The 223998-nt window shown below is 69.9% G+C and carries 209 protein-coding genes, 1 rRNA gene, 19 pseudogenes and 2 riboswitches; of the genes and pseudogenes, 122 read left to right on the forward strand and 107 right to left on the reverse strand.

Going from position 1 to position 223998, the window contains the following annotated elements; translation table 11 throughout:
- The 11 genes from rrf to ACIPC1_RS32655 form a co-directional block, all read left to right on the forward strand.
- Positions 1–84: ribosomal RNA gene (gene rrf, locus ACIPC1_RS32605) — 5S ribosomal RNA — on the forward strand; the annotation flags it as partial.
- Between the two features lie 151 nt (positions 85–235).
- The gene (locus tag ACIPC1_RS32610; protein WP_402523561.1) at positions 236–844 is read left to right on the forward strand and encodes a CDP-alcohol phosphatidyltransferase family protein; all 609 of its coding nucleotides are present in this window, start codon (positions 236–238) and stop codon (positions 842–844) included.
- Positions 845–958: 114 nt separating this feature from the next.
- Entirely contained in the window at positions 959–3454 is a 2496-nt protein-coding gene (locus tag ACIPC1_RS32615; RefSeq protein WP_402523563.1) for a sugar phosphate nucleotidyltransferase, read from the forward strand.
- A 167-nt stretch (positions 3455–3621) separates the two neighbouring features.
- Positions 3622–4458 carry a DUF881 domain-containing protein gene (locus ACIPC1_RS32620; protein WP_402524114.1) on the forward strand — a complete coding sequence of 279 codons (837 nt, stop codon included), beginning with the start codon at positions 3622–3624 and terminating at the stop codon, positions 4456–4458.
- The gene (locus ACIPC1_RS32625; protein ID WP_003988855.1) at positions 4455–4787 is read left to right on the forward strand and encodes a small basic family protein; all 333 of its coding nucleotides are present in this window, start codon (positions 4455–4457) and stop codon (positions 4785–4787) included. The genes ACIPC1_RS32620 and ACIPC1_RS32625 overlap by 4 nt, the downstream gene beginning before the upstream one ends.
- Before the next feature lie 5 nt (positions 4788–4792).
- Positions 4793–5656 carry a DUF881 domain-containing protein gene (locus ACIPC1_RS32630; protein ID WP_402523565.1) on the forward strand — a complete coding sequence of 288 codons (864 nt, stop codon included), beginning with the start codon at positions 4793–4795 and terminating at the stop codon, positions 5654–5656.
- A gap of 61 nt (positions 5657–5717) precedes the next feature.
- The gene (locus ACIPC1_RS32635) at positions 5718–6695 is read left to right on the forward strand and encodes an FHA domain-containing protein (RefSeq protein ID WP_402523567.1); all 978 of its coding nucleotides are present in this window, start codon (positions 5718–5720) and stop codon (positions 6693–6695) included.
- A gap of 42 nt (positions 6696–6737) precedes the next feature.
- On the forward strand, positions 6738–7481 hold the full coding sequence (locus ACIPC1_RS32640) for a MerR family transcriptional regulator (protein ID WP_402523569.1): 744 nt from the start codon (positions 6738–6740) through the stop codon (positions 7479–7481).
- A gap of 85 nt (positions 7482–7566) precedes the next feature.
- Positions 7567–8040, forward strand: coding sequence for a bifunctional nuclease family protein (locus ACIPC1_RS32645; RefSeq protein WP_006123076.1), 474 nt, complete (start codon positions 7567–7569; stop codon positions 8038–8040).
- Positions 8041–8258: 218 nt separating this feature from the next.
- A complete protein-coding gene (locus ACIPC1_RS32650; protein ID WP_402523570.1) occupies positions 8259–8894 on the forward strand; it encodes a MerR family transcriptional regulator in 636 nt (211 codons plus the stop codon).
- Between the two features lie 78 nt (positions 8895–8972).
- Entirely contained in the window at positions 8973–10343 is a 1371-nt protein-coding gene (locus ACIPC1_RS32655) for a DNA polymerase IV (protein ID WP_402523572.1), read from the forward strand.
- 36 nt (positions 10344–10379) lie between these two features.
- On the opposite strand, the gene ACIPC1_RS32660 is transcribed toward ACIPC1_RS32655, so the two are convergent.
- Complete coding sequence (locus ACIPC1_RS32660) at positions 10380–10751, reverse strand: PRC-barrel domain-containing protein (protein WP_402523574.1); 372 nt, start codon at positions 10749–10751, stop codon at positions 10380–10382.
- Between the two features lie 114 nt (positions 10752–10865).
- Positions 10866–10962, forward strand: a riboswitch (glycine riboswitch).
- A 183-nt stretch (positions 10963–11145) separates the two neighbouring features.
- Between ACIPC1_RS32660 and gcvP the strand changes: the two genes are divergently transcribed.
- Positions 11146–14031 carry an aminomethyl-transferring glycine dehydrogenase gene (gcvP, locus tag ACIPC1_RS32665; RefSeq protein ID WP_402523576.1) on the forward strand — a complete coding sequence of 962 codons (2886 nt, stop codon included), beginning with the start codon at positions 11146–11148 and terminating at the stop codon, positions 14029–14031.
- Positions 14032–14341: 310 nt separating this feature from the next.
- Here gcvP and ACIPC1_RS32670 read toward each other — a convergent pair whose 3' ends face one another.
- Both ACIPC1_RS32670 and ACIPC1_RS32675 read right to left on the reverse strand, forming a co-directional pair.
- Positions 14342–14548 carry a DUF5999 family protein gene (locus tag ACIPC1_RS32670; protein WP_384388244.1) on the reverse strand — a complete coding sequence of 69 codons (207 nt, stop codon included), beginning with the start codon at positions 14546–14548 and terminating at the stop codon, positions 14342–14344.
- A 355-nt stretch (positions 14549–14903) separates the two neighbouring features.
- On the reverse strand, positions 14904–15488 hold the full coding sequence (locus tag ACIPC1_RS32675) for a hypothetical protein (RefSeq protein WP_402523578.1): 585 nt from the start codon (positions 15486–15488) through the stop codon (positions 14904–14906).
- A 543-nt stretch (positions 15489–16031) separates the two neighbouring features.
- Here ACIPC1_RS32675 and ACIPC1_RS32680 point away from each other — a divergent pair.
- Positions 16032–17549, forward strand: coding sequence for a glutamate--cysteine ligase (locus ACIPC1_RS32680; RefSeq protein ID WP_402523580.1), 1518 nt, complete (start codon positions 16032–16034; stop codon positions 17547–17549).
- Positions 17550–17655: 106 nt separating this feature from the next.
- On the opposite strand, the gene ACIPC1_RS32685 is transcribed toward ACIPC1_RS32680, so the two are convergent.
- The gene (locus ACIPC1_RS32685) at positions 17656–19419 is read right to left on the reverse strand and encodes a substrate-binding and VWA domain-containing protein (protein ID WP_402523582.1); all 1764 of its coding nucleotides are present in this window, start codon (positions 19417–19419) and stop codon (positions 17656–17658) included.
- Between the two features lie 185 nt (positions 19420–19604).
- Between ACIPC1_RS32685 and ACIPC1_RS32690 the strand changes: the two genes are divergently transcribed.
- Entirely contained in the window at positions 19605–20405 is an 801-nt protein-coding gene (locus ACIPC1_RS32690; RefSeq protein ID WP_402523584.1) for a CPBP family intramembrane glutamic endopeptidase, read from the forward strand.
- 70 nt (positions 20406–20475) lie between these two features.
- On the opposite strand, the gene ACIPC1_RS32695 is transcribed toward ACIPC1_RS32690, so the two are convergent.
- The 4 genes from ACIPC1_RS32695 to ACIPC1_RS32710 form a co-directional block, all read right to left on the reverse strand.
- Positions 20476–21345: a PhzF family phenazine biosynthesis protein gene (locus ACIPC1_RS32695; protein ID WP_402523586.1), complete on the reverse strand. Its 870-nt coding sequence runs from the start codon at positions 21343–21345 to the stop codon at positions 20476–20478.
- Positions 21346–21492: 147 nt separating this feature from the next.
- Entirely contained in the window at positions 21493–23634 is a 2142-nt protein-coding gene (locus tag ACIPC1_RS32700) for a SpoIIE family protein phosphatase (protein ID WP_402523588.1), read from the reverse strand.
- Between the two features lie 431 nt (positions 23635–24065).
- A complete protein-coding gene (locus ACIPC1_RS32705) occupies positions 24066–24602 on the reverse strand; it encodes a hypothetical protein (RefSeq protein WP_402523590.1) in 537 nt (178 codons plus the stop codon).
- A 406-nt stretch (positions 24603–25008) separates the two neighbouring features.
- On the reverse strand, positions 25009–25824 hold the full coding sequence (locus tag ACIPC1_RS32710; protein WP_402524116.1) for a class I SAM-dependent methyltransferase: 816 nt from the start codon (positions 25822–25824) through the stop codon (positions 25009–25011).
- A gap of 951 nt (positions 25825–26775) precedes the next feature.
- Between ACIPC1_RS32710 and ACIPC1_RS32715 the strand changes: the two genes are divergently transcribed.
- The gene (locus tag ACIPC1_RS32715) at positions 26776–27237 is read left to right on the forward strand and encodes a DUF6924 domain-containing protein (RefSeq protein ID WP_402523592.1); all 462 of its coding nucleotides are present in this window, start codon (positions 26776–26778) and stop codon (positions 27235–27237) included.
- A gap of 154 nt (positions 27238–27391) precedes the next feature.
- The gene (locus ACIPC1_RS32720) at positions 27392–28036 is read left to right on the forward strand and encodes a PadR family transcriptional regulator (RefSeq protein ID WP_402523594.1); all 645 of its coding nucleotides are present in this window, start codon (positions 27392–27394) and stop codon (positions 28034–28036) included.
- A 125-nt stretch (positions 28037–28161) separates the two neighbouring features.
- Here the strand turns inward: ACIPC1_RS32720 and ACIPC1_RS32725 are convergent, their stop codons facing one another.
- Both ACIPC1_RS32725 and ACIPC1_RS32730 read right to left on the reverse strand, forming a co-directional pair.
- A complete protein-coding gene (locus ACIPC1_RS32725; RefSeq protein ID WP_384388212.1) occupies positions 28162–28590 on the reverse strand; it encodes an SRPBCC family protein in 429 nt (142 codons plus the stop codon).
- Positions 28591–28709: 119 nt separating this feature from the next.
- Entirely contained in the window at positions 28710–28898 is a 189-nt protein-coding gene (locus ACIPC1_RS32730) for a hypothetical protein (RefSeq protein ID WP_384388209.1), read from the reverse strand.
- Between the two features lie 198 nt (positions 28899–29096).
- On the opposite strand from ACIPC1_RS32730, the gene ACIPC1_RS32735 reads away from it, so the two are divergent.
- The 3 genes from ACIPC1_RS32735 to ACIPC1_RS32745 all read left to right on the forward strand — a co-directional run bounded on the left by ACIPC1_RS32735 (position 29097) and on the right by ACIPC1_RS32745 (position 31962).
- A complete protein-coding gene (locus ACIPC1_RS32735) occupies positions 29097–29645 on the forward strand; it encodes a Clp protease N-terminal domain-containing protein (RefSeq protein ID WP_402523597.1) in 549 nt (182 codons plus the stop codon).
- Positions 29646–29755: 110 nt separating this feature from the next.
- The gene (locus ACIPC1_RS32740; protein WP_402523600.1) at positions 29756–30781 is read left to right on the forward strand and encodes an EamA family transporter; all 1026 of its coding nucleotides are present in this window, start codon (positions 29756–29758) and stop codon (positions 30779–30781) included.
- A 206-nt stretch (positions 30782–30987) separates the two neighbouring features.
- Positions 30988–31962 (forward strand): DMT family transporter, encoded by a 975-nt coding sequence (locus tag ACIPC1_RS32745; RefSeq protein WP_402523602.1) that lies wholly within the window; start codon positions 30988–30990, stop codon positions 31960–31962.
- A 73-nt stretch (positions 31963–32035) separates the two neighbouring features.
- Here ACIPC1_RS32745 and ACIPC1_RS32750 read toward each other — a convergent pair whose 3' ends face one another.
- Positions 32036–32728 (reverse strand): pyridoxamine 5'-phosphate oxidase family protein, encoded by a 693-nt coding sequence (locus ACIPC1_RS32750; protein WP_402523604.1) that lies wholly within the window; start codon positions 32726–32728, stop codon positions 32036–32038.
- 35 nt (positions 32729–32763) lie between these two features.
- Here ACIPC1_RS32750 and ACIPC1_RS32755 point away from each other — a divergent pair, with 35 nt between their 5' ends.
- Complete coding sequence (locus ACIPC1_RS32755; protein ID WP_402523607.1) at positions 32764–34095, forward strand: aminotransferase class I/II-fold pyridoxal phosphate-dependent enzyme; 1332 nt, start codon at positions 32764–32766, stop codon at positions 34093–34095.
- Position 34096: 1 nt separating this feature from the next.
- Here the strand turns inward: ACIPC1_RS32755 and ACIPC1_RS32760 are convergent, their stop codons facing one another.
- Positions 34097–35032: a DMT family transporter gene (locus ACIPC1_RS32760; protein ID WP_402523609.1), complete on the reverse strand. Its 936-nt coding sequence runs from the start codon at positions 35030–35032 to the stop codon at positions 34097–34099.
- A 75-nt stretch (positions 35033–35107) separates the two neighbouring features.
- Here ACIPC1_RS32760 and ACIPC1_RS32765 point away from each other — a divergent pair, with 75 nt between their 5' ends.
- Positions 35108–36010: a LysR family transcriptional regulator gene (locus ACIPC1_RS32765; RefSeq protein ID WP_402523612.1), complete on the forward strand. Its 903-nt coding sequence runs from the start codon at positions 35108–35110 to the stop codon at positions 36008–36010.
- Positions 36011–36036: 26 nt separating this feature from the next.
- Here ACIPC1_RS32765 and ACIPC1_RS32770 read toward each other — a convergent pair whose 3' ends face one another.
- Positions 36037–36504 (reverse strand): pyridoxamine 5'-phosphate oxidase family protein, encoded by a 468-nt coding sequence (locus tag ACIPC1_RS32770; RefSeq protein WP_402523614.1) that lies wholly within the window; start codon positions 36502–36504, stop codon positions 36037–36039.
- 194 nt (positions 36505–36698) lie between these two features.
- On the opposite strand from ACIPC1_RS32770, the gene ACIPC1_RS32775 reads away from it, so the two are divergent.
- Entirely contained in the window at positions 36699–37349 is a 651-nt protein-coding gene (locus ACIPC1_RS32775) for a cysteine hydrolase (RefSeq protein ID WP_402523616.1), read from the forward strand.
- A 25-nt stretch (positions 37350–37374) separates the two neighbouring features.
- Here the strand turns inward: ACIPC1_RS32775 and ACIPC1_RS32780 are convergent.
- Positions 37375–37800: pseudogene (locus ACIPC1_RS32780) on the reverse strand (Rieske (2Fe-2S) protein).
- A 123-nt stretch (positions 37801–37923) separates the two neighbouring features.
- On the opposite strand from ACIPC1_RS32780, the gene ACIPC1_RS32785 reads away from it, so the two are divergent.
- Positions 37924–38442 carry an AfsR/SARP family transcriptional regulator gene (locus ACIPC1_RS32785; RefSeq protein ID WP_402523618.1) on the forward strand — a complete coding sequence of 173 codons (519 nt, stop codon included), beginning with the start codon at positions 37924–37926 and terminating at the stop codon, positions 38440–38442.
- Between the two features lie 7 nt (positions 38443–38449).
- Here ACIPC1_RS32785 and ACIPC1_RS32790 read toward each other — a convergent pair whose 3' ends face one another.
- The 3 genes from ACIPC1_RS32790 to ACIPC1_RS32800 are packed head-to-tail and all read right to left on the reverse strand — an operon-like array spanning position 38450 to position 40536.
- Positions 38450–38680 carry an SDR family oxidoreductase gene (locus ACIPC1_RS32790; RefSeq protein WP_402523621.1) on the reverse strand — a complete coding sequence of 77 codons (231 nt, stop codon included), beginning with the start codon at positions 38678–38680 and terminating at the stop codon, positions 38450–38452.
- 14 nt (positions 38681–38694) lie between these two features.
- Positions 38695–39099, reverse strand: a complete 405-nt coding sequence (locus ACIPC1_RS32795; RefSeq protein ID WP_402523623.1) for an SDR family NAD(P)-dependent oxidoreductase — start codon at positions 39097–39099, stop codon at positions 38695–38697.
- A 36-nt stretch (positions 39100–39135) separates the two neighbouring features.
- Entirely contained in the window at positions 39136–40536 is a 1401-nt protein-coding gene (locus ACIPC1_RS32800; RefSeq protein WP_402523625.1) for a DHA2 family efflux MFS transporter permease subunit, read from the reverse strand.
- A 203-nt stretch (positions 40537–40739) separates the two neighbouring features.
- Here ACIPC1_RS32800 and ACIPC1_RS32805 point away from each other — a divergent pair, with 203 nt between their 5' ends.
- A complete protein-coding gene (locus ACIPC1_RS32805; RefSeq protein ID WP_402523628.1) occupies positions 40740–41234 on the forward strand; it encodes a MarR family winged helix-turn-helix transcriptional regulator in 495 nt (164 codons plus the stop codon).
- Between the two features lie 18 nt (positions 41235–41252).
- Here ACIPC1_RS32805 and ACIPC1_RS32810 read toward each other — a convergent pair whose 3' ends face one another.
- Positions 41253–41459: an SDR family oxidoreductase gene (locus ACIPC1_RS32810; protein ID WP_402524118.1), complete on the reverse strand. Its 207-nt coding sequence runs from the start codon at positions 41457–41459 to the stop codon at positions 41253–41255.
- A gap of 76 nt (positions 41460–41535) precedes the next feature.
- Positions 41536–41928: pseudogene (locus tag ACIPC1_RS32815) on the reverse strand (SDR family oxidoreductase); the annotation flags it as partial.
- Positions 41929–42106: 178 nt separating this feature from the next.
- Here ACIPC1_RS32815 and ACIPC1_RS32820 point away from each other — a divergent pair.
- The 11 genes and pseudogenes from ACIPC1_RS32820 (at position 42107) to ACIPC1_RS32870 (ending at position 50442) form a co-directional block, all read left to right on the forward strand.
- Positions 42107–42592 carry an MBL fold metallo-hydrolase gene (locus ACIPC1_RS32820; RefSeq protein WP_402523631.1) on the forward strand — a complete coding sequence of 162 codons (486 nt, stop codon included), beginning with the start codon at positions 42107–42109 and terminating at the stop codon, positions 42590–42592.
- Positions 42564–42689 (forward strand): annotated as a pseudogene (locus ACIPC1_RS32825) (MBL fold metallo-hydrolase); the annotation flags it as partial. The gene ACIPC1_RS32820 and the pseudogene ACIPC1_RS32825, both read left to right, overlap by 29 nt.
- 257 nt (positions 42690–42946) lie before the next feature.
- Entirely contained in the window at positions 42947–43624 is a 678-nt protein-coding gene (locus tag ACIPC1_RS32830; protein ID WP_402523633.1) for a helix-turn-helix domain-containing protein, read from the forward strand.
- Positions 43521–44024 carry a hypothetical protein gene (locus tag ACIPC1_RS32835; protein WP_402524140.1) on the forward strand — a complete coding sequence of 168 codons (504 nt, stop codon included), beginning with the start codon at positions 43521–43523 and terminating at the stop codon, positions 44022–44024. Before ACIPC1_RS32830 ends, ACIPC1_RS32835 begins: the two co-directional genes overlap by 104 nt.
- A 142-nt stretch (positions 44025–44166) precedes the next feature.
- Positions 44167–44958 (forward strand): HipA family kinase, encoded by a 792-nt coding sequence (locus ACIPC1_RS32840; RefSeq protein WP_402523635.1) that lies wholly within the window; start codon positions 44167–44169, stop codon positions 44956–44958.
- Positions 44955–45338: a DUF3037 domain-containing protein gene (locus ACIPC1_RS32845; protein ID WP_402523637.1), complete on the forward strand. Its 384-nt coding sequence runs from the start codon at positions 44955–44957 to the stop codon at positions 45336–45338. The genes ACIPC1_RS32840 and ACIPC1_RS32845 overlap by 4 nt, the downstream gene beginning before the upstream one ends.
- A 194-nt stretch (positions 45339–45532) precedes the next feature.
- Positions 45533–46294 (forward strand): 3-oxoacyl-ACP reductase FabG, encoded by a 762-nt coding sequence (gene fabG / locus ACIPC1_RS32850; RefSeq protein WP_384388170.1) that lies wholly within the window; start codon positions 45533–45535, stop codon positions 46292–46294.
- Positions 46295–46311: 17 nt separating this feature from the next.
- Positions 46312–47073, forward strand: a complete 762-nt coding sequence (locus tag ACIPC1_RS32855) for an SDR family oxidoreductase (RefSeq protein WP_402523640.1) — start codon at positions 46312–46314, stop codon at positions 47071–47073.
- A 271-nt stretch (positions 47074–47344) separates the two neighbouring features.
- Positions 47345–48931: an ABC transporter substrate-binding protein gene (locus ACIPC1_RS32860; RefSeq protein ID WP_402523642.1), complete on the forward strand. Its 1587-nt coding sequence runs from the start codon at positions 47345–47347 to the stop codon at positions 48929–48931.
- Between the two features lie 106 nt (positions 48932–49037).
- A complete protein-coding gene (locus ACIPC1_RS32865; RefSeq protein ID WP_402523645.1) occupies positions 49038–49721 on the forward strand; it encodes a uracil-DNA glycosylase in 684 nt (227 codons plus the stop codon).
- A gap of 145 nt (positions 49722–49866) precedes the next feature.
- Positions 49867–50442, forward strand: coding sequence for a hypothetical protein (locus tag ACIPC1_RS32870; RefSeq protein ID WP_402524120.1), 576 nt, complete (start codon positions 49867–49869; stop codon positions 50440–50442).
- A 61-nt stretch (positions 50443–50503) separates the two neighbouring features.
- On the opposite strand, the gene ACIPC1_RS32875 is transcribed toward ACIPC1_RS32870, so the two are convergent.
- Positions 50504–50965, reverse strand: coding sequence for a hypothetical protein (locus tag ACIPC1_RS32875; protein WP_402523647.1), 462 nt, complete (start codon positions 50963–50965; stop codon positions 50504–50506).
- 226 nt (positions 50966–51191) lie between these two features.
- On the opposite strand from ACIPC1_RS32875, the gene ACIPC1_RS32880 reads away from it, so the two are divergent.
- Complete coding sequence (locus ACIPC1_RS32880; RefSeq protein ID WP_402523650.1) at positions 51192–52103, forward strand: Gfo/Idh/MocA family protein; 912 nt, start codon at positions 51192–51194, stop codon at positions 52101–52103.
- Here ACIPC1_RS32880 and lnt read toward each other — a convergent pair.
- Together lnt and ACIPC1_RS32890 are read right to left on the reverse strand one after the other, a co-directional pair.
- A complete protein-coding gene (lnt, locus tag ACIPC1_RS32885; RefSeq protein ID WP_402523652.1) occupies positions 52021–53595 on the reverse strand; it encodes an apolipoprotein N-acyltransferase in 1575 nt (524 codons plus the stop codon). The genes ACIPC1_RS32880 and lnt overlap by 83 nt on opposite strands.
- Positions 53596–53738: 143 nt before the next feature.
- A complete protein-coding gene (locus tag ACIPC1_RS32890; RefSeq protein ID WP_402523655.1) occupies positions 53739–54227 on the reverse strand; it encodes a nuclear transport factor 2 family protein in 489 nt (162 codons plus the stop codon).
- Between the two features lie 135 nt (positions 54228–54362).
- On the opposite strand from ACIPC1_RS32890, the gene ACIPC1_RS32895 reads away from it, so the two are divergent.
- Positions 54363–55349 (forward strand): LLM class flavin-dependent oxidoreductase, encoded by a 987-nt coding sequence (locus ACIPC1_RS32895; RefSeq protein WP_402523657.1) that lies wholly within the window; start codon positions 54363–54365, stop codon positions 55347–55349.
- A gap of 62 nt (positions 55350–55411) precedes the next feature.
- The gene (locus ACIPC1_RS32900) at positions 55412–56395 is read left to right on the forward strand and encodes an NAD(P)-dependent alcohol dehydrogenase (RefSeq protein ID WP_402523659.1); all 984 of its coding nucleotides are present in this window, start codon (positions 55412–55414) and stop codon (positions 56393–56395) included.
- A 45-nt stretch (positions 56396–56440) separates the two neighbouring features.
- Here ACIPC1_RS32900 and ACIPC1_RS32905 read toward each other — a convergent pair whose 3' ends face one another.
- Entirely contained in the window at positions 56441–58501 is a 2061-nt protein-coding gene (locus ACIPC1_RS32905) for a restriction endonuclease (protein ID WP_402523661.1), read from the reverse strand.
- A 191-nt stretch (positions 58502–58692) separates the two neighbouring features.
- Entirely contained in the window at positions 58693–60363 is a 1671-nt protein-coding gene (locus ACIPC1_RS32910) for an ABC transporter substrate-binding protein (RefSeq protein ID WP_402523663.1), read from the reverse strand.
- Positions 60364–60599: 236 nt separating this feature from the next.
- Here ACIPC1_RS32910 and ACIPC1_RS32915 point away from each other — a divergent pair, with 236 nt between their 5' ends.
- Both ACIPC1_RS32915 and ACIPC1_RS32920 read left to right on the forward strand, forming a co-directional pair.
- Positions 60600–63026: a PAS domain S-box protein gene (locus tag ACIPC1_RS32915; RefSeq protein WP_402523666.1), complete on the forward strand. Its 2427-nt coding sequence runs from the start codon at positions 60600–60602 to the stop codon at positions 63024–63026.
- 337 nt (positions 63027–63363) lie between these two features.
- Positions 63364–64104 carry an SDR family oxidoreductase gene (locus ACIPC1_RS32920; RefSeq protein WP_402523668.1) on the forward strand — a complete coding sequence of 247 codons (741 nt, stop codon included), beginning with the start codon at positions 63364–63366 and terminating at the stop codon, positions 64102–64104.
- 435 nt (positions 64105–64539) lie between these two features.
- Here the strand turns inward: ACIPC1_RS32920 and ACIPC1_RS32925 are convergent, their stop codons facing one another.
- Together ACIPC1_RS32925 and ACIPC1_RS32930 are read right to left on the reverse strand one after the other, a co-directional pair.
- Positions 64540–64719, reverse strand: coding sequence for a hypothetical protein (locus ACIPC1_RS32925; RefSeq protein ID WP_402523670.1), 180 nt, complete (start codon positions 64717–64719; stop codon positions 64540–64542).
- Between the two features lie 341 nt (positions 64720–65060).
- On the reverse strand, positions 65061–65936 hold the full coding sequence (locus ACIPC1_RS32930) for an undecaprenyl-diphosphate phosphatase (RefSeq protein ID WP_402523672.1): 876 nt from the start codon (positions 65934–65936) through the stop codon (positions 65061–65063).
- A 231-nt stretch (positions 65937–66167) separates the two neighbouring features.
- Between ACIPC1_RS32930 and ACIPC1_RS32935 the strand changes: the two are divergent.
- Both ACIPC1_RS32935 and ACIPC1_RS32940 read left to right on the forward strand, forming a co-directional pair.
- Positions 66168–66595: pseudogene (locus tag ACIPC1_RS32935) on the forward strand (DUF6807 family protein); the annotation flags it as partial.
- Positions 66571–67338, forward strand: a complete 768-nt coding sequence (locus ACIPC1_RS32940) for a cupin domain-containing protein (protein ID WP_402523674.1) — start codon at positions 66571–66573, stop codon at positions 67336–67338. The pseudogene ACIPC1_RS32935 and the gene ACIPC1_RS32940, both read left to right, overlap by 25 nt.
- A gap of 27 nt (positions 67339–67365) precedes the next feature.
- Here ACIPC1_RS32940 and ACIPC1_RS32945 read toward each other — a convergent pair whose 3' ends face one another.
- Positions 67366–67827 (reverse strand): winged helix-turn-helix transcriptional regulator, encoded by a 462-nt coding sequence (locus ACIPC1_RS32945; RefSeq protein WP_402523676.1) that lies wholly within the window; start codon positions 67825–67827, stop codon positions 67366–67368.
- Positions 67828–68060: 233 nt separating this feature from the next.
- On the opposite strand from ACIPC1_RS32945, the pseudogene ACIPC1_RS32950 reads away from it, so the two are divergent.
- Positions 68061–68225, forward strand: a pseudogene (locus tag ACIPC1_RS32950) (steroid 3-ketoacyl-CoA thiolase); the annotation flags it as partial.
- Positions 68226–68425: 200 nt separating this feature from the next.
- On the opposite strand, the gene ACIPC1_RS32955 reads toward ACIPC1_RS32950, so the two are convergent.
- The gene (locus ACIPC1_RS32955) at positions 68426–69292 is read right to left on the reverse strand and encodes a TVP38/TMEM64 family protein (RefSeq protein ID WP_402523678.1); all 867 of its coding nucleotides are present in this window, start codon (positions 69290–69292) and stop codon (positions 68426–68428) included.
- A gap of 49 nt (positions 69293–69341) precedes the next feature.
- Between ACIPC1_RS32955 and ACIPC1_RS32960 the strand changes: the two genes are divergently transcribed.
- From ACIPC1_RS32960 to ACIPC1_RS32970, 3 genes are all read left to right on the forward strand, one after another.
- A complete protein-coding gene (locus ACIPC1_RS32960; protein ID WP_402523680.1) occupies positions 69342–70076 on the forward strand; it encodes a DNA alkylation repair protein in 735 nt (244 codons plus the stop codon).
- A 320-nt stretch (positions 70077–70396) separates the two neighbouring features.
- A complete protein-coding gene (tuf, locus tag ACIPC1_RS32965) occupies positions 70397–71566 on the forward strand; it encodes an elongation factor Tu (RefSeq protein WP_402523682.1) in 1170 nt (389 codons plus the stop codon).
- Positions 71567–71760: 194 nt separating this feature from the next.
- The gene (locus tag ACIPC1_RS32970) at positions 71761–72606 is read left to right on the forward strand and encodes a spermidine synthase (protein ID WP_402523684.1); all 846 of its coding nucleotides are present in this window, start codon (positions 71761–71763) and stop codon (positions 72604–72606) included.
- On the opposite strand, the pseudogene ACIPC1_RS32975 reads toward ACIPC1_RS32970, so the two are convergent.
- Positions 72568–72870 (reverse strand): annotated as a pseudogene (locus ACIPC1_RS32975) (MFS transporter); the annotation flags it as partial. The gene ACIPC1_RS32970 and the pseudogene ACIPC1_RS32975 sit on opposite strands and share 39 nt — an antisense overlap.
- A gap of 291 nt (positions 72871–73161) precedes the next feature.
- On the opposite strand from ACIPC1_RS32975, the gene ACIPC1_RS32980 reads away from it, so the two are divergent.
- The 3 genes from ACIPC1_RS32980 to ACIPC1_RS32990 all read left to right on the forward strand — a co-directional run bounded on the left by ACIPC1_RS32980 (position 73162) and on the right by ACIPC1_RS32990 (position 75749).
- On the forward strand, positions 73162–73641 hold the full coding sequence (locus ACIPC1_RS32980; RefSeq protein ID WP_402523687.1) for a recombinase family protein: 480 nt from the start codon (positions 73162–73164) through the stop codon (positions 73639–73641).
- Positions 73642–74049: 408 nt separating this feature from the next.
- Entirely contained in the window at positions 74050–75051 is a 1002-nt protein-coding gene (locus ACIPC1_RS32985) for a hypothetical protein (RefSeq protein ID WP_402523689.1), read from the forward strand.
- 29 nt (positions 75052–75080) lie between these two features.
- The gene (locus ACIPC1_RS32990) at positions 75081–75749 is read left to right on the forward strand and encodes a hypothetical protein (RefSeq protein WP_402523692.1); all 669 of its coding nucleotides are present in this window, start codon (positions 75081–75083) and stop codon (positions 75747–75749) included.
- Positions 75750–75775: 26 nt separating this feature from the next.
- On the opposite strand, the gene ACIPC1_RS32995 is transcribed toward ACIPC1_RS32990, so the two are convergent.
- Both ACIPC1_RS32995 and ACIPC1_RS33000 read right to left on the reverse strand, forming a co-directional pair.
- Positions 75776–76759, reverse strand: a complete 984-nt coding sequence (locus tag ACIPC1_RS32995; RefSeq protein WP_402523694.1) for a replication initiator — start codon at positions 76757–76759, stop codon at positions 75776–75778.
- Between the two features lie 18 nt (positions 76760–76777).
- The gene (locus tag ACIPC1_RS33000) at positions 76778–77809 is read right to left on the reverse strand and encodes a hypothetical protein (RefSeq protein ID WP_402523697.1); all 1032 of its coding nucleotides are present in this window, start codon (positions 77807–77809) and stop codon (positions 76778–76780) included.
- A 202-nt stretch (positions 77810–78011) separates the two neighbouring features.
- Between ACIPC1_RS33000 and ACIPC1_RS33005 the strand changes: the two genes are divergently transcribed.
- Both ACIPC1_RS33005 and ACIPC1_RS33010 read left to right on the forward strand, forming a co-directional pair.
- On the forward strand, positions 78012–78464 hold the full coding sequence (locus ACIPC1_RS33005; protein ID WP_402523699.1) for a DUF4442 domain-containing protein: 453 nt from the start codon (positions 78012–78014) through the stop codon (positions 78462–78464).
- 391 nt (positions 78465–78855) lie between these two features.
- The gene (locus tag ACIPC1_RS33010; protein WP_402523701.1) at positions 78856–79521 is read left to right on the forward strand and encodes a DedA family protein; all 666 of its coding nucleotides are present in this window, start codon (positions 78856–78858) and stop codon (positions 79519–79521) included.
- Positions 79522–79941: 420 nt separating this feature from the next.
- Here the strand turns inward: ACIPC1_RS33010 and ACIPC1_RS33015 are convergent, their stop codons facing one another.
- Positions 79942–80475, reverse strand: a complete 534-nt coding sequence (locus ACIPC1_RS33015) for a gamma carbonic anhydrase family protein (protein WP_402523704.1) — start codon at positions 80473–80475, stop codon at positions 79942–79944.
- Positions 80476–80605: 130 nt separating this feature from the next.
- On the opposite strand from ACIPC1_RS33015, the gene ACIPC1_RS33020 reads away from it, so the two are divergent.
- Positions 80606–81403 (forward strand): acyltransferase, encoded by a 798-nt coding sequence (locus ACIPC1_RS33020; RefSeq protein ID WP_402523706.1) that lies wholly within the window; start codon positions 80606–80608, stop codon positions 81401–81403.
- Between the two features lies 1 nt (position 81404).
- Here the strand turns inward: ACIPC1_RS33020 and ACIPC1_RS33025 are convergent, their stop codons facing one another.
- Entirely contained in the window at positions 81405–82262 is an 858-nt protein-coding gene (locus ACIPC1_RS33025) for an EamA family transporter (protein ID WP_402523708.1), read from the reverse strand.
- Positions 82263–82355: 93 nt separating this feature from the next.
- Here ACIPC1_RS33025 and ACIPC1_RS33030 point away from each other — a divergent pair, with 93 nt between their 5' ends.
- Both ACIPC1_RS33030 and ACIPC1_RS33035 read left to right on the forward strand, forming a co-directional pair.
- Positions 82356–82937 carry an XRE family transcriptional regulator gene (locus ACIPC1_RS33030; RefSeq protein ID WP_402523711.1) on the forward strand — a complete coding sequence of 194 codons (582 nt, stop codon included), beginning with the start codon at positions 82356–82358 and terminating at the stop codon, positions 82935–82937.
- A gap of 34 nt (positions 82938–82971) precedes the next feature.
- On the forward strand, positions 82972–83529 hold the full coding sequence (locus tag ACIPC1_RS33035) for a YbaK/EbsC family protein (protein WP_402523713.1): 558 nt from the start codon (positions 82972–82974) through the stop codon (positions 83527–83529).
- Between the two features lie 7 nt (positions 83530–83536).
- Here the strand turns inward: ACIPC1_RS33035 and ACIPC1_RS33040 are convergent, their stop codons facing one another.
- On the reverse strand, positions 83537–84667 hold the full coding sequence (locus tag ACIPC1_RS33040) for a cation diffusion facilitator family transporter (protein WP_402523715.1): 1131 nt from the start codon (positions 84665–84667) through the stop codon (positions 83537–83539).
- Positions 84668–84729: 62 nt separating this feature from the next.
- On the opposite strand from ACIPC1_RS33040, the gene ACIPC1_RS33045 reads away from it, so the two are divergent.
- Positions 84730–85089, forward strand: coding sequence for an ArsR/SmtB family transcription factor (locus ACIPC1_RS33045; protein WP_384377752.1), 360 nt, complete (start codon positions 84730–84732; stop codon positions 85087–85089).
- A 157-nt stretch (positions 85090–85246) separates the two neighbouring features.
- Here the strand turns inward: ACIPC1_RS33045 and ppk2 are convergent, their stop codons facing one another.
- The 3 genes from ppk2 to ACIPC1_RS33060 all read right to left on the reverse strand — a co-directional run bounded on the left by ppk2 (position 85247) and on the right by ACIPC1_RS33060 (position 87622).
- Positions 85247–86137, reverse strand: a complete 891-nt coding sequence (gene ppk2 / locus ACIPC1_RS33050) for a polyphosphate kinase 2 (RefSeq protein WP_402523717.1) — start codon at positions 86135–86137, stop codon at positions 85247–85249.
- Between the two features lie 81 nt (positions 86138–86218).
- Positions 86219–86449, reverse strand: coding sequence for a hypothetical protein (locus tag ACIPC1_RS33055; protein ID WP_402523719.1), 231 nt, complete (start codon positions 86447–86449; stop codon positions 86219–86221).
- A gap of 18 nt (positions 86450–86467) precedes the next feature.
- On the reverse strand, positions 86468–87622 hold the full coding sequence (locus tag ACIPC1_RS33060; protein ID WP_402523721.1) for an anion permease: 1155 nt from the start codon (positions 87620–87622) through the stop codon (positions 86468–86470).
- Between the two features lie 142 nt (positions 87623–87764).
- Here ACIPC1_RS33060 and ACIPC1_RS33065 point away from each other — a divergent pair.
- A pseudogene (locus ACIPC1_RS33065) lies at positions 87765–87884 on the forward strand (alpha/beta hydrolase); the annotation flags it as partial.
- Between the two features lie 645 nt (positions 87885–88529).
- Here the strand turns inward: ACIPC1_RS33065 and ACIPC1_RS33070 are convergent.
- From ACIPC1_RS33070 to ACIPC1_RS33080, 3 genes are all read right to left on the reverse strand, one after another.
- Positions 88530–88970, reverse strand: a complete 441-nt coding sequence (locus ACIPC1_RS33070) for a GNAT family N-acetyltransferase (protein WP_402523724.1) — start codon at positions 88968–88970, stop codon at positions 88530–88532.
- A 190-nt stretch (positions 88971–89160) separates the two neighbouring features.
- Positions 89161–89568, reverse strand: a complete 408-nt coding sequence (locus tag ACIPC1_RS33075) for a CoA-binding protein (protein ID WP_402523727.1) — start codon at positions 89566–89568, stop codon at positions 89161–89163.
- A gap of 963 nt (positions 89569–90531) precedes the next feature.
- Entirely contained in the window at positions 90532–90969 is a 438-nt protein-coding gene (locus tag ACIPC1_RS33080; protein WP_402523730.1) for a MarR family winged helix-turn-helix transcriptional regulator, read from the reverse strand.
- A gap of 161 nt (positions 90970–91130) precedes the next feature.
- Here ACIPC1_RS33080 and gap point away from each other — a divergent pair, with 161 nt between their 5' ends.
- The 23 genes from gap to ACIPC1_RS33195 all read left to right on the forward strand — a co-directional run bounded on the left by gap (position 91131) and on the right by ACIPC1_RS33195 (position 117283).
- Positions 91131–92135, forward strand: a complete 1005-nt coding sequence (gene gap, locus ACIPC1_RS33085) for a type I glyceraldehyde-3-phosphate dehydrogenase (protein WP_402523734.1) — start codon at positions 91131–91133, stop codon at positions 92133–92135.
- 194 nt (positions 92136–92329) lie between these two features.
- Complete coding sequence (gene penM, locus ACIPC1_RS33090; protein ID WP_402523736.1) at positions 92330–93526, forward strand: pentalenolactone synthase; 1197 nt, start codon at positions 92330–92332, stop codon at positions 93524–93526.
- Positions 93527–93667: 141 nt separating this feature from the next.
- Positions 93668–94519, forward strand: a complete 852-nt coding sequence (ptlH, locus tag ACIPC1_RS33095) for a 1-deoxypentalenic acid 11-beta-hydroxylase (protein WP_402523738.1) — start codon at positions 93668–93670, stop codon at positions 94517–94519.
- Between the two features lie 58 nt (positions 94520–94577).
- A complete protein-coding gene (locus ACIPC1_RS33100; protein ID WP_402523741.1) occupies positions 94578–96032 on the forward strand; it encodes an MFS transporter in 1455 nt (484 codons plus the stop codon).
- 127 nt (positions 96033–96159) lie between these two features.
- Positions 96160–96960, forward strand: a complete 801-nt coding sequence (gene ptlF / locus ACIPC1_RS33105; protein WP_402523744.1) for a 1-deoxy-11-beta-hydroxypentalenate dehydrogenase — start codon at positions 96160–96162, stop codon at positions 96958–96960.
- The gene (gene ptlE / locus ACIPC1_RS33110; RefSeq protein WP_402523746.1) at positions 96918–98732 is read left to right on the forward strand and encodes a neopentalenolactone/pentalenolactone D synthase; all 1815 of its coding nucleotides are present in this window, start codon (positions 96918–96920) and stop codon (positions 98730–98732) included. The genes ptlF and ptlE overlap by 43 nt, the downstream gene beginning before the upstream one ends.
- A gap of 35 nt (positions 98733–98767) precedes the next feature.
- Positions 98768–99667 (forward strand): neopentalenolactone/pentalenolactone F synthase, encoded by a 900-nt coding sequence (ptlD, locus tag ACIPC1_RS33115; protein ID WP_402523749.1) that lies wholly within the window; start codon positions 98768–98770, stop codon positions 99665–99667.
- Entirely contained in the window at positions 99664–100677 is a 1014-nt protein-coding gene (locus tag ACIPC1_RS33120; protein ID WP_402523751.1) for a polyprenyl synthetase family protein, read from the forward strand. Before ptlD ends, ACIPC1_RS33120 begins: the two co-directional genes overlap by 4 nt.
- Positions 100678–100793: 116 nt before the next feature.
- Positions 100794–101807 (forward strand): pentalenene synthase, encoded by a 1014-nt coding sequence (ptlA, locus tag ACIPC1_RS33125; RefSeq protein ID WP_402523754.1) that lies wholly within the window; start codon positions 100794–100796, stop codon positions 101805–101807.
- 311 nt (positions 101808–102118) lie between these two features.
- A complete protein-coding gene (gene ptlI, locus ACIPC1_RS33130; protein WP_402523756.1) occupies positions 102119–103513 on the forward strand; it encodes a pentalenene oxygenase in 1395 nt (464 codons plus the stop codon).
- Positions 103510–104802 carry a 4-hydroxy-3-methylbut-2-enyl diphosphate reductase gene (gene ispH, locus ACIPC1_RS33135; RefSeq protein ID WP_402523759.1) on the forward strand — a complete coding sequence of 431 codons (1293 nt, stop codon included), beginning with the start codon at positions 103510–103512 and terminating at the stop codon, positions 104800–104802. Before ptlI ends, ispH begins: the two co-directional genes overlap by 4 nt.
- A gap of 29 nt (positions 104803–104831) precedes the next feature.
- Positions 104832–106619, forward strand: a complete 1788-nt coding sequence (locus ACIPC1_RS33140) for a 1-deoxy-D-xylulose-5-phosphate synthase (RefSeq protein WP_402523761.1) — start codon at positions 104832–104834, stop codon at positions 106617–106619.
- Between the two features lie 199 nt (positions 106620–106818).
- Complete coding sequence (gene ispG, locus ACIPC1_RS33145; RefSeq protein WP_402523764.1) at positions 106819–107994, forward strand: flavodoxin-dependent (E)-4-hydroxy-3-methylbut-2-enyl-diphosphate synthase; 1176 nt, start codon at positions 106819–106821, stop codon at positions 107992–107994.
- On the forward strand, positions 107991–108143 hold the full coding sequence (locus ACIPC1_RS33150) for a hypothetical protein (protein WP_402523766.1): 153 nt from the start codon (positions 107991–107993) through the stop codon (positions 108141–108143). The genes ispG and ACIPC1_RS33150 overlap by 4 nt, the downstream gene beginning before the upstream one ends.
- Complete coding sequence (locus ACIPC1_RS33155) at positions 108133–109071, forward strand: 2-oxoacid:ferredoxin oxidoreductase subunit beta (RefSeq protein ID WP_402523768.1); 939 nt, start codon at positions 108133–108135, stop codon at positions 109069–109071. The genes ACIPC1_RS33150 and ACIPC1_RS33155 overlap by 11 nt, the downstream gene beginning before the upstream one ends.
- 61 nt (positions 109072–109132) lie before the next feature.
- Positions 109133–109453 (forward strand): ferredoxin, encoded by a 321-nt coding sequence (gene fdxA / locus ACIPC1_RS33160; protein ID WP_384377817.1) that lies wholly within the window; start codon positions 109133–109135, stop codon positions 109451–109453.
- Positions 109454–110174: 721 nt separating this feature from the next.
- Positions 110175–110855 carry a hypothetical protein gene (locus ACIPC1_RS33165; RefSeq protein ID WP_402523771.1) on the forward strand — a complete coding sequence of 227 codons (681 nt, stop codon included), beginning with the start codon at positions 110175–110177 and terminating at the stop codon, positions 110853–110855.
- Positions 110852–111397: a SixA phosphatase family protein gene (locus tag ACIPC1_RS33170; protein WP_402523773.1), complete on the forward strand. Its 546-nt coding sequence runs from the start codon at positions 110852–110854 to the stop codon at positions 111395–111397. The genes ACIPC1_RS33165 and ACIPC1_RS33170 overlap by 4 nt, the downstream gene beginning before the upstream one ends.
- A 70-nt stretch (positions 111398–111467) precedes the next feature.
- Positions 111468–111596, forward strand: coding sequence for a hypothetical protein (locus ACIPC1_RS33175; protein ID WP_384377826.1), 129 nt, complete (start codon positions 111468–111470; stop codon positions 111594–111596).
- A gap of 285 nt (positions 111597–111881) precedes the next feature.
- Positions 111882–112508, forward strand: a complete 627-nt coding sequence (locus ACIPC1_RS33180) for a YigZ family protein (protein ID WP_402523776.1) — start codon at positions 111882–111884, stop codon at positions 112506–112508.
- A 232-nt stretch (positions 112509–112740) separates the two neighbouring features.
- Positions 112741–112869, forward strand: coding sequence for a hypothetical protein (locus tag ACIPC1_RS33185; RefSeq protein ID WP_402523779.1), 129 nt, complete (start codon positions 112741–112743; stop codon positions 112867–112869).
- Positions 112870–113025: 156 nt separating this feature from the next.
- Positions 113026–114189 (forward strand): exonuclease SbcCD subunit D, encoded by a 1164-nt coding sequence (locus tag ACIPC1_RS33190; RefSeq protein WP_402523782.1) that lies wholly within the window; start codon positions 113026–113028, stop codon positions 114187–114189.
- 106 nt (positions 114190–114295) lie between these two features.
- Positions 114296–117283, forward strand: a complete 2988-nt coding sequence (locus tag ACIPC1_RS33195) for an AAA family ATPase (protein ID WP_402523785.1) — start codon at positions 114296–114298, stop codon at positions 117281–117283.
- A 40-nt stretch (positions 117284–117323) separates the two neighbouring features.
- Here ACIPC1_RS33195 and ACIPC1_RS33200 read toward each other — a convergent pair whose 3' ends face one another.
- Positions 117324–117770: an Lrp/AsnC family transcriptional regulator gene (locus ACIPC1_RS33200; protein WP_402523788.1), complete on the reverse strand. Its 447-nt coding sequence runs from the start codon at positions 117768–117770 to the stop codon at positions 117324–117326.
- A gap of 159 nt (positions 117771–117929) precedes the next feature.
- On the opposite strand from ACIPC1_RS33200, the gene ACIPC1_RS33205 reads away from it, so the two are divergent.
- The gene (locus ACIPC1_RS33205; protein WP_402523791.1) at positions 117930–118436 is read left to right on the forward strand and encodes a rhodanese-like domain-containing protein; all 507 of its coding nucleotides are present in this window, start codon (positions 117930–117932) and stop codon (positions 118434–118436) included.
- Between the two features lie 21 nt (positions 118437–118457).
- Here the strand turns inward: ACIPC1_RS33205 and ACIPC1_RS33210 are convergent, their stop codons facing one another.
- Positions 118458–118610, reverse strand: coding sequence for a hypothetical protein (locus ACIPC1_RS33210; protein WP_402523794.1), 153 nt, complete (start codon positions 118608–118610; stop codon positions 118458–118460).
- Between the two features lie 65 nt (positions 118611–118675).
- Positions 118676–119029 (reverse strand): annotated as a pseudogene (locus ACIPC1_RS33215) (hypothetical protein); the annotation flags it as partial.
- A gap of 396 nt (positions 119030–119425) precedes the next feature.
- Here ACIPC1_RS33215 and ACIPC1_RS33220 point away from each other — a divergent pair.
- Positions 119426–119941: an immunity 21 family protein gene (locus ACIPC1_RS33220; protein ID WP_402523797.1), complete on the forward strand. Its 516-nt coding sequence runs from the start codon at positions 119426–119428 to the stop codon at positions 119939–119941.
- Positions 119942–120049: 108 nt separating this feature from the next.
- Here ACIPC1_RS33220 and ACIPC1_RS33225 read toward each other — a convergent pair whose 3' ends face one another.
- Entirely contained in the window at positions 120050–121741 is a 1692-nt protein-coding gene (locus ACIPC1_RS33225) for a DUF885 domain-containing protein (RefSeq protein ID WP_402523799.1), read from the reverse strand.
- 76 nt (positions 121742–121817) lie between these two features.
- Positions 121818–122300: an Lrp/AsnC family transcriptional regulator gene (locus ACIPC1_RS33230; RefSeq protein ID WP_402523802.1), complete on the reverse strand. Its 483-nt coding sequence runs from the start codon at positions 122298–122300 to the stop codon at positions 121818–121820.
- A 59-nt stretch (positions 122301–122359) separates the two neighbouring features.
- Here ACIPC1_RS33230 and ACIPC1_RS33235 point away from each other — a divergent pair, with 59 nt between their 5' ends.
- Positions 122360–123559, forward strand: coding sequence for a trans-sulfuration enzyme family protein (locus ACIPC1_RS33235; RefSeq protein WP_402523805.1), 1200 nt, complete (start codon positions 122360–122362; stop codon positions 123557–123559).
- A gap of 95 nt (positions 123560–123654) precedes the next feature.
- Here ACIPC1_RS33235 and ACIPC1_RS33240 read toward each other — a convergent pair.
- The 4 genes and pseudogenes from ACIPC1_RS33240 to ACIPC1_RS33255 form a co-directional block, all read right to left on the reverse strand.
- Positions 123655–123949 (reverse strand): annotated as a pseudogene (locus ACIPC1_RS33240) (lipase); the annotation flags it as partial.
- A gap of 242 nt (positions 123950–124191) precedes the next feature.
- Positions 124192–125622, reverse strand: coding sequence for a GNAT family N-acetyltransferase (locus ACIPC1_RS33245; RefSeq protein WP_402523808.1), 1431 nt, complete (start codon positions 125620–125622; stop codon positions 124192–124194).
- Between the two features lie 302 nt (positions 125623–125924).
- Entirely contained in the window at positions 125925–127520 is a 1596-nt protein-coding gene (locus ACIPC1_RS33250) for an alkaline phosphatase D family protein (RefSeq protein WP_402523810.1), read from the reverse strand.
- 182 nt (positions 127521–127702) lie between these two features.
- Positions 127703–129160, reverse strand: a complete 1458-nt coding sequence (locus tag ACIPC1_RS33255; RefSeq protein ID WP_402523813.1) for a PLP-dependent aminotransferase family protein — start codon at positions 129158–129160, stop codon at positions 127703–127705.
- A gap of 47 nt (positions 129161–129207) precedes the next feature.
- Between ACIPC1_RS33255 and ACIPC1_RS33260 the strand changes: the two are divergent.
- Positions 129208–130044 (forward strand): annotated as a pseudogene (locus ACIPC1_RS33260) (DMT family transporter); the annotation flags it as partial.
- Positions 130045–130089: 45 nt separating this feature from the next.
- Here the strand turns inward: ACIPC1_RS33260 and ACIPC1_RS33265 are convergent.
- A complete protein-coding gene (locus ACIPC1_RS33265; RefSeq protein ID WP_402523815.1) occupies positions 130090–130920 on the reverse strand; it encodes an alpha/beta fold hydrolase in 831 nt (276 codons plus the stop codon).
- A 213-nt stretch (positions 130921–131133) separates the two neighbouring features.
- On the opposite strand from ACIPC1_RS33265, the gene ACIPC1_RS33270 reads away from it, so the two are divergent.
- Positions 131134–132024 (forward strand): RNA polymerase sigma-70 factor, encoded by an 891-nt coding sequence (locus tag ACIPC1_RS33270; protein WP_402523818.1) that lies wholly within the window; start codon positions 131134–131136, stop codon positions 132022–132024.
- A gap of 276 nt (positions 132025–132300) precedes the next feature.
- Positions 132301–133062: a GntR family transcriptional regulator gene (locus tag ACIPC1_RS33275; protein ID WP_402523820.1), complete on the forward strand. Its 762-nt coding sequence runs from the start codon at positions 132301–132303 to the stop codon at positions 133060–133062.
- 108 nt (positions 133063–133170) lie between these two features.
- Here the strand turns inward: ACIPC1_RS33275 and ACIPC1_RS33280 are convergent, their stop codons facing one another.
- The 3 genes from ACIPC1_RS33280 to ACIPC1_RS33290 form a co-directional block, all read right to left on the reverse strand.
- Positions 133171–134328: an ROK family transcriptional regulator gene (locus tag ACIPC1_RS33280; protein WP_402523823.1), complete on the reverse strand. Its 1158-nt coding sequence runs from the start codon at positions 134326–134328 to the stop codon at positions 133171–133173.
- 99 nt (positions 134329–134427) lie between these two features.
- A complete protein-coding gene (locus ACIPC1_RS33285) occupies positions 134428–135090 on the reverse strand; it encodes a response regulator (protein ID WP_402523826.1) in 663 nt (220 codons plus the stop codon).
- A 14-nt stretch (positions 135091–135104) separates the two neighbouring features.
- Positions 135105–136259 (reverse strand): sensor histidine kinase, encoded by a 1155-nt coding sequence (locus ACIPC1_RS33290; protein ID WP_402523828.1) that lies wholly within the window; start codon positions 136257–136259, stop codon positions 135105–135107.
- Positions 136260–136367: 108 nt separating this feature from the next.
- Between ACIPC1_RS33290 and ACIPC1_RS33295 the strand changes: the two genes are divergently transcribed.
- Together ACIPC1_RS33295 and ACIPC1_RS33300 are read left to right on the forward strand one after the other, a co-directional pair.
- Positions 136368–137303 (forward strand): ATP-binding cassette domain-containing protein, encoded by a 936-nt coding sequence (locus tag ACIPC1_RS33295; protein ID WP_402523830.1) that lies wholly within the window; start codon positions 136368–136370, stop codon positions 137301–137303.
- 2 nt (positions 137304–137305) lie between these two features.
- Positions 137306–138028 (forward strand): ABC transporter permease, encoded by a 723-nt coding sequence (locus ACIPC1_RS33300; RefSeq protein WP_402523833.1) that lies wholly within the window; start codon positions 137306–137308, stop codon positions 138026–138028.
- 153 nt (positions 138029–138181) lie between these two features.
- On the opposite strand, the gene mug is transcribed toward ACIPC1_RS33300, so the two are convergent.
- Together mug and purB are read right to left on the reverse strand one after the other, a co-directional pair.
- The gene (gene mug, locus ACIPC1_RS33305; protein WP_402524123.1) at positions 138182–138730 is read right to left on the reverse strand and encodes a G/U mismatch-specific DNA glycosylase; all 549 of its coding nucleotides are present in this window, start codon (positions 138728–138730) and stop codon (positions 138182–138184) included.
- Complete coding sequence (purB, locus tag ACIPC1_RS33310; protein ID WP_402523835.1) at positions 138727–140169, reverse strand: adenylosuccinate lyase; 1443 nt, start codon at positions 140167–140169, stop codon at positions 138727–138729. The genes mug and purB overlap by 4 nt, the downstream gene beginning before the upstream one ends.
- A gap of 610 nt (positions 140170–140779) precedes the next feature.
- On the opposite strand from purB, the gene ACIPC1_RS33315 reads away from it, so the two are divergent.
- Positions 140780–141199 (forward strand): carboxymuconolactone decarboxylase family protein, encoded by a 420-nt coding sequence (locus ACIPC1_RS33315; protein WP_402523838.1) that lies wholly within the window; start codon positions 140780–140782, stop codon positions 141197–141199.
- Between the two features lie 226 nt (positions 141200–141425).
- Here the strand turns inward: ACIPC1_RS33315 and ACIPC1_RS33320 are convergent, their stop codons facing one another.
- The 8 genes and pseudogenes from ACIPC1_RS33320 to ACIPC1_RS33355 form a co-directional block, all read right to left on the reverse strand.
- Complete coding sequence (locus tag ACIPC1_RS33320) at positions 141426–141776, reverse strand: DUF4326 domain-containing protein (protein WP_402523840.1); 351 nt, start codon at positions 141774–141776, stop codon at positions 141426–141428.
- Positions 141777–141820: 44 nt separating this feature from the next.
- Entirely contained in the window at positions 141821–142603 is a 783-nt protein-coding gene (locus tag ACIPC1_RS33325) for an SGNH/GDSL hydrolase family protein (protein WP_402523843.1), read from the reverse strand.
- 117 nt (positions 142604–142720) lie between these two features.
- Positions 142721–143734 (reverse strand): hemolysin family protein, encoded by a 1014-nt coding sequence (locus ACIPC1_RS33330; protein ID WP_402523845.1) that lies wholly within the window; start codon positions 143732–143734, stop codon positions 142721–142723.
- Positions 143731–145056 (reverse strand): hemolysin family protein, encoded by a 1326-nt coding sequence (locus ACIPC1_RS33335; RefSeq protein WP_402523847.1) that lies wholly within the window; start codon positions 145054–145056, stop codon positions 143731–143733. The genes ACIPC1_RS33330 and ACIPC1_RS33335 overlap by 4 nt, the downstream gene beginning before the upstream one ends.
- A 177-nt stretch (positions 145057–145233) precedes the next feature.
- Positions 145234–145485, reverse strand: a pseudogene (locus tag ACIPC1_RS33340) (GNAT family N-acetyltransferase); the annotation flags it as partial.
- A 12-nt stretch (positions 145486–145497) separates the two neighbouring features.
- Positions 145498–145917, reverse strand: a complete 420-nt coding sequence (locus ACIPC1_RS33345; RefSeq protein ID WP_384377919.1) for a GNAT family N-acetyltransferase — start codon at positions 145915–145917, stop codon at positions 145498–145500.
- A gap of 571 nt (positions 145918–146488) precedes the next feature.
- Positions 146489–147217: a spermidine synthase gene (locus ACIPC1_RS33350; RefSeq protein ID WP_402523850.1), complete on the reverse strand. Its 729-nt coding sequence runs from the start codon at positions 147215–147217 to the stop codon at positions 146489–146491.
- Between the two features lie 106 nt (positions 147218–147323).
- Positions 147324–149009, reverse strand: coding sequence for a ribonuclease J (locus ACIPC1_RS33355; RefSeq protein ID WP_402523852.1), 1686 nt, complete (start codon positions 149007–149009; stop codon positions 147324–147326).
- 230 nt (positions 149010–149239) lie between these two features.
- On the opposite strand from ACIPC1_RS33355, the pseudogene ACIPC1_RS33360 reads away from it, so the two are divergent.
- Together ACIPC1_RS33360 and ACIPC1_RS33365 are read left to right on the forward strand one after the other, a co-directional pair.
- Positions 149240–149562 (forward strand): annotated as a pseudogene (locus tag ACIPC1_RS33360) (helix-turn-helix domain-containing protein); the annotation flags it as partial.
- Between the two features lie 419 nt (positions 149563–149981).
- Positions 149982–152153 carry a hypothetical protein gene (locus ACIPC1_RS33365; RefSeq protein WP_402523855.1) on the forward strand — a complete coding sequence of 724 codons (2172 nt, stop codon included), beginning with the start codon at positions 149982–149984 and terminating at the stop codon, positions 152151–152153.
- 114 nt (positions 152154–152267) lie between these two features.
- Here ACIPC1_RS33365 and ACIPC1_RS33370 read toward each other — a convergent pair whose 3' ends face one another.
- The 4 genes and pseudogenes from ACIPC1_RS33370 to ACIPC1_RS33385 form a co-directional block, all read right to left on the reverse strand.
- Positions 152268–152420 carry a hypothetical protein gene (locus ACIPC1_RS33370; protein ID WP_402524142.1) on the reverse strand — a complete coding sequence of 51 codons (153 nt, stop codon included), beginning with the start codon at positions 152418–152420 and terminating at the stop codon, positions 152268–152270.
- 474 nt (positions 152421–152894) lie between these two features.
- Positions 152895–153472 (reverse strand): annotated as a pseudogene (locus ACIPC1_RS33375) (hypothetical protein).
- A gap of 40 nt (positions 153473–153512) precedes the next feature.
- Positions 153513–156080, reverse strand: coding sequence for an ABC transporter permease (locus ACIPC1_RS33380; RefSeq protein ID WP_402523857.1), 2568 nt, complete (start codon positions 156078–156080; stop codon positions 153513–153515).
- A gap of 7 nt (positions 156081–156087) precedes the next feature.
- Positions 156088–157098 (reverse strand): ABC transporter ATP-binding protein, encoded by a 1011-nt coding sequence (locus tag ACIPC1_RS33385; protein ID WP_402523859.1) that lies wholly within the window; start codon positions 157096–157098, stop codon positions 156088–156090.
- Between the two features lie 205 nt (positions 157099–157303).
- Here ACIPC1_RS33385 and ACIPC1_RS33390 point away from each other — a divergent pair, with 205 nt between their 5' ends.
- Together ACIPC1_RS33390 and ACIPC1_RS33395 are read left to right on the forward strand one after the other, a co-directional pair.
- Positions 157304–157579 carry an antitoxin gene (locus tag ACIPC1_RS33390; protein ID WP_402523862.1) on the forward strand — a complete coding sequence of 92 codons (276 nt, stop codon included), beginning with the start codon at positions 157304–157306 and terminating at the stop codon, positions 157577–157579.
- Between the two features lie 4 nt (positions 157580–157583).
- Positions 157584–157958 (forward strand): fic family toxin-antitoxin system, toxin component, encoded by a 375-nt coding sequence (locus tag ACIPC1_RS33395; protein WP_365442790.1) that lies wholly within the window; start codon positions 157584–157586, stop codon positions 157956–157958.
- Here ACIPC1_RS33395 and ACIPC1_RS33400 read toward each other — a convergent pair.
- Both ACIPC1_RS33400 and ACIPC1_RS33405 read right to left on the reverse strand, forming a co-directional pair.
- Positions 157953–158663, reverse strand: coding sequence for a class I SAM-dependent methyltransferase (locus ACIPC1_RS33400; protein ID WP_402523864.1), 711 nt, complete (start codon positions 158661–158663; stop codon positions 157953–157955). The two genes, ACIPC1_RS33395 and ACIPC1_RS33400, sit on opposite strands and share 6 nt — an antisense overlap.
- 168 nt (positions 158664–158831) lie before the next feature.
- Entirely contained in the window at positions 158832–159515 is a 684-nt protein-coding gene (locus ACIPC1_RS33405; protein ID WP_402523867.1) for an esterase/lipase family protein, read from the reverse strand.
- A 127-nt stretch (positions 159516–159642) separates the two neighbouring features.
- Here ACIPC1_RS33405 and ACIPC1_RS33410 point away from each other — a divergent pair, with 127 nt between their 5' ends.
- Positions 159643–160695 carry a hypothetical protein gene (locus ACIPC1_RS33410; protein WP_402523869.1) on the forward strand — a complete coding sequence of 351 codons (1053 nt, stop codon included), beginning with the start codon at positions 159643–159645 and terminating at the stop codon, positions 160693–160695.
- 365 nt (positions 160696–161060) lie between these two features.
- A pseudogene (locus ACIPC1_RS33415) lies at positions 161061–162353 on the forward strand (LuxR C-terminal-related transcriptional regulator); the annotation flags it as partial.
- Between the two features lie 133 nt (positions 162354–162486).
- Here the strand turns inward: ACIPC1_RS33415 and bioD are convergent.
- Genes bioD through bioB form a run of 3 tightly spaced genes read right to left on the reverse strand, consistent with a single transcriptional unit; the run spans position 162487 to position 165650 of the window.
- The gene (gene bioD / locus ACIPC1_RS33420) at positions 162487–163203 is read right to left on the reverse strand and encodes a dethiobiotin synthase (protein ID WP_402523872.1); all 717 of its coding nucleotides are present in this window, start codon (positions 163201–163203) and stop codon (positions 162487–162489) included.
- 1 nt (position 163204) lies between these two features.
- The gene (locus tag ACIPC1_RS33425; RefSeq protein WP_402523875.1) at positions 163205–164497 is read right to left on the reverse strand and encodes an adenosylmethionine--8-amino-7-oxononanoate transaminase; all 1293 of its coding nucleotides are present in this window, start codon (positions 164495–164497) and stop codon (positions 163205–163207) included.
- Positions 164490–165650, reverse strand: coding sequence for a biotin synthase BioB (bioB, locus tag ACIPC1_RS33430; protein WP_402523878.1), 1161 nt, complete (start codon positions 165648–165650; stop codon positions 164490–164492). Before bioB ends, ACIPC1_RS33425 begins: the two co-directional genes overlap by 8 nt.
- Before the next feature lie 227 nt (positions 165651–165877).
- Between bioB and ACIPC1_RS33435 the strand changes: the two genes are divergently transcribed.
- Positions 165878–167002 (forward strand): 8-amino-7-oxononanoate synthase, encoded by a 1125-nt coding sequence (locus ACIPC1_RS33435; protein ID WP_402523880.1) that lies wholly within the window; start codon positions 165878–165880, stop codon positions 167000–167002.
- Between the two features lie 63 nt (positions 167003–167065).
- Here the strand turns inward: ACIPC1_RS33435 and ACIPC1_RS33440 are convergent, their stop codons facing one another.
- A complete protein-coding gene (locus tag ACIPC1_RS33440) occupies positions 167066–167290 on the reverse strand; it encodes a DUF397 domain-containing protein (RefSeq protein WP_384378002.1) in 225 nt (74 codons plus the stop codon).
- Positions 167291–167299: 9 nt separating this feature from the next.
- Positions 167300–168157, reverse strand: a complete 858-nt coding sequence (locus ACIPC1_RS33445; protein WP_402523883.1) for a helix-turn-helix domain-containing protein — start codon at positions 168155–168157, stop codon at positions 167300–167302.
- A 212-nt stretch (positions 168158–168369) separates the two neighbouring features.
- Here ACIPC1_RS33445 and ACIPC1_RS33450 point away from each other — a divergent pair, with 212 nt between their 5' ends.
- Positions 168370–168831 (forward strand): ATP-binding protein, encoded by a 462-nt coding sequence (locus ACIPC1_RS33450; protein WP_384378008.1) that lies wholly within the window; start codon positions 168370–168372, stop codon positions 168829–168831.
- A 30-nt stretch (positions 168832–168861) separates the two neighbouring features.
- Here the strand turns inward: ACIPC1_RS33450 and ACIPC1_RS33455 are convergent, their stop codons facing one another.
- The 4 genes from ACIPC1_RS33455 to ACIPC1_RS33470 form a co-directional block, all read right to left on the reverse strand.
- Positions 168862–169383, reverse strand: a complete 522-nt coding sequence (locus ACIPC1_RS33455) for a DUF6328 family protein (RefSeq protein ID WP_402523886.1) — start codon at positions 169381–169383, stop codon at positions 168862–168864.
- Positions 169384–169471: 88 nt separating this feature from the next.
- Positions 169472–169945: a C40 family peptidase gene (locus ACIPC1_RS33460; protein ID WP_402523889.1), complete on the reverse strand. Its 474-nt coding sequence runs from the start codon at positions 169943–169945 to the stop codon at positions 169472–169474.
- Between the two features lie 3 nt (positions 169946–169948).
- Positions 169949–170113: riboswitch (cyclic di-AMP (ydaO/yuaA leader) on the reverse strand.
- Positions 170114–170627: 514 nt separating this feature from the next.
- Positions 170628–170936 carry a hypothetical protein gene (locus ACIPC1_RS33465; protein ID WP_402523891.1) on the reverse strand — a complete coding sequence of 103 codons (309 nt, stop codon included), beginning with the start codon at positions 170934–170936 and terminating at the stop codon, positions 170628–170630.
- Between the two features lie 7 nt (positions 170937–170943).
- A complete protein-coding gene (locus ACIPC1_RS33470) occupies positions 170944–171579 on the reverse strand; it encodes an ATP-dependent Clp protease proteolytic subunit (RefSeq protein WP_402523893.1) in 636 nt (211 codons plus the stop codon).
- A 154-nt stretch (positions 171580–171733) separates the two neighbouring features.
- On the opposite strand from ACIPC1_RS33470, the gene ACIPC1_RS33475 reads away from it, so the two are divergent.
- Positions 171734–172012, forward strand: coding sequence for a type II toxin-antitoxin system Phd/YefM family antitoxin (locus tag ACIPC1_RS33475; RefSeq protein WP_402523896.1), 279 nt, complete (start codon positions 171734–171736; stop codon positions 172010–172012).
- Between the two features lie 331 nt (positions 172013–172343).
- Here ACIPC1_RS33475 and ACIPC1_RS33480 read toward each other — a convergent pair.
- Positions 172344–173311: pseudogene (locus ACIPC1_RS33480) on the reverse strand (ABC transporter permease).
- 131 nt (positions 173312–173442) lie between these two features.
- Between ACIPC1_RS33480 and ACIPC1_RS33485 the strand changes: the two are divergent.
- The 8 genes from ACIPC1_RS33485 to ACIPC1_RS33520 all read left to right on the forward strand — a co-directional run bounded on the left by ACIPC1_RS33485 (position 173443) and on the right by ACIPC1_RS33520 (position 180579).
- Positions 173443–174129: a TetR/AcrR family transcriptional regulator gene (locus tag ACIPC1_RS33485; RefSeq protein ID WP_402523899.1), complete on the forward strand. Its 687-nt coding sequence runs from the start codon at positions 173443–173445 to the stop codon at positions 174127–174129.
- A 112-nt stretch (positions 174130–174241) separates the two neighbouring features.
- The gene (locus tag ACIPC1_RS33490; protein WP_384378030.1) at positions 174242–174544 is read left to right on the forward strand and encodes an urease subunit gamma; all 303 of its coding nucleotides are present in this window, start codon (positions 174242–174244) and stop codon (positions 174542–174544) included.
- A gap of 16 nt (positions 174545–174560) precedes the next feature.
- On the forward strand, positions 174561–174872 hold the full coding sequence (locus ACIPC1_RS33495) for an urease subunit beta (RefSeq protein WP_266580711.1): 312 nt from the start codon (positions 174561–174563) through the stop codon (positions 174870–174872).
- A complete protein-coding gene (locus ACIPC1_RS33500; RefSeq protein ID WP_402523902.1) occupies positions 174865–176586 on the forward strand; it encodes an urease subunit alpha in 1722 nt (573 codons plus the stop codon). Before ACIPC1_RS33495 ends, ACIPC1_RS33500 begins: the two co-directional genes overlap by 8 nt.
- On the forward strand, positions 176586–177260 hold the full coding sequence (locus ACIPC1_RS33505) for an urease accessory protein UreF (RefSeq protein WP_402523904.1): 675 nt from the start codon (positions 176586–176588) through the stop codon (positions 177258–177260). Before ACIPC1_RS33500 ends, ACIPC1_RS33505 begins: the two co-directional genes overlap by 1 nt.
- 146 nt (positions 177261–177406) lie before the next feature.
- Positions 177407–178084: an urease accessory protein UreG gene (ureG, locus tag ACIPC1_RS33510; RefSeq protein ID WP_384378038.1), complete on the forward strand. Its 678-nt coding sequence runs from the start codon at positions 177407–177409 to the stop codon at positions 178082–178084.
- Positions 178081–178845, forward strand: a complete 765-nt coding sequence (locus tag ACIPC1_RS33515) for an urease accessory protein UreD (RefSeq protein WP_402524125.1) — start codon at positions 178081–178083, stop codon at positions 178843–178845. The genes ureG and ACIPC1_RS33515 overlap by 4 nt, the downstream gene beginning before the upstream one ends.
- Before the next feature lie 138 nt (positions 178846–178983).
- A complete protein-coding gene (locus tag ACIPC1_RS33520) occupies positions 178984–180579 on the forward strand; it encodes an alpha/beta hydrolase (protein ID WP_402523907.1) in 1596 nt (531 codons plus the stop codon).
- A 66-nt stretch (positions 180580–180645) separates the two neighbouring features.
- Here ACIPC1_RS33520 and ACIPC1_RS33525 read toward each other — a convergent pair whose 3' ends face one another.
- The 5 genes from ACIPC1_RS33525 to ACIPC1_RS33545 all read right to left on the reverse strand — a co-directional run bounded on the left by ACIPC1_RS33525 (position 180646) and on the right by ACIPC1_RS33545 (position 185786).
- On the reverse strand, positions 180646–181659 hold the full coding sequence (locus ACIPC1_RS33525) for an NAD-dependent epimerase/dehydratase family protein (protein WP_402524127.1): 1014 nt from the start codon (positions 181657–181659) through the stop codon (positions 180646–180648).
- Positions 181660–181741: 82 nt separating this feature from the next.
- A complete protein-coding gene (locus ACIPC1_RS33530; protein WP_402523909.1) occupies positions 181742–182467 on the reverse strand; it encodes a lysophospholipid acyltransferase family protein in 726 nt (241 codons plus the stop codon).
- A gap of 599 nt (positions 182468–183066) precedes the next feature.
- On the reverse strand, positions 183067–184302 hold the full coding sequence (gene rocD / locus ACIPC1_RS33535; RefSeq protein ID WP_402523911.1) for an ornithine--oxo-acid transaminase: 1236 nt from the start codon (positions 184300–184302) through the stop codon (positions 183067–183069).
- Positions 184299–185147 carry a dimethylargininase gene (ddaH, locus tag ACIPC1_RS33540; RefSeq protein WP_402523912.1) on the reverse strand — a complete coding sequence of 283 codons (849 nt, stop codon included), beginning with the start codon at positions 185145–185147 and terminating at the stop codon, positions 184299–184301. Before ddaH ends, rocD begins: the two co-directional genes overlap by 4 nt.
- Positions 185148–185282: 135 nt before the next feature.
- Positions 185283–185786, reverse strand: coding sequence for an Lrp/AsnC family transcriptional regulator (locus tag ACIPC1_RS33545; RefSeq protein ID WP_402523914.1), 504 nt, complete (start codon positions 185784–185786; stop codon positions 185283–185285).
- Between the two features lie 191 nt (positions 185787–185977).
- Between ACIPC1_RS33545 and ACIPC1_RS33550 the strand changes: the two genes are divergently transcribed.
- The 4 genes from ACIPC1_RS33550 to ACIPC1_RS33565 are packed head-to-tail and all read left to right on the forward strand — an operon-like array spanning position 185978 to position 190076.
- On the forward strand, positions 185978–186733 hold the full coding sequence (locus ACIPC1_RS33550) for a LytR/AlgR family response regulator transcription factor (protein ID WP_384378059.1): 756 nt from the start codon (positions 185978–185980) through the stop codon (positions 186731–186733).
- A gap of 10 nt (positions 186734–186743) precedes the next feature.
- Positions 186744–187103, forward strand: coding sequence for a hypothetical protein (locus ACIPC1_RS33555; RefSeq protein WP_402523918.1), 360 nt, complete (start codon positions 186744–186746; stop codon positions 187101–187103).
- A gap of 2 nt (positions 187104–187105) precedes the next feature.
- Positions 187106–188833, forward strand: coding sequence for a cation acetate symporter (locus tag ACIPC1_RS33560; RefSeq protein ID WP_402523921.1), 1728 nt, complete (start codon positions 187106–187108; stop codon positions 188831–188833).
- Positions 188834–188870: 37 nt separating this feature from the next.
- Positions 188871–190076: a sensor histidine kinase gene (locus ACIPC1_RS33565; RefSeq protein WP_384378068.1), complete on the forward strand. Its 1206-nt coding sequence runs from the start codon at positions 188871–188873 to the stop codon at positions 190074–190076.
- A 3-nt stretch (positions 190077–190079) separates the two neighbouring features.
- Here ACIPC1_RS33565 and ACIPC1_RS33570 read toward each other — a convergent pair whose 3' ends face one another.
- From ACIPC1_RS33570 to ACIPC1_RS33600, 7 genes are all read right to left on the reverse strand, one after another.
- On the reverse strand, positions 190080–190250 hold the full coding sequence (locus ACIPC1_RS33570; RefSeq protein WP_365444839.1) for a hypothetical protein: 171 nt from the start codon (positions 190248–190250) through the stop codon (positions 190080–190082).
- 92 nt (positions 190251–190342) lie between these two features.
- Positions 190343–192424 (reverse strand): protein kinase, encoded by a 2082-nt coding sequence (locus ACIPC1_RS33575; protein WP_402523924.1) that lies wholly within the window; start codon positions 192422–192424, stop codon positions 190343–190345.
- A gap of 39 nt (positions 192425–192463) precedes the next feature.
- Positions 192464–194023, reverse strand: a complete 1560-nt coding sequence (locus ACIPC1_RS33580) for a DUF6777 domain-containing protein (protein WP_402523926.1) — start codon at positions 194021–194023, stop codon at positions 192464–192466.
- Positions 194024–194144: 121 nt separating this feature from the next.
- Positions 194145–195098 (reverse strand): cytochrome c oxidase assembly protein, encoded by a 954-nt coding sequence (locus ACIPC1_RS33585; RefSeq protein ID WP_402523928.1) that lies wholly within the window; start codon positions 195096–195098, stop codon positions 194145–194147.
- A gap of 113 nt (positions 195099–195211) precedes the next feature.
- Positions 195212–196237 carry a 6-phosphofructokinase gene (locus ACIPC1_RS33590; protein ID WP_402523931.1) on the reverse strand — a complete coding sequence of 342 codons (1026 nt, stop codon included), beginning with the start codon at positions 196235–196237 and terminating at the stop codon, positions 195212–195214.
- A gap of 189 nt (positions 196238–196426) precedes the next feature.
- On the reverse strand, positions 196427–197155 hold the full coding sequence (locus ACIPC1_RS33595; RefSeq protein ID WP_365444854.1) for a glutamine amidotransferase: 729 nt from the start codon (positions 197153–197155) through the stop codon (positions 196427–196429).
- 19 nt (positions 197156–197174) lie between these two features.
- Entirely contained in the window at positions 197175–198413 is a 1239-nt protein-coding gene (locus ACIPC1_RS33600; RefSeq protein WP_402523934.1) for a MurT ligase domain-containing protein, read from the reverse strand.
- Positions 198414–198566: 153 nt separating this feature from the next.
- Here ACIPC1_RS33600 and def point away from each other — a divergent pair, with 153 nt between their 5' ends.
- Entirely contained in the window at positions 198567–199106 is a 540-nt protein-coding gene (gene def / locus ACIPC1_RS33605; RefSeq protein WP_402523936.1) for a peptide deformylase, read from the forward strand.
- 476 nt (positions 199107–199582) lie between these two features.
- Here the strand turns inward: def and ACIPC1_RS33610 are convergent, their stop codons facing one another.
- Entirely contained in the window at positions 199583–200227 is a 645-nt protein-coding gene (locus tag ACIPC1_RS33610) for a TetR family transcriptional regulator (RefSeq protein ID WP_402523939.1), read from the reverse strand.
- Between the two features lie 169 nt (positions 200228–200396).
- Between ACIPC1_RS33610 and ACIPC1_RS33615 the strand changes: the two genes are divergently transcribed.
- Entirely contained in the window at positions 200397–201623 is a 1227-nt protein-coding gene (locus tag ACIPC1_RS33615; protein WP_402523943.1) for an acyl-CoA dehydrogenase family protein, read from the forward strand.
- A gap of 6 nt (positions 201624–201629) precedes the next feature.
- Here ACIPC1_RS33615 and ACIPC1_RS33620 read toward each other — a convergent pair whose 3' ends face one another.
- Genes ACIPC1_RS33620 through ACIPC1_RS33630 form a run of 3 tightly spaced genes read right to left on the reverse strand, consistent with a single transcriptional unit; the run spans position 201630 to position 204452 of the window.
- Complete coding sequence (locus tag ACIPC1_RS33620; RefSeq protein WP_402523945.1) at positions 201630–202151, reverse strand: cupin domain-containing protein; 522 nt, start codon at positions 202149–202151, stop codon at positions 201630–201632.
- A 7-nt stretch (positions 202152–202158) separates the two neighbouring features.
- Entirely contained in the window at positions 202159–203373 is a 1215-nt protein-coding gene (locus tag ACIPC1_RS33625) for a cytochrome P450 (RefSeq protein WP_402523948.1), read from the reverse strand.
- Positions 203374–203378: 5 nt separating this feature from the next.
- Positions 203379–204452, reverse strand: a complete 1074-nt coding sequence (locus ACIPC1_RS33630) for a type III polyketide synthase (protein WP_402523950.1) — start codon at positions 204450–204452, stop codon at positions 203379–203381.
- A 181-nt stretch (positions 204453–204633) separates the two neighbouring features.
- Here ACIPC1_RS33630 and ACIPC1_RS33635 point away from each other — a divergent pair.
- Positions 204634–205307 (forward strand): annotated as a pseudogene (locus ACIPC1_RS33635) (transcriptional regulator).
- Positions 205308–205343: 36 nt separating this feature from the next.
- On the opposite strand, the gene ACIPC1_RS33640 reads toward ACIPC1_RS33635, so the two are convergent.
- The 5 genes from ACIPC1_RS33640 to ACIPC1_RS33660 all read right to left on the reverse strand — a co-directional run bounded on the left by ACIPC1_RS33640 (position 205344) and on the right by ACIPC1_RS33660 (position 210150).
- The gene (locus tag ACIPC1_RS33640) at positions 205344–205583 is read right to left on the reverse strand and encodes a DUF6213 family protein (protein ID WP_266468554.1); all 240 of its coding nucleotides are present in this window, start codon (positions 205581–205583) and stop codon (positions 205344–205346) included.
- Between the two features lie 25 nt (positions 205584–205608).
- Positions 205609–206994, reverse strand: a complete 1386-nt coding sequence (locus ACIPC1_RS33645; RefSeq protein ID WP_402523953.1) for an NADP-dependent succinic semialdehyde dehydrogenase — start codon at positions 206992–206994, stop codon at positions 205609–205611.
- A gap of 98 nt (positions 206995–207092) precedes the next feature.
- The gene (locus ACIPC1_RS33650; protein ID WP_402523956.1) at positions 207093–207560 is read right to left on the reverse strand and encodes an NUDIX domain-containing protein; all 468 of its coding nucleotides are present in this window, start codon (positions 207558–207560) and stop codon (positions 207093–207095) included.
- A complete protein-coding gene (locus ACIPC1_RS33655) occupies positions 207557–209095 on the reverse strand; it encodes an ATP-dependent DNA ligase (protein WP_402523958.1) in 1539 nt (512 codons plus the stop codon). The genes ACIPC1_RS33650 and ACIPC1_RS33655 overlap by 4 nt, the downstream gene beginning before the upstream one ends.
- A 119-nt stretch (positions 209096–209214) precedes the next feature.
- Positions 209215–210150 carry an NAD(P)/FAD-dependent oxidoreductase gene (locus ACIPC1_RS33660; protein WP_402523960.1) on the reverse strand — a complete coding sequence of 312 codons (936 nt, stop codon included), beginning with the start codon at positions 210148–210150 and terminating at the stop codon, positions 209215–209217.
- A 77-nt stretch (positions 210151–210227) separates the two neighbouring features.
- On the opposite strand from ACIPC1_RS33660, the gene ACIPC1_RS33665 reads away from it, so the two are divergent.
- From ACIPC1_RS33665 to ACIPC1_RS33690, 6 genes are all read left to right on the forward strand, one after another.
- The gene (locus tag ACIPC1_RS33665) at positions 210228–210842 is read left to right on the forward strand and encodes a helix-turn-helix domain-containing protein (protein WP_402523963.1); all 615 of its coding nucleotides are present in this window, start codon (positions 210228–210230) and stop codon (positions 210840–210842) included.
- An 85-nt stretch (positions 210843–210927) separates the two neighbouring features.
- Entirely contained in the window at positions 210928–211905 is a 978-nt protein-coding gene (locus ACIPC1_RS33670; RefSeq protein ID WP_402523966.1) for an NADPH:quinone oxidoreductase family protein, read from the forward strand.
- Positions 211902–213083, forward strand: a complete 1182-nt coding sequence (locus ACIPC1_RS33675; RefSeq protein WP_402523968.1) for an acyl-CoA dehydrogenase family protein — start codon at positions 211902–211904, stop codon at positions 213081–213083. Before ACIPC1_RS33670 ends, ACIPC1_RS33675 begins: the two co-directional genes overlap by 4 nt.
- The gene (locus ACIPC1_RS33680; RefSeq protein ID WP_402523971.1) at positions 213080–214180 is read left to right on the forward strand and encodes an acyl-CoA dehydrogenase family protein; all 1101 of its coding nucleotides are present in this window, start codon (positions 213080–213082) and stop codon (positions 214178–214180) included. Before ACIPC1_RS33675 ends, ACIPC1_RS33680 begins: the two co-directional genes overlap by 4 nt.
- 223 nt (positions 214181–214403) lie before the next feature.
- On the forward strand, positions 214404–215258 hold the full coding sequence (locus tag ACIPC1_RS33685) for a phosphatidylinositol-specific phospholipase C/glycerophosphodiester phosphodiesterase family protein (RefSeq protein WP_402523974.1): 855 nt from the start codon (positions 214404–214406) through the stop codon (positions 215256–215258).
- 160 nt (positions 215259–215418) lie between these two features.
- Complete coding sequence (locus tag ACIPC1_RS33690) at positions 215419–215613, forward strand: hypothetical protein (protein WP_365440206.1); 195 nt, start codon at positions 215419–215421, stop codon at positions 215611–215613.
- A 39-nt stretch (positions 215614–215652) separates the two neighbouring features.
- On the opposite strand, the gene ACIPC1_RS33695 is transcribed toward ACIPC1_RS33690, so the two are convergent.
- The 4 genes from ACIPC1_RS33695 to ACIPC1_RS33710 form a co-directional block, all read right to left on the reverse strand.
- Positions 215653–216882: a phosphodiester glycosidase family protein gene (locus tag ACIPC1_RS33695; RefSeq protein ID WP_402523976.1), complete on the reverse strand. Its 1230-nt coding sequence runs from the start codon at positions 216880–216882 to the stop codon at positions 215653–215655.
- Positions 216883–216967: 85 nt separating this feature from the next.
- Complete coding sequence (locus ACIPC1_RS33700) at positions 216968–217324, reverse strand: DUF779 domain-containing protein (protein WP_402523979.1); 357 nt, start codon at positions 217322–217324, stop codon at positions 216968–216970.
- A 10-nt stretch (positions 217325–217334) separates the two neighbouring features.
- Entirely contained in the window at positions 217335–218858 is a 1524-nt protein-coding gene (adh, locus tag ACIPC1_RS33705) for an aldehyde dehydrogenase (protein WP_402523981.1), read from the reverse strand.
- Between the two features lie 205 nt (positions 218859–219063).
- A complete protein-coding gene (locus tag ACIPC1_RS33710) occupies positions 219064–219186 on the reverse strand; it encodes a hypothetical protein (RefSeq protein ID WP_402523984.1) in 123 nt (40 codons plus the stop codon).
- Here ACIPC1_RS33710 and ACIPC1_RS33715 point away from each other — a divergent pair.
- Both ACIPC1_RS33715 and ACIPC1_RS33720 read left to right on the forward strand, forming a co-directional pair.
- Positions 219168–220036, forward strand: a pseudogene (locus ACIPC1_RS33715) (IS5 family transposase). The gene ACIPC1_RS33710 and the pseudogene ACIPC1_RS33715 overlap by 19 nt on opposite strands.
- Positions 220037–220050: 14 nt before the next feature.
- Positions 220051–220554, forward strand: a complete 504-nt coding sequence (locus ACIPC1_RS33720) for a GNAT family N-acetyltransferase (protein WP_402523988.1) — start codon at positions 220051–220053, stop codon at positions 220552–220554.
- A gap of 107 nt (positions 220555–220661) precedes the next feature.
- Here the strand turns inward: ACIPC1_RS33720 and ACIPC1_RS33725 are convergent.
- Positions 220662–221901 (reverse strand): annotated as a pseudogene (locus ACIPC1_RS33725) (IS701 family transposase).
- 321 nt (positions 221902–222222) lie between these two features.
- Positions 222223–222591, reverse strand: a complete 369-nt coding sequence (locus ACIPC1_RS33730; protein ID WP_402523991.1) for a MerR family transcriptional regulator — start codon at positions 222589–222591, stop codon at positions 222223–222225.
- 144 nt (positions 222592–222735) lie between these two features.
- Here ACIPC1_RS33730 and ACIPC1_RS33735 point away from each other — a divergent pair, with 144 nt between their 5' ends.
- Positions 222736–223071 carry an EthD domain-containing protein gene (locus ACIPC1_RS33735; RefSeq protein WP_402523993.1) on the forward strand — a complete coding sequence of 112 codons (336 nt, stop codon included), beginning with the start codon at positions 222736–222738 and terminating at the stop codon, positions 223069–223071.
- 20 nt (positions 223072–223091) lie between these two features.
- Here the strand turns inward: ACIPC1_RS33735 and ACIPC1_RS33740 are convergent.
- Positions 223092–223272, reverse strand: a pseudogene (locus ACIPC1_RS33740) (IS5/IS1182 family transposase); the annotation flags it as partial.
- A gap of 301 nt (positions 223273–223573) precedes the next feature.
- Between ACIPC1_RS33740 and ACIPC1_RS33745 the strand changes: the two are divergent.
- On the forward strand, positions 223574–223777 hold the full coding sequence (locus ACIPC1_RS33745) for a hypothetical protein (RefSeq protein WP_402523995.1): 204 nt from the start codon (positions 223574–223576) through the stop codon (positions 223775–223777).
- Positions 223778–223998 lie beyond the last annotated feature (221 nt).

Here is a 223998-nt window from a genome sequence, read left to right on the forward strand (position 1 = left end):
TACATTCCGAACCCGGAAGCTAAGCCTCACAGCGCCGATGGTACTGCAGGGGGGACCCTGTGGGAGAGTAGGACGCCGCCGAACTATCTTTAGAGCTCCGGCTCTTGGGCTTATTGCCCGAGAGCCGGAGCTTTTTTGTTTTCTGGTGACGCTCCCACCCCTCCGTACAACAGCGTGAGCGCTGCGGGTAGGGTCAGGGGGCATCATTGGCTCGTTTCCCACAGGAGGCCCCCGGGTGGAGGTCCAGGAGACCCGCGTCCAGACAGACCGGGTCCTCACCATCCCGAACATCCTCAGCATGGCGCGCCTCGTAGGCGTGCCCGTCTTCCTGTGGCTGATCCTCTGGCCCGAGTTCGGCGGCCCCAAGAGTGACGGATGGGCACTCCTGGTGCTCATGCTGAGCGGCATCAGTGACTATCTGGACGGGAAGCTCGCCCGTCGCTGGAACCAGATCAGCAGCCTTGGCCGGCTACTCGATCCCGCGGCCGACCGCCTCTACATTCTGTCCACTCTCGTGGGTCTCACCTGGCGCGAGATTCTCCCGCTCTGGTTGACCGCCGTGCTCCTGGCGCGAGAGCTGGTCCTGTTGGTGATGGTGGGCATCCTCAGGCGCCACGGCTATCCGCCGCCTCAGGTGAACTTCCTGGGGAAGGCGGCGACCTTCAACTTGATGTACGCCTTCCCGTTGTTGCTGCTCAGTGACGCAAGTGGGTGGATCGCGTCACTAGGTGCTATTTTCGGATGGGCGTTCGCCGGATGGGGTACAACCCTGTACTGGTGGGCAGGAGTCCTCTATGTGGTTCAGGTCTTCCGCCTTGTCAGGGCGGACGCCACGACCGATTGAGCTCGCCCATTGCGTGGCTGTAGTGGCTCGATGGCCCGCGGACGAAAAGTGCGGGACAATTTGGACGGGTGAAGTCGGCTAGACCGTCGTCTCTTCAAGGAGGACGCTTCCGACATGAAGGCCGTCGTGATGGCCGGAGGCGAAGGCACACGCCTTCGTCCCATGACCTCAAGCATGCCCAAGCCGCTCCTGCCTGTGGCCAACCGCCCGATCATGGAGCACGTGCTACGGCTGCTCAAAAGGCATGGGCTCAACGAGACCGTCGTAACTGTCCAGTTCTTGGCCTCTCTCGTCAAGAACTACTTCGGTGACGGCGAGGAGCTCGGTATGGAGCTCACCTATGCCAATGAGGAGAAGCCACTCGGTACTGCCGGGAGTGTCAAGAACGCCGAGGAAGCGTTGAAGGACGACACCTTCCTCGTGATCTCCGGTGATGCCCTGACCGACTTCGACCTCACCGATCTCATCAGTTTCCACAAAGAGAAGGGCGCGCTGGTCACCGTCTGCTTGACGCGCGTACCGAACCCCCTTGAATTCGGCATCACCATCGTTGACGAAGAAGGTAAGGTCGAGCGCTTCCTGGAGAAGCCGACCTGGGGTCAAGTTTTCTCCGACACGGTGAACACGGGCATCTATGTCATGGAACCCGAGGTCTTCGACTACGTCGAGGCGGATGTCTCCGTCGACTGGTCCGGCGATGTTTTTCCCCAGCTGATGAAGGAAGGCAAGCCCGTCTACGGCTATATCGCCGAGGGCTACTGGGAGGACGTCGGCACGCACGAGAGCTATGTGAAGGCGCAGGCCGACGTCCTGGAGGGCAAGGTCGACGTCGAAATCGACGGCTTCGAGATCTCGCCGGGCGTATGGGTCGCCGAGGGCGCCGAGGTGAGCCCCGATGCCGTACTGCGCGGGCCGCTCTACATCGGCGACTACGCCAAAGTCGAGGCGGACGTCGAAATCCGTGAGCACACCGTCATCGGTTCCAACGTCGTCGTCAAGACGGGGGCCTTCCTGCACAGGGCCGTCGTGCACGACAACGTGTACATCGGGCAGCACAGCAATCTGCGTGGCTGTGTGATCGGTAAGAACACGGACATCATGCGGGCCGCCCGGATCGAGGACGGCGCGGTCATCGGCGATGAATGCCTCGTCGGTGAAGAATCGATCATTCAGGGAAACGTTCGCGTCTACCCGTTCAAGACCATCGAGGCCGGCGCCTTCGTCAACACGTCGGTGATCTGGGAGTCGCGGGGCCAGGCGCATCTCTTCGGCGCGCGTGGGGTGTCCGGGATTCTGAACGTCGAGATCACCCCGGAACTCGCCGTACGGCTCGCGGGAGCGTACGCGACGACGCTCAAGAAGGGCTCCACGGTCACGACGGCGCGCGATCACTCCAGAGGTGCTCGTGCGCTGAAGAGGGCGGTCATCTCGGCGCTGCAGACCAGCGCCATCGACGTACGCGACCTGGAGAACGTACCGCTGCCGGTGGCCCGGCAGCAGACGGCCAGGGGCAGCGCGGGCGGGATCATGATCCGGACGACGCCCGGTGTGCCGGACTCCGTCGACATCATGTTCTTCGATGGGCAGGGCGCGGATCTGTCGCAGGCGAGTCAGCGGAAGCTGGACCGCGTGTTCGCGCGGCAGGAGTATCGGCGTGCGTTCCCCGGTGAGATCGGGGATCTGCACTTCCCGGCCAGCGTCTTCGACTCGTACACCGGGTCGTTGCTGCGGAATGTCGACACGACCGGGATCACCGAGTCGGGGCTCAAGGTCGTCGTGGACGCGTCGAACGGTAGTGCGGGGCTCGTGCTGCCCAGCCTGCTCGGCAAGCTCGGGGTCGACTCGCTTGTCATCAATCCCGGTCTTGACGAGTCGAGGCCGACGGAGACGGCGGATGCGCGGCGGTCCGGGCTTGTGCGGCTCGGAGAGATCGTGGCGTCCGCGCGGGCGGCGTTCGGAGTGCGATTCGACCCGGTCGGCGAGCGGCTTTCGCTGGTCGACGAGAAGGGGCGGATCGTCGAGGACGACCGGGCTCTCCTTGTGATGCTGGACCTGGTGGCCGCTGAGCGGCGTAGCGGGCGGGTGGCGCTTCCGGTGACCACCACGCGGATCGCCGAGCAGGTGGCGGCGTACCACGGCACGCAGGTGGACTGGACGACGACCTCCCCGGACGATCTGACGCGGGTCGGGCGTGAGGACTCGACGATCTTTGGTGGCGACGGGCGTGGTGGTTTCATCATCCCGGAGTTCAGCGGTGTCTTCGACGGCGCGGCGGCGTTCGTACGCCTCATCGGGCTGGTGGCGCGGACGCAGCTCACGCTGAGCCAGATCGATGCGCGGATTCCGCGGGCGCATGTCCTCAAGCGTGATCTCGCCACTCCCTGGGCCGTCAAGGGACTCGTGATGCGCCGGGTCGTGGAGGAGGCCGGTGAGCGGTTCGTGGACACGACCGATGGCGTACGGGTCGTGGAGACGGACGGGCGCTGGGTGATGGTGCTCCCGGATCCCGCCGAGGCGGTTACCCATCTGTGGGCCGAAGGGCCCGACGATGCCTCCGCGGAGGCACTGCTCGACGAGTGGTCGGCGGTCGTGGACAGCGCCGGTCGCTGAAACACCCAACACGCGCGCGTGCCGGACAAGTGCCCCCAAGGGGGCCTGTCCGGCACGCCGGTGGGGCCATTCGGAGGTAGCGCCCGCGACGTGCGACGATGTGCGGCATGCCGCAGCAGCCCCCCGTTCGGAGCAGTCCCGCGCGCCCCGCGCGTCCGGACGCCTCCATGTCGCTGCTCACCAATGTCATGGACCACAGCCTTGACGAGGGGTATGCCGAAGCGGCTGCCCGGAAGCAGGCCGAGGGCGCCGGCGGCATGCCGAAGACGGTGCGGGCGAAGCTGGGTCTGGCGGCCGGTCTTGTCCTCGCGGGCCTGGTGGTGACCCTCGGAGCGGCGAACGCGCGGATCGCGGCGCCTGTCATCGCCAAGGAGCGCCAGGAACTCATCGACCGTATCGAGCGCGAGACCACCGCCGCCGACAAGCTCGAAGGCAATGTCGACACTCTGCGCGCCGATGTGAGTGCGAGGCAGCGTGAGGCGCTGAATACCGACGGGGGCAGTGAGCAGGCCGACCTGGTGGGTATTCTGTCGGGCGCCACCGAGGTGCACGGCCCGGGCGTGAAACTCGTCGTCGACGACGCCAAGGAAGCAAGTCAGGACGGCGACGGTGATCCGCGGGAGACCTCCGGGTTCTCCGACACCGGTCGCGTGCGTGACCGCGACATGCAGCGGGTTGTCAACGGGCTGTGGGAGTCGGGTGCCGAGGCCATCTCGATCAACGGCCAGCGGCTGACGGCGCTGTCGGCGATCCGGGCCGCGGGTGACGCGATACTGGTCGACAACAAACCGTTGGTGCCGCCGTACACGGTGCTCGCGGTGGGGGACGGCCAGCGGCTCAGCACCAGGTTCCAGAACAGTGCCGACGGGCTGTATCTGCATGCCTTGCAGGAGAACTACGGCATCCGGACCAGCATTTCCGTCGAGGACGACGTCCGGTTGACCGCCGCACCGAGTGTGATCGTACGTACAGCACAGCCGAGCACAGAGAAGGGCACATCGTGATCGCCGTACTGGGCCTCGTCGTGGGAGTCGTGGCTGGATTGTTGGTCCGGCCCGAGGTTCCCGCAGTCGTCGAGCCTTATCTCCCGATCGCCGTCGTGGCGGCACTCGACGCCGTGTTCGGAGGCTTGCGCGCGATGCTCGACGGCATTTTCGACGACAAGGTCTTCGTGGTGTCGTTCCTGTCGAATGTGGTCGTGGCCGCGCTGATCGTCTTCCTGGGCGACAAGTTGGGTGTGGGCGCCCAGCTCTCCACCGGTGTCGTGGTCGTCCTCGGTATCCGCATCTTCTCCAACGCCGCGGCGATCCGTCGTCACGTGTTCCGGGCGTGAGGCCGATGAGCAACGACGACGAGGCATCGACGGCCTCCGGCAGCCCAGAGAATCGTCTGCGCAGGGAACTTCCAGAAGAGGTTCGGGCCGCGGCTCCCGCGCCACCGGAGCGGGAGCCGGAGGAGCGGGAGGAGGGCGCCGAGCCTGGGCTGACCGGCCGTCAGCGACTGGCGCAGGGGCTGTGGCCGCCGCGGGTGTCCCGCGCGCAACTCATCGTCGCGCTGCTGCTGTTCGGCCTCGGCTTCGGTCTGGCCGTCCAGGTGGCGTCCAACAGCGACAGCGGCAGTGCCCTGCGCGGCGCACGTCAGGAGGATCTCGTACGCATCCTCGATGAACTGGACAGCCGTACACAGCGTCTTCAGGACGAGAAGCAGGGTCTCGAAGATCAGCGCACCGAGTTGGAGAACAGTTCGGACCAGGCCGAGGAGGCGCGCAAGCAGACTGTCGAGAGGGAGAAGCAACTCGGCATTCTGGCGGGCACGGTGGCCGCGCAGGGACCCGGCATCACCCTGACGATCAACGACACCAAGGGGACGATCGAGGCGGACATGCTGCTCGACGCCATCCAGGAGCTCCGCGCGGCCGGTGCGGAAGCGATCCAGGTGAACGGTGTCCGGGTCGTCGCCAGCACCTATCTGACGGATTCCGACAAGGGCGTGAGTGTGGACGGGAACAAGATCACCCAGCCCTACCGTTTCAAGGTCATCGGCAAGTCGCAGGACCTGGAGCCGGCGCTGAACATCCCCGGAGGCGTGGTGCAGACACTGGAGAAGGAGCAGGCCATCGTCACGGTCGAGCCCTCGACGAAGATCGTCGTGGACGCCTTGCGACTGGCGAAGCAGCCTGACTACGCTCGGTCGTCCCAGTGAAGCGGGGTCGCATGAGAGGGGCCCGGCCAGGGCAAGAGGTTGCGGGGGGTCGGCGCACCGAATGGGTGGTGCGTGGTGGAAACTGTCAGGTGGATACGGACGTTGTGAGGATGTCCGGGTCGACCGGTGTGTTCAATCAGGGTTCGTCCTGCCCCACGGGCGGGTCTGTTTCGGTCAAGGGGAATCGCCCGTGAAGTTGTTTGGGAAGTTGTTCGGCAAGAGCGCACGAGGAGAGGGCGGCGACAACGCCACTGCCCGGCACCGTGCATCACGCCATGGAGATGCCGAGGATCAGGGTGGCGAGCGCCCGCTGTTCCGGGATGAGGTCGGTGGTCAGGGCAGTGACATTTCCGGTGGTCAGGGCGCGCCGTCTGTTGACCCTGCCCAGTCAGGCCGCATAGGTTTCGGGGAACCGTCGACCTCAAGTACGGGTGGAGGGTTTACCGCCGACCCGTATGGTTCCCATGCCCCTGGAGGGCAGCCGCGGCAGGAGGATCCATCCATGTCGGCCCTGGTGTGTACGAGGTGCGGTAACCGCAATGCGGAAAACAGCCGTTTCTGCTCCAACTGCGGTGCGCCGCTGCGGGGCGGGGTGACCGCGGAGCGTCCGTCCGAGACGACTTCCACGATCTCCATTTCTGGCCTTGAGGCCTATGACGCCGAGGTGACGGGTCAGACGCTCTCACCGGCGCTCTCCCCGGAGGCTCAGGCGGCCGTCGACGCGCTGCCGCTCGGCTCGGCGCTCCTGGTGGTGCGCCGCGGCCCGAACTCGGGCAGCCGGTTCCTGCTGGACGGCGAGCTGACCACGGCCGGACGTCACCCGCAGAGCGACATCTTCCTGGACGACGTGACCGTGTCACGCAGCCACGTGGAGTTCCGCCGCGTCGCCGACGGTTCGTTCACCGTGGCGGACGTCGGCAGCCTCAACGGCACCTACGTCAACAGGGAGCGGATCGACTCGGTCGCTCTGTCGAACGGCGACGAGGTGCAGATCGGCAAGTACCGGCTGGTCTTCTACGCGAGCCAGCGGGGCATCTGACCCTCCCCCGGGCTCTGTCCGGGGGGACCCCCAGGAAGGTCCATGCTTCGATCACCGAGCGGCGGTGCCGGCCACGGTACCGCCGCCACGGACAGCGGACTGATGAGCATCGGCACGGTGCTCAACGTACTGCGCGACGAGTTCCCCGAAGTCACGATCTCCAAGATCAGGTTCCTGGAGTCGGAGGGGCTCATCGAGCCACAGCGGACCCCTTCGGGGTATCGCAAGTTCAGCGCCAACGACGTCGAGCGCCTCGGCCACGTCCTGAGGATGCAGCGGGACCACTATCTGCCGCTGAAGGTCATCCGTGAGTATCTGGACGCCCTGGAGCGGGGTGAGCCGGTGCGGCTGCCGACCGTGGGTCGTCAGCGCGACTCGGGCGAGGGTGAGCTGTTCGCCGAGCACGAGGCGCCCACGGCGGCCCGGGTTGGTCGCGCCGAGCTCCTTGCCGCTGCCGAGATCGGCGAGCCGGAACTGGAGGAGTGGGAGTCGTACGGACTCATCGTGCCGTTCCCGGACGGGGCGTACGACGCCGAAGCGGTGACCGTCGCCGCGCTCGTCGTCGAGCTGGGCCGGTTCGGGATCGAGCCGCGTCACCTGCGCGCGATGAAGGCCGCTGCCGAGCGTGACGCGGGACTGGTCGATCAGGTGGTGGCCCCGCTGCGGCGACACCGCAATCCGCAGACGAGGGCGCACGCGGAGGCGCGTACGAAGGAGCTGGCGGGGCTCACGGTGAAGCTGCACGCGGCGCTGGTGCAGACCGCGCTCGGTGTGCGACTGCCCTGACCCGGGGCGCTCCGCGGGTGCCGGATGGTCCCCCCGTTCCGTGCCCGACTACCCAAACGTCCCGGGCACGGCCTAGGGTTGCTGTGTGAACGAGCTCGATGTCGTAGGTGTCCGGGTCGAAATGCCCTCCAACCAACCGATCGTGCTTCTGCGTGAAGTGGGAGGCGATCGTTACCTCCCCATCTGGATCGGACCGGGGGAGGCGACGGCGATCGCCTTCGCCCAGCAGGGCATGGCCCCGGCGCGACCGCTGACCCACGACCTGTTCAAGGACGTGCTGGAAGCTGTCGGTCAGGAGCTCACCGAAGTGCGCATCACGGACCTGCGTGAGGGCGTCTTCTACGCGGAACTGGTGTTCGCCAGCGGGGTCGAGGTGAGTGCCAGGCCTTCCGACGCCATAGCGCTGGCCCTGCGCACCGGGACGCCGATCTACGGCAGCGACGGGGTGCTCGACGACGCCGGTATCGCGATCCCGGACGAGCAGGAGGACGAAGTGGAGAAGTTCCGCGAGTTCCTCGACCAGATCTCGCCCGAGGACTTCGGGACCAACAGCCAGTGAGGGCACGGGGCCTCGGAGAACTCCGGGCGGCAATTGCCAGCGGCCAGTGTGGTGTGCCGCGGCCCGCTCGGAGAGCATTCGGCTAGCCTTTCCCCGCGGTGGGGCGCGGGAAACCACTCCTAGGGTGATTATCACTCGGCGTGCCGAGTGTGGCGATCGTTGACGCACCCCTGGTGACTGCCTACCGTCGAGAAGGCAGGTCAAGGACGGAGGTCGGCGTGAGAAGCAGCGGCGACGGTACGGCTGGGGGTGCTCCCGGACGCGGTCTGGGGGAGAGCGGCCCGTACCCGCTTCATGGCAACGCGGCCGATCACATGCCGCGGCGGCCGACAGCAGTGTCCGGTGAAGGCGAGGCGGTTTCCGAGGAGGTCGGCTACCGCGGTCCAACGGCGTGCGCTGCCGCGGGCATCACCTACCGGCAGTTGGACTACTGGGCGAGGACCGGACTGGTCGAGCCGAGCGTGCGGCCCGCCTACGGGTCGGGGACGCAGCGGCTGTACAGCTTCAAGGACGTGGTCGTCCTGAAGATCGTCAAGCGGTTCCTCGACACCGGGGTGTCGCTGCAGAACATCCGCACCACGGTCCAGCACCTGAGGGAGCCCGGTTTCCGGGATCTGGAGCGGATGACGCTGATGAGCGACGGCGCCACGGTCTACGAGTGCACATCCCCCGACGAGGTCCACGCGCTGCTCCAGGGCGGCCAGGGGGTCTTCGGGATCGCCGTGGGCGTGGTGTGGCGGGATGTCGAGGGTGCGCTCTCGCAGCTGCACGGGGAGCGTGTGGACACCGGCGAGACGCTGGTGAGGAACAACCCCTCCGACGAGCTGGCACGAAGGCGCAATCGCGCGGTCTGAGGATCTGTGGAGCGGAAGAGGCTGATGGTGCCCCGGCTTGGCGGGGCATTGTCAGTGGCGTAGGGCAGCATCGGAGATGTGAGAACCGCGCCCACGATCCTGCATCTCGACATGGATGCCTTCTTCGCCTCGGCGGAGCAGGCGTCCAAGCCGAGCCTGCGCGGGAAAGCGGTCGTCGTGGGCGGGCTCGGACCACGTGGGGTCGTCTCCACGTGCTCGTACGAGGCACGGGTCTTCGGCGTGCACTCGGCGATGCCCATGGCCCAGGCACGCCGGCTCGCGCCGAACGCCGCGTATCTCACGCCGCGCTTCGGGATCTACCGAGAGGTCAGCGAGCAGGTGATGGGGCTGCTGCAGGCCCTGTCGCCGCTGGTGGAGCCGCTGAGCCTGGACGAGGCGTTCGTCGATCTGGAGGCAGGGGAAGCGGCCTGGGACGAGGCGTCGGCGCGGCTGACCGGAGCGAAGCTGCGCGCGGACATCCGGGCCGTCACCGGGCTCACCGGATCGGTGGGGCTCGCCGCGTCCAAGATGCTCGCGAAGATCGCCTCGGAGCAGGCCAAACCTGATGGTCTGGTGCTGATAGAGCCGGGGACCGAGCGTGCGCTGCTGGGGCCCATGCCGGTGCGGACGCTGCCGGGCGTCGGGCCGGCGACGGGGGACCATCTGCGGCGGGCCGGGATCACCACCGTCGAGGAGCTCGCCGAGGCGGGCGAGGACGAGCTCGTACGGCTGCTGGGGAAGTCCCACGGGCACGCGCTGTACGCGATGGCGCTGGCGCGCGACGACCGGCCCGTGGTCGCCGAGCGGGAGACCAAGTCGGTGTCCGTCGAGGACACGTACGACGTGGACATCCATGACCGGGTGCGGGTCGGTCTGGAGGTGCAGCGGCTCGCCGACCGGTGTGTGCAGCGGTTGCGTGGAGCCGGGCTGTCGGGGCGCACCATCGTGCTGAAGGTGCGGAGATACGACTTCTCGACGCTGACCCGGTCCGAGACGCTACGGGGGCCCACGGACGACCCCGGGGTGGTGCGGGAGGCGGCCGCCCGGCTCCTTGAGTCGGTGGACACGACCGGTGGCGTACGGCTGCTCGGTGTGGGTGTCTCCGGACTGGCCGACTACACGCAGGAGGACCTGTTCGCGCAGGCGCAGGCCGCCGCGGGGGAGCTGGCGGCGCAGGAGCACGTCGAGGAGGAGGTGGCGGAGGGGGCCGTCGAGGAGCAGGTGCCGCCGACTGAGCGGCGGTGGTCCGCGGGGCACGATGTGCGGCACGCCGAGTTCGGGCACGGGTGGGTGCAGGGCAGCGGGCTCGGGCGGGTCACCGTTCGGTTCGAGACGCCGTACTCCGAGCCCGGGAGGGTACGGACGTTCCGTACCGACGATCCGGGGCTGGAGCCGGCGGAGCCGTTGCCCTTGGTGGCGGAGACCGTTGGCCATCACGGTGAAGGTTGAGCTGCGGGCTTTGCCTAGAGGGGGCGGGGCGCGGCTTCAGGTTTCGTCCGTGCCCGCCAGGCGGCCGAAGTCGCGGTCCGGTGCGGGAGGCGGGGATGACACGTCGAGGCCGTAGTGGTGGTAGAGCTGGAGTTCCTGCTCGGGGGAGAGGTGGCGGCCGACGCCGAAGTCGGGCGCGTCCTTGATCAGCGCCCGCTCGAAGGGGATGCGCAGAGCGCCTTCGACGAGTTCGCTGGGCTCCAGGGGCACGAAGGCGTCCCTGCTGAACAGTCCCGTGCGTATGGCCGCCCACTCCGGGACCCCGGTCGCGTCGTCGAGGTAGACCTCGTCGATCGTGCCGATCTTGGCTCCGTTGCGGTCGAATGCCTTGCGGCCGATCAGGTTGCGCGGATCGATGTCGGTCTGCACGGTGCCCTCCATTTGGTCGCAACTCATCCGTAAGCACTACAAAAGAGCAGATTCAGGAAGGTGGCCACTCGAAGGCTCGGGAGTTGTCCTCGCTGGTAGGCTGGCAGCGGCTGCTGACCCTGTGCGGGAGAGTCCTCAAGACACCATCGGAGGGCGCCGAAGGAGCAAATCCTCCCCGGAATCTCTCAGGCCCACGTACCGCACGGACGAGGTCACTCTGGAAAGCAGAGCGGGTGCCGACGACGGCTCCCGCTCTCACCGACGGTGAAAGTCGGGTCGCAGCGGGCGGGCGGGCCGGTGAAACTCTCAGGTTGAGATGACAGAGGGGGAGGCCGTCGGGGCACCCGTGCCGGGGTGCCCCCCGAAGGTCGCGTCAGACCAGGAGGCCTCCGCCATGACCGCCCCTCGCATTCCGCTCTCCGAACTCGAACAGGGAATCCCCTTCGAGCAGCGCCACATCGGGCCCGACACCGAAGCCCGGGCCAAGATGCTCGCGCAGGTCGGATACGGCTCGCTCGACGAGCTCACCGCCACCGCGGTGCCGGACGTGATCAAGAACGCCGAGGCGCTGGAACTGCCGGGCGCACGCACCGAGGCCGAGGTGCTGGCCGAGCTGCGTACCCTCGCGGACCGTAACCAGGTGCTCGACTCGATGATTGGGCTCGGCTACTACGGGACCTTCACTCCGCCGGTGATCCTGCGGAACGTCATGGAGAGCCCGGCCTGGTACACCGCGTACACGCCGTATCAGCCGGAGATCTCGCAGGGCCGCCTCGAAGCGCTGCTGAACTTCCAGACTGTCGTCGCCGAGCTGACCGGGCTGCCGACGTCCGGTGCCTCGCTGCTCGACGAGAGCACCGCGGCCGCCGAGGCGATGGCGCTGTCCCGGCGCATGGGGAAGAACAAGAAGGGTCTCTTCCTGGTCGACGCGGACGTGATGCCGCAGACCGTCGCGGTCATTCGGACCCGCGCCGAGCCGACCGGCGTCGAGGTCGTCGTCGCCGACCTGAGCGCGGGCATCCCCGCCGAGATCGCCGGGCGTGAGATCAACGGCGTGCTGACCCAGTACCCGGGCGCCTCCGGTGTCGTACGCGACATCAAGCCGCTCATCGAGCAGGCGCACGAGCTGGGTGCGGTCGTCACCGTCGCCGCCGACCTGCTGGCCCTGACCCTGCTGACCTCGCCGGGTGAGCTGGGCGCGGACATCGCGGTCGGTACGACGCAGCGGTTCGGGGTGCCGATGGCCTTCGGCGGTCCGCACGCCGGGTACATGGCGGTGCGCGAGAAGTTCGCGCGCAGCCTGCCGGGCCGGCTGGTGGGTGTGTCCGTCGACGCGGACGGGCACAAGGCGTACCGCCTGGCCCTGCAGACGCGGGAGCAGCACATCCGTCGTGAGAAGGCGACGAGCAACATCTGCACGGCTCAGGTACTGCTTGCGGTGATGGCCGGTATGTACGCCGTCTATCACGGTCCCGCGGGTCTGAAGACGATCGCGCGGCGTACCCACCGGTACGCGACGATCCTCGCCGAGGGGTTGAAGGCGGGCGGAGTCGAGGTCGTCCACGGTGCCTACTTCGACACGTTGACCGTGCGCGTCCCGGGCCGGGCCGCCGAGATACTGGCCGACGCGCGCGACCAGGGGGTCAACCTGCACCTCGTGGACGCCGACCGGGTGTCGATCTCGTGCGACGAGACCACCACACGCAGGCAACTCGCCGCCGTGTGGACCGCGTTCGGCGTCGAGGGCGATGTCGAGGCGCTGGACTCGACCGCCGAGGACACTCTTCCGACCGCGCTGCTGCGCACCGACGAGTACCTCACGCACCCGGTGTTCCACCAGTACCGCTCCGAGACGGCGATGCTGCGCTACCTGCGCAGGCTCTCCGACCGTGACTACGCGCTCGACCGCGGCATGATCCCGCTGGGCTCCTGCACGATGAAGCTCAACGCGACGACCGAGATGGAGCCGGTCACCTGGCCCGAGTTCGGGCAGTTGCACCCCTTCGCGCCCGCCGAGCAGGCGCAGGGCTACCTCACGCTCATCCACGAACTGGAGGAGCGGCTCGCCGAGGTCACCGGGTACGACAAGGTGTCGCTGCAGCCCAACGCCGGTTCGCAGGGTGAGCTGGCCGGGCTGCTCGCCGTACGGGGATACCACCGAGGGAACGGCGACGAGCAGCGCACCGTGTGCCTGATCCCGTCCTCCGCGCACGGCACGAACGCGGCGAGCGCCGTGATGGCCGGCATGAAGGTCGTCGTCGTGAAGACGGCGGACGACGGCGAGATCGACGTCGAGGATCTGCGTGCCAAGATCGAGCAGCACCGCGACGAACTGTCCGTGCTGATGATCACGTACCCCTCGACGCATGGCGTCTTCGAGGAGCACGTCGCCGACATCTGTGCCCAGGTGCACGAGGCGGGCGGCCAGGTGTATGTGGACGGTGCCAACCTCAACGCCCTGGTGGGGCTTGCCAAGCCGGGGCACTTCGGCGGTGACGTCTCGCACCTCAACCTGCACAAGACCTTCTGCATCCCGCACGGCGGCGGCGGTCCGGGCGTCGGTCCGGTCGGGGTGCGCGCGCACCTGGCGCCGTACCTGCCCAACCACCCCTTGCAGCCGGCGGCCGGGCCCGAGACCGGTGTCGGCCCGATCTCGGCCGCTCCGTGGGGTTCCGCGGGCATCCTGCCGATCTCGTGGGCGTACGTCCGGCTCATGGGCGGCGAGGGGCTGAAGCGGGCCACGCAGGTGGCCGTGCTCTCCGCGAACTACATCGCGAAGCGCCTGGAGCCGCACTACCCGGTGCTCTACACCGGTCCCGGCGGGCTCGTCGCGCACGAGTGCATCATCGACCTGCGGCCGCTGACCAAGGCGACCGGTGTGAGTGTCGACGACATCGCCAAGCGCCTGATCGACTACGGGTTCCACGCGCCGACGATGTCGTTCCCGGTGGCCGGCACGCTGATGATCGAGCCGACCGAGTCCGAGGACCTGGTCGAGCTCGACCGCTTCTGCGAGGCGATGATCGCCATCCGTGCGGAGGTCGAGAAGGTCGGCTCGGGTGAGTGGGCGGCGGACGACAACCCGCTGCGCAACGCTCCGCACACCGCCGCCTCGCTCGGCGGGGAGTGGGAGCACGGCTACAGCCGCGAGGAGGCCGTCTTCCCGGCCGGTGTCTCGGTCGCGGACAAGTACTGGCCGCCGGTGCGCCGGATCGATCAGGCATACGGCGACCGGAACCTGGTCTGCTCCTGCCCGCCGCTGGACGCCTACGAGGACTGATCTCCAGGCCGACCCCGGGGCCGCGCGCGGCAAGGCGGTCGGGCCTGGACGCGTATGGGGACTGAACTGGTCGGCGGTCGGGGCCCGGATGCCTACGAGGGCTGATCAGCGCCGGGACCTGGACGGCTACGGGAACTGATCAGCGCCAGGGCCTGGACCTGTACGGGGACGACCGATCAGCGAGAGGGACTGGACGGCTACGGGGAGTAATCACCCTCGGACATGCGTCGGGGCCGGTTCGGAGAATGCGTCTCCGGGCCGGCCCCTCTATGTACTGGGCGGCTCTGCCGCAGCCACCCGGTTGTGCGGTTCAGGCCGCCGTCATCACGTGCTCGCTGCCCAGCGGGCGGTGCGGGGCGATGATCTGGCCGTCCGGCAGGAGCTCACCGGTGTCCTCGAAGAGCAGCACGCCGTTGCACAGCAGGCTCCAGCCCTGCTCCGGGTGGTGCGCCACGAGGCGGGCGGACTCCCGGTCGGCGGATTCGGCTGTCGGGCACGGCGTCTTGTGCTGGCACATTGGTGGGATCTTTCGCTGGGTTGAGAGGTGAGTGATGGCTGTGGTGTCTGTCCCGCGGCTCGATGTGGTCATGGCCGCCCCCCGTTGATGTGTGGTTTGGAACCCAGTGTTGCCCTACGGGCGTCAATCCGCAGGGATTTAGCGGCAGCGCTCCTCACAGGTTGATGACGCATCACCCGTGCGGACGGTTCATTCCAACTGTGCCGTCTTTTCGGGTGGTTCGCGGTGGCCGGATAAGGCTAGTCCGGTCGGGCGCGGGATGCGTTTTCCCTCGTACGAGCGGTATGGGGCCCGAACGAGCGAAGTGCCCCGCTGCCGGAAGGACGGCGGCGGGGCACGGACGCTGGCGAGAGTGCTATGCGGGTGAGCTGAGCAGAGGTGTGGGAGTGAGCCGATGGGTGAGGACCGGCAGGAGCTCGGCGACACGGTGTGGGCGGTGCGCTGCGATGCCGGGTGGGGCCGGTGCCAGCGGGACCAGGATGTCGGTGGCGGCGGGGTGGCCGGTGGCGCCGTCCGCGGTGGTGTCGCCGTGCAGCCAGAGCGTGAGCATGTACAGCTCCGGCACGGAGAGCAGACGGGCCTGGTAGGACTGTTTCATGGCCTCGGCCTGGCGCAGCGCGCGTTCGGTGGCGGCGATGTACGGGCCCTCGAAGAAGCGCGAGAAGGCCCAGCCGTCGGGGGTCAGCATGGTGTCGGCCGCGGCGACCATGCGGTCGCCGCAGCGGATCAGGAAGCGCCACCCGGTGAGCCGGGTGGCGTACCCGCCCGCGGGCGTGATGCGGTCCAGGATGTGTACGGGGAGCGGGAGTTCGGGTGTGACGGGTCCCTGTGCCATACGGAGGGACGGCGTACGCGCCTCCCGGACGGCGGTGGGGGAACCGAGTGCCGTGAGGACGGAGCGCAGGGCTGGCGCGGGAGCCGGGGGTAGGTGCAGCGGCATGATGGGTCGCCTCTCGTTCGACAGGCACGGTGGCGCGAGGGAGGGGGCGGACGGCGTTGTCAGCTCTCGGGGCCGAAGGGGCGAGGGATCTGGATCCGCCGACAATGTGTCGCCTGCCGCGTGGCACCTGGACAGCAGGACCTAGGACCGCGAGCGCCAACTCTCTGCCTCGTTCGCGAAGTTTATACGAGACGTGTTCACGCGGTGTTTCGTCTAGTCGTCCCACATATGAAGGGCAAGGCACTATTCGGTCGGCGAAACGAGAGGTTTATCCTGGTTCTGCGTGAAAGCGCGCCGATGACCTCGGAATGCTTCGTCGGAGCGGTCGGCCGATTCTCGTCGGCGTTTTTCACGAGATCGCGTCGGACGAAACTGGGCACTGGTTCATGCCTGGTGAATGTGCCTGGGGGTACTCGAGTCCAGAGTAGCGGGCGGCGGGCGCCTCCAGGACGTTATCGATCGCGTTGCCTGGGCATTATCCCCGGTGACCCGGGACGCCAGAGGCCGGAGTATCGGCCTGCCCATCCGAGGAAGGACGCTTCGATGGGAGAGAAGGTCGAGGCAGAACTGTTCGACCTGTCCGATCGCCGGCACTATCGCGAGAAGCTCCGGCAGTGTCTGACGGGGCTGGCGCGGCTGCTGGCGGAGGAGCGGTTCGATCGCCCGAAGAACCTCATGGGCCTGGAGATCGAGTTGAATCTCGCAGGGACCGACGGCACGCCCAGAATGATGAACGCGCAAGTACTCGAAAGGATAGCGAGCCGCGATTTCCAAACAGAACTCGCCATGTTCAACCTGGAAGTCAACATAGCTCCACACAGATTGGGTGGGCGAGTATTCGACCAGCTGGCCGAGGAGTTGCGTACCTCCCTCGCATACGCCCACAGGAAGGCGAAGGAAGTCGACGCCGGAATCGTGATGATCGGGATTCTGCCGACGCTCGCCCAGGACGACCTGGTCTCCTCGAACCTCTCGGACGGCGACCGCTACACCCTCCTCAACGACCAGATCGTCGCCGCCCGAGGCGAGGATTTCACGCTCGACATCGAGGGGGTGGAGCGCCTCGTCTGTACGTCGAGGTCCATCGCGCCCGAAGCGGCCTGCACCTCCGTGCAGTTGCACCTCCAGGTCACCCCGGGGCGGTTCGCCGACGTGTGGAACGCGGCGCAGGCGGTCGCCGCGGCGCAGGTCGCGGTCGGCGCCAACTCGCCCTTCCTCTTCGGTCACGAGCTGTGGAGCGAGTCGCGGCCCCCGCTGTTCCAGCAGTCCACCGACACCCGGCCGCCCGAGTTGCAGGCGCAGGGGGTGCGGCCGCGCACCTGGTTCGGGGAAGAGTGGATCTCGTCCGCGTACGACCTCTTCGCGGAGAACCTGCGCTTCTTCCCGCCGCTGCTGCCCCTCTGCGACGAGGAGGACCCGCTCGGTGTCCTCGACGCCGGCGGCATCCCCAAGCTCGCCGAACTCGTGCTGCACAACGGCACGGTGTACCGCTGGAACCGGCCCGTGTACGGCGTCGCCGACGGCGTCCCGCATCTGCGCGTCGAGAACCGCGTGCTGCCGGCAGGCCCCACCGTCACCGACGTCATCGCCAACGCCGCCTTCTACTACGGGCTCGTCCGTGCGCTCGCCGAGGAGCCGCGGCCCGTGTGGACGCGGCTGCCCTTCACGTCGGCCGCCGCCAACTTCGACGCCGCCTGCCGCCATGGCATCGACGCGCGCCTGGAGTGGCCCAGGCGCGGCCGGTACGGCGGGACGCACGAGGTCGAGGCCGTCGCCCTGGTGCGGGACGAGCTGCTGCCGCTCGCCGCGGCGGGACTGGACGCTTGGGGGGTCGAGCCCGCCGACCGGGACCTCTACCTGGGCGTCATCGAGGAGCGCTGCCGACTGCGGGTCAACGGGGCGAGCTGGCAGGCGGCGACCTTCCACCGGGCCCTGGAGAAGGGGCTCGGGCGGGATGTCGCGCTGGCCGCGACCACGCGGCGCTACGGCGAGTTGATGCATCTCGGGGAGCCCGTGCACACCTGGCCGGTGGGCTTGCCGGAGCCGGCTTCGCTGGGCTGAGGGGCGGGGGGCCTGGAGTGGTGGTGGGCGTCAGCTTTGGCTGCCTGCCTTCACGATGGCCATTTCGTTGAGCTGAGGGGTGGGGGTCCCGGAGTGGTGGTGGGCGTCAACCTTGGCTGCCCGCCTCCACGATCGCCTGGAGGATCACCGAGTGGATCTGCGACGGGTCGTTGACCTGGTGACCGGAGCCGCCGGTCGCCTCGGCGATCTCCTGGACCTCCTCCTGGTCGGCGTCCGGGCCGACCGCGATCGCGATCAGCAGCACCGGGCGCTCCGGGGTGGTGAGTTCCTGCAAGCTGGTGACGAGGGCCGAGCGTGAAATGCTTCCGGGGTCCTGGTTGACGCCGTCGGTCAGCAGGACCAGCGCGTTGAACTTCTCCTCCTCGTAGGAGGACGTGGCCGCCTGATATGCGGCGAGCGTGGTGTCGTACAGGCCGGTCGCCCCACCCGGGACGGGCTTCAGGGCGCTGAACGCGGCCGACAGTTTGTCCCGCTGGGTGTCGTCGCCCACGGCGTCGCCGAGCCGTTCGGTCGGCACGACCACCTGGTAGTCGCGGTTGCCGACGAGACGGGTGGAGAACCTCCACAGCCCGATCTCGTCCTCCGGGGTGAAGGTGGCGAGGGCCTGTAGCAGGGACGCCTTGGTGACGTCCATACGGGACTGGTCGGTGCCCGGTACCGGCTCGGTCATGGACGCGGAGGCGTCGACGACCGTGGTGATGCGGGCGCTCTGCACCGTGATCGTCCACATGCCGAGGGCTTCCTCGATCGCCTTCGCCGGGGCCGGTTCGGCCGCTACACGTGCGAAAGGCTGGGGGGCGCGGCCGCCCGCCGCGGTGACCAGTGCGGCCGAGGGGTTCTCGTCGTCGGTGCGGAAGCCGTGCTTCTCCAGGATCTTCTGGGGTTGGGGCTCGCCCAGCAGGGCCATGAACCGCAGGGCCGCGCGGCTCTCGTCGGTGCTCAGTCGCACCTCGTCGACCAGGGTGAACGGGTAGTCGAGCTGTGGCGATCCGTCCTTGGGGTAGAAGAGGTCGAGGCTGTCGGGAGTCTCGTCCGAGGAGTTGTGGGCGAAGGCCGCCTGCTCGGAGAGGATCAGCGCCTGGTTCCGCTTCGGGTTGCCCTGCTCGGTGCCTGAGGAGTCGCGGGGGAGTGTGTCCAGGACCTGGCTGTCGCTGTCGGAGGTGCGCTGCGAGAGCGCCTCGGCCATGGCGGCCGCCTGGGTGTCGCCGCCCTCGGTCTGCCCCGCCGCGCTGCTCAGTTGCGTCAGCGCGAGCAGGCCGGTCGCGCTGCGCGCCGGGTCGGCGGCCCCGAGCTTCAGACGGTCGCTCGTCATCGCGGCGCCGGCCAACTCGGTCCAGGTGTACGTCTTCTGCGGCCAGCCCAGCGACTTGGCGGCCGTCGGGACCATCGCAACGCCGACCGGCGACGACGCGACGTTGCCGACGTCGCTCACCTGGGTCGCGTCGTTGTCCCCGGTGACGCGCTGCACCCACAGGTTCGAGTCGGGCACCCACGCCTGGACGTCGGACTTCTTGCCGGTCAGCAGCGCGTCGGCGACCTTGTACGACTCGCGAGCGGTCACGCCGACGTCGAGGCAGCGGCCGTCCGAGGTGATGTCGCGCTCACGGGCGTAGTCCGCCGCAGCCGTGAGAGCGGGGGCCAGGTCCGGGGATACGGCGATGTCGACGTGCACCGCGTCGTCCTGGCAGGAGGAGCCGAAGGAGAGCAGACCACCGCGGGCCGCGGCCGCCGTGCCCCCCGCCACTGTGAGTACGAGCGCCGTCGCGATGGCCACTGTGCGACGGCGCGCGCGTGGTCGGGGGTCGGCGGCGCCCGCCCCGTACTCGTCGGGCAAGCTGTGACGTCCCATGAAGGTGGTGCCTCCCTGTCGAGCCTTGAGCCGGGAAACGGTCGCAAGGCAGGTAAAAGGGGAGGTACGCCCCGTACGGCGTCCGTCCCCCCGACGGCCAGTCGCGCACGATCTTCGTAACTTCTTTCGAGACCCTAGCGGGGCGAAGATGGGGATGAGGCGGGATTACTCAACTGGAGGCGGGAGTGCAGGTGGAGGCAGGGTCGGTGGCCGATTCTTTTCCGATGGAGGGGCTGACACGACGGATTTTCCGGGACGAGACGCTGCTCGTCCTGGGACTCTCGCTCGGTGCGAGCGGGGTTTCCGCGCTGATCAGCTTTGTCGGGTCGGCCACCAAGCCAGGGGGGCTCAAGGACCAGGCGGCCACCCTCAATGCCTCGGCCGCGCCCGGGCGTCCCTGGCTGGATCTGGCCTGGCAGCTCTTCGGAATCGCGTCGGCCCTGGTGCCGGTCGCGCTCGTCGCGCACTTCCTGCTGAGAGAGCGCGCGGGGCTGCGCGTGATTGGCTTCGACCGCACGCGCCCCTGGCCGGACCTCGGGCGCGGGGCCGTGGTCGCCGCGGTGATCGGCAGCACGGGCATCGCCTTCTATCTGGCGGCCCGGGGCTTCGGCGCCAACCTCACGGTGGTGCCCGAAGCGCTGCCGGACGTGTGGTGGAAGTACCCCGTGCTGATCATGTCCGCGATCCAGAACGCGGTCCTGGAAGAGGTGATCGTCGTCGGGTATCTGCTGCGCCGGCTCGGCCAGTTGGGCTGGACGCCGGTCACCGCGCTGGTGGCGAGCGCGGTGCTGCGCGGTTCGTACCACCTCTACCAAGGCATCGGCGGGTTCATCGGCAACATGGCGATGGGCGTGGTCTTCGTCTACCTGTACCGGCGTTGGGGGCGCGTCGGGCCGCTGGTGGTGGCGCACTTGCTGCTCGACATCGGGGCATTCGTGGGCTACGCGCTGCTGGCCGGGAAGGTGAGCTGGCTGCCGACGGCATGAGCCGGCGCTGATGTGCGTGCGGGGATCTAGGAGGGGCGTACGGCATTCTCGTACGCCCCCTTCTGCGCTGTTACGCGAGCAGCTCGCCGTCGATGACCGTGACCGAGCGGCCGGTGAGGAGCGTGCGCTCGCCGCGCAGATCGGTGCGGACGAGGCCGGAGCGTGCGGAGGCTTGCAGGCCGGTGAGGTCGGGGCGGCCGAGGCGTTCGGACCAGTAGGGCGCGAGGGCCGTGTGGGCGCTGCCGGTGACCGGGTCCTCGTCGATGCCGACGTTCGGGAAGAAGCAGCGGGAGACGAAGTCGTAGCCCTGGGAGGGTTCTTCGGCGCGGGCGGTCGCGATGATGCCGCGCTTCGAGTATCGCGCCAGAGCTCTGTGGTCGGGGGCCAGGCCGCGGACCGTCTTCTCGTCGGCGACCTCGATCACCAGGTCGCCGATGTTCGGGCCGGTGTCGAAGACCGTGAGCGGCTCGGCGCCGAGGGCTTCGGCGACGCCGTCCGGGATTTCGACCGGGGTGAGCGGTGCGGTGGGGAAGTCCAGCGTGATGGAACCGTCCTCGTGGGGCGTGGCGATGAGGACGCCACTGAGCGTGGCGAACCGCACGGGTCCTTCGTGGGCGCCCGTGGTGTGCAGCACGTGGGCGGTCGCCAGCGTCGCGTGCCCGCACATCGCGACCTCGGTGACGGGTGTGAACCAGCGCAGCGCCCAGTCGGCCTCGGCGCCCTGGGGGAGGCGGTGGGTGAACGCCGTCTCGGCGTGGTTGACCTCCCGTGCCACGTCCTGGAGCCAGGCGTCGTCCGGGAAGGACGGGAAGGACGGGAAGGACGGGGATGAAGATGAAGGGGATGAAGGGGATGAGGGGGCCGGGTCGAGGATGAGGACTCCGGCCGGGTTGCCGGCGAAGGGGCGGTCGGTGAAGGCGTCGACGATTCGAATCCGCATGGGAGCGACGCTAGCCGCTCCGCGAAAGGGTCGGCCAAGGCCAATTCCGTTGTGCTGGCCCGGTTTTGGGTGGGCGGGGTCGCTGGTCCGGCCGGAGTGTCCTGACGCGGACCAAGTCCGGCGGCGTCGCCGGGTTGCACCGGCTGGTCAGTGCGCGCCGTCGGGTCCGGTGACGCGGGGCAGCGCCTGCTCGGTCCAGATCGTCTTGCCCGGGGCCGTGTAACGGGTGCCCCACGTCTGTGCGAGCTGCGCGGTGATGAAGAGACCGCGTCCGTCCTCGTCGACCGTACCGGCGTGGCGCAGGTGTGGTGCGGCCGCGCCGGCGTCCCGTACCTCGCAGGTAAGGGTGCGGTCATGGATCAGGCGGAGCTCAAGCGGTGGACTGCCGTACTTGACCGCGTTGGTGACGAGTTCGCTGACGATGAGCTGGGTGTTGAAGGCCGTCTCGTCGTCCACGTGCCACGCGGCGAGCTGCCCGCGCGTGCGGTGTCGGGCGAGGGCCACGGCCGCGGGGTCGGGGTCGAGCGGCCACGCGGCGATCCGGTCCGGGGGGAAGGACCGGGTGCGCGCGACGATCATCGCGGCGTCGCCGGCGCCCAGACCTGCCGGGAGGGCGTAGACGAGGGCGTCGCAGAGGTCCTGGAGGGGGCGCTCGCGGTAGTCCGGCGCAGAGGGCAACGGCCCTGAGGGCTCGGCGAGAAACGCGGTGAGCAGCGGGTCGCTCGTGAACACCAGGACGCTGCCGTCCGGCACCTCGATGTCGACGGCGGCGAAGGGCGCGCCCTCCGTCGTGCCCAGCCGTGGCCCGGCAGGTGCGCCGGGGCCGGTGACCGTGCGGTCGGGGCGCACGACGAGGGGAGCCAGTTGGCCACCTGCCGCCATCGTGCACGTGCCGGTAAGGGGGTCGTGCACGGCGTACACGCAGTCGGCGGTGAGTGCCTCGCGGCGCAGCGGATCGCCGAACGGGAGATGTGACCGTTCGGCGGCGAGCTGTCCCGCCGTGTGGTGCAGACGGGCGAGGAGTTCGTCGGGGGCGAGGTCGAACGCGGACAGGGAGCGTACGGCGGTGCGCAGCTGTCCCATGGTCGCGGCCGCGTTCAGACCGTGTCCCGACACCTTGCCGACGACGAGGGCGGTGCGGGCGCCGGACAGGGCGATGGTGTCGTACCAGGCGCCGGGATCGGCGCCGGTGATGGTGAGGTAGGCGGTCTCCAGCGACGGGTGGGTCACCGGGCGGCGGGGCAGCAGTTGGCGCTGGACCGTGGCGGCGACCGTGTGCTCGCGTGTGTAGCGCCGCGCGTTGTCGATGCACAGCGCCGTGTGTGTGGCCAGTTCGACCGCGAGCTCCCGGTCGCCTTCGTCGAAGGGGGGTGAGTTTCCGGTGCGGTACAGGCTGACCACGCCGAGGGCCGAGTCGCGCAGCGCCAGCGGGACGACGAGGAGGGAATGGGCTCCGGATGAGTGGATGGCCTCCGCGCGCGGGGGATCGACGGAGAGCCATGGTGCGGTCGGATGGAGCGCGACCACGCGGGGGCGCAGGTCGGCCAGGGCTTGGGTGAAGGGGGTCGGCGCCGGCAGGCGGCGGACGTCGCCCACCGGATGGGCCTGCGGGGGCTGCGCTCGGCTACTGCGGAACGCGGTGCGCATCAGGGGCGTGCTCGCGGGCAGTGGGGCCTGCGGCGGGTCGTCGCCGCGGATCACGGCCTCCACCACCTCCACGATCGCGATGTCGGCGAACGCGGGGACCACGGCCGGGACGAGCTCCTCGCCGGTCACGGCCGGATCCAGCGTGCGTCCCACCTGTCGGCGTACGGCGTCCAGTACCTCGGTGCGGGTGCGGGCCCGCTCCCGTTCGGTGACGTCGATCGCGGTGACCGCCGCTCCGAGCACGGAATGGCGCGGGCTCTCCAGGCGCAGCGCGCTGATCTCGAAGTACCGCTCCTGCGGTGGGTCCCCCTTGACGCGCGCCCGGACGACGCGCTGAAGGAGGGGGACTCCGCTGTCCATCACCTCGCGCAGGAGCGTCTCCAGGTCGCTGCCTTCGACGATGTCGTAGACATCGCGGACCGGGCGTCCTTGCAGGTCGTCCAAGGGCACGCCACGCATGAGGGGAGTGGCGGTGTTGACCCGTACCACCCGAAGGTCGGTGTCCAGCAGGTGGAGCCCGATCGGTGACTGCGTGAACAGCGCCTCCAACATCGAGAGCGCCCTCTCGTCCACTTCCCGGCCGGGATCGCTGCGCGCCACGGCGACCACCTCCGAGCTCCCTTTGCGCTTGGTCCGGCGCACGGCTGCCCCATGTCCGGGCGCGCTTCCAGCGTGCTCCGCGGTCGGCTCGACCGCACCTGCAGAGCGTGCGGGCGGCACTGACGAGGCAGATGCGGGGCGTACGGCGCCTGGGACGCTCGGGTGTCCCGGGTGACCCGCGGCCAGGTCCGCTTCGACGGTCCGGGCGACTCGTGGCCGTTGCCGATGGTCGGTGCCATCCGGTTTGCCAGGACGTCGGAGGTCCTTCAGGTTTCCGGGCCAGAAGGGTGGCGATCGTCCCTTTCGCTCCTTCGCTCCTTCGCTCCTTCGCTCCTTCGCCACGAGTCCGGCTCGGCCCAACAGTGCGACGATCCGATCCGGCGGTTGCGGGTGGGACTCGTAGGACACCGGATGCCCGCCGTATGCATGCGTCGGACGCAGATGCACATCGTCTCCCACGTAGCCGGCGATCATCAGATGGCCGCCGGGTGCGAGCGTGCGAGGGAATTCGGCGAACACAACGGGCAAAAGGTCCGGCGGCGTGGGGTGGGTGGAGTAGTAGGCCAGGGGCCGCATCCCAGGTCTGCGACCGGACCGCGGCCGGCCACCCCCACGACTTCGGCGAACGCGGCCAGGATCGCGCGTGACAACGGATCGAACTCCGCCGGGTCCTTGTCGGGTCCCAGTCGGTCCAGCCCACAGCTACTTGGCCGGTGCCGTCGAGCGAGTGGAAGAAGAAGGGGCGGTAGCCGGGAGCGTCGCCGCCGTGGCCCGCGATGGTGCCGCCGGGGGAGCGTCGCTTTCTCCGGGCCGTGGCCCCAGCTGTCGTCGCCGGTGTCGGTGGTCATGTCGTGCAGGTCGGCCGGGCGCAGAAGGTCATCGCTGAGCAGGGTGCGGAAGAAGTGGTCGAGGTCGGCGGTCGTGGAGATGATCTCGTCGGCAGTGCCGGCGACGGACATGTTGACGTTGGTGTAGCCGACCGGGACAGGTGTCCCGTCTCCTTTTTCCACGGTTCGTAGCCGTGGGAGAAGGGGCCGGTGTTGAAGGGCGAGGAGCCCGGCAGGCGGGTGTCCGGAGTCCGGGGGGCCTCCGGTGCGAAAGCGGCCGCCGACGGGGGCGGGCTGTCGGCCGTTGAGCCTGGACCTGCCGCTGCTGCCGCGCCATACGGCGCTGCTCTGCCGGACCTCGGCGACCGAGCCGGTTGCCGTCACCCGGTCCAGCGCCGCCTGTAACGCCGTTCCGTCAGGTACCACGGCGGCCGCGGCGGCTGCACCGCTCGCCGCTGGAGCGGGCGCGCACACCGTCAGGAGCGCTCGCACCTTGGGGCCGCCAGGCCCTTCCCGGGGGGACGGGTGAACGTCCTGTGACAGTGAACCTTGACCGATTGCCACGGAAGTTTGAACGCCTGGAGGCGCTCTACCGGCGGACCGCCGAGATCAGTCCGCCGGGCCGCTCCTCGCGCTGCGGAGGGGTGCTGATCGGGCGGCCGTAGGCGGCAGCGCGCTCGCGCAGGGTGTGGCTGTCGGCCTCCCAGCCGTGCCCGGCCAGCCAGCCCACCGGGTCGTTGGGCATCTCCGAGACCCACATGGACGCGGCCGATCCCGGCTCGGCGTCCGCGCCGAAGCGCTCGATCACGCCGCGCGAGCCCAATGTCAGCCCCATCCGACTGCCTGCCGCCGACTGCGCGCTGATCCGGGCCAGTAGTAGCTCCACCGCGTCCTCGGGCAGATAGATCAGTAGTCCTTCTGCGATCCACGCGGTCGGCGCGGCCGGGTCGTGCCCTGCGGCGGCCAGCGCGCCTGGCCAGTCCTCACGCAGATCCACCGCGACGGTGATCCGCTCGCAGCGTGCGACGGCCCGCTCCTGGCGCAGCACCGAAGCCTTGAAGTCCAGCGGCACGGCGGTGTCGACCTCGAACAGCCGGGTGCCCTCGGGCCAGTCCATCCGGAAGGCCCGGCTGTCCATGCCGGCGCCGAGCAGCACGACCTGCCGGACCCCGGACGCGGAGGCCTGCTGCAACAGGTCGTCGAGGAACTTCGTCCTGATGACGATGGAGAACGACACGGCCAGTCGGCGGCGGCGCGCGGCCTCGTCATCGGGCAGCGGCGGCGAGGAGGGCCATAGGCCCCCGGCGGTGGCGAAGGCCTGTGCCAGTGGGTCGCGGAACAGCGCGTTCTCCCGCTCGGTCTCCAGCGCCCGCACCCGGGCCACCCCGACCGCCGTGGCCCACACTCCCGACGGCTGCACCCGCCCCTGCTCATCAGTCACCGCGCCAGCCTAGATGATCGATTCCAAGGGGGACCGATGAGTGGAGCCAGGTTCATTCGCGGCCGGCCGGTCATGCGCGCACTGGTTGCCTACGACCACCAAACCCAATGGAATCGATCGATCCAGGCGGAAGGCAGCTGCGGCTTCCGCTGCCGGTATGCCTTCTGGCGGCAGCCCTGTCAGCACGTCCGGCGTTGTTGCCGGCAGGGCGCCCGGTAGTGGTCCTCCGCAGGTCTCGCAGGGTCTCGTTGATGCCGTGGGGGCTGGTTCGGGTGGCTGGGGTGGTGGTGCGGGCCGTCGCGTCGGCGATGTCACCGGCGGTGGAGAAGGGGGCTCGCGGGAGGCTGCCCGAGCTGTTGACGACGTGCTCGCCGGCGGCATCGGTCTGAGCATGTCCGGCGTGCTGCTGAGAACATCGGGCCGTCGCAGACAGGCAGATGCGTGGTCGGGATGGATCAGCCCGGTCTGCTTCGGCCAACCACGTTTCTTCGTGTTTGAGGTAGTTGGCCCGTCGGCAGGCGGATGAACACAGGCGGCAGCGCTGCCCGGGCTGGATCTCCATGCTCTTGCCGCACCCTCTGCAGGAGCCTTTTGCGCTGGAGCCCGAGGATGCCGTTTCCGGTGTGCCTTCTCGCGGCAGGTCTGGGAACAGTGCAGGGCCTGGCGGCCGAAGAGGATCTCCGTACGTATGAGCCGGTGCTCCCACCAGCCTCCAACCGCAACGGTCCAAGTTCGGTGGCAGGAACGAACCGGTGGTCAAAGTTCAGTGGCAATCGAACGAGATTCGCTGCCACAGCCCAGTCAAGTGTCCCGTCTCAACGAACCTTGACGGATCTCATCGGAGTTTGACCGACTGTCGGCATGGGCTGGCATCTTGTACGCCGTACCCGCGCCCAATGGATACCGGAGTCCCCCATGCTGCCCTCTGTTACCGACCGCGAGGACTTCGCCGCGCTGGTCATCAGGACTGACTTCGGTGATGCGGCGGCCTGGCGGGCCGTGTGTGAGGAGTTGTCGAGGCCGTGGGGCGACGGCGACTACGAGCCCGCCGTCCACATCATCGATGATCCGGCCTGGGCCGGTGCCACGGCCGATGACGTGATCGCTGCCGTATCCGCGGACAAGGACTTGAGCGTCGTCTTCCTCGCTGACCGGATCACCATGCGGGACAACGACCACGCGCTGCTAGCGGTGGCGGTCCTGACCAGAGAGGAGTGCCAGAGCGATGAGGAGTTCGAGGCCTACGGTGGATCAGTACGCGCCGCCCCTGTCGGCATCCACGACATCCACGCGAACCTGTCGATCGCCAACCTGGACTTCGCCGACGTCGTCGATGCCGCTCAGAGCGAACCTGCGGGAGTCTTCCGGTCCTTCTAGGAACTCACCACAGCCGCGGTCACACATCGATGAGACTGCTCGAGCTTCGCTGAGACGGGACACCAAGTTGATGCCGGGCAGTGTTGCCAGAGGCGCTGTTCCGATATATCGTTGACGCATCGCGACCGATCAACGATGGAATGGAGTGATTGCGATGCGTTCCCACGGACAGGAATTCGGATACGAGCGTGGACAGGGACAAGGCGGGTCCGGCCATCGGGGTCGGGGCGGCCCCGAGGGGCGGCGCAGGGCTTTCGGGCCCTTCGGGCCGGGTGGTCCCGGTGGCCCCGGCTTCGGTGGACCGGGCTTCGGCGGTGGTCCCTGGGGCGGACGTGGCGGCCGGGGCGGGGGGAGGGGAAGGGCGCGGCGCGGCGACGTGCGCGCGTCGATCCTGGCTCTGCTCAAGGACCGGCCCATGCATGGTTACGAGATGATCCAGGAGATCGCCGAGCGCAGCGGCGGGGCGTGGAAGCCCAGCCCGGGTTCGGTGTATCCGACCCTTCAGCTGCTGGAGGACGAGGGACTGATCACCAGTGCGGCCGAGGGTGGCAAGAAGCTGTTCTCCCTCACCGAGTCCGGCCGCACCGCGGCCGACGAGGGGCCCGACGCGCCTTGGGAAGAGGCCGGGCGCGGGGTCGACTGGGAGGCGTTGCACGAGATCCGGCAGGCCAGCTTCGGCGCCATGGAAGCGTTTGGGCAGGTCTGGAAGACCGGCAACAAGGCCCAGCGTGACAAGGCGCTGGCGGTCATCAACGAAACCCGTAAGAAGCTGTACCTGATCCTCGCCGACGAGGACTGACGAGATCTGGCGAGGAGTGGCGAGGTCGACGACAGCTTGCTGCCGTGTCCTCAAGGCGCCCCGTGGAAGCCTTTCCGCGGGGCGCTTCCCCGTGTGTGGCCGGCCGTTGTGCGGCCGTTGTGCGCTCAGGTCACCAGCCCGGCGAGCTTACGCAGTGATTCGTCGAGTGCGGCCGTCGCCGAGTCCTTGAGCTTGCCGGCCATCAGGGAGACGGCCGCGCCGGTGAACTCCCCGTCGATGCGTACCGTCGTGGCCTCGCCGTCGGGGGTCAGGGTGTAGCGGGTGGTGACGTTCACCGCCATCGGGCCCTTGCCGCTGATGGCCAGCGTGCGGGCGGGTTCCAGTTCGTCGATGGTCCAGTTGACCTCGGCCGGGAAGCCCATGAGCTTCATGTTCTCCTCGAAGGTGGCGCCGGTCTCGAGTGAGGCGGGTCCGCCCTTGGGGAAGCTGGTGTGGGTGGAGTTCCACTCGCCGTACGAGGAGAAGTCCGTGAGCTGCGCCCAGATCTTCTCGGCGGGCGCCTCGATGCGTGCTTCCGCGCTGACTTCGGCCATGCGGCCACCCCTTTGTGTCGGGTGCTGCGCCCGGCGCAGCTACGGTGTCGCGGAAGGTAGCCGCAGGCACCTCAACATTCAATACTGATGAACCGTCAGAAATAGACGGAGTGCAGGTCTCAGCCCACCCGCTCTATCTCCGCCGCGTCGAACAGGTCCCACGCGCGCGGGAAGGGTCCTTCGTCGTGGCAGTGCCACGCCTCCCAGAACAGGTCGGCGAGCAGCGCGTCCTCAGGGGCGTACACCCGGTACACGTACTGCCTGCCGTCGACCGCAGGCAGGGCCACCAGCCAACACCTGCTCTCCATGTTCCTGAGGGACGAGCGCCGGAGCGACCCGGTTGCGCACGGGGCGCGAAGCGCGAGGGTGCGCGCCCCAGGGGATGAAACGGCGTGATGTCATCCGTAAGGAGGAGAACTCGCGCATCCATGCCCACCCTGTGACGGACGTGAGAATGCTGCCCGCCGGGGATGACTCCGCTCGCAGGGACTGATGGGGTAGGGGTTGTGCCATCCCGTATCCCTCAACAGCCCGCCGCCGAGAGCGGCCCGCACCGAATCGAACTCGATGCCAGGCTCAGCGCCGAGCTGGCTTCGATGGTCTCCGGTGCGCGCAGGAGAGCGCTGAGGGACGGCGACAAGCAGATCGACACGGCCCATCTGCTGCACTCACTGCTGGAATCCGACCCCAAGGTGCGCGCGGTCTTCGACAGCGGACCGCAGGTCGCCCGGCTGCTCGGCTACCTGGTGCAGCGCAGCATCGGCTACGGGCTGCGCTGGCAGAGCACCGTCGAGGACTCCGGTGCCGTACCGATGGTGGCCGAGGCGGGCTGGTCCCCGGCGGCGGCCGGTGCGATGGAGGACGCGTGCGAGCGGGCCGTTCTGCGGGGCGACGAGCAGGCCCGCGGTGTCGATCTGCTTGCGGCGGTCCTCGTCGATCCCGAGTCCCGAGCCGTCGAGGTGCTCGGGCGTGCGGGCGTGGACGCCGGGGTACTGCTCGTGCGGATCCATGCCGGGTTCGAGGAGTACGTCGGCGGGGGCGACGTGGGGTCTTGAGTCCGGGGTTGGCCGGTTGCGGCGCGGCGACGCCCCGTCGTTGAGGTCGACGTCCAGACGTTGGGACAGGTGTCATCGGGGGTGACGCTCATGTCGCCGCCTGTCATCATGTGCCAGTGCATACGTCTCAGGGCAGTCAGGGCAACCGCGGGCGGGGTGTCGGCCTGGGCCTCGCGCTGGCGTCCGCGGTCGCCTTCGGCGGATCGGGTGTCGCGGCCAAGCCGTTGATCGAGGCGGGTCTGGATCCACTCCACGTGGTGTGGCTGAGGGTCGCGGGCGCCGCGCTGGTCATGCTGCCGCTGGCCGTACGTCACCGAAGCCTGCTGCGCAGCCACCCCGCGCTGCTCGCCGGGTTCGGACTGCTCGCCGTGGCCGGTGTGCAGGCCTGCTACTTCGCCGCGATCTCCCGGATCCCCGTCGGGGTCGCGCTGCTCGTCGAGTACCTCGCGCCGGCGCTCGTGCTCGGCTGGGTGCGGTTCGTGCAGCGCCGGCCCGTGGCGCGCGCCGCGGCTCTCGGCGTCGTCCTCGCGGTCGGCGGCCTCGCCTGCGTGGTCGAGGTGTGGTCGGGGCTGAGCTTCGACGTCGTAGGACTGCTGCTCGCGCTGGGTGCCGCCTGCTGTCAGGTCGGCTATTTCGTCCTGTCCGACCAGGGCAGCGACGCGGGGGAGGGGGCCCCCGCCCCGCTCGGCGTCATCGCGTACGGCCTGCTCGTCGGCGCCCTCGTGCTGACCGTCGTCTCCCGTCCCTGGAACATGGACTGGTCCGTGCTCGGGGGCACTGCGGAGATGGACGGGACCGCCGTTGCCGCCTCCTTGCTCCTGGGCTGGATCGTGCTGATCGCAACCGTCGTCGCGTACGTCACCGGAGTGCTCTCCGTGCGCAGGCTCTCGCCGCAGGTCGCGGGCGTCGTGGCCTGCCTCGAAGCGGTCATCGCCACCGTCCTTGCCTGGGTGCTGCTCGGCGAGCACCTCTCGGCGCCGCAGATCGTCGGCGGTGCCGTGGTGCTGGTCGGCGCGTTCATCGCCCAGTCGTCGGCGCCGGCCAAGGCCTCCGAGGGCGCGGTCGCCCAAGGCCCGGGCGACGACGGTCCGGACGGCTCCGAAAGGGAGTTGTCGGCCCGGGGGAGCGCCGTCTAGGGTGGCGATCATGCATTCGGACGCACTCGTTCTTCCGCCTCCGGCCGCCTGAGGCGGGCCTCCGGAGTACACCGCCCGGCCGATCCGCCGGGCACAACGGTGCTGCCCGCAGACGAAGTCCGAGGACCCTCCCGTACGCCTGTGCCTCCGTGCACCGGCCGCGACGTGGTCCTTCCTGAACTTCTGCGTATCTGCGGAGAGAACACGTGTCGAATGCCGTTTCCGGCCTGCCCATCGGGCGTGGCCTCCTCTATCTGATCGTCGCCGGTGCCGCCTGGGGCACCGCTGGCGCCGCCGCGTCGCTGGTCTACCGGGCCAGTGACATGGGCCCGATCGCCCTTTCCTTCTGGCGCTGCGCGGGCGGACTCGTCCTGCTGCTCGCCGTACGCCTGCCGCGGCGGCGGCGGGTCAGGCCCTGTGCGCGGGAGCCGCTTCACCGCAAGATTTTGCGGATCGGCGTCACGGGCTTCGGGCTCGCCGTTTTCCAGACCGCCTACTTCGCCGCAGTCGAGGCGACCGGCCTTGCCGTGGCGACCGTTGTCACGTTGGGCGCCGGGCCCGTGCTCATCGCACTCGGGGCGCGGCTGACCATGGGTGAGCGGCTCGGAGCCGGCGGTACGGCCGCTGTCGCCGGAGCGCTGTGCGGGCTCGCGGTGCTGGTGCTCGGCAGCGGAGATGCGACGGTGCGGCCCTACGGGATCGTGCTCGCGGTCGTGTCCGCCGCCGGGTACTCCGTGATGACCCTGCTCACGCGCTGGTGGGGGCGCGACGGCGGGGCGGACGCGTCCGGTACGACCGTCTGGGCCTTCGCTGTGACCACCGCCTGTCTGCTGCCCTTCGGCCTGGCCGAGGGGCTGGTCCCGCACGCCGCCCAACCGGCGCATGTCCTGGCCCTGTTGGCGTACATCGCCGCCGTTCCCACGGCCCTGGCATACGGCCTGTACTTCGCCGGGGCCGCTGTGGTCCGGTCCGCGACCGTCTCCGTGGTGATGCTCCTGGAGCCGGTGAGCGCCGCCGTGCTGGCCGTTGCCCTGCTCGGTGAGCAACTCACCACGGCGACGCTCGCGGGCACCTCGCTGATGCTGGGATCGGTCGCCGGGCTCGCGGTGGCGGAAGCGCGGAGCGCGGCGGCCGTACGGCGTCAGCCGGAAGGGGGGCTGGGGGAGAAGGTGCTGATCTGACGTGACTGCGGGGGAGGGAGTCGACGCGGAGCGTCGGCGCTACGGGGGTCTCCGCCGGGTCCGCTCATCGGCATCACAGTGATGCCAGGTAGTCCGGCACCTCGATGCCGGAGGCGAGGTCCACGGAGGGGATGGGGGCGCCGTATCCCCTGGTCAGGGGGAGTACCCCGGTCCAGTGGGGGAGGGAGAGGTCCTCCGGCTCGTCGTTCGGGCCGCCGGTGCGGAGCTTCGCGGAGACCTCGTTCAGGTCGAGGCGGATCACGGCGGTGGCTGCCAGTTCCTTGGTGTTGGCGGGGCGCGAGTCGGACGAACGGCCGGGCACGACATGGTCGACGAGTGCGTCCAGGGCCGTCCGCCGCTCGTCGGGGTCCGTCACCTCGTGGGCGATGCCGTGCACCACCACGGAGCGGTAGTTGATCGAGTGGTGGAAGGCGGACCGGGCCAGTACCAGGCCGTCCACGTGCGTGACGGTCAGGCAGACCGGCAGCCCGGGATCGGCCTGACCGGTCATCCGCAGAGGGCGCGAGCCCGTCGAACCGTGTACGTAGAGGCGCTCGCCGACGCGTCCGTAGAGGGTGGGGAGCACGACAGGGGCGCCGTCGCGGACGAAGCCGAGGTGGCAGACGTACCCCTCGTCGAGTATCGAGTGGACCAGCTCGCGGTCGTACGCGGCGCGCTTCGCGGAACGGGTGGGGACGGTGCGGTCGGTCGGGGTGTAGGCGGCGGGTTGCGGCGTCCCAGGCTGAGTGCTCGTCGTCTCCGGCATTGCGTTCTCCATTGTACTAGTGCATAGTATTGTTTGTGCTAGGAGAGTATCGGATTGAAGGTCGTGGCGCAGCTGAGATTGCCGCCGGCGTCGAGCGTGCGGTGGGGTCGGGGAAGCTGGAGCCGGGGCAACTATTGCCACCCATGCGGGAGTTGGCGGCACAGCTCGGGGTGAATCCCAATACCGTCGCGGCCGCCTATCGCACGCTGCGGGAGCGCGGGGTGATCGAGACCGCGGGCCGCCGGGGCAGCCGTATCCGCTCCAAGCCGGCCACGACGGGGCGCGACTACATCCGGGTCGACGTGCCCGACGGCGTACGAAATCTGGCGGACGGGAATCCCGATCGCGCGCTGCTGCCCGGCCTCGCCGAGGCGTTCGCGGTGGCGGCGGAGCGGTCGGACCGGGAGCCCGTGATGTACGGGGAGGCGGCTGTCGAACCGGAGTTGGTGCGGCTCGCGCGCGCCGAACTCGACGCCGACGCGGTGCCCGACGGCCCTGTCGTCGTCACCTCCGGGTCACTCGACGCCATCGAGCGCGTGCTGGTGACCCACCTCAAGCCCGGGGACGCGGTCGCCGTCGAGGATCCCGGCTGGGGCAGTCTGCTCGACCTTGTGCCGGCGCTCGGGCTGCGTGTCGTCCCCATGGGTGTCGACGACGAGGGCCCGGTTCCGGACGAGGTACGGCGCGCACTGGACGCCGGCGCCCGGGCCCTGATCGTCACGTGCCGTGCCCAGAACCCGACCGGAGCCGCCGTGACCGCCACGCGCGCGCGTGCCCTGCGTTCCGTGCTCAAGAAGTACCCGCACGCCCTCCTCGTCGAGGACGACCACGGACACCGGATCGTCGACCTGCCGCTGCATCCGCTGGCCGGTACGACCCACCACTGGGCGCTGGTCCGCTCCGTCGCCAAGGCGTACGGGCCCGATCTGCGGCTCGCCGTGCTGACCGGGGACCCCGTCACCGTCGACCGCGTGCACGGGCGGCAGCGGCTGGGTCCCGGCTGGGTCAGTCATCTGTTGCAGCGCGCGGTCGTGCAGCTGTGGACCAGCGGCGCGGTGGACGTAGGGGCCGTGGCGGCGTCGTACGAACGGCGACGCGACGCGCTGATCGGCGCGCTCGAAGAGCGGGGTGTCGCGGCGCGGGGGCGCAGCGGGATGAACGTGTGGGTTCCCGTTCCGGACGAGACCGGGGCGGTCGCGCGGCTGCTGCACGCGGGCTGGGCCGTGGCGCCCGGGGCGCGGTTCCGGGTGAGTGCGTCGCCCGGTCTGCGGATCACCGTCTCCACTCTCACGCCGGGCGACATCGAGCCGTTGGCGGACGCGGTCGCCTCCGCCGTCGCGCCCGCGTCCGCTCGCCATTACGCGTGAGTCATCGCCGTGCCCTGGACTGGGTGAGCGCCGCCCCCGCCAGCACGACGACCGCACCGACCGGTGTCGACCAGGCCAGCGACTCGCCGAGGATCGCGACGCCCGCCGCGGCGGCTATGACCGGGATGAAGTACGTGACCATCTGGGCCGTCGTCGGGCCGACCTCGGAGACCAGGCCGTACTGGATGAGGACGGCGAGGCCCGTGCCGAGGGTGCCCAGGGTGGCGATCGCGAGCAGCGGGACGAGCGGGAAACGGCTCGGCAGGGTGGTGAAGAGCGGGGTGATGAGGGCCAGTTGGACGGTGGCCAGCAGCAACTGGGCGCCGGTCATCGACAGGTGCGAGTGGCCGGCGCCGGCCAGTGTGCGGCGGACGTAGATCCAGCCGATCGGGTAGCACAGCGAGGCCGTCAGGGCCATCGCCGTGCCCGTGGCGTCCAGGCCGTGGAAGCCCTGCCAGGCGCCGAGGACCGTCAGTACGCCTATGAAGCCGATGCCGAGACCGGCGACCCTGCGCCGGGTCGGCCGGTCCTCGGAGAGGGCGACCAGGGACAGGGCCATGCCCCAGAGCGGCGAGGTCGCGTTGCAGATGCCCGCGAGGGTGGAGGGGATCGTCAGCTCGGAGTAGGCGAAGAGGGAGAACGGCAGCGCGTTGAGCAGGAAGGCGGCGACCGCGAGGTGCCCCCAGGTCCGCATGCCGCGCGGCAGCCGCTCCCGCTTCACCGCCATCGCCGCCGCGAGGACCGCGGTCCCGAACACCAGCCGCCCGAGCGTGACCTGGAACGGCGCGTAGCCCTCCGTGCCGACCTTGATGAGCAGGAAGCTGAAGCCCCAGATCAGGGAGAGGACGCCGAAACGGATCCGCCAGTCGAGAGCGGCATGGCGGCGGGGGCTCTTGTCGGCCGGGGGGACGGTGTGGGGAGTGGCGACGGCGCTCATGGATTCAACGATGAGGCAGCACGACCTCGTAGCACAAGCGAGATTTCTCGTCCTTTATCTCGTAGCATTGCTTACGTGTTGAATCTGGAGCGCCTGCGTACTCTCGACGCCCTCGCCCGGCACGGCTCGGTGAGCGGTGCGGCCGACGGGCTTCACGTCACCACGTCCGCCGTCTCCCAGCAGATGTCCAAGCTGGAGCGGGAGGTGGGGCAGCAACTGCTCGCCAAGAACGGGCGAGGGGTGCGCCTCACCGACGCCGGGCGACTGCTCGCCGATCATGCCGCGCGGATCCTGTCCCAGGTCGAGCTCGCGCAGTCCGACCTGGAGGCGCAGCGCGGGCAAGTGGTCGGCGAACTGCGACTGGCCGCGTTTCCGACGGCCGCGCGCGGGCTGTTCCCCGCCGTGCTCGGTGCGCTGCGGGCCGAGCATCCGGGACTGCGGGTGAGTTCGCGGGAGCTGGAGCCCGAGCACGGGGTCGCAGGTCTGGTCCGGGGCGACATCGACCTGGCCGTCGTGCTCGACTGGTACAACAAACCGCTGCCCGTGCCCGAAGGGCTCGTCAAGGCCACGCTCCTCGACGATCCCGCGGACGTCGCCATGCCCGAGGGGCACCCGCTCGCCGACCGGGACACGGTCGACCTGGAGGACTTCGCGGACGACGAGTGGATCTCCTGGCCCGAGGGCGAGTTCTGCCACGAGTGGCTGGTGTACACGCTGCGCGCCAAGGGGATAGAGCCCCGAATCGCCCATCTCGCCGGTGAGCATCACACCCAACTCGCCTTGGTCGCCGCCGGGTTGGGCGTGTGCGTCGCGCCCCGCCTCGGTCGCGGTCCGATGCCGGCCGGGGTGCGGGCCGTGCCGGTGCGCCATCGCGTCCACCGGTATGTGCACGCGGTGTGGCGCGAGGACGCCGACCGGCGGCCGTCGATCAGGGCGGCGGTGGAGGCGCTGAGGAGGGCGGGGCGGGCGGTGGCCTGAACTGGACGGGGATGCCAGGACTTGCGCTACAGCGCGGCGAGTTTCCGGAAGTCCCAGGAAGCGATCAGGTCCGGCGTCAGCCGCATCCACGCGTGCCTGCCGTCGTGCGGCAGCTCGTCGAGGCCGAAGTTCTTCTGGGCGAACAGGCGCTCCACCGCGGTGAGTTCGGCGCATGCCTCGCCCGTACGAGGCACCTCGCCGACGAACTCGACGGTGCCGGACAGCTCGGCGCCGCGCAGTTCGTCGTACTCCTCCCCGGCGTCGACGACCACGGCCACGCGCGGATCGCGGCGCAGGTCGGCCCAGCGTTTGCTGCGGGTGATCGAGTACAGCCACAGCGAGGTGCCGTCCCAGACGAACCAGAGGGTGCTCGCGTGCGGGGCGCCGTCCGCGGAGACGGTCGCCACGCGGCAAGTGCGCCGGCTGGTCAGGAACTTGTCCAGCTCACCGGGCGTCATCATGATCCTCCGGCCTCGGCGCTGAGTGACGGCCATGCGGTCCCCTCTTCTGTGACGTGTCCGGCGTACTTCTCCGGCGGACATGGCGGGATTTCGTATCTGACGGAACCAGACGGAATCTGACGGCACGTCAGGAAAGCATGGGTTCTCTTCCGTCCTGGCGCAATGGTCGTTAGTCTCGCCCGCTCCGACAGTCTCGCCGCTCCGACCACCCGCGACCAGGGGGAGCCATGCCGTCGTACGAACAGCTCAGTGAACTCCTCGACCCCGTCACCACCGTGCTGCTCACCGTCGAGTGCCAGCAGGGTGTGGTGGGGCAGGACAGCGCGCTGCCCGAACTCGCCAAGGAGGCACGGTCGTCGGGGGCGCTGGCAAACGTCGCGAGGCTGGTCGCCGCCGCGCACGAGAGCGGGGTGCAGGTCATCCACGCCATCGCCGAGCGGCGCCCGGACGGCCGGGGCGCCAACCGCAACGCCAGGCTGTTCCGCGCGGCCGAGCGGCTCCCCGTACAGCAGTTGACGGGGACCACGGCGGTGCGGGTCGTGCCGCCCATCGAGGTCGCCGAGGAGGACTTCGTCGTACGGCGTCTGCACGGGCTGTCGCCGATCACGGGCACCGACGTCGACGCGCTGCTGCGCAACCTGGGCTGCCGCACCCTGGTCGTGACGGGCGTCTCGGCCAATGTGGCCATTCCCAACACCGTGTTCGACGCCGTGAACCGCGGCTACACGGCGGTGGTGCCCGCCGACGCCATCGCGGGGGTGCCCTCCGACTACACCCCCGTGATGATCCGTAACACGCTCTCCCTGGTGGCCACGATCACGTCGACCGACGACGTGCTGGCCTGCTTCAAACGGCCGCGTCGCGCCCCACGGGCGTGAATTCCGCCTCGTGCACCGAACAGGGTCACGCCAGGGTGATGGAGTCCCCCTCCACCGTGATGTTCGCGGCGGCCAGGGGCTGGGTCGCCGGGCCCTTTTTCACGCTGCCGTCCGCGGCGGAGAACTCGCTGTTGTGGCACGGACAGGTGATGACGTTGTTCGCGATGCCCTTCACGGCGCAGCCCTGGTGGGTGCACTTCGACGAGAACGCCTTGTATGTGCCCGCGACCGGCTGGGTCACCACCACTCCCTGCGCCTCGAAGACCTTGCCGCCGCTCTCGGGAATGTCCGAGGTCTTCGCGAGAACGGTACCCGCGGCAGCGACGGAGCCGGAGGAGTCGGTCTAGGACCCGCACGCGGTCAGCGCGACGCCGATTCCCGCGGCGCCCACCGCTGCCACGACGGTGCGGCGGGACGGCGCCGAGAGGGGCTGAAGCGATTCGCTGGTCATGCTGACTTTCCCCTTTACGATACGAAATGTCGATCCGCACAGGAGTACGGCCAGGCTGCCCGCGACGTGCTTCCTCTGGAAGGCCAGGGGTACCGGCTCAGAATAGATCCCGAGCAGCTCGACGTGAATCAGTTCACTCGATTGTCCCGTCGGGGCAATACGGCGCTGATCCTCGATGACGACTACCTGGCATCGCGTCTGCTCGGCGAGGCCCTGCAACTGTGGAATGGCACCGCGCTCAGCGACGTCCAGATCGGTCCGCTCCTCAAGGTGCACAAGACCCGGCTCGAAGAAATGCGTCTGAGCACCCATGAGCAGCGCATCGAGGCCGACCTCCGAGGGGGCCTGCGTCATGAACTCCTCGCGGAACTGGCCGGGTTGCCGGCCCAGTACCCGCTCAGCGAGCATCTGCACGCTCAGTTCATGATCGCGCCGTTCCGGTCCGGGCGGCGCGGCCGGGCGGTCGAGACGTTCCTGCGGCTGCGGAAGACCCTGGACGAGGAGCTGGGGCTCGGGCCGTCGGTACGGGCCCGAGCGTTCTTCCAGGAGGCCATCGCCGATGATGAGATCGCCGGGCAGAGGGCATCGCACACCATGCCCTCGCCGTTCCGTTCGCAGCTGCACCAGCACGTGGCGCGCTGACGCCGGATCACGTCGGGGGGCTTCTGTCGTGACGGTGGGACAGAAGCCCCCCGGCGCATCGCTGCTCCTGTCCGCGCCGCCGTCGGACCGTCTTCACGAGGCCACCGTCGACAATGTGGTCACAGCCATTGATATTCGCGGCATGTGATGACGCAAGGAAGGCCACGAGCGAAGCGACTTCGTGCGGCTCGCTCAACCGGCCGGTACTGATTCCCATGGCTGCGGGGAGACCGGACATGAAGTCGTCGAACTCTACGCCGGCCTGTTCTGCTGAAAAAGGAGCGGGACAAGGGCCTTCGTGACGCGCACCGCGCTCAGGAAGTTGATTTCGAAGGCATTCAGCCAATCGGCGTCTGTGGCGAAGAGAAATCCACGGGGCTTGTGGTTGCCGATCTCCGCGCCACCGACATTGTTCACCAGCACGTCGACCGCGCCGAACTCGGCCGCCGCCACCTTCCCGAGTTCCAGCGCGCCCTCGGCGGTCGCCAGGTCCACGATGACCGGATGGGCACCGGAGTCCTTGAGTTCGGGACTGCGGGTCCGCGTCGCACCGATCACACGCATCCCTTCGCCGATCAGCGTCTCCACCACGGAGAGGCCGATGCCACGGCCCGCGCCAGTGACCACCGCGGTCTTGGAGGAGAGGTTGAGATCCATGACATCCCTTTCGGAGGGTAGGGGGCGGTGCGGCGCTCAGCTGGTGGTCGCGGCGCCGGCACGCATCCGCGCCTCGGCACGCCACAGCAGGAGCGCCGGAACGATGGCCACGGCGGTGGCGCCGGCCACCACCCAGTTCGTCACGCTGAACGCGTCGACCTGCTCGGCCACCGAAGGGCCCGCACTGGTCAGCTGGTTGACGAGGATCACGGAGAGCAGGGCCGAGCCGAAGCTGCTGCCGGTGCGCTGCAACATGTTCAGCTGTGGCGTGGCATGCGCGATGGCCTCACGCGGAATAACCGCGAAGGCCGCCGCCATGGCCGGAGCGCTGGCCAGGCCGACCCCGAAGCCGAGGCCGAAGAGGAGGAGCTCCACCCAGATGTACGGGGTGTGCGCGCCGAGCAGCGCGGTACCGATACCCGCCACGGAGGAGACCACGAGGCCCGCGGTCACCACCGGGCCGCCGCCGATCCGGTCGGTGATACGGCCCGCGAGCGGCAGCGCGATCACTGCCCCGAGGCCGTCGGCGAGCAGGGCGGTCCCCGCCCACACCGCACTCTCGCCCCGCAGAATGGTGAAGTAGAGCGGCATGATGATCAGCGGGCCGAACAGGCCCATGCCGAGCGAGAAGAGCGTGAGGCCCGCGGAGGCGTACGGGATGTTCGCGAACAGCCGCAGGTTCAACAGCGGCTTGTCCACATGCAGTTCGTAGCGTACGAAGGCGGCCAGCAGTAAGAGCGCGCCGAGCACCGGGCCGAGCCCTCGCCAGTCGGTGAAACTGCGGACGATGCCGATCTCGGCCGCGCCGTAGGTGAGCAGCGGCAGGCCCGTCACGACGAGGACGGTACCGATCACATCGAGCGGCCCGGCCCCGCCCCTGCCGGTGGTCGGCAGCATCCGCCACCCGAAGGCGAACGCGAGCACGCCGACCGGGACGTTGATCCAGAACAGCCAGTGCCATGAGGCGTGTTCGATCAGCAGGGCGCCGACCGTCGGGCCCAGGATCGGGGCCAGCACGACGGGGATGCCGACGACACTCATCACCCGGCCCACCCGCTTGGGGCCGGCGGCCATCGCCAGAATCGCCTGTCCCGCCGGCACGAGGAACCCGCCCGCGACGCCCTGGACGACCCGGGCGACGATGAGCATCGAGACGTTGGGCGCGAGCGCGCAGAGCACCGACGCGGCCGTGAACACCACGAGGGTCCCGAGCCACAGCCGGCGCGGGCCGATCTGCCGGGCCATCCAGCCGGTGGCGGGTATACCGGCGGCGAAGGCGATGAGATAGGCGGTCGCCACCCAGCCGACCGCGTTCGGTGAGGCGTTGAGAGCCGAGCCCAGGGTCTCCCGGCCGGCGTTGACGACCGTGGACGTGAGCGCGGTGGTGAAGCCGCCGAGTGCGACCACCACCGCGAGTGCCCAGATCTCGCCGGGCACTCGATCGGAAGTCTCACTCGGAGTCCGGGCGGATGACGCCGATGACGTCTTCGTGTCATGCGACACGCTTGCACCTCCACAGGAACGCACCAAGGGGCCACCGTGGGTGGTCCCAACGTTTACATCACCCACGATAACAGGTTCGTGGGTGGTCCCCATGATTGATCGTGGGATTCCCCCAGCTTTTTCAGTAGGGTCGATGTGTGACCAGCCATTCCAGCTACCTGCCTGCTGAACACTCATCCCCCAAGCGCCTGCATGACCTGCCGACCTGGTTGCTCGGCGAGGCGACCCGACTCGGCTGGCGACTCCTCGGTGAGCGCTTGGCGGCGGAGGGACTGACCCGCAACCACTACTCCGTGTTCAGCTGCCTGGCTGACCAGGACGGACTAGCCCAGGCCGATGTCGGCAGGGCGACCGGCATCGACGAGAGCGATCTCGTCCGCCTGCTCAACTCGGCGGAAGAACTGGGCCTCGTCCGACGCAGCAGGGATCCGGACAACCGACGGCGCAACCTCGTGTCCCTCACTCCGGAGGGACACACCACGCTCAAGCGGCTCGACGAAACGGTGCGTCAGGCCAACGAGGCCCTGCTCGCCCCGCTGTCCGAGTCCGAGCGGGCCCGTTTCGTCGAGTCGCTGCGACGGGTGGTGTCCGGTGTTCCGCCCGAGCCGGACCCCCGCGACACCGACGCCTGACCGGTCTCCGTCGGGCGGTCACCAGGCGCGACCGCCGCTCACCTCCAGGACGTGGCCGTTGACGTACGAGCGGTCGTCACCGGCCAGGAACACGGCCGCGCGGGCGACTTCGTCGGCTCGGCCCATCCGGCCCATGGCGAGCTTGTCGCGAAAGAGGGGCCGGACCGCCTTGTTGCGGGACAGCTCGCGGCCCGTGCCCTCGTCGATGAGCCCGGCGACAGGCAGTTCGTCGTGATGCCCCGGCCGCGAGTTCCAGGGCGGCCACCCGGGTCAGCGCCTCGATCGCGGCCTTGCTCGCGCAGTACGAGGCGGCGCCGGGCGTCGGCAGCCCCGCGAGCGCGGACGCCGGGGTGATCAGGCGGCCCGCGCCACCCGCTGCAAGATGGGGAACGGCGGCCTGCACGCAGTGGAAAACACCGGTGACATTGGTGGGGAGCACCTGTGTCCACTGCTGCGCCGCGAGCGCGGCGACCGGACCCGGTCGGCTCACGCCCGCATTCGCCACCACCGTGTCCAGACCGCCGAGTTGCGCGGCGGCCGCGCCCATGAGGGCGGCGACAGACTCAGGGTCCCGCGCCTCGACCGCCGTGAACCCCACCGCGTCCCCCCACTTCGCGGCAGGTTCCTCCGCCGCGCCCTCCTGCCGTGACGCCACCACGGCACGGGCGCTCTCCGCCAGGAACTCCTCCGCGATCGCCCGGCCGAGGCCACGCCTACCGCCGCTGACAACGGCAGACCTCCCTTTGAGTTCATGGCTTCCTGCTGGAAGGCTGTCGTACGGCTTCCGACTCTCCCGACGAGTACTGGAGAGGTACTCAAGCCACGGCTCGGGTTCGACTGGGCTTCAAGCGGGCCGCCGGACCATCCACGCCATGACGACCATCGCTGCCGCTCCTCGACCGCAGGAGATCGCCGACCGGGTCCACGCGTACATCCAGCCGCACGGCGGATGGTGCGTCAGCAACGCGGGCGTACTCGTGGGAAGGAAGGAGGTCACACTGGTGGACACCGCCGCGACCGAGTCCCGGAACCGCGCACTGAGGACGGCCGTCGGCCGCCTCACGTCCGCACCGCCGCGTACGGTGATCAACACTCATCACCACGGAGACCACACCAACGGCAACGGCCTGTTCGCGTGCGGAGCCGGTGGGGCCGCCGACGTCGTCGTCGCCCACGATCTGGCCAGAGAGGCCGTGTCGGTCACCGGAGCGGCGCTACAGCGCAGGTGGCCCGACACCGACTGGGGCGACCTCACGGTCACGCTGCCCACCCTGACGTTCCCCGACGAACTCACCCTCTACGTGGACGACCTCACGGTCGAGCTGATCCATGGGGGGCCGGCTCCACACCACCAATGACATCGTGGTCCGGCTGCCGGGGCCGCGGGTGCTCTTCGCCGGGGACGTGCTGCTCCCCGGCTGCACCCCGTACATCCCGCAAGGTTCGCTCTCGGGTGCGCTGCACGCGGTCCGGCGGCTGCGCGCCGTGGAGCCGGTCACCATCGTCGGCGGGCACGGCCAGATCAGCGACCGCGAGGTCCTCGACACCACCGAGCGGTATCTGCACCGGGTACGGGAACCGGCCCGGGACGGGCTGCGCGCCGGACTCGAACCGCTGGAGACCGCGCGCGAGGTCGGCCCGGACCCCTTCGCCCAACTCCTCGACCCCGAACGGCTCGCCCCATCGGCCGCACCCGTTCCAGCGAGCGCCATATGCGCCCATTCCTCAACGTCAAGGACGCCGCCGCGTACCTCGGCCTCTCACCGCACACGGTTTACGTCTGGCGACACCGACGGCAGGGACCGCCGAGCTTCCGCACGGGCTCCCGAAGCCGAGTCATGTACCGGCGGGAAGTCCTCGATGCACGGATCCGTGAACAGGAGCGGGCCGACTCCCGCTCCAACCCGGTGCTGAACCCTGGGGCAACTCCCCCTCAAGAGCATCACGGCGGCGGATCTACGCGCCTACATGGCCAAGTTGGAGTCAATCAACTCTCCTCTGTCGACTACCAGCGTGGCATCCGGTCCGTGCTGTCCCCCATTCTGGAGGCGGCCGTCGATGACAAGCGGCACGCCGGGAATCCCATGCACGCGAAGTCCGTGCGGTGGCTCAAGGAGCCGCAGGAGCGCCGCGAGGCTTGGCTGTTGGGGCCGGCGCTGCAAGTCCGCGACGTCATCAACCCGCGTAACCGGACAACCGTTGTCCTCGGTCTGGGGTGCGGGCTCCGCCAGGGCGAGGTGTGGGGATTGAGCCCGGAGGACATCGACCACGCGAGAGGCGTGCTTCATGTCCGTCGCCAAGTCCGGGGCGATCAAGGGGAGGCTGTACTTCACCGTGCCGAAGGGCAAGAAGACGCGTACCGTCGACGTGCCCTCCTCGGTCGCCGATGAACCGAAGCGCCACGTCGAAGCATTCCCACCGGTGGAAGTCGAGCTTCCGTGGGGGAAGCCGGAGGGGCCGGGCAGGAAGCTCTCGCTGGTCCTCACTACACGATTCGGCAACGCCGTCGCGGTGAACACGTGGAACACCCACACCTGGAAGCCCGCGTTGGCCGAGGCCGGCATCATCTCGCCGCGTGCCAACGAAGCGAAACGCCGGCAGTGGGCGGCGGCCCCGAAGGACGGCTTCCACGTGCTGCGGCACATCTATGCCTCGCTCATGCTGGAAGCCGGAGAGTCCGTCGTGACCTCGGCGCGGTGGCTCGGGCACTCCTCGCCAGCGGTCACCCTTGGTTACTATGCTCACTTCATGCCGGAGGCCGGAAGCAAGGGGCGAACCGCCATCGACTGACTGCTCGGGAAGCGGGGAGAGGCGCATGCCAGTCGAAACTCCCCAGATTCTCCCCAGGGCCGTTGACGGGCGATTCCCGCTACGGCGTCCCTTCGGCGATGGTCGTGGATTGCAAGGTTGAAGAGACAGGCGGCCTGGGAAATTGCTGAAAGATGTCATCGCGACCCGCTACATCACGCCCCTGCGTGAGGGCGGCTCCCTGCCCGGGCTCGTCGAGGCCGACGACCTCGGGACCTACGTCATGAAGTTCACCGGCGCGGGGCAGGGACGCAAGACGCTGGTCGCGGAGGTCGTGTGCGGTGAACTCGCCCGCCGGCTGGGCCTGCGCGTGCCCGGGCTCGTGACGATCGGCCTCGACCCGGTCCTGGGGCTCGGCGAACCGGACGAGGAGGTCCAGGCGCTGTTGAAGTCGAGCGGCGGCCTGAACCTCGGGATGGATTTCCTCACCCGCGCGCTCGGCTTCGACTCCCTCGCGCACCGGGTCGGCCCCGAGGAGGCCGGGCGGATCGTCTGGTTCGACGCGCTGGTCAACAACGTCGACCGCTCCTGGCGCAACCCCAACATGCTGGTGCTCCACGGCGAGCTGTGGCTCATCGACCACGGCGCCACGATGATCTGGCACCACAACTGGCCGGGCGCCCAGGCCTCCGCCGCCAAGCCGTACGACGCCACCGACCACGCGCTCGCGCCCTTCCGGCCGGACATCGCCTCCGCCGCCGCGGAACTGGCGCCCCTGGTCACGGAGGAACTGCTCGCCGAGGTGACCGCCGAGATCCCGGACGAATGGCTCGACGGGGAGCCCGGTTTCGACACGACGGACGCCCTGCGGCGGGCGTACGCCGAACCGCTGCTCGCACGCGCCGCCGCCGTCCATGACCGCATCAAGGGCATCGATGTCACCGAGGGTGTCGGCGGAATCAAGGGGGCCAAGTGAGCGAGCGGGACGTCTTCGAGTACGCGCTGCTGCGGGTGGTTCCCCGGGTCGAGCGCGGTGAGTGCTTCAACGCGGGCGTGCTGGTGTACTGCCGTGCCAAGTCCTTCGTCGTCGCCCGCACGCATTTGGACGAGACGAAGTTGCGGGCGCTGGATCCGGAGGCGGACGTGGCGGGCGTACGGGCCGCGCTGCGCGCTGTCGAAGGGGTCTGCGCGGGAGGAGAAGCGGCAGGTCAGGCGGCGCATGACGATGCCGGGCGGCGCTTTCGCTGGCTGATCGCGCCCCGCTCCACGGTCGTCCAGCCCGGGCCCGTGCACACGGGGCTCACCGCGGATCCGGAGGCCGAGGCGGAGCGGCTGCTCGCGCTGCTGGTCAGGTAATGGATCACACGTGCGCCGTGTGCCGTTGACACCGGGTGCCAGGGCTTCTAGCGTCACGTCTACCGAAGGTACTAAGCGGTCGCTCACCGGACGGGCGTACCGTGTGAGCCGCAGGGCAAAACAGGCCGCGGAGCTTTTCGGGCCGCAGGACGAGTTCAGGCCGCAGGGCTTTTCAAGGGCGAGGAGAACCAGCAATGTCCACCACTGAGCAGCGCGTCGCCGTAGTCACCGGTGCCGCGCGCGGCATCGGTGCCGCGACCGCCGTACGACTGGCTGCCGAGGGCCGCGCCGTCGCGGTGATCGACCTCGACGAGGCCGCGTGCAAGGACACCGTCGAGAAGATCACCGCTGCCGGTGGCAAGGCCATCGCGGTCGGCTGTGACGTCTCCGACGAGGCCCAGGTCGAGGCGGCCGTCGCGCGGATCGCCGAGGAGCTCGGTGCGCCGACGATCCTGGTGAACAACGCGGGTGTGCTCCGCGACAACCTGCTGTTCAAGATGAGCACGTCCGACTGGGACACGGTCATGAACGTGCATCTGCGCGGCGCCTTCCTGATGGCGAAGGCCGTTCAGAAGCACATGGTCGACGCGAAGTTCGGCCGGATCGTCAACCTCTCCTCGTCCTCCGCCCTCGGCAACCGCGGCCAGGCCAACTACTCCGCCGCCAAGGCCGGTCTTCAGGGCTTCACCAAGACGCTCGCCTTCGAGCTCGGCAAGTTCGGCGTCACCGCGAACGCCGTGGCCCCCGGCTTCATCGTCACCGACATGACCGCCGCCACGGCCGCCCGCATCGGCATGGGCTTCGAGGACTTCCAGGCCGCCGCCGCGACCCAGATCCCCGTCCAGCGCGTCGGCAACCCGGACGACATCGCCAACGCCATCGCCTTCTTCACGGGCGAGGCGGCCGGATTCGTCTCCGGCCAGGTGCTGTATGTCGCCGGCGGACCGCTCAACTGAGGCCGGGGGACACGGACATGACCACACTCCCCGAACTCTCGGGCAAGGTCGCGCTCATCACCGGCGCGAGCCGCGGCATCGGCTACGGAGTCGCCGAGGCCCTGATCGCCCGAGGAGACCGCGTCTGCATCACCGGCCGCAACGAGGACTCCCTCAAGGAGGCCGTCGAGGCACTCGGTGCCGACCGCGTCATCGGCGTCGCGGGCAAGGCCCACGACGAGGCCCACCAGGCCGTCGCCGTCGAGCGCACCATGGAGGCCTTCGGCCGCGTCGACTACCTGGTCAACAACGCCGGTACGAACCCGGTGTTCGGCCCCATCGCCGACCTCGACCTGAACGTGGCACGCAAGGTCTTCGAGACCAACGTCGTCTCGGCGCTCGGCTTCGCCCAGCGGACCTGGCACGCCTGGCAGAAGGACAACGGCGGAGCGATCGTCAACATCGCCTCCCTCGCCGGCATCTCCGCCTCACCGTTCATCGGCGCGTACGGCATGAGCAAGGCCGCCATGGTCAACCTGACCCTGCAACTGGCGCACGAGTTCGCACCCAAGGTGCGGGTCAACTCGATCGCGCCCGCCGTCGTCAAGACCAAGTTCGCGCAGGCCCTTTACGAGGGCCGTGAGGAGGAGGTGATCGCGGCGTACCCGCTCGGCCGGCTCGGTGTCCCCTCCGACATCGGCGGCGCCGCCGCGTTCCTCACCTCGCAGCAGTCGGACTGGATCACCGGTCAGACGCTGGTGATCGACGGCGGCATCTTCCTGAACGCCGGGGTGGGATGACGGCAGCGCCGGGGGCGCCGCGCCTTGACACGAGCGGCGCCTCTGTCGACGTACATATCTCGCCACTGTCGACGGACGGAATCGACCCCGCGTCGGTATACGAGTTGACAGAAATCGCCGCCGCGTCAACGCATCGCGGACGCACATCAGCATGACAACGTAGTCACATACATGCTGATCAAGTGCCCTGCCGGGAACACGGTTCCCCCGGCGGGGTACTGCGGTATGGTCTGCCGTCGTCCCTTGGTACGGCAGATCGAGGAGCGAGCGCGTGTTCAACCGGAATCGGAACCGATCGCTGCGGCAGCTGGCGACGCTCACGTCGATATCCCTGGTGGCCGGATGCGGAGTCCTCTCCTCGGGCGCACCGGAGGACCAGGGGCCGATCGTCGTGGGCACCACAAGCGCTCCGAGCACGCTGGATCCGGCGGCCTCCTGGGACGGCTCCTGGGAGCTGTTCCGCAACATCTACCAGACGCTGCTGAGCTATCCCAACGGCTCGGCCGAGCCCGCGCCGGACGCGGCCGAGAGCTGCAAGTTCACTGACACGTCGAATCGCACCTACAGCTGTCGGCTGCGCGGGGACATGAAGTTCTCCGACGGGGACAAGCTCGACGCCCGGGCGGTCAAGTACTCGATCGACCGGATCAGGACGCTCGGTGTCGTCGGCGGCCCCGCGGGGCTGTTGGGCAGCCTCGACCGGGTCCAGGCGCTGAGCGAGCGTGAGGTCGTCTTCCACCTCAACAAGTCCGACGCGACCTTCCCGTTCGTCCTGGCCACCCCCGCCATGTCGATCGTCGATCCCGATGACTACCCCGTCGACGCCCTGCGCAAGGACGGTCAGGTCTCCGGCTCCGGGCCCTACACCCTGCGGTCCTACGAAGAGGGCAAGCAGGCCGAACTCGTCAGCAACGACCGCTACAAAGGCTTCGCCGACCGCAAGAACGACGCGGTCACCATCCGCTACTTCCAGGACTCGGCGCAGATGGTCGCCGCTCTCCGCGACAAGGACATCGACGTCACCTTCCGCGGCCTCGCTGCCGCGGACATCGTCTCCCTACGCGGACAGGACCCGGACAAGAGCATCCAGCTCATCGAGGGCGCCGGCGCCGAGATCAGCTACCTGGTGTTCAACCCGAAGGACCGGTGGGCCGCGATGCCGGCCGTCCGCAAGGCCGTTGCCCAGATCGTCGACCGGCCGGTGATCGCGAACAAGATCTACAAGGACACCGTCGAGCCGCTGTACTCCATGGTCCCCAAGGGGCTGACCGGGCACACAGTGGGCTTTTTCGACGACTACGGGTACCCCAGTACGTCCAAGGCCCGGCAGATCCTCCTGGAGGCGGGCATCACCGAGCGCGTCCCGCTGACCTTCTGGTACACGACCGACCGCTACGGCTCCGAGACAGCACCCGAGTTCCGGGAGCTCAAGAGGCAACTGGAGGTATCCGGCCTCTTCACGGTCACCCTCAAGAGCCGTCCCTGGAAGACGTACGAAGAGGGCTACCGCAAGGGCGAGTACCCGGTGTTCGGGCGAGGCTGGTTCCCCGACTTCCCGGACGCCGAGAACTTCATCGCGCCCTTCGTGGGCGAGGAGAACGCGCTCGGTACGCCCTATCCGTCCCCGTACATCACCAACAACCTGCTGCCCGAGTCGCGTCGCGAGACCGACCGCGGAGCCGTGGACAAGGAGTTCGAGGAGGCCCAGCAGATCCTCGTGGACGACGCCCGGCTGCTGCCGTTGTGGCAGGGCAAGCAGTATGTGGCCGCGAGCGAGGACATCTCGGGCGGCGAGGTCGCCCTGGACCCGTCGACGATCATGACGATGTGGTCGCTGTACCGGAAGACCAGCTGGTAGCGCGGGGGGCTCGGACCGGTTGTAGGGCGGGGGCTCGGACTCGATTGTCAGTGGGCGGCGGTAGGTTCTGTGCTCCGGAAGTGACCGCACATCGGAGGAAGTTGACGTGACCGATATCGCCATGCTGCCCGAGTCCTGGCGCGACGTCCTGGGCGACGAGCTGCAGCAGCCCTACTTCAAGGAACTCACCGAGTTCGTCGAGGAGGAGCGCGCGAAGGGCCCCGTCTACCCTCCCAGGGAGGAGGTCTTCGCCGCTCTCGACGCGACGCCGTACGAGCGCGTGAAGGTGCTGATCCTCGGTCAGGACCCGTACCACGGCGAGGGCCAGGGGCACGGCCTGTGCTTCTCCGTCCGCCCCGGGGTGAAGACCCCGCCCTCGCTCCGCAACATCTACAAGGAGATGAAGGAGGAGCTGGGCACCCCGATCCCGGACAACGGCTATCTGATGCCGTGGGCCCAGCAGGGCGTCCTGCTGCTCAACGCGGTGCTGACCGTGCGCGCCGGTGAGGCCAACTCGCACAAGGGTCAGGGCTGGGAGAAGTTCACGGACGCGGTCATCCGCGCCGTCGCCGACCGGCCCGACCCGGCCGTCTTCGTCCTGTGGGGCAATTACGCCCAGAAGAAGCTCCCGCTCATCGACGAGGAGCGGCACGTGGTGGTGAAGGGCGCACACCCCTCGCCGCTGTCCGCGAAGAAGTGGTTCGGCTCGCGTCCGTTCACGCAGATCAACGAGGCCGTGGCCGCCCAGGGCCACGAGGCGATCGACTGGCGGATTCCGGACCTCGGCTGACGGGTGTCCACTGGGGCCGCCGCTGGGCCGGGACCGTCACCGGCCTGGCCCAGCGGCGTACGGAGGCGCCTGAGCGTGATTGTCAGTGGCTGCCGTTAGCGTCGTTGGCGTCGTGAGGATCAGTGACGAGCCTGTGGAGGACGCGGTGGCGGAGCAACAGGAGCAGGCGGCGCCGGATGCCATGATGACCCGGATCGGGCAGGCCGTCATGTTGCACCACGGCGGTGACCGCGAGGAGGCCCGGGGCCGCTTCCTGGACCTGTGGGCGGAGATCGGCGAGGACGGCGACCCCCTGCACCGCTGCACGCTGGCGCACTACATGGCCGACACGCAGGACGACCCCTCGGACGAACTCGCCTGGGACCTGCGGGCGTTGTCGGCGGCCGCGGAGCTCACCGACGGACGGATCGCCGAGCACCACCAGTCGCTCGCGGTGCGCGCGTTCTATCCGTCCCTGCATCTGAATCTCGCCGCCGACTATGTGAAGCTCGGCCGCACCGAGGCCGCCCGCACCCATCTGCGCCGGGCGCGCGGTGCGGTCGGCGCCCTCGGGGAGGACAGCTACGGGGACGGTGTCCGGGCGGCGATCGGCCGCCTGGAGCTGCGGCTCGACGGGGACGGGACCTCGGGGCCGGGCGAAGGACCCGGGTCACTGGGCGGCCCCGGCCCCTCGGGTGGGCCCGGAGGGGAGACGCTGGGGCCGCCGAGACGGCGATCCTGAAAGGGGGACGGCTGGACTTCGGGGGGCGCGGGTGAGGGCGTGCCGGAAGACGCCGGTTCGGTCAGTGGCCGTATGTCCCCTGGCAGATGACCGCCTGCGGGCTGTCCGCCGTCCAGCCTCCGTACTTCCTGCCCAGGGCACACACGTCCGTGGTCGTCGGGACCTCCGGGACCACGGACGGGACGGTGATGTGCGGCTCGGGGCGCGCCGGCTCGGGATGCGGGGCGGTGCGGGGCCGGCGTGGAGTGGTCGGCGGCGGCGCGGCGGGCGGCGGAGGGGCCGCCCTGCGCGGTGCGGGCGCGCTGGGGGAGGGTTTTCGGGACGGACCGACGAGCTCCAGCGCCTCCCGCGCCGGTGCCTGCACGACCTGCGGCTCGACCCGGCCGTCCGGACGTGGCACGGAGGGGCCGGCCGGTGCGGGCGGAAGGCCGGAAGAGGGGGGCCGCTGGACGGTCACACAGCCGGAGAGGGCGGTGACGGCCACGGTGACCAGAAGCGTCGCGGTCGTGGTTGATCGATGCACCCGCGCAACTCTGCTGTGTCGGAACCTCTTTGGGGAGCGGACAAGCGGAGGATGCCCCGCACGGGTGATCCTTCCGCTCCTCCGGAGGGCGCCGGCATCCGTGAGGTGACCCGGCGGCCCCGAGGCGTCCGACCCGACAGCCGTATGCTTCCCGACGAGGCCCGGCGAGGTCAGAAACCCGGAAGTACCCCCGGAACGCGCAACGCACCCCTTGAGGAGACCCCCCGTGAAGGTCGGCTGCATCGGACTCGGTGACATCGCGCAGAAGGCGTATCTGCCGGTGCTGAGCGTGCAGCCGGGCGTCGAGCTGCATGTGCAGACACGCACGCCCGCGACGCTCACCCGGGTCGCCGACAGCCTCCACCTTCCGCAGGCCCAGCGCCACACCGACCTGGCGGAGCTGCTGGCCCAGGATCTCGACGCCGCTTTCGTGCACGCGGCCACCGTGGCGCACCCGGAGATCGTCACGCGCCTGCTGGAGGCCGGCGTACCGACGTACGTGGACAAGCCCCTCGCGTACGAACTCGCCGACTCGGAGCGGCTGGTGCGGCTCGCGGAGGAGCGGGACGTCAGCCTGGCGGTGGGCTTCAACCGGCGTCACGCGCCCGGGTACACACAGTGCGCCGACCACCCGCGGGAGCTGATCCTGATGCAGAAGAACCGCATCGGGCTGCCGGAGCGGACCCGCACCATGATCCTCGACGACTTCATCCATGTCGTCGACACCCTGCGGTACCTGGCGCCGGGGCCCATCGACGACGTGACGGTACGCGCCCGTGTCGAGGGCGGGCTGCTGCACCACGTCGTACTGCAGCTCGCCGGGGACGGCTTCACCGCGCTCGGTGTGATGAACCGGCTGAGCGGTTCGGCGGAGGAGATCCTCGAGGTCTCGGGTCAGGACACCAAGCGGCAGGTGCTCAACCTCGCCGAGGTGATCGACCACAAGGGGCAGCCGACCGTGCGGCGGCGCGGGGACTGGGTACCGGTGGCCAGGCAGCGCGGCATCGAGCAGGTGGTGCTCGCCTTCCTGGACGCCGTGCGCGCGGGCAAGGTGCTCAGTGCCCGGGACGCACTGGCGACTCATGAGCTGTGCGAGCAAGTGGTACGTGCAGTGGAGGAGCAGGCCGCCGCAGCCTGAACGCGCGGGTGCCCTCCGCCGCGCACAGGAGCGCCAGCACCAGCAGGGACGCGTGCACAGGCCAGTCGCCGAACCTGACGTACGGCGTGACACCCCGTGCCACCGGCACCTCGTACACCATCGTCGTGCTCGCGTCGGTCCCGAGCCAGGAGCCGACGCGCTCGCCGCTCGGACCGTAGACGGCGGACACGCCGGTGAGTGTGGCGTGCACCATCGAGCGGCCGGTCTCGGCGGCTCGCAGCGCGGCGAGCGAGGCGTGCTGCTCGGGCGCCCAGCTGTGCTGGAAGCTCGATGTCGACGACTGTGCGAGGAGTACCTCGGCGCCGTCCTGGGCGAGATGGCGGCTCATGTCGGGGAACGCCGACTCGAAGCAGACCATCGGGCCGACCCGCAGCCCGTTCCCGACGTTCATCACCACCTGCTCGGTGCCCTGCATACGGTCCTCGCCCGCCGCCTTGCCCACGGACGTCGCCCAGCCGAGGACGCTGCGCGCGGGAACGTACTCGCCGAAGGGAACCAGCCGCATCTTGTCGTACCGATCGCCGGTCGGTCCCTGGGGGCCCACCAGGACCGAGCTCTTGTAGATGCCGGGCCGGTCGGAGCGGCGCGCGTCGACGTTCACCAGGACGTCGGCGCCCGTGAGCCGTGCCAGCGTGGCGATCCGGTTCGCCAGGTCGGGCCGGTCGGCGAGGTCGAAGCCGACGCTGCTCTCGCCCCAGACGACCAGGTCGAGGTCCTGTCCGGCGAGCGTGCGGGTGAGCGCCTCCTCGCGCGCGAAGCGCTTCTCGATACTGTCCAGCCCGTCGACGACACCGGGTTGTACGACGGCGATCCGGACCGTGCCGTCCACGTCGGGGCGCGGTGACCATGCCCAGGCCGCCGAGGTCGCGGCGGCGGTGGCGACCAGGCCGGCCACGGCGGGTATTCGGGCCCGGCGCACCGAGACCAGTACGGCGACGGCGACGTTGACCGTCACCACCAGGAAGCTGAGCAGCCACACCCCGCCGACCGAGGCGAGCCGTAGTGCGGGCCCCACCTGCCACTGGCTCGACCCGAGCAGCCCCCAGGGGCCGCCCAAGCCCTGCCATGACCGGACGAGTTCGACCATCAGCCAGCCGGACGGCAGCACCACGAGCGCCGCCGCGACCTGCCCGGGTGAGGGCACACCGCCGAGGAACCGCCGTACGAGCCAGCCCCAGGGGGCCCACAGCGCGCCGAGCAGTGCGGCTATGACCACCGTGAACACATTCAGGCTCGGCAGCAGCCAGTGGTGCACGGCCAGCATGAAACCGAGTCCGCCGAGCCAGCCGTCGTAGGCGGCCCGCTTTGCCGTCGGGGCCGAGCGGACCAGCAGGATCCAGGGGACGAGGGCGACGTACGCGAACCACCACAAGGAGGGGGCGGGGAAGGCGAACACGGGCAGCGCGCCGGCCGGCACGGCGAGGATGCCACGTCGCCAGGGGGAGGCGAGCCAGCGCTCGGGCCTGGTCATATGGCGCCTCCCCTCCCCGGTGCGTCCTCTCAGTGTGAGCGTTGGGGGCGATCTCCGACAGAGGGTGTCGGGCCGGGGTGCGGCCGTTCTCGGCCGGGGCGCTCGAGTGACCGCCGTTCAGAGTCGTTGAGGGGACAGCACGGTCAGCCGGTGGCTGCGGGCTCCTGACGTGCCGGCGAGGTGCGGCGCCACTTCTCCTGGACGACCACCTCGCGCAGCCGCCAGCCGTCGTACGTACGCACCAGTGCGAAGGCATAGCGGCCGCCGCACACGAAGTCCGGCGCGGTGGAACCGCTGTCGTCGGCCGTGAACCTCATCGGGTTGATGTAGTCCGCCTGGATCCGGGCCGTGTCGCCGGTGTCCTGATCCAACTGCCCGAACCGCACACGCCGGTTGACGATCAGATGCTGGCGCATCGGAAACGGGTCGATGCTCTGGGAAAGCCATCCCGCCACCTGCTCTGCGTCCCCCTCGATTCCGCCTGCGGAGCGGTAGTCCGCACGTCCGTCCGGTGCGAACAGACCCCGATACCCCTCCCAGTCGCCGTCGTCCACTGCCACCGCGTACTCGGTGACGAGTCCGTCCACGGCGAACCGGTCCATCACGGTCGCGAGCTCCACACGCTGCGTCATTGGATCAGTGTTGGCTACGGGACGTGCCACGCCAAGGGGCTAAGCGGTGATATTCAGCGGTCATCGAGTTCGGTGGCCGATCAGCCCTGCGCGCAGCAGGGGTTGGGCCTGGTGGACGTTTCCTATACTGACCGGATGATCACCGTACCGATCAGCGCGCTCGAAGTGGCCATGGTCCAGACGGGCGCCCGAGTGGCGGACACGCTGCGAGACACCACCGAGTTCGCCCAACGCCTTGAGGAACTCGGTTATCTGCGCCTCTGGTACGCCGAGCATCACCACTCACCGGCCATCGGAGCGTTCCCGCCCGTCGTCATGACCGCCCACGCGGCCGCGTTGACATCGTCGATCCGTCTCGGCTCCGGGGGCGTTCTCGCTCCGAACCACGCCCCGATCATGCTGGCCGAGCAGTTCGGCACGCTGGCCGCACTGCACGGGGGCCGGATCGACCTGGGCATCGGCCGTGGACCGGGTACCTTCGACGACTCCACGGCGCGGGCCCTGCGCCGTGGGGCCGGTCCGACAACGGACGACGAGTACCGCGACGACGTGTCGGCGACTCTGCGTTTCCTGGTGGACGAGGTCGCGCTCGACCCGCTCCCGGAGCCATGGCTGCTGTCGTCGAGTACGGCCGGTGCCGCGCTCGCCGCGGAACTCGGACTGCCGATCGCCTTCGCCCATCACATCCGGCCCGACAACACCCTGGCCGCGCTCAACCACTACCGCGAGCATTTCTCCCCCTCCCGCTGGTGCGCGCGCCCGCGCGTGCTGATCTGCGTGGAAACGGTGTGCGCCGACACGGAGGAGGAGGCCACCCGGCTTGCCGGCCCGATGGTCGTCGTCAAGGCCGCACTCCTCAAAGGACGGGGCGATCTCGCCTTCCCCACGCCCGAGCAGGCGGCGACCCACGCGTTCACCGAAGAAGAGGCGCAGGCACTGACGGGCTTCCGCGCCCAACAGGCATACGGCTCACCCGACACGGTTGCGAAGCAACTGGCGAACCTGGTCGACGTGACCGGTGCGGACGAACTCATGCTGGTGACGCCCGTCTACGCGCTGGCCGACCGACTGAGGTCGTACGAACTCGTCAAACAGCACGTTGTTCTGCCGACGGCGTCATAGCTGGGCTTCCTGTCCTCACCGACAACCCGAGCGTTGCCCGGCATTGCCGCTAAGGTCCGATCATGAAGGCAGCTGTGCACAACCGGTACGGGCCGCCGGCCGTGGTCCGGATCGCCGAGGTGGACACGCCCTCGATCGGTGACCACGACGTGCTGGTGAAGGTGCACGCGACGACGGTCAACCGGACGGACTGCGCCTACCGGGCGGCCAGGCCCTTCTTCGTACGTGTGCTCACCGGCCTTGTCCGGCCGCGGCGTACGGTGCTGGGGACCGAGTACGCGGGAGTCGTGGAAGCGGTCGGGAGCGATGTCACGTCCTTCACGGTCGGCGACCGGGTGTTCGGGTACAACGAGGGTGCGTTCGGAACCCATGCCGAGTACCTGGCGGTGCCGCAGGACGGGCCCGTCGCGACCATTCCGAAGGGTGTGACCTTCGAGGAGGTCGCTCCCGGGCCCGAGGGCTCGCACTATGCGCTGGCCTTCATCAGGAAGGCGGACGTCCGAGCCGGGCAGGACGTCCTCGTGTACGGCGCGACCGGCGCCATCGGCTCGGCGGCGGTGCAACTCCTGAAGCATTTCGGGGCCGCCGTGACCGCGGTGTGCGGCACGGCGCACGTGGAGCTGGCGAAGGGCCTGGGCGCCGACCGGGTCGTCGACCACACGGCCCAGGACTTCACCATGGACGAGCAGCGCTACGACGCGGTGTTCGACGCGGTCGGGAAGAGTACGTTCACCCGCTGCGGGCGACTGCTGAAACCGGGCGGGATCTACCTGTCCTCGGAGCTGGGCCCCTGGTGCCAGAATCTGCTTCTGCCGTTCGTGACGCCCCTGCTCCGCGGCAGGAAGGTGAAGTTCCCCTTTCCGAAGCAGGATCAGGAGATGATGCGGTTTCTCGGGGACCTGATCGAGGCGGGTGAGTTCAGGCCGCTCATCGATCGTCGGTACCCGTTGGAGGAGATCGTCGACGCCTATCGGTATGTCGAGACCGGACAGAAGACCGGCAACGTCGTGATCACCGTCGTGAACACCGGCGTACCGGAGAAATGACCCTGGCGCGGGCTCTGTTCGCCGGACGTCCGGACTCGGGCCGAGCTACTCGACGTCGATGCCGTAGTCCTGGACGAGTTGCTCCAGGCCGCCCGTGTAGCCCTTGCCGCCGAGGACGAACTCCCAGTCCCCGTTTGACCTTCGGCGGAAGGAGCCGAGTACCAAGGCGGTTTCGAGCGGTCGGCCGTCGGAGACCTCAAGCCGTCCCAGCTCGGACATCTCCGGATCGAGGAGCCGGATGCCGGCGTTGGTGAAGCCGGAGAGATCGGCGTCCGGGTTGACCTCCGGGTCGATGGCCGCCACAAGTACGAACCGATCCGACTCCGCCGGGAGTCCGTCGAAGGAGACGCAGATCGCGGCCTTGTCAGGCGCTGTTGCCGGCAGGACACGTACGGAGCCATCGGGTGTCTGCGGGTTGTTGAAGAAGACGAAGTGATCGTCGCTGAGGACGCGGTTGCCGTGGCAGACGAGGGCGCACACGTCCAGGGCGACACTTCCGGTCCAGGACATGCCCAGCACGTTGTAGTCGTCGGGCAGTCGAGTGGGTGGATTCGACGGGGTCGCCCGTGGCGCGGACGACCGGCCGCCCTCACCCAGTCGCCCGCGCAGCCCATGACGGTGCAGCAGGTCGACCAGCTCACCGCCCGCGATGAGTTCCAGCGGCTTGCCGTTGGCGAAGGTGTGCGAGCCGGGACCGAACCCCGACGTCGTGACAAGGACGCCCTTGTTGGCGCCCGCGTCCTGCACCGTTCCGTACAGGTCACGTACGGCGGTGGGTGGCACCGTGTTGCGGTAGCGCTTCACCTGAACGACGATCTTGCCGCCTCGGATCGGTGTCGGATCCAGCGCGTCGACGTCCACACCGCCGTCGTTGGAGCGCTGGGTCGTCACCGCCTGCATTCCCATGGCCCGGAAGAGCTCGGCGACGAGACCCTCGAAGGCGACCGGATCCATGTCGTACAGGTCCGGTTCCTCATCGCTGCCGTGGGCGACAACGCGGTTTCCGACCTCTTGCGGTCGCCGGCTCGGCCGTACCGGAGTGAGTTGGTCGGGCCGGGGCGAGAGCTGGCCTCGCAGCCCATCGGCCAGGCAGCTGCTCGCGTCCACCTGTGCCAGGTGCAGGTCACGGAACGAAGAGCGCGAAGCCATGACCGTCGCGAGGAACATCTGGCCCGGCCGGCCCGTCGTGGGGTCGTGTCCCTCCACGAACCCGTTCAATGCCACTGACTCAAGGGCACCCAACTCATCCGCGGCGTAAAGCTCGTTCAGGACCAGCAGCATGCACTGCGCGAGAACCTCCCCGTACAACGCTCGGCGCTGGCCTGCCGGGCGGGGGGTCTCCTTGTCCTGGTCCGTCCCGGACATGTACCGAACGGACTTGACCTCAGGGACGATGCTGTAGGTGGGCAACTCCCAATCCAGCACCAGCTGTCGGGCTGCGGGGTCGTAGGCCGCCGCGACCTGACGCGGGAATCCTTCGGGCCATGCCGTGGAGGCGTAGAGAGCGGCGGAGAAGTACTCGACCACGGAATCGGGATCCAGGCGCCTCACGCCTTCGGTTGTCGCGACGACGCCGGCGTTGTGGGCCCGTACCTCCGCCAGTTGGGCATCGGCCCACTGGCGGTACTCCCGCTGGTAGGACGCAAGTTGTTGCTGCCGGCGGGCCTCCGCCGTCTGGGCGGCGTGCCAGTCCCGCTCGAAGCGTGTCCGTGCCTCGGCCTGCGCCTGGGCTCGGCGACTCGCGGTCCAACCGCTCTGCGTCTGGTACTGGTTGAGGTCCGGCATGGGCACGGGATGCGCCAAGGGTCCTGGAGCGAAGGGCTGGATGTCCTCAGGTCGCATGAGCGAGGAAGCCCGGAAGGCGGGGGCGTGACAACCCGCAGTGAGCAGGCCCTGCAGTGACGCGACCTGCGCGTCCAGTTCCTCGGTGCGGCGCAGGGCGTCCGCCTGCCGGTACTCGCGGCGGGTCTGGGCAGCTCGACGCTGGTAGGCCCGCGCCTGCTGAGCTTCCTGTCTCCGCTGTCTGGCTTCGGCTTCCAACTGGCGCTGCTGCTGCCGTTGGACCTCAGCCCACACACCGACATAACCAGTAGAGCGACGACTCATGTGCTGCAGGCCCTCCCCAGGACGTTGGCAGCCGAAAGGCACCTTGGTTGTCCCCACAACCAGCTGTGACGGGACGACTCTATCCAGCAACTGCGGTCACGCATATCCATTCGTCAAAGGCCGGCGGCCTGAGTCGACCCCGCAGGTCGAGTAACTGGGGAGGGGCCAATTGGCAGTTGGCCGTTCCGGCATCAGCTCGTGTAGTCGACCTTGGACCAGTCGACCCCCTCACCCGCGTACCAGTTGATGCCGGTCACGTCCCTGCGCGTGCCCACCTGGAAGCCGGGCTGCGCGATCCAGAGCCAAGGGGCGTCATTCGCGATGATCCTGGCGCAGCGTTTGTGCTCCTCGACCCGCTGATCCCAACTGAGTCGCGGGAGACCTGCCTTGGCCAAGCAGGCGTCGGTCCTTGCGCTGCTGTATCCGCCCCAGTTGTTGGAGCTCTTCGACTGGTAGAAGACTCCGAGCGCGTAGGCGGAGTCCGGCGAATCGGCCCCGAAGCTCTGGAAGAACATCGGCCGCTTGCCACCGAACAACGCGTGCGTATACGTCGAGGGCGGCAGCGCTTCGAGTTCGAGTGTCACTCCGACGTCTCTGAAAGCACTCCGGAGCTCGGCGCCGACCGGCTGTCCCAGCGGCTCCGCGGTGCTGTAGGCCAACGTCGTGGTGAACCCTTTCGCATGGCCTGCCTCCCGCAGCAGCTCGCGGGCCCGTTCGGGGTCGTAGGTGTACGGGTGGAAATAGGGGTCGAATCCGGCCGCGTGATCCGAGATGGGGCCGTGGGCCGCCCCGGCGAACCCTCGGTAGACCTTCTCGATGATCCGCTGATACGGCGTCGCGTAGGACAGGGCCTGTCGGACCCGGACGTCGTCAAGTGGTGGGTACTTCGGGTTCATGGGGCTCGAGTGGATGACATAGCCCTGGAAGTTCCAGAGGTGCATGTCGTTGCTGTTTTGCAGCGTCTGCATGTCCGCGGGCGACAAGTACTGAGCAACCTGAGCTTCTCCGGTCATCAGCGCGGCCAGGCGGTCGGACGACTTCGGCACCTGCTTGAACGTGATCTGCTCGATCGCGGGAGGGAAGGGATGCTCCTTGTGGGCCTCCCAGACGACCTGGCGCCCAGGACTGAGCTCGGCGAGTTTGAACGGACCGAAGCCCACGTCGTGGCCTTTCAGCCAGCGCTTGGCCCAGGGATCACCTGAGGTCGCATGACTTTTCGCCAGCTTGGAGTCCACCATCGCACGCCAGAACTCGCTCATCGTGAGGAGCAGGTCAGGCCCTGGCTCCGCCAGCTCGATGCGGACCGTGTAACGGTCGAGGACCTTCACGTCCTCCGCTCGCTCGATGGTGGCGAGGGTGTTGTAGAAGCTCGTGATGCCGTTGACCGCGAAGCTTCGGTCGAAGGTCCACTTCACGTCGTCGGCCGTGAACTCGTTCCCTGCGTGGCTCGGCCAGTCCTTTCGGAGCGAGAACGTGTAGGTTCTCCCGCCGTTGGTGACCTCCCAGCCCTCGGCCATGCGCGGCTCGGTGATGTCCTGGAAGTCGCCGGCCTGCCACGCGAGGTCGAAGCCGCCCGGCTCGCCGGGAGCGGGGATGGCCTTCCAACGGGTCAGACGGTCGTTCAGGTTGAAGACGTGGTCATACACCTCCTTGCCGAACACGAGCTCCCAGTCGAGGCTGGGAGGTGTTGTCGCTGCCGCGACGACCAACTGCTTGGACGGTGTGGTTCGGCTGCCGCAGCCCGCGACCAACGATCCTGCGAACGGCATCCCTACCACCGCCGCAGCGGACTCCAGGAACGACCTCCGGGTCACCGCACGGCGGAAACCGCCGGTGGGCGGGCCATTGGACTGGTCCGTCATCGAACCTCCTCGCCCGGGCATTAAGGACGATGACCATCCGGACGAGAGAGGGTTCGGCGCGCTACGCTCCGCCCGGCGAAGCCGATTGGTCTCGGACGGCGTCTCCGGTTCAGGAGAACCGCCGAGAGGCCGAATCCTCGCTCTGGGGCCCTTTCTTGACCGATTCCGTCACGCTAGCGCACCGTGCACCGACGTCCAAGAACGCGTCTTTCTCTGGCAGCGGCGAAGGAGGAGACTTGTCTCGTTCCATACCGGAGTTGAGCATGCGGCCTCGGCAGATTCTCACCGTAGCGATGGTCCTGGGGTTGACCGTTGCCGGCTTCTTCGGCGCTCGCATGCTGGGCGAGCGAGACGCGCAACGCGACTCCCACCACCGCGCCGAACTTGCCGCCGCGCAGATTCGCGAGCGCGTCGAGCAGGGGTCCTCCCTGGCAGAGAGCCTCCGCCGGTTCATGGCGAGCGTCGCCGGGACCCAGATCACCGGCGGGGAGTTCGAAAGCAACGCGTCCAGGTGGCTCGGCCCGGCAGGCTTCCCCACCGCCGCGTGGGTCGAAGAGGTACCCGCTGCGCGCCGTGCCGCATACGAGCGCCGGATCGGCCATCCCATCGTCACACGCGACCCGCGTCTCAGGATCGTGCCCGTCGGACCGCAGCCCTCGTATCTGCCGGCGACCTTGGTCTCCGGCACCCCTCCCGTGACGGTGCCCGGGATCGATCTCGGCAACGAACCGGGCGTGGTTGCGGCGGTGACCCGCGCGAGTGGGCTGTACGAGGCAAGCGCAACCCCTTTGGCAACCCTACGAGATGGCTCGAAAGGGCTCTTTCTCATCAGGTCCGCTCCGCGCTTCACCAAGGCAGGCGTCGAACCGGGGTTCGTGATGCTGTTCGTATCAGAACTCTCCTTGCGTACAGCGACCACAGACACGGTGCCGCTACAGCTCACCGTCGGCGGCACCTCTGCTGGAGATCTTGGCGGGGCGGCGGCCGTGCACAGCACGTTCACGAAGGCAGGACAGCGGTTCGACGTCGCTGCGCCCCAGGAGTCGGTGCACGGCGCCGCTGCGTTCCTGCCCTGGATCATCCTTGCGGCAGGCCTCGTCCTCGCGGCCCTCGCCGGGGTGCTCGGGGTCAACGCGGCGCGGCGAGCCAAGGCGCAGGACGAGCTCGACCGCATTTTCCATCTCTCGTCCGATCTCATCGCGGTCGCCGATTTCGAGGGACGTCCCACGCGGGTCAATCCGGCCGTGAAACAGATTCTCGGCTTCACGGAGGAAGAGTTCCTGGCGCGGCCGTACCTCGAGCTCATCCATCCGGACGACCGTGAGAAGACTGTCGTTCTGGCGGACGGGATCTCCCAAGGGGGGACGGTCACGTCGTTCGAGAACCGGTTCGTTCGTAAGGACGGCTCGTACCGAGTGCTCGAGTGGACATCGACCCCTGTTCTCGAAGAGAGGACCATGTACGGGGTGGCACGCGACGTGACAGAGCGTCGGCGGGCCGAGAGCGAGTTGAGGCGGCTTGCGGGTGAGCAGGCGGCGCTGCGGCGCGTGGCGACCCTTGTCGCCAGGGGTGTGCCGCCGGCGGAGGTCTTCGCGGCCGTCGCCGTGGAGGGGGAGCGGCTCCTCGACGCCCAGGCCACAACGATCGGGAGGCTGGAGCCCGACGGGGCGATGGCCATCGTGGCCAGCAGCGGGAGCGCGCGCGACCTACTGCCGGTGGGCAGTCGTCTGAAACTCGAGTCGGGGTTGGCATTGACCATGGTGGTGCGAACCGGTCGGCCGGCTCGCGTCGACGACTTCAGCCACGTGTCGGAATCCGTCGAGCGCAGGGCGCAGCATTTGGGGATTCGTAGTTCCGTGGCGGTTCCGATCATGGTCGGAGGCGCTCTCTGGGGGGCGATTGGCGCCGGAACGGACCGCGAACAGTTTCCGGCCGACGCCGAGCAGCGTATGACCGACTTCACGGAGCTGCTCGCGACCGCGATCGCCAACGCGGACAGCCGTGCCGAGCTTGCCGCCTCACGCAGACGGATCGTCGCGGCGTCCGACGCGGCCCGCCGTCGGATCGAGCGAGATCTTCACGACGGCACGCAGCAGCAGTTGGTCTCGCTCGTCCTGGATGTGCGCGCCGAGGAGGCGAATATTCCTCCCGAGAGGCACGATCTTCGCGTCTCGCTGTCCCGGTTCGCGACGGGACTGGCCGCCGCGATCGACGACCTTCAGGAGATCTCGCGTGGGATCCACCCCGCGATCCTTTCCGCGGGAGGTCTCGGTCCGGCCTTGCGCACGCTCGCGCGCCGTTCGGCGATTCCCGTCGAGCTCGATGTCACGACGAAAGCGCGGCTCCCCGAGCCGATCGAGGTTGCGGCGTACTTCGTCGCGTCGGAGGCCTTGGCCAACGCGACGAAGCATGCGCGAGCGTCGCACATAGAGGTTTCGCTCGCGCTGCATGAGGCCGGCCTGATGCTGTCGATCCGCGACGACGGTGTCGGCGGAGCGGATTCGAGCCGTGGCTCGGGACTCGTCGGCCTACAGGACCGAGTCGAGGCGCTCGGCGGGACGATCAGGATCGACAGCCCGGACGGTGGCGGAACATCGCTCGTTGTCACGCTTCCGTTCGACATTGAGCCGCCGCGGACGGAAACAGGCGGCACGACGGAGTAGCGGTGACGTGGCGACACATGGGCCGAGGCGAGAGCGCGACGCGGCTGCCTGAAGCGATCCAGGGGAGTGCAGCCGCAGCCGGGTCCGAAGATGCTCCAACTGATCTCCCGGGCGCGAGGCAGCGGCCCGGAGACCAGCGGCCGGGCTGATCGCGAGCATCTGCGGGGCGATACCGCTCGCAGCGAAGATCCACAGCCTGGAACGTGCGGGGAAATCGAGCGCGGGGCAGCGGTGCCGTCCGAGGAGAGACGACGACCCCTCGGCGAGGACATGGCGGTGCATCTGCGATCGTGGAGTGATCCATCCGCACTGTCGGGAAACCGTCTGGGAGAGTGCCATGTCACGTCCTGTCACGGTTGTCACGGGAGGTAGCCGGGGGATCGGCGCCGCGACCTGTACGCGCCTCGCGGCGGACGGACACGACATCGCGCTCGGATACGTCAGTGACGGCGCCGCCGCCGAATGGACCGCCACTGCCGTCCGGGCCGCCGGGGCGCGCTGTGTCGCGGTCCGAGGAGACACCTCCGACGAAGCCGACGTGGAGCGGCTGTTCGACACGGCGGCGGACCGGCTGGGACCGGTGACGGGACTGGTGAACAACGCAGGGGTGACCGGCCCGCTCGGCAGGCTCGCGGACGCCGACCCCGCCGATCTGCGGCGGGTGGTGGAGGTCAACCTCCTGGGCACGCTGCTGTGTTCGCGGCGGGCGGCCCGGTCGATGGCGGCCTGGGGGAGCGGGGTCATCGTGAACGTCTCCTCGGCGGCGGCCTCGCTGGGCAGCCCGGGGGAGTTCGTCCACTACGCGGCCAGTAAGGCAGCCGTCGACGCCCTCACGATCGGCCTCGCCAAGGAGCTCGGACCCGACGGCATCCGCGTCAACGCCGTCGCGCCGGGAATGATCGACACCGAGATGCACGCGGCGATGGGTGATCCGGGCCGGGCCGAGCGCGCCGCGTCCGCCGTTCCGCTCCGCCGGGCCGGCCAGGCCGAGGAAATTGCCGCCGCCATCGCCTGGTTGATGTCCTCCGACGCCTCGTACACGACGGGGGCTGTGTTGCGGGTTTCCGGGGGACGGTGACGGACGAACGGGTGGTGGGGCGGGGCGGCGCTGTCGAGCGTGCCATGCCATCGGACGGTCGCCGGCGTGCCCGCGGCGCCTTCGGTCGTCGCCGTCGGGCGTGCGGCATCGTGGGGCTGACGGCGGTGTGTCCGCGGCGCCATGGGCCGGTCCCCGTTGTGCCTGGGGCGCCATCGATCCGTCGCAGTTGTCCGCGTCGCCTTCGCGCCGTTGCCGTTGCCGTCGTCCGCCTAACGCCTTCAGGCGGCGGCTCATTGGATCCGCGCGAGCACGGGCGGGAGCGCCCGCGCCCGGTGGCGCGCCCGGGACTCCGACTCCAGGCCGCCTCGCCGATCGGTCTCCGACCCCAAGCCGACTCGGCGACCCGACGCCGACCCCAAGCCAGCTCAGTGACCGGACTCCGGCCTCAGCCCCCTGAGCGATCGGGCTCCGCCCTCAGGCCGCCTCGGTGATCTCGCCGCGTATCGCCTTGGCCCACTCCACGACCAACAGCTCGTACTCTGCTCGCTCCTGCGCCGAAAGGGAGCCGCCCGCGCGCATCCACAGCGCGCGAATCTGTTCGTTCACTGCGGCGGCAGACCGCACGGAACCAGAGGCCACGAAATTGGGGGACATGGCTGCAAGACTAAGGGCAAGGACTGACAGTGCGCTACCAGACGGCTACTCAGCTCGTATGTGGTTGGTCACGACCGACGCGTTCACGGCCGCTCGGCCCAGGTCGGAGACCAGTCAGCAGGGGTCCATCGAGCTGACCAACTCGTCGCGGAGCGGGGTGAGATGCCAGGTGGAGTGGGCGGTCGGCGCCGTGATGTCCCGCCGCGCGGAGTTCCCTTGCCGAGGAGGGCCGGCGCCGCCATGACGGGCGGTACCTCGTCGGCCCGCGCACCGGGCTCCGGGTGCCGGGGAGTTGGGCCTCGGCGCGCCGACCCCGTGCCGGCGTGCCGGAAGCGAGGTCGTCAGCCCGCCGACTCCGCGGCGTGCGGGCTGAGTTGCCCTGTCGTCACCAGCGCGATGATGACGATGCCGAGGGCGATGCGGTAGTAGACGAACGGCATGAAGCTCTTGTGCGAGATGAACTTCATGAACCATGCGATGACGGCGTACCCGACCACGAACGCGATGACCGTCGCGAAGATCGTCGGGCCCCAGGAGACGTCGCCGCCCTCGCTGGCGTCCTTGAGCTCGAAGACCCCGGAGGCCAGTACGGCCGGCATGGCGAGCAGGAAGGAGTAACGGGCCGCCGCCTCACGGGTGTAGCCCATGAACAGGCCGCCGCTGATGGTCGCGCCCGACCGGGAGACGCCGGGGACCAGCGCCATCGCCTGGCAGAGGCCGTACAGCAGGCCGTCCTTGGTGTTGAGGTCCTGAAGTGTCTTGCGTTCCTTGGCGGCCCGGTGCTTCCCGCCCGTCTCGTCGCGGGCGGCGAGCCGGTCGGCGATACCGATGACGATGCCCATCACGATCAGCATCGTCGCGGTGATCCGCAGATCGCGGAACGGCCCCTCGATCTGGTCCTTGAGCGTCACCCCGAGCACACCGATCGGAATCGAGCCGACGATCACCAGCCAGCCCATCTGCGCGTCGTGGTCGCTGCGCATCGCCTTGTTCACGAGCGAGCGGGACCACGCCGAGATGATCCGCGCGACATCCTTGCGAAAGTAGATCAGTACCGCGGCCTCGGTGCCGAGTTGGGTGATCGCGGTGAAGGCCGCGCCCGGGTCCTCCCAGCCCGCGAAAGCCGCCGTCAGCCGCAGATGCGCGCTGGAAGACACGGGAAGGAACTCGGTCAGCCCCTGGACGAGTCCGAGGATGAGGGATTCAAACCAAGACATGAAGTTACGTGGTCCCCGTACTGATCGTGGAGGGGCGACGGGCGCACCGCGCCGCTGATCGCGGTGATCACGGGTGGTGTTGAGGGCAGCGTAGCGTCCCCGTCCGACAGTCCTGCCACAGGGGTTTCGTAGGCTGAGTGCACAGGAGGCTCCGGAGGCCGGTACGGGTGCTGGACGATCACGTTGCAGGTGTTGCCCCGCGGCTGGGCCGACGCATACGTTTCAGCGGTGCCGCTGCGCTTCGTCAGTCCGACACCTGGGGGGCGCGAAATGGCAGGCTGTACGGGCCTGTTCTGTCGGGGACCGCGGTCCTTCCGGGACGGGCGGGTCATCGGCCCCACTCCGAAGGGGCCGGGCTGATGGGGCGGCAGGCACCCTGGTTCGCGTACTCGGGGGAACGCGACGGCTCCGACGGATACGCGACGCTCGTCCTCGCGCACGTCCCTGAGAACGACCACCCCGGGGAGGCGGGAGCCCACCCGGCCCACTGGTTCGTACGCAACGAACCATTCGCCACCCTCGCCCCGTCGCTCGCCTTCCACGACGAACTGGAACTGGCACCCGGCGACACGCTCACCCGCCGCTACCGGGTCGTCGTGGCCGAGGGGGTCCGGGAGCGCGAGGAGGTCGCGAAATGCCTGGAGGAGCACCCGTGGTGAGCTCGCGGAGTGCACCGGGCGAGGCGGCCTTCAGGGGTTTCGCCGGGCTCCCGGGAGCCGTCGCCGTCTCGCACCTGCGCGTCTACGACTGGCCCGCGGCAGACGGCGTCCGCGGCGGAACTCCCCATGTACACCTGACCTGTTCGGAGGCGTACGTCGTCACCGGCGGGCGGGGCGCGGTGCAGACGCTGACAACGTCCGGGTACGAGGTCACGCCGCTCTCACCCGGCACCGTCGTGTGGTTCACGCCCGGCACCATCCACCGGCTGGTCAACGAGGACGACCTGCGCATCACCGTACTCATGCAGAACAACGGGCTTCCGGAGGCAGGCGACGCCGTGCTCACCCTGCCCACGCGCTACCTGACCGACGCGGATAGGTATGCGGCCGCGACGGTCATCCCGGCCGACGCGCCTGAGGAGGAACGGGAGCGGGTCGCCCGGGCCCGGCGTGACCTCGCTGTCGAGGGCTACCGGGCGCTGCGCGACGTGGCCGGGCCCGAGCCGCTCGCCGCGTTCCACCGGGCCGCCGCCGCGCTGGTCCGGCCCCGGCTCGCCGAGTGGCGCGAGCGGTGGCAGCGGGGCGCCGAGGCGGCAGCCGCGGCCACGGGGCAGCAGCTCGACCGTCTGGAGCGGGGCGACATGTCCCACCTCCGCGACGCCCTCGTACGGGCTGAACAGCCGTCCGCGCACGGCCGGTTCGGGATGTGCGGACGGCTCGACGTCTACGACGGCAAGAGGTGAGCCGGTAGCCAGATCGGCAGTCGTCCGCTACGCCGCCGCGGGCCCCGTCACCGTCCAGCCAGGGGCCTGCGGGTGCGCTGTCAGGTCGTCGTGTTCGACTTCCTTGCCGCACTCCCTGCAGACGACCTGCGCGACCAGTTCACTGCCGCAGGTGTGCTCCAGCACCATGGGCCGGAAGCCGTCCTCCTGGAGATGGCGGTCGCCCCACGCCATGAGCGTGAGCAGGACGGGCTCCAGCTCCAGCCCGGCCGCCGTGGGCCGGTACTCGTAGCGCTTGGGGCGATCGCTGTACTCGACCTTCTCCAGCACGCCGGCGTCGACGAGCCGTTTCAGCCGGGCGGTCAGTACGTCGCGCGGGGCGCCGATGTTGCGGACGAGCTGGTCGAAGCGCGTGGCGCCGAGCGCTACCTCGCGCAGCACCAGCAGGGAGTACTTCTCGCCGACCAGGGCGAGCGTGGCGGCGATCGAGCAGGGGCGGGCGTCCTTCATGCCACCAGTCTAATGGGTGGGTTGGTTGTTCCAACTCACTGAGCTACTCTTGGCTCACTCGGTGGGTCTGGAAAACAAACTCTGTGAGTTTGGAGATCAGCCATGCGTGACGCCGTGATCGTCGAAGCCGTACGCACCCCTGTCGGCAAGGGCAAGCCGAACGGCTCCCTCGCCCACGTCCACCCGTGGAACTCCTCGCCCACACGCTGCGCGCCCTCGCCGCACGCTCCGGAAACGTGCACGGCGGGCCGATCGCGATCGGCCATCCCCTCGGCGCGAGCGGAACACGCCTGACGACCGCCCTCGTCCACGCGATGCGTGAGCGGGGAGCCCACTACGCGCTGGAGACGATGTGCGAGGCGAGCGGGCTCGCCAACGCGATGGCCCTGGAGGCTCTGTCACACCGCCCTTGGGCGGCCGTGGCCCTGCCGAGGAAGGGCCCGGCCGATCATGCCTCGGATCCGCGCGGAGTGGCAGGCCCTGCCCGCCGATCATGCTGCGGACACGGGATACCGCACGCACGTCCGCGGCTAGCCGCCGGTCGTCGGCACTGCTGAGGCGCCGCCACTCTCCTGCGACCTGACCGGCCGGTCAGGACCTAGCGGCCGCGCAGGTGGTGGCGCTTGCGCCAGGCAACCACGACTCCGGCGAGGGCCGGTACGGCGATGAAGGCCATCGCGATGAGGAAGGCGGGCGAAGTCGGTGCCGAGGCCTGGGCTCCGGCGACGACGTACGCGGCGGTGTTCGGGATCGTGCCGAGCGCCGTCGCGAGGAGGAACGGCAGCCAGCCCATGCGGGAGACGGCCGCGCAGTAGTTGGCCGCCCAGAACGGGATGCCCGGGAACAGCCGGGCCGCCATCATCGAGCGGAAGCCGTGACGGCTGAGCTGCCCGTCCGCCGCCTTCAGCCAGCGCCCGCGCAGCAGCGGGCGCAGCGCGTCCTGCCCCAGCAGCCGGCCGAGCCCGAAGGCCAGTCCCGCGCCGAGCACACTGCCCCCGACGGCGGCGGCAAGGCCCAGCTGGGAGCCGAAGAGGGCGCCCGCCGCGAGGCTCAGCAGGGGCCGAGGCACGAACGCGACCGTGACCAGCCCGTACGCCACCGCGAAGGCCACGACCGCCGCCGCACCGTTGAGCTGTGGCGGCCAGCCGTCGGAGAGCAGCCGCTGTGGTTCGAACAGCAGCACACTCGACGCGGCCCCCGCGAGCAGCACCGCCAGCAGGGAGAGCCGCGACCAGGGCGAGAGCAGGGCTCTCGTGCAGCGCGCGGCCAGACGGGCGGGTCTGACGATCAGGCCCGTGGATGCGCCGACGGCGATCTCCGTGGAGATGGCGAGTTCCTTCGCGACGGAGAGCTCCGTGGAGACGACGAGATCTCTCGCGACGGAGAATTCCGTGGCGGCGGTCGGGGGAGTGACCGGGGGAGTGGCCGTGGCGGTGCCCCCAGAGCGGGTGGTGGCATCGAGCATCCGGCGACACTAGCCGACCGAGATGTGTGATCGCCGTATGGTTCGCCTCATGGGCGTCACAGCTTCCGGAACGTCAGGTGCACCGTTCGAGGTGCCGAACAGCGTCCTGGCGGACACCCTGTTGGAACGGCTCACGGCCACATACGCCGCCGCGGCCGATGCGGAACGGGCCGTGTCGATGCGCACGTACATGAAGGGCATCGCGCCCTTCCTCGGTCTCACCACACCCGAGCGGCGCGCCCTGTCGCGCACGGTCCTCCTGAATACCGCACCTCCCGACGAGGCCGACTGCGTCGCGGTCGCCCTTCGCTGCTGGACGCTGCCGGAGCGCGAGTACCACTACTTCGCCGTCGACTACCTGCACCGTCATGTGAAGCGCCTGTCCTCCGGCTTCCTGCCGGTGGCACGGCAGCTCCTCTCCACGGTCTCCTGGTGGGACACCGTCGACGCACTCGCCTCCCACGTGGTGGGAGGCCTGGTGGCCGCCGACCCGAAGCTGAAGACCGACATGGACACGTGGATCGAGGACGACGACCTGTGGGTCGCGCGCACGGCCCTGCTCCACCAGCTCCGCTACAAGGACGCCACCGACACCGAACGCCTCTTCGGGTACTGCGTCCGCCAGGCCGGGCACCCCGACTTCTTCATTCGCAAGGCGATCGGGTGGTGTCTGCGTGAGTACGCGAAGACCGACCCGCAGGCGGTACGGGTCTTCGTGGCCAAGGAGCGCGGGCGGTTCGCGCCGCTGTCCGTGCGTGAGGCTCTGAAGAACATCGGGCCCTGAAGCCTCCTCACGCACCAGCGGAAACACCCGCCTCCAGGCTGCGGAAAACCATTCGACGTGGGCAGACGCGTCGGCGAAGATCTCCTCATGTTCCGGTACGCCTTCTTCCTCGCAGCATCCGCAGTCGCGGATGCGCCGAAGGCTGCCGTCCCGATCATCGTGGCCGCCGTCGACGGCGCCCGAAGCTGACCCTTCCCGGATCGTCCGGCGGACCCCGCAGGGGGAGGGTCGGCAAGTCCTCGGGGGTCCCCGTCCCGGCCCGTACGCGCCGGGGCCATCACTCAGCTCCGCTGACACTGAAGAGGCTTCGAGGTACAGCCATGCCCAAGACGGCTTACGTGCGGACCAAGCCGCACCTGAACATCGGCACCATGGGTCACGTCGACCACGGCAAGACCACCCTGACCGCCGCCATCACCAAGGTTCTCGCCGACCGTGGCTCCGGCACGTTCGTCCCGTTCGACCGGATCGACCGGGCGCCGGAAGAGGTCGCGCGCGGCATCACCATCAACATCGCGCACGTCGAGTACGAGACCGACACCCGGCACTACGCGCACGTCGACATGCCGGGCCACGCCGACTACATCAAGAACATGGTCACGGGCGCCGCCCAGCTCGACGGGGCGATCCTCGTCGTCTCCGCGCTCGACGGGATCATGCCGCAGACCGCCGAGCACGTGCTGCTCGCCCGGCAGGTGGGCGTCGACCACATCGTCGTCGCCCTCAACAAAGCCGACGCGGGTGACGAGGAGCTCACGGACCTCGTCGAGCTGGAGGTGCGCGAACTGCTCTCCGCGCACGGGTACGGGGGAGACTCCGTACCGGTCGTACGGGTGTCCGGTCTCAAGGCCCTTGAGGGGGACCCCCGTTGGACGGCGGCGATCGACGCGCTGCTCGACGCGGTGGACACGTACGTGCCCATTCCGGAGCGGTACCTGGACGCGCCGTTCCTGTTGCCGGTCGAGAACGTGCTCACGATCACCGGGCGCGGGACCGTCGTCACCGGGGCGGTCGAGCGCGGCACGATCCGGGTCGGAGACCGTATCGAGGTGCTCGGCGCCGCCGTCGACACGGTGGTCACCGGCCTGGAGACCTTCGGCAAGCCGATGGAGGAGGCGCAGGCCGGGGACAACGTGGCGCTGCTGCTGCGCGGGGTACCGCGCGACGCCGTCCGGCGCGGGCACATCGTGGCCGCGCCCGGCAGTGTCGTGCCCAGCCGTCGGTTCTCGGCACAGGTGTACGTCCTCTCGGCGCGCGAGGGAGGTCGTACGACGCCGGTGGCCACCGGGTACCGGCCGCAGTTCTACATCCGTACCGCGGACGTGGTCGGTGATGTCGACCTCGGGGAGACGGCGGTCGCCCGGCCCGGTGACACCGTCACGATGGCGGTGGAGCTCGGGCGGGATGTTCCGCTGGAGCTCGGGCTCGGCTTCGCGATCCGGGAGGGGGGCCGCACGGTTGGTGCGGGGACGGTGACGTCGGTCGGCTGACGGTTGTGTGGGGGTGGGGGGGGGGGGGCGGGGGGGGGGGGCGGCCCCCCCCACCCCCACCCCCACCCCCGAGGCCCGGCAGTTTTCGCCCCCTCCCGTACCTGGGAGCTGCCGGCCCCCAGACCCCCGCATCGGGCTGGACGGCCTTGTCCTCGAACGGCGGACGGGCTGAGAACTGGCCGCACAATAGAAGGGTGGACGAGCCGATACCCGTGACGCGGGACGTGGATCACGGGACCGCCAAGCTGATGCCGGACGTCGACCGGAAGCGGGCGTGGCTGCTGACGGTGGACGGGGCGCCGCAGTCGTATGTCGATCTGGACGAGCCGACGCATCTGGAGTTCGAGTACGCGCGCCGGCTCGGGCATGTGGTGGACACGGTCGCGGAACCGGGGCGGGCGCTGGACGTGCTGCACCTCGGCGGGGGCGCGCTCACCCTGCCGCGCTATGTCGCCGCGACCCGGCCCGGGTCGCGGCAGGACGTGGTCGAGGCCGACGGCGGTCTGCTCTCCCTGGTCGTCGAGTACCTGCCCGTGTCCGACGGCGCGGCCATCGCGCTGCACGGTGCGGACGCCCGCGCCTGGATCGAAGCCGCCGCGCCCGACTCCGTCGACATCGTGATCGCGGACGTCTTCGGCGGCACTCGCGTCCCGGCGCATCTGACCTCCGTGGCGTACGCGCGGGCGGCCGAACGGGTCCTTCGCGCCGACGGTGTCTACCTCGCGAACCTCGCCGACGCCGCGCCCTTCGGCTTCCTGCGCTCCCAACTGGCCACGTTCGCCACGGTTTTCGAGGAGTTGGCGCTGATCGCCGAACCCGGCGTCCGGCGCGGCCGCCGCTTCGGCAACGCGGTGCTCGTGGCCTCCCACCGTCCCCTCGACACCGCCACCCTCGCCCGCCGTACCGCCTCCGACGCCTTCCCGGCGCGCGTCGAACACGGCGCCGCGCTGCGGGAGTTCATCGGCGGCGCGAAGCCTGTACGGGACCAGGACGCGGTCCCCTCACCCGAGCCGCCCGACGGCGCCTTCAGCATCGGCTGACCCCGGGGCCCGGTCCGGCGCGGCCACCCCCTGCGCCACCGCTTTCGTCCGCCGCGTCAGATTCCGTACGTCCGGCACGCACAGCACCGCCGCCGTGACCACGACGACGAGGACCGCGCAGCCCCACAGGGAGGCCGTACGGCCGAAGGCCACCTCCGCCGGGCCCGCCATTGCCGTGGCCAGCGGAACCATCGCGATCGACCCGAACCAGTCGTAGGCGGAGACACGCGAGAGCTTGTCCTCGGGGATCTCCTGGTGCAGCGCGCAGCGCCCTTTCGAACGTAACCTCTTTGTATGGCCGCTGACTTGGTACAGCGAGCGCACTGGGGAAACCTGGAGGGGCAGAACTGGGCCGGACTGGCCCGGCTGTCGACCGAGGAAGCAGAGGGTGAACTGTCTTCTGACGGCACATTGGATGAGTCCCGGCCCCGGTTCATGACCGGCAGGGACATCAAGAGCACTGAGGAGTGAGGAGCAGGAGAGGGACGGCCGCGGGTTCGTTGAGAGCCGCGGCGGACGGTACGTGTACACGTACATGGAGCCGGACACCTCAGCGTGCAAGCGCAGGCGCGTACGTCTGCCGGACGGCAGTGTCGGCTACCGCGTCGTACGGCCTGTGCACGAAGGGGCGTTGGAAGACCTCAAGCAAATGCCGCCTGGAACCGCAATGGGATCACCACGTCGAAGGGCAACCCGTGGACTTGGATCGCGCTCAGGGACATGATGCGCAATCCACGCCTGTGCGGGTATCGATCACACGTCGTGATCGAGTTCGACCCGGAGTCGGGCCGAGAGATCCGGAATCTGAGGATCGCTCACGATGACGAGGGCGAGCCCGTCAGGGGGCAGTGGACGCCGATCTTGGAGGTGTCCGAGTGGGAGGCAATCCAAGAGATCATTGGCGACGGCCCCATGCGTGGGGGCGGCCACAACGCCCGCGTCTATCTGTCCACCGGAATACTCCGCTGCGGCAGGGAGGACGCAGTTGCAAGGCCGCGTCAGATTCGAACTCTACGGAATATGGTGCTGCGCTGATGCCTCGCCGTGACCGTGCCACTTGATTGACGACTCCCCTCCGGCAATCCGTTAGCGCCTCCCTCTCTGACGTACGGAGTGGGTGTGAGATGGGATACAGAGGGCGGCCACAGGAACTTGATAGGTTCATGCCGACCACTCAACCGGAGGGATCGTCTTCCGGGTTTCTGTGCAAGCGCACCAGGGGGAATTCGAATGATCGCGAGGAAACTCGCTGTGCTCACGGTGGGCGCCTGCGCTGTCGCCAGTCTTGTCAACGTGCCGGCTGCCCAGGCGGCAACCGGGGATCCGGTGGCGTTCACCGGACAGATTGACACTCAAATACCGCTGGACAGAGCCCTGTTCACGCTTCGCGCCGACCTTCCCGCTACACAGACTGCCGACCTCGCCGATGGCGAGGAAGTCCCGATGCTGAACCTGCCGACCACAGGTATCAGCACCAACGGAAACTCGTTTACCGTCGCAGTCGATCCCGCCGACGTGCCCGACAGCTACATAGGAACCAACGGCCTGGTATCCCTGGAGCTACAGGTCTACGACCCGAAGAGCGACGCTTACGCGTGGACGACCCAATCCGTACGTCTCGTCGGTGAGGCAGCCACCCGGTCCGCATCAGCCCGGTCCGCGTCGGCCCGGAGTTGGGCGAACCCGATCGCCTCCGGACAGGCCGCGACCGCCCTCTCCGCCGCCAGCCAGACACCCATGGTCAAGGTTCACCTGAGCAAGGCCGCCAAGGGAACGAAGACCGCCTTCGCGCCCCGCGCTGATACCTGCCGCACGACGAAGATTGGTCAGAACGACGCCTGGGCCACCATCGGCGAGGGCTACCCGGCCGCCCCCGGTTACGGCACGACGCGCGGCAAGGTGTGGATGACCCACAACGATGGCGCTGAGATCACCTACGGGGCTGGGGTCACCACGGACGGCACGAAGTGGTCCGCGTCCGGCAGCTCTTCGGTCGCCAACACCAAGGGCTTCGACTTCGTGTGGGACGCCGACACCAACCCGACCATTTCGTACCGGGCCGAGGTCCGCTACTACAAGTACAAGTACGACTGCGGCGGCGTGATCATCAACCGCAAGGTGAAGGCCGTGTCCGAGACTGGCGGAGTGAAGACCATCCACACGAACGGCCTCCCGCCGAACTGGCTGTCTCGCGCGAAGTGCGCCTTCGACATGCCTGCGGGCACATGGACGAAGACCACCGGTAAGTCGTACTCCAACTCCGGAGGCGTCAAGATCAGTTCAGTGATCGGCATCGAACTGAGCACGACGCGGGCGTACACCTCGGGCTCCACCCTCAGCTACAAGATGGACGCCGGGCACGACTCACTGTGCGGTAACTCGGACAAGCCGAACTATGCCTCCAAGGTGCAGCAGTACTACAACCGAATTCAAGAGGAACTGTGATCCGCGGTTTCACGAGTGAGGGAGCCGCTGTGTCCGCACGGCGGTTCCTCCGCTCCCCCAAGGGAATAGCTGCGCTGATCCTGGTCGCGGCAGCGGTGGCACTGACCCTGCTGACCGGATGGCTGCACGATGATGAACGTGTGGAACACGTCAGCGGAAAGGGCCCGCTCCAATCCCATACCGCCGAGGGCGTCACGTCTGTCTACGCGCCCAAGAACACTCCGTGGGCGGTGACGTTCGGCAGCTATCTGCTGTGCTCGACCAACGGGGAGGCGATCACCATCGACGCTATCCGGTACCACACGCCGGTCAAGCCGAAGTCGGTCTCGCTGAAACTGCGCACTGTGACCCCGCAAATGTGGAAGGAAACCGTCGACGCCGGCATCATCGGAGCCGCCTTGGGTGAACCGCAGCACTTTCAGGAGCGGAAGGCACCCGGCGACTACTCCGACGCCGGGGCAGGAAACCGCATCACTCAGAGTTGCGCCGATCAGGACAAGGAAGGGACAGGTTTCACAGAACTGCTGTTCGTCCTGGACGTTGGCAAGCAGGGCGGCTTCATCGACACCGCGTGGATCGACTACCACATGAGTGGAAAGCCGTACACGCTGCGGCTGGATTGGAAGATGGTCGCCTGCGGTTCACTGATCCCGCACACGGTCGGCGGCACCGTCGTGTGTGACGGAAAGCAGAGCTGAAGACGCCGGGAGCAACGGGAAGCCCGTCACCTCATACGACGATGGTGGCGGGCTCGGCCATGTGTGGAGACTTCCAGGCCCAGAGCGGTGTTCGTCCGACGCCACTGAGCATCAGACCAAGGGGAGACATGCGCGCATGCGCCCGCGCCAAGGGTGTGAGCCCAGGCCCGTAGGTGCAGGGGCGCATACTCGGGCAGGCCGCCGAGACGCCAACAGGTGTGCATGAGTGCCCGCACGTGGTCGGTTACGGGAGCCGCGTCGATGTCGTCCCAGGCCGTGAGCCTGCGGTCCGTGCCGGCGCCTGTCTCGCTCGCTCCTTTGGTGACGTACTTGGCGAGGTACGCGGCCACGGCATGGTCATCCGGGCCGGGACGGTCGGCACGCAGGTGACGGGCGTCGACCTGGACGCCCCAGCGCAGGGCGAGTTCACCGACGGCGGGGCTGTACGGAGTGCGGACAAGCACCCGCCGCTCGGACCCGTGCACGGCATCTGCGAGCCGGTCGGCACTGGCCCACGACGGCGGTTCGTCGTTCGGTCCGGCCGGGGCGTCGAGGCGAACCACGGCGTGTACGTGGACGGCCGCCCGCTTCTGATACTCCGCGACGCGTGCGAAGGACAGCCGCGCGTGATCCGAGAGCCGGGACTGTACGAGGCCTACCGCCGAGGCGAGTTGACGGCGGACGCCGATGACGAAGCGGTCCCAGAGCTTTCCTGCGTGAGCGTGCCAGAGGACGTGTGCCGGGCAGTCGTAGCAGTCGGTGCAGAGGGGTTGGCCGACGAGAGGGTCGTTCGCGTCATGGAGGGTGCCGCAGCCGAGGGGGCGACCGTGGTCGCACTTGCCGCCGTCACGGCGTGGTCGGCAGCGATCCCCGGTGTGGTGCACGGGCCCGAAGGACGGGGCGGTGCGGGGGCGCTGAGTACGGCCGTACGGAAATCTGCTCCGCGCGGACCGCGGCTCACCGAGTCGGTACGTCGGTACGTCGACACGGTGAGCGCGGTCCAGGTTCACTGCTCCCGCGGTCCCGACCTAACCCGTCGGCTCACCGTGCAGCCGTACCGTGCCGAGGATCTTCTGCACGGTCTCGTCCGAGACCTCCTCGGACACGCCCTTGGCTCCGTAGAAGGTCCAGGACACGAAGTCGTCGGCCGAGTTCTTGAAGGCGAAGGTGGTCGCCTTGCCGTCGGTGTCGCACTTGTCCTTCTTGGGGACGCCGGACGAGTACGTCGTCACGACGCTGCCCTTGATGCCCGAAGTCGTCGTGTACGCCTTCGGCTTGCCGATCGTGAGCAGTTTCTTCGAGGCGTCCTTCTGGTCCGTGTAGCCGCCGAAGACCCACCAGGCCGAGTCGTTCTGGGCGACGTCGTCGGTGTTCTTGGCGCCGCTCTGTCCCTTGGTGCCCACGGCCGCCAGCGCCGACTGCTCCTCGTAGCCGTCCTTGTCGGCGTCGGACGTGCACCACTTCTCCTGGAGGAACGCGGGAGCGGACATGCCGATCAGTACGGAACCGTCGCCCTTCTTGTCGTCCTCGAAGCCGACGAACGTACCGGGAGTCTGGACCTCCCAGTCCGCCGGTACGTCGAAGGCCGTGCCCCACTTGGGGTTGACGACGACCTTCCAGCCCGCGACCGTCGCCTGCTCCTCGTCGTCGCCCCGCGGGTTGTCGTCACCGCCGCTCGCGCTCGGCGACGTGGAGGCGGACGCCGAGGGGGACTTGGACGGGTCGCCGCCCGCGTTGTCGTCCTTGCCGCCGCCGAGGACGAGGTAGCCGGTGACACCGGCCGCGATCACGACGGCGGACGCCGCGACCATCGCCGTGATCTTGGTCTTGTTCCCGCCGCCGCCCGGACCGCCGGGTGCTTGAGGTGCCCCGAGCGGCACCGTGGGAGCGCCCCACTGCTGCTGCCCCGGCTGCTCTCCATGCGGGTTGGGCTGCGGATACCCCGTCTGCTGATATCCGGGCTGTTGGTACGGATTCGGCTGCTGGTACCCCGGCTGCTGGTACGGGTTCTGGTCCTGCGGGTTCTGCTCGCCCCCGGGCGGCTGCTGTCCTGGCCACATGAGGAGTCACCTTAGTGCCGCGTGTGACACGTTTCGGTCACTGCGTCTCGTCAGACATGTACCGGAGCAGGTGCCTGACGGGATGTCAGGGAGGTGGACGGCCCGGACAGGTCTGTTCTCCTGGCCGCACAGGCGGCGGAACGATCCTGCGAGCGGCCCAGGGTGCTGGTCAAGAGTTGCTACTCATGGGTAACATGCGGCTATGAGCGCAGACCAGATGTCGATCGGCGAGATGCTCGCCGCCACCGTGCCGATGGCCCGGACCCTGAACCTCGAGTTCCTGGAGACCACGCCGGAGAAGGCCGTGGTGGCCCTGCCGGACCAGGACAAATACCACAATCATGTCGGCGGCCCGCACGCCGGAGCGATGTTCACGCTGGGGGAGTCGGCGAGCGGGGCGATCGTCCTCGCCGCGTTCGGGGACCAGTTGTCGCGCGCCGTACCGCTCGCCGTCCGCGCCGAGATCGCGTACAAGAAGCTCGCGATGGGGCCCCTCACGGCCACCGCGACGCTCGGCCGCCCCGCCGTCGACGTCGTCGCCGAACTCGACGCCGGTCAGCGCCCCGAGTTCCCCGTCGCCGTTGCCATCCAGCGCGGGGACGGTGCGGTGACCGGTGAGATGACCGTCGTGTGGACGCTGCGCCCGAACGGCTGAGCCGAGCGTCGGGCCCGTCCCCGGACCTGTGACTCGACCAGGCGGTAAGGGCGTCGGGCGGTTCTCAGCGGGCACGCCGCGGGTGGGGGAGCGGTGCCGGGTCGCCGGGGTCGTCGGGATGCGCACGGATGCCGAGCGGCACGACTGGGTGCTGGGCGCCGCGCCCTCGTGGCTGGGAGCGTCGGCGCGGGACCTGCGGGTGCGGACGACCCCGGAGGTGAGCGCGTCATACGCCGCCCGGTCGTCGGCTCACCGCCCTCGCCGCCGTCGGAGGGGATTGGCTCCCGTCCCTGAGCAACAGTTAGGCTCGCGAAGCCAAACAGAGACGCTGCCCGGCGCGCACTCGCTGCTCGCTTCGAACGCAGGGCGGGCGAAACGGGAGGAACCGGCGTTGCACGTCCAGGAATGGCTAGAGACGGTGCCCGCGGCGGCCATTTATGCGCTGGTCGGGCTGGTCATCGCCCTGGAGAGCCTCGGCATCCCGTTGCCCGGCGAGATCGTCCTGGTCTCCGCGGCGCTGCTCTCCTCGCAGCACGCCGGGATCAACCCGGTCATCCTCGGGGCGTGCGCCACCGCGGGAGCGATCGTCGGCGACTCGATCGGCTACGCCATCGGCCGCAAGGGCGGTAGGCCACTCCTTGCCTGGCTGGGCGCCAAGTTCCCCAGGCATTTCGGCGAGGCCCACGTCGCGACGGCCGAGCGGTCCTTCGAGAAGTGGGGCATGTGGGCCGTCTTCTTCGGCCGTTTCATCGCCCTGCTGCGGATCTTCGCGGGCCCCCTCGCGGGCGTGCTGAAGATGCCGTACTGGAAGTTCCTGATCGCCAACGTCCTCGGCGGGATCATCTGGGCCGGTGGCACCACCGCCGTCGTCTACTACGTGGGCGTGGTCGCCGAGGACTGGCTCAAGCGCTTCTCGTACTTCGGCCTGGTCGTCGCGGTGCTCATCGGGCTCGCCTCGATGCTGGTCGTGCGCCGCAAGGCGAAGAAGGCGACGGCTCGACACGAGGCGGCCGAGGTCGCCGAGGCACCGCCCGTGCCGGCACCCGCCGCCGACTGATTCACGCCGGGTCGGTGAGAGGTTGCCGAGTCGGCTGAGGGACCGGGTGTGCGGGCGTCTGTTGCGGACCGGTATGCGCCCGGTCGGCGCGAGCGTCGGCTGGGTCACGCCGGGTCGGCGGGAGGTAGCCGAGTCGGCTGAGGCATCGGCTGTGTCGGTGCCTGTCGTCGGCTGATTCACGTCGGGTCGGTGCGAGGTTGCCGAGCTGGCTGAGGCGCCGCCTGTGCGGGCGTCCGTTGCGGACTGGTTTGCGCCCGGTCGGCGCGAGCGTCGGCTGGGTCACGTTGCCGCGCTGGCTGAGGGATCGGTTGTGCCGACGTATGTTACGGACCGGTTCATGCCCGGTCGGCGCGAGTCGGCTGAAGCATCGGCTGGGTGCCGGTGGCCGCCGCCGACTGATTCCGACCGGATCGGACTCGGTCAGTTCCCCTCGTGCACCGCGCGGTGCGCCTTCGCCCGCTCGGCGTACCGTGTGCCGTTCAGTGAGATTCCCTCGCGCTCCTCGGCGGTCAGTTCCCGTCTGACCTTGGCCGGTACGCCGGCGACCAGCGAGCCCGGGGGCACGCGCATGCCCTGCGGCACCAGTGCCTGCGCGGCGACCATTGAACCGGCGCCGATCACCGCGCCATTGAGGACCGTCGCGCCCATCCCGATCAGGCAGTCGTCCTCGAGGGTGGCGCCGTGGATCACCGCGTTGTGCCCGACCGAGACGCGCTCGCCGACGGTGACGGGGAAGCCCGGGTCGACGTGGAGGGTGCAGTTGTCCTGGATGTTGCTGTCGGCGCCGATGACGATCGGGCCGGCTTCGGCACGCAGCACCGCGCCGTACCAGACGCTCGCCCCCGCGTGCAGGGTCACCTCGCCGATCACCACGGACATCGGCGCCGCGAACGCCTCCGGGTCCACCTTCGGCTCCTTGCCGCCGAACCCCGCGATCAGCGCCCGCTGCGTCATCACCGTCTCCTTCTCGTCGATTCACGGGCACCGTATGCCATCGATATGCCAGCGGGTGCGGGCCCGGGTGGGGCGAAGATCACAGCCGTACGACCTCATCGGCGCACTGCGTGCTGAGTACCGTGTGCGGGTGCCCACGAACAGGAACACGTTCTCATCATGGCGGCGCCACCTGGCGCAGCGTGCCGTCCACGCGGGCTGGGCCTGGGTACAGCGCACGGGTGCGATCACCGCCGCGCACCCGGGACGGCTCCGCTTCGGCGCGATGGGAACAGGTACCAGACTGGCCTTCCCACTCGGCACGGTCTTCGGCGAACCCTGGATCCACCTCGGCTCCCACTGCATCGTCGGCGAACAGGTCACGCTGACCGCCGGCCTGATGCCCGACCTCGACCTCGGCCCCGACCCGATCCTGCGCATCGGCGACGGCGTCGTGCTCGGCCGCGGCAGCCATGTCATCGCCGACACGACGGTCACCATCGGCAGCGACTGCTACTTCGGGCCGTATGTGTACGTCACGTCCACGAACCACTCGTACGACGATCCGCACATGCCCATCGGGAAACAGTGGCCGCGAATGGAGCCGGTGGAGATCGGGCCCGGCTGCTGGATCGGGACCGGCGCGGTGATCCTGCCGGGCGCGCGGATCGGGCGGAACGTGGTGGTGGCGGCCGGTGCGGTGGTACGAGGTGAGGTGCCGGACCATGCTGTTGTGGCGGGGGCGCCCGCTCGGGTCGTACGGCGCTGGGATCCGGTGGGCGGGTGGCAGCCGCCGTTGCGGACGCCGGCGCCGGTGCCGATTCCCGACGGCGTGACGCCGGAGCAGTTGTCGGCGCTGGCGGGACTCGACGAGGAGACGGCGGCACGTCTGGCGGAGCTGGACCTCGACGCTCAGGGTGCGCCCGGGGACGTACGCACCGAGACCTGACTCAGCCCGTCGCCAGCAGGACCGTGCCGACCAGGGCCAGGCCGGCGCCCGCCGCCTGGACTCCGCGCAGCCGTTCGCTGAGGATGCCGCGTGCGGCCAGAGCGGTGACCACCGGATACAGCGAGGCGAGGACCGCGGCGACGGTGACCGGGCCGTGCTGGGCGGCGATCGAGTACGTGCCGTTGGCCGCCACATCGGCGAGACCGACGAACGCGAGCGCCGGGAGCAGGACCCAGGGGAGACCGCCCTCGGGGAGGGCCTTGGCGCCGCGCTTCACCGAGATGCACAGGGCCGTGCCGCCCGCCGCCACATTGGTCACGCGCTGCACGAAGAGGGCGAGGAAGAGGCCGGTGAGGTTCGTCGAGGCCTCCGCGATCAGCGACATCACCGCGCCGAAGCCGAAGGCGGCGAGGAGGGTGAGCAGTACCGCCTGCCTCTGGACGGGGGCGCCCTTGAGCTGCGGCCCACCCGCGAGCACGACCCCGACGACGGCGACCGCGATGCCGGCGAACTGGAGCAGCCCCGGACGCTCGCCCAGGACGAGACCCACGCCGACCGGTACGGCGACGCCCAGTGAGCCGAGCGGTGAGACCACGCCCATCGGGCCGAGCGCCAGCGCCTTGTAGAAGGAGAGCATCGCGACCGGACCGACCAGGCCCGCGGCCACCGCGAACCACAACTGCGGGCCGGCCTCGCTCCAGCCGCCGGTGGCGAGCACGACCACGCCGAGGACGGCGGCCGCGATCGTCTGCGAGGCAACGACCACCGAGAGGGCGGGCATACGTCGGGTCAGCAGACCTCCGCCGAAGTCCGCCATGCCCCACAGGAGGCTGGTGGCCAGGGCGAAGAGTGCTGTCATGAGGTGCCTCGCAGTACAGTTTGGTGAACAATCTGGTGCACCACACCATAGTTCAATGAATTGAACTCTGTCATTCAGAATATTGGACGGAATGTGTCGGACCTCGACCTGCTGACCCAGTCCCTGGCGCGCAACGTCAAGCGCTGGCGCACCGAGCGCGGCTTCACCCTGGACGCGCTCGCCGCCCGTGCCGGAGTCAGCCGCGGCATGCTCATCCAGATCGAGCAGGCCAGGACCAACCCCAGCCTCGGCACCGTCGTCAAGATCGGTGACGCGCTCGGCATCAGCATCACCACCCTCCTCGACTACGAACAGGGCCCCAAGGTCCGGATCGTCCCGGCCGACCAGGCCGTACGGCTCTGGCACACCGACGCCGGCAGTTACAACCGGCTTCTCGCGGGCACCGAGGCACCGGGGCCGCTGGAGATGTGGGACTGGCGGCTGATGCCCGGCGAGGGCAGCCCGTCCGATCCGCACCCCACCGGCACGGTCGAACTCCTCCATGTCACGGCGGGCGAGCTGACCCTCACGGTCGACGGCATCGAGCATCGCGTACCGGCAGGCGCCAGTGCCTCCTTCGAGGCCAACACCCCTCACACGTACGGCAATGACAGTGACGCGCCGATGGAAATGATCATGACCGTGTCGGTGCCGGGCGTGCACCGGGACGCCTGACCGAGGGCCCACGCGCGGCTGTTAGCGTGCGATCATGCGCGCACCGATCGGACACTTCGACCACGCCACGCCCGCCCCCGACTGCCTCGGCGAACTCACCAGCCCGGTCGCCGACGCCGTACGCGACTGGCGTGGTGACACCCCCGCCGACCGGATCGTCTACGTCGACACGGACCCCGCCTGGGCCGACACCGCGACCTTCCTGGAGCACTACGGCAAGGAACTGCTCGACCAGTCCGCCAACTGCGTGGTCGTCGCGGGCAAGCGCGGCGGCGAGACCACGCTCGCCGCATGTGTCGTCCTCTCCGCGACCCGCGTCGACGTCAACGGCGCGGTCCGCCGCCAACTCGGCGCCCGCAAGGCCTCGTTCGCGCCGATGGACATCGCGACCGGGGAGACCGGAATGGAGTACGGCGGCATCACACCCATCGGACTCCCCGGCGACTGGCAGGTGTTGGTGGACTCGGCGGTCGTCGAGTTGCCGTATGTGCTGGTGGGGAGCGGACGGCGGCGCGGAAAGCTGCTGGTGCCGGGGAAGGCGTTCGCGGAACTGCCCAATGTGGTGGTGCTGGAGGGGCTCGGCGTCGCCTGATGGCGGGTCAGACGGTGGCGTGATGCGCCAGCGGCAGATGGGGGTCGCTCTCGCCCGGAGCCGGGGCCGGATCGGCGTGGACCAGGGCCGCGGTGAGCTTCGGTACGGCGTGCAGCAGGGCGTGTTCGGCCTCGACGGCGATGTCGTGGGCCCGGCGCACACTCACCTCGCCGTCGACCACGACCGCCACCTCGGCGCGCAGCCGGTGCCCGATCCAGCGCAGTCGCAGCTCACCCACCCCGTGCACACCCGGCACCTCGCGCAGCGCCTCCTCGGCCCGGTCGACCATCGCCGGGTCGACCGCGTCCATCACGCGCCGGAACACCTCGCGTGCGGCGTCGCGCAGCACCAGCAGGATCGCGGCCGTGATCGCCAACCCCACCAGCGGGTCGGCGAGTTGCCAGCCGAGCGCCGCGCCGCCCGCGCCCACCAGCACGGCCAGTGAGGTGAATCCGTCCGTACGGGCGTGGAGTCCGTCCGCCACCAGTGCGGCGGAGCCGATCTCGCGGCCGACGCGGATGCGGTGGCGGGCAACCCATTCGTTGCCGAGGAAGCCGATGACCGCGGCGACGGCGACGACCGGGATGTGGTGCATCGGCCGGGGGTTGAGAAGCCGGTCGGCCGCCGTCCAGGCCGCGAAGGCGGCGGACGCGGCGATCGTCAGCACGATCACGATGCCCGCGAGGTCCTCCGCCCGGCCGTAGCCGTAGGTGAAACGTCGCGTCGCCGCGCGGCGGCCCAGCACGAAGGCGATCCCGAGCGGCACGGCGGTGAGGGCGTCCGCCGCGTTGTGCACCGTGTCGCCGAGCAGTGCGACCGACCCCGAGAGCACGACAACGACCGCTTGCGCGGCGGCGGTTGCGCCGAGGACGACGAGGGAGACCCAGAGGGCGCGCATGCCTCTTGCCGATGACTCCAGGGCGGCGTCGAGTTTGTCGGCGGCTTCGTGGGAGTGCGGGGTGAGGAGGTGGCGTAGGCGGTGCGGGAGGTGGCGGGAGTTGCCCTCGGTGCGGTCGTGGGTGTGAGCCTGGCCATGAGGGTGGCTGCGGCTGTGGTCGTGATCGTGGGTGTGACCCTGGCCATGCGGGTGGCTGTGGCTGGGGCTGCGGCTGTGGTCGTGGGGGTGCTCGTCGCTCACGTGGGTCCCTCTCCGGTGCGCGGGAGTGGACGCGGCACCGTCCACGGAGCCATTATGTGCGTATGAGCGCACGCATGCACCTATCACCTGCACATGATGCGCATCCGCGCACCCCTGCCGAGGAACAGTTCGCGCTCGCGGCGGAACTTCTCGCACTGCTCGGTGACCGGACTCGCCTCGCCCTGCTGCATGCCCTGACCGGCGGAGAAGCCGACGTCACCACACTGACGGAGGCCTGTGGGGCCGCCCGGCCCGCCGTCAGCCAGCACCTGGCCCGGCTCCGTCTCGCCGGGCTCGTGAACACCCGGAAGGAAGGCCGCCGGGTGATCTACTCACTCGGCGACGGTCACCTGCGCCGGGTGGTCGACGAGGCGCTGAGCCTCGCCGACCACCGCCTCAACGACCGGCCGGTTCACGACTGAGAGCGCTGCGACCGGCCGGTTCACGGCTGAGATGGCTACGACCGGCCTGTTCACGGCTGAGATGGCTACGACCCGTCGGGTTCACGGCAAGCGCTACGACCGGTCGGGTTCACGACTGAGATTGACTGAGATTGCTACGAGCGGGTCGGCGTACGCGTCAGAAGACGTGGGCGGTGTCGTCCTCGCCCTCCTCCAGCAGGTTCGCCGCCGCGCCCACGATGCTCGGGTCGGGGCTGCCGACGACCTCCATGTCCTTGTCGGTGTAGTCGAAGCGGGCGAGGACGCTGCGCATGGCCTCGACGCGGGCCCGCTTCTTGTCGTTGCTCTTCACCACGGTCCAGGGCGCCTGTTCGGTGTCCGTCTCGCGGAACATGGCGACCTTGGCGGCGGTGTAGTCGTCCCAGCGGTCCAGCGAGGCGAGGTCCATGGGGCTCAGCTTCCACTGCCGTACGGGGTCGACCTGGCGGATGGTGAAACGGGTGCGCTGCTCGCCCTGTGAGACCGAGAACCAGAACTTGATCAGGTCCACACCGTCGTCTACCAGCATCCGCTCGAACGCGGGGGCCTGTCGCATGAAGCGCCGGTACTCGTCGTCCGTGGCGAAGCCCATGACACGCTCGACGCCGGCCCGGTTGTACCAGGACCGGTCGAACATCACTATCTCGCCCGCGGTCGGCAGATGCTCCACGTACCGCTGGAAGTACCACTGCCCGCGCTCGCGCTCGGTCGGCTTCTCAAGGGCCACGACCCGTGCGCCACGCGGATTGAGGTGCTCGGTGAACCGCTTGATGGTGCCGCCCTTGCCGGCCGCGTCCCGTCCCTCGAAGACGATGACGAGCCGTCGCCCGGACTCCTTTATCCAGCTCTGCAACTTCAGCAGTTCTATCTGCTGGAGGCGCTTGTGCCAGTCGTACTCCTTGCGCTCCATGCGCTCCGGGTAGGGGTAGTTCTCCCGCCAGGTATCTACCGGGCTGCCGTCAGGGCGGATCAGCACGGGGTCGTCGTGGTCGCTGTAGTCGACCCGCATCCCCGCCATCAGTGGTGTCATGTCAGCCTTCCCTTCTCCCGGTGCTTGAGTGCCAGTGCCAGTGCCAGTGCCAGTGCCCGTGCCCAGCTCCAGTGTCAGACGTCAGTGGAACCGCGGCACGATCAGATAGATTCCGTACGCCACCACGGCCGCGCAGGCCAGGAAGCAGATCCCGGCCTGGGCGAACCCCAGGGTGTGGGTGCCGTCGCCCTCACGCGCGGACTCGACGCGGGCGAGGCCCAGCACGCCGAGGGCGAAGACGACGACCACCGCGACGGTGACTCCCGTACTCACCGCGGCTACCTCGCCGAGTGCGCTCCAGTCGAGATGCATGTCCAGAACTCCCCGTGGTTAGGCGGCCGTGCCGACATCGGCCGGCGTCGTGCTGCGGACGGTGACCTCGTGGGCGTCGTTCACGTTTTTGGCGCTCACCGGGTTGCGGCGCGAGGCGATCACGATGACCGCGGCGACGGCCAGGGCCACGAGTGCGATCACCGCGGTGCCGAGGTTCCCGCCGTGCTTCACGACGCTCGCGGAGACCCCGCCGACCAGCGCAGCGGCGGGCAGGGTGACCATCCAGGCGATCACCATGCGGCCCGCGGTGCCCCAGCGGACCTCTGCCAGACGCCTGCCCAGACCGGCGCCGAGGATGCCGCCCGAGCAGACCTGTGTGGTGGAGAGCGCGAAACCCAGGTGGGCCGAGGTGAGGATCACCGTCGTGGAGGCGGCCTCGGCGGCGAAGCCCTGGGGTGACTGGATGTCGGTGAGGCCTTTGCCCATGGTGCGGATGATCCGCCAGCCGCCGATGTAGGTGCCGAGCCCGATGGCCAGACCGGCCGAAGCGATCACCCACACCGGGGGACCTGCGTTGTGACCCAGCGCCCCGGCCGAGATCAGGGTCAGTGTGATCACGCCCATCGTCTTCTGCGCGTCATTGGTGCCGTGCGCCAGCGAGACCAGCGAGGCCGAGGCGATCTGACCGAGCCGGAATCCCTCGGTCACCGACTTCTCGCGGGCCCGTGCGGTGATCCTGTACGCGAAGTAGGTGGCCAGCAGAGCGGCGATGCCCGCCACCAGGGGCGAGGCCACGGCCGGGATCAGGATCTTCTGGACCACCATGTCGAAGTGCACGCCGCGCTCACCCGCGCCGACCCACACCGCCCCGATCAGCCCGCCGAACAGGGCGTGCGAGGAACTGGACGGAAGCCCGACGAGCCAGGTCATCAGATTCCACAGGATCGCCCCGATCAGTCCCGCGAAGATCATGCCCGGCGTGACCAGGGTGTCGTCGACGATGCCGCCGGAGATCGTCTTGGCGACCTCGGTGGAGAGGAAGGCTCCGCCGACGTTCAGGACGCCGCTGATCAGGACCGCTGTGCGCGGTTTGAGCGCACCGGTGGCGATGGACGTGGCCATCGCGTTCGCCGTGTCATGGAATCCGTTCGTGAAGTCGAATGCCAGCGCAGTGACGATGACGACCGCCACGAGGAACGTGATGTGGTCCATTCTTCGATGGAAGCAATCGCATCTGTACACGTGGCTAACCTGAGGCAAAGCCCGAGTATGGCCGGGTAAAGGTGAACATCTGTTTGCGGCCCGTCACGTCGTGGGCGCGGGCGAACCGGTGCTTTGCCTGCCCGGTGGCCCGATGCGCGCCTCCGCCTCCCTCGGTTATCTCGGCGGACTGTCCAGGCATCGCCCGCTGATCGTGCTTGATCTGCGGGGCACCGGCGCCTCCGGCACTCCGGCCGACCCGGCGACGTACCGCTGCGACCGGCAGGTCACCGACGTCGAGGCCCTCCGCGCGCACCTCGGGCTTGAGCGCATTTCTTCTCGCCCACTCGGCGGGCGGGCGGCGACGCGGCCCTTCTCTACGCGGCCCGCACCCGGGGCGAGTCCGCACCCGCACGCTCGTCACCGGCCGAGCGCGCGCCCTGGGCGTCGACGTACCGAAGAGCACCGCCCGGAGGGGGTCGCGCCGCGAGAGGACGAGCCATGGTTCGCTGATGCGAACGAATCCTGCGAGCGGATCCGGGCCGGCTCCGTGGCCGACGCCGACTGGGATGCCGTCGCGCCGTTCTTCTACGGCGGCTGTGGGGACGCGGAAGCTCAGGCGCACGCCGCGACCGACGTCGAGCAGTCCAACGAAGGGGCCGCGGATCAGTACATGTCTCCTGGTGCCTTCGACCCGGGCGGAGCCCGCGCCGCTCGTCGCCGTGGGGGAGGCATGGGTTCTGGTCCTCGTGGGCGAACTGGACAGGGGCCCGCTTCCCCACGTGGCCGCCTCGATCGCCGTTGTTCCGCGAGGCGGAGACAGTCGTGGTGCCGGGCGCCGGTCACTTTCCGTGGCGCGCCGACCCCCGCCGCTTCACGGAGGCCGTCACCACGTTCCTCGGCGAGGAACACTGACTCCTCAGGCCAGCCGCAGGTCGATCCACTGGACGGTGTCTCCCGGCAGCGAGTACCGCTCGATTTCGACGAACCCGTGCTTCTCGGCGAACCGCAGCCCGTCCTCGTTGGAGGCCAGGACGACGGTCTCGATCACTTCGGCTCCCCCCGCGCGTGCCTGGTCGAGGCCGTGTGTGTAGAGCTGCTCGCCGAAGCCCTGACCACGGTGTTCGGCGAGTACCCGGGCGATCACCGTGGCGGTGGCGGTGTCGTCCGTGGGCGGACGTACCGTCGTGCAGCCGACCAGGGCGTCGCCGAGGTAGGCGACCTCAAGGTGGTAGCGCCGGACGCGTTCCCGGACGTCGTCGAGGGACAGGGCGGCGGGCGGGACGATCACATTGTGGACGTACTGCCAGTCCTTGAGACGGGCCTCGTCGTCCGGCTGCTCGATACGAAGGGTGGACACCGGAGCAGGGAACCCGTGAGGGGCGACAGGTGTCAACTGATTTCGCCGCTCACGGCAGTTGGGGGTCGGCGCAGCCGGCCGTCGAAGACGTTCACGACATCGACCTGGACAGTGCCCGCAGGCGTGATTCCGTTTCGTATGGACGTGTCCCCGTGTCCCCGTGTCCCCGTTACTTCGTGACCCGGGCCGGTCAGCCGAGTCGTGGGATCTCGATGGCCGGGCAGCGGTCCATGACCATGTCGAGGCCGGCTGCGCGGGTGCGGTCGTACGCGGCTTCGTCCACGACGCCGAGTTGGTACCAGACGGCCTTGGCGCCGATGGTGATTGCCTCGTCGGCGATGGGGCCGGCGAGGTCGCTGTTGACAAATACGTCGACGACGTCGATATCGAAGGGGATCGCTTCCAGGGAGGGATACCCCAGCTCGCCGTGGACCGTCTCCGCTTTCGGATGCACCGGCACGACGCGCTTGCCGAAGCGCTGGAGGACATCGGCGACGCCATATGCCGCACGCCGCTGGTTCGACGACAGGCCGACGATCGCCCAGGTGTCGCCGAGCTCGGTGAGGATCTTGCGGATCGTTGCTGGGTCGGCGTACACGCTCGGCCTCCTTGGGATTCGTGCAAGGGCTGCTGCGCCGAAGAACAGCGGGCGGAGCGCGGTAATTCCTCGCGGCCACCGCCGCCGGCGACGAGTTGCTGCGGAGCCGGAGTCGGAGATGTCAAGACAGTACTGGGGCACCCGGGTTTGTCGATTGCAATTCCGCCAGTGTTCAAGGACAGCCACTGGACAGGAATTACCGGACCGGGTTGCGTGGGGATGTGGGGTCCACGTGAGGCCGACTGACTCCAAAGGGCGGGGCGGTTGGAGGTGCCACGAATTTGCTGATCTCGACACCTGGTTTCAGCCGATCTGCGGTCGGGTGCACGTCGCCTAAGGGCTGTCCCGTAATCGCCGGTGGATCAGCGCGCGCCGTCAGATGCGGTGCATCGCAAGGCGGAGGGTCGTCCTCATGCTGGGTGTATTCGGGCGATCCGACAACGCGGCGAGGTGCCGTAGCTGTCGTCGTGCGCCCGCCGGGGATTACGGGACAGCCCTTAGGCACGCATCAGGACCGCCACTTGGGTCACCGGCCTCTACAACGCCGGGCGGCTGCACATCATGTGCGGGTTCAAGATTCCGACGTCATCCATCTTGCCGTCGGCGACGGCGAGTTCTTGTACTTGGCGGCGGTCGTGGACTGCTCCTCGCGCGCCTCGCCGGGCGATCCAACGCCGACCGCGTTGCGCACTGAACTGGTCGCGACGCGCTCAAGGCTGCCGCGGTCACCCGCGGCAGCCTGTCCGGCGCCAACTTCCATACCGACCCGCTGGTCACCGGACACAACACCGCACGACGGCACTCGGCAGCCGCACAGACATCTCCCGGCGACCGCGAACTCGCGTCAACCGCCGACACACTTGGCGCGCAGCGATACGAAATGGTGTCCATTTCTACGGGGGAATGCCCTCAATCGCCGTCGGTTGGTGGGTGTGGCCGGCACGTTCGAGAAACGGATGAGCCCTACGGTCCGGCATCGGTCCCGAGTTTCGCCAGGCGGGTCAGGGCGGGCAGAGCCGCAGCGATCGCCTGTCGCTCCGTGGCCGTCAACTGGTCGATCAGCGGGGTCAGATGACGGCCCCGGTCCTCGTGCCGGACGTGGCCGATCTTTCGGCCGGAGTCGGTGATGTGGACGAGGACGGCGCGTCCATCCGCCGGGTCGGAGCGGCGTTCCACGAGACCGTCGCGTTCGAGGCGGGTGACCAGTTGGGTGAGTCCTGGCTGGCTGATCTGCTCGGTTCTGGCCAGCTCGGTAAGCCGCTTGGGACCGCTGTGGGCCAGTGTGTCCAGCACGGACAGTGTCGTGAACGACAGCTTCTGCACCGCGGGAAGCCGGATGTAGTAGCGGTTGAAGTTCTCGATCGCCCTGGTGAGGTCACCGACATCCAAGTCCGTGTTCATGTGAGAACGCTGCGTAGAAGGCACTCTGGAAATGTATCGCAGACTTATATAAGCTCGTTATCGATCGCATGCCGGCGCCTCGTCCAGGTGCACGGTTTGGATTGCACCTGGCGCAACGGCGCGTCAACGGACTGGTAGAGCGCTAGGTGAGGAACACACCAATGACTGTGCGGATCGGGATCAACGGCTTCGGGCGCATCGGTCGCAACGTCTTCCGTGCGGCGGCGGCGCGGACGTCGGAGCTGGAGATCGTCGCCGTCAACGACCTGGGCGACGTGCCCACGATGGCTCACCTGCTCGCCTATGACTCGATTCTGGGACGCTTCCCCGAGGAGATCACCGCCGAGCCGGGCGCGATCCGCGTGGGTGACCGGACGGTCAAGGTTCTCGCCGAGCGCGACCCGGGCGCCCTGCCCTGGGGTGACCTGGGAGTGGACATCGTGATCGAGTCCACCGGCATCTTCACCGACGCCGCGAGGGCGCGCTCACATGTCGAAGGCGGAGCGAAGAAGGTCATCATCGCCGCTCCGGCCAGCGGCGAGGACATCACGGTGGTGCTGGGCGTCAACGACGGTGCCTATGACCCCGAGCGCCACACCATCATCTCCAACGCCTCCTGCACCACCAACTGTCTCGCCGTACTGGCCAAGGTGCTGCACGACGCCGTCGGCATCGACTCCGGCATGATGACCACGGTCCACGCCTACACGCAGGACCAGAACCTCCAGGACGCCCCGCACACGGACCTGCGCCGGGCCCGCGCCGCGGCCCTGAACATCGTGCCCACCTCCAGTGGCGCCGCCAAGGCCATCGGCCTTGTCCTGCCGGAACTCGCCGGTCGGTTGGACGCCTTCGCCCTGCGGGTGCCCGTCCCCACCGGCTCGGTCACCGACCTCACCGTCGTCACCAGCCGTGGCACCACTGTGGACGAGGTGAATGAGGCGTACGCGGCGGCGGCCTCGGGACCGTACAAGGGCTTGCTGTCCTCCGTGGACGCGCCGTTGGTCAGCACCGACATCGTGGGCGACCCGGCCTCCTGTGTCTTCGACGCCGGGCTCACCCGGGTGTCCGGCCCGCAGGTCAAGGTCGTCGGCTGGTACGACAACGAGTGGGGCTACTCGAACCGCCTGATCGACCTGGCACTGCTCGTCGGGTCGTCCTTGTAGTTTCTCGCCGACCCGGGGTCTGCACCGTCCGCACGTCAGCAACAGCCGTCCGCCGAAACGGCGGCCGCCGCTTCAGCGCTCCGTGGACCGGCGCGCCCGCACCCGACGCCACCGATGCCGTCGCCGTGCCCGGATACCCGACGAATGCCCTGCACGACGCCACTTCCTGCATGACGCTCACGAGGAATGACCACATGAACGAACTTCCGCGATTACCTTTCGACAACCCCGCCATCCTCGGCATCGCGCCCCAGATGCGCGCATTGCAGCAGGATGGACCGATCGCCAGGGTGCGGACCGCCGGTGAAGATGCCTGGCTGGTCACCCGCTACGACGAGGTGAAGGCACTCCTCGCCGACCGTCGACTCGGTCTCAGCAATCCCCACCCGGAGACGTCGGTCAAGAGCGCGGCCAGGAGCTTCATGATGGCGCTGATGGCCGGGGACGACTACGACACCGAGGCCACCAACCATCCGCAGATGCGCGAGTTGCTCGTGCCCCGGTTCTCCACGCGCCGGATGCGCCTGATGAAGACCCGGATCGAGCACCACGTGGACGACCTGCTCGACCAGTTGGCCGTCGGCACTTCGCCGGTCGACCTGCACCACGCGCTGTCGTTCCCGTTGCCGACCATGGTGGTCTGCGATCTGCTCGGCGTGCCGTTGGCCGACCGGGAGCGGTTCGGGCAGTGGGCGCGAGGCACATTCGACCAGAGCGACAACCAGCACTCGGCGAACACCTTTCAACAGGTCGTCGACTACATGATGGAACTGGTGGCGCGCAAGCGAATCGAGCCGGGCGACGACATCCTGTCCGAGCTGATCGCCGAGAAGGACGGCGCGTTGTCCGACGCGGAGATTGCCCAGCTGGGTAACGCCGTGCTGCTGTTCGGCTACGAGACCACCATCGTGCGCATCGACCTGGGCGTTCTCCTGCTGCTGCGCAATCCGGCTCAGCGTGCCCTGCTGGCCGAGAAGCCCGAACTCGCACCGTCCGCGGTCGAGGAGATCCTGCGCCTGGCCGTCGGCGGCAAGGGATCCAACGCGCTGATACCCCGCTACGCGCACAGCGACATCACCGTCGGCAGGACAGTGATCCGCACCGGAGACGCGGTGATGCTGGCCATCGGCGCGGCCAACATCGACGGCCGGGCGTTCCCCGACAGCGACCTGTTCGACGTGGACCGGGTCAAGCCCAAGTCGCACATGGCATTCGGGCACGGCACCCGGCACTGCATCGGCCGCGTGCTGGCCCGGATCGAGCTGACCGCGGTGTTCGAGCGGCTGTTCCGCAGACTGCCCAACCTGCGGCTCGCGGTACCCGAGGAGTCACTGCGCTGGCAGGAGCACCGGATCACCGGCGGGTTCGACGAACTCCCCATCATCTTCTGAGTGGTATTGCACGAGCGACAACACAGCCGTCCGCCGTTCATGGTCACAGGCGGTAGGAACCGCACGATCCAAGCCGTCGGCCCGCCCGGATGTTTGGCGCTCCTCCCCTCCCACGCACAGACGTCACGAGGACAAGAAACCATGACGGACACTTTCAGCGACTACGTCGACTGCACGCCTCTTCTCGACGACCGTGAGGCCCTGGACCGGTTCTACGACGAGCACGGCTACCTCTATCTGCGCGGCGCTCTGGACCCTGAACTCGTGCGGACCGCCGCCGAGCAGATGCTCGAGGGCCTGATAGCACTCGGCCACGCCGCCCCCGGCACCACGCTCGACACCCTCACCATCGAGTCCTTCGAGGCGGTGGACGAGGTGGCGATGCACGACTACGTCAAGTACGACGACCTGTGGAACCACCCTTCGACCCTCAAGGTCTGGGAGAAGGCCCTCGGCGAGCCCGTCTTCGTCTTCAAGTCGACGACGATCCGCTACTACCCCTCCGCCGCGGGCTCCGCGGATCCGAGCTTCCTGACGCCGCTGCACCAGGACGGCTTCTACATCGGCCCGAACAAGGACTTCCGCACCGCCTGGACGCCGCTGCTCGCGACGACCCGTGGCATAGGCGGCGTCGCCGTCGCCGACGGCAGCCACAAGAAGGGCCTGCGCGAGCACGTCGTCACCGAGAACTTCCGCCGCTTCGGCCACGCCGTGCGCGGTATCCCTGCGGAGGAGTTCGGCGCGGACGAGCAGCTGTTGTTCTCGCCCATGGAACCGGGCGACGTGCTCATCTTCCACGCCTTCATGTGTCACAAGTCCATCCCGAACGTCTCGGCGGACCCGGCCGGCATGCGGATGTCGATGGACACCCGTATCCAGCCCGCCTCCTCGCACCGCGGGTTCAACTCCCTGACCCCCTGGCCGGAGTCCGCGAAGGACCCCTCCAAGGGAATCCTGTCGAAGATCACCGGCACCCCCACCGCCACCGAGTGACGTTGTCACCCCCGCACCCGCTTCAACCGTCCCCCCACGAACGCCTGGTAGGCAGCGCATGACGAAACGCGAGGGTCTCCCCCCTCTGAAGGAGCCCAACGCGACACCGGAGCCCTCGGTCGGCACGGAACCAGTCGCCGAGGGACTCAGCGGCATCGCCCTCGTGGTGGTGCTCACGGGATACGCCCTGTCCATCGTCGATGCCTCCATCGTCAATGTGGCGTTGAGCTCGATCAGTGACGACCTGCACGGCGGCGCCGCCGCACTGGAGCTGGTGGTGTCCGGCTACGGCCTCACCTACGCCCTCGGCCTGGTGCTGGGCGGACGGCTGGGCGATGCCTTCGGCAGACGGCGCCTGTACGCCTACGGACTCGCGGCGTTCACCATCACCTCGGCGCTGTGCGGACTCGCCCCGACCATCGAGTTCCTCGTCGCGGCCCGCCTCGCGCAGGGCGCGGCCGCCGCCATGCTCGTACCGCAGGTGCTGGCCACGATCCAGGCGGTCACCCAGGGCCAGGCGCGGGCCCGAGCGATCGGCATGTACGGCGCGACCGCGGGCCTCGGCATGGTCACCGGGCAGATCCTGGGCGGGCTGCTGGTCTCGCTGGACGTCGCCGGTCTCGGCTGGCGGTCGGTCTTCGTGATCAATGTGCCGATCGGAGTGGCCGCACTGCTGGCCGTCCGGCGGGTCCCCGCGACCAGGGCCGACGCGAAGCCGGGCTTCGACCCGCTGGGCACCGTGCTGTTCGGTGTCGCCATGGTCTGTGTCCTGGCCGTGGTCGTGGCGGGTCCCGACCTGGGCTGGCCGCTGTGGCTGTGGTCGTCGCTCGTGGTCGCCGCGGCGGCGGCGCTGGCGCTGGTGCGGGTCGAACGCGGACTGGAGGCGCGGGGCGGCTCACCACTGCTGTCCCCGTCGGTGCTGTCCCATCCGGGGATGCGCCAAGGGCTGGCGGCGATGGTGCCGTTCTCGGCCGGCTTCGGCGCCTTCCTGTTCGTCTACGCGCTGGTTGCGCAGGGTCACTTCGGCCTCGACGGGCTCGCCTCCGGAGCGGGACTGGCGCCGTTCGCCGTGGCGTTCTTCGTGGTGGCGCGGTTCACCCCGAAAATCGCCGCGGCCCTGGGCGGCCGGATCGTCACCCTGGGCAGCCTCGTCCAGGGCGCGAGCCTGCTGCTGCTGGCGCTGGTGGTCTGGCTCGGCTGGCCGCATCCCTCCCTGGCGCTCGTGCTCGTCGGGATCGCCTTCTTCGGCGTGGGCGCGGCACTGATCGGCCCCACACTGTTCCGGATGATCCTCGCCGACGTACCCTCCGCGCAGGCCGGCATGGGCAGCGGTGTGCTGGTGACCAGCCAGCAGATGGCGACGGCGCTGGGTGCGACCGTCGGCGGAACCCTCTACATCTCCCTGGCCGATTCGCTGTCGACGGCGTCGGCAGCCGTGCTCGTCCTCGCCCTGTTGGCGTGTTTCTCGGTGATCGTTCTCGTGATCAGCCTGAAGCTCCCCGACCCCAGCTGACACCCGCCTCCCTCGAACGGCGCGATCTGATCCAGACCTTCTCGTTGGCAACGGTGCGCCGTCCTTCGGCGTACCCGCGCGCAGAAGCGGAGACAGTCAGGTGCACTTACAGACAAGGACAGCCGTGGTGACCGGCGCGGCCAGCGGCATCGGCCTCGCCCTCACCGCCCGCTTCGCAGGGGCCGGCGTGAGCGTGGTCATGGCGGACGTCGAAGGCGACGCACTGCACCGCCGGGCCGCCGAACTCACCGCACAAGGCGCTCAGGTCACCGCCGTGACCGCCGACCTGACCGACCCGGACGCCGTCGAACGGCTCACGGACACGGCGTTCGACCTGCTCGGCGACATCGACGTGGTGTGCAACAACGCCGGGGTCCTCGGCCCCGTGGGACAGCCCCTGTGGGAGGTGCCGCTGGAGCTGATGCGGCAGGTCTTCGAGGTGAACCACTGGGCGCACGTCCTGGTGGCCCGCGCCTTCGTCCCCCGGCTGCTGGAGCACGGCAGGCCCGCCCATCTGATCCACACCGCCTCGATGTCCGCCTTCGTCGTCGGCGCGGGCAGCGCCGCCTACGCCGCCTCCAAGCACGCCGACCTCGCCGTCGCGCGCAGTCTGCGCGCCGATCTGCGGGGCACCGCGGTCCGGGTGTCGGTGCTGTGCCCCGGCCGGGTCGACACCCCCATGGTCCAAGGACTGACGGCCCCGCGCGGCGCGGGCGGCGACACCTCGGTGAGTGCCGAGGACGTCGCCGGACTCGTGTGGGAGGCCCTCGGCTCCGACCGCTTCTACCTCTTCAGCAACTCCGACGCCCCACTGCGGCTGCGCGATCAGTTCGACGACGTAGGGCGTCATGTTTCCCTTCCGCCCCCTTCCCCCGAGGAGGAGCTGTGGCCCGCGCCGAAAGCGACGACCGTAGCGACGAAGCACTGACCATCGACCTGGAAGCGGTGAGGGAGAAATACCGGCAGGAACGCGACAAGCGCAGCGTCGGCCGCACCTACCAGTTCGCGCGCGGTGACTTCAGCCGCTACGCGAAGGACCCCTACACCAAGTGGCAGGAGCGCGAGCCGCTCACCGACGAGGTGGACGTCGCCGTCGTCGGCGCCGGCATCGGCGGCCTGCTCACCGGCGCCCATCTGCGCAAGGCGACCGGCCTGGAGCGCATCCGGCTGATCGACGAGGCCGGCGACGTCGGCGGCACCTGGTACTGGAACCGCTTCCCCGGCGTCCGGTGCGACGTCGAGAGCTACATCTACATGCCGCTGCTCGAAGAGACCGGCACGATACCCACCGAGAAGTACTCCACCGGGCCCGAGATCTTCGCCCACCTCCAACAGATCGCCCACCGGTACGACCTCTACCGCGACGCCCTCTTCCAGACCACCGTCACCGAGCTGCGCTGGGACGAGGCCGCCGGGAACTGGCTGGTGAGCACCGACCGCGGCGACCTGATCCGGGCCCGGTACGTGGCCATGTCGATCGGTCTGATGCACCGCCCCAAACTCCCCGGGCTGCCCGGCCTGGAGACGTTCGCCGGGCACTCCTTCCACACCAGCCGCTGGGACTTCGACTACACCGGCGGCGACAGCACCGGCGGCCTGACCAAGCTGAAGGACAAGAAGGTCGGTGTCATCGGCACCGGCTCGACGACGATCCAGCTCGCCCCACACCTCGCCGACTGGGCCGAGCAGCTCGTCCTCTTCCAGCGCACCCCGGCCGCGGTCGACGTCCGAGGCAACCGGCCCACCCCGTCCGAATGGGCGGACAGTCTCGAACCGGGCTGGCAGCAGTTCCGGATGGAGAACTTCCACGCGCTGACCTCCGGCGTCCCGCAGGACGAGGACCTGGTCCAGGACCGCTGGACCCAGACCACGGCCAAGCTGGCTGCCGCGATCCTGCCCACCGGCGACACCGGAGGCGACCCGAAGGAGCGGGCGCTCGCGGCCGAGCGGGCGGACTTCCTCAAGATGGAGGAACTGCGCGCCCGTATCGACAGCGTTGTCACCGACCCCGTGACCGCCGCCGCCCTCAAGCCGTACTACCGCGTGTACTGCAAGCGGCCCTGCTTCCACGACGGTTACCTACAGACCTTCAACCGGCCCAACGTGACCCTGGTCGACACCCAGGGGCAGGGCGTGGAGCGGCTCACCCCGGCCGGGGTGGTCGCGAACGGCCGGGAGTACCCGGTCGACTGCCTGGTCTTCGCCACCGGATACGAGCACGAGTTCGCCGTCCCGTACACCGACCGTGCCGGCTACGACATCGTCGGCCGCGACGGCCTGAAGCTGTCGGAGAAGTGGGCGGACGGGGCGCACACCTTGCACGGACTCCAGGTGAATGGTTTCCCCAACTGCTTCATCCTGTCCAAGATCCAAGCCGGCCGGCACGTCAACATCGCCTACATGCTGGGCGAGCAGACCCGGCACCTCGCGCACATCGTCAAGTCCGTCGAGGAGCGCGGCCACCAGGTCGTGGAGGCATCCGAGGCCGGCGAGAAGGAATGGGTCAAGGAGATCCTCCGGCTCGCCACGAACGGCATCGACTTCCTGGAGAACTGCACGCCCGGTCTCTACAACAACGAGGGCGACCCGAGCGCACTGCCCCTGCTGAACGCCAGCTACGGCGGCGGCTCGGTGGAGTTCGTGAACATCCTCAGGCGCTGGCGCGAGTCCGGCGACCTCGCCGGACTCGAACTGCGCTGACCACCCCCACTCTTCTGCGAAAGGCGGCAACGCCCATGGACGTAACGCCGATACCCGGCGCCGCTCTCGGCGCCGTCGTGCACGGCGCCCATGTCACCGGCGACATGGGCAAGACCCAGTTCGAGGAGATCTGGGCGGCACTCGACGCGCATCTCGTCCTCGTCTTCCGCGGCCACCGGACCCCCTCCTACGAGGAGTTCCTGGCCTTCGGCCGCCGCTTCGGGTACATCCCGAAGACCGGTCTGACCAGCGGGGCCCATTCCGACCACAACGAGATCCTGATCGTCTCCAACCTGGTGGAGGACGGCCGCAAGATCGGCGTCGGCGACGCCGGGTGGATGGGCTGGCACACCGACTACTCCTTCCGCCCCCGCGTCGCCCAGGTCGGCTTCCTGGAAGCCGTGGAAGTACCGTCCTCCGGAGGCGGGGAGACCCTCTTCACCGACATGTACGCCCTGTACGAGTCGCTGTCGTCGGAGGAGCGCCGGCGTCTGCACTCCTACCGGGTCCGCCACGCCCTGCGCACCGGGTACGAGGAGACCATCGAGGAGGAGCTCCAGGGCGAGGTGTCCCTCGGCGAGAGCACCGCGCAGATCCAGCCCGAGGACGGCACCTCCACCATCCACCCCCTCATCGCCCGCAATCCGCGCACCGGACGCCAGTCGGTCTACATCAGCAGCCTGAACACCAAGCGGATCGTGGACCTCGCCCTCGATGACAGCCGCAAGCTGCTCGACGAACTGCTGGCGCACGCGGGCAAGCCCCAGTACACCTACGCCCACGCCTGGCAGCCCGGGGACATCGTCATGTGGGACCAACTCGGCACCGTCCACGCCAAGCAGGCCTTCGACCCGGCCGAACGGCGCATCATGCGCCAGGTCGTCAGCATCTTCGACGACCCGACCGATCCCTGGCGCGCGGAGGTCGCCGTATGAGCACCGCCCCCGCCAGTCTCAGCCACAGCCGGGTCGCGATCACCCCGGCGCTGCGCGCCGCCGTCGACCGGCTCGACCACCGCTCACGTCACCAGGCGGCCTACCACTTCGGCTGGATCACCGCAGGCGGCGCACCCACCAGCGCCGACGCCGGCAAGGCCGTACGGCCGGCGCTCGCGCTGCTGTCGGCCGAGGCGGTCGGCGCGCCGCCGGAGGTCGCGCTGCCCGGCGCCGTCGCCGTGGAGCTCGTGCACAACTTCTCCCTGGTGCACGACGATCTGATGGACGGCGACGAGGAACGCCGCCACCGGCGCACGGTGTGGAAGCTGTGGGGTCCCTCCAGCGCCATCCTGACCGGTGACGCGATGCTGGCGCTCGCCCAGGAGGTGCTGCTGGACACCGGGCTGCCCACGGCGGCGCCCGCCGCCCGGCTGCTGGCACGCACCACCCGGCATCTGATCCGCGGCCAGGTCCAGGACCTGTCCTTCGAACACCGCTCGCACGTCTCGGTCGAGGAGTGCGTCGACATGGCCGCCGGCAAGACCGGCGCGCTGCTGTCGGCGAGCGCCGCGATCGGCGCCGTCCTCGCCGGGGCACCGGAGGCGAAGGTGGACGCGCTGGCGCTCTACGGCGACCAGGTGGGCCTCGCCTTCCAGCTCGTCGACGACGTCCTCGGCATCTGGGGCGACCCGGCCGTCACCGGCAAGCCGGTCCACTCCGATCTGCGCTCCCGCAAGAAGTCCCTGCCGGTCAGCCACGCACTGAACCAGGACGGCTCGCTCAGCGACGAGCTCGCCGCCTGGCTCACCACCCCCGGCGAAAGCGACGAGACGGAACTGCGGCGCGTGGCCGGGCTGATCGAAGGCGCCGGCGGCCGGGACTGGGCGCTGGCCGAGGCCGCCCGGCGGATGGTGCTGGCCGAGGACGCGCTGCGCGGTGTCGAGCTGGACGCCGGCGCACGGGACGAACTCCTCGCGCTCGGGCGGTTCGTGGTCGACCGCGAGGTCTGAGATCGGGCCCACCCCATACCCGTATCCCCCCATTCCCCCTCTGATCAGCGCAGCACCTCCCAGGGCACCACCCCATGCCCGCCGCATCTCCGCAACCCACTCCCAAGGATTTCCCCATGCCCCAAGACGTCGACTTCCACATACCCCTGCCGGGCCGACAGAGCCCGGACCACTCCCGCGCCGGCGCCGAACAGCTCGTATGGCCGCGCGCGCTCGGGCTGATCAAGTCCGAGGCGGCGGCCGAGCGCCATCTGCGCGGCGGCTACGCCGACCTGGCCTCTCGCTTCTACGCCCATGCCACCGGCGCCGATCTGGACCTGGGTGTCGACCTGATGTCGTGGTTCTTCCTCTTCGACGACCTCTTCGACGGGCCGCGCGGCGAGAACCCGCAGGAGACCAAGCAGCTCACCGACGCGGTCGCGGCGGCGCTGGACGGCCCCCTCCCCGACACCGCGCCCCCCATCGCCCACGGCTTCGCCGACATCTGGCGGCGCACCAGCGAAGGCATGACACCCGCCTGGTGCGCGCGCAGCGCCCGGCACTGGCGCAGCTACTTCGACGGCTACGTCGACGAGGCGGAGAGCCGCCACTGGGACACGCCGTACAACTCCGCCGCCCAGTACCTGGCCGTGCGCCGGCAGACCATCGGGGTGCAGCCGACGGTCGACCTCGCCGAGCGCGCGGGCCGCTTCGAGGTGCCGCACCGGGTCTTCGACAGTGCCGTGCTCTCCGCGATGCTCCAGATCGCCGTCGACGTCAATCTGCTGCTCAACGACATCGCCTCGCTGGAGAAGGAAGAGGCCCGCGGCGAGCAGAACAACATGGTCATGATCCTGCGCCGGGAGCACGGCTGGTCCAAGGACCGCAGCGTCGCCCACATCCAGAGCGAGGTGCGCGTCCGCCTGGAGCAGTACCTCCTGCTGGAGTCCTGCCTGCCGCAGGTCGGCGACATCTACCGGCTCGACGAGGCCGAGCGCGAGGCCCTGGAGCGCTACCGCGACGACGCCGTGCGCACCGTGATCCGCGGTTCCTACGACTGGCACCGCTCCTCGGGCCGCTACGACGCCGAGTTCGCGCTCGCCGCCGGTGCCCAGGGCTACCTGGAGGAGCTCGGCAGCACCGCCCGCTAGGCCCTGTCTGACCATTCCCGTCTGCCTCGCGACGCCCTGCACGCCCTCTCGCCGCACCGGGCGCAGACCCAAGTACGTCCAGTACGAGGGTCCACGCCCGCACACCGAGAGCACGCACCTACTGCGACACAGGCTGCTGCCGCAGCGGGCGCGAGGCCGCCCTCCGGGCGACGACGGGAAGGTGACGACAGGACCTAGCAGCATCGCCGACCAGCACCAAGGCACCCGCGCCAGGTCGTCGAGGCCGCCCAGCTGTCAACAGACCGGAACAGCTGTCAACCGATCAGTAATGACGGGAAGTTGAGAATCGAATGACCGAGCAGACCACCTTTTCGGCGGGAGCGGCGCCCGGGGCGCTCCCCGTCGTGGGCCACGCCCTCCAGATGATGCGTCACCCCGTGAACTTCATGACCTCGCTGTCGGCCCACGGCGACCTGGTGGAGATCAAGATCGGTCCCACCAAGGCCTACGTCCCGACCCACCCCGAACTGCTGCGGCACGTCCTGACCAACGACCGCACCTTCGACAAGGGCGGCATCTTCTACGACCGCGCCCGGGACATCGCCGGCAACGGCCTGGTCACCTGCCCGTTCGCCGACCACCGCCGCCAGCGCCGGCTGATGCAGTCGGCGTTCACCCGCGGCCAGCTCAAGCAGTACGCCGAGGCGATGCACGCCGAGATCGAGGACACGGCGTCGCGCTGGCAGGACGGCATGGTCGTCGACGCCTTCCAGGAGATGTACGGCATGGCGCTGCGTACGGTCGGCCGCACCCTGTACTCCACACCCGTCAGCCCCGAGCTGACGGCCAAGGTGGAACGCTCCTTCGACGTCGTGCTCAACGGCCTGTTCCGGCAGATGTTCCTGCCGGCCGCGATCCGCCGACTGCCGCTGCCCTCCCAGCGCCGGTACAAGAGCAACCTGGACTTCCTGCACGAGACCACCCAGCAGCTCATCGACGACTACCGCAGCTCCGACATCGAGCGCGACGACCTGCTCGCCGCGCTGATCGCCTCCCGCGACGACGACGGCGGCCGGCTCGGCGACACGGAGATCCACGACCAGGTCATCACCGTCATGGCGGCCGGCACGGAGACCGTCGCAGGCACCCTCACCTGGGTCTTCTACCTCCTCTCCCAGCACCCGGAGATCGAGGCCGCGCTCTACGACGAGATCGACGCCGTCCTCGACGGCCGCGCCCCGGAGTGGGACGACCTGCCGAACCTCTCCCTGGCCGACCGGATCATCACCGAGACACTGCGACTGCACCCGCCGGCCTGGCTGTTCACCCGCCTCACCGCCTCCCCGACCGAACTCGCGGGCCGGCAGCTGCCCACCGGTTCCACCATCGTCTTCAGCCCCGCCGCGGTCGCCCAGTACGAGGACGCCTTCGACAATCCCAAGAAGTTCGACCCCGACCGCTGGCTCCCGGACCGTATCGCCCCGGCCTCCCGCCACGCCTACGTGCCGTTCGGAACCGGCGCCCGCAAGTGCATCGGCGACCTCTACGCACGCACCGAGGCCATCCTGGGGCTCGCCACCATCCTCGGCCGCTGGCGGGTGAGCTGCGAGCCCGGCATGGACATCCGCCCGGTTCCGCTGGCCACCGTCTATCACCCTCGCCGGCTGCGCCTGAGGCTGGACGCACGTACCCCGCGCCGGATGACCTCCGCCGTCCCCGTACCCGCAGGGGGTGACGTGACGTGAGCGAAAGGAACATCGTCCTGGCCCAGCCGCGCGGCTTCTGCGCGGGCGTACGGCGCGCCATCGGCATCGTCGAGCGGGCGCTGGACGTACACGGGGCGCCGGTGTACGTGCGCAAGGAGATCGTGCACAACCACTACATCGTCTCGGAGCTGCAAAAGCGCGGCGCGGTCTTCGTCGACAACGAGGAGGAGGTCCCGCAGGGCGCGGTCTGTGTGTTCTCCGCGCACGGCGTATCTCCCGGAGTGCGCTCTGCCGCCGCCGGCCGGCAGCTCGAAGTCATCGACGCCACCTGCCCGTTGGTCTCCAAGGTCCACCAGGAGGCGGTGCGTTTCGCCCGCGACGGGCGCACCATCCTCCTCGTCGGTCACGAGGGCCACGAGGAGGTCGAGGGCGTCCTCGGCGAGGCTCCCGACCGGATCGTCGTCATCGAGACCGAAGACGACGTACGGCGCCTAGGCCTGCCCGACGACACCCCGGTCGCCGTCCTCACCCAGACCACCCTCTCGTTCGACGAGACCGAGCGCGTCGTCGAGGCCCTGCGCGCCCGCTTCACCGACCTGATCACCCCCGGCGACGACATCTGCTACGCCAGCCAGAACCGGCAGAACGCCGTCAAGGACCTCGCACGCGACAACGACCTGGTCCTGATCGTCGGCTCGCACAACTCCAGCAACTCGCTGCGTATGGTCGAGGTGGCCCGCGACCACGGTGCCGCCGCCCATCTGGTGCCCGACGAACAGCACCTCGACGTGGCCTGGCTGAAGGACGTGTCCTCGGTCGGCATCAGCGCCGGGGCCAGCGCCCCGGAGATCCTCGTCGACGGGCTCGTCGCCCGGCTCGCCGAACTCGGCTTCGACCAGGTCGAACTCCAGCAGGGCATCGCCGAGGACGTCGTGTTCTCCATGCCCGGCCGACTGGCCGACCCGGTCACCGGCCGCGTCCCGCAGACACCGCTGGCCGGCGAGGTCTCGTCGACATCTGGCGGGGTTTCGCCCGGGACCGGCGGAGTCTCGCCATCACTCGGCGGGGTTTCGCCCGGGTCCGGTGGGGTCTTGCCCGGGTCGGGCGGGGTTTCGCCGACAGGTGGCGGGGTTTCGCGCACGTCCGGGGAGGTTTCGCCACCACCTGGTGGGGTCTCGCCATCACCCGGCAGGGTTTCGCCCGGGCCCGGTGGGGTCTTGCCCGGGTCGGGCGGGGTTTCGCCGACAGGTGGCGGAGTCTCGCCACCACCCGGTGGGGTCTCGCCATCATCCGGCGGAGGCTCGCCCACGCCTGGCGGGGTGCGATGAATTCACCACCGGAGAAAGAGGGTTGCGCCATGCCACGCCTGGAGGAGATCCGGGGCCCGGAGGACCTGCGCGCCCTGTCGCCGCACGCGGCCCGCGAACTGGCGCCGCAGATCCGGCGGCTGCTGGTGGACACCTGCACCGCCAACGGCGGCCACCTCGGCCCCAACCTCGGGGTCGTCGAACTGTCCATCGCCCTGCACCGCGTCTTCGACTCCCCCCGCGACAAGATCCTGTGGGACACCGGTCACCAGGCCTACGTCCACAAGATCCTCACCGGCCGTACCGAAGCCCTCGCCACGCTCCGCCGTACCGGCGGCATGTCGGGCTACCCGTGCCGCACCGAGTCCGAGCACGACGTCATCGAGAACTCCCACGCCTCGACCTCCCTGTCCTGGGCGGACGGCCTCGCCCGCGCCAACGCCCTGCTCGGACACGGCGACCGTGCCGTGGTCGCCGTGATCGGCGACGGCGCGCTCACCGGAGGCATGGCCTGGGAGGCCCTCAACAACATCGCGGCCGCCCCCGAACGCCCCGTCGTCGTGGTCCTCAACGACAACGGCCGCTCCTACGCCCCCACCATCGGCGCCTTCGCCGGACACCTCGCCGATCTCCGCGCGGGCGACGCCGGGCAAGCCCTGTTCGAGAACCTGGGGCTCGCCTACGTCGGCCCGGTGGGCGGCCATGACATCGAGGCCGTGGAGACGGCGCTGCGCGTGGCCGTCGCTCTGCGCAAGCCCGTGGTGGTGCACTGCGTCACCGAGAAGGGCCGCGGACACCTCCCCGCCGAACAGGACGACACGGACCGTTTCCACGCCGTGCGCGCCGCCTCCGCCCAGAAACCGGGGGGCGCACCCAGCTGGACGTCCGTGTTCGGCAACGAGCTGGCCGACCTCGCCGCCGACCGGCCGGACGTGGTCGCCATCACCGCGGCCATGCTCGACCCGACCGGGCTCAGCGAGTTCGCCCGCCGCCACCCCGAGCGCGTCATCGACGTAGGCATCGCCGAACAGCATGCCGTGACCGCCGCCGCGGGGCTCGCCCTCGGCGGGGTGCACCCGGTCGTCGCGCTGTACTCCACCTTCCTCAACCGGGCCTTCGACCAGCTCCTGATGGACGTGGCCCTGCACCGCGCCCCGGTCACCTTCGCCCTGGACCGGGCCGGCGTGACCGGCGAAGACGGCCCCTCGCACAACGGCATGTGGGACCTGTCGCTGCTGAACCTGGTGCCCGGCCTGCGACTGGCCGCCCCACGCGACGCCGCCACCCTGCGCCGCGCCCTGCGGGAGGCCGTGGCCTGCGACGACGGGCCCACCGCCCTGCGTTTCCCCAAGGGTTCCAGCGGAGCGGACATCCCGGCCGTCGACGTCTACGCCGAGTTGGACGTTCTGCACCGCGGCGAGCATCCCGACATTCTCCTGGTCTCCGTCGGCGCCATGGCCGTCACCTGTCTCGACATCGCCGAACGGCTGGCCGAGCGGGGCGTCGGCGTCACCGTCGTGGACCCCCGCTGGATCAAGCCGGTGCCGCCCGAGCTGACCGGGCTCGCCCTCGGTCATCTGCTGGTCGCCACGGTCGAGGACAGCGGCCGGGTCGGCGGCGTCGGGGCGTGCGTCGCCCAGACGCTGAACGACGCCAAGCCGGGCCTGCCGGTGCACGTCTTCGGTATCCCGCAGCGCTTCCTCGAGCACGGCTCACGGGCCGACGTCATGGAGGCCAGCGGCCTCACCCCCCGCCACCTCACCCACGCGCTGCTGGAGGCCCTGCCCTCCGGCTGGCAGGCCCGGCAGGGAGCCACCGCCTCCCTCGCCGTCGGCTGACACCGAGCACCCCGACGGGCGGTCGGCGCCCACCCGCACGGTGAGGACCCCGCCGACCGCCCGTGACCCAGCTGCCGGCGTGGCGCGCCCACTCCCGACACCGCGCCTTGTCTCCCGCGCTTCCACAGCTCTCAACGGCACACAGTCATCAGCCACATCCCGGTCCGCCCGGACCGGCCGAGCAACTTGGGGAACTGTCATGCCTGTCGCTCTAGGAGTGCCGACGGTGCCGCCGAGGCTGGCCCGACGACGTACCAGCCGCCAGATCCAGGTAGGGACCGTACCCGTGGGCGGCGACGCCCCGGTCTCGGTCCAGTCCATGACCACGACCCGCACGTCCGACATCGGCGCGACCCTCCAGCAGATCGCCGAACTCACCGCGTCCGGCTGCCAGATCGTCCGCGTCGCCTGCCCCACGCAGGAGGACGCCGACGCCCTGTCGACGATCGCGCGCAAGTCGCAGATCCCGGTGATCGCGGACATCCACTTCCAGCCGAAGTACGTCTTCGCCGCTATCGAGGCCGGCTGCGCGGCCGTGCGCGTCAACCCGGGCAACATCAAGCAGTTCGACGACAAGGTCCGCGAGATCGCGCGGGCCGCCAAGGATCACGGCACGCCGATCCGCATCGGCGTCAACGCGGGCTCGCTCGACCGCCGGCTGCTGAAGAAGTACGGCAAGGCCACCCCGGAGGCGCTGGTCGAGAGCGCGCTGTGGGAGGCGTCGCTCTTCGAGGAGCACGACTTCCGGGACATCAAGATCTCCGTCAAGCACAACGACCCCGTCGTCATGGTCGAGGCGTACAAGCAGCTCGCGGCTCAGTGCGACTACCCACTGCACCTCGGTGTGACGGAGGCGGGTCCCGCCTTCCAGGGCACCATCAAGTCAGCTGTCGCGTTCGGCGCGCTGCTGTCCCAGGGCATCGGCGACACCATCCGTGTCTCCCTGAGCGCGCCGCCCGTCGAGGAGGTCAAGGTCGGCCTCCAGATCCTGGAGTCCCTGAACCTCAAGCAGCGCGGCCTGGAGATAGTGTCCTGCCCGTCCTGCGGACGCGCCCAGGTCGACGTGTACAAGCTGGCCGAGGAGGTCACGGCCGGACTGGAGGGCATGGACATCCCGCTGCGTGTGGCCGTCATGGGGTGCGTGGTGAACGGCCCGGGCGAGGCCAGGGAAGCGGACCTCGGTGTCGCCTCCGGCAACGGCAAGGGGCAGATCTTCGTCAAGGGCGAGGTCGTCAGGACCGTCCCCGAGTCGAAGATCGTCGAGACGCTCATCGAGGAGGCGTTCAAGCTCGCCGAGCTGATGCGGCAGACCGAAGATGACGGCGACGACTCCTCCGAGGCCGCCCCCTCCGACGGGCAGGAGAGCCCCAAGTGAGCACACCGGCCACCGTCGAACAGCTTGACCGGTTCCTGGTGGACGTGCGCTCCCACACCCTGGTCTCCGGCATGCCGTTCAAGGCCGCGCAGCTGGCCGCCGTGATCGAGGAGACCGCAGGAAACACGGAGGCCGCCGGTGCCCACTGACCTCGCGCTCACCGCGAAAGACCTCAAGTCCGACCAGGAGGTGCGCTGGTGCCCCGGCTGCGGGGACTACGCGATCCTCGCCGCCGTCCAGGGCTTCATGCCGGAGCTGGGCATCGCGCGCGAGAACATCGTCTTCGTCTCGGGCATCGGCTGCTCCTCCCGCTTCCCCTACTACATGAACACCTACGGCATGCACTCCGTGCACGGCCGCGCCCCCGCCATCGCCACCGGCCTGGCCTGCGCCCGCCCCGACCTGTCGGTGTGGGTGGTCACCGGCGACGGCGACGCGCTGTCGATCGGCGGCAACCATCTGATCCACGCCCTGCGCCGCAACGTCAACCTCAAGATCCTGCTGTTCAACAACCAGATCTACGGGCTGACCAAGGGCCAGTACTCGCCGACCAGCGAGCAGGGCAAGGTCACCAGGTCGAGCCCGATGGGCTCCCTCGACGAGCCGTTCAACCCGCTGTCGCTGGCCATCGGCGCCGAGGCATCCTTCGTCGCCCGCACGATCGACTCCGACCGCAAGCACCTGACGGACGTCCTGCGCCAGGCCGCCGCCCACCCCGGCACGGCCCTGGTGGAGATCTACCAGAACTGCAACATCTTCAACGACGGCGCCTTCGCCGCGCTCAAGGACCCCGCCACCCGCGACGACGCCCTGCTGCGCCTGGAGCACGGCAAGCCCTACCGGCTCACCCCGGACGCCGACGAGGTCGTCCACGACGTCGCGGCCCCCGACCCCACCGCCGCCTTCGCTCTCTCCCGGCTGCGGCAGCCCACCCCCATCGGCGTTCTGCGCGACGTACGGCGCCCCGCCTACGACCGGCTGATGGACGACCAGTTGGAGCGGGCCGTCGCCGAGCGGGGCCGGGGCGACCTGACCGCGCTGCTGGCCGGCAACGACACCTGGACGGTCGGGGCCTGAGCCCCCGACGGGAACCGCACACCGACAGCGACACGAACAAAAGGAAGCAAAGGAAGCATCCGTGACCTACGTCATCGCCCAGCCCTGTGTGGACGTCAAGGACAAGGCCTGCATCGAGGAGTGCCCCGTCGACTGCATCTACGAGGGCCGGCGGTCCCTGTACATCCACCCGGACGAATGCGTCGACTGCGGCGCCTGCGAACCGGTCTGCCCCGTCGAGGCGATCTTCTACGAGGACGACGTGCCTGAGGACTGGACGAACTACTACAAGGCGAACGTCGAGTTCTTCGACGACCTCGGTTCGCCCGGCGGCGCCGGCGGCCTCGGCCCGGTCGAGCGCGACCACCCGCTCGTCGCCGGACAGCCGGTCCGCACGGCATGAGCCAGGCCGGAGGGGACCGCCGGGCGGGGTCACCGTCCGGGCCCCGGGCAAGGTCAACCTGACGCAGTCGGTAGGTCCCTGCCGCCCGGACCGCTACCACGAACTCACCACCGTCTTCCTGGCGGTCGGCCTCCACGCCGTGGTGCGGATCGCCCCCGCACCACGGCCGAGGCAATTGCTCGGCAGGTCCTGGCCGCCGTTTCCGGCTGGCCGACGGTCTGGTTCTGTCGGAATCCATCGGTGAGATCCGGATCACGCGCCCGAGGTACCGCCGCCGTCATCGCCTGCCCTGCGTGTCCGGCGAGCACCGGAGAAATCGCCCGCCGGGATGTGAAGACACTCCAGGCCGGCGTTTCCGCCCTCGGACGGACCGGCACGATGCCCTTGCCGTGTACCGCACGTTGCAGGACCTCGGCGACGCCGTATGCCAGGCGACGTCGCTCAGTCAGGCACCGGCCACCGAGGCCCTGGTGGATCCTGCGAGCCGTCTCGGCGTCGCCGTACCTGGCCTGTCTCCTCTGCTCCTCTCTGCCCGGGCGCCTCGCCCTCTCGTGGAGGGCACTGCGCCCGGCAACAGCCCACGACGCCCGGCCCCCTCCCAGATGGGACCAGGGTTTCGGTCGGGTGAGCGGCCGTCCCTGTGGGGACTCCGGCCGGCGGTGCTGTCCTGAATGGGTCTCACATCCCTGCGCGCGGCCCTCCGCCCGCCTACGCTCACTCCGTGCTGCGTATCACCGACGTTCGAACAGGCGAGTCCACCGATGCCGTCCGCGCCCGACGGGTACTGGCCCGTGTCCAGGTGCATCTGCCGGGGACCGACACATCCGCGCTGCGGGTGCTGCTGGTCGCCGATGTGCTCGCCCGGGCCCTGGAACTCGGCGGGACACCCGCCGTCACCGCGGCCGACCCGCCCGCGGAACTCCGGGCGCGCGCCGACGCGCTCGGCATCCGCCGCGGCGAAGCGGGTACGGTCGGCGCGGGCCCGGCCCTTCATGTCCTCGCGCCGGGAGACACCGCCACGGAGGGCATCCGGGTCGAGGTCGCGCCGGTCACCGGCACGGCCGATCCGGCGCTGCTGCGGATGATCCTGCTCGCGACCCCGCGCCGGGAGCCCGTCGACCTCGCCGCCGTCGACCTCGAAGGCGCTCGCGAGACGCTCGCGCGCTGGCGCAAGGCGGTCGCCACCTGGGCGACGCGTCCGTCCAAGCCCGTCCCCGAAGCCGTACGGCAGGAACTGCGGGCCGCGTGGGAGGACGACCTCGACGTGCCCGCCGTACTCGACGTGCTGCGGCGGGTGGAGAGCGCCGAGGACGTTCCGTACGGCGCCCGCTTCGAGACGTACGCCTACGCGGACCGACTTCTCGGGCTCGAACTCACCCGCGACATCGGGTCGGTGCTGTGATCGCCGGCGCCGGGACAGTCCCGCTGCGCAGACTCGTCGTCCTGCGGCACGCCAAGTCCGCCTGGCCCACGGGCGTGGCCGACCACGAACGGCCCCTCGGGCCACGCGGCCTCCGCGACGCCCCGGCCGCCGGTCGCGCCCTCGCCGAGGCCGACCGCCTCCCGGACCTCGCGCTGTGCTCGACCGCCGTACGGGCCCGGCAGACCTGGGAGTTGGCCGCCGCGCAGTGGGGCCCTGCGCCTCCCGTGCGCCTGGAACGGCGGCTGTACGGCGCCGACGTACCGGAGTTGCTGGCAGCGGTGTCCGAAGTCCCGGATCAGGTACTGACGTTGCTGCTGATCGGGCACAACCCGGGCTTGGCGGAGCTGGTGCTCGACCTGGCCGGAGACAGCCTCGGCGACGCGCTGGACGACGTACGGACGAAGTTCCCGACCTCGGCCGTCGCGATCCTCGCCTGGCACGGCGTCAGCTGGAACGAACTCGCCCCCGGCACGGCGCTGTTGACGGACCTGGTCGTGCCGAGAGGCAAGGAGCACGCCTGACCCACGTGGAATCCGGGGTTCGCGCTCCGGATTCGGTAGCGTTGGTAGCTACAACCAACGGGAGGTAGTTATGACCACACTCGCACGCATCGCCGTCATCGCGGCCGGGATCGCCATCGCGTTCGCAGGTACCGGGACCGCGCTCGCCGCGGACGGCGACACCGTGACGCCGAGTATCGTGGCCGGCGCGTACAAGTAGTCGGCCGGCGCGGTCCGCTCTCCGCGGGCGGACCGCGCCGTAGCGCGGCAGACAACGCGGTACGAGGTCGAGGCCCCCGCGAACCAGGTGCGCTACGCACCCACGAGCACCACGGCGATGCCGACGGCCTCCTTGAAGTCCCTCAGGAGCCGCGCCCGTCAGCACAGGGCTCGGGATGGCCGGGCGCGTCCGTGTCGGAGCTCTCCATACGCACACTCTCGCCGGGGCGACCGGGCGGTGACGCCGGCGTGCCACACACGCGCGTGGGACGCATACGCTGGCGTGATGCAGGACGAGTACCGCACAGTGGCCCGCGCGGGCGTGCACGAGACCGAGGTCAACCGCTCCCGTTTCCTGTGCGCCCTCGCCCCGGCCGCCACCGAGCGAGAGGCCCGGGACTTCATCGCTCGCGTCCGCAAGGAGCACGCCGACGCCACCCACAACTGCTTCGCGTACGTCATCGGAGCCGACGCCGCCGTCCAGAAGGCGAGCGACGACGGGGAACCGGGCGGCACTGCGGGCGCCCCCATGCTCCAGATGCTGCTGCGCCGCGACATGCGCTACGTCGTCGCCGTCGTCACCCGCTACTACGGCGGGGTCAAGCTCGGCGCGGGCGGACTGATCAGGGCGTACGGCGGTTCGGTGGGCGAGGCGCTGGACACCCTGGGGTCCCTCACACGCCGGAGGTTCCGGCTGGCCACGGTGACCGTCGACCACCAGCGGGCCGGCAAGATCCAGAACGATCTGCGCTCGACCGGGCGCCAGGTGCGTGACGTTCGCTACGGCGAGGCGGTCACGATCGAGATCGGGCTGCCCGACACGGAGGTGGAGCCGTTCCGGGTGTGGCTGGCCGATGCCACCGCCGGGACTGCCGGGTTGGAACTCGGCGGCGAGGTGTACGGGGACGTGTAGGCGAGGAACCGAGGTCGATACGGGAGTAGCCGCCCGTGATGTCCGACCCCGTACCGATTCGGCGACCGGGGACTCGCGACCACCCTCAGCGCCGGCGGGGAGGGCCTGGTGCTGGGCACCACGTACACCGACCTGTCCCAGGTCTCCACCCGGCGCCTCGGTGTCTCGGAGGCCACCGGGGTGATGAAGGTCGACGTCGTCCACGACGGCGGCAGGCCAGAGTGAAACCGGTGTGGGTTCGGCGCAGGACGAGGTGCGCACCACCGAGGCCTCGGGAATCACCGAATTCGTCCTGGCGCTCTCCTTCGGGATCACCCTGGTGGTGCTCCTGGTCGAGGGTGTCATCGCGCTCCTGAACTGATGCGCCGTGGCGTACGGAGGGGTCCGGCAATCTGCGGGCAGTGGTGGACCAGGGGACGGAAGGCGTTAGCGTGGTGGGTGCTGACGACGAGCCCGTGCTGGTTCGTGCTGGTTCTAGAGGGGTAGTAGGGGTGAACGTGCAGGTCGGAGCGGTTTCTTGAGATTGCTGCACACTTCCGACTGGCATCTCGGCCGGGCGTTCCACCGGGTGAACATGCTCGGTGCCCAGTCCGAGTTCATCGGCCACCTGGTGTCGACCGCGCGTGAGCGTGACGTGGACGCGGTGGTCGTGTCGGGGGATGTGTACGACAGGGCGGTGCCGCCGCTGGCCGCGGTCGAGCTCTTCGACGACGTCCTGCACCGGCTGGCCGACCTCGGCGTGCCGACGGTGATGATCTCGGGGAACCATGATTCGGCGCGTCGGCTCGGCGTCGGCGCCGGGCTCATCGGTCGCGCGGGCATCCACCTGCGGACCGAGGCCTCGGCCTGTGGCACGCCCGTGGTGCTCGCCGACTCGCACGGTGACGTCGCCTTCTACGGACTGCCGTATCTCGAACCGGCCCTGGTGAAGGACGAGTTCGGGGTGGAGAAGGCGGGCCACGAGGCGGTGCTCGGCGCCGCCATGGACCGGGTCCGCGCCGACCTCGGCGCGCGTGCGCCCGGCACCCGCTCCGTGGTCCTCGCCCACGCCTTCGTCACCGGGGGCCAGGCCAGCGACAGCGAGCGGGACATCACGGTCGGCGGGGTCGCCGCCGTGCCCGCCGGGGTCTTCGACGGCGTCGACTACACCGCGCTCGGGCATCTGCACGGCAGCCAGACCATCTCCGAGCGCGTGCGGTACTCGGGCTCCCCGTTGCCGTACTCCTTCTCGGAGACCGACCACCGCAAGAGCATGTGGCTCGTGGACCTCGGCCCCGAAGGGCTGTTCGGCGCGGAGCGGATCGACTGCCCCGTCCCCCGGGCGCTCGCCCGGATCCGGGGACAGCTGGCGGAACTGCTCGCCGATCCGGAGCTGGAGAGGCACGAGGAGGCGTGGGTCGAGGCGACCCTCACCGACCCGGTGCGCCCGGCCGAGCCCATGGCCCGGCTGACCGAGCGCTTCCCGCACACGCTCAGCCTCGTCTTCGAACCGCAGAGGTCACCGCAGGACCCGGACCTCTCCTACGCTCGGCGTCTGGCGGGCCGCGGCGAACAGCAGATCGCGGAGGACTTCGTCGCCCATGTGCGCGGCGCGGGACCCGACGCACGCGAACAGGCGGTGCTGCGGGACGCGTTCGACTCGGTCCGCGCCGACGAGGCCGTACGGGAGGTCGCCCGGTGACGACAAAGCAACGGGAGACGGCACTTCCACGGGAGACCGGACATCCACTGGAGGCAGCACCTCCATGGGAGACCGCAACTCCACGGGCCGCCATGGTGGCCGCCCGATGAGGCTGCACCGCCTGGACATCACCGCGTTCGGGCCCTTCGGCGGCACCCAGCGGGTCGACTTCGACGAGCTGTCCGCCGCCGGGCTGTTCCTGCTCCACGGTCCGACGGGTGCGGGCAAGACATCCGTGCTGGACGCGGTCTGCTTCGCGCTGTACGGAGCGGTGCCGGGCGCCCGACAGGGCAGTTCGCTGCGCAGCGACCACGCGGCACCCGCCACCCGCACCGAGGTGACCCTCGAAATCACCGTCGCCGGAAGGCGCTTGGAGATCACCAGGCTGCCGCCCTTTGAGCGGCCCAAGAAGCGCGTCGCGGGCACGACGACAGAGAAGGCCCAGAGCTGGTTGCGTGAGTACGACGCGTCGGCCGGCTCCTGGAAGGACCTCAGCCGCTCCCACCAGGAGATCGGCGAGGAGATCACCCAACTGCTCGGCATGAGCCGCGAGCAGTTCTGCCAGGTCGTGCTGCTTCCCCAGGGCGACTTCGCGCGCTTCCTGCGGGCGGACGCCGAGGCCCGCGGCAAGCTCCTGGGACGCCTCTTCGACACGCACCGGTTCGCCGAGGTCGAGAAGCGGCTCGCCGAGCGTCGGCGGGCGGCCGAGGCCGAAGTGCGTGCCGGGGACACGGCGTTGCTCGCCGACGCACACCGCATGCAGCAGGCGGCAGGCGACGCCATGGAGCTGCCCGACCTCGCGCCGGGTGACCCGGGTCTCGCCGACGCCATCCTGAGCTCGGCCGCGGTCGCCCGCAGCACCGCACGTGAACGGCTCACCATCGCCCACTGCGCGCGTATGGCCGCAGATTCCGCACAGGCCGCGGCGGGCCGCGTACTGGACGACGTACGCGAAGTGGCCCGGCTGCAACGCCGGTTCACTCAGGCGCGAGAGCAGGCCGCGCGCCTGGAGGAGCGGGCCGACGCCCATCGTGCGGCCCAGGTGCGGATGGAGCGCGGCCGCAAGGCCGAGGCGGTGGCCCCCGCGCTCGACCTGCGTGACGGGGCCGAGACCGAACATCGGCGTGCGACCGCCGAGGAGGCACGCACGCGTGCCGCTCTGCCGGAGACGTTCGCCGGAGCCGGTGCCGCCGGGCTCGTGTCCGCCGCGCGCAGGGCGGCCGAGGAGCTTGGCGCTCTGGAATCGGCGCGCCGAGCCGAGCGCCGACTGGCCGAACTCGCCACGGAGCGCGTCGATCTGGACCGACAGGAGCGCGCCGACGAGGAGGTCCTCCTGGAGGCGGAGAGCTGGCTCGCCACCTGGGAGGCGACCCGGACCGCGTTCGAGGAGCGCATCGAGTCCGCACAGGGGGCGGCGACGCACGCCGAGCAGCTCGCCGTGCAGCGCGACCCCGCGCAGGCCCGGCTCAACGCGGCCCGCCAGCGAGATCAGTTCGCCCGCGACACGGACGACGCCCAGCAGCAGGCCCTCGCCTGCCGGGAACGCGCCACGGACGCGCGCGCCCACTGGCTTGATCTGAAGGAACAGCGGCTCCAGGGCATCGCCGCGGAACTCGCCGCCGGTCTTGTCGACGGCGAACCCTGCGCCGTGTGCGGCGGCACCGAACACCCGGCGCCCGCACGGAAGATCGCCGGGCACGTCGACCGGGAGGCCGAGGAACAGGCCCTCGCCGCCTATCAGTTCGCCGACGACCAACGCACCGGGGCCGAACGGCGACTCGGCCTGGTCCGGGAGGCGCTGGCCGCCGCGACCGCGGAGGCGGGCGACGCCCCCACGGCGCAACTCGCCGAGCGAGCCGGAGAGTTGGAGCGGGAACACACCGAGGCACGCGCCGCCGCGTCGGGGCTGCACACCGCTCGCGAGCGACTCGCGCAGGCCGCGCTGGAACACGAACGGCGGGTGGCCGCCCAGCAGCAGGCCGCCCTCCGCGCCGCGGCCCGGGTGTCGCACCGCGACCGGAACGACCAGGAAAGGGCCTTGCTGGAGGAGGAGTTGGACAAGGCCCGGGGCACCGCGGGCAGCGTAGCCGCGCGGGCCGCACAGCTGGAGCGGCAGACGGCGCTGCTCACCGAGGCAGCCGACGCGGTGCGCGCGGCCGAGGACACCGCGCAGCGGCTCAAGGACGCCGACGCGCGACTCGCCGACGCGGCCTTCCGCGCCGGGTTCGACACGCCGAGGGCAGCCGCCGACGCACTGCTCGACGACACGGCCCACCGGGAGCTTCAACGGCAGCTCGACGCCTGGCAGTCGGAGGAGGCGGCAGTACGGGCCGTACTCGCCGAGGCCGACACGGTGGCCGCCGCCCAGCAGCCGCCCGCCGACCTGCGGACCGCCGAACAGGCCGCCGAGTCCGCAGGCCGCCGGTTGCGGGAGGCCGCCTCCGCGCAGGACGCGGCGGCCCGGCGCTGCGGGGATCTCGACCGGTTGTCCGCGCGTGCGACCGTGTCCGTACGCCGCCTGGCGCCCCTGCGGGAGGCGTACGACCGGGTGGCCCGCATGGCCGGTCTCGCGGCCGGCACATCGGCGGACAATGAGCGCAAGATGCGCCTGGAGTCCTACGTCCTCGCCGCCCGCCTCGAACAGGTCGCCGCCGCCGCGACCGCACGGCTGCTGCGCATGTCCTCCGGGCGCTACACCCTCGTCCACTCCGACGACCGCGCCGGGCGTGGCCGCAGCGGTCTTGGACTGCATGTCGTGGACGCCTGGACCGGCCGGGAGCGGGACACGGCGACGCTCTCCGGCGGTGAGACGTTCTTCGCCTCCCTCGCGCTGGCCCTCGGCCTCGCGGACGTCGTCACCGACGAGGCCGGCGGGGTGCGGCTCGACACGCTCTTCATCGACGAGGGCTTCGGCAGCCTCGACGAGCAGACCCTCGACGAGGTCCTCGACGTACTCGACTCACTGCGGGAGCGTGACCGTAGCGTCGGCATCGTCAGCCATGTCGCTGACTTGCGGCGCCGCATCCACGCCCAGCTGGAGGTCGTGAAGGGGAGAACGGGTTCGGTCGTACGGCAGAGAGGCGAGCAGGACTGAATCGGTCACCTGCGCCCGGAGCACTCGGTCGCCAGGTGGCTCAGTGGCCCAGTGGGCGCCGGGGGAGCGGTGAGGAGTAGACGACACTCGTGGTCACGGAGCCCAGGGTGCCGATCTTGCCCGCCACCTCCTCCAGGTGGCTCATGGAGCGTGCCGCGACCTTGATGACGAAGCAGTCGTCGCCCGTGACGTGGTGTGCCTCCAGGATCTCGGGCGTCGTCCCGACCAGGTCGTGGAAGGGTTTGTAGTTGCCGTTCGGGTACCTGAGCCGCACGAACGCGAGGATCGGCAGGCCCAGGCTCTCCGGGTCGACGACGGCCGCGTACCCCTGGATGACACCCGCCTCCTCCAGGCGGCGGACCCGTTCGGTGACCGCGCTCGCGGACATGGAGACGGCACGGGCCAGCTCGGCGAAACTTGCCCTGCCCTCACGCTGGAGGACATCGAGGATGTGCCAGTCGGTGGCGTCCGGGGAATACGTGGTCATGTGTGAGAGATAGCAGGGAAATCCCCGGCCGATCAAGAGTGATGCCGTGGATCGCCACTTCAGGGAGGCGAGTGCCGGACGTAGATTTCTGACCAGGAAGTCCCGCGTGGCCGGTGCTGACGGCACTGGTTCGGCGGGACCGGGAGGGAAGCAAAGACCATGACTGTGACCGCTGACACTGCTGTGACCAGCACATCTGCCGTCGTGAACCCCGTTCTGCGCGTCGCGCCGGCGTCTCCGGCAGCGGCCGCCGCCTACTTCAGTGCCGCCCTCGCCTTCCATGCCGACGTGTCCGATGTCGCCGCCGCGCTCGCCGCCGACGGCGATGCCGGTTTCGTCGTCCTCGACTCCCGCTCGACCGAGTCGTGGGACCAGGGCCATGTCCCGGGTGCGATCCACCTGCCGACCGCGCTCATCCCCGAGCAGGCCGAGCAGCTCCTGGACAGGTCGGTGCCGGTCGTCACGTACTGCTGGGGCCCCGGCTGCAACGGAGCGACCCGCGCAGCCCTGGCCCTCGCCGAACTCGGCTTCCAGGTCAAGGAGATGCTCGGCGGCTTCGAGTACTGGGCGCGCGAGGGCTTCGAGTTCGAGACCTGGGAGGGGCGCGAGCGGCGTGCCACGGACCCGTTGACAGCGCCGGTGGACGCGGCGGACTGCGGCTGCTGAGCCCCGTACGGTACGGCGAGTTCAGTCCCGTACGACCTCGGGCACGGGCCGCAGAAGGCGGCGGTCCGCCGTGTCGAACTCCGTCGCCGGGCGGGCCGCGCGCAGCACCACGTCCAGGGTGCCGTCCGGGTCACAGGCGTCATGCCCGCTCGCCCAGGCGGCGTTGGCCTCCACGACGGCCAGCGTCCGTCCTCACCGGTCAGCAGGCCGACATCGACGACGATGGCGCTCGGCAGCCCCGCCTCGGCGAGCCGGGCGGCGAAGGCCGGCACCTCACCTCTGCGAGTGTCCTCGTCGAGCGGCGCGGCATCCGGCTCGTCGCGCACGAAGTACCGGCCCGCGGTGCGGACTTGGCCGTCAAGGAGGAAGAGCCGGACGCCACGGCGAAGGCCACGATGTCGCTCACGAGGACGGGTTCCGTCGTCCACCGCATCGGGGCCGGGCAGCCGGCTGCCGTCCGGATGGATCCGCGCAGGGACGCTCTTGTCGTTCGGCGGCCTGACGAAACAGGGCGGCGGAGTCGGCGCACCTCGGCGACCGCGCTGAACTCGACGTCCCTGTGCGTCAGTTCGTACGGCAGCCCGGCCAGCCAGTCCGGTGGAGCCTCAAGCAGCCCGAGCCCGAGCCCGAGCCCGAGCCCGAGCCCGAGCCCGAGCCCGAGCCCGAGCCCGAGCCCGAGCCCGAGATCGCGAGCGTGCCCGAGATCGCTCGCGAGCCCGAGATCGCTCGCGACGGCATCAGCGAACAGCGGCCCGGCCTACGCCACGGCGCGCCCGGCGTTCCCCGCCATTCCTCCGGCACCCGCCGGTCGTGCAGCGTCTCGATGTGCAGGCCGCGTCGGAGGGCGGCGTCGGCGAGGGCGTGTGCGGTCGCCGTAACGCGCGGGGAAAGGAAGGGAGTTGGGGCGGCCACGGGTGTCGATGGTGGCGTTTCGGACAGGGGAGGGGACGGCGAATTTCCGCCCGCTGCACGCCGTGTAGCTTCTGCGCATGGCGAGAAACGACGACGTAGGCGCGGTCGAGTGGGTGGAGTCGGGCGGCGGCCCGCTCATAGCGATCCCGGAGACGGTGCTGTCCTTCTGGGCGGGTGCGGACGGCGACGAGATGTACTCCGACTACGACCGGGCCTGCGATGTGGACGGCTACATCGGCCTGGTACCCGTCGGCGACACCCGGGCCCTGGTCCTCGGCGACGAACCCGCCTCGACCTCCTTCCTCCCCGAGCACAGCACCTTCGTACGGTGGTGCGCCGCCGACTCCGCGGAGGAACTGCTCGCCGGCGTCCCGGCCGCACTCGAAGCGGCGGTCTGGGAGCCGGACATGCACTGGAACGTGCCCGGCCCGGTGGTCCTTTTCGACGCGGCCTGGCCCGGGACCGCCTCGACGCGCACCGAGCATCTCAGGGTCGCGCTGGAGCCGGGCCGGTACGCGGTGCGCGCGACGTACGCGGAGCCGGGACCCGAGACGTGGGTGGGCCTCGTACAGCTGCGGCGGTTGCCCTCCTGAGCGTGCGTCACCGGCTCGGACAGCGAAACACCGGGTCGTGCGGGGCGGTCGGTGCACGACGGCGGCCGGGCTCGGGTTGTGGCTGAGCCCGGCCGCCGTCGTGGAGCGTCAGAGCCGGGACAGCTCGTCCACCAGGTCGTCCAGGCCCAGTGACCCCTGTGACAGGGCCGCCATGTGCCAGGCCTTCGCGTCGAAGGCCTCGCCGTGGCGCTTCTTCGCGTTCTCGCGGCCCAGCAGCCAGGCACGCTCGCCGAGTTTGTACCCGATGGCCTGCCCGGGGATGGTCAGATAGCGGGTCAGCTCGCTCTCCACGAAGTCGGCCGGACGGCTGCTGTGCGCGCCGAAGAACTCCTGGGCCAGCTCGGGCGTCCAGCGCTCACCCGGGTGGAAGGACGAGTCCGCCGGGATCTCCAGCTCCAGGTGCATCCCGATGTCGACGATGACCCGGGCCGCGCGCATCATCTGCGCGTCGAGATAGCCGAGGCGCTGCTCCGCGTCGGTGAGGAAGCCGAGTTCGTCCATGAGCCGCTCCGCGTAGAGCGCCCAGCCCTCGGCGTTGGCGCTGACTCCGCCGATGGTGGCCTGGTAGCGGGAGAGGTCCCCGGCGACGTGGGCCCACTGCGCGAGCTGGAGATGGTGGCCGGGGACGCCCTCGTGGTACCAGGTCGACACCAGGTCGTACACAGGGAAGCGGGTCTGGCCCATCGTCGGCAGCCACGTACGGCCGGGGCGCGAGAAGTCCTCCGACGGCGCCGTGTAGTACGGGGCCGCGGCGCTACCGGGCGGCGCGATGCGCGACTCCACCTTCCGTACCCGCTCGGCGAGTTCGAAGTGTGTTCCGTCCAGCTTCTCGATCGCCTCGTCCATCAGGTTCTGGAGCCACGCCTGGACCTCGTCGACGCCCTCGATGTGCGTGCCGTGGGCGTCGAGGTGCGCGAGCGCCACCCAGGGGGTCGCGGCGCCGGGCAGGATCTTCTCGGCCTCTCGCTTCATCTCGGCGAGGAGGCGGTGGTACTCCGCCCAGCCGTACGCGTACGCCTCGTCGAGGTCGAGGTCCGTACCGTTGAAGTAGCGCGACCAGCGGGCGTACCGCTCGCGGCCGACCGTGTTCGGCGCGCCCTCGATGGCGGGCGCGTACACGTCGCGCATCCAGTCCCGCAGGGAGACCAGGGCCTCGGTCGCGGTCCGGGCGGCGGCGTCCAGCTCCGCGCGCAGTGTTTCGGGACCCGGCGTGACGAAGTCCTCGAACCAGCCGCGGCCCTCGCCGTCCGTGTCGGACCACTCGGTGAGCTGCTCGATGAAGGTCGCGGTCGGGCGCGGGCTCGCGTACAACTTGCGTTCCAGGCCCAGGGTGAGGGACTCGCAGTAGCCGCCCAGCGCGCCCGGCACCGCGCGCAGCCGCTCCGCGATCGCGGCCCAGTCCTCGTCGGTCTCCGTGGGCGTGAGGGTGAAGATCTCGCGCACCGCGTGCGCGGGCGTGTGCATGTTGCCGACCAGCCGCAGGTTGTCGTCGGCGTCGTGCACGGCGAGTTCGGCGGTGAGACGCTCGCGCAGCAGGCGGCCGCAGCGGCGCTCGATGTCACTGTCGGCGCCCGGCTGCCGTTCGGCCTCCTCGAGCCGCTCCAGAGTTCTGCGCGCCAGCTCGGCCAGGGCGTCCTGCCCCGCGGGCGAGGTGTCCGGCAGCTTGCTGGAACTCGCCTTGTCGCCGAGGTAGGTACCGGTGACCGGGTCGAGGGCGATGAGGTCGTCGACATAGGCGTCGGCGACCTCCCGGGGCAGCGGGCTCTTCGTCTCTGACATGCGGACATCCTCATACGAGGACGCGGTCCGCGTCATCCGGGTTCGCTCAGGGCATGGCTCCCGGTGGCCCCTGCGGTCAACCTTCTCGCCTCGGGGGCAACAGGGGCCCGCAGTCCCACTGCTGGAAGATCAACCGGGTCTCCACACGCGCGACCTCACGCCGGGACGTGAACGCGTCCAGGACCAGTCGTTGCAGGTCAGCCATGTCGGCGACCGCCACATGGACCAGATAGTCGTCGGGTCCGGTGAGATGGAAGACGCTGCGCGACTCAGGCAGGGCCCGGATCCGTTCCACGAACGGCCCGACCAGCTCCCGCCGATGCGGCCTGACCTGCACGGACAACAACGCTTCCAGGCCGCGCCCCAACTTCGCCGGATCCAGCCGCAGTTGATGGCCGAGAATGACTCCCGCACGGCGCAGCCTGGTCACCCGGTCCAGACAGGTCGAGGGCGCGACGCCGACCTGCGCGGCCAGATCGCGGTACGTCGTCCGGGCGTCGTTCTGCAACAGCCGCAGCAGATGGAGATCCACCGGATCGAGTACGACGGAATCGGCCATGCGGCGAACGTAACACGGGATCTGGCGCTGCCTACCCGGTTCCTGTTCAGGCTCAGGGCATGGACTCCGTCAGCCACGACATACGCGAACCAAGAACGACGAGACACGCCTCCGACGGCGCCGGTCGTACCCGCGCGCTCGCCACCGAGGCCGTGCACGCCGGGCGCGATGACCTCGCCCGGCAGGGCCTGCACGCGGCGCCGATCGATCTGTCCACGACCTACCCGTCGTACGACAGTCGCGGCGAGGCCGCCCGGATCGACGCCTTCGCGGACGACGGCGCCGAACCGCAGGGCCCGCCCGTCTACGGCCGGCTGGGCAACCCGACCGTCGCCCGTTTCGAGACCGCCCTCGCGCGCCTCGAAGGCACCGAGAGCGCGGTCGCGTTCGCGAGCGGCATGGCCGCGCTGAGCGCAGTACTGCTCGTACGGAACGCGCTGGGCCTGCGCCATGTCGTCGCCGTACGGCCCCTGTACGGATGCAGCGATCATCTGCTGACCGCCGGGCTGCTGGGTTCCGAGGTGACCTGGGTCGACCCGGCAGGCATAGCGGACGCGCTGCGGCCCGACACAGGCCTGGTGATGGTCGAGTCCCCGGCCAACCCGACGCTCGCCGAACTCGACCTGAGGGCTGTCGCGCACGCCTGCGGGTCCGTTCCGCTGCTCGCCGACAACACCTTCGCCACGCCGGTGCTGCAACGCCCCGCCGAGCAGGGGGCGCGGCTGGTGCTGCACAGCGCCACGAAGTACCTGGGCGGACACGGCGACGTGATGGCCGGGGTGGTGGCCTGCGACGAGGAGCTCGCCGGCCGGCTGCGCCAAGTGCGGTTCGCCACCGGAGGCGTTCTGCATCCGCTGGCCGGCTATCTGCTGCTGCGCGGTCTGTCGACCCTGCCCGTACGCGTCCGGGCCGCGTCCTCGAACGCCGCGGAACTGGCCCGCCGCCTCACCGTCGACCCGCGCGTGGCCCGCGTCCATTATCCGCGTATCGGCGGCGCCATGATCGCCTTCGAGGTCCACGGCGACCCGCACGCCGTCATCGCCGGGGTCCGGCTGATCACCCCCGCCGTGAGCCTGGGCAGCGTGGACAGCCTCATCCAGCATCCGGCCTCCATCAGCCACCGTGTCGTGGACCCGTTGGACCGCCGCGACGCCGGGGTCGGTGACCGGCTGCTGCGGCTGTCGGTGGGGCTGGAGGACGTGGACGATCTGTGGGCCGACCTGAACGGGGCGTTGGGCCGGCCCTTCGCCCGATCCTGAATGTGCAGGTTCTTCATGCGGGTTGGGCCGCGAACGGTCCGCTGGTGCGGAACGCCGGTTCAGCGAAGCGTGCGCCGATACGGCGGTGTGTGGCGGCGGCCTTCCACGAGCAGGTCGTACACCCCGTCGGGGCGCGGTGCACGCCCAGGCAGACCGTTTTGGGTGGGGAACGTGCCCAGCTCGACGCCGGTGGCCCGAGTGCGGAAGACCAGCCGTACGCCGGTCGACTGGGCCTCCGCCATGGCCAACTGCCCGTCGGCGGAGTGCGCCCGGGTTCGGGCGGGCGGCCCGGTGCGGCAGCAGCCAGTGCGCGGTCCGCTCCAGGTCGAGCGCACCGCGCACAAGGTCGGCGGTGACGGGGGTGGGGATCCCATCGTGCCGATGGCTCATGGCCTCAGCATGTCGACGGGGCCGCTGGTCCGCACACGAGAACCCGGCCGGCGGAGGCCGGCCGGGTTGTCGGACGGACGGACGGGTGGCCGACGTCGACGGCTGATGCTCGCCTTTCGCCGCCGCTCCGCCGCTCCGCCGCTCCGCCGCTCCGCCGCTCCGCCGCTCCTGCGGTCCTGCGGTCCGTCGGTCCTGCGGTCCCGCGGTCCTGTGGTCCACGGAACAGGGCCGGGAGGCGGGATTTAGTCCCGCACCACCGGCTCCCCCCGCTGCCCCTCGTCGTACGGCAGCCGTGATGTCACCGGAGTCGCCTCCAGGCGGGCCGTGATGACCAGGGTGCCCTCCTCGATCTGGTAGTCGAGGGGAAGGCCGAGGCCGCGCATCGCGGCGACCATGCCGGTGTTGGAGGACTGGGTGACGGCGTACACGCTCTCGCAGCCCGCCTCGACGGCCATCGTCACGAGGCGGCCGAGCAGTTCGCCGCCGATACCGCGGCGCTGCCAGTCGTCCTCGACGAGGAGCGCGATCTCCGTCTCGTCGCCGTCCCAGAGGAGGTGGCCGAGCCCGACGATGCGCCCGGATGCCGTCTGCACGGTGAGGGTGCGCCCGAAGCGCGGGCTGAGCAGGTGGTTGAGGTAGCGGTCCGCGTCGCCGACCGGACCGTGATAGCGCATCCTCAGGGTGTGCGGCGAGCAGCGCTCGTGCATCGCCCGGGCGGCGTCGAGGTCGGCGGCGTCGGCGCGCCGCACGCTGATGGCGTTGCCTTCCGGCAGCGTCAGCGTGTCCTGGCTGCGCGGGATCCGCGGGCCGAGCCGCGCGTCCAGCTCGACCAGCGCCCGGGCCCGTGCGAACTCCGTCGGCGTGAAGGGCAGATACGGCCGCTCCACCGTGATCACCCCACCCTCCGGCGCCCGCAGGCGCATCACCGTGTCCTCAAGTGCTCCCTCGACGGGGGCGCCCTCCTCCGCGGGACCGGACCGGGGCGACTTGGCGGGCAGCGAGCGGATCGTGCACCTGCCGAGCAACTGCCGGAGCGCAAGCGGCAGTTCCGCCGCGTCCAGGGCCGTGCGGGTGGCCAGACCCAGTACTCGCGTCGGCGCGTCGACCAGGTCGTGGGCGTCGGCCCGCTCGATCCAGGTCTCCGTGCCGCCGGCCCGCGAGACGACGCGGGTCATGTCGGAGGCGGCCAGTTCGGCGGGCGCGCGCAGCAGGAACTCGTCCACGGTGCCCGCTGCCAGCGGGTGTGTCTGCAGGCTGAGGATGTCGACCTGGTGGCGTGCCAGTGCCGAGCACAGCACGGCCAGCGAACCGGGCGCGTCCTTCACCGTCGTCCGCAGCCGCCACAGCGTGGTCTCCCCGGAGTGGGCCCCGGGCGCCGCCGCGGACTCCTCGGACGGCCCGGCCAGGTTCCCGTCGGCGAGCGGCCGGGCACCGGGATCGTCCGCCGGTGGCGCGTGACCGTGGTGTCGAGCCCACCACGTGTGGAAGCCGGCCGTGGCGACCAGGACACCGGCCGAGATCATCAGCAGGGCGATGCCGTCGGGTCCGTGCCCGATCAGATTGGCGACGGCGTCCGCGACCGCGACGGCCGTGAACAGGGCGGCGAGTTCGACGACGTCCCGCCGCCAGTGGTGAACGGGGCGCCCGTGCTTCGATCGCGTCACATCAGACATGTCTGGAGTCATACAGCCACTGTGGAGGAACGGTGTTGCGTGATCACGAACAGTCTGTGACTGATCGGTAAAGTGTCGTTCTGTACCCTTTGCGGATATTTTTGCGAGTGTTTTGCCTACGTCGCCGGGCGGGTGCGTCGCGCCCCTGGTCAGAGCGACCCGTGGCCGGTTTCCTTCGCACCGTCGGCGAGGGGAAGTGAACGAGACCGCGCACCGGGGGATGACTCCGGTACGCGGTCGGTGGTTCGAGGGTACGGGAGACCTGCCGGTCCGGACGACGCGTCACCGCGGCCTCCCGGGTGCTACTGCCCCACGCGTCCCGGCTGAAGTACCTGAGTGAACAGCACAGTTCCGTCCTGCTCACGCAACCGCACCGTCAACTCGCCGCTGTCGCCGTCGATGTCGACCTCGCCGAAGAACTGGTAGCCGCCGGCGGGCGAGACGTTCGAGGCGGTCGGCGCCTTCACGAACACCCGCTCAGGATCGAAGGTGTTGTCCAGCGAACTCGCCGGGAAGGCACCGGCGTTGAGCGGTCCGGAGACGAACTCCCAGAACGGTTCGAAGTCGGTGAAGGCGGCTTGCGACGGCTGGTAGTGCTGTGCCGAGGTGTGGTGCACGTCGGCCGTCAGCCACACCGTGCCCGTGATCCGCCGGTGCTTGACGAACCGCAGCAGCTCTGCGATCTGCAACTCGCGCCCGAGCGGCACACCCGGGTCGCCCTGGGCCACCGCCTCGATGTTCGGCTGTCCCTCGGTGGCGTCCGGCACGACCAGGCCGAGCGGCATGTCCGCGGCGATCACCTTCCACACCGCACGCGACCGCGACAACTCCCGCTTGAGCCAAGCCAGTTGCTCGGCGCCGAGGATGCCCTGCGGATCGGTGGTCTGCGTGCCGGGGGAGTTGGCGTTGCGGTAGGTCCGCATGTCGAGGACGAACACGTCCAGCAGCGGGCCCTGGCGCAGGACCCGGTACACGCGGCCGTCCTGGTTGTCCGGCCGCAGCGTCGAGAGGGGGAAGTACTCGCTGAACGCGCGGCGACCCCGGGCGGCCAGGACGTCGACGCTCCTCTCGGTGTAGCGGGTGTCCGAGGCGCCGATCACCTCACCGGGGTACCAGTTGTTGCGCACCTCGTGGTCGTCCCACTGGATGATCGACGGGACCTGGGCGTTGAAGCGCTTCAGGTTGTCGTCCAGCAGGTTGTAGCGGAAGTTGCCGCGGAACTCGGCCAGCGTCTCGGCGACCTTGGATTTCTCCTCGGTGGTGATGTTGCGCCAGGTGGTGCCGTCGGGCAGCGTCGCCGTCGCCGTGATCGGGCCGTCGGCGTAGATGTTGTCGCCGCTGCATAGGAAGAAGTCCGGGTCGAGCTCGGCCATGGCGTCGTAGATCCGGTAGCCGCCGAGGTCCGGGTTGATGCCCCACCCCTGCCCCGCCAGATCGCCTGACCACAGGAAACGCACCCCGTCACGCCGCCAGGCGGGGGTCGTACGGAAGGTGCCGGTCACCGGTTCGCCCGTGCGACGCGGGTCGTCGGGGTCGGAGAGCAGCACGCGGTAGTGGATCTGCTCGCCCGCGGGCAGCCCGCGCAGCCGAGTCGTCCCCGTGAAGTCGGTCCCGGGGCCGAGCAGCGGACCCTGCCACCTGCGGGGGTTGCGGAACGACTCGGTCGCCGACGTCTCGACGATCACCCGGGCCGGGCGGTCGGACCGTACCCACACCAGTCCGGAGTCGGCGGTCACGTCTCCGGTCTGGACGCCCCACTCCGCCTTCGGCCGCCCGGACAGGGCGAAGGCGGGCGCAGCGCCGAGCGCGGTGGGCAGCGCCAGTGCGGCGGAGGCGGCCAGCGAACCACGCAGAACACTGCGGCGACCGGGAAACGGATGCTGCGGACGGTGTGACATGAATGCGCCTCCAGGGACGGATTCGGCCAATGGGCAATGCCACACCTACTGGTGCGCCGCAGCGCACACGGAAACCACGGGTGAACAGCGGACCGCGAGCACACTAGGGAACCGGTGCCTGCCGACAACGAACCGGTGCCTGCCGACAACGAACCGGCGCCTGCCGGCAACGAACGCGCGCCTCAGAAGCGAACAGCGTCCGCCATCAGTCGTACGCCGTCACGGATCCGCGCCGGCGGCAGATGCGCGTACCCCAGCACCAGCCGTACGCCGTCGTCGACCGCCTCCCCGTAGTGCGCCAGCGGACGTACGGCGACCCCGGCCGCCGCGGCCCCTGCCAGGAAGCGGTCGCGTGGCCCGTACCGCTCCGGCAACACGGCGATCACGTGAAGACCCGCCGCGATCCCGGACACCTCCGTGCCGGGAAAGTGCTCCTCCAGGGCCGATACGAGCGTGTCGCGCCGTTCCCGGTAGGCGCGTTGGCAGCGGCGCAGTTGGCGGTCGTAGTCGCCCCGCTCGATGTAGCGGGCCAGGAGTGCCTGGTCGATGACGGGGTTCCCGAGATCCATGGTGCGCTTGCGCTCGACGACCTCCTCGGCCAGCGACGCGGGCACGAGCAGCCAGCCGAGCCGCAGCCCGGGCGCGAGGGACTTGCTGACCGACCCCGTGTAGGCGACGTGCTCCGGGTCGAGCCCCTGCAACGAGCCCACGGGGGCTCGGTCGTAACGGAAGTCCCCGTCGTAGTCGTCCTCGATCACCAGGCCGTCCACCGACCGTGCCCAGTCGAGCAGTTCCGCCCGGCGGCGCGCGGAGTAGGCGATCCCCGAGGGGAACTGATGGGCAGGCGTCGTCACCACGGCTCGTACGCCCGACGCCTCCAGGGGGCCGGGCGCCAGCCCCTCCTCGTCCAGGGGCAGCGGTACGGTGCTGACGCCCGCCGAGGCGTACAGCGCACCGTGTCCGGGGCTGCCCGGATCCTCGACGCCGACGTCGTGCACCCCGCGCGCGTGGAGCACGAATCCGAGCAGAGTCATCGCCTGCGCGACCCCGGAGACCACGACGACCCGCTCCGGGTCGGCGACCACACCACGCCGTCGGGAGAGGAGCTCGGCGAGGGCCGTGCGCAGCCGGGGGAGGCCGCGCGGATCCGGGTAACCCAGTGCGTGGTGCGGGAGTTCGGCGAGCACCCCGCGCTGCGCGGCGGCCCACGCGGCGCGCGGGAACAGCGACAGGTCCGGTGTCCCGGGGACGAAATCGATCCGCGCGTCGGCCGGTCGCGGAGCGAGATCACGCGCGCCCGGGCGGGCCGCCCGCACGGCACCGCCGACCCAGGTCCCTGCACCCCGGTCGCTGCGCAGATACCCCTCCGCGGTCAGCTGCTCGTACGCCTCCGTGACCAGCCCCCTGGACACCCCGAGATCGGCCGCGAGTTCACGGCTGGACGGCAGCCGGGTGTCCGGAGCGAGCCGGCCCGAACGGACCGACTCGCGCAGCGCCTCCTGGAGCGTGCGCCCACGCGCGCGTGCCGGTGCCGACGCGGCAGGCAGGAGCAGCTCCCAGGCGACGCTCCAGGCAGTCGGCGCGGATCCGCCGGGCCCCGGGTACGGGGTGTCCCTCGCATTGGTCCCCGATGACGTCATGAAAGTGGACCTTAAACCGGACCGCGTTCCTTCATAGCGTCACTCCCATGAACGTCACCCCCGCCCGAGGCGCCCTGCTCGTCACGCTCGCCTATGTCCTCGTCGGAGCCTCCTTCACCGCCAACAGTGTCCTGGGCCACTATCCGTACGCGGGCGGCCAGTTCCTGCGCTACGGCCTGGCCTTCGCGCTGCTGCTGCCGCTGGTCGGCCGGTACGGCGCGGCATCGCTGCGGAAGCTCGCACCGCGCCAGTGGGGCCGCCTCGCACTGCTCGCCGCGGTCGGCATGGTCGGCTTCAACCTTGCGGTGATCGCCGCCGAACGGACGGCGGAACCGGCGGTTCCGGGCGTCTTCGTGGGCTGCGCCCCCCTGGTCGTGGCCGTCATCGTCCCCCTTCGGGAACGACGCCGCCCGCAACGCCTTGTCCTGTACGGGTCGTTGCTCGTGGCGGTGGGCGCCTTCACCGTCCAGGGGTGGGGCCGCACGGACGCCATGGGCGTCGGGTACTCCGTGTGCGCGCTGGTCGGAGAGGTGGGCTTCGCCGCCCTGGCCGTGCCCGTACTGCGGCTGCTCGGGCCACGACTGCTGACGGCCGCCGTCTGCGGGATCGCCGCGGTCGAGTCGGCGGCGGTCGGCGTGCTCGTCGACGGCGGCGCCTGGCTGCGGAGGCCGGACGCGACCGAGGTCGCCGCGCTGCTGTGGCAGGCGGCCGTCGTCACCGTCGTCGGCTTCCTGTGCTGGTACACGGGCATGCGGCGCATCGGCGTGGAACACGCCACGCTTTTCACCGGCCTCATCCCTGTCGCGGCGGTCGGTACCGCGCCGCTCGTCGGCACGGGCTCCTACGGCGCAGCGCAGGCCGTCGGTAGCGCGCTGGTCGGCGCTGGAGTCGCCCTGGGATCAGGTGTGTTGGCGCGGGCGGCGCGTCGGTCAGCGGCTGCCGTCGAGGATGACGCGGGCGACGAGCGCCGGGTCGTCGTTCATCGGGACGTGGCCGCATCCGGGCAGCCTGACCAGCCGGGCGCGCGGAATGATGTGCTTCGCGCGGATTCCCTGGCGGCGCACCAGCAGCCGGTCCCTGGTGCCCCAGGCCACGGTGACCGGAAGCCCGGGGACGTCGTCGGTGAACTGGACGGTGGCGCCGGCCCGGAGGGTCTCCGCGAAACCCTCGGCGTGGGCCAGGGCAAGGGTCTCCGCGACGACGGCCTCGGGTGAACGGCGGCCCGGGCGGGCGTAGATGGTGCCCGTCAGCACCGCACGCCCGGCCGCCGTACGGGAGAGCCGCTCGACCGCCGGGACGGGCATCCGCCGCGCGGTGTGCCGCATCGCGAGCAGCACACCGAAGGCGTACCGCCGCTCCGCCTGCGACCAGAACCCGGCAGGGGAGAAGGCCGTGACGGACCGTACGAGCTTCTCGCGGCCCAACTCCAGTGCCAGCAGGCCGCCCAGGGAGTTGCCCGCCACATGCGGACGGTCGATCTCCAGCGCCTCGCACAGCGCGCCGAGTACGGGCACCACCGTCCCGAGGTCGTGCGTGAGCCCCTCGGGCAGCGGCGGGGACTCGCCGAAGCCGGGCAGGTCGACGGCTATGACGTCACGCTCGGCCGCCAGGATGTGGACGACCGGGTCCCAGGCCTGCCGGTGGTGGCCGATGCCGTGCAGCAGGAGCAGCGGCTCGCCGGCGCCCACGCGCGCGTAGGACACGGTCACGGTCCTCGGGCCGCGCGGAGAGGGGAGGCTGAAGGAGACCGTGGCGGACATGATGCTGCTCCTCGTCTGGGACACGCTGACAGACCGTCTCGTAGACAGCTTGTCAGCAACTGCTACCGACGGGTAGCCCCCGGTCGTCACGAACTCCACGCGCGCGGGTCGTCCCGAACCAACGCGCGAGGGTCGTCACGAACCCCCCGCCCGTACGCGCTTTGGACCGATTCCGCCTGGACACGGGCACGGTGAGTCGGATGGGATGGAACCGTGACCACCGACACCGCGACCGAGATCTTCGAAGAGCATCGTCCCGTCCTCATGGGCGTCGCCTACCGCATGCTCGGGCGGGTGGCCGACGCGGAGGACGTCGTCCAGGAAGCATGGCTGCGGTGGTCGGGCGCGGACCGGGCGGAGGTGCGCGCACCACGCGGCTACCTGGTCCGGGTCACCACTCGCCTCGCCATCGACCGACTGCGCCAGGTGAAGTCACGCCACGAGTCGTACGTGGGTCCGTGGCTCCCCGAGCCGTACGTCACCAACTTCGGGGACACCGTCCCCGACGCCGCGGAGCGGGCCGTACTCGCCGACTCCGTCTCGGTCGCCGTCCTCGTCGTCCTGGAGTCCCTGTCGCCCCTGGAGCGTGCGGTGTTCGTCCTCAGGGAGGCGTTCGGCTATCCGTACGCGGACATCGCCGTCGTCCTCGACCGGGGCGAGCCCGCGGTACGCCAACTCGCCGCACGGGCCCGCCGGCACGTCGACGAACGGCGTCCGCGCTATGAGGTCGACCCGGCCGAACGCCGCGAACTCACCGAGCGGTTCCTCGCCGCGGCGGCCGAGGGCGACCTGGAAAGGCTCATGTCCCTGCTGGCGCCGGACGTACGGCTGGTCGCCGACAGTGGTGGGTTGTCCCAGGCGCCGGTGCGAGTCATCGAGACCGCCGACAAGGTGGGCCGGTTCCTCCAGGGCGCGGCGCGCAAGGGACTGGCCGGCGCCGACGTGTCGTTCCGCCTCCTGGAGGTCAACGGCGGCACCGCGATCCTGGCCCTGTTCGACGGCAAGCCCGACAGCGTCTTCCAGCTGGACGTCGCGGAGGGCCGGATCCAGTGCGTCTACATCGTGCGGAACCCCGAGAAGCTGCTTTCGCTGCCCGAGCGGTAGCCCGGCAGAAGTCCCCGAGCAACCGCACCGGCCCCTCTGGTCCACCGCCGGCCCCCGTCACTTGGACGGGGGCTTTCGGCGTTGTGTCGCGAACATCACCCAGCACCAACGTCGTGTGAACGCTCTGCGGCATCGCCCCTGTGCGGTCCGTAAGGGATTGAGGATTGGTCTTGACCAAGGGGGGAGGTGGACATATGGTCGCAGGGATAGTGCAAGAACCTTTAATAAACAAGGGCGCTAAAACGCCGCCGGGCCACGGCGATTGCGGAGGACAGGGTGGGGACCCAGCAGCTGGAAGCGGTGCCGGAGCCTAAGTACTGGCATCTCAAGACCGTGCTCAGTGAGGCATTGGACTCCGACTTCACGGTGGGCGAGATCCTGCCCAACGAACGTGATCTGGCAGCACGGTTCGGGGTCGCCCGCGCCACGCTCCGCCAGGCTCTGGAACAGCTTGAACTGGAAGGCCGTCTGCAGCGCCGCCGCGGGGTGGGCACCACCGTCGCCCCGCCGCGTGTGGGTGTGGCCGTCGGATCCGAGCAGCACGAGTGGCCGGGGGCAGTCGGCGACGCCTGGCAGCCCGCGGACTGCACGGTGGCGGTCCCGCCGACGGCCGTCGTCGGCATCCTGGAGTCGGGCGACGACGAGCAGGTGCACACGGTGCGCCGGTCCCGGGTGACACACGGTCAGCCGGTCGCCGCCGAACTGCTCTACATCCCGGCGTCCTCGGTACCGGACCTGTCCGCCATAGACGCGCCCTCGGGTCCGGCACGCGCGCGTGCCGTACTGCGTGAGTTGCAGCGCCTGGACCTGGACGGTCAGGACAGCGCCGTGGAGCTCGGCTCGGCCCGCGCGGACGACGCCAGGGAGCTCGACCGGCTTCCGGGAGCGCCCGTCCTCGTCGTGACGACCCGCTTCTTCACCGAGGGACGCACCGCCGCGGTGTCCATCGCCACCTACCGCGCCGACACCTGCCGGCTGACCTTCGGAGACTCCGGCGGCGTGGAGATCCACCACGACCCGGAGCGCAGGGCTTCCTGAGCCGCGAGCGGGGCGGTCTGCCATCGAGCAGCAGCCCACCGTACGACCGTCCCGCCCCGGAGGACTCCGGGGCGGGACGTTTTTGCGTGCCCCATGGGCCGGTTCCGCTCAGCGGCGCGCGGTCACGGTTCCCTCCACCGCGAACAACTGCGCCTCCACATGGTCCAGAGCCAGCCGCAAGGCACCCGTCGCCACGGCCGCCTCACCCAGGACGGAGAGCGCCACCTTCGGCGGGCGCAGACAGTAGCGCGCCAACTCCCGTCGCAGCGGCTCCAGTACGCCGTCCAGACCGGCCGCCCAGCCGCCGATGACGACCAGCTCCGGGTCGAGCGCCAGGACGAGCGCCGCGACGTCGTGGACGAGCCGCTGGATGAAACGGTCGACCGCCGCGACGGCCCGCTGGTCGCCGCCCCGGGCATAGGCGAACACCTCGGCGACCGCCTGCTCGTCGAGCGGGTGCAACGGCTCGTCCGTGGTGGACAGCAATGTCTCCGGCGTCACCTCACGGCCCAGCAGATGCAGCGCGCCGATCTCCCCGGCCGCGCCGCCGTACCCCCGGTGCAGCCGTCCGCCGATCAGCGAACCGGCGCCCGGGCTCAGTCCGGCCAGTACGAACACCACGTCGTCGGACTCGGTGGCCGCGCCCTTCCAGTGCTCGGCGACCGCCGCCGCGTTGGCGTCGTTCTCGACCAGTACAGGGCACTTGAAGGAGCGGCTCAGCCGCTCGCCCAGGCGCAGGCCGGTCCACTCGGGCAGCGCCGTGCCCAGGCGTACCGTGCCGTCCGCCTCGACGATCCCGGGGCTGCCCACCCCGACCGCGCGCAGCGAACTCCGGGCGACACCCGCCCGGCGCAGCAGCTCGGCGACCGCCGTACGCAGCCGCTCCAGCCGCTCGTCGGCCGACGCCGCCTCCTCCACGTCCTTGGACATGGCGCCCAGCACCCTGCCGTCCAGATCCGCGAGCAGCGCGGACACCCGGTGCGGGCCGATCTCCAGGCCCAGCAGATGGCCGGCCTCGGCCCGGAACCGGTACCTGCGCGCCGGACGTCCCTGGCGCCGGGCAGCGCCCTCCTCGGCCGCCTTCTCGACCACGAGGCCGGCTTCCATCAGCCCCTCGACCACTCCCTCGACCGTGGGCCGGGACAGTCCGGTCACCCGGGTGATCTCGGTGAGGGTTGCACAGTCCGTGGTGCGCAGTGCGTGCAGCACCACCGCGGAATTGATCCTTCGCAGCAGAGAGGGATCCCCGCCGGTCAACTGCCCCAACGTCTGTCCTCCCAGCTCGTGCGCGTGTTGGCCGGATCGTACTCGGCGCGGCGGACCCCGGCGAGTGCCGGGGACCAGTTGGCTCCTGACGAGTCGGATTCACCCGGGCGCCACGAACCCCGACTCGTACGCCGCGATGACCGCCTGCGTACGATCCCGGGACCCCAGCTTCGTCAGTACGGCGCTGACGTGGGACTTGACCGTCTCGGTCCCGACGATCAGCCGTGCGGCGATCTCGGCGTTCGACAGGCCCCTGGCCATCAGCCGCAGCACCTCCGCCTCACGCTCGGTCAGGGAGGCCCGCTCCATGGCGGCCCGCGCCGCGGGATTCCCGGCGCTGTCCCCGTATTCGGCGGCCAACTGCCGTACGGAGGCGGGGAACAGCAGTGACTCGCCCTCGGTGACGAGCCGTACGGCGTGCACGATCTCGGCGGGCCGCGCCCGCTTCAGCAGAAACCCGTCGGCTCCGGCGCGCAGCGCCTCGTAGACGTACTCGTCGTTCTCGAACGTCGTCACCACGAGGATCTTCGGCGGATCGGCCACCGTCCGCAGCACCGCGCGGGTGGCCTCTATGCCGTCCATCAGGGGCATCCGTACGTCCATGGCGACGACGTCGGGCCGCAGCTGCCGCACCAGGGGGATCACCGCGGCCCCGTCAGCCGCCTCCCCGACGACCTCGATGTCGGGCTGGGCCTCCAGTACGGCACGCAGACCGGCGCGGACGAGGGCCTCGTCGTCGACGAGGAGAACGGTGACGGGCATCGGGCCAGCGTAGATCAGCTCAGTGGCAGTTCCACATGCACCTGCCAGTCACCCTCGTCCGGTCCCGTCCGCGCCCGGCCGCCGAGCAGCGCCGCGCGCTCCCGGATGCCGCGCAGGCCGCTGCCCCGGCCCGGCCCCGGTATCTCCGCGGTGAGCGGATTGCGGACCTCCAGGACGAGCCTGCCGTCCTGGACCTCGATACGCACGCGCGCCGGGACGCTCCCCGCATGCCTCAGGACGTTCGTGAGCGACTCCTGGAGGATGCGGTACCCCTCGCGGGACAGAGGCGCCGGTACGGTCTCCAGCGGGCCCGTGACCTCGGCGTCGACCTTGGCGCCGGAAGCGCGCGCCGACTCCAGGAGCCGGTCGGCCTCGGTCAGCGTGGGGCGGCCGCCCACCGGACGCTCCGCCTCCCGCAGCACCCCGAGCACCCGCTCCAGATCCTCCAGGGCGGCCCGCCCTGTGTCCTCGATGGCGCCCAGCGCCCGGTCGGTGAACGCGGGGTCGCCGGCCGCCCGGGCCGCGCCCGCCTGCACCACCGCGACGGTCAGCGCGTGGCCGATGGAGTCGTGCAGCTCACGGGCGATGCGGTTGCGCTCCAGGAGCTGCTCGGTGCGCTCCTCCAGCGCGGCGAGCCGCTCGCTGGGGGATGGACCGAGCAGACGGCGTGCTATCACCGTGATCAGCTCACCGAGGCCGACGACCGCGCCGTACAGGGCGAGCAGCGGGAAGGGGAAGAGCAGCGCGTAGGCCCAGTGCGGGTGCGAGACCGGCACGAAGGGGTTGTCGGTCGTCGTGTGGCCGGTCGCCGAGTGAACGAGATCGAAGGCGATGAGCGGCAGCCAGACGGTGATCTCGGAAGCCACCCACCCGCTCGCCAGCCGGATCTCCAGCCAGAGCACGGTCCGCCACCGGTCACGCCAGGTGATCGAAGGAGCGACGGAGAAGGCCGCTTCCCCGCCGTCTCGCGCCAACATGAACTGCGCCTGGACGCCCTCGCCCCGCCGGACGGCCGGAATCAGCCCCAGGGGAACCAGCAGCGCGGCGGGCACCCACGGCTTCGACGTGTCGATGAACATCCACACGCCGGTGAACAGCATCGGCACCGACAGGTGTAACCAACGTGTGTACGTCGTCCCCCGAAGCAACGGGCGCAGAAAACGGGCCATTGGGTCATCGTGACAGGCCGCACTGACCACAGGCTTCCCCCGGGCGGGGGAGACGAAGTCCCCCCGCGGGGGAGGTGACGCGCCCTCACCGGCGGCCAGGCTGGGGCCATGACCAGCATCGACGTCCAAGGCCTCACCAAGGAGTACGGCAGCAGGCGCGCCGTGGACCAGCTCACCTTCAGCGTTGTCCCCGGCCGTGTCACCGGCTTCCTCGGTCCCAACGGCGCCGGAAAGTCCACCACCATGCGGCTCGTGCTGGGCCTGGACCGGCCCACCTCCGGCACCGCCACCATCGGCGGCCGTGCCTACGCCGCCATACACGAGCCCCTGCGCCACGTCGGCGCCCTGCTCGACGCGCAGGCCCCGCACGGATCGCGGACCGCCCGGGACCATCTGCGGGCGCTCGCCGCGAGCAACCGCATCCCGGAGCGGCGCGTGGACGCCGTGCTTGAGGAGGTGGGGCTCGCCTCTGTGGCGCGGCGCCGGGTGGGGACGTACTCCCTGGGCATGCGCCAGCGGCTGGGCGTCGCGGGGGCGCTTCTCGGTGACCCACCGGTGGTGCTGCTCGACGAACCGTCGAACGGGCTCGACCCCGAAGGGATCATCTGGATCCGGGAGTTGATGCGCGCGCTGGCCCGCGAGGGCCGTACCGTCCTCGTCTCCAGCCACCTCATGAACGAGACCGCGTCCTTCGCCGACCACCTCGTCGTCCTGGGCCGGGGCCGACTGCTCGCCGACACGCCCATGCGGGACTTCATCGACGCGCGTGTGCAGCCCCGCGTCCGGGTGCGCACCACCGATGGCGGCGCTCTGGGCGGCCTGTTCGCGGAGCACGGCATCGAGGCGGTCGAAGGTGACGACGGACGTTGGACCGTCCTCCACGCGCGCGTGGAGGACATCGGTCTCCTCGCCTCGGCCGCGCGGGTGCCCCTTCTCGAACTCGCCGCGGAGGAAGGCACGTTGGAACAGGCCTATTTGGATCTGACTGCCGCCGAGACCGAGTTCGCCGCCACGCCGTCCCCGACGCAGAACCAGGAGGCCTGACCATGACGTTCGCACCCGCACTCCACGCGGAGTGGATCAAGATCCGGACCCTGCGGTCGCTGGGCGGAGGGCTGTGCGGCGTTCTCCTCGCCACCGCGCTCTTCTCGGCAGTCGCCGGGCTCGACACCGAAGGGGAGGACTTCGACCCGCTGTTCTCGGCGTTCTTCGGCGTCAGCTTCGGACAGATCGCGGCGATCACCTTCGGCGCGCAGGCCGTCTCGGCCGAGTTCCACGGCGGTGCGCTGCGCGTGTCGTTGGCCGCGGTGCCCGACCGGCTGCGGTGGTTCGCGGCCAAGGTGGTGGCGATCGCGGTTCCCGTGCTGGTCGTCGGCCTGGTCACGGGGGCGGTGAGCCTGGCCGTGGGAAAGGCGACCCTCGGGACGAAGGCGAGCGGGCCGAGCTGGAGTGAGGCGGTCCGTGGTGTCATCGGCTGCGGCATCTATCTGACGCTCATGGCCCTGTTCGCGGCCGGTCTCGCCGCCGTCCTGCGCAGTGGTGTCGCCACGCTGAGCACCCTGATCCCGTTCCTCCTGATCGTCTCCTTCGCCGTCGGGAGCGCCTCGGGCGGCGTGGCCGACTTCCTGCCCGACAAGGCGGGCCAAGTCGTCTTCCACGAGACGTGGGACGGCGCCCTCGGACCCTGGACGGGGCTCGCCGTGACCGCGGCCTGGACGGCGACGGCCCTGGCGGCCGGCGCCTGGTGCATTCGGCGCCGCGACGCCTGACCCGTCGGGAAGGCGCACGTGGACGTCGGCCTGCCGAGGTGGGGCCGTGCCGCCCCTGGTCTGTCGAGGTGGGGCCGTGCCGCCCCCGGTCTGCCGAGGTCGAGCCACGGCATCCCCGACCAGCCGAGGATGAGCGGGGCCGTCCCCGACCCGTTACCCCTCGGCGGAAGCCGTCCGCAACCGCCCGAACTCCGCCGCCATCGTCGCCGCCGTCCAGTGCGCGTTGAGCCCACTGGGATTGGGCAGCGCCCACACCCTGCTGGCCCCGATCAGCCCCTCCTGGGGACCGATGGCTGCCTTGCGGTCACCGAACGCCGCCCGGTACGCGGTCACGCCCACCACGGCCAGCCAGCGCGGCCGTAGCCGCTCCACCTTGGCGGTCAGCAGCCGCCCGCCTTCGAGGTACTCCTCGGCGGTCAGTTCGTCGGCACGAGCGGTCGCGCGCGCCACGACGTTCGTGATGCCCAGTCCGTACGACGGCAACTCGCCCTGTTCCGCGGGCTTCATGAGCCGCGGGGTGAAGCCGGACAGGTGGAGCACCGGCCAGAACCGGTTGCCGGGACGCGCGAAGTGGTGGCCCGTGGCGGCCGTCATCAGGCCCGGATTGATCCCGCAGAAAAGCACCTGGAGGCCGACCGCGGCCACGTCGGGGACGAGACGGTCGCGGGCGGCCTCCAACTCCTGTGGGGTGAAGCGCGTCAGAGGATCGCCCCCGGCGTGTAGGCCGCGGCCTCCGGGTGCTGCTTCACGATCTCCTCGACACGGCCGACGACGAGGGCGACCTGGTCGGCGGCGGCGCCGGTGAAGGACAACTTGTCGGCCATCAGCTCGTCGAGCTGGGCGCGGTCCAGCGGGATACGGTCGTCCGCGGCGAGCTTGTCGAGCAGTTCGTTGCGCTCGGCACCCTGCTCACGCATGGCGAGGGCCGAGGCGACCGCGTTCTCCTTGATGGCCTCGTGCGCGACCTCCCGGCCGACGCCCGCGCGCACCGCGGCCATCAGGACCTTGGTCGTCGCGAGGAACGGCAGGTAGCGGTCGAGCTCACGCGCCACGACGGCCGGGAACGCGCCGAACTCGTCGAGGACGGTGAGGAAGGTCTCCAGCAGGCCGTCCAGCGCGAAGAAGGCGTCGGGCAGCGCGACCCGGCGTACGACCGAGCACGACACATCGCCCTCGTTCCACTGGTCGCCCGCCAGTTCGCCCGTCATCGACGCATAGCCGCGCAGGATCACCATCAGGCCGTTGACGCGCTCGCAGGAACGGGTGTTCATCTTGTGCGGCATCGCCGAGGAGCCGACCTGGCCGGGCTTGAAGCCCTCGGTCACCAGCTCGTGCCCGGCCATCAGCCGGATCGTCTTGGCGGTCGAGGACGGGGCGGCCGCCAGCTGCACCAGCGCGGTCACCACGTCGTAGTCGAGCGAGCGCGGATAGACCTGGCCGACGGAGGTGAACGCCTGCGAGAACCCGAGGTGCCAGGCGATCCGCTGCTCCAGGTCCGCGAGCTTCGCCGCGTCGCCGCCGAGCAGGTCGAGCATGTCCTGAGCCGTGCCGACCGGGCCCTTGATGCCGCGCAGCGGGTAGCGGCCGAGCAGCTCCTCGACCCGGCCGTACGCCACCAGCAGCTCGTCGGCGGCGGTCGCGAAGCGCTTGCCGAGGGTGGTGGCCTGCGCCGCCACGTTGTGTGAGCGGCCGGCCATGACCAGCTCGCCGTACTCGCCCGCGAGCTTGCCCAGCCGCGCCAGGACGGCGACCGTACGGTCGCGCACCAGCTCCAGTGAGAGGCGGATCTGTAGCTGCTCGACGTTCTCCGTGAGGTCCCGGGATGTCATGCCCTTGTGGACCTGCTCGTGCCCGGCGAGATCGTTGAACTCCTCGATCCGCGCCTTCACGTCATGCCGCGTGACCTTCTCGCGCTCGGCGATCGAGGCCAGGTCGACCTGGTCGAGCACCCGCTCGTAGTCGGCGATGGCAGCGTCCGGCACCTCGATCCCGAGATCCTTCTGAGCCCGCAGCACGGCGACCCAGAGCTGACGCTCCAGCCTCACCTTCTGCTCGGGCGACCAGAGCGTGGCGAGCTCGGCGGAGGCGTAACGTCCGGCGAGGACGTTGGGGATACGGGGCTTTGCGGGCGCGGGGGTCACGTGTACGGAGTTTACCCGGCGTCTTTGGGGGTCCGGACCGTGCGCACCGTCCGGGGAGACCAGGTCGGAGGCCTCCCGGAACACGCATCACGCGCAGCGTGTGAGAGATGCGCGAGACACCGCCTCGCTGCGCGTCTCAGTCGGGCGGTGCTGCTTCGAGAGGTATCTGAACGGGCGGGGGACAGACCGCGTGGCGGGTACCGGGAGATCTGTTGCGTGCAGCGCGGACGACCGCGGAGATCTCACGCGGCCATGTGGCAGGCGAGGCGCCGTCCGAGCGCGCGGACCGCACACGTCCGAAGGTCCGGCGGTTCACCAACGCCGGAGCGTCGGCGTGGCGTGGCGTTGTGCAGGATGCCGTCAGCGGCCGCTGCCTCATCGCCACCGCCAAGGGGCTTGCCTGCCCGCCCTCTCGGCGATTGACCTGGAGCGCACTTCAAGTCCTAGGGTCAAGTCATCACTGTCAGACACTCCTTCCCCTGGCAGCAACTGGCGTTCCCCGAGCGCCGGGCGGGCATCGACGAGCAGGTCCGCAGCGTTCTGGCAGAGAAGATTCACCACTACCAGTGGCCGCTCGCCGACCCCGGCGACCAGCAGAAACGGGAGCACCATGAGCAATCCCTCCTCGGCCGAGGCCCGCCAGGAACGTTTCGACCACGGGATGGAGACTCTCGTAGGCGTTGTTGGCGATGGGGGCCGGCGCGTCATCGATGCCCTTGCCGACATCAACCCCGAGTTCGCCCACCAGATCGTCGCCTGGGGCTTCGGGGAGATCTACAGCCGCCCCGGCCTGCCTCCCCGCGATCGGCAGCTGGTCACCCTCGGTATGCTCACCGCCCTCGGCGGCTGCGAGCCTCAGCTGGAGGTGCACATCAACGCGGCACTGAACGTCGGCCTCACCCCCGTAGAGATCACCGAAACGCTGCTGCACGCCGCGGCGTACTGCGGCTTTCCCAAGGCGATCAACGCCACCCTCGTCGCCAAGAAGGTGTTCGGCGAGCGGGGCCTGCTGCCGGTCGCGAACCAGTAGGGCACTGCACGGTCGGGGGCCTTGGCGAGTTCACCGGATTTGCTGCGGCTCGGCGCAGGTCCCACACCAATGCGCGGTAGAGCGGGGGTTCATCCCGCGGATGCGGCCCGCCCACCTTCTGCACAAGGCTGCCGACCGTCCCGGCCGCGCCTTCGTCGGCCTCTGCGGCCCGCACCAGACCGCGCGTGAGGTGAGCCGGTAAAGCGTCCGGCTACGGACGTGGAACCTACGAGGCCGGGCCGGAGCTCTCCGCGATCTCGGCCAGGATGTCGGCGTGGCACAGTTCGGGGGCGCACCAGCAGGCCAGGGTCCTGCCACGGAGGGCGGGTACCTGGGCGAGCAGGGCGGGGTGGTCGAGGAGATAGGCGCGGTACTTGTCCATGACCTCGGCACGGGTGCCGTCCCGCTTCTTGGTGGGGGTGTCGTAGGCGAACGGGTTGTAGAGCGGGTGTTGGGGGAGGTCCCAGTGGCCCATGGTCCAGCGGCGGCCGACGTAGACGAGGTCCGCGGGGGCGTGTTCGAGCCGGGGGCCGAAGTCGTGGATACGGCCCTTGAGGTTGATGACGGTGGCGCTCACAGGCGGCTCCGTTCTGTCGGGTGTGACCTCCGGTGCCCAGCGGCCTACGCCGGCGGCTCCTCGTACGGATGCAGCTCGGGGCGCTTCGGCAGGAGTCCGTCCCCGGACGAGCGTCCCGTGAGGCGCCGGCCGATCCACGGCAGCAGGTGCTGTCTGGCGAAGCGGGCGTCGGCGGTCCGGCGGGAGATCCAGCCGGGCGGGGGAGTGGGCGGCATCGGGGTGTGCCAGTCCGCGTCCTCCGGGTCGTATCCGAGCACCTGCCACACGGCCTCGGCGACGCGGCGGTGACCCTCGCCGGTCAGGTGCAGCCGGTCCACGTCCCACATACGGGGGTCGGCGAGCGAGGGCGCGCCGTACAGGTCGACCACCAGCGCGCCGTGCCGCTTGGCGAGGTCGTCGACGTGGTTGAAGAGCTCCTCCATGCGGGGGCGGAACCGTTCGAGAACCGGGCCGGTGCGGCCCGGGCTGCGCATCAGGACCAGTTGCTCGCACGCGGGGGCGAGACGCTCGACGGCCTCCTCCAGGAGCCCGCGGACACGTCCCATGTCGACCTTGGGCCGCAGCGTGTCGTTGAGCCCGCCGACCAGCGTGATCACGTCGGGCGCCATCGCGACCGCCACGTCCACCTGCTCGTCGACGATCTGTCCGATCAGCTTCCCGCGCACGGCGAGGTTGGCGTACCGGAACCCGGGTGTCCGCGCGGCCATCCGGGACGCGAGGAGGTCGGCCCAGCCCCGGTAGGAACCGTCGGGCAACAGGTCCGACATGCCCTCGGTGAAGGAGTCGCCGACCGCGACAAGGCTGGTGTAAGTGGCATTCGTCTGCATGGCTCAAAAATGTTAACCCGCGCGCATACCGGTCGGTAGGTCGGGCCCGCCGGAACACGCGAGCCGATCCCGACCCCGTCGACGCGGCCTATCGCCCCCTTCACCGCCGTCTCGCCCTCACACCGGCTGCCCGAACAGCTCCCGGAGCACGTCCTCCATCGTCACCAGACCCGCGAGCCGCCCGTCGCTGCCCAGCACGGCCGCAAGGTGCGTACGACTGCGCCGCATCGCGGTGAGCACGTCGTCCAGCCGGGTGCTCTCACGGACGCGGGCGATGGGCCGCATGTCCTGCACCTCGAAGGGGAGGTCGCGCGGCGTCGCGTCCAGGGCGTCCTTGACGTGGAGGTAGCCGACGATACGGCGCCCCTCGTCCACGACGGGGAAGCGCGAGAAGCCGGACTCGGCGGACAACTGCTCCAGCTGCTCCGGAGTGACGCCCACGCGCGCGTAGACCACGCGTTCCAGCGGGAGGACGACATCGCGGACGGGTCGGCGGCCGAGCTCCAGGGCGTCGTTCAGCCGCTCCTGGGCGCGGTCGTCGATGAGTCCCGCGGCGCTGGAGTCCTTGACGAGACGGGCCAGCTCGTCATCCGTGAAGGTCGCGGAGACCTCGTCCTTCACCTCGACCTTGAGCAGCTTGAGCAGCGTGTTCGCGAAGGTGTTGATGGTGAAGATCACCGGACGCAGCGCCCGGGCGAGCCACACCAGCGGCGGTCCCAGCAGCAGCGCGGTGCGCACCGGCTCCGCGAGCGCGACGTTCTTCGGCACCATCTCGCCGAGCAGCATGTGCAGATAGGTCGCCACGGCGAGCGCGATCACGAAGGAGACCGCGTGACCCGCACTGTCCGACACCCCCACCGCGTGGAACACCGGCTCCAGCAGGTGCTCGATCGCCGGCTCGGCCACGATGCCGAGGACGAGGGTGCACAGGGTGATGCCCAGCTGCGCGGCCGCAAGGAGCGCGGAGACATGTTCCAACCCCCACAGCACGCTGCGCGCCCGCCGGTCCCCGTCCTCGGCGTGCGGCTCGATCTGGCTGCGGCGGACCGAGATCAACGCGAACTCGCCGCCTACGAAGAACGCGTTCACGACCAGCGTCGCGAGGCCGATCAGCAGTTGTACGGCGGTCATCGTTCGCCCTCCTCCTCGGTGCGCGGCGCGTGCAGCAGCACCCGTGCGGCCCGGCGGCCCGAGGCGTCCACCACGTCCAGCCGCCACCCGGCGACCTCGACGCTGTCCTCGACGGTGGGAATCCGGCCGAGTTCGGTCGCGACCAGGCCCGCGAGGGTCTCGTACGGACCGTCGGGCACCCTGAGCCCGACCCGTGCCAGCTGGTCGGTGCGGACGGATCCGTCGGCCGAGTACAGCGCGCGGCCGTCGTCGTCCGTGCCGACCGGGTCCAGGTCGGACAACTCGTGCGGGTCGTGCTCGTCGCGTACCTCGCCGACGACCTCCTCGACGATGTCCTCCAGCGTGGCGACCCCGGCGGTGCCGCCGTACTCGTCGATGACCACGGCCATCGTGCCTTTGCCGGACAGCCGGTCGAGCAACCGCTCCACGGTCAGCGACTCCGGTACGAACAGGGGTTCGCGCATGATCTGGGAGACGGGGGTGCGGGCCCGGAGCTCCGCCTGTACGCCCAGCACGGCCTTGATGTGTACGACGCCGACGACCGAGTCGAGGCCGCCGCGGTGGACGGGGAAGCGGGACAGCCCCGTCGCCCGGGTCGCGTTCGCCACGTCCTCGCAGGTGGCCTGGACGTCCAGCGCGATGACCTGGACGCGCGGGGTCATCACGTTCTCCGCGGTCAGGTCGGCGAGGTTCAGCGTCCGCACGAACAGCTCGGCGGTGTCCGCCTCCAGGGAGCCCTCCTTGGCGGAGTGCCGGGCGAGGGCCACCAGCTCCTGCGGTCCGCGCGCGGAGGCCAGCTCCTCCGCGGGTTCGAGGCCGAAGCGTCGTACGACACGGTTCGCCATGTTGTTGAGATGCGCGATGAACGGGCGGAACGCGGCACTGAACCAGCGCTGCGGCGTCGCCACCCGTTTGGCCACCGCCAGCGGCGAGGAGATCGCCCAGTTCTTGGGCACCAGCTCGCCGACGACCATCAGGAAGACCGTCGACAGGCCCGTACCGATGACCAGCGCCACCGAGTGCGACGCGGAGGCGGAGACGCCGGCCGACTCCAGCGGGCCCGCGATCAGCTTCGCGATGGACGCCTCGGAGAGCATGCCGACCACCAGGTTGGTGACGGTGATGCCGAGCTGGGCGCCGGACAACTGGAAGGTCAGGTTCCGTACGGCCTTCAGGGCGCCCGGGGCGCCGACCTCGCCGCGCTCGACGGCCCGCTCCAGCTCGCTGCGCTCGACCGTGGTCAGCGAGAACTCCGCCGCGACGAACGCGCCGCAGGCCAGCGAGAGCAGGACGGCCACCAGGAGGAGGAGCAGTTCGGTCATCGGGTCACCTCCGTCCCATGATCGGCCAGGGGCGGGGGGACCGCGCGATGTCGTCCGACGCCCCGACCGTCACGGCGTCGGTGATTGGAGGCTCGCCCATGGGCGGACGCTCACACACCTTTCAGAGGGCCGACAGATCGACCCGTAGTAAAGAGAGGGTAAAGGAGCCTGGCTGTCGAGGGGCTTCACCCAACGGCGCCACTGCCCCTCGGGCGCATACCCTGCCGCCCGCCACGCATGTTGCGCGGTCTCGTTCCGTTGGAGCACCATCGCGTCCCCGCGGTGCCCGCCCAGTCGTACGAACCGTTTCTCGGTGGCCGCGAGGAGCGCCGAGCCGATTCCCAGCCGTCGCCGCCCGGGGTGCACCGCGAGCCGGTACAGATGGCAGCGCCGGCCGTCGAATCCTTGCTTCTGGCAGATATCCGGCAGACGGGCCTGTGCCTACAGGGGCTTGACCCAGCGTCGCCAGTGGTCTTCGCGATGGTAGCCAGCCGCGGCCCAGGTGCGGTGGGCCTGTTCGTTGGCCTCCAGGACCATGGCATCGACGCGTCGCCCGCCCAGGGCGGTGAATCGTTGTTCCGCAGCTTCGAGCAGGGCGGTGGCAATGCCCTGCCGGCGGTGGTCGGGGTGTACGGCGAGTCGGTAGGCGGAGCATCGCCATCCGTCGAAGCCGGCTATGACGGTTCCGGTGAGGATGCCGTCGCGCTCTGCGAGGAGCAGGACTTCGGGGTCTCGGGTGAGGAGTCGGGCCACTCCGTCGTGGTCGTCGCTGATGCTGGTTCCTTCTGCGGCGTCGCGCCAGAACTGCAGCACGGTGTCGACGTCCGAGAGAGTGGCGTGGCGGATGTGGAGATCGCTCATGTGGCGAGCCAAGCAGAGCGCCGGCCTGCTGGCGAGCGGTTTCCGTGGCGGGGAATCGACGGAGGGGAGGGGCGGGCTCGGTCTCGGGTTTCTGTAGGCCGCGAGCTCGTCGGCCGATTCCTCGTGCACGGTCCCCACTCCGGCGGATGTCGGACAGGGGCGCAAATCCGGCGACCTTGAGCGCGTCGAACGTAAGGGTGGGCGTCCGGCCGCACGGACTCCCGACCTGCTGTTTGTCGGTGCGTTATGCGCTATGCGTTATACGCGCTGTGGGCGTTACGGGCGATATCTTGACGCCGAAATGACGCTTGCGACGATCGTTCTGATCGGGCTTCAGGTGCGTTGACGGGCTGGTCAGGCCCTGAAATGACGGGTCCAAGGGTTTCTTCGACGGAACAAGACGTCAGTCAAGTCCTCGCGGACGAGCGCCGGCACGACCTCTGCTGTCAGCGAGGTCGTGCCGGCCCACGCGCCACTGACCATCCAGCGATGGTTCGGGTCGCTGACGGCGAACGCCGCGACGTCGGCTCGCTCGTACTCCCGGTTCAGCAGCAGGGGAGTACGCGTTTGCCTACGCTGGGCCCGGCTCTGTCCTGGCCACGTAGACGGTGTTGGTCGAGGTGCCGCCTTGCAGGGGATTGTCGAAGTCGACGACATGGGCCGCTGATTGCGGGAAGACCTCGGTGAGTGCGGAGGTGAACTGTTTGTCCGGCGGATCGTTCGACCACAGGGCGAAGACCCCGCCCGGGTGGAGGTGTTCGGTGAGAGCGCGGAGCCCCGCAGGCTGGTAGAGCGCCGCGTGGCGCGGGTGGAGCACATGGCGCGGCGAATGGTCGACGTCCAGCAGAATGGCGTCGAAGCGGCGGCCCGGCTCCCTCGGGTCCAGACCGGACGAATCGGCCGCCATCGCGAAGAAGTCGCCTTGAACCAGGCGGCATCGGGCGTCCGAAGTCAGTCGGGCGCCGAGAGGGACCAGGCCCCGCTGATGCCAGTCGATGACTTCGGCGAGCGTGTCGATCACGGTCAGCGAGCGCACCCGGGGGTCGTCCAGCACCGCCGCGGCGGTGTACCCGAGCCCGAGTCCGCCGACGGCGATGTCCAGTTCGGTGCCGGGCAGTTTCGCCAGTCCGAGTTCCGCAAGCGCGATCTCGCCGGTGGTGAAGAGGCTGGACATCAAGAACTCGTCGCCGAGCTTCACCTCGTACACATCGGTGTCCGATGCCGGGTTGCGTCGGCGCCGCAGGCTGATGTCGCCCATCGCTGTCGGGCGCCAGTCGATCTCCTCGAAGCGCGCGCTCATCCGTTTACCTTTCTGACGCACCGTCGGTGCCCGAAGCCGGTGCCTGGAACGTCGCTCTGCCCAGGTGCCCCTGTGGCAGGGCAGAGAAGGGGAAGGGTGCTGCCGGTCAGGCGTCGATGATGACGGGGATGATGAGGGGCCTGCGGCGGTGGGTACGGAAGGCCCAGTTCGCCACGGCACGGGCGATGAGCTGTTCCAGCTGGTGAGCGTCGCCGACGCCTTCCTGGGCCGCGGTCGCCAGAGTCTTCTCGATGACAGGGATGACCGGCTCGAAGGTGGTGTCGTCGTGGACAAACCCGCGGGCCAGGAAGTCGGGAGTCTCGGCAAGGGCGCCCGTGTCGGCGTCGACGATGGCCACGACGGTGACCACGCCTTCCTCCGCGAGGGTGACGCGGTCCTTCAGGGACGCCTCGGTGGCGCCGCCGACCTCCATGCCGTCCACGTAGACGTTGCCCGCGGGCACCTTGCCGGTGATCGACGCACGCCCGTCCACGAGGTCGACGACGACGCCGTCCTCGGCGATGACCACCCGCTCGGGATCGACCCCGGTACGGATGGCCAGGTCGGCGTTGGCCCGCAGGTGGCGCCATTCGCCGTGCACGGGCATGACATTGCGGGGCTTGACGATGTTGTAGCAGTACACGAGCTCACCGGCGCTGGCGTGCCCGGAGACGTGCACCTTGGCGTTGCCCTTGTGGACGACATGGGCGCCCCACCGGGTCAGCCCGTTGATCACCCGGTAGATGGCGTTCTCGTTGCCGGGGATCAGGGAGCTGGCGAGCAGGACGGTGTCGCCCTTGCCGATGCGGATCACATGGTCGCGGTTGGCCATCCGGGACAGAGCCGCCATCGGCTCGCCCTGGGATCCGGTGCACACCAGGGTGATCTTGTGGTCCGCCAGCTTCTCCATTTCCTTGGTACTCACGACCAGGCCGCTGGGAACCTTCAGGTACCCGAGGTCGCGGGCGATGCCCATGTTGCGGACCATGGAGCGGCCCACGAAGGCGACCTTGCGGCCGTGCTGGTGCGCGGCATCCAGGACCTGCTGGATGCGGTGCACATGGCTGGCGAAACTGGAGACGATCACCCGGCGCGGGGCGGTACGCATCACCTGCTCGATCGCCGGGTTCAGGTCGCGCTCGGAAGTGGTGAAGCCAGGGACCTCGGCGTTGGTGGAGTCGGTGAGGAAGAGATCGACGCCTTCCTCACCGAGGCGGGCGAAGGCGCGCAGGTCGGTGATGCGGTCGTCGAGCGGGAACTGGTCCATCTTGAAGTCGCCGGTGTGCAACACCAGCCCGGCACCGGTGCGGATCGCGACCGCGAGACCGTCCGGGATGGAGTGGTTGACTGCCACGAATTCGCAGTCGAAGGGGCCGAAGGTGCGCCGCTCGCCTTCACGTACCCGCACCGCGCGCGGCCGGATTCCGTGCTCTTTGAGCTTGGCCTCCAGGAACGCCAGTGTCAGCTTCGAGCCCACGACAGGGATGTCGGAGCGCTCTCGCAGCAGATACGGCACGCCACCGATGTGGTCCTCGTGGCCGTGGGTGAGCACCACGGCCACGATGTCGTCCAGGCGATCACGGATCGATGTGAAGTCCGGCAGGATCACGTCCACGCCGGGCTGGTTCTCTTCGGGGAACAGCACGCCGCAGTCGACGATGAGCAGCTTGCCGGCATGCTCGAAGACGGTCATGTTGCGGCCGATTTCACCCAGACCGCCCAGGGCGACTACCCTCAGCCCTCCTTCGGGCAGGGGAGGGGCGGCTTTCAGTTCGGGATGCGGATGACTCATATTCCGACGTTACCGGAGAGTCTGCCGAGGTGATCACTGGCCGCCCGATATGCCGGTTGAACACGGCGCGGCCGAGGCGGTCAGTGGGGGAAGCGGCACTGCCAGGTGTACTGCCCAGGCAGGTTGGTCGACTTTGTGCTCTGAGACCGTCTGAGTCTGGGTGACAGGCGAGGGCCGCCGGTTGTGGAGTGGAGCTGTAGAGGAACCGCTCCGCCAACCAGGAGGCCTTCGTGTCTCACGCTCACGCTGCTTTGACGCCTCGCGCACGTCTGCGCCTGGCGCGTCTGATTGTTGATGACGGATGGCCGATCGCCCGTGCGGCCGAGCGCTACGACGTGTCCTGGCCCACCGCCAGACGGTGGCCGACCGTGACGCCGAGTCCGGACCGGCCGCAATCCTCGGCCGGTCCTCACGGCCCCACCGCGGCCCGGCCCGAACCACACAGCCGCAGGTCCGCAAAGTCGTGCATCTGTGCGGGAAGCAGCGCCTCGGCCCGGTCCAGATCGCCGGACGGCTGGGTATGCCCGCCTCGACCGTGCATGCGGTGCTGACCGGGTGAGTGCGTGGTCGAGATGCGGGTGTAGCGCGGTGCAGGAGACCGGCAGGTCCGTCCGCCGGCTCTCGACGACTCGGAAGAGAACCGGCCGTTCCGTCGTCCCGGTGACTACGGCCGGCATCCGCTCACAAGTTCTTCTGCACGGCCGGGGAGTTGGAGCTCCGGCCCGTACGTTTCTCGTGAGGCGCCGCCTGCGCCACTCGACCTCGCACATCACGTTCTCCATCGAGGCGATCGAGATCCGGGCCTGCGTCAGCTCCTCGATCGAGCGGCGCTCAAAGGCAGTAGCCCAAGGACCGTCCCGTAGTTGCCGTCGAGGGTGGGATGATCTTGCTGCGGCAGGTGTGATCATGGAGTCGGAGCCCGTACAGAAAACTCCTGTGTGCCGGCTTGCACGCCTCTGCGATCATCCCCGAATGGCGCACAGTCTCGAATCGCTGGTCATCCGGCACACCCACCGCCTTTCCTCCCCCAAGGGCTCCGCCGGGGAAGGAGCCATCGCCGCGCGGCAGTTCGACGCGGCGCTGACATCCGTGGGCTTCAAGCTCTCGGCGGAGCTGCTGGAGCGGCTGTCGGGGCTGTCCGAGGCCGCGGTCGTGCACACCGCCAAGCGGACGCTGCGCACCGTGAGCGAGATGGTGGGCGACCACGTCCGGCACAACTCGTACTTCATCGACTTCCCGGCGAACGTGCCGGACACCGAAGAGTTCTGGATGCGGTGCGTGGCGAAGGCACTCGGCGACGAGAAGTCGCGCGAGGACGTGCTGACGCAGCTGGCGCATGGGGTGCTGGACCTGCTCGGCCTCCCCACGTACGGCCGGTACCAGCACACCTACGAGGAGATGCTCGCGGTGCAGGACGAGCTGATCGCCTCGGCGGGAGACCGGGTGACCGTCCTGCACCTCGGGCGGGACCTGGACTACGAACTCACGGACCTGTACCAGGCCTTGGCGGGCAGCACGACGCCACTGGGTGAGGACCACCTGCGTGACCTCAGGACCCTTGCCGAGCGGTGCGCGCTGGGCCCCCAGCCGGAGGCGATCCCGGTCCGGGAGAACCGGGCGGTCGTCAACGAGGCCCGTCTGGCTGTCGGCGCGGACCTCCTGCTGGACACCGTCACCGATGTGCTGCGGCTGGCCTGCGCGCTGTCGGGCGGCGACGTGACGCTGCAGGAGCCGACCCGGTTTCGGGCTCTCGCGCGGCCGGTGCGCCGTGCGCTGCTCGCGGGCCTGGATGCCGTGGTCGCGGCGAACCCCGCCAAGCTGGCCGATGTACACGCCCACCGCGAGCCTTTCAAGCGGCTCGGTGAGCGTCTCCACCCACACGAGTACCCGCGCTGGCCGCATGCCGCCGATGTGTTCGCCGTCGCGCGGGGCGAGAAGGAGGCGCGCTCCTTCGACGGCCGGGTCGAGATGCTGCTCCACGCGTTCGACGTCCTCGGTGCGATGCAGTTGCTGAAGTCCGCTCCCGGCAAGCTGTTCCGCGCCCTGGACCTCCTGCTGCGCATCGCCGCGGACCAGGAGGAACGGGACGCGGTGGTGGCCGCCGCGGTACAGGTCGCTCCCGACGTCTCCGGCCGGGTTGTGCTCTCGGTGCGCGAGCATCTCCACAACCGGGAGCGGGAGAGCGACGAACCCCGCATCTTCGTCAACCGCCGGGGCCGCGCCTGGGTGACCCCCGACTTCCGGCCGCCACTACCGGCGGCCGACCGCGACCGGCTGATCGCCGCCCTCGATGCCGAGGTGGGTCGTCGGCTCCCGGCACCGGACCGGCTGCTCATCGACCCGGACGTCCTCGATGTGGCGCTTCCGCTCAGCGGCAGGGCGACCACGGCCGGGCTCGGCGTCCTGCCGCGAGGATCGGTCTCGGCGGTCGACGGCGAACAGCTGCGCTTCTTCGTGTACTGGAAGGAGACCGAGCGGCGGACCGACTACGACCTGTCGGCGCTGCTTCTCCACTCCGACTACAGCACCGACTCCTGGCTCTCCTACACGTCACTCACGGCCGTCGGCGGTGAGCACTCGGGCGATGTCATCGAGGCGCCCGAGGGGGCCTCGGAGTTCATCAACCTGTCCCTGGACCGGGTGCACAGCACCTTCATCGTTCCGCAGGTCGACATCTATGCCGGCGAAAGCTTCGAGGAGGTCGAGGAGTCGTTCTTCGGCTTCATGCTGCGCGACGGCGAGCAGAAGGGCCGGCCGTTCGAGCCGCGCACGGTGCGGATGAAGTCGGAGCTGCGCGGGGTGGGCCGGGTGGCGCTGCCGCTGGTGTTCCGGCGCGGGGACGACGGCCGGTGGCGCGCGAAGTGGCTGCACCTGTATCTGAAGGGCATCTCGTCGGCCAACCGGGTCGAGGAGAACCAGGTGTCGGTGTCCAAGGTGGTGCGCGCCATCGTGGAGCGCGAGCAGCTGACGGTGAGGTACCTGATCGATCTGATGTCCGGCGGCGCCACGGCCGTGGACCTGTGGGACGGCGAGCCGGTCCCGGACGAGCCCGTGATGTACATCGGCCTCCAACGTCCCGAAGGACTGCACCCTGACTCCCGGATCATCACCCTCGAAAATCTGCGCGACTTGATCCCGGGCTGAGTGCTAGCGTTGCCCACGGCGAGGCCATGAAAGGGCTTCCTTCTCAATCATTGCAATGAACTCAAGTCCTTTCGCTCTCCTTGCCGTCGACGTCGCGCCGGGCGGCGCCCGCGCTCACCGCGTGAGCGTCACCCGTGCCGTGTCCAGGGCCTGTTCCGCGCAGCCACGGCCGAAGTGCACGGCGTGCACCGGCAGCACCCGATCCTCCAGAGGTTCCCCCGGTGGCCGACCCTTGCCGGCGGCGTCCGCGCCCTCTCGCCGCAACACGGCGCCGGCCTCCCGAGCAGACGCGGGCTCAGTCCCTTCACCTTCCACATCAACCCGTAAGGATCTCGCGGTGGGGTCGGTACTGATGGACCGCTCGTCCCGGCCGCAGGACGGCAGGATCGGTCGTATCACCGCAGGCGAGTACGCGAGGTCGTACCTGCTCCTCGCTGCGGAGATCAACGACTCATGGGCCTTCTCCATCAGTGAAGACCCGAGAACCGAGAAAGTCGACGAGCCTGAAGCCGATGACTTCTGGGCCACAGATGAGGACACACTCCAGCTCGTCGGGGAAAGGGCGGTTGTCTGGGCCGACGAGTCGCAGGACGCGGCACTGGAGAAGGAGATCTTCGACCTCCGCAGCGAATGGCACAGACGGCGCCGTAGAGGCTCCATGATCCGGACCCGGCCATCCGCTCATGGTGCCCCGCCGCACGGGCCGGCACATCGCGGAATTCCCCTGTCCGGGCAGCGGGTTCACTCCCCGCGCAGCGCCTTGATCACCGGCTCGAAGGCTTCCATGTACGGCTCCAGGACGGTCAGATAGGAGAACCCGTACCGTTCCCGCAGTGCCCGTACCTGCGCGGTGATCTGTTCCGGTGTGCCGATCAGGAGGATGGGAAGGTCCAGGACCTGTTCCACGGTCAGATGGGGCATGTGGGAGAGCAGTTCCCGCGCCGCGGCCTCGCGGTCGTCGGTGACGACGACCATCTGGATCAGCACGTTCAGCTCGGCGGGTTCCTTGCGGCCCGCGGCCAGGCGCCGGTACGCCGCCACCCGCTCGTCCAGCTCCTCCGAAGTGAGCGGCGCTGGCGTCCCCGTCGTGCTGCCGGGCACCGACCGCGCTCCCGTGAACGCCGCGATCTCTGCGTGCTCGGCGGTGAGCCGCAGCATCCGGTTGCCGTCAGTTACGGGAACGGCGCGGGCATGTCGAGGTGGTCGGGGACCAGGATCACGTCGTAGCCGAGCTGTTCGGCCCGGCGGCACTTCTCGCGCCACTCGTCGGCGGCGGCGGGGTTCGTCAGGTTGACGCCGAAACGGAAGCGGCGCGGCATGAACTCTCCTCAGCCATGGGCGACTTGGCGGAGCGATACCTTACTCGTGCGCGATGGCTGCCAGCACATTCATACGGGACGCGCGCAGCGCCGGGAGCAGCGCCGCCACGATGCCCACGAGCGCCGAACCGACCACCACCGCGATGATCGTCGTCCACGGAACGGCGAACGCCTTCATGCCCTGAAGGGCCAGCACCTGCTGCACACAGACACCCCAGACCAGGCCGAGCGCCAGACCGAGGATCGCGCCGAACACGGCGATCACCACCGACTCGAGGCGGATCATCCGGCGCAGCTGACGCCGGGAGAGCCCGATGGCGCGCAGCAGCCCGATCTCGCGGGTGCGCTCCACGACCGACAGGGCAAGGGTGTTGACCACGCCGAGCACCGCGATGACGATCGCGAGCCCGAGCAGCGCGTACACGAGGTAGAGGAGCACGGCGATCTGGTCGTGGACCAGCTTCTTGTAGTCGGCCAGGTCGCGTACCTGCACCTGCGGATACTGATCGAGCGTCCTGTCCAGATTCGAGCGCAGCGTGTCGGCGCCGGTGCCCGAGGCCGCGTTCACGTACAGCGCGGAGTCCTGGCCGCCCGGCACGTACTTCTCGATCGTGGCGAAACCGAAGAACAGCCCGCCCTGCATGCCGAACCCGTCGGAGCCGTCCTGGTCGGTGAGCGCCCCCACCGTCAGCTCGGTGTTCCGTCCGGCCGGGAACTCGACGGGGATCGTGCTGCCGACGCGTACGTCGTGATCCTTCGCGAAGTCCGCGTCCATGGCGATCTTCCCGTCGCCGAGCGCGGCCGCGCTGCTCCCCTGCGTGTACGTGACGTGGGCGACGTCGTCGAGTTGCGGATCGTAGGCGGTGGCGGTCGTCTCGATCCGCTTGCCGTCGGGCAGCCGCACGGCGACCGGTGAGAAGCGCTGGCGGACGACGAGCCCGGCGCCCTCCGTGCCGCGGACCTTGTCGGTGACCTCCTGCGAGAACGGCACGAAGTTGCTGTTCTGGATCACGAAGTCGGCGCCCAGCGTCTTGTCGATCTGCTCGTCGAAGGACTTGGACATGGACGCGCTCGCCACGGACATCCCGCCGACCAGGGCGAGACCCACCATCAGGGCGGCCGCGGTGGCGCCCGTGCGGCGCGGATTGCGCAGCGCGTTGCGCTGGCTCATCCGGCCGACCGAGCCGAACAGGGCGGGGAAGGCCCCGCCGAGGACCCGGATCACCGGCCGCACCAGCAGCGGACCGGCGATCACCGTGGCGATGAGCGTCAGGACGACACCGAGTCCCAGCAGCGAGGACGAGGTCGCGGTGCTCGATGACGCGGCGCAGCCCGCGAGCGCGGCGGCGCCGGCCGCCCCGACGACCGATCCGACCACCGCGCGAACCCGCAACGGCCGTCCCACACCGGCGACTTCGGCGTCCGCGAGCGCCGCCATGGGGGAGACACCCGACGCGCGCCGCGCCGGGAGATAGGCCGCCACGAAGGTGACGCCCACCCCCACGACGTACGCGGCAACAGGAGTCACCACCCCGATCACCATCTCGGTGGACTTGAGGTTCATGCCGAACACGCCCATGAGCTCGATCAGTCCGGCGGCGAGCCCGATTCCCGCCGCGAGGCCGAGTGTGGAGCCCACCAGACCGAGCAGCAGTGCCTCGGTCAGCACCGACCGGCGCACCTGACGGCGGTCGGCGCCGAGCGCGCGCAACAGGCCCAGCTCGCGGGTGCGTTGGGCGATCAGCATCGAGAAGGTGTTGACGATCAGGAAGACGCCCACCAGGACGGCGATTCCGGCGAAGCCGAGCATGACGTACTTGATGATGTCCAGGAATCCGCCGAGTTGGGCGGCGGCGTCCTCGGCCTGCTCGTCGGCCGTCTTCAAGTCGTAGGTACTCGTGCCGAGTTCGGTGGCGAGGCGCTGCTTCAGTACGGCGTCGGTGACACCCGGGGACGCGTCCACCGAGATGCTGGTGGCGGCGTCAGGACTACCGAGCAGCTGATCCGGCGCGGTCCGGCTGTCCAGGAACACCAGTGCGGCACCGGGGTTGGTGGTGGTGAAGGTGGCGATGCCGACGATCTCCACCTTGAACGTGCCGGGCTGCGCGAGCACGGTCAGGGTGTCGCCGACGCCCACGTCCTTGCTCTTGGCGGTGTCCGCGTCCAGCAGCGCCTCGCTTGCCCCTTCCGGTGCGCGGCCGGACGTCAGCTTCACCGGGCTGCGGTCGGTGAGGTACCAGTCGGTGGCGATGGTGGGGGCGCCCGTGGTCGGCCCGACCGACTCGTTCTTGCTGTCGACGACCGTGATGTTCTCGACGGACGCGTCCGCGTGGGTGGACTCGACGCCGTCGATCTCCGAGATACGGCCGGCCAGTGAGGCGGGCACGGTCTCGGCGGCCCCAGACGGGATCTGGGAGTTGAGATCGTCCTTGGGGCCCACCGTCACATCGGCGGAAGTGGAGGCGAAGAGCCGGTCGAAGGTGCGGGTGACCGTGTCCGAGAAGATGAGGCTGCCCGCGACGAACGCCACGGACAGCACGACCGCCAGCGCCGAGAGGAGCAGCCGCCCCTTGTGCGCGAGAAAGCTCCGCAGTGTCGCCTTGAGCACGACCGCCTCAGTCCTTGTCGAGGGTTACGTCGCGGGAGTCGCCGTCGGTGCCTGCGCGACGGGCGTCGGGGTCTTCCGTTACGTCACCGGTGTCGGTGTCGGTGTCGGTGGTTACGTGACGGGAGTCGCCGTCGGTGGTCACGGCATTGGAGCTGACGTCAGGATTCCCGGCACCGGAGCTGGTGCCGTGCCCGTCGTCCAGGGGCACCGGAGTCGCGTCCGGACCGGGCGTCTGGCGGCGATCCTGGCCCCCCGTGAAGCGGCGCAACCGCTCCAGCACCGCGTCTGCCGTCGGCCGCTCGATCTCGTCCACGATCCGCCCGTCGCCGAGGAAGAGCACCAGGTCGGAGTGGGCGGCGGCGCTCGGGTCGTGCGTGACCATGACGACGGTCTGGCCCAGGGTGTCGACCGCCTCGCGCAGGAAGCCGAGGACTTCGAGGCCCGCGCGGGAGTCGAGGTTGCCGGTCGGCTCGTCGGCGAAGATCAGCTCGGGGCGCGAGGCGAGCGCGCGGGCGCAGGCCACGCGCTGCTGCTGGCCGCCCGAGAGCTGGGACGGCCGGTGCTTCAGCCGGTCCCGCAGGCCGAGCGTGTCGATGACCTGGTCCAGCCACTTCTGGTCGGGCTTCTGGCCCGCGATGTCCATGGGCAGGGTGATGTTCTCGGCCGCGTTCAGCGTGGGGATCAGGTTGAACGACTGGAACATGAAGCCGATCCGGTCCCGCCGCAGCCGGGTCAGTTCTCGGTCCTTCAGCCCGGTGATCTCGGTGTCGCCGAGCCATACCTGTCCGGCCGAAACGGTGTCGAGCCCCGCCAGGCAGTGCATGAGGGTGGATTTCCCGGAGCCCGACGGACCCATGACCGCGGTGAAACGGCCACGCGCGATGTCGACGTCGACCGCGTCGAGGGCCAGCACGGTCGTCTCGCCCGAGCCGTACGCCTTGGTCAGGCCGCGGGCGCGGGCGGCGGTCCCGTCGGCCTCCGCCCGGCCGACGACGTGCTCCGCAGCAGGTGTGGACAAGGCCGCCTCCTCAGTGATGGACGTCCCGACTCCCTTGTCGCGGCCGAGCCTAGTGTGATCCTGGGCACACCCGGTATCCCCCCGAGGTGCCGGGTCCTCTCCGCCCCAGGTCCTGCCCCTGATGCCCGTGTAAGGGGCAATCTCCACCCCCAGGGTCAGGGATGCCCTCTTGCCTGTGCTAGCGATTCAGCGCTAGCTTTGAGGTATGGCGAAGACTCAGCTGAACGTACGGGTGGACGAGGGCACGGCCAGGGCCGCCCGCGAACGAGCCCTGGAGCGCGGGATGAGCGTGAACCGCTACATCGAAGAGCTGGTCAGACGGGACACCGGGGAAGTCGGCCACACCTTCGTCGACGCCGCCTCCGACTTCATGAAGCAGTACGAGTCCATCTTCGCCGAGGAGTTCGGCACGGACCGCGAAGGCAGTCGAGCGCCCGGCCGGGCCGGCAACCACGAAAGCACGCGCGAAGGTCGTCGTTGATCCCTTGAGCAGTCTCAGAGTCGACCTTGCCTGGCTCCTCATGATCGCCGAACATCAGACGCCCGGAGACCCCCAGGTCACCGACTGGGGAGCCCTCGTCGCCGCCGTCAGCCGGCACGAGGCGGAGATATTCGGCATTCCCGTCTACGACAGCCCGCACGCCCGAGCCGCCGCGCTGCTCCAACTCCTGCTGCACGTACCCGCGCTCGAACGCTCCAACGCGATGTTCGCCTCGGCCGTCGCCTACGGCTATCTCGTCGCCAGCGGCCTCAAGGTCGTCACCTCGCCCGAGCAGGTGCGGGAGCTCGCCCGCCTGGTGAAGGGCGGCGACGCGACCGTGCACGACATCGCCCAGGAACTCCGTCAGTGGAGCCTATGAGGCTTCGGCCGCGGCCTCGCTCGCTCCGGCGGCGGGGCGGCGGGCGGTGCCCAGTACGCAGTACGAGGTGGGCAGCCGCGGTCCCTTCTCGGGCATCAACATCCGCTTGTACGGGCCGAGTTCGAACCCGGCGTCGCGCAGCGCGGCGATCGGGTCGCGCGCCAGATGACAGCCGCCGTTGAGCCGCGGCCACACCGTGCGGTCCAGACCGCGCTGGGTGTACGTCATCGGGCGCCCGCCGCCCCTGCCGTGCTCGAAGAACCGCAGGGTGCCGCCGGGCCGCAGCACGCGCCGCAGTTCGGCGAGGGTTCGCGGCACATCGCGCACGCTGCACAGCACCAGCGAGACCACCGCCGCGTCGAAGGCCTCGCTCTTGACCGGCAGCGCCTCTGCCATGCCCGGCGCCACGTCGACGGGTACCTCGGCGCGCAGGGCCGCCTCGACCGCCAACTGCCGCAGCACCCGCTCGGGTTCGATGGCGACGACCTCCGAGACGGTGCTCGGATAGTGCGCGAAGTTCAGACCGTTGCCCGCGCCGATCTCGATGACCCGCCCCGAGAGCCCGGCGAGCAGCCGGTCGCGTACGCCGCCCAAGCCCATCCGTGTCTCGGCGGCGACGCTGACACGGGCGTAGTAGCGGGCGAACAGAGGATGGTGCACGGGATCCCGCGACACCTTGCCGGAGCTGGCGGAGCGGAGCGGCATGACGGACCTCCCAGGAGGACGGGTCTTACCGCGATTGTCCCCCGTACGGCTCCGTGGCACCCCCGCTGTGGGGTCCCGGCGGCGCAGGGACCCCACAGCGGGGACGTTCCGACGGCTGTTCCGGCTGGTTCCGGCTGTTCCGGCCGTTCCGGTGCGTCAGGCGCGTCGTCAGGCGATGAAGCCGCGCACCTGCGTGTAGACGCCGTAGTCGTTGTTCGTGTCGGTGTGTCCGATGCAGCCGACTCCCACATTCGTGGCGCCGTTCAGAAGGGCGGTGCTGTCCGGGTCGAGATACTCGTCGCAGTTCGACCAGTAGCTGGCGTAGGAGACGCTGCCCGGTGTCTCGTCACCCGAGTTCAGCGCGGTCAGGAACGAACTGCCGGTGTTCATCTGGGCGCAGGACGTGTAGAGCCACGCGCACCACCCGGCGAGGCTCGTGCCGTGGTTCGTCCCGGCGACCGAGACGAAGTCGTCCACGTACGCCGTTCCGCCGAGGTTCTTGAGGTAGTAGCGGGAGCTGAGCGCGCCCATGGAATGGGCGACCAGGTCGACCTTGGACGCGCCGGTCGCCGCGAGCACGCTCTGGACCTTGGTGGCGAGCTGCTGGGCGGTCGTGACGTTGGACTGTCCCCAGCTGTACGACCACGCGTACAGCTGGGAATCGGTGTAGCCGTCGGCCTTGAAGTCGGCGATCCAGTCGTCCCAGCTGCTCGCCGAACTGCTCAGCCCGTGGACGAAGACCACGGGGTTGTGGGTCGCGGCCTGTGCGGGCGCGGAGAGGGAGAGTGACAGAAGGAGAACTGCGGCCACGGTGGAGAAGAACGCGGCGATGCGACGCATGCGGGTTTGCATGGTGCCTCCTGAGTCGGGTGGGGTAATCAGGAGTGTCAGCCGGGGTCTACGCGCGGCGCATCGGTGAACTCGCCGGTCTTTACTTGCCAGTTAACTCGCCAGTAACGTCATGGGTGTGGTGACTCCGGTGAACCCCCCACGTCTCCCGCCCACTTCGCCACCGCCGCGCACACCCGCGTGGCAGCATCCCGGCCCGGCACAGCGCGGACTCGCCCCACAGTCCGGGCTCGGCCCCTCACTTTCCGAGGGCGTGCGCGTACGGGTGCTGCGCGCCGCCCACGGCGACCGGCACGCGGCCGCGGAACTCGCCTCGCTGCTGACGGAGCGTCAACTGACCGGCCTGGACCCGCTTCCGGCGCGCCCGCCCGCGCTGCTGCGCGCGTACCGCCAGGAAGTCCGCGCCCTGCCGGACAGCACCCGCTTCCTGCTGCTCCTCGCGGCGGCCGACCAGCACCCGGTGGCCACCCACGCCTACCTGCGCGCGGTCACCGCGGCCCGGCTCGACACGCGGCACCTCGACGCCGCCGAGGCGGCCGGGCTGGCCCATGCCACGGCCGACGGGATCGTCTTCCGCGACCAGTGGACCCGGATCGCCGCGTACGAGACGGTCCGTCCGTCGGACCGGCGCGAGGTCCACCAGCTGTTGGCGCGTGTCCTGCGCGGCGAGGGCGAGGAGCCGCGCCGTGCCTGGCACCACGGCGCCGCCGCGCTCGGCCCCAGCCGAAGGCTTGCCGCTCGGCTCCGGGTGGCCGCGGACCTGGCACGCGCCGCGCGCGAACACGCCCTCGCCTGCGCCCTTCTGGAGCGCGCCGCCGCTCTGGCGCCCGATCCGCGCGACCGCGCCCACCTGCTCGCCCGCGCGGCCACCGACGCCTGGCACTCCGGCGACACCGACCGCGCCCGCCGCCTCGCCGCGCCACCCCCGACGACGCGCTCAGCGGCCTGCTGGCCCTGCGCGCGGGTAACGCGACGGACGCGTTCGACGCACTCCTCACGGCGGCGGTCCGCTGCGGGGGGCAGGGGGCGAGCGGGTCCACCGGGGCCGCCGGGTCCTCCGGCGGCGAGGGCGCTTGTGCAGCGCGCCGGCACGCAGTCGATGCTGGTTCGGTTGTCCGGGGTTCTGGTGGTGAGCCGTCGGAGGCTTCCGTCCGGGCCACCGGTGAGGGCGCTTGCGCAGTGAGCCGGCCTGTGCCTGATGCTGGTTCAGTTGTCCGGGGTTCTGGTGGTGAGCCGTCGGAGGCTTCCGTCCGGGCCACCGGTGAGGGCGCTTGCGCAGCGCGCCGGCCAGCGTCCGACGATGGTCCCGCTGACCGGGGTCCCGGTGGTGAGCGGTCGGAGGCTTCCGTCCGGGCCACGCCTGGCGTGCACGACACCGTCGGCGAGCTGCCGGTTGCTGGGGTCGGCACTGTCGGTGGGCTGTCAGCGGCCGATACCGGCCCCGTGTTCTCCGCCGAGTCGCCGCTGGACGCCGATCGTCTGGGGGCCGGCTTTCGAAGACCTGACAGGAATCGGCCGACCGCCGAGGCCCGGCCCGCACAGGGTGCCGCCGCCGTCCACCTCCTCGCCCGGGTCACGGAAGCCGCCATCTACACCGGCGATCTGCGCCGGTGCCGGGAGGCGGTCGCCGTCGCCGACCGGCTCGGGATCGTGCCGCCCGGCACGCTGGGCGGGCTGGCCGCCGCCTTCGAGGGACGCTACGAGGACGCGCGGGACCTGCTCGAAGCGGCAGCCGGGCGGTGCGGACCGGGTGGAGACCCCACTCTGCTCATCCACGCCGCGATCGCGGCGCTGCTTCTCGGCGACCACGCGCGAGCTGCCTCCGCCGCCGTGCGGGCCGCCGCCTCGGCCCGCGCCAGGGGCGAGACCGTGACCGTGCCGCAGGCGATGGAGTTCAGGGCGTACGCCGAGTTCTGGACCGGCCGCTCCCGCGCCGCGGAGGCCGACACCCTCGACGCGCTGCGTCAGGCGTACGCCACGGGTCAGGACAACGGGGCCTGCCATCTCCAGGCCGCCCTGGCCATGTTCGCCGCCCTCACCGGCGACGAGGACGTATGCCGGGAGCGCGCCGAGTCCGCCCGCTCCTACGCCCTGGCCCGCGGGCTCGGCCTGCCCGCCGCACTGGCCCTGTTCGCGCTCGCCTTCCTCGACCTCGGTGCCGGCCGGTTCGCCGCCTCCGCGGCCAGGCTGCGCGCCCTCGCCGGATTCGGACCGGGCCACGGGCACCGCGCCATCCGCCACCTCGCGACCCCGCTCTACGTCGAGGCGGCCGTCCGCAGCGGCGACACCCGCGTCGCCCGGGCCGCCCACGCCGACTACGACCGCTGGGCCCGTACCATCCGCAGTGCCGACGACCTGGCCCTCAGCGCCCGCTGCCACGCGCTCCTGGCCTCCGGCCCCGAAGCCGTCGCCCACTACCGCACCGCCCTCGACCTGCACGCCGCAGGCACCCGCGACTTCGAACGGGCCCGCACGGAGCTGCTGTTCGGCGGCGCGCTACGACGACTGAGGCACCGTACGGAGGCACGCGACCGGCTGCACAGCGCCCTCGAGGCATTCGAGCACTTCGGGTCGCCGCGGTGTGCCGCACAGGCCCGGGCGGAGCTTCGCGCCCTGGGGGAGCCGGCCGTCCCCACACCCGGCCAGGTGGACCTCGAGACCCGCCTGACCGCTCAGCAACTGATGGTGGCTCGCATGGCCGCCGAGGGTGCCACCAACCGGGAGATCGCCGCGCGGCTCGCGCTCAGCCCGCGCACGATCGATCACCATCTGCGGGGTGTTTTTGCCCGGTTGGGCATCAGGTCGCGGATTGAACTGGTGCGGTTGCTCGGGGAGAGGTGAGGGGGGCCGGTGTGGGTTTTCGGCTGCGGGTTCGTCGTGGCTGGTCGCGCGGTTCCCCGCGCCGCTCAAGAGGCGTACCCGGCGTTGAACCCGCGCCGCTCAAGAGGCGTACCCGGCGTTGAACCCCCGCCCCTCAAGAGGCGTACCCGGCGCTGAAAGCGACCGCGTCCCAGCCCCCGCCGAGCCTCGGCGCCAGCCAACTCGGTGCCCCCGCGCGGAAGCCGGCGGGATCAAGTACCCCCGCGCCCTCCGGCACCGCACCCAGCAGCGGAGCCCCTGCCACCACCGGAAGGTCCGCGAGGTTGCAACGGGACGCCAGGTCCGGCTCGTTGGACCAGCTTCCGATCACCACTCCCGGGAAGTTGAGCCCCCGGCGCCGGAGTTCACGCGCCGTCAGCTCCGTCGTGTTCAGCGTGCCCAGTCCCGCCGAAGCGACGACCAGCACCGGCGCGTCCAGCAGCCGTGCCGCGTCCGCCAGCGTTCCGCCCTCGTCGTCGAACCGTACGAGTAGGCCGCCCGCCCCCTCCACCAGCACCAGGTCGTGCTCGGTGGCCAGCTTGGCCGCCGCCTCCGCCACCTCGTGGGGCCGCACCGGCGCGAGACGGGCCCGCCGCGCGGCCGTGGCGGGCGCCAACGGCTCGGGATACCGGGCGAGTTCGAGTGTGGTCACAGCGCCCGCGAACCGGGCCACCTCGTCGGCGTCACCGCGCTCGTCCGGACGTACGCCGGTCTGCGCGGGCTTGAGCACGGCCACGGACCGGCCGGCCGCGACGGCCGTGGCGGCGACGGCGGCGGTGACGATCGTCTTGCCGACCTCGGTGCCTGTCCCCGTGATGACCAGGATCGTCATGTCAGCCTTCCCGGGCCGCGGCGCACACCGCGCGCGTGATCCGTGCCAGGTCCGTGTCGCCGGTGACGTAGGGCGGCATCGTGTAGACGAGGTCGCGGAACGGCCGTAGCCAGACCCCCTCGCGAACAGCGGCTCGCGTGGCCGCCCTCATGTCCACCTCGTGGTCGAGCTGGACGACGCCGATCGCCCCCAGAACACGTACATCCCGAACTCCTGGCAGCTCAAGGGCGGGCTCAAGCCCCTCCCGCAGGCCCGCCTCGATCCGCTTCACCTCGGTCCGCCAGTCCTGCCCGAGCAGCAGGTCGATCGAGGCGCAGGCCACGGCGGCGGCCAGCGGATTGCCCATGAACGTGGGCCCGTGGGCCAGCACCGGGACCTCGCCCCGCGAGATCCCGTCGGCGACCCGTGTCGTACACAGCGTCGCCGCCATCGTCATATAGCCGCCGGTCAGCGCCTTCCCGACGCACATCACGTCGGGCGTCACGCCCGCGTGCTCAGCCGCGAACAACGCGCCCGTGCGCCCGAACCCGGTCGCGATCTCGTCGAAGACGAGCAGCACGTCGTGCGCGTCGCACGCCTCTCGCAGCACCCGCAGATACGCGGGGGAGTGGAACCGCATCCCGCCCGCGCCCTGCACCACGGGCTCGACGATCACGGCGGCCAGTTCGTCGGCGTGCCGCTCGATGAGCGAGCGCAGCTGGTCCGCGTACGACTCCTCGTACGCGTCCGGCGGTGCGTCCGCGAAGATCTGCCGAGGCAGCACGCCCTGCCACAGCTCGTGCATCCCGCCCTCGGGATCGCATACGGACATCGGCTGCCAGGTGTCGCCGTGGTACCCGCCGCGCCAGGTCAGCAGGCGTTGCTTGGCGGGGCGGCCGAGCGAGCGCCAGTACTGGAGGCACATCTTCACGGCGACCTCGACCGAGACCGAACCGGAGTCGGCGAGGAAGACGTGCTCAAGCCCCTCGGGCGAGATGTCGACAAGGCGCTTCGCCAGCCGTACGGCCGGCTCATGGGTCAGCCCGCCGAACATGACATGGCTCATGCGCTCCAGCTGGCCGCGCGCCGCGGCGTTGAGCACCGGGTGGTTGTAGCCGTGGATGGCGGACCACCAGGACGACATGCCGTCGATCAGCTCGCCCGAGCCGTCCGCCATCCGCAGCCGTACGCCGCTCGCCGACTCCACGACGAGCGGTTCCTGCCGGCCGGGCATCGGCCCGTACGGATGCCACACATGCCGCCGGTCGAGATCGAGCAGCTCGCGTACGGACCCGGCCGCGGGCAGGTCAGGCATTGGGCGCGAGATCCGTTCCGGCACCTCGACGGCGTACGGCGACGAGGTCCGTACGCGCCTCGGGCGACGTTTCCACGGAAGCCGAAGCAGAAGTGGAACCGCATGCTCCACCGCCTTCCTCGTGCGAACCGCAGCCCCCGCCCCCGGCAACCCGGTGCTCCGGCAGGGTCACCTCGCCCGCGCCCTCCACTTCGAACCCGGCGTCCGCGATCATGTCGAGGTCGGCCTGGCCGGCCTGGCCCTCGCTGGTGAGGTAGTCGCCGAGGAAGATCGAGTTGGCGAGGTGCAGGGCGAGCGGCTGCATCGTGCGGAGGTGGACCTCGCGGCCTCCGGCGATACGGACCTCGGCGTCCGGGCAGACGAACCGGACCATCGCCAGGATCCGCAGGCACCTCTGGGGCGTCAGGTTCCACTCCTTGGCGAGCGGAGTGCCCTCGAACGGGATGAGGAAGTTCACCGGAACGGAGTCGGGGTCCAGCTCGCGCAGTGCGTAGACGACGTCGACCAGATCCTCGTCGCTCTCGCCCATGCCCGCGATCAGGCCCGAGCACGCGGACAGGCCCGCCGCGTGCGCCTTCTGGACGGTGTCCACCCGGTCGGCGTACGTATGGGTGGTCGTGATGTCCCCGTACGTCCCCTCGGACGTGTTCAGGTTGTGGTTGTACGCGTCCGCGCCCGCCTCGCGCAGCCGCTCGGCCTGGCCGTCGTTGAGGAGGCCGAGACAGGCGCACACCTCGACGTTCTCGTTCCCGTCCTTGATGGCCCTGATCGTGTCGGAGACCCGGTCCACGTCACGGTCGGTCGGACCGCGTCCGCTGGCCACCAGGCAGACCCGCTTGGCGCCGCCGGCCAGGCCTGCCGCCGCGGCCTTGGAGGCCTCGTCCGGCTTGAGCCAGGTGTACTTGAGGATCTCGGCCTTCGACCCCAGCCGCTGCGAGCAGTACGAGCAGTCCTCGGGGCACAGACCCGACTTGAGGTTGACCAGGTAGTTGAGTTTCACCCGTCGGCCGAACCAGTGCCGGCGCACCTTTCCGGCCGCGGCCACCACGTCGAGCACGTCGTCGTCGGAGGTGGCCAGCACGGCCAGAGCTTCGTCGCGGGTCGGCAGCTCGCGCCGAAGCCCCTTGTCCACCAGCGTGTTCAGCAGGTCCATGAGGTCCGATCCTGGCGTATGCGACCGCTCGCGGCCAAGGAGAGTTTGCACAACAGACGCGGTTCGACGTGTGGGTATTGCCACATCCTGGGTGGCTGGGACGGCCGCTAGGGTCTGTGCACTGCCTACAAAAACGACGGCCCACAAAGACCCGCGGCCTACAGAAACCACGGCTCGCACGAACACCGGTGGCACAACTCCCGTCCCTCCGGTCCGGAGGAGGACCCATGGCGTTCGGCTGGATCGACGAGCAGGCGCAGGCACGCCGTCGGGCCGGACTCGTCCGCACCCTGCGCCCGCGCCCCGCAGACTCCCCGCTGCTCGATCTCGCGAGCAACGACTACCTCGGACTCGCCCGCCACCCGGAGATCACCGAGGCCGCCGGGGCCGCCGCGCGGACATGGGGAGGCGGAGCCACCGGTTCCCGGCTCGTCACCGGCACCACCGAGCTCCACGGCGAACTCGAACGCGAGTTGGCCGACTTCTGCGGCTTCGAGTCCGCGCTCGTCTTCTCCTCCGGATACGCGGCCAACCTCGCCGCCGTCACCGCGCTCGCGCCGCACGGCTCCCTCGTCGTCTCGGACGCGGGCAACCACGCATCGCTGATCGACGGCTGCCGACTGGCTCGCGGCACCACACAGGTCGTGGCGCACACCGACCTCGACGCCGTACGCAAGGCGCTCGGCACCCACAAGGGACCCGCCGTCGCCGTCTCCGACGCGGTGTTCTCGGTGGACGGGGACGCGGCGCCGCTGGCCGATCTCGCCACCGCCTGCCGGGAGTTCGAGGCCGGGCTGATCGTCGACGACGCGCACGGACTCGGCGTGCTCGGCGACGGCGGCCGGGGCGCTCCGCAGGCGGCGGGCCTCGCGGGCGCCCCGGACGTCGTCGTGACGGTCACGCTGTCCAAGTCGCTGGGCAGCCAGGGCGGCGCCGTCCTTGGCCCCGCACCGGTGATCGACCACCTGGTCAACGCGGCGCGCACCTTCATCTTCGACACCGGTCTCGCGCCCGCGGCGGCGGGCGCGGCCCTCGCGGCGCTGCGACTGCTGCGCCGCGAGCCGGAGCGTGCGGCACGGGCCCGCGCGGTCGCGACGGCGCTCCACAGCGGCCTGACGGCCGAAGGCCTGGAAGCGGTACGACCGGACGCCGCCGTCGTCTCCGTGCGTGCGCCGTCCCCCGAACGGGCCGTGCGGTGGGCCGCCGACTGCCGCGAGGCGGGACTCGCTGTCGGCTGCTTCCGCCCACCGTCCGTGCCCGACGGCATCTCCCGGCTGAGGCTGACCGCACGCGCGGACCTCACCGACGTACAGATCGAGCACGCGGTACGGGTGATCGGCGCAACCCGATGATGCTCGGTCCGGCGCGATGACGCTCGGTCCGCTCCGATGACGGCCAGCTCGGTCCGATGACGATCAGCTCAGTCCGGCGATGAATCCCTCCCAGGTGGCAGGGGTGAACAGCAGGGCGGGACCTGCCGTGTTCTTGGAATCACGGACGGCCACGAGTCCTGACCAGGGTCCTGGTCCCGGCCGGGCCGTCTCGACGCAGTTGTTCATTCCTGTACTACGGCTGCTGCGCAGCCAGCGCACGTCGTGCAGAGAAGTACTGGAAGGTACGTACCGAGGCAGTGCAGACATGGTGCCTCCTTACGCGCCGTCACCTATCACGGCGATGTAATCCAATGAGTCCTCGGGCGAAAGGGCTTGGATCTGAAGGGCGTTGAAGGCCTCGCTGTAGGCCTCTAGGTCTTCTTTCCGTTCGAGATAGAGGCTACTCGTCAAGTGGTCTAGAACAACTACATCCAGATCAGATGTGTTCGGAAAGGAGAAGATAACGAAAGGTCCTGTGACTCCGATGTGAGCCCCGGCGCCGAACGGCAGAACTTGAAGCCGCACTTGGGGCAGGGTGGCGGCCTCCCGCAGCCGGTGCAGCTGGCGTGCCATTACCTCCGGGCCGCCGACATCCCGGCGCAGCACCGCCTCGTCCAGAACAGCGCTCAGTTCCAGCGGCGGATTCGAACGCAGCACGTCCTGCCGGGCCAGACGCACCTCGACCAGCGTGTCGAGCTTGCCGTCCTCAAGTCCCCCTACGGCGGCCTGCGTCACCGCACGGGCGTACTCGGGTGTCTGCAGCAACCCCGGCACCACGGACGTCTCCAGCGTGCGCATTTCGCTGGCCTGGGACTCCAGACTGATGAAGTCGCGGTACGTCGGGGGCAGGACACCCCGGTAGGCGTGCCACCAGTGGTGCCGTCCGGCGCCCTCAGCGCCCGCCAGTACGACCAGGAGATCCCGTAACTCGGGTTCTTCGACGGCGTACGCGTCCAGGAGCCGTTCCACGTCGGGGGGTTTGACGCCGCTGGTGCCGGTCTCGATCCGGCTCACCTTCGACTGGTGCCAGCCCAGGAGGCGGGCCGCCTCGCCGCTGGTGAGACCCGCGCCGACGCGCAGGGAGCGCAGCTCGGCACCGAGCTTGCGGCGGCGTACTGCGGGACCGTTCTGCATGGCCGTACTCCTTACTCCTTCCGGGCCGCCCAAATACGGTCCTCCGTCGCAGAGTTCACCGCTTCGAGCGACAGATATATGCATATCTCGGTGGATCGCACCCGTGACAGGCCTGGTAATGGCAGTCTGGCGCGAAGCACCAGTCCGGGACCGTACTCGAACCATCCGCTCCGTGTCGGACCCCGGTCCCGTGGGAAAGGGACGACCGCGCCATGGCAGACCACCAGGAAGCATCCGTCACTCTGCCGAGCGATCCAGCCTCGGTCTCCGCGGCCCGGAAATTCGTCGCCGAAGTGCTGGCGGAATGGGGCCTGCCGAGTGACTCCGAAGTCGCCGACACCGTACGCCTGATCGTGTCCGAACTGGCCACCAACGCCGTTCAGCACACTTTCGGGCAATCACCCACCTTCAGAGTGGACGTCCGCCTCGACCGGGACGAACACCTGCGCCTCGGCGTCACCGACAGCCACCCACGATTCCCCAAGCGACTGCCCGCCGCCGTCCAGCAGGACAACGGGCGCGGCATGGTGATCATCCGCTGGCTGACCGCGGAGTGCGGCGGCAGACTTACCGTCCGGCCCACCCGTGAAGGCGGCAAGACCATCTCCATCGAACTGCCCTGGACGGCGCCGGCCGAGCCGGTGGTGACAGCCGGGGGGCCACAGGAGTCCTGAGGGCCGTGGAGACGGGCAGTGGCACCGTGCTCACTCTGCGGGGTCCGATCCTCCTCCTCGGCCCTCTGTGGCGGACGTGACGTAGCGCCGCACCAGCCGGGGCAGGACGCCCCACAGCATCAGACAGACAGCCAGAGTCCCCGCGCCCGCGGCGATCCCCGCGCCGCGCCCCAACGTCACGTCGACGACGAGAAGCACCGATCCGGTGAACGCCAGCATCAACACATACAGACCGACGTGGGTCAGCGACGAGGCGACCCGCACGATGGCGGGTTTGGCGTTCTGCTGGAACAGCGCCCGGTGCAGGGCGGCGGGCGCCGTGAAGAGGGCGGCGGCCAGGAACGCGAGCAGCAGCGTCGTGACGTAGATGGCCCGCTGCGTCGTGTCGAGCGACGGGAAGCGCTGGGTGAAGGCCAACGTCAGCAGGAAGGCGAAGAGGATCTGCACGCCGGTCTGTGTGACCCGCAGTTCCTGGAGCAGCTCGGCGAAATTGCGGTCGGCGCGCTCCAGCGGCTTCTCGTCGCGCTCCGTGCGGGGGCGTTGTTCCACCATGGCGGGCGAGTAACCGGTTCGTCCCGTTTCAAGCCCTGTTTCACGTCCCGTGGGGGTGACGGCGTGCGCCGTCACCCCCACGGACGGGTCAGCTGACCCGCCCGTACCAGACGCTCTTCGTCCAGATCTTCTGGAGCTTCACGAACTCCCCCGACTTCGGGGAGTGCCAGATCTTTCCCTTCCCGGCGTAGATGCCGACGTGGTACACGCTCCGGCCCGAGTGGAAGAACACCAGGTCTCCGGCCTTGCGTTTCGAGGCGGAGACGTGGTGCGTCTTGTTGTACTGCGCCGCGGCCGTACGAGGCAGCTTCTTGCCCGCCTTCTTGTACGAGTAGAGCGTGAGCCCGGAGCAGTCGAAGCGGCGCGGCCCAGCGGCCCCGTACTTGTACGGGGAGCCCTTCTTGGAAGCCGCGACGTGAAGTGCCTTCGTCGCCAGGGTGGCCGCCTCGGCGTCGGATGCGACGCCCGGGACCACGAGGCTGCCGCCCACGGCGGCGATGGTGAGAGCCGAGGCCGTCCCGGCTCTCGTCCACAGCGACGGGACACGATTGAGCGCAGTCATGCGCAACCCTTCGTCAACCGCCTGTGAAGGATGACCTGTCGGATTCGGGCTGGCGAAGTAGCCCGGCCGCGTGGTGCGGCTTCACCCCAAGGACCGCCCGGATCTCTCCGGCGGCCCGTCGTGCTGGGTCCTCCACTCCTGCCGATGCACATCTGTCGACCGGTCATCCGGGCGGCGGCAGGACTCGGCGTCCGCCCGGACCGCCCCGCCGGTGCGGCGGGGGCTTGTCGTCGGAAGGGATCTTCACGCATCGATGTCGGAAAATCCGAGCGGAATCGGTGATTTGTGGGCTTACTCACCACTCACCCGTTCGGGTGGACACCCGGCCGTTCGAGCGAGTGTCCAGAGGTCCGACGACGCCCGTACCAGCAACGGAGGGCTCAAGTACGCATCGACGCTACGCGCGTTGCGCAACTTCTCCGCGCCGTTGGAAGGACCCGTGTCTACGCCAACCGGGGGTACACCATTCGGACCGTTTGAAGCCCGGTCCGGACACCTCGCGGAGGGGCGTGTACGGCGGCCCGGGGGCGTGGGCGCGTCAACGGACCGGTGTGTGTGGCGACCCCGGGGGTGGGCGCGTCAGGGGATCGGTGTGTGTGGCGACCCCTGGGGTGAGCGCGTCAATGGACCGGCGTGTGTCGCGGCCTGGGGGCGGCTGCGTCAACCGACCTGCGCGGCTGCGTCAACTCTCGACAATGGGCGGCAGGGTGACGCGGGCCGCCCGCCGCTCGCCGTCCAGGACGCGCAGCGCCTGTGCCAGGGTCGGGGCGTGCACCTCGCTCTCGCCCCGCTGATGCATCAGCGTGAGGGCGTCCCGCAGCGCCGTCGCCTTGGCCACCAGCGCCTGAGCGGCCCTCAGGCCTCGGTAGGTGTCACCGGGGCGGGCCGGGTTGATACGGCCGAGCAGGTCGACCACGTCCAGGTAACGGTCTATCAACTCGGCTTCCGCGCGCGTCAGTGCGGGCAGCGGGGGCAGTTCGGGTGGGAGCATCGGCCGCTCACCTCGCGCCGGGTGTGGGCCGAGGAGCCTTGCGGCTCGGGATGACCCCGTCGATCAGCCCGTACGCCAACGCCGCCGGCGCGTCCAGGATCTTGTCCCGTTCGATGTCCGCGGCGACCCGCTCCGGACTCTGACCTGTGTGCCGCACGAGCATCTCCTCCAGCATCCTCCGAGTACGCGTCAACTCCTCGGCCCGGATGGCCAGATCAGAAGCCTGCCCCTGGATCGGCTCGGGAAACGACGGCTGGTGGATCAGGACACGGGCACCCGGCAGGGCGAGCCGCTTTCCCGGCGTGCCGCCCGCCAGCAGCACGGCCGCTGCCGACGCCGCCTGCCCGAGGCAGATGGTCTTCACGTCACAGGCGACGAACCGCATCGTGTCGTAGATGGCGGTCATCGCGCTGAACGAGCCGCCGGGGGAGTTGATGTACAGCGAGATGTCCCGGTCCGGCTCCCGGTGCTCCAGGTGCATGAACTGCGCCATCACGTCGTTCGCCGAGGTGTCGTCGATCGGCGTCCCGAGGAACACGATCCGCTCCTCGAACAGCTTCGAGTACGGGTCCAGCGTCCGCTGGCCCGAACTCGTGCGTTCGGTGAATTCGGGCAGGGCATAACGGGCGGACGGGTTGTCCATGGCGCGTGCCTCCTCCGGGCGACCTGATCGACCCCTGATCGGCGTCTGATCGGCGTCTGATCGGCGTCTGTAAAAAATGTACAGGACGTACGGTTGCTGGGTGGGGTGATCGCTCTCAGCGGAAGGCGTGAGGGCCCGGTCTAAGCTGGAGGGCATGGCCTACGAGATTCCGGTGACGCAAGCCAGGGCTGAGCTCGCCGATCTGATCAACCGCGTGGTGTACGGCGGTGAGCGCGTCGTCGTGACGCGGCACGGGAAGCCTCTCGTCGCCCTGGTCTCCGCCGCCGACCTGGAACGCCTCGAAGCACTCCAGGACCCCGCGGCCGAACACGTGGTCAGCTCCTACTCCAGCGTCCGCGAGACCGCGTCCGCTCCGCGCGAGCGACAGCGGTTCGGCATCGCGGCGGAGCACCGGGGGCCCAACGTGTCGTAGGTGCCGGGCCGTTCGGCGGGAGCGGTGGTCGGAAGGCTGGGGGAGCAGACGCTGTCCCTGCGGGTAGCCCCGCTTGGGTGAGGTGGCGCGGAACCTGTGCGCCGAACCTGGCCCGCGTGACCGCCCCTGCATGAAGAGGCGCGGCACCTTGACCCGCCCCCGCGACACCCCGCCTGAGCGGCACGCGATCCCGTGCCCCCGGCGAACGGAGCCGACCCTGCGCACCCGCCTCAGCGGCCGGTCCGGCCCGCCGCCCGCGGCCAACTCCTCCCCGTACAGCCCGTGGTGAGCGTCCGTCCCCGCAGCAGGCCGAGAACCGCGCGACCTCTCGTCAGTTCACCAGCGCGGGCTCCCGCGCGGTGACCGTCTCGGTGGTGGCCGACTCACGTCGCTTGAGCGTGTCGCCCGGCAGTACCGCTCCCAGGCCGAGCGTGGCCCACCAGGCCAGGGTCAGCGCGGGCGCGGTCGCGGCGGCGCCGTCGAAGAACGACACCGAGCGCAGCAGTGACGCACCAGCGCCCGGCGGCAGCCACTGGCCGATGGTTCCGACCGGCTCGGGCAGCATCTCCGGGGCGGAGGACGCGCCGGAGAAAGGGTTGCCGAGCAGGACGACCAGAAACGCGCCGAGCGATGCCGCGTGGTCCGACGAGCGCCGCGAGCCCGGCGACGGCGCCACTCGCGGCCAGCGTCGACAGGCTCAGCGCGCCGGCCTCGGCCCACCAGTTGCCGGTGAGGACACCGAGCCGGCTGTGTGTGAGCGTGGTGGCCACCAGGTCGACCAGGATGGCGGAGCCGGTCACCGTGCCTACGGCGCGGAGGCCGCGCAGCCCGAGCAGGGTCACGATGGATCCCGCGGCCACCCCGGCCGGCCCCATGGGGAGCACGCTCGAGGTCAGTGCCGCGGCCTCGCGGATCCTCTGCCGGGGCGGGGACCACGTCGACGGTGGTCACGCTCGTACCCTCCGGGGCCTGCCCAGCCACCGCTTGCTCGAGCAGCTGGGCGACGAGCCGGCTCGCCGCGGACGCCGTCAACAGCTTGGGTCCTTGAGCGGTGGCGACGATCGCGCCGTATACGGTCCGGTCCTCGACGGTGTCCCGGGCGGCGGCCTCGTCGGCGTAGTGGTGGATCTCGAAGGCGCCGTCCTGCTGGGCCAGTTGCTTCTTGATCGGCGCGGTCGCGGTCGCCGGACCAGCCACCCCCAGGGGCAGGTCGCGGGGTGCGGTACGGGCGGCGGGCCACGCGAGGGCCCAGAGCGCGAGTGCCACCAGTACAGGGATCAGCACCATCACGGCGGCCATGTTGCGGCGGCGGTGAGGCGGCGTCGGCAGGGGGAGCGACAGGGGGAGTGGGGGCGGAGGGCAGGGGAGGTCTCCCTTGTGGCGAGCGGTACGAGTAAAAGAAGGATCGTTCGTTTTAGGAATGCTCTTCGATGCAGGACGTGCTGAAGGAGGTCGACCTCTCGGCCGGGGCCGTATACCGCTACTTCAGCGGCAAGGAGGAGCTGATCGGCGCCATCGTCACCGAGGTGCTCGACGAGGTCCGTGACACGTTCGAGGAGGGCGCCCGGCAGAGCCCGCCGCCACCGCCCGAGGTGCTCGTGGGGTGGGTCCTGGCCAAGATGCTGGACAAGAGGCCGGGTCTGACCGACGAGGGGGCGTCGATCCTCCCCCGGCTGATCATCCAGGTCTGGGCCGAAACCCTGCGCAACGATCACTTGTCGACGGTCATCAACGACGGGTACGCCAAGGTCGGAGGGGGGTGGATCAAGGTGGTCGAGGCCTATCTGGACGCGGGCGTGATGCGGGACGACGTGGCGCCCGAGAGCGTCGCGCGCATCATGATCGCGCCGGCTCAGGGGTACCTGGCGCAGATGGCCCTTTTCGCCAGCATGCCCGTCTCGACGCTGCAGGACGGTCTACGGGGTCTCATGAGCATGGGGAACCCGGCCCGAGGTCGTGAGCGGATCGGTCCTGGTCGCCGAGGGAGCCTCCGCATCGGTCGCCGAGGGAGCCTTCGCATCGGTCACCGAGGAAGCCTTCTCGTGGTCACCGCAGGGGCCTTCTCGCGATCACGGATGGACCCCTCCGCGGTCACGGATGGATCAAAGGCTGGTTAACGTCGTTGAAACGCCATCCAACTAGCCTGCCCATCCACGCCACCAGGCGTTTTGGTGGCTGCGGACACCGGGCCCCGCACGGTCCGGAGCGAGGACTGTGAGGTGGGACGCCGTGCAACTGACCCCGCACGAGCAAGAGAGGCTGCTGATCCATGTGGCCGCCGACGTGGCCGAGAAGCGCCGGGCCCGTGGGCTGAAACTGAACCATCCCGAGTCCGTCGCGCTCATCACGTCGCACATCCTCGAAGGCGCGCGTGACGGCCGTACCGTCGCCGAACTGATGTCCTCCGGACGCAAGGTCCTCACCCGGGCCGACGTCATGGACGGTATCCCCGAGATGATCCACGACGTCCAGGTCGAGGCGACCTTCCCGGACGGCACCAAGCTCGTCACCGTCCACGATCCGATCGTCTGACGGGGGAGCGAGAGCCATGATTCCCGGAGAGATCCTGTTCGCCGACGGACCCGTCGCCTTCAACGAAGGCCGTGAGGTCACCCGGCTGACCGTCCTCAACGCCGCCGACCGGCCCGTCCAGGTCGGCTCCCACTACCACTTCGCCGAGGCCAACCCCGGTCTGGACTTCGACCGCGCCGCCGCGCGCGGCAAGCGGCTGAACGTCGCCGCCGGCACCGCCGTGCGCTTCGAGCCCGGGATCCCCGTCGATGTCGAACTCGTTCCGCTCGCCGGTGCCCGCGTGGTGCCCGGACTGCGCGGCGAGACCGGAGGTGCCCTCGATGCCTGAGATCTCGCGTGCCGCGTACGCCGATCTGTTCGGCCCGACCACCGGCGACCGCATCCGGCTCGCCGACACCGACCTGCTGATCGAGATCGAGGAGGATCGTTCCGGCGGCCCCGGACTCGCCGGTGACGAGGCGGTGTTCGGCGGCGGCAAGGTCATCCGCGAATCCATGGGCCAGTCGCGCGCTACGCGCGCAGACGGCACCCCGGACACGGTCATCACGGGTGTGGTGATCGTCGATCACTGGGGGATCGTCAAGGCCGACCTCGGTATGCGCGACGGCCGGATCACCGGCATCGGCAAGGCGGGCAACCCGGACACCATGGACGGCGTGCACCCCGACCTGGTCATCGGACCCGAGACCGAGATCATCGCGGGCAACGGTCGGATCCTGACCGCGGGCGCCGTCGACGCACACGTGCACCTGATCTGTCCGCAGATCGCCGACGAGGCGCTGGCATCCGGCGTCACCACGCTCGTCGGCGGTGGCACAGGTCCGGCCGAGGGATCGAAGGCGACGACGGTCACTCCCGGCCCCTGGCATCTGGCGCGGATGCTGGAGGCGATGGAGGGGTACCCGCTCAACTTCGGTCTGCTCGGCAAGGGCAACACCGTCTCGCGTGAGGCGATGATGTCGCAGATCCGCGGCGGAGCGCTCGGCCTCAAGATCCACGAGGACTGGGGGTCCACACCCGCCGCCATCGACGCCGCGCTGACCGTCGCCGACCGGACCGGCATCCAGGTCGCCATTCACACGGACACGCTGAACGAGGCCGGCTTCGTCGGCGACACCCTCGCCGCCATCGCCGGACGCGGCATCCACGCGTACCACACCGAGGGCGCCGGCGGCGGGCACGCGCCCGACATCATGACCGTGGTCTCCGAACCGCACGTGCTGCCCAGCTCCACCAACCCGACCCGCCCCTACACCGTCAACACCGCCGAGGAACACCTCGACATGCTGATGGTGTGCCACCACCTGAACGCGGCGGTGCCCGAGGACCTGGCCTTCGCCGAGTCCCGGATCCGGCCCTCGACGATCGGCGCCGAGGACATCCTGCACGACCTCGGTGCCATCTCGATCATCTCCTCGGACGCCCAGGCGATGGGTCGGGTGGGCGAGGTCATCATGCGGACCTGGCAGACGGCGCACGTGATGAAGCGGCGCCGCGGGTCTCTCCCCGGTGACGGCCGTGCGGACAACCACCGGGTACGTCGCTATGTCGCCAAGTACACGATCAACCCGGCGCTCGCACAGGGTCTCGCCCGCGAGATCGGCTCCGTGGAGACCGGCAAACTCGCCGACCTCGTGCTGTGGGAGCCCGCGTTCTTCGGGGTCAAGCCGCACCTCGTGATCAAGGGTGGCCAGATCGCGTATGCGCAGATGGGCGACGCCAACGCGTCCATCCCGACTCCGCAGCCGATTCTGCCGCGCCCGATGTTCGGGGCGATCGGGCGGGCACCGGCGTCCAACTCGTTCAACTTCGTCGCCCCGCTCGCCATCGAGGACGGACTGCCTGAGCGCCTCTCGCTCGGTAAGCGCTTCGTCGCCATCGAGTCGACGCGGGCGGTCACCAAGGCGGACATGCGCGAGAACGACGCGCGGCCACGCGTCCAGATCGACCCGGACAGCTTCGCCGTGCGGATCGACGGGGAGCTGGTCGAGGCGACTCCGGCCGCCGAACTGCCCATGGCCCAGCGTTACTTCCTCTTCTGATGTCCAGGGCAGCGCTTCTCGTCCTGGCCGACGGCCGCTTTCCCGCCGGGGGGCACGCGCACTCCGGCGGGGCCGAGGCAGCCGTCAAGGCCGGGCGCATCACCGGTGCGGCGAGTCTTGAGGACTTCTGCCGGGGGCGGTTGCACACGGCGGGGCTCGTGTCGGCCTCGCTTGCCGCGGCCGCCGCGATCGGGGTCGACCCGGTGGTGCTGGACTCGGCCGCGGACGCCCGTACGCCGTCGCCCGCCTTGCGTGCCGTCGCGCGTCGGCTCGGGCGGCAGCTGATGCGGGCGGCGCGGGCGACGTGGCCGTCCGCCGAACTCGACGCGCTGGCACGGGAGTTTCCCAAAGGGGCGCATCAGCCGGTGGTGTTGGGGCTGGCGGCGCGGGCCGCCGGGCTCGGGCCCGATGATGCCGCGTACTGCTCCGTGTACGAGGCGGTCAGTGGGCCGGCGACGGCGACGGTGCGGTTGCTGAGCCTGGACCCGTTCGACGCCACCGGGGCGCTGGCCCGGCTTGCGCCGGAGCTGGATCTGGTGGCTGGTCAGGCGACCGATGCCGCTCGTCGCGTTCTTGCCGATGGGGTGGATGCGCTGCCTGCCGCCTCGGCTCCGCTGCTGGAGATCGGTGCGGAGGCGCATGCGGCTTGGCCTGTACGTCTGTTCGCGTCGTAGTAGTTATTTCGCCCCCTCCGCCCCTACCCGTCCCGAACCTGGGGGCTGCCGCCCCCAGACCCCCGCTTCGGCCTGAACGGCCTCGTCCTCACACGCCGGACGGGCTGAAAGATCTCCGGCCGGGCCCTGAATCTGGAGCCGCCACCATGCACCTCGACCACTCCCACGACGGGCCCGCCGCCCTCAGCGCCGACGCCCACCGCCCCGACGGCAGTCGCCGTGCCCTTCGTATCGGGCTCGGCGGGCCTGTCGGGTCCGGGAAGACCGCGACCGTTGCCGCGCTCTGCCGGGCGTTGCGCGCGGAGTTGTCCCTCGCTGTCGTCACGAACGACATCTACACGCGGGAGGACGCCGAGTTCCTGCTGCGGGAAGCGGTGTTGCCGCCGGAGCGGATCACGGCTGTCGAGACCGGGGCCTGCCCGCACACCGCCATCCGGGACGACATCTCCGCCAACCTCGAGGCGGTCGAGGATCTGGAGGACGAGGTCGGGCCGCTGGATCTCATCCTGGTCGAGTCCGGGGGTGACAATCTCACCGCGACCTTCTCCAAGGGGCTGGTCGACGCGCAGATCTTCGTGATCGACGTGGCGGGCGGGGACGACATCCCGCGCAAGGGCGGGCCCGGGGTGACCACCGCGGACCTGCTGGTCGTCAACAAGACGGACCTCGCGCCGTACGTCGGCTCGGATCTGGGGCGGATGGCAGCCGACGCGAAGGCCCAGCGGGCCGAACTTCCGGTGGTGTTCCAGTCGTTGCGTGCCGAGAGCGGGGTCACGGACGTCGCCGCGTGGGTGCGGGAGCAGCTCGCCGCGTGGACGGCATGACGGCAGGGGTCCGGGCGACCGCACGGATCGCGGCGCGGGACGACGGCCGGGGCGGTACCTCTCTGCCGGTCCTTGAGGGGGACGGGCCGCTCGCCCTGCGACGCACCCGGGGGGTCGGATCCGAGGCGCGGGTCATGCTGGTCGGCGCGATGAGCGGTCCGCTGGGCGGGGACCACTTCACCGTGGAGGCGGAGGCCGCCGAAGGTGCCCGGCTGCACATCGGGTCGGCGGCCGCCACCATCGCCCTGCCGGGGCAGGCCAAGGGCGAGTCGCGCTACGACGTACGGCTGAAGGTCGCCGACGGGGGTGAACTGTGCTGGCTGCCCGAGCAGTTGATCTCCGCCAACGGGAGCGATCTGTACGTCTCCTCGCGCATCGAGCTGGCGGCGGGCGCCCGACTGGTCTTCCGGGAGGAGCAGGTACTCGGCCGCGTAGGTGAGGAACCCGGGCGACTCAGCAGCCGGCTCACCGTGTGGCTCGGCGGACGGACGCTGCTGGACCAGGAGGTGACGTGCGGACCCGGCGCCCCCGGTGGCTGGGACGGTCCCGCCGTCCTGGCGGGGCATCGCGCGCTCGGGCAACTCCTCGTCGTACGACCGGAGTTCGCGGACGTACCGATGCAGGCGCGGCTCCTTGGCGAGTACGCCTCACTCATGCCGCTTGCGGGGCCCGCCGTGCTCGTGACCGCGCTGGCGTCCGACGCGCTGCGGCTGCGGCGGGTGCTGGACGACGCGCTGAACTCACTCAGCCAGGACCTGTGACGTGGGTCTCTCCGCTCAACGGGACAGGCCTCACCGGTTATCGGATTGGTAAAGAAACCCCCGTCGCATCTGTTCTCAGAGACCTCACAGCCGAAAGGATCCAGGTACCAATCGCAACAATGTACGGGGAGGTCCCACTTGAGGGGCATCAGACCGACGAAACGGGTGACAGCGCTCGGTTCGGCCGGAGCGCTCATCACGGCGACCTTGATAGCCGGAGCGGTGGCGGCTCCGTCGGCCACCGCCGACGCCGGCCGCGGTCAGGACCGTGAGGCACGCGGCGCGGCAACCGCCGCGGCCAAGGCCGCCAAGGCCGGCATCGACTGGCAGGACTGCCCGGCCGACTGGGCCCTCGCGAAGCCGATCCAGTGCGGCTGGGTCACCGTCCCGCTCGACTACGCGCACCCGAACGGCAAGCAGATCAAGCTCGCCGTCGACCGCATCGGGAACACGGGAACGACGGCGGAGCGCCAAGGCGCCCTCGTCTACAACCCGGGCGGCCCCGGCGGCTCGGGCCTGCGCTTCCCGACGCGGGTCACCAACAAGAACCCGGTCTGGGCGAACACGGCCAAGGCGTACGACTTCGTGGGCTTCGACCCGCGCGGTGTCGGCCACTCGGCGCCCATCTCCTGCATCGACCCGCAGGAGTTCGTGAAGGCGCCCAAGGCCGACCCCGTCCCGGACTCCGAGGCGGACAAGCTCGCGCAGCGCAAGCTGGCCGCCGAGTACGCGGACGGCTGCGCCGAGCGCAGCGGCGAGATGCTGCCGCAGATGACCACGCCGAACACCGCGCGCGACCTGGACGTCATCCGGGCCGCACTCGGCGAGAAGAAGCTCAACTTCCTGGGCGTCTCGTACGGCACGTACCTCGGCGCCGTCTACGGCACGCTCTTCCCGGGGCATGTCCGTCGCATGGTCGTCGACAGTGTCGTCAACCCGTCGCGCGAGAACATCTGGTACGAGGCCAACCTCGGCCAGGACGTCGCCTTCGAGGGCCGCTGGAAGGACTGGGAGGACTGGGTCGCCAAGAACGACGCGACCTTCCACCTCGGTGACACCCAGGCCGAGGTGCAGGACCAGTGGCTGAAGCTGCGGGCCACCGCCAAGGCGAACCCGATCGGCGGGGTCGTCGGTCCCGCCGAGCTGATCGGCTTCTTCCAGAGCGCCCCGTACTACGACTCCTCGTGGGTGCCGGTCGCCACGGTGTTCAGCCGGTACGTCGCGGGCGACACCCAGGCGATCGTCGACGCGGCCGCCCCCGACCTGTCGGACACCGCGGGCAACGCCTCCGCGGAGAACGGCAACGCCGTCTACACGGCCGTCGAGTGCACGGACGCCAAGTGGCCCACCAGTTGGAAGAAGTGGGACCGGGACAACACGCTGCTCAACAAGGACTACCCGTTCATGACCTGGGCCAATGCGTGGATGAACCTGCCGTGCGCGACCTGGCCGGTCAAGCAGCAGACGCCGGTCGACGTCAAGACCGGCAAGGGTCTGCCGACCGTCCTGATCGTGCAGTCCACGAATGACGCCGCCACCCCCTACGAGGGCGCCGTCGAACTGCACAAGCGCTTCAAGGGCTCCCGCCTGATCACCGAGAAGGACGCGGGCTCGCACGGCGTGACCGGGCTGGTCAACCCGTGCATCAACACGCGGGTGGACACCTACCTGCTCACCGGGAAGACGGACGCGGCCGACGTGACGTGCGCGCCGCACGCCACGCCCAAGCCGTAACGCATGAAGGCGTGAAGGCATGAACGCATGAAAGGAGGGGCGGCCGGTTCCCCGGCCGCCCCTCGCTCATGGCGCCGACCAGGCATCCTCCGCCGCGTAGTCGAAGAGATCGCCGTACACCTCGAACATCCTGGGATAGGCCTTCCGCCAGCCACGTCCGGCCAGTTGGCGCTTGATCGACGCGACCGTCTCCGGAAGCGACTCGGCGTACCGCACCACCGCTCGGTAGCCCAGCTCCCGTTCGGCCGCGGACATGTCGCAGACCACGGGGGCGGGGACGCTCCACGGCGTGTCACCCACGGTCGGAGCGGGCGGCGGGCCGTCCACCAGAACGCTCTCCGTCTCGACGCCCATCACGGCGTCGATCGCCGCGCCGATCTCGGCCACCGTGGGCGCCTCGGGGTCGCAGGCGTTGAGGACACGTGACCCCGGCCGCGCGGCCGCCAGGCGGATCAGTTCCGCGATGTTGTGGACGCCCGCTGGATGGAAGCGGCTCGCGCCACCGAAGGCGAGGATCCGCCGACGCCGGCCGTCGAGGTTGCGTTTGACGACATACAGCTCGCGGGGCGTACGGCTGTACGGGCCGTGGACGGCGCCCGCGCGCAACAGGGTCGTCGGCAACCGGTCACCCAAAAAGAGGAGTTCGCGCTCCAGCGCTGCCTTCCGGGTGCTGTACGTGTCGTCGCCGGGGCGAACGGTGCGCAGGCTCTCCGGGATCGGCACGGGGTACTCGGGAAACCCGTCCGGCGCGGACTGGGTGTCGAAACCGCGCCCCTTGTCGTCCTCGTACACCGACAAGCTGGAGATCACCACGGCCGAGCCGACGCGATCGGCCAGGCCCGTCAACTGCCGTGCGTGTCCCGCCCCGTAGGCGACCACATCGACCACCACGTCGCAGCCGCCCCCGATCACCTCGGCGAGCGCCGTGTCGTCGTCCCGGTCGAGGGACGTGGACCGCACCTCCTCGGGCCAGCTCTCGTCCCGGCCGCCGCCGCGCGACGCGGCGGTCACCTCCCAGCCGTCCCGTACGAGCGCGCCCACCGCCGTGCGCCCGATCTGCCCTGTCGCTCCGATCACCACAGCACGTCTCATACGTATAAAATGTACAGGGCGTACGATCTGTGGGGTCGATTCCTCAGCTCGCCGGCCAACGGTCGGTGATTCAACTCAGCGGCAGCCGCGGGAACTTGCGGGCGTTCTCCGCGCGCTCGGCGGCCTCCTCGGCCTTGACGACGGCGGCGTACCGGTCGACGTACTCCTGCTCGGAGAGGGTGAGGATGGCGTACATGATCTCGTCGGTGATGGCGCGCAGGATGGCCTTCTCGTTCTCCATCCCGGCGTAGCGGGAGAAATCGAGAGGCTTGCCGAAGCGGATGGCGACGGGGTGGATCTTCGGGATCTTCCGGCCCGGCGGCTGGGCCTCGAAGGTGCCGATCATCGCGCAGGGGATGACGGGTGCCTTGGCCTTCAGGGCCATCACCGCCACGCCGACCTTGCCCTTGTAGAGGCGGCCGTCGTGGGAGCGGGTGCCCTCGGGGTAGATGCCGAGCAGTTCGTCCTTGCTCAGCACGCCGAGCCCCTCGCGGATCGCGGCCTGGCCCGCGTCCTTGCCCGAGCGGTCCACCGGGATCTGCCCGGCGCTGCGGAAGAAGGCGGCGATCAGGCGACCTCTGATGCCAGGGCCCGTGAAGTACTCGGCCTTGGCGAGGAAGGTGATGCGGCGCTTGAGGATCGCGGGCATCAGGAAGTGGTCCGCGAAGGACAGATGGTTGCCGGCGACGATGGCCGGCCCCGATGACGGGATGTGCTCAAGGCCCTCGATCCGGGGCCGGAAGACCAGTCTCAGCAACGGACCCAGAAGCACGTATTTGAGCACGTAGTAGAACATCGGGGCGCTCCTCACTCCGGCGGATCGGCTCAACCGCGCCATGTTCTAGCAGGTCAGCAGGCGTGCGGTGAGGTGTCAGTGTATGGGCAGGTGCGGCCCCATGGCACTGCGTCCGACCGAGCTCGTGCCGACTCCGAGCCGCTGTCACCTCCGGGCTCGTGCCAGTTCGTGACCGCTGTCGCGACCGGACTCCTGTCGACTCCAGGCCGCTGTCACGACCGGGCCGTGTTCACTCCCGGCCGCCACTTTCCTGACGGTATGTCATGGCGCGCGGAGCGTCGCGGAGGTGCCGCGGAGGTGGCGTGGAGGTGGCGTGGAGCGCGCTGTGGTCTCCCTGCCGGGATTGGAGGAGCGCCGAGCCAGGTCATTCGAGAGCAGTCGGCGAGACGGCCGGTGTCCACGAGCGCGATCGGCCGATGAGTCGGGGGCGGCGCCAGGAGCTGTTGGACCCAACCATCCGGCGCCTTCGTTAGCAGGCCTGTTGAACGCACTTTTCGGGTGACCCTGAGCGCGGGAGGCAAACGTTCTTCCGGCCCTTCGACGAGACAGCGCGGGCAGTCGCCGATCCGGCGTCACTCCCCGCGCTGCGTCGGCCACTCTCAGGCGCGCCGCGCCCCCTGAGTCAGGACCCTCTCCAACGCTCCGAGAGCCGATTGCAGTTCCTCGCCGGTGATGGTCAGCGGCGGGGCCAGTCGGATCGTCGAACCGTGCGTGTCCTTGACCAGCACCCCCTCGCGCATCAAGCCCTCGCTGATCTCACGCCCCGTGCCGATGGCGGGATCGATGTCCACGCCCGCCCAGAGGCCGCGCGAGCGGAAGCCCTCGACGCCCCTGCCCACGAGCGCGTCCAGGCCGTCCCGCAGGACTACGCCCAACTCGGCTGCCCTGCGCTGGAATTCGCCGGTCTCCAGCAGTTCTACGACCGCCGAGCCGACCGCCGCGGCGAGTGGATTGCCGCCGAACGTCGAGCCGTGCTCGCCGGGACGCAGCACTTCGAGCACGTCGCGGCGCCCGACCACCGCGGAGACCGGCACGATGCCGCCGCCGAGCGCCTTGCCGAGCAGGAGAAGGTCCGGCACGACGGCCTCGTGGTCGACGGCGAGGGTGGTGCCGGTGCGGCCGAGGCCCGACTGGATCTCGTCCGCGATGAACAGACAGCCGTTGCGGCGGGTCACTTCGCGGACCCCGGTGAGGTAGCCGTCGGCCGGGATGACGACGCCCGCCTCGCCCTGGATGGGCTCGATCAGCACGGCCGCCGTCGTCTCGTCGACGGCCGCTTCGAGCGCGGCGAGGTCGTTGTACGGGACGATCCGGAAACCCGGCGTGAAGGGCCCGAAGCCTGCACGGGCCGTCTCGTCCGTGGAGAAGCTGACGATGGTCGTCGTACGGCCGTGGAAGTTGTCGGCGGCCACCACGATCGTCGCCCGGTCGGGTGCGACGCCCTTCACCTCGTACGCCCACTTGCGGGCCACCTTGACGGCGCTCTCCACCGCCTCGGCGCCGGTGTTCATGGGCAGCACCATGTCCAGGCCCGTCAACTCGGCCAGCGACCGGGCGAACTCGGCGAGCCGGTCGTTGTGGAAGGCGCGCGAGGTGAGCGTCAGCCGGTCGAGCTGGCGGTGTGCCGCCTCGATCAGCACCGGGTTGCGGTGGCCGAAGTTGAGGGCCGAGTAGCCCGCCAGCATGTCGAGATAGCGGCGGCCCTCGACGTCCTCGACCCAGGTGCCCTCCGCGCGGGCGACGACCACGGGCAGTGGGTGGTAGTTGTGCGCGAGGACGGGCGCCTCGGCGCGGATCAGTTCGTCGGACGTGAGCGCGAGCGCGGGAGCGGTCATGAGCGGATCTCCTGAGTGCAGCACTTGATGCCGCCGCCGGCCTTGTGGAACTCCGAGAGGTCGACGGGGACAGGGACGTATCCGTGGTCCGCGAGCCTGTCGGCGAGTGCCTCGGCGTACGGCGAGACGAAGACGTGACGGCCGTCCGAGACGGAGTTGAGACCCCAGGCCATGGCGTCCTCGCGGGTGGCGAGCACCGCGTCGGGGAAGAGGCGCGCGAGCACCTCCCGGCTGCCGGGCGAGAACGCCTCCGGGTAGTAGCAGATGTTCTCGTCGTCCAGCACGAACAGCGCGGTGTCGAGGTGGTAGAAGAGCGGATCCACCAGCTTGAGGCCGATCACCGGGACGCCGAAGAACTCCTGCACCTCGTGATGGGCCTCTCGGGTCGTACGGAACCCGGTGCCGGCCAGGACGATGGGGGTCCCCCCGCTCGAGCGAAGCCGAGAGTGGGGGAGGCCCACCGGGATCAGATCGCCCTCGCCCTCGCACACCGACTCGGAGCGGTAGACGTCGAAACCGGCCGACTTGAACCAGGTCTCGTACGCGGTGGACTCGGGGCGCCGCTGGGGCGCGTGGAAGTACGAGCCGAAGACACGGCCGGCCAGGACGAGCGCGGAGTTCGCCGCGAACACCATGTCCGGCAGGTCCGCCACCGGCTCGACGGCGTCGACGGTGTGACCGTGGGTGCGATAGGCGCGGATCAGCGCCTGCCACTGGTCCTGGGCGAGGTCCACGTCCACGGGTGTGTCCGGGTGCATCCAGGGATTGATCGCGTACTGCACGGCGAAGTGTCTGGGTTCGCAGACGAGAAAGCGCCGAAGGCGCGGCACACGGCTGTCAGGCACAGAGAGGTTCCTCCGCTTTCCTGCGGTGGTGACTGGGTGATGACTGAGGGTGTCTCCACGGTAAGAAACGGGGGATACGTGCGACAAGCGACGAGGGCTGCGTGTCTGCGCAGGATTGCTGCGTCTTGGGACGCCTCAGCGCACGGTTGATGCGGCCTCCGGAGCGGCGTGGGTCGCCCCTGCCTCCGGGGCCTCCGGCAGCAGATGGGACAGCACCATGTAGCTGATCGTCTTCCGGATGAACGGCTCGGCCCGGATCCGCTCCAGCACCTCCTCGAAGTGCTCCACATCGGTCGCCCGTACGTGCAGCAGCGCGTCCGCGCCGCCGGTCACCGTCATGGCCGCGGCGATCTCGGGGTAGTTGCGCACGACCTCCGCGATCCGCCGGGGCGGGGCGGCGCCCTCGCAGTACACCTCGACGTACGCCTCCGTACGCCAGCCCAGCGCCGCCGGCTTCACCGTGGCCGTGAACCCGGTGATCACGCCGGTCTCGCGCAGCCGGTCCACCCGGCGCTTGACCGCCGTGGCCGACAGCCCGATCGTCGCGCCGATCTCCGCGAAACTGGTCCTCGCGTTCGCCATCAGCGCGGTGATGATCTTGCGGTCGAGATCGTCGAACATCGCGGGCTTGCTGCTCATGGCGGCACTGTATCCAGCGAGAGCTCCCAGGCCCGTGCGGCGACAACCCCCAGCCGGCTCCCGCGGCGGCCCCACGCGCCTCCAGCGGCAGCGCCCACGATCGTCCGGCGGCAGGGCGCACGCCCGTCCAGCGACAACGCCCACGTCCCGAACGTGTCCAGACGTGGAAATACCTCCTACACTCCACCTTCATGCTGCGCGCCCTCGCCGTCGACGACGAACAACCGTCCCTCGAGGAACTCCTGTATCTGCTGAACGCCGATCCTCGGGTCTCCAGTGCCGAGGGCGCGAGCGACGCGACCGCTGCCCTGCGCCGGATCAACCGGGCACTGGAGTCCGGCCCCGACGGCCCCGAGGCGATCGACGTCGTCTTCCTCGACATCAACATGCCCGGGCTCGACGGCCTCGACCTGGCCCGGCTGCTCACCGGGTTCGCCGATCCGCCACTCGTCGTGTTCGTCACCGCCCACGAGGGATTCGCCGTCCAGGCCTTCGACCTCAAGGCCGTCGACTACGTGCTGAAGCCCGTACGCCGAGAACGCCTCGCCGAGGCCGTACGCCGGGCCGCGCAGCTCATGGACGCGGCCCCGCTGATTCCGGTGCACGAACCCGACCCGGACCACATATCCGTCGAGCTCGGCGGGGTGACCCGCTTCGTGGCCGTCGAGGACATCACGCATGTCGAGGCGCACGGCGACTACGCCCGCCTGCACACGGCCCAGGGCAACCACCTCGTACGGATCCCGCTGTCCACCCTCGAAGAGCGCTGGCGCTCCCGCGGCTTCGTCCGGATCCACCGTCGCCATCTCGTCGCGCTGAGCCACATCGCCGAGCTCCGCCTGGACGCGGGTACGGTGAGCGTCCTCGTGGACTCCGTCGAACTCCAGGTCAGCCGCCGTCACACCCGCGAACTGCGCGACCTGCTGCTGCGCCGGACCACGAGCTGAGGAGGACGGTGTGCCGCAGGATCCGACCGAACGCCGCGTCACGGTCACCGGTGCGCCCCGGCGCACCCGCAGGACGTCCGGCTACTACCGGCCCAGAACCGAGATCGACGAACAGACCACGCTCGGCCACACCTACGTCCGCTCCCTGATGCGCAGCCAACTCCGGGCCGCTCTGATGGTGCTGGCCGTCCTCGTGCTGTTCGTCGGACCGCTGCCCCTCGTGTTCGCGGCGATGCCGGACGGCGCGAGCGTGGAGTGGGCCGTGCTCGGATTCGGTGTGTACCCGCCGCTGGTCCTGCTCGCCCGCTGGTACGTGCGCCGCGCCGAACGCAACGAGAAGGACTTCGTGCGCCTGGTCGAGGACCGCTGAACGTGGACCAGAACTACGCCGTCCCCGCGGTCGCCCTGGTGGTCGTGGCGACCGTCCTGGTCGGCGCGTTCGGCCTGCGCATCTCCCGGACCACCTCCGACTTCTACGTCGCCTCGCGCACCGTGGGGCCACGGCTCAACGCGGCCGCGATCAGTGGCGAGTACCTCTCCGCCGCCTCCTTCCTCGGCATCGCGGGCCTGGTGCTCGTCCAGGGCCCGGACATGCTCTGGTACCCCGTCGGCTACACAGCCGGCTATCTCGTCCTGCTGCTCTTCATAGCCGCCCCGCTGCGCCGCTCCGGCGCGTACACCCTGCCCGACTTCGCCGAGGCGCGGCTCGGCTCGCAGGCCGTGCGACGCCTCGCCAGTGTCTTCGTCGTCGGCGTCGGCTGGCTGTACCTGCTGCCCCAACTGCAGGGCGCGGGGCTGACGTTGGCGGTGCTGACCGACGCGCCCGACTGGTTCGGCGGGGTGCTCGTCGCCGTCGTCGTGGTCGTCACCGTCGCCGCGGGCGGCATGCGGAGCATCACCTTCGTACAGGCCTTCCAGTACTGGCTGAAGCTCACCGCCCTGCTGGTCCCCGCGCTCTTCCTCGTCCTCGCCTGGCAGAGCGACGGCGCCCCGCGCGACGCCTTCGACGAACCGGCGGCCTTCCGCGAGCAGAGCGTCGTCCGCGTCGACGACAGCCTCGACCTGAAGCTCTCGCGGCCGCTGCGCGTCACGACGACGGGTACCGTCGACGGCCACCGGTACGAGGACGAGAGCGTCGCACTCCCCGCGGGCGTCCACCACTTCGAGCGCGGCACCCGGCTCACCTTCACCAAGGGCGACCCGGTCCCGGTGGCCGAACGCGACAGCAACATCGGCATGTCGACCTCGCTGGCGACGGGCCGCGAGGAACGCCCGCTGTACGCCACGTACGGACTGATCCTCGCCACCTTCCTCGGCACGATGGGACTGCCGCACGTGGTCGTCCGCTTCTACACCAGCCCGCACGGTGTTGCCGCCCGCCGCACCACGGTCGTCGTACTGGGCCTGATCGGTGCCTTCTACCTCCTCCCGCCCGTCTACGGCGCGCTGGGCAGGCTGTACGCCCCCGAGCTCAGCCTCACCGGCGACGCGGACGCCACCGTACTGCTGCTGCCCGACCGGATGATCGGAGGAGTCGGCGGCGACCTGCTTGGCGCGCTGGTCGCGGGCGGGGCCTTCGCGGCGTTCCTGTCGACCGCGTCCGGACTGACCATCGCGGTGGCGGGTGTGCTCACCCAGGACGTGCTGCCCTCGCGCGGGGTCCGGCACTTCAGGCTGGGCACCGTGCTCGCCATGGCGGTGCCCGCCGCGGCGAGCATGCTCGTGGGCGGACTGCCGGTCGCCGACGCCGTCGGGCTCGCCTTCGCCGTGTCCGCGTCGTCGTTCTGTCCGCTGCTCGTCCTCGGCATCTGGTGGCGGCGGCTCACCCCGCCGGGCGCGGCCGCCGGGATGCTGGTCGGCGGTGGCTCCGCGCTCGTCGCCGTCGGCGCGACCATGGCGGGCTATCCGGGCACGGGCTCACTGCACGCCCTCCTCGCCTGGCCCGCTCTGTGGTCGGTGCCCCTGGGGTTCGTGACCATGGTGCTGGTGTCGCTGGCCACGGCGGGACGGGTGCCGGCGGGCACGGCGGCGATCCTGGCGCGCTTCCACCTGCCGGAGGAACTGGCCGGGGACCACGTGCGCACGGAGGCCAAGGCATGAGGGCGCGGAAGTGCCACGGACGCGCGGAGGTCACGTCATGAGCGGCTTCGTCGCGGGGCTCTGTGTCGCCGTACTCCCGCTGCTCGCCGCCGGGTTCTGGCTCGGCAGGCGGACCGCGCGGCCCGAGAGCCTCGGTGGACTCGGTACCCCCGTCGAGCACGCCACCTTCCAGACCCTGCACACCGCCTCGCTCGCCGCGCCCCCGCTGCGCGCGGGCCTCACCGAGGAGACGGCGGGCCGGTCCGCCCGGCGCCTGCGCACCCTCCTCGGCACCGACGCGCTGTGCCTGACCGACCAGGAGACCGTTCTGGCCTGGGACGGCGTGGGGGAGCACCACCGAACCGAGGTCATGGCGCGGCTCGCAGGAGCACTGGAGACCGGCCGCGGCGAGGCCTTCCGGCTCGACTGCTTCGAACCCGACTGCCCGCTGCGGTGGGCCGTCGTGGCCCCCCTCACCGTCGACGACCGGGTGCACGGCGCGCTCGTCGCCTGCGCGCCCCGCGAGTCCGCCGTCCTCGTGCGAGCCGCGGGCGAGGTCGCCCGCTGGGTCTCGGTACAACTGGAACTCGCCGACCTCGACCAGTCCCGCACCCGGCTGATCGAGGCCGAGATCAAGGCACTTCGTGCCCAGATATCCCCGCACTTCATCTTCAACTCGCTGGCGGTGATCGCCTCCTTCGTCCGCACCGACCCCGAGCGCGCCCGCGAACTGCTCCTGGAATTCGCCGACTTCACCCGTTACTCGTTCCGCAGGCACGGCGACTTCACCACCCTCGCCGACGAACTGCACGCCATCGACCACTACTTGGCCCTTGTCAGGGCCCGCTTCGGGGAGCGTCTGTCCGTCACACTCCAGATCGCGCCCGAGGTGCTGCCGGTCGCGCTGCCCTTCCTCTGCCTCCAGCCCCTCGTGGAGAACGCCGTCAAGCACGGCCTGGAGGGCAAGACCGACAAGAGCCACATCAGCATCACCGCACAGGACGCGGGAGCCGAGGCCCTGGTCGTCATCGAGGACAACGGCACCGGAATGGACCCCGACCGGTTGCGCCGCATCCTCGCCGGAGAGGTCAGCCCCTCGGGCGGCATCGGGCTGTCCAACGTGGACGACCGGCTGCGCCAGGTGTACGGGGACGACTACGGCCTCGTCATCGAGACCGCGGTGGGAGCGGGCATGAAGATCACCGCCCGGCTGCCGAAGTACCAGCCGGGCGTGCATTCGGCCGCGCGACTGCCACGTCAGTGAGCGTCAGGCGCTGCGCGCGGCCACCATGCCCAGCGTGATCAGGCCGAGTACGACCCAGCCGAACCACAGCCAGCCGTTGCTGCCGAGCGCCACCGTGTAGGCCGTCACCACGACGAGCCCGCCCACGGTCAACACCCCCATTGCCTTCGTCGAACCAGGCGTCGAACCGGGCATCTGAGCACCCTCCTTCGGGCGGGTCCGCGGCGCATGCCGTGGCCTTGGCCCATTTTCCCCCGACAGAGCGCGATTCGCCAGGGCCGGGCGGCCTACTCGCCCCCGTGCATCAGGGTCTTGTCCCGACGCTCGACGGCGCAGACCACCAGGTAGTACTTCTTGCCCCACAGTCCTGTGCTGCGCAGGCCATGACTGAAGTAGGTGGCGGAGGGATAGCCGAATTCCTCCGGCCGGGCGTCCTTCGCGCACTGCGTGTCCGCAGCCGCGTCGGCGTCCTGCCCGGTCGGGGCGGTCTTGAGGTGAGTGATCTGCACGGCCTTCCCCGTGTGCTCCCTGTCGCAGGCGAGCAGGTCGTAGTGCGTGCTCGCGCGCGCGTCCCCGTCCACATGACCGAGACAGTCCCCGCGCTGTATCTGGGTCGCGTCCTCGAAGGTCATCCCGTACGGACGGAGCGCGCCGAGTGGGCCGTACACCGGGCCGTGCTTCCCGACCAGCAGACAGGCGACACTGCCGGCGGCGGCGCCGAACCCCTCACGCGTCGGCACCACCGCCAGGCTCCGCACGTGCCACGCGAGTCTCCCCGCGGTCTCCTTCGTCAGCTCCGCGCACCGCGCCGCTCCCCGGCTGCTCGCCTCCTCGAACGAGGATGCCTTGTACAGCCCCATCACCTGCCCGTCCGGGACCATGTCCTTGCAGCTCGGATCGAGCGTGAGGGGCGGGACACCGGCCACCTCGGAGGGAGGCGGATCGCCCCGGACGCAGTCGCCCTGCCGCAGCGGCTCGGAGAGTCCGACCGTGGCGCCGTACGGCTTCACGGTCCTGTTCGCCATGGCGTACCAGACTCCGCCCGCGGCGAGGCCGAGCGCCAGGAGCAGTGCCACCAGGCCTTGCAGGAGGAGGGGGCGTTTGCGGCGCCGCCTGCCCGAAGGGCCGGACGCCGGGGTGGGCGGGCCCCCGTACCAGGGCGGGCCGTAGCCGATGCCGGGCTGAGGGCCGCTCGGGCCGGCCGGGGGTGGGGGGCCGAAGCCCTGGCCCGGACGTGAGCCGTACGCGGGCGGGGCGCCGGACGCCTGGGCCGTGGGGGCGTACGCGGGGTGGGCGGTGGGGGAGTGAGTGCCATGGGCGGTGGGCGTGGGCGTATAAGCGCCGGGTGCGGCGAGGCCCTGGTCCTGGGGCGGGCCGCCGGAACTCCGGCCCGGTGATGCCGGACCCGGTGGAATCAGGCCTGCCGGGGTTCCGTCGGATGTGACGAGCCCCGCCCAGGGCGGCTGCGATCCTCCGTCGACCTGGGTAGGCGGGTGGGGTTCGGGCGTGATGATCCTGGCCAGGGCCGCCGCGGTGTCCTCCGCGGACAGTCGCCGTGCGGGATCCTTGGCCAGCAGCGCCTCGATGACCGGCCGCAGGGCCCCTGCCCGCTGTGGCGGTGGCGGCTCCTCCAGGACGACGGCGGTGACCGTGGCGAGATCGGTGTCGCGGTCGAAGGGACCGAAACCCTCCACACCGAAGTACAGCGTGCAGCCCAGCGAGAACAGGTCGGCCGCCGCGGTCGGCGGCCCGCCCGTGGCACGCTCCGGCGCCAGATACCCGGCCGTGCCGACCAGGATGGATGTCAGCGTCCAGCGGGTCTCGGTGGAGTCAGGCTGGACCGAGATGCCGTAGTCGGTGAGCAGGACCCGGGATCCCGGCATGCCCGTGCGGTCCGGAGCGAGCAGGATGTTGGCGGGCTTGACGTCGCGGTGCATGATGCCGCGCTCATGACCGGCGGTCAGCGCGTCCAGGACCGCGAGGCCGATACGGGCGCACTCGTCGGGGGCCAGTGGGCCGCGCCGGACCAGCCAGTCGCGCAGGTCCTCCGCGCCCGCCACGTACTCCATCACGATCCACGGCAGGCCCTCGTGCTCCAGTACGTCGTGCACGGTCACCACGTGCGGATGCCCCCGCAGCACCGCCGCGTGCCGCGCCTCGGCGCGGGCCCGCGCGATCCGGGACTCGTGCTCCTCGCCGGCCACCGGCGCCGAGCGGAACCGGATCTCCTTGAGCGCGACCTCGCAGTCCAGCCGCCGGTCGTGGGCGAGCCAGACATGGCCCATCCCGCCGGAGCCCACCTGGTCCATGAGCTCGTACCGGCCGGCGATGATCCGGCCCACTCCCGACTGCGGTGATCCTTGTGCCATCCGGTCGCTCCCGGGTTCTGCGCTGGTTCGGTACGCGGGTCAGGACGGGGCGCTCGACGCCGGTGCGCTGCTCGGTGTCGGCCCGGTCGATGTCGAGCCGGTCGAGATCGAGTCGCTCGTCGTGGGGCCGGTCGATGCCGGGCCGGTCGAGACGGACTCAGTCTCCGTGGGATCGGCCGACTCGCTGGTCGGGGTGCTCGGCGCAGGTGGGCTCGCCGTCGGACTCCTCACCGGGGGCTCCGAGTCCGTCCCGCCACCCGAGCCGGGCGGCGGTGGTGACGTGCCGGGCGACCCGGAGTCGCCCCCGGACGCCGACCCGCCGACCGGCGACGAGGGACCGGACGCCCCACCGGACGGCGTCGGTGCCGTCGTGTCAGGAGCGCCACCCGATGCCCCCGGACCGGTGCTCGTTGCCCCCGGGCCGGTACTGGACTCGCCCGGACCGGTACTGGAGCCCCCAGGGCCCGTACTGGAGCTCCCAGGCACGGGGCTCGATCCGCCCGGTCCCGGGGTCGCGCCGCCCGGGTCCGGGGGAGTGGTCGGGCCGCCGCCACTGTCCTCGGGCGGGGTCTGCACGAACAGCGTCACGGCGGCGCCCCACTCCAGCGTGCTGCCCTCGGTCGGCCGGGACGCGGTGACGAGGGCGTCGTCGGCCGGCAGGGAGTCGCCGTCGTACGCCATGGCGAGCCCGTGGTCGGCCAGGCTCTGGGCCGCCGCCGCGAACGTCGTCTGCGTGACGGCCGGAACCCTGAATTCCGCATGGGTGTCGAAGGACTTGTCGTCCTCGCCCTCGGTACCGATCGGGCGGTTGATCCCGTGATCGGGGTCATGGACGTCGACGAGCTGGAGCCGCTCGATCTTCTGGTTCCCCGGCGGCGGCTTGACGACCACAATGCGGTCCTGCTGATAACCGGGCCACTTCTTGTTTCCGTCCCTGAACTGCACCGACGTCTTCTTGATGTTTCCCTTGTAGGGGAGAAGTGGATTACCGCAGGAGCACTTCACCGCGGGAAGTCCCTGCCGGTCGACCAGAATCGCGATTCCAGCCTGCAACAAAGCGTCGAAGGGGACGGCCTTGCCATCTTTGTACTCGTGATTCGTCACGAGGGTGTCGTGGCGCAGCACCACAGGTGTGAGTTGATCGATATGGCCCGGGATCTCAGCGGTGCTGATATTCCGAATCCGCGCCCATTCCTGCGCCTTCGCGGAGTTCTTGCTGTCGGTGAGGAAGTTCTTGAGCTTCTCCACGTCGCAGGTGCCGGGCCTGGTCGAGCCGCCGAACTCACCGGTGGCCCCACCGTCATCATCCTGCCCCGACGAGCCGTCGTCCCCGCCCGTCGCGCCGCCGTACAGCCCCGGGCTGTTGCTGGCCTGTATGCCGCCGCTCGGTCGTGCCTCCGGGAGGCGCAGGTCCTTGCCGAGCCGGCCGTCCTCCTTGAAAAAGGGATTGGCCTGCGAAATCCCCGCGGCGATGGCCCGCACTACGGACAGCTGTTCGGATTTACTGCATCCGCTGACCATCAGCACGGCGACCAGCAGTAAGGCGATCCTGCCGATCGCCGTTGATCCCGACCTTTGCATGGACGCGCGAAATGTCATGACCGCTCCCCCTGCGGTTTCCCCCGGACCTCACGTGCCGGACATGAGTCCGGACGCGAGGCTTCGCCCCCATGCTACTGAATAGAAATCCGTTTCACGCAAGCGGAAAAAAGAAGGTAATTCAGCGACTGCGTGCGTTGAGTGAGGCCAGATAGGCGTTGTACGCCTCGAGTTCCTTGTCGCCGTCGCGGTCCGCCGCCCGGTCCGTGCGGCGGGACTGCCGGCTCTCGGAGGCATGCCACTGGAAGAGCAGTGCGAGCAGCACGAGGACGGAGGGGATCTCGCTGAACGCCCAGGCGATGCCGCCGGCCGCGGTCTGGTCGGCGAGCGCGTCGATACCGAGCGAGGCCGGCGGGTTCTCGTACGTCTTCACCATCGGCGCGGACGCCATCATCAGCGCGATACCGAAGAAAGCGTGGAACGGCATGCCCGCGAACAGCTCCAGCATCCGCATCAGATAGCCCGGCCGCTGCGGCCCCGGGTCCACGCCCATGATCGGCCAGAAGAAGACCAGGCCGACGGCGAGGAAGTGACACATCATCGCGAGGTGCCCCACCTTGGAGCCCATCAGGAAGTCGAAGATCGGTGAGAAGTACAGCCCGTACAGACTCGCGATGAACAGCGGGATGGTGAAGGCGGGGTGCGTGATGATCCGCATGAACCGGCTGTGCAGGAACATCAACAGCAGTTCACGCGGCCCCTTGTCGCCGCGCTTCGACGCCACCGGCAGCGCCCGCAGTGCCAGCGTGATCGGCGCACCGAGCAGGATCAGGATGGGCGACAGCATGCTGATCACCATGTGCTGCACCATGTGCACACTGAACATGACCATGCCGTAGTCGTTCAGCTTGGTGCACATCATGAGCATCACGGTCAGGACGCCGATGACGAAGGAGATGGTGCGGCCCACCGACCACTTGTCGCCGCGCCGCGCCAGCCGTACGACCCCCCAGCCGTACAGGCCGAGCCCCAGCAGGCAGGCGACAAGGAAGAACGGGTCGGTCGACCATTCCAGACCTCGCCCCAGCGTGAACGGCGGCAGATCCATGGTCATGCCGTGCCCGCTGTCATCCATCCGCCGGCTCCTGTTTCGTACTGGTTGTGCGCTGTCTGTCCGCACCAGACTAGAACTGCCCCCGGTCGCCGCTGCGACCGGGGGCAGTTCCCGCTGTTTCCCTCACATACGACTCAGAGCACGCACTCGGCCTCGGCGTACCGCTCGTCCGGAACCGTCTTGAGTGTCTCGACCGCCTCCGCGAGCGACACCATCACGATGTCGGTCCCCCGCAGCGCCGTCATCATGCCGAAGTCACCACGGTGCGCGGCCTCCACGGCGTGCCAGCCGAACCGCGTGGCGAGCACCCGGTCGTACGCCGTCGGGGTACCGCCGCGCTGGACGTGCCCGAGGATCACCGGCCGGGCCTCCTTGCCGAGGCGCTCCTCCAGCTCCAGGGAGAGCTGGCGGGCGATGCCGGCGAACCGCTCGTGCCCGTAGACGTCCTTGCCGCCCTCGTCGTACTCCATCGAGCCCTCGCGGGGCTTCGCGCCCTCGGCGGCCACGACGATGGCGAACCGCTTGCCCGCGGCGAAGCGTTCGCCGACCTTGGCGGCCAACTCCTCGATGTCGAAGGGGCGTTCCGGTACGACGATGGCGTGGGCGCCCGCCGCCATGCCGGAGTGCAGGGCGATCCAGCCGGTGTGGCGGCCCATGACCTCCACGATCAGCACACGCTGGTGGGACTCGGCGGTGGTCTTCAGCCGGTCCAGGGCCTCGGTCGCGACGCCGACGGCCGTGTCGAAACCGAAGGTCACGTCCGTGACAGCGATGTCGTTGTCGATGGTCTTCGGTACGCCGACGATCGGCAGGCCGCCGTCCGAGAGGAGGCGGGCCGCCTTGAGGGTGCCCTCGCCGCCGATCGGGATGATCGCGTCGAGCCCGAGATCCTCGACATGGCCCCTGGCCCGCTCCACACCGTCACGCAGATGCTCGGGCTGGACCCGGGAGGAACCGAGTATGGTGCCGCCGCGAGCCAGGATGCCGCTCACCGCGTCGAGGTCGAGCTTGAGGTAGTCGCACTCCAGGAGGCCTTTCCAGCCGTCGCGGAAGCCGATGACCTCGTCGCCGTGGTCGACGACTGCGCGGTGCACGACGGACCGGATGACGGCGTTCAGACCGGGGCAGTCACCGCCGGACGTGAGGACACCAATGCGCATCGCCCGAAATACCTTCTCAACGTGGGCCGGAGACCGGACCCCGTTGTCCGGCAATATCCCCGCCACCCTACCGGCGGGAGGGGGCGGGGCCGTATGGGGCGTCCGCCTGCTGGACGCCCCCGCACACGTGAGCGCAAGCCCGGTCAGACGGGCTGTGCGGTGGGGATCGGGCGGGCAGCCCGGCCGCGGTCAGGCGGGCTGCTGCGCGGCCGTGATGCGCTCGTTGCGGAGCGCCTCGTACCACCGGTCGTCGATCGGCGGCAGCGCGTTCACGTCCAGCGCCAGCTTCAGCAGCAGGTCCGCGATCAGCGGGTTGCGGGCGAGGACGGGCCCGTGCATGTACGTACCGAAGACGGTGTCGTTGTACGCGCCCTCCGTGCCGTCGCCCGTGCCGTTGCCCTTGCCGAGCCGCACGTTCGCGAACGGGCGCGCGGTGGGGCCGAGATGGGTGACGCCCTGGTGGTTCTCGAAGCCGGTCAGCTGAGGGAGGCCGAGCCGCGGGTCGAGGTCCGCGAGCACGTCACCGACGCACCGCTCGCCCTCGCCGCGCACGGACGTCACATCGAGCAGGCCGAGGCCCGGCTCGCGCTGCCCGAGGTCGTTGATGAACTCGTGGCCGAGGATCTGGTACCCGGCGCACACCGAGAAGACGATCGCGCCGTTGCCGACCGCGCGGTGCAGACCGCCGTCGCGGCGCAGCCGCTCCGCCGCGAGCCGCTGCGGCCGGTCCTCGCCGCCGCCGATCAGATAGATGTCGCCGGAGGTGGGGATCGGCTGGTCGCTGCGTACGTCGAGACGGGCCACGTCGAGGCCGCGCTGACGGGCCCGGCGCTCCACGACCAGGGCGTTGCCCTGGTCGCCGTAGGTGCTCAGCAGGTCCGGGTAGATCCATACGAGACGCAGGCTGTTGTCACTCATCTTCTTCGTCCTTCGTGGCTCAGTTGCCGACACGACGCCTCAGGTCCTGGAAAGCGGTGTAGTTCGCGACGACCTCGATGCGTCCGGGCGGCGCCAGCTGCACGGCCTGGTCGAGGTTCTCGCATACCTGGAACTGCTGGTTCGCCACCTCCAGGCGCACGGCGAGGTCCAGTTTGCGGTCGCCGAGAACGAAGATCGGGTGACCCGTGAGCTGTGTGTAGTCGACGTCCCACAGCCAGGACGTGTCCGTGCCGTCGGCGCCGCGTGCGTTCACCGAGAGGATGACCGGGGTCGGCGGCGGGTCGATCAGCGAGAACGTCTCCAGCCAGCCCGCGGGGTTCTTCGCGAGCAGCAGACGCAGTTCGCGCTGCATGAACTGCACCACGTCGTAGCGCCCGGCCACCGCCTGCACCTGGTACATGCGTTCCAGGGCGACCTGCGGCGGTACGCCGAAGACGGCGGCCACCGCGGCCGAGGAGGCGGCGTTCGCCTTGTTGGCGCGGCCCGGCAGCTGGAGGTGGATCGGCCAGGCCGAGCCGTGCGGGTCCAGGACGTGGTCGCCGGAGAGCGCCCAGCTCGGCGTCGGACGCCTAAAGCCGCACTCGCCGCAGTACCAGTCGTCACCGGGGCGCTGCATCACACCGCCGCAGGACGGGCAGGACCAGGCGTCGTCCTTCCACATCTGACCGGCGGCGACCCACACCACGTTGGGCGAGGAGGACGCGGCCCACACGACCAGCGGGTCGTCGGCGTTGGCGATCACGACGGCCTTGGAACCGGCCAGGCCCTCGCGCCAGTGCTCGGCCATCATCCGGGTCTCGGCGGCACGGTCGAGCTGGTCGCGGGAGAGGTTGAGCAGCGCGATGCACTTGGGGTCGGTGTCGCGGGCGATGCCGGAGAGGTACTTCTCGTCGACCTCGATGACCGCGTACTTGGCGTCCGAACCCCCGGACAACGCCGAGGTGATACCCGCCGGCATGTTGGCGCCCAGCGCGTTGGACACGACCGGGCCCGCGGCGCCCAGCGCCTCCGCGATCAGCCGGGTCGTGGTGGTCTTGCCGTTGGTGGCCGACACCAGGATGACGTCCAGGTGCGTGGCGAGCCGTGCGAGCAGGTCGGGGTCGAGTTTGAGTGCCACCCGGCCGCCGATCACCGATCCGCTGCCGCGTCCGGCGGCGCGCGAGACGGCCGCTGCCGCCTTGCCGGCCGTCACGGCCAGCTTGGCCCGCGGCGTCAGCGGGTCCGAGTTGCCTGACATCGTGTCCGATCCTCCTTGCGTACGCGCCGCGCCTCTGCCTCCGGCATCGTGTGGCCCTCAGCCTATCGAGATCCACTCACGTGCCCGAATCGCGGCACCACGACGGTGCCCGCGCGACATTCGCGCGCCACCAAGGACCGTACCCTTGCGGCCATGCGACATGGCTCCATCCCGGGCTCCCGAGGGCGCGTCCGGCCCATCTCCCTGCTCGGCGACCCCGTCCTGCACACCCCGTGTGTGGAGGTCACCGTCTTCGGCCCCCAACTCGCCCGCCTCGTCGAGGACATGTTCGCGACGATGTACGCCGCCCAGGGCGTCGGCCTCGCCGCGAACCAGGTCGGCGAGTCCTTGCGGGTGTTCGTATACGACTGCCCCGACGACGAGGACGTCCGCCATGTCGGTCATGTGGTGAATCCGCGTCTCGTCGAAGCGGACGGTGTGGTTCTGCGCGGGCCGGAGGGCTGTCTGTCGCTCCCGGGTCTCGAGGCGGGGACCGAGCGGTACGACCACACCGTCGTCGAGGGCTTCACGGCGGACGGTGACCCGGTGCGGGTGCACGGCACCGGCTGGTTCGCACGGTGCCTGCAGCACGAGAGCGATCACCTCGACGGAGGGGTGTACGTGGATCGGCTCACGGGCTGGCGCCACCGAAGGGTGATGAGGCAGGCGGCGCGGGCGTCCTGGGGGCGCTGACCGTCGCCCCCGGTCGGCTACGGATTGTCCGTGGCCGGCCGAGCAGTTCCCCGCGCCCCTGAAGGGACGCTGCCCGCGTCCCCGCCGGTGAAAGCGACGAGCCCCCCGCGGTCCTGCCGGTGAAAGCGGCCGGCTTATGCGGCCCGCAAATGAAGTGGCGAGCTGCCCGCGTCCCTGCCGACGGAAGCGGTCGGCCTTGTGCGGCCCGTAGGTGAAGTGGCGAACTGCCCGCGTCTCCGCTGTTGGAAGCGGTCGGCGCCGCGCGGCTTCGCCGGCGGAAGCGGTCGGCCTTGTGCGGCTCGCAGGTGAGGTGGGGAGCTGCCCGCGTCCCTGCCGATGGAAGCGGTCGGCGCCGCACTGCCCCGCAGGTGGGAGCGGCCGGCCTTGTGCGGCCCGTAGGTGAGGTGGCGAGCTGCCGGTGGCCCCGCCGGTGAAAGCGGCCCGTCCCACACAGCCCTGCCCGTGAAAGACGGCCGTCAGAACCCCGGCCCGCCGGCGCGGTCCCCGGCGGCAGCCAGCCGCCCCCACAGCAGGTCCGCAAGGCTCCGTACCAACTCGGCCCGCGAGCAAGGCCGTTCACCCATCCACCAGTCGCCGGCCGCGTGCATCATGCCGACGATTCCGTGCCCCCACACCCGGGAGAGCTGCTGACTGTTGGGTCCGAGATCCACGCGCTCCTCGATGACCTCGGCGAGCTCCTCGCCCATACGGCGCAGCAGCGGCAGGGAGTGCTTGCTCACGTCGAACCCGGGGTCGCCCGGCTGGCCGCCCTCGGTGGGATGCATCAGGAACCGGTAGACCTGGGGGTGCGCCTCGATGGCCGCCAAGTACGTGTCGAGCGTGGCCTCGACGCGCTCGCGGCGCTCGGCCGGGGCGTCGAGTGCGGCGCGCAGCGATCCGAGGAGGGCGTCCGTGTGCCGCTTGGCGAGGGCGGCGTAGAGTCCGCCCTTGTCGCCGAAGTGGCGGTAGAGGATCGGCTTGGTGATGCCCGCCTCGGCGGCGATGGCGTTCATCGAGGCTCCGGGGCCGTCACGCAGAACCACTCTGTCCGCGGCCTCCAGCAGCTCGCGCCGACGGCGGTCGGCGGACCTCTGCTGATCGGTCCGCTGTGTGGTGTCCATGGTCTCTCCCCACCCGTGCTGATTCGGTGACGCCTGCGCAAACTAACACTCAATGGCGCATGTGTATCGAACGGGCTGCCGAGCGGAGCTCGGGAGTTGACTTTCCCTACTGGTCGGTAACAGACTCCAGTTACCGCAAGTAACACTGTAGTGCATTGTTGGAGGGGCCATGGCCGAGTTCACGATGGAGCTCAACGACGACCAGAAGGAGGTGCGGGACTGGATCCACGGGTTCGCCGCCGATGTGATCCGCCCCGCCGCCGCCGAATGGGACGAGCGTGAAGAGACGCCGTGGCCGGTCATCCAGGAGGCCGCCAAGGTCGGCATCTACTCCCTGGACTTCTACGCGCAGCAGTACTTCGACCCCACCGGACTCGGTATCCCGATGGCCATGGAGGAGCTGTTCTGGGGCGACGCGGGCATAGCCCTGTCGATCGTCGGCACCGGCCTCGCCGCCGTGGGCGTCCTCGCCAACGGCACCGAGGAGCAGATCGGCACCTGGATCCCCCAGATGTACGGCGACGCCAACGACGTCAAGGTCGCCGCCTTCTGCTCCTCCGAGCCCGACGCCGGCTCCGACGTGGCTTCCATGCGCACCCGTGCCGTCTACGACGAGGCCAAGGACGAGTGGGTTCTCAACGGCACCAAGACCTGGGCGACCAACGGCGGCATAGCCAACGTCCACGTCGTGGTCGCGGTCGTCGACTCCGAGCTCGGCTCCAAGGGCCACGCCTCCTTCATCGTCCCGTCGGGCACCCCTGGCCTGTCCCAGGGTCAGAAGTTCAAGAAGCACGGCATCCGCGCCTCGCACACCGCCGAGGTCGTCCTGGAGAACGCCCGTGTCCCCGGCTCCTGCCTCCTCGGCGGCAAGGAGAAGCTGGACGAGCGTCTCGCCCGCGCCCGTGAGCGCGCCAAGTCCGGCGGCGAGCGCGTGAAGAACGCGGCGATGGCCACGTTCGAGGCGTCCCGTCCGGCTGTCGCCGCGATGGCGGTCGGCACCGCGCGGGCCGCGTACGAGGTCGCCCTCGACTACGCGATGACGCGCGAGCAGTTCGGGCGAGCGATCATCGACAACCAGGGCGTCGCCTTCCAGCTCGCCGACATGCGGACGTCGATCGACGCGGCGCGCCTGCTGACCTGGCGGGCCTCCTGGATGGCGGTCAACGGCAAGCCCTTCACCGCCGCCGAGGGCTCGATGTCGAAGCTGTTCGCCAGTGAGACCGCGAAGAAGGTCACCGGGCAGGCGATCCAGATCCTCGGCGGCAACGGCTACACCCGGGAGTACCCGGTCGAGCGCATGCACCGCGACGCCGCCATCTACACGATCTTCGAGGGCACGAGCGAGATCCAGCGGCTCGTGATCGCGCGCACCCTGTCGGGGATGCCGATCCGCTAGCCCTCCTCACCGGTGTTTCAGAGGTGTCAGCTGCTCGATGTCGTACCTCGCCCGGAGTTTCTCGATCGCCGTGCAGTCCGGTGGGCCGCCCGTGCCCAGGATCTCCAGCAGTTCGTCGAAGTACCGTTCGTGGTCCGGCGGCGGTGACGCCTGGAAGAACATCTTCGCGGGCGTCTCGGTGGGGTTGGAGAACGCGTGCGGACATCCCGGGGGTACGACGATGACCGTGCCCGGGGTCGCCCGTACCACGCGGGTTCCCGAACTCGACTCCCACCGCTGCCAGTTGTCGGGTGTCCGCACCCGCGGCTCGAAGGCGAGGACGTCCAGCTCGCCTTCGAGGACGTAGAACAACTCCTCGCTGCGTGTGTGCACATGGGCGCCCACGTCGAAGCCGGGGGGCACCACGACCTCGAAGGTCGACGCCATCCGCGAGTGCGAGCCGGTGACCTTGAACGTCACATGCTGGGCCGGCGTCTGCACGACCCGGCCGTGACCGGGTGGTACGAGCAGTCCCTCGGACGCTGTCATCCGCCGCTCACCACGTCACGGGCAGGGCTTCGGGTCCACGGATCAACGCGCCCTTCCTGAAGGGGACCTGCTCCGGCGGTACCGCGAGCCGCAGCCCCGGTACCCGGTCAAGGAGCGCGTCGACCATCAGCTCGGACTCCAGCCTGGCGAGCATTCCGCCCGGGCAGTAGTGCGGGCCGAAGCCGAACGACACATGCGGGTTCGGGTTGCGCGAGAAGTCGATCATCTCGGGGTCCGGGAAGACCTTCGGGTCGCGGTTGGCGGCCAGGTACGACACGTACACCGCGTCCCCCTCCCGGATCCGTACGCCGCTGATCTCGACGTCCTCCATGGCGATCCGGGAGAGACCGACGGCGCTGCGGTGCGGGATGTAGCGCAGCAGCTCGTCGATGGCCTGGGGGCGGATCGCCGGATCGGCGCGGAGCTGGTCGGCCAGCTTGGGGCGGGTCATCAGGATGTAGAACATCTGCCCGCTGTTGTTGGTGACCGCCTCGCCGCCGATCTGGAGGAGCACCGCGAGACCGACGGCCTCGTCCATGGTGATCTCTTCCCGGCCCACGGCCGCGCCGAGCAGCGAACCGACGTCCTCGCCCGTGCTGCCGGCACGCTCGCCGATGAGCTTCGTGAAGTACGCGCCCATCTCGTTCTTGGCCTTCTCGCTGACCTCCGCGCCGTGTGAGGAGGAAAGGATCAGCTGGGTCCAGATGTGCATGCTGTGCCGGTCGGCGGCCGGGACGCCCATCAGCTCGCAGATGACGGCGATGGGGAAGGGGCTCAGGATCGCCTCGGTGAGATCGGCGGTCGGACCGGCATCCAGCATCTCGTCGACGAGTTCGTCGAGCATCCGCCGGGCACTGTCGCGCAGCCGCTCCACCCCGCGCGCCGTGAAGGCCGCGGCCACCGAGCGGCGCAGCCGCGTGTGGTCGGGCGGGTCGAGGAAGCCCACCGCGCCCGCGGAGGGGATGAAGTGCGGGGCGAGCCGGGTGACCTGCCGCCCCATGACGGCCTCACGGCTGAAGCGGGCGTCGTTGGTCACCATGCGGACATCGTCGTGCCGTGTCACCAGCCAGGCCCAGCCGTCGCCGTTGGGCAGCTGGATCCGGGTGACCGGGCCCTCGCGCATCAGCTCGGTCAGGACCGGGTCGAAGTCCACGCCGGTCAGATTGAGCGCCGGCCAGTGGCGTACGGGCGGCAGGGGCTCGGTGATCGTCTTCTCGGTCATCCGGGTCACGTCGTTTCGGTGTTTGTGTCGTTCCCGTTGTTCCAGCGGCCAAGAGACATCTCCGCGGTGATACCGGGGCCGAAGCCGGCCAGCATTCCGCGCGCAGCGTGCTCCGCGCCGCCCTCGTCGAACAGTCGGCGCAGCGCGTCCAGGACGACGGCGCTGGCGATGTTCCCGTACTCGGTGAGGGTCGCCCGGCTGAACCTGAAGGCCTCCGGCGGGACCTCAAGGAACTTGCTGAGGTCGTCCAGGATCCTCGGGCCGCCCGCGTGGATGATGTAGAAGTCCAGGTCGGAGGCGTTCCAGCCGTGCTGGCGCGCGAGGTTGTGGAGCGCCGGGGCGAGCGGCTCCATCGTGGCCGGCACCCGCTTGTCCAGCAGGAAGTGGAAGCCGGTGGCGCGGACGTCGTACATGATCCAGTCCTCGGTCTTGGGGATCAGGTACGAGGCGTTGCGCTCCAGGGTGATGCCGGTGCCGCCCTTGCCGCGGACGACCGCGGCGGCGATGCCGTCGCCGAACAGCCCGTTGCAGAGCAGTGAGCCGACGCCCAGGTCGGTGGGCTGGTAGCAGAGCGAGCAGAACTCGCAGGCGACGATGAGTGCGTTGGCCTCGGGGTAGGCCGTGCAGAAGTCGTGCGCCCGGTTGACCGCGGCGCCGCCCGCCGCGCAGCCCAGCTGGGCTATGGGTATCTGCCGGGTGTCGCTGCTGAAGTCCATCGCGTTGATCAGCCAGGCCGTGAGTGAGGGCATCATGAACCCGGTGCACGACACGTAGATGATCACGTCGATGTCGGTGGTGAGGAGCTCGGCGTCGTCCAGCGCCCGCTGTACGACGGCGGGGACGCGGGCCTTCGCCTCGTTGCCGTAGACCCTGTTGCGGTCCTCGAAGCCCGGGTGCTTGAGGGTTTCCTCGATGGGCTGCACGATGTGCCGGGTACGAACGCCGGTGTTCTCGATCAGCCGCAGGGCCAGCGGGAGTTGGGGGTGGTCGGCGTGACGGGAGCGTGCCAGCTCCAGCGTCTCCTCCATTGTGATCACGTACTCGGGGACTGAGACCGCGGGTCTGCACAAAGTCGCCATGAGGAAGCGCCTACTTTCGCCTTCCGGGGAACCGTTCGTCCCCCGGCGGAAGGGTGGTTCACCCACGATCACCCGGCAGGGCGCGGATATCTCGTCGGATTACTCCAGATCGGGGACAAGCCCTCATGAGTGGGACCCTGGTCGAAGGAGCTCAAAGACCGTCGAACCGAAGGGACGCACGATGACACGGACGGCCACTGACCTGCGGAAAAGCGCCACCGGGAAGCTCGCCCCCGACCCCCACGCCAACCGCCTGCTGCCGCTGATCGCCCGAGGCGCGGCGCAGCGCTCCACACTCGCCGCCCTCGCCCTCGAACAGCGCCATGTGATCGCCGCGGACCGCCGCGCGTTCCTGCATCTGGCGCAACGGCCGGACGCCGGGTCCGAGAGCGCCGCCTTCTTCGCCGCGCTCGCGGAGGGCGAGGCGCTGGCCCAGGACAGGCTGGGCGCGTACGCCGCCGCGTGCGGGGCGACGAGACACGGGCCGCCGCGTACGAGCCGCTCGCGGACTGCCAGGCCTATCCCGCCTATGTCGCCTGGCTGGCACTCAACGGCTCACCGGCCGACGTGGTGCTCGCGCTGAGCGCCAACTTCGCGGCGTGGGGCGACTATTGCGCGAGGATCGCGGAGGCCCTGCGTGGCCACTACGGCTTCGACGACGAGGCCTGTGGCTTCTTCGACTTCTTCGCCGGGCCCGCACCGGAGCTGGAGCGCCTGGCGCTGTCCGCCGTACAGGCCGGGCTGGACGCGGGACGGGTCGACGAGGGCGAGGTGCTCCGGTACGGCCGCCTGCTGCAGGGCTGCGAGGAGAAGTTCTGGCACGCCCTGTGGGAGCTCGACGTGCGACCGGGCTGACGCATCGTCAACTGGCGCCGTGTCGATGCGGGGTGGTCAGTCGGACGTCGTCCCGCTGCTGTGCGCGATGCAGGCCACGTCGATGCGGTCGGCGAGCTTGGCGAGTTCGATCGTGAGCGCCGCCACCGTGTCCTCGTCGAGGCCGTCCTGGCCCGCCTCCACCAGATGCAGCCATCGGCCGCCCACCGTGCGCAGCAGTTTGCTGACGTCGGCGGCCGCCACCTGCAACGTGCCGCGGTCGTCGACGATCAGAGGCAGGGTCACTTCGCGGTTCACAGAGGGGATCGTAACCGCGGAACGCTCACGCTCCGTGCCATACGGTGGTGATGTTGCAGAACTCGCGGATTCCGTGCCCCGAGAGTTCACGCCCGTAGCCGGACCGCTTCACCCCGCCGAACGGGAACGCGGGATGGGACGCCGTCATCCCGTTGACGAACACGCCACCCGCCTCCAGATCACGGACGAACCGGTCCAACTCGGTCTCGTCGCGCGTCCACACATTCGAACTGAGCCCGAAGGGCGTGTCGTTGGCGAGGGCCACCGCCTCGTCCAGATCGGCCACGCGGTAGAGCGTTGCCACCGGCCCGAAGGTCTCCTCCTGGTGGATGCGCATCTCGGGCGTGATGTCGGTGAGGATCGTCGGCGTGTAGTACCAGCCGGGTCCCTCGGGGCGTTCCGCGCCGCACAGGACCGTCGCGCCGGCCTCGACCGCGTCGTCGACCAGTTCCTCCAGGTCGCTGCGGCCCTGCTCGGTGGAGACCGGCCCGACGTCGGTGTCCTCGTCGAGCGGGTCACCGACCTTCAGGGCCTTCATGCCCACCGTGAAGCGCTCGGCGAAGGCGTCGAACACGTCCGTGTGCACGATGAACCGCTTGGCGGCGATGCACGACTGCCCGTTGTTCTGCACACGTGCCGTCACCGCAGTCTTCGCGGCCCGGTCGATGTCGGCCGACGGCATGACGACGTAGGGATCGCTGCCGCCCAGCTCCAGCACCGTCTTCTTGACCTCGTCCCCGGCGACGGCGGCCACCGCACGCCCTGCCGGTTCACTCCCGGTGAGCGTGGCCGCCTTGACGCGCGGGTCGCGCAGGATGTCCTCGACGGCGCCGGAGCCGATGAGCAGCGTCTGGAAACAGCCCTCGGGGAAGCCCGCGCGCAGGAAGAGGTCCTCCAGGTAGAGGGCGGTCTGCGGCACGTTCGAGGCGTGCTTGAGCAGGCCCACGTTGCCCGCCATCAGTGCGGGCGCGGCGAACCGGACGACCTGCCAGAGCGGGAAGTTCCACGGCATGACGGCGAGCACCGGGCCCAGCGGGCGGTAGCGCACGATCACCCGGGAGGCTCCGGAGTCCTTGGCGTCGGACTCGGCGGGCTCCTCGTCGGCGAGGAGTTCCTCGGCGTGGTCGGCGTACCAGTGCATCGCCTTCGCGCACTTCGCGGCCTCCGCGCGGGCCTGCCTGACCGGCTTGCCCATCTCGGTGGTCATCACCCGGCCGATGTCCTGCTGGTCCGCGTCGAGCAGGTCGGCGGCCTTGTGGAGCAGGCGCGCCCGCTCGGCGATGGACGTGCTGCGATGCACACGGAACGCGGCCTCGGCGGTCGCGAGCCTGCGCTCGATCTCCTCTGCGCCGAGGGCGTCGTACGTCTTGAGCGTCTCGCCGTTCGCCGGGTTCACCGTCGCGATGGGCATGCCGACCTCCTGAAGCTGGCTGTTCTTCGACCCTCCCGCGCGGCGGGGTGCGGCGCAACGTGGAGGATTCACTGGCGGGCCGGTGCGGACACCGGCCCTCACCCCGTGTGCTCCGCCAGCCGCTCCAGAAACTCCGCCTGCGCTTTCACGATCAGAGCCCTGGCCTGCTCCAGGCCCAGCCACTCCACCCGGTCCAGCTCGGGGAACTCCTGTCTGCGGCCCGACTTCGGCGGCCACTCCATCTCGAAGGTGCCGGGGACCACGGTCGCCGGGTCGAGCTCGGCCTCGATCGCCCAGGCGGTGACGGCCTTGCCGCCGGTCTGCCGGACCTCGCCGAGCGGCACGGCCTCGCCGTCGGGCGGCGGCAGCCCCAGCTCCTCCTGGAACTCGCGGCGCGCGGCCTCCCAGGCGGTCTCGTCGGGCTCGTACTCACCCTTGGGCACGGTCCAGGCGCCTGCGTCCCGCCGTGCGAAGAAGGGGCCGCCCATATGGCCGAGCAACACCTCAAGGCCATGGTCCGTGTGCCGGAACAACAGCAGTCCGGCGCTGCGCCTGCCTGTACTCACCGGGTCACCTCGGGATGCGCGGCGAGCAGCGTCTCGACCGTGTCGGCCTCGGCCGGGGTCTTGTCCTCGCGGTAGCGCACCACGCGGGCGAAGCGGAGGGTCACGCCGGCCGGGTAGCGGGTGGACTTCTGCAGACCGTCGTACGCGATCTCGACGACGAGTTCCGGTCGTACGGTCACGACGTGGCCGTTGTCCTCGACGGCCAGCTCCCTCAGACGCTCCGTCTGCCAGGTCAGCATCGCGTCGGTCATGCCTTTGAAGGTCTTGCCCAGCATGGCGAAGGACCCGTCCTCGTTCCGCGCGCCCAGATGCAGGTTGGACAGCTTCCCGGTGCGCCGCCCGTGGCCCCACTCGGCCGCGAGAACCACCAGGTCAAGGGTGTGTACGGGTTTGACCTTGAGCCAGGAGGCACCGCGCCGGCCCGCGCTGTAGGGGGCGTCCAGGGCCTTGCAGACGACGCCCTCGTGGCCACGGGCGAGGGTGTCCACGAGGAACTTCTCCGCCGCGGCGAGGTCTTCGGGACCTGCCGCGAGCGTGCGCCGCACCCGCATCGGCTCGGGCACCAGCCGCGCCAGCTCCGCGTGCCGCTCGGTGAACGGCAGGTCCAGCAGATCGCGCCCGTCCACGGACAGCGCGTCGAAGAAGACCGGGGAGACGGGCACCGCGGCGGCGGCCGTGGCCACGTCCACGCGCGAGCCCACCCGCCCGGCGATCTCCTGGAAGGACCGCGGCACCCCGTCGCCGTCCAGGGCGATGACCTCGCCGTCCAGGATGAACCTGGTCTGCTTCAACTCAAGCGCGGCCGCGGTGAGCTCGGGCAGGCGGTCGGTGATGTCGTCGAGGGTGCGGGTGTAGACCCGTACGTCGTCGCCGTCGCGGTGGACCTGCACGCGGATGCCGTCGAGCTTCTCCTCGACCGCGCAGGCGCCGAGCTTGTCGACCGCCTCGGACACCGAAGCGGCGGTGTGCGCCAGCATCGGCAGCACCGGGCGGCCGACGGTGAGCCGGAAGCCGTCCAGCGCCGCCGGGCCGTCGGAGAGCAGCGCCTGCGCCACCGTCTGTAGCGATCCGGCGAGCATCACCGCCCGTCGTACGTCCGCGGCGGGCGTGCCGGTCGCCTGGGCGAGCCCCTCGACCGCCACCGCGTCCAGCGCGCCCTGCCGCACCTCGCCGGTGAGCAGCCCGAACAGGAAGCGCTGCTCGTCCTCGGTGGCCGCCGCCATCAACTCGCCCACCAGGCGCCCGCGTTCGGCCTGTGATCCGGCACCGGAGACACCGCCGAGTTCGGTGAGCCGGGCGTCCACCTCGCGGACGGTCAGGGTCGCTTCCGGCGCGGGGGAGACGGGCGTACTGAGGACCTTCCAGCCGATGCCGAGCCGTCCCTGTGGCAGGCGGCCCGCCAGATACGGGATCACGACCGGCACGTCGTCCGCCTCGGCGTCCCGGAAGAGCTCGGCGAGCAGAGCGGTCTTCCGGGACCGCGCCGAGGTCGCGGCGACCTCCTGGGACACGTGGGCGAGCCGGCTCAGCAGCATGCAGCCATGGTGCTACGGGGGAGACCGATCTACACCTGCGCGCCTGCTCTGCCCACTGCACCGGCGGGCTGCTTTACACGCGCGCGGCTGCTCCACACCGGCGGGGCTGCTTTACGTCTCTACGCCCGCACGGTCGCGTCGAGGTCCGCGAAGAGCAGGTCGCCGTTGATCGTGGCGCCCGCTCGGTAGCCGCCGCTCGCCGCGTTGACGACCAGCTCCGCGAACCCCATCGCGTTGCCCGCCGCCCATACGCCGGGGACCGTCGTCCGCCCGGTCTCGTCGACCACGGGATACGCGCCGAACGGGGTTTCCCGCAGCTCGGCGCCCAGTCGCTCCAGCAGACCGGTGTGCGGGACCGCGCGGGCCGCGACGAACACCACCGAGCGGGCGTGGACCGTGCCGTCCGCGAGCCTCACCCCGGTGAGCCGGTCGTCGTCGATGACCAGCCCCGCGACCTCGCCGGGCACCACGGAGACCCCGGCCGCGGCGAGCCGACGTAGGTCGTCGTCGGTCAGTTCGGCCTCGGCGACCGTGTGCAGGAACAGGGTCACGTCCTTCGACCACTGGCTCACCATCAGCGCCTGGTGCACGCTCATCGGAGTGGTGGCCAGCACCCCGAAGGCCTGGTCACGGACCTCCCAGCCGTGGCAGTACGGACAGTGCACGACGTCCCGCCCGAACCGCTCGGCGACACCCGGCACCGACGGCAGCTCGTCGGCCAGGCCGGTGGCGACGACCAGCCGTCGTGCGTGCACGGTCGGCCCTTCCACCAGGGTCACGTCGAACTCCCCGGCTTCGTCCCGGACCACGTCCACCACACGGCCCGCGACCAGTTCCACGCCGTACCGCTCGATCTCCCGCCGGCCCTCGGCGAGGAACTCCCCGGGCGGCATGCCGTCCCGCGTCAGATAGCCCTGCATGTGCGCTGCGGGTGCGTTGCGCGGCTCGCCCGCGTCGACGACCAGGGTGGAGCGCCGGGCGCGCCCCAGGACGAGCGCGGCCGACAGTCCTGCCGAGCCGCCGCCGATGACGATCGCTTCGTACCTCTCGGTCATGGTGACCACCTCCATGGAGAAGGTCCCTCGAAGGTGACAGTATTGACAAATGGCTTTGCCGATTCTGCAATAGGAGGATGGGTGACACGGGTAGGAGTGAGATGGGCGCGAACGAGGACTCGCAGACGGATGAGGTGCTGGCCGAGGTCGGGCCGCGGCTGCGGCGGATCCGGAAGGAGCGGGGGGCGACGCTCGCGGGGCTGTCCGAGGTGACCGGCATCTCGGTGAGCACGCTCTCGCGGCTGGAGTCCGGGCTGCGCAAGCCCAGCCTGGAGCTGTTGCTGCCCATCGCCCGAGCCCATCAGGTGGCGCTGGACGAGTTGGTCGGAGCGCCACCGGTGAGTGATCCGAGGGTCCGCTCCAAGGCGATCGTGCAGCACGGGCGTACGCACTGGCCGCTCACCCGGCAGCCCGGCGGGCTCCAGGCCTTCAAGGTCCTCGAACCCGTGCGCAGGATGGAGCCCGACCCGCGGACCCATGAGGGCTACGAGTGGCTGTACGTGCTCTCCGGGCGGCTGCGGCTCGTGCTCGGCGAGCACGACGTCGTACTGGGTCCGGGGGAGGCCGCCGAGTTCGACACCCGCGTACCGCACTGGTTCGGGTCGACGGGCGAGGGGCCCGTGGAGTTCCTGAGTCTGTTCGGTCCGCAGGGGGAGCGGATGCATGTCAGGGCGCGGCCCAGCCGGTCGTGATGCACGCGACTGTTCCCCGATCGGCAAGCGACCGCTTAGTATGCGAGAGACCCCGGTCAGACGAAGAAGTCCGTGGAGGCTCCGCATGCAGGCATGGCAAGTGCACCAGAACGGCGAGCCGGGTGAGGCGATGCGCCTCGAAGACGTGGAGCGGCCGGTGCCCGCCGAGGGCCAGGTCCTGCTCAAGGTGCGCGCGGCGAACATCAACTTCCCGGACGCGCTGATGTGCCGCGGTCACTACCAGGTCAGGCCGCCGCTGCCGTTCACGCCGGGTGTGGAGATCTGCGGCGAGACGGAGGACGGCCGCCGCGTACTCGCCAACCCCGCGCTGCCGTACGGCGGTTTCGCCGAGTACGCCGTCGCGGATGCCGCCGGCCTGCTGCCCGCGCCCGAGGCTCTCGACGACGCAGAGGCGGCGGCTCTGCACATCGGGTACCAGACGGGCTGGTTCGGTCTGCACCGGCGTGCCGGCCTTGAAGCGGGCGAGACGCTCCTCGTGCACGCGGCGGCCGGAGGCGTCGGCAGCGCCGCCGTGCAGCTCGGCAAGGCCGCCGGTGCCACAGTCATCGGCGTCGTCGGCGGGGCCGACAAGGCCGCCGTCGCCCGCGAGCTGGGATGCGACGTCGTCATCGACCGGCGCGCCGAGGACGTCATCGGCGCCGTGAAGGAAGCCACCGGCGGCCGGGGCGCCGACGTGATCTACGACCCCGTCGGTGGCGAGGCCTACGCCCAGTCCACCAAGGTCGTGGCCTTCGAGGGCCGGATCGTCGTCGTGGGCTTTGCGAGCGGCAGCATTCCGAGCCCGGCGCTCAACCACGCCCTCGTGAAGAACTACTCGATCCTCGGCCTGCACTGGGGCCTCTACAACACCAAGAACCCGAAGCTCGTCCAGCAGTGCAACGAGCGGCTCACCGAGCTCGCCGCGCAGGGTGCGATCAAGCCGCTGGTGAGCGAACGCGTGCCGCTCGGCGGCGCCGCGGCGGCCGTGCGGCGGGTCGCCGACGGCGTCACGACGGGCCGCGTCGTCGTGGTCCCCGCGCTCGGGAACGGAGCAGCCGCATGACCGACGCCGCCGAACTGCGCCGCCGCACACAGGAGTTGCTGACCGCACACCCGCCGCTCTCGACGGACCGGCTGGACTTCCTCAGGGCCCGCTTCGATGCCGGACTGGCCTGGGTGCACTACCCCGAGGGGCTCGGCGGACTCGGCGCCCCGCGCACACTCCAGGTCGTCGTGGACGCCGAGTTGGAGGCCGCGGGCGCGCCCGACAACGATCCCCGGCGCATCGGTATCGGCCTCGGCATGGCCGCGCCGACGATCCTCGGGTACGGCACGGAGGAGCAGAAGAGGCGTTTCCTGCGCCCGCTCTGGGTCGGGGACGAGGTCTGGTGCCAGCTCTTCAGCGAGCCGGGCGCCGGTTCCGACCTCGCCGCGCTCGGCACGCGCGCGGTCCGCGAGGGCGACAGCTGGGTGGTCAACGGGCAGAAGGTGTGGACGTCCAGCGCCCACCTGGCCCGCTGGGCGATCCTCATCGCCCGCACCGACCCGGACCTGCCCAAACACCGCGGCATCACGTACTTCATCTGCGACATGACCGACCCGGGCGTCGAGGTCCGGCCACTGCGCCAGATCACCGGCGAGGCCGAGTTCAACGAGGTCTTCCTCACCGACGTACGCATCCCGGACGCACACCGCCTCGGCGAGGTCGGCGACGGCTGGCGGGTCGCGCAGACCACGCTCATGAACGAACGCGTCTCCATCGGCGGCATGCGCATCCCGCGCGAGGGCGGCATGATCGGGCCGGTCTCCAGGACCTGGCGCGAACGCCCCGAACTGCGTACCCACGACCTCCACCAGCGGCTGCTGAAGCTGTGGGTCGAGGCCGAGGTCGCCCGCCTCACCGGCGAGCGGGTGCGCCAGCAGCTCGTCGCGGGGCAGCCCGGCCCCGAGGGCTCCGGGCTGAAGCTCGCCTTCGCCCACCTCAACCAGGAGATCAGCGGCCTGGAGGTCGAACTCCTCGGTGAGGAAGGCCTGTTGTACGACGACTGGACCATGCGCCGACCCGAGCTGGTCGACTTCACCGGCCGCGACGCCGGATACCGCTACCTCCGCTCCAAGGGCAACAGCATCGAGGGCGGGACCAGCGAGGTCCTGCTCAACATCGTCGCCGAACGCGTGCTGGGCCTGCCCTCCGAGCCGCGCACCGACAAGGACGTCGCATGGAAGGACCTGGCGCGATGAGCGACTTGTTGTACGCGGACTTGCTGTACTCGGAGGAGGAAGAGGCGCTGCGGGCCGCCGTTCGCGACCTCCTCACGGACCACTGCGACGCGGCGAGCGTCATCGCGCGCACGGAGTCCGACGCGCCGCACGACCGCGACCTGTGGAAGGCGCTCTCCGACGGGATGGGCCTCGCCGGTCTCCTGGTGCCCGAATCGCAGGGCGGCCAGGGCGCCACGCACCGCGAAGTCGCCGTGGTACTGGAGGAGTTGGGCCGCGCGGTCGCGCCCGTGCCGTATCTGACCAGTGCCGTCGTCGCCACGGAGGCGCTGCTCACCTGCGAGGGCAAGGAGGCCGCGGAGCTGCTGGGCGCGCTGGCGTCCGGACGGACTGTGGGTGCGCTCTCCGTCGCCCTGTCCGTGCCGCCCGGCGGCGCCTACAAGGTCGTCCGGCATGAAAACGGCGCCCTGCACGGGGAGCTGACCGGCATCGCCGACGCGGCCATCGCCGACGTGCTGTTGGTGCCCGCGGACGACGGCGGGCTGTACGCGGTCGACGCTTCCGCCGTGACCGTCACCGCGCAGGTGTCCCTGGACCTGACCCGGCCGGTGGCGAAGGTGACCCTCGACGGGGCGTCCGGTCGTCTGCTCGGGGATGCCGACCCCGCCGTACAACGCGCCCTGCGCGCCGGTGCCGGACTGCTCGTGTCCGAGCAACTCGGCCTGGCCGACTGGTGCTTGACGGAGACGGTCCGCCACCTGAAGGAGCGCAAGCAGTTCAACCGGCCCGTCGGCGGATTCCAGGCACTCAAGCACCGGCTCGCGCAACTGTGGCTGGAAGTCGTCAACACCCGTGCCGCCGCCCGGAACGCCGCCGACGCGCTCGCCACCGGCAGCGAGGACCTCGACGTGGCGGTCGCCCTCGCTCAGGCCTACGCGGCGCCCGTCGCCGTCCATGCCGCCGAGGAGGCCCTCCAACTGCACGGCGGCATCGGCATGACCTGGGAGCACCCCGTCCACCTCCACCTCAAGCGCGCCAAGGCGGACTCCCTCGCGTACGGCACGGCGGGGGCACACCGCCAGACGCTGGCGGGGCTGGTCGACCTTCAGGCGCCCTGACCGAAGCCTTCTTTGCCGCCGGGCCCGCTCCCTCGTCGGGGGCGGGCCTTGGCGTTGCCTGCCGTGAAGTGTTTGCCTGTTGTGCGGCCTGCGTCCGAACGTACGGCCGACGAGGTGAACGTACGGAGGCAGTCCGGCCAACTCCCCGCACGGGCCTCCTCCTTGAGTGCCGGTGGATCGCATACTCGCTGGGGTCCTTTACGGCACTTCCAGGGAGGCAGACATGGCCTTTACCACCCGTCGCAGAGCCCTCACCACCCTTGGCGCCGCCCTCGCGGGCTCGGTCGCGCTGCCCGCCACGTCCGCACTGGCGGGCGAGCGGAAGCAACGCCCGCGGCCGCTGTGGCGCGCCCACGCGCACAACGACTACGACCACCCGCGCCCCCTCTTCGACGCCCTCGACCACCGCTTCGGCAGCGTCGAGGTCGACATCTACCTCGTCGGCGACCAGCTCCTCGTCGCCCACGACCCCGTCGACCTCGACCCGACCCGCACCATCGAGTCCCTCTACCTCGACCCCCTCGCCGCCCGAGTGAAGGCCAATCACGGTTCGGTGTACCGGGGTTACCGCACGCCCCTGCAACTGCTCATCGACATCAAGACCGAGGGCTCCTCGACGTACCTCGAACTCGACCGCCATCTGCGTCGCTACAAGAACCTCTTCACCACGTACAAGCACGGCCGCGTGTACCCCGGTGCGGTCACGGCCGTGATCTCCGGCGACCGTGCCGCCCGTACGCCCATGGAGGCCCAGAGTGAGCGGCGCGCCTTCTACGACGGCCGGCTCGCCGACCTCGGCAGCGCGGCGCCCGCCTCCTTCGTTCCGCTGATCAGCGACAACTGGACGCTCAACTTCACCTGGCTGGGCAACGGCCCCTTCCCGGCCGCCGAGCGCGAGAAGCTGCGTGGCATCATCGCCGCGGCGCATGCACGCAAGCAGAAGGTGCGGTTCTGGGCGACGCCCGATCTGGCGGGGCCGGCCCGGGACGCCCTGTGGACGGAACTCCTCGCCGCCGACGTCGACTACCTCAACACCGACGACCTCGCCGGCCTCGAAGTGTTCCTGGACGCCCACTAACTCGCGGCAGCAGGCAGACCCATGCGCACGTATGAACGAGCGCACGACTGGTCGTAGAGACCACACGTTCGGGGGCCACGTCAGCCGCCCGGACGAACCCTCCGCTACGCGACACTTGCGGCCGAAAGCCGCGGCGCCGACGTGGCGGAGGAGGTTGACGATGGCCATTTCCATCTCTGTGGTGGTACTGCTCCTGATCCTCGCGGTGGTGTTCGTGCGCAACGGCGCACTGAAGCTCTCGCACGCCGTGGTCTGTGTGCTGCTCGGGTTCTATCTGGCGAGCACGAGCATGGCGCCGACCATTCATGACGGGCTCACGGCGACGGCGGACATCGTGAGCAGCCTCAAGCCGTGAGCCCCCGGCGGTCGCTGAGGTGCCCTGTCGGCTGTTGCATCACGGGCTTGAGAACACGCCGATGGCATTCGGTACCGGGCGTTCGGCGCCTCCGCTGGGGTGGTTGACGACACTGACGGCGTTCGCCCCGGGCTGTTCGGCGACCATCGTGGTGGAGCCGCCGCCGTCGAGGCTGAAGGCATCGACGGAGCCCAACTTCCGCATGGCCTCGGCGACTTCGGCGATGGTGAGCCCACTTCGGTACGCGGGTGAGCCGTCGAGGGCCAGCAGGTACAGACGTCGCCCGCCGTCCGCGATGCCCACGGCGGTTCGTACGGCCGCGGTCGTGTTGTCGAGACCGGGCAACGGCAGGCCGTCGTCGAGCACCGGATAGCCGCCGAGCGCGAAGCGGTACGGGATCCCGGAGGCGTCCGCCACCAGACGGTGCCCCACCCGGACCAACAGGCCCGCCGACAGCTTCCGCAGCTGCTGGGCGCCTGCCTCGCGGCCCACCAGGACGGTCGTGCCGGCGGCGATGGGCCCGCTGCCGGGTGTGTTGGCCGTCGACACGACCCGGCCCTTGCGGACCGTCACCTCATAGGTGTCCGCACTACAGGGCGCGGCCCGGTCGGTGTCCGTGCCGCAGGTGGCGCGCACCCGGGAGACACTTCCCCAGTCCGAGGTGAACGCGCCGATCGAACCCACCGGCAGTGCGTACTGGTTGAGCCCGCCGAGCGGCCACTTCCCCTCATAGCTGCGTACGTAGCCGTCGAGAGTCAGGCCGTCCAGCCGGGCCTTGCGGTCGACGCCCACGCCGAGCACGTCCTCGGTACTCGTCCCCGGCGGCAGCGCCGGTCCGAAGCGCTGGCCGTTGGGGACCGCCGCTTTCAGGGCTCGCCCGCTCGCGATCATCGGGCCCACGCTCGCGCCCGTCGCCGTGACCCCGGGATGCTGGGTTTCCGTGATGTTGAAGAAGTCGCCGTTGACGCCCGCGACGGCACCTCGGGCGCCGACAAGTTGGGAGACGGGCGCCCGGGACGCGACGGATCCGGGGTACATGAGATCGACCTGCACATGTGGGTCGCGCATATCGACGGTCAGCACATGTGCGTGCGCCACACCTTTTGCGGCCGTGATGTCCATCTCCGTGTACTGGACGCCGGCCGCGATCCGCGTGCCGCTCGGCGCGCCACTGGCCGGCGCCGCCCCCACAAGGGCGGTACCGGCCAGCGCACTCGATGCCGCGACAACCGTCAGTACTGTTCTGAAACGTCCGCTACGACGTGTCACCGTGCCCCCTGATGCCTCTGATGTCTCATCAACTGTCGGAGAACTCAAGGGGAGTTCATCAGACGGCGGGTGTCCGTGACAGTGGCTACCCGCCGACCAGACGGGAACGGGTCAGAAAACGCACTCCTTCGGGTGCTTCCAGCGAGAAGCCGCTGCCTCGGCCCGACACGACATCGACGATCAGCCGCGTATGGCTCCACAGCTCGTACTGACTCTTCGCCATCCAGAACGTCACCGGTTCCTCGACTCCGTCCACCGCCAACTCGGCGAGCAGGACGTCCGAGCCGCCGGTACGGAACTCGCCCTCCGGATAGCACATGGGCGCGCTGCCGTCGCAGCAGCCGCCGGACTGGTGGAACATCAGCGGTCCGTGGATGTCCCGCAGCCGCCGCACCAGTTCGGCGGCCGCGGGGGTCAGCTCCACGCGTGGGGTGGGATCCATCCCAGCGGCTCTAGAAGAAGCCGAGCTTCTGCGGGGAGTAGCTGACCAGCAGGTTCTTCGTCTGCTGATAGTGGTCCAGCATCATCTTGTGGTTCTCGCGGCCGATACCGGACTGCTTGTAGCCGCCGAACGCCGCGTGCGCGGGGTAGGCGTGGTAGCAGTTCGTCCAGACGCGGCCCGCCTGGATGGCACGGCCCGCGCGGTAGGCGGTGTTGATGTCGCGCGTCCACACGCCGGCCCCGAGCCCGTACAGCGTGTCGTTGGCGATCTTGATGGCGTCGTCGAAGTCGTCGAAGGACGTGACCGAGACGACCGGACCGAAGATCTCCTCCTGGAAGATCCGCATCCGGTTGTCGCCCTCGAAGATCGTCGGCTGGACGTAGTAACCGCCCTTCAGCTCCCCGTCGTAGTCGACGCGTTCGCCGCCGGTGAGAACCTTGGCGCCCTCCTGCCGGCCGATGTCGAGATAGGAGAGGATCTTCTCCAACTGGTCGTTGGAGGCCTGCGCGCCGATCATCGTGTCGGTGTCGAGCGGGTGTCCCGGCTTGATGAGTTCGGTGCGGGCGACCGCCGCCTCCAGGAACTCCCGGTAGTGTCCGCGCTGGATCAGCGCCCGGGACGGACAGGTGCATACCTCGCCCTGGTTGAGCGCGAACATCGTGAAGCCTTCGAGGGCCTTGTCGCGGAAGTCGTCGTTCTTGGCCCAGACGTCGTCGAAGAAGATGTTCGGCGACTTGCCGCCCAGCTCCAGCGTGACCGGCTTGATGTTCTCCGAGGCGTACTGCATGATCAGCCGCCCCGTCGTGGTCTCGCCGGTGAACGCGACCTTCGCCACCCGCGGGCTGGACGCCAGCGGCTTGCCCGCCTCCACGCCGAAACCGTTGACGATGTTCACCACACCCGGCGGCAGCAGGTCCGCGATCAGGCTCATCCAGTAGTGGATGGAGGCCGGGGTCTGCTCGGCGGGCTTGATGACGACCGCGTTGCCCGCGGCGAGGGCCGGTGCGAGCTTCCAGACCGCCATCAGGATCGGGAAGTTCCACGGGATGATCTGCGCGACGACACCCAGCGGCTCGTGGAAGTGGTACGCGACGGTGTCGTCGTCCAACTCGCCCGCCGAACCCTCCTGGGCGCGGATCGCCCCCGCGAAGTAGCGGAAGTGGTCGATGGCGAGCGGGATGTCGGCGGCCAGGGTCTCGCGTACCGGCTTGCCGTTCTCCCAGCTCTCGGCGACCGCCAGCTTTTCCAGGTTCGCCTCCATCCGGTCGGCGATCTTCAGCAGGATGTCACCGCGCGCGGCGGCCGAGGTGTGCCCCCAGGCGGGCGCGGCCGCGTGCGCCGCGTCGAGCGCGCGCTCCACGTCCTCGGCGGTGCCCCGCGCGATCTCCGTGAACGGCTGCCCGTTCACCGGACTCGGGTTCTCGAAGTACTGCCCACGCGCCGGCGGAACGTACTCCCCGCCGATGAAGTGGTCGTATCGCGTCTGGTAAGAGACGATCGCGCCATCAGTGCCGGGCGCCGTGTAACGAGTCATGCTGGTCTGCCTCCCGGAGAAGCGCTGCCCGCCGTTGGGCAGCTCTCGCCGCGAGGCTAGGACCGGCGACGTTGCAAGTACGTTGCGGAGGTTCTCGGGTCCGGTTCGGGTACTGGCTGGGTTCGTGGCGGGTGCGCTGAGTACGAGGGACGGCCGAGTGAGCCAGAGCGGCCTAGGTGTTATGTCCGGGGAGGGTGGAAGTCGCTTAGAGGCCGCGCGGATAGGCGTAGTAGGGCATCCCGGCAGCAACGCGGGCACAGGTCCTGGCGATCACGGAGTTGCGACGCTCTGTGATCACCTCGGAGACCTGTGCCTGTACTGCCGTCATGGCTGACCGAACCCCTCTGGGACCAGTCCGCGGCACTGCTGCCTGACCGACCGGCCTACGTGCCGACCCAATCCACCGGGCTGCCACCGGCCACGCATCAGCGACCGGATCGTCTTCGACAAGATCCTGCAGCTCCTGCGATTCGGCTGCTCCTACCAGGCGATCGCCGACACGACCTGCTCGGCCACCAGGATCCGCAGCCGCCGCGACGAATGGATCCGGTTCGGCATCTTCACCTGGCGTAAACAGATCGCGCTGAACTCCCACGACCGGATCGTCGACCTCGTCCTCGACCAGATCGCCGTCGACGGAGCGATCACCAAGGCACCCGGAGGCGGCGAGGCCGCCGGACGCTCACCGGTGGACCGCTGGAAACAGGGACTGAAACGCTCGGGCGTGACGGATGGCTACGGCATCCCGCCGGGCCGCGCCCTGGCCGGAGCGAACCGGCACGACTCACCCCTGCTCGCCTCGACGCTGGACCGCCTTGACGACCTGGTACCCCTGTCCGACGACGTCACCGTGCACCTGGACGCCGGCTACGACTCGCGACTCGGACAAGACCCGCACGCTGCTCAACTAGCGCGGACTGCACGGCCGGATCGCACGCAAAGGCCAGAAGGCGCCGACCCAGGCAAGTCAGAGGTGGCACGTCGAGCGCACCCACGCCTGGCAGAACGCCTTCCACCGCCTCGCCCGCTGTTACGAACGCCGGGCCGCCGTCATCCACGCCTTCTTCGACCTCGCCGACACGATCATCACAATCCGCAGCCTGATCCGTCAGGCATGGACGACTTACCGCTGGGGCGAGCGCCTTAATACTCCAGCTGTAGATCGTGATGATCCGTGAGGCAAAGTGGGGGCATGAGTACGTACGAGGCGATGCCGTTCCACCTTGAGACCGAGCGGCTGATGCTGCGGCCGTGGGCCGAGGCGGACGCCGCTGAGTTCTGCGCCCTCCTCTCCGAACGCGGCAAGGGGACCCCTACGGTTGAGCACATCCGGACGTCCATCGCGGAGCTGCTCACTGCGACGGCGACTACGGGGATCGCCTTGTTGCCCATCCAGCGCCGCGACGAAGGCGACTTCATCGGTTACTGCGGGCTGATCATCGGCCGCTCCACCGTGGAGGAGCCTGAAATCGCGTATGAGCTGTTCCAGCGCGCGCATGGGTGTGGCTACGCCACCGAGGCGGCCGGCGCGGTGCTCGATGCGGCTATCGCGACGGGGCGGAAACGGCTCTGGTCGACCGTCGGCGCGTGGAACACACCGTCGCTCCGTGTCCTTGAGAAGCTCGGGTTCGAGCGGGATCACGTCTCCACGGAAGACAACGGTGAAGTGGTCTGGCTTACACGCTCGTTGCCGTGACGCGAGAGCACGCTCCGGCGCTTCATGCTCCACATCATCGAGTGCGCTCCGGTGGAGTGCCAGGCAGGGGCGAGATCGGCGAGTGCTCCAGGTGTAGATCGTGATCTTCAGGTCTGGGCTGCGGCTTGTCGGCGGTAGTGGCTGGCCTGTGATCGTGCCTGATGGCGGCGTCGCCAGTCGGACCAGCCGATCCGGTGAGCGAGGTTGTTCAGTGGCCGCACGGCGATGGTGAGGAACAGGTGCTGGATCTCGTTGCAGGTCAGCGGGGCCAGGTCCTCGGGACCGGTGCGCCGTGCGTGCTCGTCAGCGCGGACGACGGTGAGGAAGGCGTGGGCGAGCATGACGAGGGTGACCCAGCGGCTCCAGGAGGGGTAGGTGCGGACCTGATGTTCATCGAGTCCGGCCAGGCCCTTCCCGGTTTGGAAGGTCTCCTCCACCCGCCACCGTGATCCGGCTGTTGTGACCAGGGTGTGCAGCGGGGCCGGCACGGTGGAATGGCAGCGGTAGTAGGCGAGTTCGCCGGTGCTGCGGCTGCGGCGGATCAGCAACTGCCGGTGGCCCGGCGCCGCGTCGGTGAGGTCGATGGCGGCCCAGTCGTAGTAACGGTGTCCCTTCGCGCCACGTCCGGCGGACAGTTTCTGCCAGGCCCGCTTGGGGAGCTTCCCAGCCAGCGTGTCGGCACGGAACTTCCCTGCGCCAGTGGTCACTTCGGCTGAGCAGGCCACCGCGAGGACATAGCCCAGGCCGCGCCCTTCCAGGGCCGCCCGCAGGTTCGGGTTGCCACCGTAAACCCCGTCGCCGGCCACCCAGCCGATGTGGTGCCCGGCGTCCAGGAACCGTTCGATCATCGTGGCGGCCAGCTGCGGCTTGGTCACGAAAACGGTGTCCTCGCCCAGCCCGGCCGCCCGGCACCGCTCGGGGTCGGAGGTCCACGACCGCGGGACGTACAACTCCCGGTCCACCGCCGCGTGTCCACGCATCCCCGCGTAGACGAAATAGACGGCGACCTGGGAGTTCTCGATCCGTCCGGCGGTACCGGTGTACGGGCGCTGGACCCCGACCGTGTGGGTGCCCTTCTTCACGTCACCGGTCTCGTCCACGACCAGGACCGCGGCCGCGTCGTGGAGATGCCCGACGACGTACTCGCGCACGTCGTCGCGAACGGCATCGGCGTCCCAGGACGCCCGGCACAGCAGATGCTGCAATGCCGGGCGGACTCTTCTCCCCGGCCCACTCCGCGATCGTCCAGCAGTTCTTGCGCGGCAGACCCGACAACAGGCCCAGCACCAACCGCCCGGCCCGCAGCCGGGGTTCGACCCGGGCGAACCGGCCCGCGATACGGCCCATGGCCACCTCGAACGTCTCCCGCCAACGGCCGGGATCTATGCTGTGACCTGCGGCCACCGTCTCATCGTCAGTCCACACAACTCACGATGATCAATGGTGGCCGCACTCGTTCCCGGACCGGCCCACACCAGCGAGATCACGATCTACAGCTGGAGGACTAACCGCGACCATGACCGCACCGCTATCCACTTGACCTCTTACAGACTCCAACCCGGCGGATCGCGGAAGATGTCAGGCAGGGAACGATTTTAAGCGCGCACTGCACGGGGCGGAATATTTCACCGGGGGAAAGCCAGAATGTTAATTCAGGCAGCCCGATGCCTAGTCATCCGCCACGTTCGCCAGAAAGTTCCGATTTACGCTAATCAGGTGATCAAGAGCCGCTCTGGCGGCGGCCAGGCTGTCTATTGTGGACGAAAGGCGATTTCGCTCCTGATTCATTGCGGTCAAGGCTTCCCGGGCTCTGTCCATATTGGGCTCCGTCATGCAGGGGACCATCTGAGCGATGGTTCTGCTGGACATTCCGGCGGCCAGGAATCTCTGAACCAGCGCCACCCGCTGGACGTGATCATCGTCGTAGCACCGCTGGCCGCTGGGGGACCTTGTGCTGGCCAGCAAGCCCTGCTGCTCGTAATAGCGCAGTGATCGACGGCTTGCTCCTGTCCGGGCGGACAGTTCACCGATCCGCATCTCAACTCCTCGCGTGTATTGGGTCACAGCGACTTGCCCCTGACATCGATGTGAGCGTTTAGGTTAACCCCATGGCTCGCGATCCGCCGCCAGGGCATCTGGTTGCCGACCTCTCGCGTCCGCGAGCACGAAAAGGAGAAGTCCGTGATCAAGTTCGCTTTCATGATCAACCGTATCGATGGAATGACCTTCGAAGAATTTGTTGAGCATCACCGAAATCGCCACGCCCCATTGTTCACCTCCATTCCGGAAGCGCGGCAGTACGTGAAGAAGTACACCGTCTCCCACCCGGTACCCGCCGAAGGGTATCCGAGTCCCGCCTATGACGGCCTCACTGAAATCTGGTTTGAAAGCTGGGGGGATCACGACGCCTTCTTCGCGTCTAAGAATTACAAGGAGTTGGTGAACCCGGACGAGAGTAAGTTCATCGATATGAATTCAGTGGCAGTAATGGTCACTGAAGAAAGGGTTGTGGTCTAACCCTTTGGGTGCTTTATGTCGCGGGCGATGCGGCGGGTCATCAACGTGATGGAGGCCCAGGCGATCAGGGATTCGGGGTGCTGGATGAGCCGTTCGTAGTCGCGGGCATGTTGGCGGGCGTGCGTGATGCAGGCACAAAAATCTCTCGACGCCCCGGCGGCGGGGTGGACCGACGAATCCGGAGCTGTCCTTGGGGCGGCTTTCCTTGGGTTTGTCGCGATCGCGTGTCCGTCGATCGTTCCCACCCCGACGGCAGCCCTGGTGGCGTGGTGGGCCTTCTCCGTATACCTGAGGCTCTGACAGCTCGGTCATGGCAGCACAGGCGCAAATCTCTCCGATGATCACAGAGCGTCGCAACTCCATGATCGCCAGGACCTGTGCCTGTCTTGCGGCTGGGTGCCACCATCACGCCTATCCGCGCGCCCTCTTAGCTTGTTCTTTAACGTCGGGCGGCAGGCTCGGCAAGCAGCTGAGAGACGCGTTGGGGCGAGACGCATAGGACATGAGCAATGTCTCGGCCCGTCATGTCTTGGCTCTTAAGGGCTGCGGCCGTTTGTCGCAGTTCAGCTGCTGCCTGCAGTTGCGCGTTGTGGGCGTCAACGGTCGCCTGGGTGGCAGCCTTGACTCGACGGTTGAGTTCATCTCCAAGGTCGACCTTGAGTTGGACGCCGCGCTCAGCCCCGAGCACATCAGCAGCTCTCATTAGTGCGCTCCCCCTCTCGGCCGCATCACTCAGTCGGCGAACGTAGGCGGGTTCGAGTCCGTCCATTTCCAGCATCCATCCGCTGTCGACCCGGTGGGCCACGATCCGCGGCAAGTCCATTCCCGGCACCTCTCTCAGGATGAGATGGATCTCTATCCCCCCTAGACAAAAACATCTAGGGGGGATAGACGTTGCAGGGGCTCTTCCGATGCCGTGAAGGGGCG

Origin of the sequence: Streptomyces sp. NPDC087263, assembly GCF_044744645.1 — a bacterium.
Classification (GTDB): domain Bacteria; phylum Actinomycetota; class Actinomycetes; order Streptomycetales; family Streptomycetaceae; genus Streptomyces.

What these genes read in the sequence shown, in the direction of transcription:
- ACIPC1_RS32905 (WP_402523661.1), bottom strand. Translation starts at nt 58,501, where the DNA reads ATGAGTCGTCGCTCTACTGGTTATGTCGGTGTGTGGGCTGAGGTCCAA.
- ACIPC1_RS32670 (WP_384388244.1), bottom strand. Translation starts at nt 14,548, where the DNA reads ATGTGCCAGCACAAGACGCCGTGCCCGACAGCCGAATCCGCCGACCGG.
- ACIPC1_RS33660 (WP_402523960.1), bottom strand. Translation starts at nt 210,150, where the DNA reads ATGACCGAGAGGTACGAAGCGATCGTCATCGGCGGCGGCTCGGCAGGA.
- ACIPC1_RS33405 (WP_402523867.1), bottom strand. Translation starts at nt 159,515, where the DNA reads ATGCAAACCCGCATGCGTCGCATCGCCGCGTTCTTCTCCACCGTGGCC.
- ACIPC1_RS33255 (WP_402523813.1), bottom strand. Translation starts at nt 129,160, where the DNA reads ATGACGTCATCGGGGACCAATGCGAGGGACACCCCGTACCCGGGGCCC.
- ACIPC1_RS33680 (WP_402523971.1), top strand. Translation starts at nt 213,080, where the DNA reads ATGAGCGACTTGTTGTACGCGGACTTGCTGTACTCGGAGGAGGAAGAG.
- def (WP_402523936.1), top strand. Translation starts at nt 198,567, where the DNA reads ATGCGACATGGCTCCATCCCGGGCTCCCGAGGGCGCGTCCGGCCCATC.
- ACIPC1_RS33590 (WP_402523931.1), bottom strand. Translation starts at nt 196,237, where the DNA reads ATGCGCATTGGTGTCCTCACGTCCGGCGGTGACTGCCCCGGTCTGAAC.
- ACIPC1_RS33620 (WP_402523945.1), bottom strand. Translation starts at nt 202,151, where the DNA reads ATGACAGCGTCCGAGGGACTGCTCGTACCACCCGGTCACGGCCGGGTC.
- ACIPC1_RS33005 (WP_402523699.1), top strand. Translation starts at nt 78,012, where the DNA reads ATGAGCGCAGACCAGATGTCGATCGGCGAGATGCTCGCCGCCACCGTG.
- ACIPC1_RS33245 (WP_402523808.1), bottom strand. Translation starts at nt 125,622, where the DNA reads ATGTCTGATGTGACGCGATCGAAGCACGGGCGCCCCGTTCACCACTGG.
- ACIPC1_RS32725 (WP_384388212.1), bottom strand. Translation starts at nt 28,590, where the DNA reads ATGGCCGAAGTCAGCGCGGAAGCACGCATCGAGGCGCCCGCCGAGAAG.
- ACIPC1_RS33250 (WP_402523810.1), bottom strand. Translation starts at nt 127,520, where the DNA reads ATGTCACACCGTCCGCAGCATCCGTTTCCCGGTCGCCGCAGTGTTCTG.
- ACIPC1_RS32945 (WP_402523676.1), bottom strand. Translation starts at nt 67,827, where the DNA reads ATGAAGGACGCCCGCCCCTGCTCGATCGCCGCCACGCTCGCCCTGGTC.
- ACIPC1_RS33000 (WP_402523697.1), bottom strand. Translation starts at nt 77,809, where the DNA reads ATGTGGCCAGGACAGCAGCCGCCCGGGGGCGAGCAGAACCCGCAGGAC.
- ACIPC1_RS32855 (WP_402523640.1), top strand. Translation starts at nt 46,312, where the DNA reads ATGACCACACTCCCCGAACTCTCGGGCAAGGTCGCGCTCATCACCGGC.
- ACIPC1_RS33265 (WP_402523815.1), bottom strand. Translation starts at nt 130,920, where the DNA reads ATGTCCGCCACGGTCTCCTTCAGCCTCCCCTCTCCGCGCGGCCCGAGG.
- ACIPC1_RS32760 (WP_402523609.1), bottom strand. Translation starts at nt 35,032, where the DNA reads ATGAGCGCCGTCGCCACTCCCCACACCGTCCCCCCGGCCGACAAGAGC.
- bioB (WP_402523878.1), bottom strand. Translation starts at nt 165,650, where the DNA reads ATGGACCTGCTGAACACGCTGGTGGACAAGGGGCTTCGGCGCGAGCTG.
- ACIPC1_RS33285 (WP_402523826.1), bottom strand. Translation starts at nt 135,090, where the DNA reads ATGCCCGTCACCGTTCTCCTCGTCGACGACGAGGCCCTCGTCCGCGCC.
- ACIPC1_RS32890 (WP_402523655.1), bottom strand. Translation starts at nt 54,227, where the DNA reads ATGACGCAGCGTGTGGAGCTCGCGACCGTGATGGACCGGTTCGCCGTG.
- ACIPC1_RS33225 (WP_402523799.1), bottom strand. Translation starts at nt 121,741, where the DNA reads ATGTCAGAGACGAAGAGCCCGCTGCCCCGGGAGGTCGCCGACGCCTAT.
- ACIPC1_RS33570 (WP_365444839.1), bottom strand. Translation starts at nt 190,250, where the DNA reads ATGCCCGGTTCGACGCCTGGTTCGACGAAGGCAATGGGGGTGTTGACC.
- ACIPC1_RS33550 (WP_384378059.1), top strand. Translation starts at nt 185,978, where the DNA reads ATGCTGCGCGCCCTCGCCGTCGACGACGAACAACCGTCCCTCGAGGAA.
- ACIPC1_RS33645 (WP_402523953.1), bottom strand. Translation starts at nt 206,994, where the DNA reads ATGCCCATCGCGACGGTGAACCCGGCGAACGGCGAGACGCTCAAGACG.
- ACIPC1_RS33580 (WP_402523926.1), bottom strand. Translation starts at nt 194,023, where the DNA reads ATGACATTTCGCGCGTCCATGCAAAGGTCGGGATCAACGGCGATCGGC.
- ACIPC1_RS33015 (WP_402523704.1), bottom strand. Translation starts at nt 80,475, where the DNA reads ATGACGCAGCGGGCGCTGATCGCGGGGTTCGGCGGCAAGGAGCCGAAG.
- ACIPC1_RS33140 (WP_402523761.1), top strand. Translation starts at nt 104,832, where the DNA reads ATGCCACGCCTGGAGGAGATCCGGGGCCCGGAGGACCTGCGCGCCCTG.
- ACIPC1_RS32695 (WP_402523586.1), bottom strand. Translation starts at nt 21,345, where the DNA reads ATGCGGATTCGAATCGTCGACGCCTTCACCGACCGCCCCTTCGCCGGC.
- ACIPC1_RS33235 (WP_402523805.1), top strand. Translation starts at nt 122,360, where the DNA reads ATGGACTCCGTCAGCCACGACATACGCGAACCAAGAACGACGAGACAC.
- ACIPC1_RS33730 (WP_402523991.1), bottom strand. Translation starts at nt 222,591, where the DNA reads ATGCGGATCGGTGAACTGTCCGCCCGGACAGGAGCAAGCCGTCGATCA.
- ACIPC1_RS33685 (WP_402523974.1), top strand. Translation starts at nt 214,404, where the DNA reads ATGGCCTTTACCACCCGTCGCAGAGCCCTCACCACCCTTGGCGCCGCC.
- ACIPC1_RS33195 (WP_402523785.1), top strand. Translation starts at nt 114,296, where the DNA reads ATGAGGCTGCACCGCCTGGACATCACCGCGTTCGGGCCCTTCGGCGGC.
- gap (WP_402523734.1), top strand. Translation starts at nt 91,131, where the DNA reads ATGACTGTGCGGATCGGGATCAACGGCTTCGGGCGCATCGGTCGCAAC.
- ACIPC1_RS32620 (WP_402524114.1), top strand. Translation starts at nt 3,622, where the DNA reads ATGTCGCTGCTCACCAATGTCATGGACCACAGCCTTGACGAGGGGTAT.
- ACIPC1_RS33450 (WP_384378008.1), top strand. Translation starts at nt 168,370, where the DNA reads ATGGCAGACCACCAGGAAGCATCCGTCACTCTGCCGAGCGATCCAGCC.
- ACIPC1_RS33325 (WP_402523843.1), bottom strand. Translation starts at nt 142,603, where the DNA reads ATGCAGACGAATGCCACTTACACCAGCCTTGTCGCGGTCGGCGACTCC.
- ACIPC1_RS32930 (WP_402523672.1), bottom strand. Translation starts at nt 65,936, where the DNA reads ATGTCTTGGTTTGAATCCCTCATCCTCGGACTCGTCCAGGGGCTGACC.
- ACIPC1_RS32675 (WP_402523578.1), bottom strand. Translation starts at nt 15,488, where the DNA reads ATGCCGCTGCACCTACCCCCGGCTCCCGCGCCAGCCCTGCGCTCCGTC.
- ACIPC1_RS32750 (WP_402523604.1), bottom strand. Translation starts at nt 32,728, where the DNA reads ATGCCGGAGACGACGAGCACTCAGCCTGGGACGCCGCAACCCGCCGCC.
- ACIPC1_RS33180 (WP_402523776.1), top strand. Translation starts at nt 111,882, where the DNA reads ATGCAGGACGAGTACCGCACAGTGGCCCGCGCGGGCGTGCACGAGACC.
- ACIPC1_RS33175 (WP_384377826.1), top strand. Translation starts at nt 111,468, where the DNA reads ATGACCACACTCGCACGCATCGCCGTCATCGCGGCCGGGATCGCCATC.
- ACIPC1_RS33335 (WP_402523847.1), bottom strand. Translation starts at nt 145,056, where the DNA reads ATGACCGAACTGCTCCTCCTCCTGGTGGCCGTCCTGCTCTCGCTGGCC.
- ACIPC1_RS33330 (WP_402523845.1), bottom strand. Translation starts at nt 143,734, where the DNA reads ATGACCGCCGTACAACTGCTGATCGGCCTCGCGACGCTGGTCGTGAAC.
- ACIPC1_RS33585 (WP_402523928.1), bottom strand. Translation starts at nt 195,098, where the DNA reads ATGGATGACAGCGGGCACGGCATGACCATGGATCTGCCGCCGTTCACG.
- ACIPC1_RS33290 (WP_402523828.1), bottom strand. Translation starts at nt 136,259, where the DNA reads ATGGCCCGTTTTCTGCGCCCGTTGCTTCGGGGGACGACGTACACACGT.
- ACIPC1_RS33120 (WP_402523751.1), top strand. Translation starts at nt 99,664, where the DNA reads ATGAGCACCGCCCCCGCCAGTCTCAGCCACAGCCGGGTCGCGATCACC.
- ACIPC1_RS32895 (WP_402523657.1), top strand. Translation starts at nt 54,363, where the DNA reads ATGATCACCGTACCGATCAGCGCGCTCGAAGTGGCCATGGTCCAGACG.
- ACIPC1_RS32790 (WP_402523621.1), bottom strand. Translation starts at nt 38,680, where the DNA reads ATGTCCGGTCTCCCCGCAGCCATGGGAATCAGTACCGGCCGGTTGAGC.
- ACIPC1_RS33495 (WP_266580711.1), top strand. Translation starts at nt 174,561, where the DNA reads ATGATTCCCGGAGAGATCCTGTTCGCCGACGGACCCGTCGCCTTCAAC.
- ACIPC1_RS33205 (WP_402523791.1), top strand. Translation starts at nt 117,930, where the DNA reads ATGACTGTGACCGCTGACACTGCTGTGACCAGCACATCTGCCGTCGTG.
- ACIPC1_RS32635 (WP_402523567.1), top strand. Translation starts at nt 5,718, where the DNA reads ATGGGTGGTGCGTGGTGGAAACTGTCAGGTGGATACGGACGTTGTGAG.
- adh (WP_402523981.1), bottom strand. Translation starts at nt 218,858, where the DNA reads ATGACTCGTTACACGGCGCCCGGCACTGATGGCGCGATCGTCTCTTAC.
- ACIPC1_RS33475 (WP_402523896.1), top strand. Translation starts at nt 171,734, where the DNA reads ATGGCCTACGAGATTCCGGTGACGCAAGCCAGGGCTGAGCTCGCCGAT.
- ACIPC1_RS32925 (WP_402523670.1), bottom strand. Translation starts at nt 64,719, where the DNA reads ATGTCCCCCAATTTCGTGGCCTCTGGTTCCGTGCGGTCTGCCGCCGCA.
- ppk2 (WP_402523717.1), bottom strand. Translation starts at nt 86,137, where the DNA reads ATGACACCACTGATGGCGGGGATGCGGGTCGACTACAGCGACCACGAC.
- ACIPC1_RS33295 (WP_402523830.1), top strand. Translation starts at nt 136,368, where the DNA reads ATGACCAGCATCGACGTCCAAGGCCTCACCAAGGAGTACGGCAGCAGG.
- ACIPC1_RS33100 (WP_402523741.1), top strand. Translation starts at nt 94,578, where the DNA reads ATGACGAAACGCGAGGGTCTCCCCCCTCTGAAGGAGCCCAACGCGACA.
- ACIPC1_RS33595 (WP_365444854.1), bottom strand. Translation starts at nt 197,155, where the DNA reads ATGAGTGACAACAGCCTGCGTCTCGTATGGATCTACCCGGACCTGCTG.
- ACIPC1_RS32920 (WP_402523668.1), top strand. Translation starts at nt 63,364, where the DNA reads ATGTCACGTCCTGTCACGGTTGTCACGGGAGGTAGCCGGGGGATCGGC.
- ACIPC1_RS33390 (WP_402523862.1), top strand. Translation starts at nt 157,304, where the DNA reads ATGGCGAAGACTCAGCTGAACGTACGGGTGGACGAGGGCACGGCCAGG.
- ACIPC1_RS33690 (WP_365440206.1), top strand. Translation starts at nt 215,419, where the DNA reads ATGGCCATTTCCATCTCTGTGGTGGTACTGCTCCTGATCCTCGCGGTG.
- ACIPC1_RS33045 (WP_384377752.1), top strand. Translation starts at nt 84,730, where the DNA reads ATGAGCGCACGCATGCACCTATCACCTGCACATGATGCGCATCCGCGC.
- ptlI (WP_402523756.1), top strand. Translation starts at nt 102,119, where the DNA reads ATGACCGAGCAGACCACCTTTTCGGCGGGAGCGGCGCCCGGGGCGCTC.
- ACIPC1_RS33220 (WP_402523797.1), top strand. Translation starts at nt 119,426, where the DNA reads ATGGCGAGAAACGACGACGTAGGCGCGGTCGAGTGGGTGGAGTCGGGC.
- ACIPC1_RS33545 (WP_402523914.1), bottom strand. Translation starts at nt 185,786, where the DNA reads ATGAGCAGCAAGCCCGCGATGTTCGACGATCTCGACCGCAAGATCATC.
- ACIPC1_RS33365 (WP_402523855.1), top strand. Translation starts at nt 149,982, where the DNA reads ATGGCGCACAGTCTCGAATCGCTGGTCATCCGGCACACCCACCGCCTT.
- ACIPC1_RS33425 (WP_402523875.1), bottom strand. Translation starts at nt 164,497, where the DNA reads ATGCCTGACCTGCCCGCGGCCGGGTCCGTACGCGAGCTGCTCGATCTC.
- ACIPC1_RS33440 (WP_384378002.1), bottom strand. Translation starts at nt 167,290, where the DNA reads ATGTCTGCACTGCCTCGGTACGTACCTTCCAGTACTTCTCTGCACGAC.
- ACIPC1_RS32715 (WP_402523592.1), top strand. Translation starts at nt 26,776, where the DNA reads ATGCTGCCCTCTGTTACCGACCGCGAGGACTTCGCCGCGCTGGTCATC.
- ACIPC1_RS33460 (WP_402523889.1), bottom strand. Translation starts at nt 169,945, where the DNA reads ATGACTGCGCTCAATCGTGTCCCGTCGCTGTGGACGAGAGCCGGGACG.
- ispG (WP_402523764.1), top strand. Translation starts at nt 106,819, where the DNA reads ATGCCTGTCGCTCTAGGAGTGCCGACGGTGCCGCCGAGGCTGGCCCGA.
- ACIPC1_RS32985 (WP_402523689.1), top strand. Translation starts at nt 74,050, where the DNA reads ATGCTGAACCTGCCGACCACAGGTATCAGCACCAACGGAAACTCGTTT.
- ACIPC1_RS33720 (WP_402523988.1), top strand. Translation starts at nt 220,051, where the DNA reads ATGAGTACGTACGAGGCGATGCCGTTCCACCTTGAGACCGAGCGGCTG.
- ACIPC1_RS32630 (WP_402523565.1), top strand. Translation starts at nt 4,793, where the DNA reads ATGAGCAACGACGACGAGGCATCGACGGCCTCCGGCAGCCCAGAGAAT.
- ACIPC1_RS33345 (WP_384377919.1), bottom strand. Translation starts at nt 145,917, where the DNA reads ATGAGCGATCTCCACATCCGCCACGCCACTCTCTCGGACGTCGACACC.
- tuf (WP_402523682.1), top strand. Translation starts at nt 70,397, where the DNA reads ATGCCCAAGACGGCTTACGTGCGGACCAAGCCGCACCTGAACATCGGC.
- ACIPC1_RS32770 (WP_402523614.1), bottom strand. Translation starts at nt 36,504, where the DNA reads ATGGCCGTCACTCAGCGCCGAGGCCGGAGGATCATGATGACGCCCGGT.
- ACIPC1_RS33530 (WP_402523909.1), bottom strand. Translation starts at nt 182,467, where the DNA reads ATGTTCTACTACGTGCTCAAATACGTGCTTCTGGGTCCGTTGCTGAGA.
- ACIPC1_RS32940 (WP_402523674.1), top strand. Translation starts at nt 66,571, where the DNA reads ATGCCTGGAGGAGCACCCGTGGTGAGCTCGCGGAGTGCACCGGGCGAG.
- ACIPC1_RS32830 (WP_402523633.1), top strand. Translation starts at nt 42,947, where the DNA reads ATGCGCCCATTCCTCAACGTCAAGGACGCCGCCGCGTACCTCGGCCTC.
- ACIPC1_RS33515 (WP_402524125.1), top strand. Translation starts at nt 178,081, where the DNA reads ATGACGGCAGGGGTCCGGGCGACCGCACGGATCGCGGCGCGGGACGAC.
- ACIPC1_RS33700 (WP_402523979.1), bottom strand. Translation starts at nt 217,324, where the DNA reads ATGGATCCCACCCCACGCGTGGAGCTGACCCCCGCGGCCGCCGAACTG.
- ACIPC1_RS32960 (WP_402523680.1), top strand. Translation starts at nt 69,342, where the DNA reads ATGGGCGTCACAGCTTCCGGAACGTCAGGTGCACCGTTCGAGGTGCCG.
- ACIPC1_RS33465 (WP_402523891.1), bottom strand. Translation starts at nt 170,936, where the DNA reads ATGCTCCCACCCGAACTGCCCCCGCTGCCCGCACTGACGCGCGCGGAA.
- ACIPC1_RS33615 (WP_402523943.1), top strand. Translation starts at nt 200,397, where the DNA reads ATGGCCGAGTTCACGATGGAGCTCAACGACGACCAGAAGGAGGTGCGG.
- ACIPC1_RS33575 (WP_402523924.1), bottom strand. Translation starts at nt 192,424, where the DNA reads ATGGCACAAGGATCACCGCAGTCGGGAGTGGGCCGGATCATCGCCGGC.
- ACIPC1_RS33035 (WP_402523713.1), top strand. Translation starts at nt 82,972, where the DNA reads ATGCGCGCACCGATCGGACACTTCGACCACGCCACGCCCGCCCCCGAC.
- ACIPC1_RS33455 (WP_402523886.1), bottom strand. Translation starts at nt 169,383, where the DNA reads ATGGTGGAACAACGCCCCCGCACGGAGCGCGACGAGAAGCCGCTGGAG.
- penM (WP_402523736.1), top strand. Translation starts at nt 92,330, where the DNA reads ATGAACGAACTTCCGCGATTACCTTTCGACAACCCCGCCATCCTCGGC.
- ACIPC1_RS33630 (WP_402523950.1), bottom strand. Translation starts at nt 204,452, where the DNA reads ATGGCGACTTTGTGCAGACCCGCGGTCTCAGTCCCCGAGTACGTGATC.
- ACIPC1_RS32680 (WP_402523580.1), top strand. Translation starts at nt 16,032, where the DNA reads ATGGGAGAGAAGGTCGAGGCAGAACTGTTCGACCTGTCCGATCGCCGG.
- ACIPC1_RS33025 (WP_402523708.1), bottom strand. Translation starts at nt 82,262, where the DNA reads ATGACAGCACTCTTCGCCCTGGCCACCAGCCTCCTGTGGGGCATGGCG.
- ptlH (WP_402523738.1), top strand. Translation starts at nt 93,668, where the DNA reads ATGACGGACACTTTCAGCGACTACGTCGACTGCACGCCTCTTCTCGAC.
- ACIPC1_RS33055 (WP_402523719.1), bottom strand. Translation starts at nt 86,449, where the DNA reads ATGCATCTCGACTGGAGCGCACTCGGCGAGGTAGCCGCGGTGAGTACG.
- gcvP (WP_402523576.1), top strand. Translation starts at nt 11,146, where the DNA reads ATGACCGCCCCTCGCATTCCGCTCTCCGAACTCGAACAGGGAATCCCC.
- lnt (WP_402523652.1), bottom strand. Translation starts at nt 53,595, where the DNA reads ATGACCAGGCCCGAGCGCTGGCTCGCCTCCCCCTGGCGACGTGGCATC.
- ACIPC1_RS32910 (WP_402523663.1), bottom strand. Translation starts at nt 60,363, where the DNA reads ATGACGGACCAGTCCAATGGCCCGCCCACCGGCGGTTTCCGCCGTGCG.
- ACIPC1_RS32720 (WP_402523594.1), top strand. Translation starts at nt 27,392, where the DNA reads ATGCGTTCCCACGGACAGGAATTCGGATACGAGCGTGGACAGGGACAA.
- ACIPC1_RS33060 (WP_402523721.1), bottom strand. Translation starts at nt 87,622, where the DNA reads ATGGACCACATCACGTTCCTCGTGGCGGTCGTCATCGTCACTGCGCTG.
- ACIPC1_RS33710 (WP_402523984.1), bottom strand. Translation starts at nt 219,186, where the DNA reads ATGACGGCAGTACAGGCACAGGTCTCCGAGGTGATCACAGAGCGTCGC.
- ACIPC1_RS32730 (WP_384388209.1), bottom strand. Translation starts at nt 28,898, where the DNA reads ATGGAGAGCAGGTGTTGGCTGGTGGCCCTGCCTGCGGTCGACGGCAGG.
- ACIPC1_RS32835 (WP_402524140.1), top strand. Translation starts at nt 43,521, where the DNA reads ATGTCCGTCGCCAAGTCCGGGGCGATCAAGGGGAGGCTGTACTTCACC.
- ACIPC1_RS33355 (WP_402523852.1), bottom strand. Translation starts at nt 149,009, where the DNA reads ATGAGTCATCCGCATCCCGAACTGAAAGCCGCCCCTCCCCTGCCCGAA.
- ACIPC1_RS33610 (WP_402523939.1), bottom strand. Translation starts at nt 200,227, where the DNA reads ATGGACACCACACAGCGGACCGATCAGCAGAGGTCCGCCGACCGCCGT.
- ACIPC1_RS33200 (WP_402523788.1), bottom strand. Translation starts at nt 117,770, where the DNA reads ATGACCACGTATTCCCCGGACGCCACCGACTGGCACATCCTCGATGTC.
- ACIPC1_RS32955 (WP_402523678.1), bottom strand. Translation starts at nt 69,292, where the DNA reads ATGCTCGATGCCACCACCCGCTCTGGGGGCACCGCCACGGCCACTCCC.
- ACIPC1_RS33655 (WP_402523958.1), bottom strand. Translation starts at nt 209,095, where the DNA reads ATGCTGCTGAGCCGGCTCGCCCACGTGTCCCAGGAGGTCGCCGCGACC.
- ACIPC1_RS33080 (WP_402523730.1), bottom strand. Translation starts at nt 90,969, where the DNA reads ATGAACACGGACTTGGATGTCGGTGACCTCACCAGGGCGATCGAGAAC.
- ACIPC1_RS33315 (WP_402523838.1), top strand. Translation starts at nt 140,780, where the DNA reads ATGAGCAATCCCTCCTCGGCCGAGGCCCGCCAGGAACGTTTCGACCAC.
- ACIPC1_RS32685 (WP_402523582.1), bottom strand. Translation starts at nt 19,419, where the DNA reads ATGGGACGTCACAGCTTGCCCGACGAGTACGGGGCGGGCGCCGCCGAC.
- ACIPC1_RS33350 (WP_402523850.1), bottom strand. Translation starts at nt 147,217, where the DNA reads ATGAGCGCGCGCTTCGAGGAGATCGACTGGCGCCCGACAGCGATGGGC.
- ACIPC1_RS33565 (WP_384378068.1), top strand. Translation starts at nt 188,871, where the DNA reads ATGAGCGGCTTCGTCGCGGGGCTCTGTGTCGCCGTACTCCCGCTGCTC.
- ACIPC1_RS32820 (WP_402523631.1), top strand. Translation starts at nt 42,107, where the DNA reads ATGACGACCATCGCTGCCGCTCCTCGACCGCAGGAGATCGCCGACCGG.
- ACIPC1_RS33300 (WP_402523833.1), top strand. Translation starts at nt 137,306, where the DNA reads ATGACGTTCGCACCCGCACTCCACGCGGAGTGGATCAAGATCCGGACC.
- ACIPC1_RS33485 (WP_402523899.1), top strand. Translation starts at nt 173,443, where the DNA reads ATGCAGGACGTGCTGAAGGAGGTCGACCTCTCGGCCGGGGCCGTATAC.
- ACIPC1_RS33505 (WP_402523904.1), top strand. Translation starts at nt 176,586, where the DNA reads ATGTCCAGGGCAGCGCTTCTCGTCCTGGCCGACGGCCGCTTTCCCGCC.
- ACIPC1_RS33230 (WP_402523802.1), bottom strand. Translation starts at nt 122,300, where the DNA reads ATGGCCGATTCCGTCGTACTCGATCCGGTGGATCTCCATCTGCTGCGG.
- ACIPC1_RS32615 (WP_402523563.1), top strand. Translation starts at nt 959, where the DNA reads ATGAAGGCCGTCGTGATGGCCGGAGGCGAAGGCACACGCCTTCGTCCC.
- ACIPC1_RS33470 (WP_402523893.1), bottom strand. Translation starts at nt 171,579, where the DNA reads ATGGACAACCCGTCCGCCCGTTATGCCCTGCCCGAATTCACCGAACGC.
- ACIPC1_RS33600 (WP_402523934.1), bottom strand. Translation starts at nt 198,413, where the DNA reads ATGTCAGGCAACTCGGACCCGCTGACGCCGCGGGCCAAGCTGGCCGTG.
- ACIPC1_RS32795 (WP_402523623.1), bottom strand. Translation starts at nt 39,099, where the DNA reads ATGGATCTCAACCTCTCCTCCAAGACCGCGGTGGTCACTGGCGCGGGC.
- ACIPC1_RS33745 (WP_402523995.1), top strand. Translation starts at nt 223,574, where the DNA reads ATGAGCAATGTCTCGGCCCGTCATGTCTTGGCTCTTAAGGGCTGCGGC.
- ACIPC1_RS33500 (WP_402523902.1), top strand. Translation starts at nt 174,865, where the DNA reads ATGCCTGAGATCTCGCGTGCCGCGTACGCCGATCTGTTCGGCCCGACC.
- ptlA (WP_402523754.1), top strand. Translation starts at nt 100,794, where the DNA reads ATGCCCCAAGACGTCGACTTCCACATACCCCTGCCGGGCCGACAGAGC.
- ACIPC1_RS33400 (WP_402523864.1), bottom strand. Translation starts at nt 158,663, where the DNA reads ATGCCGCTCCGCTCCGCCAGCTCCGGCAAGGTGTCGCGGGATCCCGTG.
- ACIPC1_RS33665 (WP_402523963.1), top strand. Translation starts at nt 210,228, where the DNA reads ATGGGTGACACGGGTAGGAGTGAGATGGGCGCGAACGAGGACTCGCAG.
- ACIPC1_RS33625 (WP_402523948.1), bottom strand. Translation starts at nt 203,373, where the DNA reads ATGACCGAGAAGACGATCACCGAGCCCCTGCCGCCCGTACGCCACTGG.
- ACIPC1_RS32900 (WP_402523659.1), top strand. Translation starts at nt 55,412, where the DNA reads ATGAAGGCAGCTGTGCACAACCGGTACGGGCCGCCGGCCGTGGTCCGG.
- ACIPC1_RS32640 (WP_402523569.1), top strand. Translation starts at nt 6,738, where the DNA reads ATGCTTCGATCACCGAGCGGCGGTGCCGGCCACGGTACCGCCGCCACG.
- ACIPC1_RS33670 (WP_402523966.1), top strand. Translation starts at nt 210,928, where the DNA reads ATGCAGGCATGGCAAGTGCACCAGAACGGCGAGCCGGGTGAGGCGATG.
- ACIPC1_RS33675 (WP_402523968.1), top strand. Translation starts at nt 211,902, where the DNA reads ATGACCGACGCCGCCGAACTGCGCCGCCGCACACAGGAGTTGCTGACC.
- ACIPC1_RS32775 (WP_402523616.1), top strand. Translation starts at nt 36,699, where the DNA reads ATGCCGTCGTACGAACAGCTCAGTGAACTCCTCGACCCCGTCACCACC.
- ureG (WP_384378038.1), top strand. Translation starts at nt 177,407, where the DNA reads ATGCACCTCGACCACTCCCACGACGGGCCCGCCGCCCTCAGCGCCGAC.
- bioD (WP_402523872.1), bottom strand. Translation starts at nt 163,203, where the DNA reads ATGACGATCCTGGTCATCACGGGGACAGGCACCGAGGTCGGCAAGACG.
- ACIPC1_RS33445 (WP_402523883.1), bottom strand. Translation starts at nt 168,157, where the DNA reads ATGCAGAACGGTCCCGCAGTACGCCGCCGCAAGCTCGGTGCCGAGCTG.
- fabG (WP_384388170.1), top strand. Translation starts at nt 45,533, where the DNA reads ATGTCCACCACTGAGCAGCGCGTCGCCGTAGTCACCGGTGCCGCGCGC.
- ACIPC1_RS33435 (WP_402523880.1), top strand. Translation starts at nt 165,878, where the DNA reads ATGGCGTTCGGCTGGATCGACGAGCAGGCGCAGGCACGCCGTCGGGCC.
- rocD (WP_402523911.1), bottom strand. Translation starts at nt 184,302, where the DNA reads ATGACCGCTCCCGCGCTCGCGCTCACGTCCGACGAACTGATCCGCGCC.
- ptlD (WP_402523749.1), top strand. Translation starts at nt 98,768, where the DNA reads ATGGACGTAACGCCGATACCCGGCGCCGCTCTCGGCGCCGTCGTGCAC.